The sequence below is a fragment of the Exiguobacterium sp. s146 genome, assembly GCF_018618415.1.
Classification (GTDB): Bacteria; Bacillota; Bacilli; order Exiguobacteriales; family Exiguobacteriaceae; genus Exiguobacterium.
Window position 1 is genome coordinate 57,216 of record NZ_JACSMA010000003.1, and the last position, 227,985, is coordinate 285,200.

Genomic DNA, 227,985 nt, shown 5'->3' on the forward strand with positions numbered 1-227,985 from the left:
TTAGCCGGCAAGATAATCACACATCTCGCGTCATTACCGAATCAAATCGGGACGATTTACGCGCTCCACCTCCCGACCGAACGTTCCGGGGCACTCGCCTTGAAACAGGAGTTATTGGACACGACATCGTTACGAGACGATCAGCTCGTCCTCGTCGAGGCCGATATCACGTTGCCCGAAGTCGTGATTGACCCGATCATGCGCTCTGTCATCGAGCGTGAAGTGAATTACGTGTTTCACTTGGCGGCCGCTTACGACTTGAGCATCCCGTATGACATCGGGTATCGCATCAACCTGCTCGGGACGAAGCATATCACCTCGCTGGCGAAACGGGCGCCACAGTTGAAACGGTATGTCTACTTCAGCACCGCCTACGTGTCCGGACGCCGCCAAGGGACCGTCTATGAGAACGAGTTATGGCACCGCGTCCGTTTTAAAAACCATTACGAGGCGACGAAGTATGAGGCCGAGGCCATCGTCTCGCGCGAGCTTGGCTCGATGCCGGTGACCATCATCCGTCCGGGCATCGTCATCGGCCACAGTGAGACCGGCGAGACGAAAAAGTTTGACGGGGTCTACTTCGTCTTGAAACTGATGGATCAACTTCGTCAAGCCGCCCCACTCCCGTACATCGGGCGACAAAATATCGAGGTGAACCTCGTTCCCTACGATTACGTCGTCGAGGCGACCGCATATCTCGCCCATGCACCGGTCGGGTTGAAGCGGACATTTCATTTGACCGACCCGTTCCCGCACGGGGCCCGTGAAGTGTATCGCATGATTCATGAAGAGATGTTCGGTCGCCCTCCACGCGGGACGATTCCGCATGCGGTCGCGGAGACCGGATTCTCGGCGTTGCATCTGTCGGAACGTTACGGGGTTCCGCGCGAGCTGCTCGCCTACTTTAAGCATCAAGTCCATTTCGATACGACCCAAACGCTGCGCGCACTGAGCGGCACCGATATCGTCTGTCCGGATTTAAAAGATTATCTGCCGAAAGTCGTCGCCTATTACGAGAAACACAAAAAGCCCTGACCAGGGCTTTTTGTGTTTCATCCGATTAACAATTTCTCTTTTGGATAGCGAATCTTCCGATCCATCTGGCGCGCGACCGTGAACAGAATCGTCAACGAGCCGACACGACCGAGCAACATCATGAACATGATGAGACTTTTGCCCGCATCGTTCAATTCTGTTGTGACTCCGAGCGACAATCCGACCGTCCCGAAGGCCGAGACCGTCTCAAACAAGAGCGCCGTCGCCGGAATATGACCGTTCGTCAAGATGGTCAGTGCGGTAATCAATAAGATAAAGAAGAAACTGGTGATGGCCACGACGTACGCCTTTTTAATTTGAAACGCATCAATCGTCCGCTCCAAGATGACCGTCTCTTTCTTCCCGACGATGAACGCCCACATATCGGCCAAGATGACAGCCACCGTTGTCACTTTAATCCCCGACCCTGTCGAGGCGGCGCCGGCCCCGATATACATAAGAATGATCATGACGCCAATCGAAATCGGCGCCATCGTCGTCAGGTCGATTGTGTTAAAGCCTGCCGTTCGCGTCGTCACCGCTTGGAAGAAAGTGACGTGCATCGCTTCACCGAACGGGCGGCCATACAGCCCACCTTCATTCGACACCCACTCGAACAACATGAGCGAGAACCAGGCGATTCCGTTGACGATGACGAGTGAAGCAATCATGATTTTCGAATGGAGGGCGAGACGTTTCCAACGTTTCACCTCGGTCGCGTCGGCGATGGTCGTAAAACCGAGCCCCCCAATCATGAGCAACACGGCGATGGTGATGACGATGGCCGTGTTCTGCTCGAACTGCATCAAATTATCCGGCCATAGGGCGAATCCGGCATTGTTGAACGCTGACACCGCATGGAAGAACCCGTAGTAAAGCGCCTCACCGAAACGGTACTCACCCGTGCTATACAATTCGACCGTCAAAAACAACATGCCGAGAAACTGGACGATGAGCGTCGTGAAGACGATGTTGCGGACGAGACGCACCGTACCACCGGGTCCCGACAAGTTGAGTGATTCTTGGAGCAAGATGCGCTGCTTTAAACCGATTTTCTTTCCGAGCACACTGAGCAGCATGAGCGCGACCGTCATGAAGCCGAGACCGCCGACTTGAATCAACGCGACGATAACGAGCTCGCCGAACGTATTAAACGAGGTGCCAATATCGATCGTCGATAATCCGGTCACCGTTCCGGCCGACGTCGCGATGAACAGACAGTCAATCCATGACACGGGCTGTGTCTGCGCGAACGGCATATAGAGTAACGTCGCCCCTAAAAAAATGGCGAGCAAAAAGCCTGTCGCGATAAAACGGGCCGGCTTTTCAAACACGAGCCGGTAAAGCGCCTCGATTCGTTTTATGCGCAATTCCCGTACGGTCAATCGATGTCGCATCTCGCTATCTCCTTCAAATCAAGTTTTCTAAGGCTCATATTACTCCTCACGTATAAAATTGCCAACTAGAAAAATGTATCGCTAACTGTTTGCCAGATTTTTTGGTAATATGAGAGATAGACTTTATGAATGTTGAGGAGGTTGAATGAAACCGTGGACCCTAGTACGGTAGATCATTCGCTAACGGATGTCTCGCGAAGGTTGGAGCGTCAGTCACAATGCATGCCCGCCCATCTTTATTTCCAGCTCGAAGAACTGCTACATTGGTCACTTGATCAAGAAGTTGTGAATCAATTGTACGCATTATTAAAAAAATACGACGTGTTAACCGATATAGAGCGTGAAGAACGAAATATCAGCATCCAAATGCTGATTGACGAAAACGGCGCTTAACCATCGGGAACGCATTTGCGGGAGACGAGTTAAGTCTCTCGCTTTTTTTGTCTCCTGATTTTTTTAGAAAGGTGGAAAACATAGACATGGATGTCGTCACGTTAGTAGGACTCATACTTGGGTTCCTCACCCTCGTCGGAGGAATGGTATTGAAAGGAGCCGGGATTGCCCCGCTCATCAACCCGGCAGCACTCGTCATCATTTTTGTCGGGACAGCAGCCGCGGTCAGTATCGCCGTCTCGAAAGAACAACTGCAAAACGTACCAAAGTTATTCGGAATTCTCTTCAAAAAGCAAGAGCTGCCAAGTAAGTCTGGACTGTTGACGCAGTTCGTCGACTTGTCGACACAAGCGCGTAAAGAAGGACTCTTGTCGCTTGAGACCGCGCTCGAACAAGTCGAAGAACCGTTCTTGAAACAAGGCATGATGATGGTCATCGACGGCCAACCGTCCGAGTATATCGCCGAGGTCATGTCGCGCGATATCGAGAACATGGAGCAACGCCACAAAGCGAACTCGGACATCTTCACCCAGGCCGGCACATATGCGCCGACACTCGGAGTTCTCGGAGCCGTCATCGGATTGATTGCGGCCCTAAAGGATTTGTCCGATATCGAAAAACTCGGGCACGCGATTTCAGCCGCGTTCGTCGCGACATTGTTCGGGATTTTCACAGGATACGTGCTCTGGTTCCCGTTCGCCAATAAATTGAAGCAATATTCGAAGAGCGAGGTCATCATCAAAGAGATGATGATTGAAGGGATTCTCTCGATTCAAAGTGGGGAGTCGCCGAAGACGTTAGAAGATAAACTGTCTGTGTATTTGTCTCCAAAGGAGCGAGTCGACTATGAAGCGCAAAAAGAAGCATGACCATGAGGAACATATCCCGGAAGGTTGGTTAATCCCTTACGCCGATTTATTGACGCTCTTGCTCGCCCTCTTCATCGTCTTGTTCGCCTCGAGTAACATCGACCAGACGAAACTCGAGAAAATGTCTCAATCCTTTAATCAAGTGTTCTCCGGCGGGACGAGCGTGTTCCATGCGTCGACCGCCTCGAACAGTGACATCAGCCGCACGAACAAGACGGACACGACGGCGAACCCTCGGACCTATGAGCTCGCCAAACTCGATGAGTTAAAAGAAGAGGTCAACCAATATATCGAAAAAAATGGTCTCGAGAATGAAATCGAGGCCACCATCAACTCGAGCGGTCTCGTTCTGACGATTCAAGATCGCGCCTTATTCAGTATGGGTGAAGCGACGCTCGACCCGGACGCACAAGCAGTCGCCCGTTCAATCAGCGGCATCCTTGAACAGGCCGGCAACCGTGAGATCGTCGTATCAGGTCACACCGATAACATCCCGATCAATACGGCCCGCTTCCCGTCGAACTGGGAACTCAGCTCGGCCCGGGCCACGGCTTTCATGCGCGGACTGTTGACGAACGACGCTTTGAATCCTGGACAATTCACGCTCGCCAGTTACGGAGAGTATCAACCGATTGCGACGAACGACACCGAAGCCGGGCGCTCGAAAAACCGGCGCGTCGAAGTGTTGATTAAACCACTCGTCGATTTATCAGAAGGTTCACCGAAGATGCTTGAGACGATTGTCTTGCCATAAAAAAATCCCACTCTGTCGAGAGTGGGATTTTTCGTTATCGGGTCCATTCGAAGTATTTGCGTGACAAATCCGTGAGCGGGCTATTGAACAAGCGCTTCCGCCAGTAAAGGTCGGCCACTTTTTTCACGGCCTCGCTGCGTGACGGATATGGATACACCATCCGCGACAGTTTGCCGATTTTATCGCCGCGTTGCATCGCATAAACGACAATTTGCATCCAATCCCCGGCGGTCATCCCGACGGCGTGTCCGCCGATGATTTTGCCGTTCTTGCGCGTAATGATTTTGACGAAACCGGTCTCTTGCCGGTCAGCGACGAAGCGGTCGACCTCGGACAGTTTCGCTTCAAACACCTCGACATCGTCACCGTGGCGCTCCCGTGCCTCGGCCTCGGTCATGCCGACATGGAACACTTCCGGGTCCGTGAACGTAATCCACGGCATCTTCGTGTAGTCGACCTTGTTCCATAGTCCGAACAAGGCGTTGGCCACGACCGCCTTGCCTTCCTCGCCGGCCGCATGCGTGAACGGTAATGTCTTGATTGTATCGCCAATCGCAAAGATATGAGGTTGTGACGTGCGGTACGTCGACGTGACGTCGACAAATCCATCTTTGACGTGGACGTGAGCCCGGTCGAGTCGAAGCGCATCGATTCTCGGTTTCCGTCCTGTCGCCACGAGCAGCTTGTCCGCCTCATACGTGACGGTCTCACCAGCGATGTCGCCGGTGACGTGAATGCGTCCCGCGACTTCCGAGACTTGGCTGATGTTGATGCCGATTTTGAGGCGCATCGCCATCTCGAGCTGGGAACGGAGCAGCTTGCTGACCGATTCGTCTTCTCGCGGCAAGAACGTGTCCTGAGCCTCGAGCACGGTCACTTGGGTACCGAGACGGGCGAACGACTGCGCGAGCTCGAGACCGATCGTTCCGGCCCCGATGACGATGATGCTCTCCGGCAGCGTCTCTTCTTCAAACACTTGCTCGTTCGTTAAGTATGGTACGGTGTCCAGGCCGTCAATCGGGGGAACGGTCGGTTGCGATCCGGTCGCGATGACGAACTTCTTCCCAATCAACAAGTCGTCGCCGACTTTCAGTTCATATGGACTTTGGAACGAGGCCTCGCCGATATATACGTCGACCCCTAGTTTTTCAAAGCGCTCTGTGCCGTCGTGATCTTGAATGATGGCACGGGCACGATCGACCCGCGCCTTCGTCGTCTGATAATGAGCTGGCCCGTCAAACTCGGCTCCGAGCACGCGGGCCGCTTGCATCATGCTGTTCGCTTCCTTCGAAGCTGCAATCAACGCCTTCGACGGGATACACCCGACGTGAAGACAGTCACCGCCAAGGTGTTTTTTCTTTTCAATCAAGGCGACTTTCGCGCCTAGATTTGCGGCACCGGCCGCGACCGTCATCCCGGCCGCACCTCCACCGATGACAATCAACTGATAATCCTTCATCTCATCAACCTCCGATATCGTTCACTTACGTCTTGCATCCGTTTCCGGTTCACGCCAAAGTCAGAATGACCGAGTCGTGACGCCGAACGGAAATGAACGTGTCTCGTCTCATCGTCAAATCGAAATTCGACGTCATCTTTGAATCGCATCAGTTTCGTCGTGACGACGTAATGGAGCGTGTCTTCCGTCTCTTCGACGAGCTCGGTCCGAGGCAGTTGTCCCATGACCATTTTGATGGTCTCGATGCTGTGGGCACGATCCCGTCCATACGGAAGCGGGTTCATGCGCAACGCCTCAATGGATGTTTCGGTCGAAACGGCGTTCGGACTGCCTGATAACGGCTTCAATGATTTCGTTGCCATAAAAAAACCTCCCTCATTCTACATACAATTACATGTATCCTGAATTCGGGAGGTTTAACCCTTTTAATGTAGTTCACTCGGGTCGAGTGGCAAGAGAACGGTCACCGTTGTCCCGTGACCGACCTCGCTCTCGATGACGAGTTTGCCTTCATGCGCCTCAATCAACTCTTTGGCGATGGCCAGACCGAGACCGCTGCTGCCTTTCGTCACTTGTGCCTGATAAAACATTTCCGTGATGCGTTGCAAGTGGTCACGCGAGATACCCGGCCCTTCATCGATGATGGAAATGAACGCGACACGCTCCGATTGCACGAACCGTACCGTCAATGTTCCACCTTCGGGCGAGAAACGGATGGCGTTCTCGAGCAAGTTTAAAAACACTTGCTTCAGCCGGTTCTCATCGAACAGTCCGATCGACTTTTGTGGGTATCGTTCGATGAGCGTGATCTGTTTGTCTTCAAGTGACTGTTTCAATTGAATCGTCACTTTCCTTAGCAGCGACACGAGATCGAGTTCTTGGCGGTACAAGACGAGCCGGCTCTCTTCGATTTTCGTGTAATCGAGCAACTGCTCGACGAGGCCGATCATCCGCTCCGTCTCCGAATGGATGATGCTCAACCCAAGTTCGGTCTCGTCCGACACTTTCTCGTCGCCGCCCCGAATCGTCTCGGTCCACCCTTTGATGGACGTGAGCGGTGTCCGCAGTTCGTGCGACACGTTGGATAAAAACTCGTTTCGCGTCGACTGGTGCTGTTGCACTTTCGCGCCTAAATACGTCAGCGTCCGGGCCAGTGCCCCGAGCTCGTGTTTTTCGTTTGAATACACTTCGACGTCGAAATCGCCTTGTGCCATCTCATCGGCCGTCTCGATGATGTCACGGATCGGTCGCACGAAGCGGTCCGCGATTCGAATGACGGCATAGAGGGCGATCAACCAAATCAAGACGCCAATCATGACGACGGCCATCCAAATCTCACGAATCAACGTATCCAGGTCGGCGAGCGGTCGCGTGAAGCTGATGGCGAACTCACTCGTCTCTTCTGTGATAATTGGACTCGTCACCGATAAGTAATGATTGCCGTCGGCATCGTAGTCTTGGACGACGGATTCGCCGCGGGCGAGATCTTGCAACTGTTCGGGCGAGAAGGCCGCCTGTTGGGCCCGCTGTCCCGTCGTCTTGATGATTTGACCGGTCCGGTCGACAATCGTCAAATCGGTACCGGGATAGCCGAACGTTCGAACGAGCACCGAGAACGCGCTCGGTGTCTCAAAGCCGACTTGGGCCTGTGGATAGAGATAGGCGCTCGTCGTCGCATGGCTAAGTAAGGCCTCTGATTCATATTCATAGTAATAGCGGTACGTCCCGTAAGATAAGACGCTCACGAGTAAGACGAGCACGAGCGTCATGACGAGCATAATCCGAATGACGAGCTGTTGCTTCATCCGTCATGTCTCCGCCACTTGTATCCGTGCCCCCACAGCGTCTCGATATAGGCCGGGTGGCTCGGGTCGTCTTCAATCTTTTGACGGAGACGACGAATGTTGACGTCGACCGTCTTTCGGTCGCCAAAGTAATTGATGCCCCAGACGGCGTCCAACAGCGCGTCACGTGACAGCACGACTTCCTCGTTTTGGACGAGGTGACAAATCAAATCGTACTCGGTCGGGGTCAAATCGATGGACTGCCCATACTTCGTCACTTGCTTCGCGGCCAAATCGATGGCGAACGGTCCTGACTTCAACCGTTTCTTCTCTTTCCGTTTCACTTTCTCGACGCGGCGCAGGAGTGCTTGAATTCGCGCGACGAGCTCACCTGGGCTGAACGGTTTGGCGATGTAATCATCTGCCCCTCTGCCGAGTCCTTCAATCTTATCTTCTTCGAGCGTACGCGCCGTCAGCATGATGATGCCGACGTTCTCATCTAAGTCACGGATGGCGGCGCATGCCTCGAATCCATCCATCTCAGGCATCATCACGTCGAGCAACACGACATCGAACGGTTCACGGTCGAACGCTGTGACCGCCTCACGTCCGTTCGTCGCCTCAAAGACATCAAATCCGGCCCGCTTTAAATTAACGATGATAAAGCTGCGAATCGCATGCTCATCTTCGGCTACTAATATTCGATTCATATATCCACCTCTTCTGATGTTCACTACTCTACATTATAGTTACGTTTTTGCGACAAGGTTGTCAATTGACCTCAAATCGTATTAGGATGGAGTCATTAGATTCTGAAGGAGGACTCCTTACCATTATGAGTTATAAGATGATTGTTTTAGATATGGACGATACGCTCCTCACGAGCGACCATACGATTTCCGCCAAAACGAAAGCGGCCTTGTTGGATGTACAAGAACGCGGACATAAGGTCGTGCTCGCGAGCGGTCGCCCGACATATGCGATGTGGGATGCCGCACGTGAACTCGAGCTCGCCAAATACGGTAGCTATATTCTCTCATTCAATGGTGCCTCAATCATCAATTGTGAGACGAATGAAGAAATCTTCTCAAGTACGTTGCTTCCGGAAACGGTCGCCCATCTCCATGATATCAGTGTCCGGGAAGAAATCGCGATTCATACGTACATCGGTAACGAAATCGTAACCGATCAACCGAACCCGTATACCGATATCGAAGGGGAATTGACGGGCATGCCGGTCATCCATGTCCCTGACTTCAAAGAAGCGGTCACGACGCCGGTCGTCAAGTGTCTCATGCTCGGGGACGGCGACACGCTCGCTCCAATCGAAACGAAATTGCAAGTCGAACTCGAAGGGAAACTCGCGGTCGCACGGTCGAAGCCGTTTTTCCTCGAGTTCACAGAAGCGGGTGTGACGAAAGGGACGAGCCTTGCCTTCCTCGCCGACCACGTCGGAATCGAACAGGCCCACGTCATCGCTTGTGGTGACGGGAACAATGATTTGACGATGATTGAATGGGCCGGCCTCGGTGTCGCCATGGGCAATGCCAACACGACGGTCAAAGGCAAAGCCGACTTCATCACGAAATCAAACAATGAAGACGGCATCGCCCACGTGATTGAAACATTCATGGGAACGGTTCTCGTCGATAAGTGAACAAACTGGATTGAACCAAGGAGGAATTACGATGAATAAAGGATTGAAACGAGCAGGACTTGGACTGGTCGGTACGGCTGTCGCCGGTGCCGCCTATGTATTTTTGTCCCCGAAACCGACCTCACGTCTCGTTAAGACCTCATTTGCCGGCGGGAACGAAGTCGCCATCAAAGGATTTGAGGAAGTCGTTCAAAAAACGTCGGTCCGGAAAGATATCGATTACCATTCGGCTTATGAGAACGGGACGTTCGACTTGATTCGCTATGAAGGCGACAAACAAATCGTTCCGACCATCTTTTGGGTGCACGGCGGTTCGTTCGTCGGTGGTGACAAAGCCGACGTCTTCAAATATGCGACCTCGATTGCGAGCAACGGCTATAACGTCGTCAGCGTCAACTACGCCCTCGCCCCAGACGTCACGTATCCCGTCCCGCTCCAGCAGCTTGAAGAAGCCTACACGTATATCGCGGAAAACAATGATCGTTTCCGACTCGACCTCGACCGTGTCTTTTTTGCGGGTGATTCGAACGGTGCCCAACTCGTCGCTCAGTTCGTCGGGATTCAATTGAACGACGACTATGCGCCATCGGCCGAAGTGAATCAAGTCGTACCGAAACCGTCCATCCTCGGCACGATTCTCATGTCGGGTCCTTATGACTTGAAACGAAGCATCATCGAGTCATCGAAGGCGGTCAGTCGCTTCTTGTTCAAACGAATCGGTTGGGCTTACTTCGGAACGTACAACTGGGAGGACTTGCCGGTCGTCGCGGAAGCGTCGCCGCTCGTGAACATCCCGGCCACGTTCGTGCCGACGTTCATCACCGATGGCAACACCGGTTCGTTCGAGACGCAAGCGAAAGAGTTCGCGACGATCCTCGCTGGTCGAGCGGACGTCACAAGCGTCTTTTATGACCGAAACGAGCACACACTCGGCCACGACTACCATTTTGAAATGGATAAACCGGCAGCCAGTGCAACGTATCGCCGTCTCATCGCATTCTTGCGTGAAACGACGCGCTAACAAATAATCCCCGCCCATCATAGGGCGGGGATTATTTTTGTCAGTTGAGCAAGCGAAGAGCGCGGCCGATCAACTCATGCCGTGACGGCGACGTCTCACGTAACGCGTGCAACCGTTCCGTCAGCGCCTGTCGAAGCGCATCGGACCCGACGAGTTCCAAGCATTCGATGTGGAGCAGCCAGGCGTCGGGATGATTCGCAAGAATCGTTGGTACGAGACCATCAATCGATTCCCCTTGCTCCCGCATATTGCGGACCTGATTGAACATCGGGTCATCGTTCGTCCATACACGAGCGTCACGTTCGATGTGTACCGGCTTTTCAATCATCACAAGCTCTTCTACCTCGGTACCCGGGAAAATCGACGGGAGGGTGTCTTGTCTCACTTCGAGTGTCTCCAATGTGATTTGTCGGTCTTCAATCGTGACGACGACGTCTTCGAGATGCAACGCCTCTGTCGTCTCCTTGACGAGTTGACCGTCCAATCGAATGCCCGCTGTCGCCAACGCGTCTTGAAGCGGTCCATCGAGCACGAGCAGGCCGTGATTGTGCAAGTTCGTCAATTGACCGTGATTGACGTTCACACAGTCGTCCCATTGGACGAGGGCATGCGCCCCGGAGCGTGTCACGTGACGAATCACACCGACGCGGTCCGTCCCGTCCTCCAGGCGGACGGTCGATTGACTGCCTGACGCGAGCGCCTTGTCGAGCGAGGCGACCCCGCCCTGGTTGACCGCCATCCGTGCCTCGAGTTCGTCGAGCGCGTCCTTTAACGCCTCAAAGTCTGGGATGACGAACAACTCGCGTTGCATATTCGTCACGTCTTGTTTCGTCTCTAGGGCGTGCTCCAAATTGAACGGATGTTTCGTGACAGCGTCTGTCAAACAGTGACGGCTCTCTCCAACCGAGGAAAGCAGCCCCGCCCCGTAGATGAGCGGATTGTCCACGTCACCGATGAGGCCGAACTCGACCGTCCACCAAAAGATGCGGGCGACTTGTTGGGCTTCCGAGAAGCCGGTCACTTTTGCTTTGGCCGCATGGACCGCCGCTTCCGCCGCCGCGATGTCCTCGTCCGTCGAGTTCGCGTTTTCTTTGACGACGGTCAAGCGTTTCAAGGCGGCGAACGAGGCATGCTCTTCCCGATTCATGAACGCCCTCGCCCCGAGTTGGCCGAACCTCTTCACAATCTGTGAAAATTCAGGATCCATCAACATCGGCGCATGACCGGCCGCCTCATGGATGATATCCGGCGCCGGACTGTACAAGATATTCTCGACTTTTCGGATATCGGTCGCGACCGGTAACATCCCGTTCCCTTGGAAGTCAAAAAACGCGACGCCTGGAATGAGCCCATCGACCGCAACCGTCGACCAACCGGCCGACCGCATCTCTTCGGTCATCTGTTCGACGTTCGGGAGACGCTCCGGTCCCATCCCTGTCTTCTTCAACCCTTCGATGTAAAACGGATGGGCCTTCCCTTCGAGCGTATGCAAATTCAGTCGCAGGACGAAGCGCCAGACAGCATGATCGGTCGGCGTGTACTCGTCGTAGAACTGTGGCGAAATATGTGGGGCCAAATGGCGTGGGATGATTTGTGTGAGCATGATGATTTCCTCCTTTAGTTGACTGAACGTAAAAAAAGTCCCTATCGATTGACTCGATAGGGACGACGATGCCGCGGTACCACCCTGATTACTAGACGAACGTCTAGTCACTCTACTCCGATAACGGGGGACCGCTCACATGTGAGAGCTCGCGAACTGTAATTCGATCCATCCTATGGGCGTGTTCGCAGCACCACACGCTCTCTGGGCCAGGGAAGATGTCTCTACTTCGGTTCGGTCATTGCTTTTATACTGTTATACAGTTATGCTTCTATGCACATTCGCTTTTAAGCGCTAAAGCATCTTGTTGCTAGTAACAATAACAGACGATTCAGACGCCGTCAACAAAAAAACAGTCCGCATCTGCGAACTGTCATAAACACCAATCGATTTCAGGCTGTCCCCACTCGCTCAACTTCGCGTTCACTTGCGAGAACGGCTTCGATCCGAAAAACCCGCGATGTGATGAGAGTGGACTCGGATGGACCGACGTCAAGACGGCGTGTTGCGGACCAATCCATTTCTGTTTCTTTTTCGCATCGTTGCCCCATAGGATGAACACGAGCGGCTCTTCCCGTTGCCCGAGTCGCTCGATGATGGAGTCGGTGAATTGTTCCCATCCCTGTCCCCGATGCGAGCCGGCTTTGCCCGCTTCGACCGTGAGCGCCGTGTTGAGGAGCAGCACGCCTTGGCGGGCCCACTTCTCTAAATTGCCGGTCTTCGGCACGTCACACCCGATATCGTCATGCAATTCTTGAAAGATATTGCGTAGTGACGGCGGGAAGCGGACACCGTCTTGGACCGAGAAGCTGAGCCCGTGCGCTTGGTTCGGCCCATGGTATGGATCTTGTCCGAGAATGACGCATTTGACGTCCTTGAACTTCGTATAGACGAACGCATTCCAAATGTCTTCGCGGGCCGGATACACGGTCGAGGTCGCGTACGCCTCATCGACGAACGCTTTCAAGTCGGTAAAATAAGGCTCGGCCATCTCGGCTGCAATGATGTCGCTCCAATCGCCGAGCAGGCGATTGGATAACTGTTCTCCCATAATCCTCTCCCCTTTCCGTCTTATCATACCCGAATCGACGGCACACAAAAAGACGAGCCCGCTTGGACTCGTCTTAAAGATTATACCGTGACCGCGCCTGCGACTTCTTTCGCAAGTGCTTCGGCTTTCGCTTTTGCGTCAGCAACGATTTCTTCGATTTTGTCTGGGTATTGGTTCATCCCTTCAACTGGAAGTGTCGTCACTTCTGTCACGCCTACGAATGCGAGGGCTTGACGAAGGTATGCGTCTGCGAAGTTGAGGTCTGTACCTGTGTAGATGCCACCCGTACCTTGGATGTGAATCGCTTGTTTGTTCTCGAGAAGGCCGACTGGACCTTGTTCTGTGTAACGGAACGTTTTACCAGCAGTCAATACGCTGTCGAGGAACATTTTCATGCGGGCTGGGAAGAAGAAGTTCCACATTGGTGTCGCGAACACGTACATGTCAGCTTCCATGAACTTCTCGAGCATACCGCTCATCGTTGCGACTTTAGCCGCTTCGATCTCAGTGAGTGCCTCACCTGAAGCGAATTTGCCCCATGCGCTGAGGACGTCGCCGTCGATTTCTTGAACATCGACATCGTAAAGTTCGATCGCTTCGACTTCGAGTGCCGGGTTCTCGTTCGTGAGTGTCGTCATGAACGTTTCTGCGACTTGTTTGCTGTATGACAATTCAGTTGGTTTCGGGTTAGCCGATACGTATAATACCTTTTTCATAAATGGTTTCCTCCATAAGCGTAATCTCTATTTTTGTAACAACAGTTAGAACTATACCATCTGTATATCTCACAGTCAATTAGTTTAACTTCAAGATAAATGATAAAAAAACAGGCAGGCGTCATTTGCCTGCCGCGTTATAACCGACCCGTTTCAATAAATCGATCAATTGTTCCGTCTCTTGGTCGCTAAGTGGACCGTAGATGTCTTTAAAAATCTCGATATGCTCTGGATAGACGACGTCCATCAAGCGCTTGCCTTCCTCTGTCAACGAGGCGTATGTGACGCGCCGGTCAGACGGGCAAGCCACACGCTCGATCAAGCCACGTTTCTCAAGCTTATCGATCACGTACGTGACACTGCCGCTCGTAATCAAAATTTGGTCCCCGATTTGCTGGAGCGGGGTATCCCCTCGTTTATACAAGACCGATAAAACACCGAACTCTGTTGAATTCAATTGGTGGCGTCGTAAATCGTCTTTCACACGGTCACTGATTGCGTCCATCGCCCGTGCCAAAACGATCCATGCCTTCAATTCGAGTGATTCAATCATGTCGGTTTCACCTCAATTCGTTCATCATTTACCTTTAGTATAGCAGGACATGAGCAGTATACGGTGGGAAAAACGCTTCGTCAAGAAACTTCTTCATTGTCGCTCTTGTCCGAAACGTATAGAATGGAATTATTGCGATTTTTAGAAAGGATGGACGGTATGCGCGAGTATTATGAAATTTCATTGACGATTAAAGAAGCTTATTTAAGTACGGTCATCGAGTTGTTGAACCGGGAAGGGATTGCCCCTGATTATGCGCTTGAAAAAGAAGGCGCGGTCTTTTTACTATTCAACCACTTGCCATGGCCGAACGTCACACGCGAGCCTCATGCGGTCGAACGGTTCTTATTGACGTTGTCACGCGAGGACTACTTGTTCGTCAAAACGAAACGCAAGTCTCCCGTCCCTGACCACGAACCGGTCGCCTGTATGGGCGCGTTCGACTCCCCGTTCCATGAGCATTTGAAGATTGAACTCGCCGTCGATGAATCGGATGCGAGCCACCTGGATATGTCGGCGTTCCGCCATTACTGAACAACACGTCTGTGTTGTTTTTTTATGACTAGACCGACGCGCAGACGGGAATAGATGACAATATCTGAATGTGAAAAGGGGAATGTATTTTGATGGATACAGTCATGTTAATCGTCAACCCGTCGTCCGGGAAAGAGTTAGGGAAAGAACACGCCGCGGCTGCGGAGGAAGTGTTACGCGAGCGTTACGGCAACGTTGATGTCCGATTCACCGAAAAAGCTGACGATGCCACCCATTTTGCGAAAGAAGCGGCAGCGAAACAATATAAAGCCGTCATCGCGATGGGCGGCGACGGGACGTTGAATGAGGCGGTCACCGGTCTCGCCGAAGCCGATCATCGCCCAGATTTCGGCATCATCCCGCTCGGTACCGTCAACGACCTCGCACGCGCGCTCGGTGTCCCAAGCGACCCTGCCGAGGCGATTGACGCCCTCAAAACAGCACAACCGACGCCGATGGATATCGGGAAATACGAGAACGGCTACTTCATGAACGTCATCGCCATCGGCCTGATCGCCGAAGCTGTCGACGAGGTCAGTGTCGAAGAGAAGACAAAATGGGGTCCGTTCGCCTACTTGATTGAAGGCATCAAAGCGTTCCGTGAACATAGCCCGTACGCCTTGTCGGTCCAAGCTGAGGAGCATACGTTTGACGGCGATGCTTATTTGGTCGTCATCGCCCTTACGAACTCGGTCGGTGGCTTTGAAAACTTTGAACCAGACGCTGAACTGAACGACGGATTACTTCATGTCTATCTGTTTGAAAATCTCGGCTTTAAAGATGCCATCCAACTCGCGCCGGCCCTCTTTACCGGCAAGTTGAAAGAGACGGACAGCGTCACGTCCTTTACGACGAAACGGGTCCATGTCGACTCGCCCGAATCGCTTCCGGTCAACGCCGATGGTGATACGGGTGGGAAACTCCCGCTCACGTTCGAGGTCCTCCCGAGCCACCTTAACGTCTTGAAGCCGACTCAGTAAAAACGAGGATTTTTTCAGTTCGAGGGCGAAACATATGCCTGAAAGGAGGGGACTCGATGTCGATTTCGCTCGTCTCATTGCAGGAACCGTTCGACGCCATCGTCACGACGTTCAATCGCTGGAATAACGATCCTGCCATCGTCCATTTGATTCGTCCGGCCCGATCCGAAGCGGAACTCGTCGCTGAACATCACATGACGGTCGCAGATTTGACGGAACGACTGGACACGCACGATATATTCTTAATTTACGACGATGACCGGCTCGTCGGCGAAGTGAATGTCATGTATGACGCCCCGCACTTATATGATAAAGAACCAGGCAGTGCCTGGCTCGGTCTCGTCATCGGCGAACAGACCGGTCGCGGGAAAGGTGTCGGCACCGCAGCCCTCACCTTGCTGGCCGACCGGCTCCGTGCCCAAGGTGTGCCACGGATTGAGCTCGGTGTGTTCGGATTCAACGAAGCGGCGCATCGCCTGTATCAAAAACTCGGTTATCACGAAATCGCCCGCATCGATGCGTTCACGTATTGGAACGGTCAGTTTTGGCCAGATATCCGGATGGAAAAACGATTGGATTGAATAAGGCCTTCCTCGCTACGAGGAAGGCCTTTCATCAGTTATTTAAATTCTCGATTTCGACGACGCGGAACCCTTTTTGTTCGAGTTTGGCGACAATCTTGTCTTTCGTCTTCTCGTCACAGTCCGGCGGCAACGTGATCAACACGCGACGCAACACCTTACTCTTCGCATCGAGCGTCATCAGACTGGCAATCGATGAATATTTACTGATGACTTTCGTGATTTTTTCAAGCGCCCCCGCCTGCTCACTAAGTGCAATCGTGACGACATAGCTTCCCGTGTCACGGCTCCATGCTTCTTCGAGCATGCCGAGCATCTTCCCGTGCGGCAAAATCCCGTAAAACTCGTTGCTCTCGTCTTTCAAGACCGCGATATACGGAAGTTCTTTAATCGAGAAGAAGACTTTGAAAAAGCCGTCCGACTCGTGGACGTACTTTTGCGTGTTCTTGATGAGTTCCATGACGTTATCGTCAAGGCTCGCCCCACTCATCCCGTGGCGATAAATATGCATCTTATAGATATTACCGCGGAAAAACGTTCCCGTCTCATCGAGCACAGGGACACAACGGTAGCCTGTCTTTTCGAGCGTGTCGAGCGCCTCGCGCAATGTCGCCTTTTCACTGATTGTGACGACATCTTTCTTCGGAATGCATAAGCTATGCACTAACATGCGGTTTTCCTCCTAGCCAAATTGAAAGTGGTCTACACCCTATTCATTACTATTCCCTAAATACGATTGAAATCCTGCCATCATTTTTTGAAACTTATTCGAGCTTGAATGCGACCTCGGGATTTGTCGTAGCGCCAAAAAGTCGTTATAGTGAAACTATCCAAACAGACAAAGGGGATTGAACGACTATGACGATGAAAAAAGCTTTAACAATCGCTGGCTCGGATACGAGTGGCGGTGCAGGTATCCAAGCTGACTTGAAAACGATGGAAGAGCTCGGTGTTTACGGCATGACCGCCCTCACGGTCATCGTGGCTCAAGACCCGCATAACGCGTGGCACCACGAAGTGTTCCCAATCGACACGACATTGATTGAGAAACAGATTGATACGGTCCTCGCTGGAATCGGTGTCGATGCCGTCAAGACAGGGATGCTCCCGACTCCAGAGATTATCGAGCTCGCAGCACGTAAAATCAAAGAGTACGGCATTCAAAACGCGGTCGTCGACCCGGTCATGGCATGTAAAGGCGCCGACGAAATCCTCAATCCGGACGTCGCGGTCGCCATGCGCAAACATCTCGTGCCGGTCGCGAAGATTATCACACCGAACTTGTTCGAGGCACGTATGCTCGCTGGACTCGATAAGACACCTTCGACAATGGATGAGATTAAAGAGGCGGCTCGCTTGATTCATGAGCTCGGCGCTGAAATCGTCATCGTCAAAGTCGGCGGCAAGCTCGGTTTCGACACGGCGTTCGATGTACTTTACGACGGCAACGAATATCGTCTCCTCGAGAGCGAGAAAATCGACCCTGCTTTCACACACGGCGGCGGTTGCACATTCTCGTCAGCCATCGCGGCGTCGCTCGCGAACGGTCACTCGGTCGACGAGGCCATCACGATCGGAAAAGAGTTCATCACAGAAGCGGTCCGTCACTCGTTCCGCCTCAACCAATACGTTGGGCCAACGAACCATACCGGTTACCGCAAAAAACTAGCAACACAATCATAACGGGTGGCCCGGGACGCATGTCTCGGGTCATCGTTTCCATTGGAGGGAACCGCGTGAAATCGATTCAACCTACAACCATCCAGACTTATTTGGACGCGCACGTATCCATGCCGCTCTATGTCCATGTCGAGACGACGAACGGCGCGTATGCCACGCATAACGACCCTGATTTTCATAACGCCGGGATGTTCATCCGCAACGTCGTCATCGAATACAGCATTGGCCAAATTAAAGGCGAGGGGCCATATCGGGTCGGCCTGAAACTCGACCACGGTTGGCTGTACGTCGAAGGCTTGACCGACTATGAGCAGCACGGAGACCAGCTCCTGCTCGCCGGTCATGACCGCCTTGGTCGCCTCGCCTGCGCCTTACATTTAGACATCAAACCACTCCCACAAGGAGCCTCGGAGGTGGAAAGCCAATGAATGGACCGTTACTCGTTATTTTTCCGCATCCCGATGATGAAGCGTTCAGCTCGGCCGGGACGATTATCCAACATCATAAAAACGGCTTCCCGGTCACGTACGTCTGCCTGACGCTCGGTGAGATGGGCCGCAACATGGGCTCGCCAATTTTCACGACGCGTGAAGAGTTGCCGAAGATTCGCAAACATGAGCTCGAGGCAGCGTGTGCTGTCATGGGCATCGATGACCTCCGCATGTGGGGACTCCGCGACAAGACCGTCGAATTTGAAGACGAAGCGGAACTGGCGGCACGGTTCAGTGCCTTGATCGAGGAAGTACAGCCGGCCCGCGTCATCTCCTTCTATCCGGGATACGCCGTCCACCCCGATCACGAGGCAACGGCACGTGCCGTCGTCCGAGCGTTGCAAGACATCGATGCATCGAAGCGTCCTGAATTTTTAGGGGTCGCGTTCGACCATCGCACCGACGCCGAACTCGGAAAACCGCATGTCATCATCGAAGTCGCTCAAGAGAGCGCAGCGAAGCGTGAGGCGTTGCTCGCCCACCGTTCTCAGACGGAAGGCCTGTTACGCGCCATCGACAACGCAGAAAACGCCCACGTCATGGAGTTACTCCAACGTGAGCGCTTCTATCACTATCCGTTCTCATGATTCATAGGCGAGGCGGGTCACGTACAATAATGTACCGACAGCCCCTAAGCCGATTAACGTTCCCAATACGACAACGACATGTTCCATGTTCTCACCTCTACTTGGTTATACGAACTTGATGGATCATTGGTTTCAAAGCGCATGTGCTGACATGCGCTTTTTTGCTTAGAAGTATAAGAAGTAAATGACAGCTGCCAACGCGATGCGGTAAATCGCGAACGGCGTCAACTTCACTTTGTTGATCAACTTCAAGAAGAACTTGATTGACAACAAGGCGAATAAGAACGCGCTGATGAACCCGACGACGAAGAACGGGAGGGTCGCCATCGTGAAGTACTCCCATTTACTATAAAGCGAGAGCGCACTCGCCCCGAACATGATTGGGACGGCCATGATGAACGTGAAGTCCGCCGCGGCCCGGTGACTCATCCCTAAGAGAACGCCCCCCGAGATGGTCGACCCTGAGCGTGAAAACCCTGGCCAGAGCGAGAAACATTGAATCAAGCCGACTCCGAGCGCTTGTTTATACGAAATCTCATCGAGCGTGGCCGTCGTTTGACGCTTCACGCCTGACAAGTCCGCGGCAATCATGAAGAACGCCCCGATGACGAGCCCAATCAAGACGGTCTTGATTGAGAACAAGTTCTCATCGATGTAGTCTTCAAACAACAGTCCAAGCACGCCTGCCGGGAGCAGCCCGATGAAGATATGTAGCAAGTTCAGTTTCTTTGTCGGCCCGCTGCTACGAATCTCGAGCAATTCCTTCGGATTCAACAACTCCTTGAACCGATTTCGAAATACGACGATGACCGCTAAAATCGAACCGAGCTGAATCACGATTTTAAACGTGTTCGCCACCTCTTGGCCGAGAAAGCTACTCGAGTTGAGCCACAGGTCGTCCACAAGGATCATATGTCCCGTTGACGATACCGGAGCAAACTCGGTCAGTCCTTCGACGACGCCTAACAAAAAGCCAATAAATAATTCATACCATTCCATTGTTTATCTCCTACTCCAGTATTGTTTCTTATCATACACAACTTTAACCTCACCCGCCCTAGGTCTTAAGGCGTAAAAAAGAGGAAGCTTCATGAAGCATCCTCTCTCCGCGCTATGACCGTGACAATCGCTTGATGCACACAAACGGTGATCCCAATGAATAAAAAGGCGGCGAACAGCGTCATGCTTGCCCCGACGGCAAACACGAGACCGAACAGGATGATTCCGCCATGCAACACCATCGAGACGGACGATTCCGTCGTCGCCCGAATCGCAGACGGGACACGGTGGTGCAACGCCCCAAGATAGAGCGGTTCAACGATCCCGATGAGACAGGCCATTCCGACCATCATCACGAGACCGATCGGCCCTGGATACAGACCGAGGATGACAAAGCCGATGCCGATGCCCCAGCCAATCCAGTGCAACCAGCGCTCGGCCGTGGCGAAACGTAACAGCACCGGTGCGACCAACTGTCCTGGTATTTGGATGAGCAGTAGAATCGTTGATAGCATTCCGAACCAATAAAGCGGAAGCGCGACGTCGCGCGCATACAACTGCCAAAACTCATCAATAAAGTTGAACGCACTGAGTGTCACGACAAACAACGACGTCACGATGAACACGCGACGATGCTGCCGGATAAAGCGGAAACCGGCCGCGATGTCTGCCCACATTAAGCGTTCGTCCGATTCGACTCGTCTCGGTTCGACAAGACCGAGGCTGCATGCCGTCGCGATGAACAAACTGACAATCGACAGCACGTAATTCAGCTCGAACGTGTATTCAGTCGCCAACAGACTGCCACTGAGGGCCGCGAGCACGGCTGCGACGATTCCGATGACGTTCAATCGACCGACCGTGCGTTCAAACGTCTCTGTCTTACTCGTTTGTTCAAGCGTCTCATACAGCAATGCATTCTCGGCCCCGCTTCGAAACGCCGCTCCAATGCCCGATAGGCCGATGGCGACGGCAAACCCGACAAACGAGAACGACAACAGTAGAACGATAAACGATAGACATTCCAACCCGACCCCGATCTGCATCAGACGCCGCCGCTCGAATCGGTCGGCGAGGACACCCGTCGGCACTTCAAGCAACACGACGAGGACGGCGTAAAGCATCTCGAGATAAACGACCTCTTGAACCGTGATCGTCCGCGACTCCCAAAACAGACGTTCAATCGTGTAGGCTGGGATGAGCGCATCGAACCAACGGATCCAGCCGAGCAACACGACGTTTCGACCGACTTAGCTAGGTGAACGTGCTCGTTTCATCATCCATCTCCTCCTTACTCACCTATTCCCGCTCACACAAAAAAAGCCACGGAAAAATTCCGTGGCCTGCACATTATTTAAGCAGATTGAGCATCTCGCGATTGAATGCCGGGATATCATCCGGTTGTCGGCTCGTGACGAGCTGTTCTTGGCAGACGACGACTTCTTTGTCCGCATACTTCGCACCAGCGTATTCCATGTCGACTTTAATCGACTTGTAGCCGGTCGCGTCGCGGCCTTCAAGCGTCTTCGCCGTAATCAACAGCTGTGGCCCGTGACAGATGGCGAACACCGGCTTCTTCGCGTCCATGAACGCCTTCGCGAACTGGACGAAGCGCTCGTCTTCGCGCAACAAGTCAGGTGAGAATCCGCCCGGCAAGAGCAGTGCGTCAAAGTCTTCCGGCGATACGTCATCGATGGCTTGATCGATGGTGACCTTCGATTCCCCTTGTTTACCTTCGACCGTGTTACCGGCTTTCTTTTCAATCGTGACAACTTCGTGCCCCGCTTCCACCAATGCGTCGCGTGGACCCGTGAACTCTACGTCTTCAAACATGTCTGTGATTAGCGTTGCTACTTTTGCCATCTTGAAACACTCCCTCATTATTTTTGTGCACATAGGGAGTGTTCCACACCTGCACAGGCGATAAACATTCAGCGAAACTTCGAGACGTACGGATTGTCCCGTTCGAAGAAGCGATACGGATAATCGCGTGCTTCGCCCGTATTCGGGATTCCTACGCGCGGACCGGCCTCGAAGTCGACGGACTCTCCTTCGATGATATAAAGCGGCTCATGTTGGAGTGAATGCCCATATAGGTCCATCGTGATACCGAGCGCTTTCGTCAGCTTGCCCGGTCCGTTCGTCTGATCGAACCGTTTGATGCCAGGCCGGTTTGCTTCAATGATCGCCTGTCCTTCAATCGGCTCGATGGCTCGGATGAGGACGGCTTCCGGCGTACCGACCGGACCGCTCACGACGTTTAAGAGCGTATGCGTATGCATTTGATACGTGTACACATGTCCAGGCATCCCGAACATGACCTCGGTCCGGTTCGTCCGTCTGCCCCCGAAGCTGTGGGCCGCCCGGTCGACGGCACCGAGATACGCTTCAGTCTCGACAATCTTACCAACGATCTGACCGTCGAGATGATTGTGGACGAGATACTGGCCAAGCAAAGAGCGGGCCAATTCAATCGTCGGTTGTTCATAAAATGATGGATCGAGTCGTTTCATCATCATCCCTCCTCCACCTATTTTCGCAAACGTTAGCGCACGGACACAAAAAAGATGCCCTTCGTAGTCAAAGGGAATTCAGGATGGAAGCAGAATGATATGACATACGAGAAAGCGAGGCGAAGAAAGATGGGGTATTTGTTAGAGTTAAGAAAGACAGTCGGGAACAGGCCACTCATCAGTGTCGGCGCGACCGTCCTCGTGATGAACCAACACGGGGAGTTATTGTTCCAACACCGTTCTGATACGTTGGATTGGGGATTGCCCGGGGGATCGATGGAGTTGAATGAGACGTTAGAGGACGTCGCTGCTCGTGAATTGAATGAAGAGACAGGGCTCGTATCCGATGAATTTGAACTCGTCGGAGTCTGTTCGGGGCCTAAGTTTTACTTCAAATATCCGAACGGCGATGAGACGCATAGTGTCATTCACCTCTTCCATGCCAAACAAGTGCAAGGGACGTTAGCCATGACGGATGGCGAAAGTTTGGCCTTGCGGTATTTCTCAAGAGCTGACCTGCCGCTGGACATCGAATCAAGGGCCCAGGCGCTGTTTGACCAGTTCGGGGACACGCTATGGGAACTCGAGAGCTCCTTTGCCTGAGACATTCAAAAACCATCCAGGACATCGGATTGTCCTGGATGGTTTTTTGTAAGTGACCCGATTAAGATGCGATGCGCATCGCCTCACGCTGCTTTCCCAACTTCACGTATCCGAGAATAATCGAGAAGATCGGACTGAGCCAGAGGAAGAAGGCGAACGGTGCGTATTCAAGCACGGGCACGCCGAGCGTTGCCGCGAAGAACGCACCTGACACACCCCACGGGATGAGAGGGTTGATGACCGTGCCACCGTCTTCGAGGGCACGTGACAAGTAGCGCGGGTCGATGCCGCGGTCGATGAACCCTTGTTTGAATGCTTGCCCTGGGAGCAAGATTGACAAATACTGCTCGCCAGCGAGCAAGTTGACCCCAATCGAGCTGAGGACGACCGAGAGCACCGAACTGCCTGGTGACTTCAACCGTTCGAGCAACGCGTCGACAATCGCTTGGAACACGCCGAGTTCCCGGAGCAAGCCACCGAACGCGAGCGCGATCAAGACGAGGCTGACCGACCAGAGCATCGACTCGAGGCCGCCGCGATCGAGCACCGCTGCGATCGTCTCGTTCTCGACGCCCGACTTGAACCCAGCCTGCATGACACCGAACCAGTTCGTGACGTTCCAGTTGCCTTGAACGAAACCAGCTGTCAACACCCCAGCGAACATCCCGACGAGCATCGTCGGCAACACCGGCATGCGACGGAACGCAAGCACCGCGACGAGAACCGGCGCGAGGAGCGTCAACCATGACAAGTTGAACCGTCCGGCGAGTGCCGCCTGCGCTTCAGCGATTTGCGTCGTATCTGCCACTTGACCGCTCCGCCCGAGAAGGGCGAACAAGACGAGCGTGATGAGGACGGCCGGTACGGTCGTCCCCATCATGAACCGGATATGGTCGAACAGTTTGACACCAGCCACAGCCGGCGCGAAGTTCGTCGTATCCGAGAGCGGGCTCATCTTGTCACCGAAGAGGGCACCCGAGACGATGGCCCCGGCTGCGAGCGCCGGAGAGATTCCGAGCGCCATCCCAATCCCGAACAAGGCAACCCCGACCGTACCGACGGTCGTGAAGGCACTACCTGTGAACGACGAGACGATCATCGTGATGAGCAGGACGCTCGGCAAGAACCATTGTGCTGAAATTGTATCTAAACCGATGGAGAGGATCGTCGCCACCGTGCCAGACATCTGCCATACACCAATCAACATCCCGATGAGCAGTAAAATCAAGACCGGCATAATCGCTTCGCGAATCCCGCTGATCATCGCCGCTTCGATTCGTTTGAAATCACGCGTCCGATAATACGCGTAACCCCCTATTAATACCATTGTGCCAAAGATCGCCATATGTGGCGTCGCTTTGGCCAAAAACATCAGTGCGAGCAGGGAAATCCCGCTCATCAGCACGACGAATACAGCCTCTTTTCCTTTCATCTGCATCGACGTCCCCTCCTTTCAGTTCCATTATGTTCTACCTAACCGCTTAAACGCTTTTATGCGCGAAAGTGTTTCAGTGATGTTCTTTACTATACCTGCTTCTCTTTTCCCTGTCAAACGTCTTTTTATGGTAAAGTAAACGCTCGAGGGTGACCTCCGGAGTTCGTAACCTCCTCCGACATCAAAACTAGCGAAAAAGGAAGTGTGCACGTTGCAACACGAAAAAGCATTGGTCGTCTTTAGTGGCGGTCAAGATTCAACCACCTGCCTATTTTGGGCAAAACAACAATTCTCTCATGTGGAAGCGGTGACGTTCGCCTACGGGCAACGCCACGACGCGGAAATCGAGGTCGCAAAAGAGATTGCGGCCGAACTCGATGTCCCGCACCACATCCTCGACTTGTCCTTACTCGGACAACTCACCTCTAACGCGTTGACGAGACACGACCTCGACATCGACAATGCGGACGTCCCAAATACGTTCGTCGATGGACGCAATCACTTATTCTTATCCTTTGCGGCCGTCATGGCCAAACAGCTCGGCATGCATCACATCGTCACCGGTGTATGTGAAACCGACTTCTCAGGTTACCCGGATTGCCGGGACCAGTTCGTCAAGTCCTTGAACGTGACGCTCAACTTGGCGATGGACTATCCGTTCGTCATCGACACGCCGCTCATGTGGCTCGATAAAAAGCAGACGTGGGAACTCGCGGATCAGCTCGGTGCGTTCGAGTACGTCAAAGAGCGGACACTCACGTGCTATAACGGTATCCTCGGATCAGGTTGTGGCGAATGTCCGGCTTGCGTGCTACGTCAAAACGGCCTTTCCGCCTATGAGGAGGTACGCGTATGAAACACGCCCCATTCCTCGCCCCGACGAGTGTCGAAGCCAAACAGGACGGCTCGCTCATCTATTGTCCGCACCGCGTCCAAATCGTCAAAGAAGTGACATTCGACGCCGCTCATCACTTGTTCGATTATGATGGCAAGTGCCGCGCGCTTCATGGCCATACGTATAAATTGCAAATGGGCATTAGCGGCTTTCTCGACAACCGTGGCATGACGCTCGACTTTGGCGACCTGAAAGCTATCTTTAAAGAAGAACTCGAACCATACCTCGACCATCGCTATTTGAATGAGTCGTTACCTTATATGAATACGACCGCCGAAAACATGTGCTACTGGATTTTCGAGCAGCTCGCCAAACACTTGCCTGACGAGCGCGACGTCCGCGTCGAGTTCGTCAAACTGTACGAGACCCCGACGTCATACGCCGAATTCCGCCGCGAATGGTTGGTGGACTGATGAAAATCCCTGTCCTCGAAGTGTTCGGCCCGACGTTCCAAGGGGAAGGCCGCGCCATCGGACAAAAGACGATGTTCGTCCGGACCGCCGGTTGCGATTATCGCTGTTCGTGGTGCGACTCCGCCTTCACGTGGGACGGCTCGGAAAAACCCGACATGCTCACTGCCGACGAGATCATCGAACGGCTCGACGCGCTCGGGATGTACGACTACGTCACCATCTCGGGCGGTAACCCGCTCCTCATCGCCGCGATGAAAGACTTGGTGACGAAACTGAAGGCACGCGGTGTCAAACTCGCCGTCGAGACGCAAGGCAGCCGCTATCAGGACTGGCTGTCTGACATCGACGACGTGACGCTTAGCCCGAAACCACCGTCGTCAGGTATGGCGACCGATTGGGAGAAACTCGACGCCATCGTCGAACGGCTGCGCCCCGAACAGATGACGTTCAAAGTCGCCGTCTTCGATGAGCTCGACCTTGCCTATGCGAAATCGGTCCAGACGCGCTATACGCCGGACGTCATGTACTTATCGGCCGGCAATCCTGAGCCCGGTGCGGACGGTGACATCACCGACGCCCAGCTCCGTCGCTTGAAACAACTATGGGAGGACGTCGCCCGTGACCCGTCATGGCAAAGCGTCCGTGTCCTGCCACAACTGCACACATTACTGTACGCCAACGAACGTGGCGTCTAAGGAGAATAACTATGAGACCAGAAGACTTACAAGACTTGTCGCTCCTCGGACAGAAGAGCGTCCCTTATATTTTTGAATACGCACCGGACGTCCTCGAGGCGTTCCCGAACCGTCACCCGGAGAACGATTACTTCGTGAAATTCAACGCACCAGAATTCACGTCGCTCTGCCCGATCACGAACCAACCAGACTTCGCGACGATTTACATCTCATACATCCCGGACGAGAAGCTCGTCGAATCGAAATCGCTCAAGCTGTACTTGTTCAGCTTCCGCAACCACGGGGACTTCCACGAGAACTGCATCAACGTCATCGGGAAAGACCTCGTCAAATTGATGGAGCCGCGCTATCTCGAAGTGTGGGGCAAGTTCACGCCGCGCGGCGGCATCTCAATCGACCCGTACTACAACTACGGCAAGCCGGGAACAAAATACGAGAAGATGGCCGAGCATCGCCTCTTCAACCACGACTTGTATCCTGAAACGGTCGACAACCGCTAATCGACAAAGAAGTAGGCGCCCGCTCGGCGCCTACTTCTTTTTATAACGATTGAGTTGTCGTTTAATCGGTTCACGGAACACGGTCGCGACGAGCGTCAACACGATTAACACCGCGAGGGCGAGCAAGACCATCTTCACATTCCCGCTCGCGAGACTGCTACCGAGAAAGTTGTTGGCGAACGCCCCTGGAATCATACCGACCGTCGTCGCAAACACGTAAGCAGGGAGTCGCACTTTCGCGAGCCCTGAGGCATAACTGACCAAGTCAAAGTTGACGAGCGGAATCAGGCGTAAGATTAAGACGTAAAAGAACCCGTCCTCTTCGATTTTATGTTGGAGCTTTTCATAGCTGCTCGCTTCGAAATGATGTAAAAAGCGGTCGCCAAAGCGAATCGCCACGTAATACGCGACGAGGGCGCTGAGCGTGGCCCCGATGACTGTATAGACGACACCGGCGAACGTCCCGAACGCCAAGCCACCGGCGACGGATAAGACGGACGTCGGAAACAGGATGAGCGGACGAAACGTGAACAGGACGATATAGACGAGCGGAGCGAGCCAACCGAATTGAACGATATAATCCCGAATCTCCGCCGGTCGCAAATCGATCCATTGATAGAAGAACATCGCCGTCCCGAACACGACCAAGACGATGGCAATCATCCATTGCGTTTTCCACTTGTTCATCGGTCGCCCTCCTCTCTTTCTTTCATCATATCGCCTCGTCTCGAAAAAGTAACGCCTTCCTTTTTTTAGGAGTCGCATTATGGTACGGTTAGAAAAAGCAGAAGGAGGAATCCCTATGTACTTGGCAGATGCCATTAAATTGAAGAGCCTGCTCCATAAGCAGATTGATAAACTATTAGAAGAAATCGAACGCGTCGCATTCATCGAGCTCGAGAAAGACGAGCCACTCCCGACGATTCAATCGCGCTCGCTCGAAGACATCGAAGTCGAACTCGAGTCGATTCGTCGGGACATGCGCCGTCTCGATCGTCTCGTTTATGAGGCCAACTTGAAGACAGTAATTGAGACGCACGACGGGCCGCTCCCGCTCGTCGAGGCCATCGAGTTCGCGATTCAACTGCGGGCTCAGGCTCGCATGTATCAGGAACTATCCGAGCGCCCGAAGCGCGAGTTTCAATACGGCTTTGGTGAAGGGACTGCCATCATCAAGCATGCGCTTTACGATCCCGAGCTATATCGCTTGAAAGCGATTGACGTCGAGAAGCGGGCGAACCGCATCTCAAACGCCATCAACGCGGCCAACTATCGGACGGAGATTGACTTTGACCCAAGTCGTTACATGTGACCTTGGCCCGGTGAGACTCCGGGTCAAGGATTGGCGCCACCACTTGTTCCTACGTTTAGGATGAGCATACGGCCATGGACCAACCAATTACCGATGACCGATGACACATTTACCTGTCACTCGTTCCTAACCAGACTCGATTCAAGTGCGCCGAAAACGCGCCGGGGAACATTCCCTGGCGCGTTTTTCACATATGGTGATTATGATGGTCGTTGTGGTGATGGTGATGCGCGCTCGAGCTGCGTCGCGGTGCCGGCTCGTCGGCAAACTTCTCCCCGTCCAAGATGCCGAGCCGCTTGTATTGGCGGTCGACCCGCTCTTTCGTCTCGTCGCTTACGTGCGAGGAGTCCATGACCAACTGATAGCTACCGAGCGCGACACGGAACGGCTCCATTTGCGTGCGATAGACCGGGAACGATGTCACGTCCCGCAAATAGTCGGCAAGCCGATTTGCCGCTTCGTCACTCGGATGGTCGGCTAGGTCTGAGGCGAACTGTTGCATGTCTTTCAAAAGACTGTTCGTCTTTACTTGATTACCAATCCCTCCGATGACAGCGAACACGATAATACCGATTACTAGGAAAAAGAAAATCGGAAAAATGATTGGCACTCCACTAAAGAATGAATCTCCCATCCCCGTCGACTCGATATATATGTCTTCTCCAAATGCAAACGTATAGACCATGACGTTGCCCCCTTTTTTCTTTAATACGGATGCAGTTCAATTTGGTTTCATGTCCACACAAAAAACCGTGGCATGCGCCACGGCTTCAACGGTCAGTTCAATTGTTTCTCCATCATGATGCGAGGCTCGTTATCCTCTGTATACGCCCCCATGATGTCGTAGCCACACAACAGGTTCAAGATGATGACCCCTTTGTTCGTGTTGCGCGCTTTCGTTCGAATCGAATGGAACCCTTGCGCTTTCACCCATTCAAGTTGCGTGTCCATCAGTTTGCGACCGATGCCATGCTTTTGAAACTCAGGGTGGATACCGCCGGCCCAGCTATAGAAGCGATACGGCTCGGCCTCATAGCCGATTTTGAAGCCGACGAGGCGCTCGTCTGAAAACGCGAGCAACACGAGCGGGTTCGCATGGCGATACAGCCGTTCTTTAAAACGTAGTTGATCGATGTCCCCGTATAACGTCCGATACAGGTTGAAGAATTCCTCTTCAAAGTCTTTGAAATTCGTCGTCACATCTTTCACGATAAATGAACTGGTCGTACTCATCTTTCCATCCCCTTTCGAAATATGGACAAGTTGTTCGTACGCCTGTACCTTTCGCCGTTTACTCCGTTTTTCCTGTCTCGCGCGCAAAAGCGGTCAAACCTTTTTGCTTATATACCCCGAGCGACCGCTTCGGAAGGCTCTTCACCATCCAATTCTTTAAGATGCGCTGCTTGTCTTCCGCCTTCAATCCATAACCGTCCGTCACGACGTGGCGCGCCCGTGTCGTCACATCGTATAACGAGATGGCGGCCGCGACCGAGATATTCAAGCTTTGGACGTAGCCCTGCATCGGAATCAAGTAGTTTCCGTCCGCCTTGGCGAGTGCTCGTTCCGACACGCCGTGATGTTCATTCCCGAACAAGAGCACGGTCGGTTTCGATACATCGATATCCTCGAGCGGCACCGCCTCTTCACTGAGTGCCGTCGCTAGCACTTGATACCCGTCCGCCTTCAACCGATCGATTGCGTCCTCGATGGAAGGGTGTTCGACCACGTCTACCCAACGATCGGCGCTCTTGGCGATAATCGAGTTCGGTTTGAACTTGGCCCGACCCTCGACGACGTGCAACGTCTGCACACCGAACGCGTCCGCCGAGCGGAGCACGGCCGACTGATTGTGGGGATCATCGACCCCTTCCGTCAAAATCGTGATGTGGTTCGTCCGTAACGCCAACACTTCCTGCATCCGTTTGACACGGTCTGGCATCAACATGCTATACAGTAATCGATCTTCTTCTAATAACAGGCCCGACTGCAACAACTCCTCAAGCAAGGCCGCCTGCTCTTCTTTTGATAATGCCGATGTCGTCTGTCTCCATCCCATCGTTCTCGCCCCTTTCAACCTCTAGTATTGTAGCGAGATTCGTTCCGACTGACAAGCTAATGGAGGAACGAGTCAAATTGGGTTCGATTATGAAAATCTATGAAAATTAGGAAAACGGTTGCACAAAGTTATGCAATCGATTACAATTATCTATGCAAGCGATTGCATTGACAGTCGCCATAGACAGATAAAAAGTTCCGCATAGGAAGGAAGCGTATCGCATGAAACAACTCATCTCGTTCGACTTTTGGCAGAAACTCGGCAAGGCCTTAATGGTCGTCATCGCCGTCATGCCGGCCGCAGGTCTTATGATCTCGATCGGTAAATTGATTGGCATGTCAGCCGGAGACGTCAGCATCTTGCTCACGACGGCTCGCATCATTGAAGACCTCGGTTGGGGAATCATCGTCAACTTGCATATCTTGTTCGCAGTCGCCATCGGTGGCTCATGGGCAAAAGACAAGGCCGGTGGTGCCTTCGCTGCACTCATCGCCTTCATCTTGATTAACCGCGTCACAGGTGCCATCTTCGCCGTTAACGGAACGATGCTCCAAGACCCGGAAGCGACTGTCCAGTCTCTCTTCGGAGCTGACCTTGTCGTCGCTGACTACTTCACATCAGTCCTCGGCTCACCAGCCCTCAACATGGGTGTGTTCGTCGGGATTATCGCCGGTTTCCTCGGTGGTGCCCTCTATAACAAGTTCTACAACTTCAACAAATTACCGAACGCCCTCTCGTTCTTCAACGGGAAGCGCTTTGTCCCATTCGTCGTCATTCTCGGTTCGGTCGTTGCCGCTATCGCGTTGTCCATCATTTGGCCGACAATTCAAGGCGCGCTCAACAGCTTTGGTGAATGGATTGCGACATCACGCAACACGGCACCAGTCCTCGCGCCGTTCATCTACGGTGCGCTCGAGCGTCTCCTCTTGCCGTTCGGTTTGCATCACATGCTCACCGTACCGATGAACTACACGGAGCTCGGTGGCACGTATACGATTTTGACAGGTGCGACAGCCGGTTCGGTCGTTGCAGGTCAAGATCCGCTCTGGTTGGCTTGGGTAACGGACCTCGTTAACCTGCGTGCCGCTGGTGATACAGCCGCTTACAACGCATTGCTCGCAGACGTCGTACCGGCCCGCTTCAAAGTCGGTCAAGTCATCTTGTCGTTCGCTGCCTTGATCGGTGCTGCTTACGCGATGTACCGCAACGTTGACGAAGACAAGAAAGCACAATACAAGCCGATGTTCTTGTCGGCTGGTCTCGCCGTCTTCTTGACAGGTGTCACAGAACCAATCGAATTCATGTTCATGTTCGTCGCTCCAGTCCTTTACGTCGTCTATGCACTCATGGCCGGTGCCGCCTTCGCTTTGGCGGATGTCATCGACCTTCGTGTCCACGCATTCGGTGCGATTGAATTGCTCACACGGATCCCGATGATTGTCAAAGCAGGATTGCTCCAAGACTTGATTAACTTCTTCCTCGTGTCAGCGGCCTTCTTCTTCTTGAACTTCGGTGTGTTCAACTTCTTCATCAAGAAGATGAACCTTCCGACGCCTGGTCGCAACGGGAACTACATGGAAGAAACAACTGAGAAATCGAACGTGACCGGCAACGAGCAGGTCATGGGGATTATCGCTCTACTCGGTGGGGAAAATAACATTGAAGACGTCGATGCCTGCATGACGCGTCTGCGTGTCACAGTCAAAGACATGTCGCTCGTTTCAGAAGAGAGTGAATGGAAAAAGAACGGCGCCATGGGTCTCATCTTGAAAGACCGCGGTGTCCAAGCAATCTACGGCCCGAAAGCCGACGTATTGAAGTCTGATATTCAAGACGTCATCGGTGCATAATCAACAGGCCAGCTCGTACGAGTTGGCCTGTTTTTTTCTAAAGGAGGACTATCGTGAATATATTAACGCTGAACTGTCACGCCTGGTTAGAGGACCGTCAACAAGAGAAAATCGACTCGATTGTCGAACGGATCGCGAGCGAGGAATATGACATCATCGCACTGCAAGAAGTGAATCAACATAAAGAAGCCCCGCTCATCGATGGCTTGATTCGAGAGAACAACTTCGCCTATGTGCTCGTCGAGCGTTTAAAAGAACAAGGCGTCGATTACTACATGACGTGGGACTTCGCCCATTACGGCTATGACATCTACGAGGAAGGGGTCGCAATCTTGTCGCGCACTCCGTTCGTGTCGACCGAATCGTTCTTCGTCTCGCAGACGACCGATCCGAACGATTACAAGTCTCGAAAAATCGTTAAGGCGGTCTTGGACGGCTTGGATGCGCCGACGGCAATTTACTCATGTCACCTCGGTTGGTGGCATGACGCCGATGAACCGGTGCGCCATCAGCTCGATGAACTGTTGCGTCGCGTCGAGGACGACGATCGTGCCTTGTTGCTCGGTGACTTCAATAACGACGCGTTCATCCGTGGCGAAGGGTACGACTACTTGATTGAGCACGGCCTCCAAGACCTGTTCCATTTGGCGACCGAGCGTGAAGGTGATGCGACCGTCCAAGGTAAGATTGCCGGCTGGGACGAGAACAAGCAGGCGCTTCGCATCGACTTGATGCTGACGAACGCCCCGATTCACGTCTCGCGTCACGCCGTCGTCTTTGACGGCGAGAACGGTCCTGTCGTTTCCGACCACGCCGGTGTCGAAGCGACCGCGTTCTGGCGCTAATCAGACCCTTTTCTTTCACAATGTGAGAGAAAAGGGTTTTGCTTTTGGCGAAAATTCGGTATGGTTGGAAACGACTGATGTCTAACAACAATCTTTTTGAAAGTAGTGATTCTTTTTGACGACTTCTTCAACGCTCAGTCGGACCGACTGGACGCTCATTTTATCGCTCGCCTTGCTCACGTTCGTGCTCGGGACGAGTGAATTTGTCATCGTCGGGATTTTGCCTGATATCGCCGACGGTCTGTCGATTTCGATTGCCACGGCCGGAACGCTCGTCTCAGCATTTGCCATCACGTTCGCCATCGGGACCCCGCTGACGATGTCATTGACGAGTCATTTGCCGAAACGAAAACTGATGCTCACGCTCACCGCGCTATTCATCGTCTTCAACTTGTTCAGCAGTCTCGCCCCGACGTATGGGACGTTACTCGCGCTCCGGATGATGACCGCCGTCGTGACGGGTGTGCTCATCTCACTCTCCATGCTCGTCGCCAGTGAATCGGTGCCGACCGGGAAGCGCGGGATTGCCGTCTCGTTCATCTTCGGTGGCTTCACGATGGCAAACGTGTTCGGAGTCCCGCTCGGCACGTTCATCGGGCAACGGACCGGATGGGAAACGACATTCTTGTTGACGACCGCGTTAGGCGTCGTCGCCTTCTTTGCCGTCTATCGTGTCGTCCCGAACCAGTTGACGAGCGTCAAGACGTCGATTGCCGATCAGTTGCGTCTGTTGACAAACCCGCGCATCTTGATCGCCTTCTTCATCCCCGCGTTCGGCTTCGGTGCGACGTACGTCGTCTATACGTATCTCGTCCCGATCTTAAAAGGGGTGCTCGGCGTCCCTGTTGCTTGGATCAGTCCGATTCTGTTCGCTTACGGATTCATCTCGATCTTCAGCAACATGGCGGCCGGGAAGATTGCCAGCCATAATCCGATTGGACGGCTTCGGTTCGTCTTCCTCATTCAGGCGCTCGTCTTGGCGGCATTGTATGTGACGACGTCGAACGTGACGCTCGGCCTCCTCAATATCGCGCTCATGTCATTCATAGCGATTCTGCTGACGACATCAACGCAAATCTATTTGATTGATTTGGCCGAGAAGTTCAATCCAGATGCCAAAGGCCTGGCCTCGTCCCTCATGCCGGTCGCGAGCAACGTCGGCATCGGCATGGGCTCAGCGCTCGGCGGGCTCGTCTATGCGAACGCACCTGTGATGACGCTTGCCCTCGTCGGTGGCGCCGTCGCGCTCGTGACAGCCTTGTTGACAGCGGTCAGTCATCAGCTCGACCAACGTTGAAACAGCGTGCCCCATGATGCGGGCACGCTGTTTTTTAGAGCCAATCGATGATTTGGTCAATCGTCTCGTCGAGTTGTTCTTTCGCACTGAGCGGGCTATCGTTATCCCCAGATTGTGGGCCGTACATGCCGAAGTTGGCGTGATTGCCATCCTTGATTGGGTGGAACACGGCGTCATCCGGGACGGTGTCACGGCTCGCCTCGATATCGCTCTCGTTCGCGAGACCGTCGATTTCCCCGGAAACCGATAAGACGCGCAAATCGCTGTCCGCCATCGTACTGATCGGATACGAGGCGAGGAAGATGACCCCCTCGACTTGCTCCTCGTGTTCGAGCGCGTAACCGGACGCGGCCGAACCACCGAGTGAATGCCCGCCGACGACCCAACGTTCGATGTCTGGATGGGCGGCGATAATCGTCTCCGCGGCATCGATATCCAAGATGCCGAGATTTAAGCGCAACGACGGAATGGCGACGAAGACACCTTCTTCTGCCAGTCTGGTTCCATAGTAAGCGTACGCCTCTTTCTCGACTTTCGCGCCCGGATACAGGATCACACCAATCTCGCTCGACGGGTCACCGAACTCGAGACGATTGTCCACTTCCTTCGCCTCAGCCGCGTAATTAAGCGCTTCTTCCGTCGGTCCGTACGTCAGTTGCGTCCACACGAGGAAGCCGATGATGGCGACCAAGATGACTCCTACTAGGCCAAGGCCAATCCACTTCAGTTTTTTCTTCATTATATACCTCCATTTGCATCCACTTCCCCGTCACGGTACACTAATAATAAAAAAGGGAAATACCAGGGGGACATCATGACCAAAAGTTCTGTAACCACGACGATTCAGTGGTTTATTTTTATTTTAGCTACAAACATTGTACCACCGCTCTCCATCGCTGCCTTATTCGAACTGTCGCCGGCCGACACGATGACGTTCATCTCACGCTCACTGTTCGTCTTCGCGCTGTTCAGCATCATCCAAACACTGCTCGGACACCGTCTGCCGATTCTCGAAGGACCGGCCGGGATTTGGTGGGGCGTCTTCACGCTCTATGCCTCCATCGGCCCAGCACTCTATGGAAGCGGACAAGAGACGCTACAGGCGCTCGGGTTCATGTTGTTCTTGAGCGGTGTGCTCGGTGTGGTCATGACCGTCACCGGCCTGTTGCGACGGATGCTGTCGTTGTTCACCCCGCAAGTGCTCGGGGTCTATATGATTCTACTCGTCCTGCAACTGTCGGGTGCCGTCATAAAAGGCGGTTTCGGTGTGACCGAGGACGGCATTAACGTCGTTCAAGCTGTGGCGACGGCCGGTCTCGTCTTGTTCGCGCTCACGCTCGAGCGGAGCCGATTCAAACAGTATGGACTCGTCATGACGCTCATCGTCGGGTTTTGGCTGTTCAACTTGCTCGGACTCGGTAACCCGATCGTCCGTTCCGAGTCATTCTTCCTCGTCCCGGAACTGTTCCCGTTCGGAACGTGGGTATGGGATTGGAACTTGCTCCCGACCGCGTTCGTCATCACGTTGCTGCTCATGACGAACGTGCTCGCCAACATCAAGTTGATTGAGCGCATCGTCAGTTCACGCGAGAAGCGTCAGATTGAAGGCAACGTCCCGGCGTCGGGTGTCGTCAGCGGCATCAGTCAAATGGTGGCGGGCATGTTCGGGACACCGGGACCGGTCGCCATCTCTGGAACGGCCGGCTTCTTATCCTCGACGGAAAGCGTTCATCGCTCCCCCCATCTGGTGGCCCACGCCGTGATGATGGTGCTCGCCCTCATCGGTCCGTTCGTCTCGCTCATCGCGAGCATCCCGGCCGCCGTCGGTTACGCCATCGTCACCCCGCTCATCGCGACGATGATTATCATCGGGATTAACGAGGCGGCGTTCGAATTGAACCAGAAGACCGCCTCGCTCACGGTCGGTCTCCCGCTCGTCATCGGGGCCGGTGCGATGTTGCTCCCACCTGGGGCGATGAATGACTTGCCGCCACTCCTCGCGACCGTGTTCTCGAACGGGCTCGTCCTCGGCACGATCGTCGCCTTGACGACGGCCATTCTCAGCCGCATCCACGACTAAAAAAGAACTGACCTCGCGCGAGGTCAGTTCTTTTCGGTTACATGCATATGGAACGCTGCATCATGCGGCAAGACGGCGCCGTCTTCGGCCTCGAAATGCGTGCGGTCCTTGACGTAGGTGACAATCGAACGAGTGTCACGGTGAAGTGCGCGTTTGAACGCCTGCTCGGCCGTGACCGGTGTCCCGTCGTCGTTCTTCAACTCGAGTCCTATCAGTTTATAGCCGAGCGTCTGTCCGCCGCGGCGCATCTGACACGCTTCGAGCGCATAGGCGACGAGTGTCGGCGTGATGACAGCATGGACGAACTCGCTCTTCACTTTCTTCCGGACGAGCTGTTCGACCCCGTAACTGACCAATCCCGCGACGACACTATCAATCAATACGGCTTGCATCCGTTTTTTCGTCAGTCGCTTCATTGGCTCATCCTCTGCATCATACCAGACGTCAATACTTCGATGCCTTGCCCTTCTTCTGCGGCCATAATCAACGCACGCGCCACGTGGAGCGCTTGAATCGGTGCGGCATCCGGGAGTTTATCGAGCAAGAACGGTTGGAGCGGACGGCTGACGACCTCGGCCGCTTTCTCGCCGAGACGGAACTCCTCGCGATCGCCGAGCAAGAGCGACGGACGGGCGATAATCAAGTGCTCGAAACCGAACACTTTGAGCCCGTTCTCGAGCTCCCCTTTCACGCGGTTATAGAAGAACGGTGACCGAAGTGACGCGCCTTGTGCCGAGACGACGGCGTAACGTGTCGCCCCGTGTCGTTTCGCGACACGTGCCACTTCAAGCGGCAAGTCGAGATCGACATGTTTGAACGCCTGACGTGAACCGGCGACGGCAATCGTCGTCCCGAGTGCGCAGTAGACATCATCAATGTGCGGCAAAGCCTCGTCCATCCCTTCGAATCCGACGACCTCGTGCAGTTTCGGATGACTCCATCGTTTCGAGCGGCGGACGATAATCCAGACTTGATCATACCGTTCTTGTTCGAGCAACTGTTCGACGAGTTCGCGTCCGATCAATCCGGTGGCGCCAACGACAAGTGCAGTTTTCCCCATGCTTGTTCCCCCTAATTACGTAGTTCCTTTCAGTCTAGCTGACTTGCCGGTTATCGGCAACGACCTCGGCCGGACGGAACCGGTCGACGAGTCGGAAGAACCCGTTCAATAACAAGGCAGTGAACGATCCAGCGACGATGGCGCTGTCCGTAAACAATTGGACCGCCTCTGGCATATTTGCGACGATGGCCGGGTTTGCCGTGATGCCGAGCCCGACACCGATCGACAAGGCGATTGTAATCAAGTTCTCATTTTTCGCAAAATCGACTTGGCTCAAAATCCGAATCCCTGACGCGGCGACCGTGCCGAACATGACGAGCATCGCCCCACCGAGCACCGGTTTCGGAATCAATGTCGTGAACGTTGCGACTTTCGGCAAGAAGCCGAGCAAAATCAACAGACCGCTCGTCCAGAAGATGACGCGACGCGATTTGACACCTGACAACTGGACGAGTCCGACGTTTTGACTGAACGTCGTGTATGGGAAGCTGTTGAAGATCCCGCCGAGAATCGTGGCGACCCCTTCGGCCCGATACCCTTTCGTCAACTCGTTCGAGCCGATCGGTTTTTTAGTGATGTCGCTCAGTGCCAAGAAGACACCAGTCGATTCAATCATCGAGATGATGGCCACGAGCGTCATGACGAGGATGGCCGAGACGTCAAACGTCGGCATCCCGAAGTAGAACGGTTGTACCATTTGGAACCAACCGGCCTCGCGGACCGGGCTGAAATCGACGAGGCCGAGGAACGCGGCGACGCCTGTACCGATTAAGACCGCAAACAAGACGGCGGCCGCGCGTGTGAACACGGTACCGATTCGGTTCAAGATGAGGATCAGACCGATTGTCAAACCACCGAGCGCCAAGTTTTGCATCGAGGCGAAGCCGGGCTCACCTGGCATGCCGCCACCGATATCATTGATGGCGACCGGGATGAGCGACAGACCGATAATCGTCACGACCGAGCCGAGTACGACCGGCGGGAAGAAGCGGGCCAGTTTCCCGACGAAGCCTGAAATCAGAATGACAATGATTCCGCTCGCGATGAGCGCCCCATAGATGGCGGTGATTCCGCTCGAGCTGCCGATGGCAATCATCGGTCCGACCGCGGTGAACGTACAACCGAGTACGACCGGGAGACCGACGCCGGTGAAACGAGTCGTCCAGACTTGTAACAGCGTCGCGACGCCGCACATGAACAGATCGATCGCGACGAGATAGGCGAGTTCCGTCGGACCGAGTCCGATGGCACCACCGACGATGAGCGGGACGATGGCCGCGCCCGTGTACATGGCGAGTAAATGTTGGAAGCCAAGGCTGGCTGTCTTGAACGTGTTCATCGGACCACCTCCATGAAGGAAATCTCACCCGCTTCAAGCTTCGCGATCCGAGCGAGTGACTCGATGTGATAACCTCGTTCGATCAACTTGTCCCGTCCCGGTTGGAACGACTTCTCGATGACGATGCCGACACCGGCAACGACCGCCCCGGCGGATTCGACGAGTTGCGTCAAACCGAGCGCGGCTTCCCCGTTGGCAAGGAAGTCATCGATGACGAGCACGCGCTCCCCGGGTTGGACGAAGCGACGGCTCAAACTGATGCGATTCGTCTCTTGCTTCGTGAACGAGTAGACGTCCGCTTCGACGAGGTCGTCTTGGAGCGTGAGTGATTTGCGTTTCCGGGCGAAGACGAACGGGATGTTCATCTCGAGCGCCGTCATCATCGCCGGCGCGATTCCGCTCGATTCCAATGTGACGATGCGGTCGATGCCCGCATCACGGAACCGGTCTGCGAACTCGCGTCCGATGGCTTGCATCAAGACGGGATCGACTTGATGGTTCAAGAAGGCATCGACTTTCAATACGTGTTCGGACAGCGCTTGTCCTTCATCTCTGATTTTGTCTTCTAACTGCTTCATTGTTTTCCCTCCAATAAAAAAATGCGATTCGTCACCCCAACCCGGGGACGACGAACCGCATGGAAACAAAACGAATGCACGCGACAAGCGTCACCCGTAGTCGAACCATTTACGGTGGTTCGGTAGAGACTTGTGAGCCATATTCTCACGGATATACGAGTGCGAATCTTTTATTTATATAAGATAGGACTTATTCTAGACGATATTTTATAAATTGCAACCCGTTTTGGAAAAGACGGCTAAAAGTTCGATTTTTCTGAAACTGCTGTATACTAAAGATACTGGAAAAACGAGAGGAGCCACATCCATTATGAAGCTATTCGTTTTAGGTGCCACCGGTCGGACCGGTCATCAGTTTGTCGATCAAGCCATCGAGCATGGTCATCATGTCACCGCTTTCGTACGGGAACAGAAAAAATTGATTCCGACCCCGCAACTTGAGATCATCGAAGGCGACGTCACAGACAGCGCCGCACTGACGGACGCCCTCGCTGGTCATGATGCCGTCATCAGCTGTCTCGGGACCGACTTGAGTGATTCGGACTTCTTGGCCCGCGTCACCGATGCACTCGTCCCAGCACTGAAAGCAAACGCCATCAACCGGGTCGTCTATCTCGCGTCGGCTGGAATCGACAAAGAGATTCCAGGCATCGCCGGCACGGTCGTCACGTTCATGCTTCGGAAACCGCTCCGTGATCACCGGGCCGCGGTCGACCTGTGGCGCAACTCGTCGTTCGATTACACGATCGTGCGGCCGATGCAATTGACGGACGGTCCTCGGACGTCGGTGTATCGCACGTCCGTCGACAGCGTTCCAGACAACGGGAAACAGATTTCACGGGCCGATGTCGCCCAGTTCATGTTGAACACCGTTGAAGACCAGCTCTTCATCCGTCAATCGGTTGGACTGGCGTACTAATTTTTTTCAATCCATGCTACAATATCGGATAGTCAACTTTGAAAGGAACGAATAAGAATTATGAGTATATTAACAGTACAAAACTTGAGCCACGGTTTCGGTGACCGCGCCATTTTGAATGACGTGTCTTTCCGTCTATTGAAAGGCGAACACATCGGCCTCATCGGAGCGAACGGTGAAGGAAAATCAACGTTCATGAACATCATCACACGTAAGCTCCAGCCGGACGAAGGCAAAATCGAATGGGCGAAAAACGTCCGTGTCGGTTACCTCGACCAGCACGCTGTCCTTGAGCGTGGGATGACGATTCGGGACGTGTTAAAGAGCGCCTTCCAATACTTGATTGACACTGAGACACGAATCGGTGAGCTCTATATGGAAATGGGCGATGCGACGCCTGAACAGATGGACGACATGCTCGCCGAAGTCGGCGAATTGCAGGAAATGCTCGATTCGAACTACTTTTATATCATCGATGCGAAAGTCGAAGAAGTCGCTCGCGGTCTCGGTATTTTAGATGTCGGACTCGATCGTGACGTCACGGACCTCTCAGGTGGTCAGCGGACGAAAGTATTGCTTGCGAAATTGCTTCTTGAGAAGCCGGACATCCTGCTCCTCGATGAGCCGACCAACTATTTGGACGAGGCCCATATCGAGTGGTTGAAGCGTTACCTTCAGAACTACGATAACGCCTTCATCTTGATTTCGCACGATATCCCGTTCTTAAACAGCGTCATCAACTTAGTCTACCATATGGAGAACCAAGACTTGTCACGCTATGTCGGCGACTATGACAAGTTCATGGAAGTGTACGAGATGAAACGCTCGCAGCTCGAATCGGCGTATAAACGCCAACAGGCTGAAATCGCCGATTTGAAAGACTTCGTTGCCCGCAACAAGGCCCGTGTCTCGACACGGAACATGGCGATGTCACGTCAGAAGAAACTCGACAAGATGGACGTCATCGAATTGAGCGCGGAACGTCCGAAGCCAGAGTTCCGGTTCTTGCAGGCCCGCACGTCAGGTCGTCTCATCTTTGACGCCAAAGGTCTCGTCATCGGTTACGATGAGCCGCTCTCACGTCCGCTCGACCTCCAGATGGAGCGCGGTCAGAAAATCGCCCTCGTCGGTGCGAACGGAATCGGGAAAACAACGCTGTTGAAGAGTCTGCTCGGCATGATCAACCCGCTTGAAGGAACCGTCGAACGCGGTGAGTTCTTGGAAATCGGGTACTTCGAACAAGAAGCCCCTGTCAGCAACAACACGTGTATCGAAGAGATTTGGAGCGAGTTCCCATCACTCAACCAACAACAAGTCCGGGCCATGCTCGCGAAATGCGGTCTCATGACGAAGCATATCGAGAGTAAAATCGCGGTCCTCAGTGGTGGAGAGAAGGCGAAGGTCCGTCTCTGTAAACTACAAAACAACGAATCGAACTTGCTCCTCCTCGATGAGCCGACGAACCACTTGGACGTCGACGCGAAGGAAGAGTTGAAGCGCGCGTTGAAAGAATATAAAGGCAGTATCCTACTCATCAGTCACGAACCGGAGTTCTATCAAGACATTGTCACCGACGTCTGGAACTGTGAATCGTGGACGACAAAAGTATTCTAATCCGTGTAGAGGAAGTGGCGTATGGCTGGCCCGATTCAAGTAAACGAACGCATCGTTCTGTATGACATCATTCGAGGTTTTGCCCTGTGTGGCATCTTCCTCGTCAATATCCCCACGATGCTCGGGAGCGACTGGATTTTCGGTCGCACCGATTATGCGGGGAGCGATTTACTCGTCCGGACGCTATTCGATTTGTTCGTCCAGACGAAGTTTTATACGATCTTCTCGCTCTTGTTCGGAATCGGCTTCTCGATTTTCCTCGAGCGTTCGTATGCGCGCGGGGACTCGGTCAGCCGTTATATCCGCCGGATCGCCATCTTGTTCCTATTCGGACTCGCTCACCTGGCCATTTGGTCGGGTGACATCTTACATACGTATGCGATGTGGGGCTTGTTGCTCCCACTGTTTTATGGATTGAGCAATCGGGCGATTTTGACATGGGCATGGAGTTTATTGATTGGGAGCTTTTTACTGTTCTATGTTTCGTCCATCTATCTAGAATGGGCTTTAGGATTTATGTCTATTGGCGGACCGTTCCCGGCCGTCTTTAATTCCGGATTCGGTCCGTGGTTCGATTACCGCTTGGACAATGAGATTTTTGACATGTTCCAAAACTCATTTTTCGTCGGGATTGAAATTCTAAGCCTGTTCTTGTTCGGCCTGTATATCGGACGGGAACGGAAACTCCTCACGTGGAGCATCCGCGGATTGACCCGGACGGCCATCATCTGTGCGGTAGCGGCCCTCCCGTTCTTCGCAGTTATTGTCTGGCATCACTACGGTGGCGGTGCCGAGTATTCGGCGACGAATTCTGCGGCCGTCCTCGTCTCCGGCAAACTGCTTGCGACGATGTACGTCTGTCTGTTCACGATCGCCGTCCGCAACGGACGCGCGTTCCGGCCGCTCCAGGCGCTCGGCCGCATGGCGCTGACGAACTATTTGACGCACACACTCGTCGTCGTCCTGCCGGTCATCGCCCTCGGCTACTACGGTCGCTTGTCGTTGACGGAAGGATTGTTCTTGAGCATCGCGATTTTGATTGCCCAGGCGTTCTTCTCGATGTGGTGGCTCAACTCGCGTCGATACGGCCCGTTCGAGAAGTTATGGCGCATCGGCACATACGGCATGAAAACTAAATAATCGTCAGACCGGACTTCCTTGTCCGGTCTTTTTTTGTGCAGGTAGGAAATGGAAAGATGACATGCTATTCTAGGTGGAGGAAAACGCTTGCACGAATAAGGAGGAACGTATGTCACAGTTAGCCATCGAGGTGAAAGGCCTCGTCAAACAGTACAAAATCATGGAGCGGGACGCTGGGCTTAAAGGTGCCATCAAAGCGCTATTTACCCGGAAATATCGCATCAAGGAAGCCGTCAAAGGCATCGATCTCTCCATCATGCCCGGGGAGCGCGTCGGCTATATCGGCTTCAACGGGGCTGGTAAATCGACGACGATTAAAATGCTGGCCGGCGTGTTGCGTCCCGATGCCGGCTCGGTCCACGTCTACGGGGTCGACCCACACGAGGAACGGGTCAAAAATGCTCGGCAAATCGGGGCCGTGTTCGGTCAACGGACGCAGCTGTTCTGGGACATCCCGGTCCGTGAGTCGTTCGATTTGCTCCGCGAGATTTATGAAGTGCCGCGCGACGAGTTTCAAGAGACGGTGACCTGGTTCATCGAACGGCTGCAGCTCGACCCGCTGCTCGACGTCCCGGTCCGCCAGCTGTCGCTCGGACAGAAGATGCGCTGCGAGCTCGCCGCCGCCTTCTTGCATCGTCCGCGCGTCGTCTATTTGGATGAACCGACAATCGGTCTCGACATCGACATCAAAGAGACGATTCGGGCGTTCATTCGTGAGATTAGCGACGCTTGGGGCACGACCGTCATTTTGACAACGCACGACATGCAAGACATCGAAGAAGTGTGTGACCGGGTCATCGTGCTCGATGAAGGACGCATCATTTATGACGATCGCATCGAGACGCTCAAGCAGACGTTCAACAATGAGCGCACACTCGAAATCACACTCGACGAAGGGAGCACGTTCACGTTGCCACCAGCAGTGACCGGACTCGTCATGCGACTCGAGACCGAAGAAGAGACGATTCAGCTCGCCTTCAACCATCACGAGATTTCGAGTGGTCAGCTCATCCGTGAAATCGTCAACTGCAATCAAGTGAAAGACCTATCTGTCGTCGTGCCGAAAATGGAGGCGCTCATCCGGAATCTATATAAGACCGGGGTGAGCGCATGAAGCTTCGAAAATATATCGCGCTCGCCGTGTCGCAGATTAAAGTCGATATGGCGTATGCGGCCTGGTATTGGGCGAGCATGTTTTCGGTGACGATGCGCTTGTTCATCCTCTACTTCTTTTGGCAGGCCGTCTATGAGAATAAGACGGAGGTATCCGGGATTGCGCTCTCGACGATGTTGACGTATGCCGTCCTCGCGACGATGCTCGACCAGTTTCGCGGCAGTGCCGGCCGTGAACTCGCCCATCTGATTAAACATGGAGGTGTCGCGATTGAGCTGCTGCGGCCCTATCACTTGCTCGATAAACTGCTCGCCCAAGACCTCGGGGCGAAGACATCGACGTTCTTTAGGGCGACACTGCCGCTCCTCGTCATTGCGATGCTCTTCATTGGTGTCGATCCCCCAACTTCGATCGAGGCCGCGTCCGCTTTCGCTGTCAGTGTCGTGCTCGCGGTCCTGCTCGCGACGTTAATCGACTTGCTCGTCGGCGTGTTATCGTTTTATACGGTCAACGTCTGGGGGCTGTCCGTCCTGCAGGAGGCCGTTATCACGATCATGTCGGGCGCACTCGTACCGTTGACGCTGTTCCCGGACTGGTTCCAGACAATCAGCCTCTACTTGCCGTTCGCCTCACTCGTCTATGTCCCGGTCGCCATCTATACGGGTGAAATCACAGCATCCGGCATTTGGCCATCCATCCTGATTCAACTTGGATGGGTCGCGGCATTCTTCATCTTTGTGCGTCTGTTATTCGCCTATGCGGTTCGGAAAGTGACGGTGTTCGGCGGATGAAACGATACGCAAAACTATATTGGTTGTATGCAAAAAATCACTTCAAAGTGATGATGGAATACCGGATGGACTTCTTGATTGGGGTTTTGTCCGTCTTCGGTCAACAGTTCGCCGCCCTCTTCTTTTTATCGATTGTGTTTCGTCATATCGAGTCGTTGAACGGCTGGGGCTTTTATGAGATTTTATTCATTTACGGCATCGCTTTTTTAGGCCGCGCCATCCACCACATCTTTTTCGACAACCTATGGACGATCGGTTGGCAGTACATCCGGACTGGAAACTTGGACCGGATTCTCATGCGCCCGGTCAATCCGCTCTTTCAAATCGTCGCCGAGCGGGTGCAACAGGACGGCTTCGGTCAACTGTTGATTGGCGGGAGCGTCCTTTGGCTCGCCTCGAACGAGCTCGGCATGGTGTGGAGTGTCATGGATATTTTCGTCCTGCTTGTCATGGTGCTCGCGAGCGGCATGATTTATATCGCGGTCAACCTGTTCTTCGCGACGTTCTCGTTTTGGATGATCGATAGTCTGCCGGTCGTCTTCGCTGTCTTCAGCTTGAGCGACTTCGCCCGCTATCCGATGACGATTTATTCGAAAGTCATCATGTTCGTGTTGACGTACATCATCCCGTTCGGCTTCACCGCGTTCTATCCCGCCATGTACTTTTTCGAGGGACGCGGCTTTACGCTGTTCGCACTGGCGACACCGTTCGTCGCGGCGTTGAGCCTCGTCCTCGCCTATCGATTTTGGCTGTTCGGACTACGGGCGTTCGCCAGTACAGGGTCATAACTCCATCGAGAAAGGAATGATGCCATGAACATCACGAAACAGTGGAATTCGGAAGATAGTGAATGGATTCGGCAACGATTAATCGAATACAATTCGGCTCAATTACTAGAAGAAGTGAAAACACCCGTCCAACAAGTCAGCTTCATCTTAAGAAATGATGAGGAAGACATCGTTGGTGGTGTGACGGGAACAATTTTTTGGCAGACGCTGCACGTTAACTTTTTATGGGTCGATGCGAGCGTTCGTGGTTTAGGATACGGCAAGCAATTGATGCGTGACATCGAGCAATTGGCCGTCGATCAAGCATGCAGACTGATTCAACTCGATACGTTCAGTTTTCAGGCGCCCGAGTTTTATATCGGCCTCGGCTATGAGGTCGTCGGTGTGATTCACGGCCATCCGACACCGGAGCACCAGCAGTATTACTTGAAAAAGTCGCTAGCTGTTTAATCGACCATCAAAAAAGGCTCGAAGCAGATGAATCTGCCTCGAGCCTTTATCGTTTCTTAGTTCGTCGCCGCTGCTGTGAGCACCGGTACGATTTGTTTCTTTCGTGACACGACGCCAGGAAGTGTCGCGAGTCCGTCTAACAATTCAACATTGAACGCTTGTTCGAACAAATCATGCTTCGAACCGACGACGAGCGCCTCCGAATCGTTCGTCAAGATGTTCGTGATGGCGAAGACGAACAAGTCGAGTTCTTTTTTGGCAACTGTTTCTGCCATCGCCGCCTCGACTTCAGCTTTACGGCTCAACACATCGTTCGCGTCGACCGTGTTCACTTGCGCGATTTCAATGCGGTAATCGCCCATCGCAAACTCTTTCGCATCGAGCGAGATGAGTTCTGGGATTGTCTTTTGGCTGAGGTCCGCTCCCGCTTTCAACATCTCGAGACCGTATGTCTCGAGGTCTGTACCTGAAATGGCTGCGAGTTCTTTTGCCGCCTTGATGTCCTCGTCTGTGCATGTCGGTGACTTGAACAAGAGCGAGTCCGAGATAATCGCCGATAGCATCAATCCTGCCATGTCAGGCGCGATTTCGACACCGTGCTCTTTATAGAGTTTGAGCAAGATTGTCGCTGTACAACCGACCGGCTCGGCCCGATAGTAGAGGGCGTCCGCTGTTTCGAAGTTGGCAATCCGGTGGTGGTCGACGACTTCGAGGATGCGCACGTCCGCGATATCCTCCGCACTTTGTTGGAACTCGTTATGGTCGACCAAGATGACCGAGTTCACTTCGTCGGACACACGTTCTACGAGGCGTGGCGCCTTGACGCGGAAGTGGTCGAGCGCATATTGCGTCTCCCCGTTCACGTCACCGAGGCGGACTGCCTCAGCGTCCATTCCTAACTTTTTCTTGAGCTCCGCGTAAGCGAGCGCCGAACAAATCGTGTCTGTATCTGGATTCTTATGTCCGAAGACTAATACTGTACTCATCATGCATTCTCCTCACTATGATAGTTTTCCCTTATCCATTATACCGTCTATCCTTATTCTTTCAATTGCCAAACAAAAAGAGCCTCGAGGGCTCTTATGCTTGTTCATCTTCATCCGTCTCTTCGAGGTCCGAATGGTCACCCTTCGAATCTTCTTCGTGCGAGATATCTGGTTGGTCTCGTTTCAACTTCTCACGCTCTTCTTGGTCACGCTTGTCTTTTTCCGACATGTGTCTCACCCTTTCGGTTTTGTCATGTCGTAGACTGTTCCCCGAGCTGGAATGCTCTAAACGAATGTATTGTTTCTGTTAACAAACTGTGATGTCACGCTTGAACGAAGACGACCTCGTCGCCTCGGATCTCGACGTTGACGTCTTGTCCTTGGAATAACCACTCGTCCTGTTCAGCCACGACGAAGCGAATCCCGTCCGCTTCCGTCTCGACGGCTGCATTGTCGATGTCTTCTGTGATGACGCCTACCGAGAAACCGTGCGTCAAATCGGTCGAACCCCCATATTTGGCGAATAGGCGCACCGTCTGGCCTGCCTCGACTTCCATCTCATCTTTAAAGAATTGGAGTGCTTCTTCTGTCACGTTAATCTTCATCTGTCATCCTCCTCTCGACTTCTGTCTCCATTCTAATCGTTTCAGAAAAACCGAGCGAGGAAGTTGCCTAGAGGGTCGTCCCAGGCAAATACGTGACCGTTAAACTGTTTGTCACCGAAGCCCCGCCGTTCATCTCCGCAAACGTCACATCGAACAACGTCCGACCGATGTCTTCGTTTGGCGAGTGCATCGTCGACAGACCGAACGCCTGACCGATTGGATGCCCATCGAAGCCAAGGATGGCGACTTCGTCCGGGATGCTGACACCGCGACGGCGCAACTCCCCTAAAAAACCGAGCGCCACATAATCCGACGAGAAAAAGAGCGCTCGAGGACGCTCTTGTTGACGTAGAAACGCATCGGCCAATTCGATTCCATCCTCGCTCGTCAAGTAGCCGGTCCAGATCCATCGCTCACGCGCAAGTTCGACTTCATCGAAGTACGCTTGCTGACGCGCGATGGAGCTTGGACTGTCTTGTCGTGACAACACGATGCCAATCTCGGCATATCCGGCTTGAGCCAAAACACGCAGACCGGCGACGAACGCGGTGTAATGATCGACGTGGACCGAAGAAATCGTCGGCGGTGCCCCCACGGTCGCGACCGCGATCGGGCCGAACTGTCGATACGCTTCCATCTCGTCGAATGACATCGTATGGGATAACAGAATCGCCCCATCGACTTCACGGTGCTTCAATAAATCAAGCGCTTGCCGCTCTTGGTCGAGCTGATACTCTGTCTGCCACATGACGAGTCGGTAATCTCTTTGGAGGGCCGCTTTCGCGAGCCCGTTGACGAACAGTCCGTAATACGGATGATTCAAATACGGCAACACGACGACGAAACGCTGCGTGCGACCGGTCGATAACGTCAGCGCCTGCTGATTCCGTAAATAGCCGAGCTCGGCCATCGCCCGTCGCACCCGTTCACGCTTCTCTTTCGACACGTACGGGTGCTCATTGAGCACCCGTGACACCGTCGTCACGGATACGTCCGCATATTTTGCGATATCTCGAATGTTCGCCATCCTGTTTCACCTCAATTTGTCAGTCTTTGCATATAGTGTACCCACTCTGCCTCCTGACTGTCACCTTTCGCAATCACTTGTTTCCGGATGGCTTGGACGAGGCGAAACCGTTCTTCGACGGGTAAATGAAGAAACTCGTCTTGGAAACGGGTGCACAACATTCTTCCGAGCGGTGTATACAACTGATTGATGACGAGTTCGTAGACGATTCCACTACACCATGTCTTCCACGTTGTCGGATTCATGAGTCTTCCCTCCTTTGACTTAACCGTACAGTCTGAAACGCGTTTCAGAGCAAGCACTATTTTTATTTCGTCTATTTCCGAACATTCAGCGCTTACATGAGAATTTTTAAGGTTTTTTCGCTCGAAATCATTGACGGCAGCCGACTCATTTTGTATAGTCATCAAGTTGATAACGTTTATTCGACGATTGACGAACGATATCGTTCGGAAATTACTAATGATAGGGAGTTTTACTCATGAACTTTTTTCAATTGAAACAACATGGAACGAACGTTAAACAAGAAGTGATGGCCGGCATCACAACGTTCGTGACGATGGCGTACATCTCCGTCGTCAACCCGGCGATTCTGTCAGACGCCGGCATCCCGTTCGCTCAGGCGTTCACGGCGACCATCATCGCCATCTTGATCGGTACCGGACTCATGGCGTTTTACGCCAACCTTCCAATTGCTGTCGCACCAGGGATGGGACTGAACGCATTCTTCGCATATACGCTTGTCGCTCAGCAACAGATCGCACCGTCGGCCGCACTCGGCGTCGTCTTCGTCTCGTCGGTCTTCTTCTTGATTTTGTCGCTGTCACCGATTCGGACGAAACTGATTCAAGCAATCCCAGCGTCGCTCAAGCATGCCATCACGACCGGGATCGGGTTGTTCATCGCCTCGCTCGGATTGAAGTTGTCAGGTCTTATCGTCGCGGATGAGGCGAACCTCGTCCGTCTCGGAGACTTGTCATCACCGAGTGTCCTACTCGTCCTCGGTGGCTTGATCGTCTCGGCGCTCTTGTTCTCGCGGAACGTCCCCGGCTCGCTCCTCATCGGGATGGTGCTCACCGGAATCGCCGCCTATTTCATGGGTCTATTGAAAATTGAAGGCGTGACGGCAATGCCGACCTTGCCGGAAGGGCTTATGGTTAATCCGCTCACGGCGTTCTCAGACGTCATCCAATACGGCTTGTTCGGTGCCGTCCTGTCATTCTTCCTCGTCACGTTATTCGACACGACGGGTACGCTCGTCGGAGTCGGAAAACAGGCCAACCTGTTGAAAGAAGATGGGACGATCGAGAACGGGCACCGCGCCTTGTTCGCGGACTCGCTCGCGACGATGGGTGGCTCACTCGTCGGGACGAGCCCGTCGACGGCCTATATCGAATCCGCTGCCGGTGTCGCTCAAGGTGGACGGACCGGTCTTACGACAGCGGTCGTAGCTAGCTTGTTCGGCCTCACGCTTTTCTTCAGCCCGCTCATCGGCGCCATCTCTGGTGTCGCTGCCATCACAGCACCAGCCCTCATCATCGTCGGCGCACTCATGTTGACGAACGTCCGCTATATCGACTGGACAGACTTCAGTGAATACTTCCCAGCGTTCATGACGATTCTCATCATGCCGCTCTCAGGTAGTATCGAACGCGGGATCGCCTTCGGGTTCATCCTGTATCCGATCTTTAAAGCAATGAACAAAGAGACGGTCCACCCGCTCATCTACTTGTTCGGTGCGCTTTTCATCTTGGAAATGTTCTTCCTCTGATATGTAAGTTGACCCTCGTCGAAAGACGAGGGTTTTTCTGTTATCGAGCACGGGAACACTGTCTTATATCAGGTTAGGCCTGAATCTTACTTCATTATCATTTAGTTCTCAATTAGACAGGATTTTACATTTTTTTTTAGAGAATCGCCCCATTTTTCTGTTTTGCTTCGGTTTGTTATGGAATAATAACCGTGAAACCGTTTACGAATCACACTATGAACAGGAAAGAAGGAATGGACATGCCTAAAGTGGCACTGTTCGTCACTTGTCTCTCGGATACGTTGTTCCCATCGGTAGGACAAGCGACGGTCGAACTGTTAGAACATCTAGGTTGTGACGTCAGTTTCCCGTTTGAACAGACGTGTTGCGGCCAGCCCGCCTATAACAGCGGCTACCATGAAGAGACGAAGAAGATTGCGAAGCATATGATTGAGACGTTCGAGAAGGCCGATGCCGACTATATCGTCGGTCCATCTGGTTCATGTGTCATGATGATGCGCGACTATCCGCACTTGTTCAAAGACGATCCGGCCTGGAAGATGCGGGCCGAGGCCCATGCGGCGAAGACGTTCGAGTTGACGCAGTTCATCGTCGACGTGCTGGAAGTGACAGACGTCGGAGCCAAGTTCCCGGCCAAGGCAACGTATCACGCGTCTTGTCATATGACGCGCCTCCTCGGAATCGAGGCGGCACCGGGGCAATTGCTTAAACAAGTCGACGGCTTGACGATGCTCCCGCTCGAGAACGTCCATAACTGTTGTGGCTTCGGGGGGACGTTCTCTGTCAAAATGCCGGATGTCTCGGTGCAGATGGTCGACGAGAAAGTCGAATCGATTTTGAACTCGGGGGCCGAGGTGCTCATCGGGGCGGACGCCTCGTGTCTGATGAACATCGGGGGACGCCTGCACAAACAAGGGCATCCAATCAAAGTGATGCATATCGCGGAAGTGTTGAACGAAGGGGTGAAACAAGCATGAGCATGGGGATTCGGTTAGATGAGAAGTTTCAGGATCGACGGAAAGACGGGATCGACAATCCGTTCATGCGCCAGGCCGTCAGCTCGGCGCAAAACCGTCTGCGTGACGGTCGCTTAAATGCGGCAGGGGAACTCGGAGATTGGGAAGCGTTCCGGGACCATTCGGAAGAGATTCGCCAGCACGTGCTCGAACATCTCGACTACTACTTATATCAATTGAGCGAGAATATCTCGAAACGGGGCGGGAACGTCTTCTTCGCCGAGACGCCGGAAGAAGCAAACCGCTATATCCGGGAAGTCGTGCGCGCTAAGAATGCCAAGCACGTCGTCAAATCAAAGTCGATGGTGACAGAAGAGATCGGCTTGAACGAGGCGCTCCATGAGGAAGGATGCACGGTTGTCGAGTCCGACCTCGGGGAATGGATCCTTCAACTCGATAACGACCCGCCGTCGCATATCGTCGCCCCGGCCCTTCATAAAGACCGGAACGCCGTCCACGAGACGTTCACGGCCCACGGCTACGAAGGAACGAACGATCCGACCGAGCTCGGACGCTATGCTCGTCGCGAGCTGCGAAAAGACTTTTTGAAAGCGGAAGTCGGGATCACCGGCTGTAACTTCGCCATCGCTGAGAGCGGTGCCGTCGGTCTTGTCACGAACGAAGGAAACGGGCGCATGGTGACGTCGCTTCCGGACACCGTCATTTCGGTCATGGGGATGGAACGGATCGTCCCGTCGTACGAAGAATTCGAGGTACTCGTCAACATGTTGTGCCGGAGTGCCGTCGGTCAACGACTCACATCGTATATCACGACATTCGCCGGTACGAGAGGGTTTGGTGAGGTCGATGGGCCAGAAGAGTTCCATCTCGTCATCGTCGACAACAAACGCTCCGGTATCCTCGGCACACAATTCCAGTCGGTGCTTCAATGCATCCGTTGCGCGGCCTGCATCAATGTCTGTCCAGTCTATCGTCACATCGGCGGTCATGCCTATGGCTCGATTTACCCGGGTCCGATTGGTGCCGTGCTCGCCCCGCTCCTCGACGGTTACGAGAACTATAAAGAGTTGCCGTACGCCTCGAGCCTATGCGGGGCCTGTACGGAAGCCTGCCCGGTCAAAATCCCGCTCCACGAGCTGTTGATTGAGCATCGCCGTGTCATCGTCGAAGAGAAAAAACAGTCACCGTTCGTCGAACGCATCGCTATGAAAGGCTTCGCAGTCACGTCGTCGAGCCCGTTCTTGTTCGAAGCGGCCGAACACATCGCGCCGTTCGCATCGTCCCCGTTCACGAAAGCGGGACAAATCGATAAAGGCTTGCCAGCCTGGACAGATTCGAAAGACTTGCCGCAACCGGCCAAGCAGACGGTGCGGGATTGGTTCAAGAAACGGGGGAATGCAGAATGAATCCAGGAACGATCACCAACCGCGAGGACTTTCTAAAACGAATCGCGGGACAGCTCGGACGTGATGTCGACTTGACGCCGCCGAAACGAGTGTACAAGCATCGTCCGCAAGACGAGGTGTTGAAAGACGCGTCCGACGAGGAACTGCTCGAGACGTTCCGGATGGTCGCGACACGCATCCACACCGACGTCGTCGAATGCGAGTCGGCTAATCTCGATGATACGCTCCGCCTGTTGATTGAACGATATGACGGGAAGGCCATCATCGCCGAACATGACGACCGGATTCAGACGTGGGCACCCCAGACGAGTGAATCGTTCAACTGGTGGGATGCTGAGCGTCCGGAAGACAGTCGTGCCCTCGCCATAAAAGCCGATATCGGTATCACGATTGCCGACCAGGCGCTCGCCGAGAGTGCGACAATCGTCCAGTACGCCGCGCCAAGCAAGTCACGCACAATCAGCTTATTGCCACGCGACCATATTGCCATCATCCCGAAATCCGTTCTCGTGCCGCGGATGACACAGGCAGCCAAAAAATTAGCTGAACTTGACCGCACCGGTGACCTCGCTTCGCCGAACGGTGTCAATTTCATCTCCGGTCCATCGAACTCAGCCGATATCGAGATGAATTTGATTGTCGGGGTCCACGGACCGGTCCGTGTCGCCTACGTGCTCGTTCACGATTTATAAACAAAAAGACTCGCGCGTGAATGGCTCACGCGCGAGTCTTTTTATGTTTATTCGACCGTGATGCTCCCGTTCGAGCTCGTCAGCTTGAGTTCGACCGTCCCGTCTCCGAACGTCCGCTCATTCGCCCGGTCCCCGAACAGCTCGACTTTGCCGTTTCTCGTCTTGGCCCGGATGACGGCGTCATGCGGCTCTCGCTTCAGACGCACGTCGATGCGTCCATTGTTCGTCTTCAGACGGACCGGATGCTCGAGCGCATCAATGATACAGTCGATACGTCCGTTCGACGTCTTCGCCTCGACCGCACCTGTCACATCATGGATATCGAGACGGCCGTTCGACGACTGAATCTCGAGACGATTCACCGTCGAGCCGAGTACTTCCACGTGTCCGTTCGATGATTGTGCGTCGAGGTCCTGTCCTGTCATCGACGTGAGACTGACCTTCCCGTTCGACGAACGGAATGAACCTCGCTTGGCGCTCACCGTGTGCGCCGTGATGCCCCCGTTCTCACTCTCGACTTCGACCGATGCGGCTTCAAGATTGCGGACGTCACAAGAACCGAGCCGGTTTTTCAGGACGACTTGCTCGTACGCATGGCGCGGCAGCTCGACATGTAGCACCGGGGCCTTCGTCACCGCCCAGGCGAACAAATTCGATAGCCCGAACCGGCGCTCCGACTCGATTCGAATCTCAAGTGTGTCCCCGACAATCTCCATCGTCACCCCATGATCCCGTTCCGTCTCGAGCGTCGCGTAAGCAAAGCCGTCATGAGACGGCACGACTTGGACGTGCGCCTGCAGCACGTTAATCGAGACGTTGCGGAACGCCACGTTCTGACTTTTGACAACGGCCGGTTCTTTACGCACCTCAGACGACGGCTCGGCCGAGTCGAGCAACTCGCTTGCGAGCGCGCTCGGGGTCCCGAGCTCTTCAATCATCGCCGCATCCGTCTTCCCATCGATCCGTCCGCTCGCAAAGTATTCTGACACATCCCGTAAAATATCGACCCGCTCGATGACGCTCATCCCCATGAGTAACCGTTCGAGTTCCAATAAATACTGTTCTTCTGTCATTTGTCCGTTCCCCCTTCAATCAATTCGTTGACACCGGTCGTGAACGTTTCCCATTCCGCACGCAACTCCGCCAAATGCGCTTTCCCCTGCTCCGTGATCGTGTAATACTTTCGCGGCGGCCCTTCTGCCGATTCCTTTAAGTACGTCGTGAAATACCCGTCCGACGTGAGTCGCCGCAGGAGCGGATAGACGGCCCCTTCCGAGATGGCGACTTTCGCCGAGATGGCTTGCACGAGCTCGTACCCATAACGGTCGTGCGTCTCGACGAGCGCGAGCACACATAAATTGAGCACGCCTTTCTTGAACTGAGGATTCATTCCCTCGCCTCCTCTACTATATATTAAACAATAGCTCATCATTTACTATTATTCAATAGACAATAGTTGATTTTCCGGTTATTTCTTGATTGGTGGCAACATCTGGTTTAAATCTGTACAATGAAGGAACGACACTCGCAGGGTATTTGTCACAGTAGGAATGTACGCAGTTCCAGGAAGGAACGGTCTTTATGAAAGCATGGATTGACCAGCGGATCGGAAGACAGTTTTTATTCGTCTTCTATTTATTCATCGGACTGATCCTCCTTACCTCACTTGCCGTATACATGTATACGGAAAACCGAATCGAACAGACGACATCATCGCTCGAGAACATTAGTGAACGTCGCACGAACGCGACCGAACTATTCGAGACGTGGCAGTCGATGCAATATGAAATGCGTGGGTATGTCATCCTCGGCGACGAGGCGATGCTCGCCCGCGTGAAAGACAAACAAGAATTGATTGAGATTCAAACCGCTTGGTTCGAGACGAATGCGGTCACGGACAAAGAGAAGACGTATGCCAGCGATGCGCGGACACTCTTCTCGGCCTACCAGCAGCGTGTCATGCCGAGCCTAGAACGCTATGTCATCGCCAAACGCGAAGGCACGGTCACCGAACCGTTCTTGAAAATGCCGACGCTCGGCAAAGTGACGCCGCAAGCGGAGCCGCCTGCCGACCGTAAATTCAAAATCAACTCGAAAAGTGCGGCGGATATGAGCGCGAGCATCGTCGATATGGAGACGGTGTTCACCGAATATCGCAACTCGTTGAACGAAGAAGAGAATCAGTTGCGGGAACAACTCGCCACCCACACCAAATGGGCGCAAGTGCTCTGGCTCCTGTCCCTCCTCGCCGTGTTGCTCGTCCTCTTTATCGCAGCCCGTCCTTACGTGAAGCGTTTGACCGGCCAACTGCAGAACTTGATTATCAACAGTGAGCGGCTGGCAGATGAACGAATCATTCCGATTCCAGCGGCCGTCTCTTCGCGAAACGAGGTCGGACAATTGACGAACTCGTTCCGTCAAATGGCCTCTTCGCTCGCGACGCAACGCAACCAAGTCGAGGAGGAACGCGAGAAAACAGCACGCCTCCTACATTCGATTCGTGATGCGGTCATCTATGTCGAGCATACGACACATGAGAGGTTCGCCAACCAAGCCCTCTTCGTCATGTTCAATCAAGCCGCCACGAAACGAAACGAGATGGACTTGTATCGCTTGGATGCCGATTTAGAAGAACTCGGTCTTCAAGTCGATCAAAAAGACTCATTCTTCTCGTTCATGCGCCGTGCGTTTGACGGCGAGAGCATGGAAGAAAGTGTGACCTTCTCGATGAATCAGGAAGAACGGTTCATCCAGATGTATGCGGAGAAAATCCACTTGCGTGGCACCCGTCACGGCACGATGCTCGTTTTCCGCGACGTGACACAAGAGACCGAGGTCGACCGTCTGAAAACGGAACTCGTGTCGACCGTGTCGCATGAATTACGCACACCGCTCACGAGCATTATCGGATTCACCGAGCTGCTTCGCTATCGGACGATGCCTGCGGAGCGCATTGAGCAATATTTAGGGATGATTCACAAAGAGACGCTCCGTCTCGAGGACTTGATCTCCAACTTGCTCGACGTGCAACGGATGGAGTCCGGCAAACAGACGTATCACAGTCAACCTGAAAGCCTACATGCCATCTTGAAAGAGACGATCGCCATCCATCAAGGCGCGAGTGAGCATCATCAGCTCTCCCTCGAATGTGATACGAATCTATACGTATATGGTGATCGGGATCGCCTGAGTCAACTGTTCACGAACATGCTCCACAATGCGATCAAATATTCACCAGATGGCGGAAAAGTCGCTGTCTGTGTCACGAACGACAAGTCCGACGTCATCGAGATTTCGATTCAAGACGCCGGCATCGGCATTCCAGCCTCGGCGTTGCCGAAACTGTTCGACAAGTTTTATCGTGTCGACAATTCGGCCAGTCGGAAAATCGGCGGCACGGGCCTCGGCCTCGCCATCTGTAAAGAGATTGCCGAAGGACATGGCGGAACGATTCACGTCGATTCGAGCGTCGGCCACGGCTCGACGTTCACCATCATCTTGCCGAAATACGCGGCGGAAGATCAACTCAGCAGTTAATACACAAAGGGAGGCTTCGCTTGACGCGGAGCCTCCCTGTTGTCATTGCACTTTATTTTCAGGACCGAATGATGGATAGAGCGACAGACCGCCGTCCGCGAAAATCGTCGCGCCGGTGACGTACGATGACTCGTCTGAGGCGAGCCATGCCGCAACGGCTGCAATCTGTTCCGGACGCCCGATTTCATGGGTCGGGATGAGCGCCTCGAGCCCTTTCTTCTCTTCCGGGTCTTGCATCGTCTCTTCATTGATTGGTGTGTCGATGGCACCTGGTGCGATGCCGTTGACGCGGATCTTGTTCGGCGCGTATTCGAGCGCGACCGATTTCGTGAACATCTTGACGCCACCTTTACTCGCTGCATAATGCGTGTAACCTGGACGCGGAATCACTTCATGCACCGATGACATGTTGATGATGTTCCCTTGAATCTCGTGATCGACAAAGTATTTGAGGGCGGCACGCACACCGAGGAACGTACCCGTCAAGTTCGTGTCGATGATTTTCTTCCAGTTATCGAGTTCCATCTCGTGCGTCTTCGCTTCGACCTGTACGCCGGCGTTGTTGACGAAGATGTCCATCTTCCCGAACTCAGCGACGGCCGTTTCAATCATCTTCTCGGCGAGTCCTTCTTCGGCGACGTCCCCTTTGACGGCGACCGCTTTCCCACCGGCGGCCTCGATGCCTTGAATGACCTTGTTCATCTCGTCCTCGCTGCTACGATAGTTCAGGACGACGTGAACCCCTTCCTTCGCATATCGTTCCGCGATGGCGCGCCCGAGTCCCTTCGAACTTCCGGTGATGACCGCGACTTTTCCTTTTAGTTCTGGATAGTTAGCCATATCAATTCCTCCTTCGTCTCTTCTCGATTTGTAGTTCCCTCATTCCCCTCTTCATCAAACCTTTCCGACTGTTTTTTGAATATTTTTGGTAAATCTACTATACTGAAACAAACTATTCGTTTTCAGGGATTTCCCTGAACGACATACGACTTAACGTTAATGGAGGTGACTCCCCGATTTTTGGGGGAATTTTTGGACAGTCCCATGTTACTCAGCTTATTGATCGTCGCCTTGCTCATTTTTATGACCGCCTTTTTCGTGGCGGCCGAATTCTCCATCGTCAAAGTGCGTGGTGCCCGACTCGACCAACTCGTGCTCGAAGGGAACAGCCGGGCCGCTGTCGCCAAGAAAGTGATCGAGAATCTCGATGACTCGCTATCGGCCTCACAGTTCGGCATCACCCTCGCCGCCCTCGGGCTCGGTTGGATCGGCGCGGACCAAATCGAAGGGATGATTCAACCGCTCGTCGACCGCTTGAACGTCTCAGCGTCGCTCGCGACCTTCCTCTCGTTCTTGATCGCCTTTTTACTGATCGCCTTCTTACACGTCGTCATCGGGGAGCTCGTCCCGAAGACGCTTGCCGTGCATGAAGCCGAGCGTTTGACGTTACTCGTCGCCCGACCGCTCTATTTCTTCACGAAATTACTGTATCCGTTTATCCATGTGTTGAACGGGACGGCCCGGTTGACGTTGCGCTTGTTCGGCGTGCAGACGACCGCGCAAGAGACGGCGCACTCGGAAGAAGAATTGAAAATCATCATGACCGAGAGCTTCCGCAGTGGAGAAATCAACGAGAATGAGCTCGCCTACGTTCAAAACATCTTCTCCTTCGATGAACGTGTCGCCAAGGACGCGATGGTCCCACGGATGAATATGGTGACCATCGACGAAGAAGACTCGATTGAGACGATTATCGCTACCGTCCAAGAACATCAATACACCCGTTATCCGGTCACGCGTGATGGCGACCGCGATGACGTGCTTGGTTTCATCAACGCCAAACAGTTATTCACCGCCCAACTCGTCAAAAGTGACGCCCCGTTCGAGACGTTCATTCATCAGCTGCCGCTCGTGACGGAATTCACACCGCTCCAAGAAGCGATGGTGAAGATGCAGAACGCGCGGACGATGATGTGTCTCGTCATCGATGAGTACGGCGGTACGGCTGGCCTTCTCACGATTGAGGACATCCTCGAGGAAATCGTCGGAGAGATTCGCGACGAGTTCGACCGTGACGAACAAGCAGAAATCACCGAGATCACACCCGGCCATTACCGATTGTCCGGTCTCGTCTTGACGCAAGAGATTGAAGAACGGTTCGGCATCGAAATCGAGGATGACGTCGATACGATCGGTGGTTTCGTCTTATCACGGAAAGCGAATGCCCGCACCGGTGAACGGTTCGTCTTGCCGGGCGACCATGAGCTGATCGTCCGTGAAATCGATAATCACCGCGTCGTTTTCGTCGACTTGATTCTGGCCCATAAAGACGAGATTCAACCTGAGCTCGACTGACTCCATGAACCGCCCTCCCCGTTTTTTCGGGGAGGGCTTTTCGGAGAGCGGCCGAACTGTCGCTATATTTTCATGTCCTGTCGTGATATACTGCACATATGTTGCTAATTTGAGTGCGTGCCACTCATTGACACAACATCACCGAACAGTTCATCAATGTTCGGTCCAACAACTACAGAAAGAAGGTTACGCATGGAACGTAAACTATTTTTAATTGACGGAAACTCCATGCTGGCCAGTGCCTACTATGGTGCCGCCGCGAGCCGAACGAAAAAAGGACGCGAGGTATCTAAAAACGATCGGAGTGCCGTCATCGGTATGACCGGCCTCATCCGGACGATTCTACGCAGACATCGTCCGACTCATTTTGTCGTCGTGTGGGACGTCTCACGTGAAACATTATGGCGCCGCGAGCTTTATCCAGGCTATAAACGCCGTCGCCGCCAGACACCACCCGAGTTGAAAGCACAAATGGAACTCATGCGCCAATTGCTTGAAGAGAGCGGGATTCCGCAATATCAAGTCGAAGGCTATGAAGGTGAAGATTTGATTGCCCATATCGCTCGGAAATTCAGCTGTAGCGCCCCTGTCGTCATCATGACGAAAGACAAGGACTTGCTTCAGCTCGTGAGCCCACGCATCACCGTCTGGCTTCAAACGCAAGAGCTGCAACAAATGCAGGCTCGTTGCGACATCAAAGACAATCGCCCGCTCCCGCTCAAGCGACATCTCGAGATTCGCCCTGAAGAGATTGCGGCATTGTACGAGGGATTGAAGCCAAAACAGCTCTCAGCAGTCAAAGCATTGACAGGAGACCGTTCAGACGGGATTCCACCTGTGGCCGGATTAGATGAAAGTCAATCGGTCCAGTTAATCAAACGCTTCGGTTCGCTCGACAAGCTTTACACGGCGCTCAGCGTCAAAGGCGACAAACGACAACTAATCAATGAAACGATCGCGGCACTGACGTCAGAAGAAGTGCCCCGTAACTTGAGACGCACACGTAAAAAGGCCGAGCGCAACATGGAGCTCGTCCGTCTCGATGTCACGGTGCCAGAACTTGAGCACTTGAAACTCGCTCATCTTGAGCTCAGTATCAATTCAAAACGTGTCGAACAAGCGTATCAAAAACGCGGCATTCGTCTCTCGTTTGATTCAAGTCAAAAGAAAATCTCAGCACGCTAAAAAAGCGCGGACAATTAGTCCACGCTTTTTATATTGACCGTGATGCCGTCTTCATCGGTGAGCGACCACTCCGATGTCGTCCCACCGAGTGCTCGATTCGTGGCCGCATCGACCACGAGCGTCCACGCCTCAAGACCTGCCTCTTGTCCCATCGGCTGGCTCGGCCGGGCCCAGACGTTCGTCCCGATGTGGTGGTGATACCCATCGGCCGCTAAAAACAAGGCACCCGGATACGAATCGGTCGTCACCGTGAAACCGAGACGATTTTGATAGAATAATTTTGCCGCTTCTAGGGAACGTACTTTGAAGTGGACATGCCCCATCGTCGTCCCGTTCGGCAGACCTGTGAACGGACGGTCGGCTGCCGCCTCGAGCATCGATTCATACTCGACCGGGTCCGTCGACATCTTCACATGACCGTTCGCTTCGTATTCCCACTGCTCCCGGGGACGGTCGGCGTAAAGCTCGATGCCGTTGCCTTCCGGGTCGCTCAAATAGAACGCCTCGCTGACCAAATGATCTCCTTGGCCGACTTCAATCCGTTGTTCAATCAAATGACGAAGAATCCGTCCGAGTTCGATACGGTCCGGCAAGAGGATGGCCATATGGAACAAGCCGGCCGCTCGTGGATTCGGACGCACCCCGCTCACTTCATGCAAGACGACAAGCGCCATCTCACTCGTTCCGAGTGTGACGCGATTCTCCTCCGTCTCGAGGACGTCCATGCCGATGACACGTTCATAATACGTTTTCATCGTTTCTAAATCGTTGACGCGCAATGTGACGGCGCCGAGTTTAATGTTTGTCAATTTCATTGTTGATCACCTCTAACCTCAGTATACCCGCTAAGTAGAATCGACAGAAGACGGCACAAAAAGGTGGTATAGTTACCTCAAGGATACTGTAGAGAGGAGTGAGACTGATGCCACTGATTTCAAGTTGTGAAGTCGATACCGCGCTCGAGTTGATCACGGGGAAATGGAAACCGTCGATTTTACTCGCGCTCATCAATGGAGACACGTTACGGTTCAGCGAATTGAAACGCTCGCTCCCAAATATCAGTCAAAAGATTTTGACGGCACAGCTTCGCGATTTAGAGGAGCAAGACATCATTATCCGCACCGTCTATCCGGAAGTACCGCCTCGTGTCGACTATCGCTTGAGCGAGTATGGGAAGACGCTGATTCCTGTCCTCGAGACGATGAACGCTTGGGGCATCCAACACGCAGCACGAATGCGTCAAAAATGATTGTCCACATGTGGATAACTCGTTTCCGTATTTCCATCCATCACTTATCCACAGGAGGCTCACATGATTCGTTATCCACAATTGACCAGACATCACTTCGGTGTGACGGCCCCTTCGTCTGGCGTTCCCGCTGAATTGCACGGCTTGCTCCACGAGGCCGAGGCGACGTTCAGCCGCCACGGGTTCACGCTCCAATTCGAGCCATCGGTTTGGACGCAAGACAAAGCAAAATCGGCACCCGCAAAAGTCAGGGCCGATGAATTGACGCGGTTGTTCCATGATGATGCCATCGATTTGATTATCCCGCCATGGGGCGGCGTCCTGTTGATTGAGTTGCTAGACGCGATTGACTGGGACGCGCTCCCACCGAAATGGATGCTCGGCTATTCGGACGTCAGCCTATTCCTATTCGTGTACACGCTCAAAACGGGGATTGCCTCGGCTCACGGGACGAACCTTGTCGACCTGCGCGGCGAGGAATGGGATGCGACGAGCTCGCGTTGGCTCGATGTCGTATCCGCGAAAGAAGGCGAGACGGTCATCCAACTCGCATCGGAACAGTTCCAAAAAGAGTGGCAACACGAGAACCCGAGCCCGCACGTGTATCATTTGACCGAACCGACGGAGTGGAAATCAATTGGCGGGACAGAGGCGACCGGACGACTGCTCGGCGGCTGTATCGATGTGCTATTGCATACGATCGGCACACCGTACGGCGACGTCGCCACGTTCCAACAGAAACATTTAGACGGAGAGCCGATTCTCTGGTATTTCGAGAACGCCGAGCTCGATGTTCCCGCACTCAAACGGACCCTGCTTCAAATGAAGTGGGCCGGTTGGTTCGATCATACGTCTGGCATTCTGTTCGGGCGCAGCTCAGCCCAACAACCCGTTCAAGGCTACACGGCAGAAGACGTGTATGCGGAACTGCAGGACTTACTCGACGTTCCTGTTATTTACGATATCGACTGCGGGCACGTCCCGCCGCAAATGACACTCATCAACGGTGCCCACGCCTCCATTCAAGTCGAGGACGGCAAAGGGACACTCATTCAAACGTTCAAGGGCTGACGCGTCAGCCCTTGATTTTTTTGATGAGCGACATCAGATGGCTGCGGAAACGACCTTCCGGGAACAGACCCACTTCTCGTTCAATCAACGGGACCCACTCATCCCCACACCCATGACTCGTTCCAATTAATAACCCTTCAAAATAAATCGCTTGATCGACAAACCCATGCTTTGCCCATTGATCATGATGCTCTAACAGTTTCAAAAACGATTGCCGGGCTGCCTCTGTTTCACCAGTCAAGGCGAAATAGACACCTTTACTCATCTCGAACGCCGCGATGAATTCTGTATTTCCATCTAGCAGTTGGTTCATGACCACAATCTGTTGATGGAGCAGCTCCGTCTTCCGATATTCAATCGCATAGAGCGCTTCCGTCATCGCCAAGCGTATTTTCATCGTCACATCGTCCGTGAAATTCGTGTATTGTTTCGCTTTTTGTAGCGCATCGACAATCGCCGCTTCATCTTTTAAATAGAGGGCACAAATCGCAATCGTTCGATATACATCGTCGACCCGATAATACATTTTCGTTCGTTTCATATAATCGAGCGTGTCCTCGAGACGACGAATCGCGCCTGGTAAATCATCGTCATACAACATGTTCCGGAACACCATCAACATGCTGAATTCGACGCGAGTCTTCGTCTTCATACTTCTCGAATCAATCAATTCAATCGTATCAATCCGTTCTATCGCCTCATCAAACCGATTCCACATGAGCAGATAAAACGCTTGGCTGATGCGAGCCATAATCAGTTCTTCTTTCTCCTCGAGCCGCTCAAACACCTCGATTGCCCGATCATACCACTCCAACAGTTGTTGTTGATTCCCGCTATAAAATACACTGTCCGCGAGTAACGTGTACGCCTTCCCTTGCCATACGGAGTTCATCTCCACGTCCAAATAAGGGAGGAGCGCCTTCTGAACGGCATCGTCTTCCCATGAGTGGAGACCTCCTTGCGTATATTCAATCTCTTCGACAATCTTCTGTAAGTCCGCCTCACGAGGGTCGACGAGCAATGACTGTACCGTCACATCCAAGCGTTTCGCGATTTCACGAAGGCTGCGCATCGACGCCTCCGCTTTGTCGTTCTCAATCATACTGAGCATCGATTTCGTGATAATGCCTTCCGCGAGCTGACTTTGCGTCAGTTTTTTTTCTTTGCGTAACGCTTTAATCCGTTGTCCAATCATAGAGCACCTCTTAAAAGTTAAATTTAATTGAACTTTTTATATACAAATCGGTCGTCAGCACTTATTATAAAGTTAAATCAGGTTGAACTTAATTATAAAGGAGAATCGATATGATGACCACCTCATCAAACTTGTATGTATTATTGCTCGGAAAATTCATGTCGTTGTTTGCCTCCAGTCTCTTCACGTTCGTCGCCGGCTTGACCGTGCTGACGACGTCCGGTTCGGGACTCCAGTTCGCACTCGTCTTGCTCGCCGGCACAGTGCCACGCGTTTTATTATCTCCGTTCGCTGGGGCATTTGCCGACAAACTGGATCGCAAACGTGTCATCATCACGATGGAGTCGGTGAACGCCTTATTGTTTTTGGCTGCCGGCATCGCGAGTCTCGTCTGGACGTTCGGCATTACTGCTTTCTTGATTATCACATGTCTGCTCTCTGTCGTCTCGACTTTCTTATCGGTCACATTATCGAGTTCGATTCCATTCTTGTTCGACGAAGACGGGCTCCAACGCGCCAACTCCCTCATTCAAAGCACCATCTCCATCTCAAGCATCGGCACGCCGCTGCTCGCCGGGGCACTGTTCACGTTGCTTCCGGTATCCGCATTTCTCTTCAGCTCGTCTCTCTTATTTATAATCGCCGCCCTTGTCGCCTCTCGTCTCCATTTTAAAACGTACGACCATGTTCCCAGCGAGCAATCGACTTGGTCCGAGGTCCGGTCTGGTTTTCGCTACTTGAAACGCCAACATGTACTTTGGACGTTGACCCTCTTGGCGGCACTGCTCAATTTCTTCTTCGTGGCCACCGAAGTGCTGTTCCCGATTGCCGCCCTACAAGAAATCGGCGTCAGCCCGCTCCAGTTCGGATTTTTAGAAAGCATGTTCGCGGTCGGCTTTTTGATCGCCTCGCTCGCCCACGCCTTGCCGGTCTTTGCAATCAAGTATCGCCTGGCGACGGTCCGCACGTCTCTCATTGTCATGAGTTGCCTCTTTATCGCACCGGCCGTGCCACTCTATTTCGATTTCTCGGTCACACCGGCCATCGTCTCCTTCACGGCTTTCGCCTTGTCGAGCGGATTCTTCGTCATTCGCGCCAACATTCCAATCCAGCTCTACTTGCAGACGAACACGGAGCCAAGTTATCTTGGGCGCGTCATCGGCGTCCTCGAATCGCTCGCCATGGGCATCACACCGTTCGGATTCATCGTGTTTGGTGCATTGAGCGAGTGGATGTCAGTCGCTTCACTCTATACGATTTGCATGCTTTGCCTGCTCACCATCACATTGGTCGCGATGTACCGGATTCGGCATGACATCGCTGCCGAAAAAGCCGCTGTGTCAGCGGAAGCAGAAAGTGCGTGAATGCAAAAAGACATCGAACCTCAATTCGATGTCTTTTCTGTAGATGGAAGGATTCGTTTCTCTAACAAGAACGGTCCGAATGGGATGACAGATGCCATGACAGCAAGGACCAACACTTTGAAGCCCCAGTTGAAACGCCATGCCATATAGACGGCTGCCGCCACATAAGCGACGAACAAGAAACCGTGGGCCGCGCCGACGATGCTGACGGCAAGCGGCATACCTGCCAAGTACTTGAGCGGCATCGCGATGAGCAACAAGAGCAAGAATGACATCCCCTCTGTGTATCCGAGCCATTTAAAACGTGTTGCGTTCATATTCGTTCTCCTTTTCAATCGTTGCTACGTCCATCGTAGCCGAAAGAGGTGATGTTTGTCACAGGAGAACGTCATAAAGTCGTTATGCTATTTGACGATTTGGTGAACGATGTAGCACTTTCGTTTCGACGAACTTGCGTAAAAACAATCCGTCGACGCCAAGTTTCCCAGCATTGTAGCCGGCGACGAGAATGAGGACCGAGACGATCAACATCGTCGGGTTCGTGCTGACTGTACCTGAGAGCAAGAACGCCATGTTCATGACGAGACCGAAGAAAGCGGCGCTACGTGTGAGGGCACCGACCAAGAGGCCGAGACCGACTAAAAATTCACCGTATGGAATCAACACATCGAACAAGGCTGCGTTCGGGATGGCGAAGTTTTCAAGGAATGCTGCCCACCAGCTAGCCACGGCCGGGTGATCGCCTGTCGCCAATGTCAGGGCGTTATTGAGAAAACCTTCCGAACCGAATCCGCCTGTGATTTTGCCCCAACCTGCTGTGAGCCAGTGATAGCCGAGCCAGAGACGAAGGACTGTCAATATACCGGTGGCGATGTTGTGATTCTGCCAAAATTTTGTGAACATGATAATTCCTCCTTTGAATGAGTGAATGATAACTTATATGTGATTACATTCACAATATACCATCCATGTTCATCTTTTCACATAGGTTAGGACAAGAGTTCACGTTTCGTTCATATGTGTGTCACAGGTCAGTCACTTTTTGGAAATTGGTCAATTACAAAAGACGCCCACTTGGGGCGTCTTCATTTGATTTACAGGTTCACTTCTTGAGGCGGCTGCCCTTTTTTATTCATCACGCGCATCGATTGCGGCGCGATTTTTAAGATGACGAGTTTTGGATCGTCTGGACCGTCGAACCATCCTTCGAGTTTCTCGTTCCAGACTTTCTCTTTCATCGATTCGTCATCGGATACCGTCGTCTCCCCCAAAATTTCGAGATACGTATCCCCGACGCCATCGCCGTCATAGCCGATCAAAATATGCGTATACGGATTGTTCTTCAGTTCATCGACTTTATCCGTGTCTTTCGATGTTGCCGTGTAGAGTGTCAGCTCATCATGGAAAAAAGTCATATAACGGCTGTGCGGCTTGCCTTTATAGACCGTCGCCATCGTGCCCACGTTACTATGATCTAAAATCTGTCTTGCCGTTTGCATTGCATCCATTCTGAAAAACCTCCTTGTGATAGTCACTCGTATATTGATTCCCCTGGGACAAGTGATTAAACACGCGGACAACATAAAACCTGCTCGCCGAAGCGAGCAGGTTATAAAATTCCTTAGAAAGGAAGATTAGATTTTTTCAACGTTAGAAGCTTGTGGTCCACGAGCTCCGTCAGTGATTTCGAAAGTTACTGCTTGGCCTTCTTCAAGTGTCTTGAAGCCGTCGCCTTGGATTGCTGAGAAGTGTACGAATACGTCGTCTCCGCCTTCCATTTCGATGAAGCCGTAACCTTTTTCTGAGTTAAACCATTTTACTTTACCTGTGTTCATAATGAACCCTCCTGAAATAAACGCTGTGCGTTCTAGTAGTGCCTTACTAGAAAAAACTGACCAAAAAAAAGCACAAACCTCTAGGATTATCTTAAACGAAAAATAATCCAAAGCGTTTTGTGAATTATGTTTCCAGCTATTCTTAATTAAGCACATATAGAATATACCATGGATAAATGCTTCTGTCTACTAAATACTTCGGTTTGCTAAAAATACTTCTAAAACGGGTACATCCAATTGTAGTGAACGCTAGGAGGATGAACCATATGACCACATTTATTGATCGTTCGAATATCGCTGCCACCATCGCCCACCACTCGAATTGGGCGCTCGGTGATCTGGTGACGGAAACACTTGATTGGCATGAGGCGACACGACTGGCCCGCTATCCTGATCAAGCGAAAACCTATCTCTCCCACTTGCCGATGACCGAACGTATCGTCCCGGTGACCAGCTCTTTACCATTAGAACAGGTCGATGGAATCGTGCGCCCGGTATGGATGCGCCGGCTCGACGCCGAGCACTTGAATTTGAGACAAGCGACACGCCAACATGTCGACGTCACCGATTACGGGGCCGTCGGGGATGGTTCGACCGATTGCACGCTCGCGTTCCGGCTCGCCCTCCGGTCGAACCGCCACGTCCATGTCCCAGCTGGCGTGTATATCGTCCGGGGCATCCGGATGCCGTCGAACTGTGTGCTCGAAGGAGCCGGCCAACAGGAAACGATTATCAAGCTTTCGGACCGTGCCCCGAAACATCGCCGGCTGCTTCGAAACGCGACCCCGTTCGCCGGCAATCATCATATCGAAGTCGCACATTTGACGCTCGACTGGAACGTGGAACGTCTCGGAGACGTCGATCGGACCGCGAGTGGCGATACAGCTTCGAGCGCATTGACGTTCGCGCACGTCAAATTCGGCTGGATTCACCACGTGACCGCGAAAAATGCTGGACTGCATGCATTCGATATCACGTCTCCCCACTATCACTACTTGGGGGACGGGCTTCGCGCCAAAAAAGGGAGTCGGTACGTATGGCTCGACCATTGCGAAGCGACGAATTACGGCGACGATGGCATCACGACCCATCATAGCGATGCCCTTTATATCACGAACTGTTACTGCCACCATCCGCACGGACGCACGCACGCCCATGGTTTCTCGAACTCGAATGGAATCGAGATCGATGACGGGTCGCGCCACGTCACGCTCGTCAATAATATGAGTGAAGGTTGTTTCGGAGGCGTCGAAGTGAAAGCGCACGGGACGTCTTCGGCCGCCCATGACGTCCATATCTTCGGACATTTTTCGTATCACGACAATCGGTCATTCAATTTCCGTCATATCAGCCATCACTTGGCCGACGATCCGCAGTCGAAGACGGCCCGTTTCCTGTCGGGCACGAACCTCGTGTCGATGGAGCCGGTCCGCTCGAAGCTATATACGAAATCTTCGGCACGCAGCCTCGTCGTGTCGGCGTATCAGGACGTGTTCATTCATGGATTCACGGCCATCGGCAATCCGGATTATGACTATCGCGCCAATCCAGCCCTTGCCATTCAATATAAATCGCGCAACGTCCGCCTGAAACGGATTGCGACGAGCGGATTCGCCTCAGGTCGGGCCGATATCGAGCTGTTCGGCGGTGACAACCGGACCGACCACGTCACGATTGAAGACGTCATCTGTCGCCACTCGGCTCCGGTCGCCTTGAAAATCGGTGGCCAGTTGACGAACGTTATACTCCAGCGCATCGAAGGCGAACAAAAAAGTGGAGATGTGCTCATCTCCACGAGTAGTCCAATCGAGGCTCACGATTTGTTCGCTTACGGATTCTCAGACCGTGTGCGCAACGACGTTTGAGCCACTTCGACGAGTTCGTCGAGCATCGCCTCGTCCAAATTGAGCGAACTCACCGTCTGTTTCGCCATCATGCGGACGATGGCCTTATCGAGAAAGCCCATCCGCTCGAAGTCATAGCCGTTGCCGACGACCTCGACGAAATAAGCGTGCTCGCGCAACACTTCTCGATACGCGTCCTCAAGCTCCCGTTGCCGTTCGGCCGCGGTCGGCGTCCCGGCACATAGATAGAGACCGAGCGGACGATTCAACAATTTCGCTTCATGAATATGAAGCCATGCCGTCATCTCATCTTGGATTTTCCCCATCCGGATCGAGCTGCCGACGATCACATGGTCAATCGTCGCCCAATCGACGTCCGGCTGTTCGACCACGTTTTGAATGTGGACCTTCCCTGGTAGCCGCTCGGCTAACAGATGGGCGACTTTCTCACTCGTCCCGTAACGGCTCGCGTATGCAATTAACGTATTCATCGCGTTTCCCCCTTTCGGTCAGACTCTACTATCCCTATTCCCGAAACGGTTCACCTTTACTAACGACAGAACAAAAACTCGCCATGGAGGCGAGTTTTTTTCGTCACACTTTATACACTTGTGCTTCGTACGGACGAAGCGTGAACGGCTCCACGGGCTCCATGTTGCCGATGACGCGTTCTGTCACGTCGAACGGAAGCTCACGTGTCACCGTCTCGTCCGAGAAGTTACAGAGTACGAGCCACGTCTCGCCTTCGAACGTACGTGTGAAGGCGTATACCGCTTCATCGTCCGACAGTAACAGCTCATACTTCCCGTAAACGACAATCGGATGTTGTTTCCGGAGCTGAATCAATTGGCGATAGTAATGGAAGAGCGAGTCCGGGTCGCGTCTTGCCGCTTCCGCGTTCACGGTCACATAGTTCGGATTGACCCCGATCCATGGTGTGCCGGACGAGAAGCCGCCTTGCGCCTCGTCCGACCATTGGACCGGTGTCCGTGAGTTGTCGCGCCCACGTGCGTGGATGCCACGGAAAATCTCATCATGCGTCAACAAGCCGTTCGTCGTGTAATCCCGATACGCGTTGAGCGTCTCGATGTCACGATACTCATCGATCGAATCGAACGCCACGTTCGTCATCCCGAACTCTTCACCTTGATAGATGTACGGCGTTCCTTTCAACATGTGGAGGAGCGTCGCCAACATCTTGCCAGAGACGACACGGTACTCGTCCGAGTCGTTCCCGAACCGTGAGATGGCTCGTGGTTGGTCATGGTTGCTCCAATAGAGGCTGTTCCAGCCATCTTCTTCGAGACCTTCCTGCCAGCGTGAGAAGATCGTCTTCAAATCCGTCAACTTCCAGTCCGTCGGGTTCCATTTGCCGAAACTGCCGTTGCCGACGTCGACGTGCTCGAAATGGAACACCATGTTCAACTCGTCACGGTCTGTCCCTGTATAGAGTTTCGCCTCGTCGACGCTGACGCCCGGCATCTCACCGACCGTGATCGTATCGTATTTTGACAAGACTTCGCGATTCATCTCCTGCATGAACTCATGGATGCGCGGTCCGTTGAAGAAAAACGGTGTGCCGTCCCCATAACCCGTCCCCCGCGTCGCGCCATCTGGATAGCTCGGATCTTTCGAGATCATGTTGATGACGTCCATCCGGAAACCGTCGACCCCTTTATCGAGCCAGTACGTCATCAAATCATACACTTCGCGGCGCAACGTCTCCGACTCCCAGTTCAAATCCGGTTGCTTCTTGCTGAACAGATGCAAGTAGTATTCGTCCGTCGCCTCGTCGTATTGCCACGCACTGCCACCAAAGAACGCGCCCCAGTTCGTCGGTGGCTGACCGTTCTCGCCTTTTTTCCAAATGTAGTAGTCCCGATACGGACTGTCTTTCGAGGAACGTGATTCCATGAACCACTGGTGTTCGTCTGATGAATGGTTGACGACGAGATCCATCATGATTTTGATGCCGTGACGATGCGCCTCTTCGAGCATCGCATCGAAATCATCCATCGTCCCGAACTCATCCATGATGGCCCGGTAATCGCGGATATCGTATCCGTTGTCGTCGTTCGGTGAATCGTACACCGGTGACAACCAGATGACATCGATTCCGAGTTCCGCCAAATACGACATTTTTTCAGTGATTCCCGGGATATCCCCAATCCCGTCACCGTTCGAGTCATTAAAGCTGCGCGGGTAAATTTGATAGACGACCGCTTCTTTCCACCATTGTTTCATATTTCATCCTCCTCATACGTTCTGTCGATTTCATCGTACCGTCTTCACGAATCGATTTCTATCCATGATATAATTAGCTTATGCACGATTTTGCTATTAAGAGAGGATGATTGGATGGAAGTCGGCTTTTGTGGCTATTCGTATCATACGACGACTTATACTTTTCCGTTCCCTAGCCGCTTAGAGACGTACTTGATTCGCTTGCAAACAGAAGGCACAGCGCGCATCGTCGTCAATGGGAAGACGTATACGGTGCGGCCCGGTGATTTATTGCTCGTCAAACCCGATGAGGCGTACGAACTGCATGTCGACACTCCGGCGAGCGGGGACTATCATCTCTTCTGTAACGGTCCGACACTCGATGCCTGGTGGGCGGCGGCCGACCATTCCCGCATCACATCCATCTCAATCGACCCTCGCCTGTTGTCGCTTTGGCAACATATCACCGAAGAGGCGCGACGCCCGACGGCTGAACAAAGTCCGGTGCTGATCGAAACCCTGATTGAAGCTTTGCTCCTCATGCTCGACCGTTCCGTCCGAGAAGTCCAAACAAACAGGCGACCTCCAGTCGTGTCACGCATGATGCGTTATATAGAAGGAAACGTCACGAACGACTTCAAAGTGGCAGACGTCGCCAACGCGGTCGGACTGAGTGTATCGCGGACCGTCCATCTATTCAAAGAAGTGACCGGGTTGACGGTTGTCGCCTACGCCCAGTCGATTCGGCTCCAGCTCGCCGAAGAACAGATGCAGTATACACAACACTCGCTCGAACGGATCGCTGAGCTGTCCGGATTTCGCTCTTATCCATATTTTCATCGGATTTTTAAACGAAAATATGGCGTCGCACCAGGGGTTTATCGCACACTTCAACAAAAAAACGAAAAAAAATAAAAAAAGAGTGATCCATTTTTTGAACCGCTCCGTTAGATGGGTGTAAACAACGACAACCACTCAAAAAAGGAGCGATTACCCATGAAGAAGAAAACAATGAACAAGATTGTAGCACCGGCACTCGCACTCGGCTTACTCGTACCCTTGAATGCACAGGCAGCGGATCACGCGCCAACAGCAAGCACACCAGCAGGTGACTTACGCGCCACGCTCGACCAATTGCTGTCTGAGCATTACGTCTTAGCTGTCACATCGATGATGAAAGCTTACGACGGAGCACCTGATGCCGAAGTTGCAATGAAGGCTCTCAATCAAAACGCACTCGACATGACACCGGCGATCGCTTCGATTTATGGAGATGAAGGCGCAGCCCAGTTCGAAGAAATCTTCGCTGGTCACAACGATTACTCAGCTGACTTCGTCGAAGCAGCTAAATCAGAAGATGAAGCACTTCGCGCAGACGCGGAAGCTGAAGTTGAGGAATTCGTCGATGAGTTCTCAACATTCCTTGATACAGCAACAGAAGGCAACTTACCAAAAGACGCTGCAGCTGACGTACTTGAGCTTCACGAAGACCAAGTCCTCTCAGTATTCGATGACTATGTCGAAGGTGACTATGAGTCGGCATACATGACGTACCGTGAAGGATACAAGCTCATGTTCGATATCAGTAAAGCTCTCTCAGGCGCAATCGTCACACAGATGCCTGATAAGTTTGAAACTGCTGCTGACACACCAGCCGTCGAGCTTCGTTCAACATTGAACAGCCTTGCTGGTGAGCACTTCGCCCTCGCAGCGATCGGCATGCAAAAAGGTTACGATCAAGCTGAAGATTACGACTACGTGAGCTGGGCTGAAGATCAGAACACACTCGACTTCAAAGCAGCAATCGGCTCAGTATACGGTGACGAAGGTGCGGCCCAATTCGAAAAAGTATGGAACGGGAACCACATCACAGCACAAGGTGACATCGTTGCCGCTACACTCGAAGGCGACGAAGCTAAAATTGAAGAAGCACGCATGAAGCTCGACCAGTTCGCTGTCGATTTCAGCACATTCCTCGATGCAGCGACAGAAGGTAACTTGCCGCAAGAAGCTGGCCAAGAAGCCATCAAACAACATGAGGCCCTCGTGCTTCAAACGTTCGATCAGTATGTAGCTGGTGACGCGGATGCAGCTTGGATGTCATTCCGTGAAGGATACGCGTTCATGTTCGGTGTTGGTGAGACACTCGGTAACGCGATCGTGACACAAATGCCTGACAAGTTCGCTGAAACAACAATGCCTGAAGAGATGCCTGAAACAGGTCTCGGCGGTGCACAAGAACAATCAATGAACACGCTCTACGCTGGCCTTGCTGTACTTGGCGGAATCTTACTCGCCTTCGTAACGCTTCGCAACCGTAAAGTGTCTGAACAATAATTCAATCAGGAGGGAGCCCCATGAACAAGCGCCATTTGTTTCTGGCGCTCTCTCTCTTTTGTTTTGGCTTCTGGACGTGGACGAGCGCCCAAGAATCGTCGTCACCACCTGTAGAAGAAAAACAAATAGAGGAGAGCCCAGATTTATCGGCTGAATTCTCACTTCTACAGGAAGAGGTGAAGAAGCTTCGATTAGCCGAGGAAGAGGAAAGTGCCAAGGCTGCGACACCCGTCCAACTTCAAATCCCAACCATTGATGTCGACACCGCGATCGAACAGGTCGGTGTCCTCGACAATGGACAGATGGGCGTCCCAAAAGACGAGAACCAAGTCGGCTGGTTCGAGCCGGGCGTCAAGCCAGGCAGTAAAGGGAATGCCGTCATCGCCGGACACGTCGACAGCAAGACCGGCCCTGCCGTCTTCTATGAGCTCGATCAGCTGAAGACAGGCGATGACGTGACAATTATTGATGAGAATGGCAACACGTTGACGTTTCGTGTCACAAAAACAGAGAGTTACGATACGAAAAACGCACCGATCGAGGATATTTTCGGGGCCACGTCGAGTCGACATTTGAACTTGATCACGTGTTCCGGTACGTTCAGTGACGGCGGTTACGACGAGCGTTTCGTCGTCTATACCGAACTTGTCGCTACCGAGATCAATACCGAAGTCGAACTCGACGCACCGACGAGCGTCGAACTCCGCGGGAACTTATTGACGTGGCACGCCGTCCGTGACGACGCCGTCATCGGCTATCGCGTCTATGAGGTCGTCGACGGTGAAGCGACGCATATCGAAAGTATCCCGTCGCACGCCCGGAAGAGCATCGAAGTCACGAACGAACAGGCCACTTATTACGTGACAGCCATCGATCAACTCGGGAACGAGTCGAGTCCTTCCGCACAGACGAAGTGATGACCAAAGCACCCACAGACCGCCATCTGTGGGTGCTTTGTATCTGATTTCGCCTTCAAAAAAAGCATCCCTCGATGAGGCATGCTTTTTCGTTTAGACGAAACATGGAATCTGCGGGTTGAACGTCTTGTTGTTCTCCGTCATGATTTGTTTCTTGATTTTGCCTTCGCCGAGATAGACGATACGGTCGGCGAGCGCCTCCGCGTCCTCTTCATCGTGGGTAACGAAGATCGTCGTCGTACCCGTCTGTTTGAGGAGGCGGCGCAAATCGTCCCGAATGCGATGTTGGAGCGACGTGTCCAAGTTGCTGAACGGCTCATCTAAAATGAGGAGCGATGGTTTCGGAGCAAGCGCACGCGCGAGCGCGACACGCTGTTGCTGACCACCACTGAGCTCATACGGATAGCGGTGACGGAACTCGGACAGGTTCACGAGCGTCAGCATCTCTTCGACACGCTCGTTCCGCTCTTTCCGGCTCAATTTATGCAGACCGAAGCGGATGTTCTTCTCAACGGTCATATGCGGGAAGAGCGCATAGTCTTGGAACACCATCCCGACACCACGCTGTTCAGGCGGCATGAACTGGCAATCGTCGCAACAGACACAGTCGTTGACGACGACGACGCCTTGATTCGGCATCTCGAGTCCCGCAATGAGGCGTAAAATCGTACTCTTCCCAGAACCGCTGTCACCGAGAAGCGAGACGATTTCACCTTTCGTGATTGAGATCGAGAATCCTTTAATCGTCTCGGCTTGCGCACCTTTATAGCTGAAGTGTAAATCGTTGATTTGAACAAACATTAGTCGGCCTCCTTATCAAGCACCTTATGGAACACAAAGATCAACAGTCCGCTCATGAGCACGATGACGATCGAGGCGAGCGCGGCCTCATGTATCTTCTCGTCACTGACATATTTGAACGCCTGTGTGGCGAGCGTCGAAAAATTGAACGGCTGTAAAAACAGCGTCAGCGGCAATTCTTTCATAATATCGATAAAGACGAGGATGAACGCGCTCATGATCGCCCCTTTAATCATCGGGATATCGACCCGGAAGAACGTCTGTACCGTCCCCCACCCGAGCATGCGCGACGCTTCCGTGAACGACTTCCCGACTTTCTCAAATCCGCTCTCGATCGAGTTATAGCCGATAGCGAGGAAGCGGATGACGTAGGCGAAGATGAGCATGATGAGCGTCGTCCTGAACACGAACGTTTGGCCTAAATCCAAGGCGAGCGCTACGTTCAGCACCCACTCGTCAAGGAGCAAGAACAATGTGATGACGGCGATGGCGATCGCCGCTCCCGGAATCGAATAGCCGAGCGTCGTCACTTTCGAGATGACGCGTGTCATGTTCGACGGGAACAGGCGCGTGTAGTTGGCGATGATGAGCGCGAACACGAGAATGATCACGGTCGCGATGAACGCCACGCTCACCGTGTTCCAGACGAGGCGGAAAAACTCGGCCGTGAACACTTGCTCGAACGTCAACACCGTCCACGCGACGAGTTGCACGAACGGGATGAGAAACGCGACAGCGAAGATGGTCGCCACGTAGCCGAACACGGCGTAGCGGTGCCACCCGGTCAATTGTCTCGGTTTGAGCGGCTTCACTTTCGTCGTCGCATAGCTGAACTGCTTCCGACCCCGGACGAGCCGTTCCATCGTCAGGATGGCGATGACGAGAATCATGAGCGTCCCGGCGAGTTTGAGCGCCGAGGACGTATCTTTCATCCCGAACCACGTGCTGAAGATGGCCGTGCTGAACGTCTGAATCCCGAAGTATTTGACGACCCCATAGTCGTTCAATACTTCCATCAACACGAGGCTGACCCCGCCGATGATGGCGACACGCGAAATCGGGATGACGACGGTGAAGAAGATGTCCCATGAGCCGCGGCCGAGGATCCGGGCGTTCTCAATCATCGAGGACGATTGATTGTGCAGGAAGGCCCGCGTGATTGTATAAATGTATGGATACAAGAACAGGGTGAAGATGAACACCGTCCCTTGAATCGTCATGATGTTGAAGTACGTCTGGTCGACGGTCACGCCGAACTCGTTGCGTAGCGTCGTCTGGATGACGCCCGTATAGTTCAAGATGCCGTGATACGTGTATCCCCCGATATAAGGCGGGATGGCGAGCGGTAAGATGAGCGCCCATTTGAAGAACTTGCGGAACGGGAAGTCGTATACCGTGACGAACCAAGCGAGGCTCGTCCCGATGATTGTCGTCAGCAAGCCGGTCGCGAGCATGATAAACAGGGTATTGCGCACGTAAGTCGGCAACAAGTACTCGCGAATGTGTTGCCAGTTCTCGTTGACCGGTGCGAATAGTTCGACCAAGACGACGACGCCTGGCAGGACGATGAACAAGAGCGCGATAAAGCTGAGGATGGCCCATCCATTCAGTTGTCGTTTCAGCGCGTACCAGTTCATGTCGTACAACTCCCGTTCCTCTTTCGTTCAGTCACTTCCTGTCCCATCATATCAGGTTAGGCGCCCTCGTTGTACCGCTAGCGTGTCGAGAAACGCAAAAATCTTCGGCCTGAACGTCTGTTCAAGCCGAAGTCTTCTTATTTCCAGCCCGCTTCGTTGAAGACGCGGATGGCTTCTTGTTGATTTTCACCGAGGACAGACAAGTTGATGTCCTGCTCTTTGAACTCACCCCATGATTGAAGGAGTTCGTTCGGTTCAACCGATTCATTTACTGGATACTCGTAGTTGACGCTCGCGAACTGTTCTTGTGCTGACGGGTCAGACATGAACTCCATGAGTTTCTTCGCGTTATCGGTGTTCTTCGATGCTTTCGTCATCGCGATTCCCGAGATGTTCACGTGTGTCCCCGTCGTATCTTGGTTCGGGAAGAAGACACCGAGTTGCTCAGCGACTTTCTTCTCTTCCGCATCTTCCGAGTTCAACATGAGACCCATATAGTACGTGTTCATGATGGCAACGTCCCCTTCACCAGCGACGACCGCTTTCGCTTGGTCACGGTCGTTCCCTTGTGGGTCGCGTGCAAAGTTGTTGACCATGCCTTTCGCCCACTCTTTTGCCTGGTCGACACCGTTCACTTCGATGAACGAGGCGAGGAGCGAGATGTTGTACATGTTCTCAGACGGACGGACGAGTACTTTGCCGTTCCACTGCTCTTCCGTGAGTGCTTCATACGTTGACAAGTCTTCTGGTTTCACGCGGTCTTTCGCGTAGACGATGACACGCGCCCGTTTCGTGAGACCGAACCATTCGTTGTCCGTGTCACGGTATTTCTCAGGGACGTTCGATTCAAGCACGTCGCTATCGACCGCTTGCAGGTGTCCCGCTTCTTTCGCTTGATACAAGTTCCCTGCATCCGCTGTGATGAAGAGATCGGCTTCCGTGTTGTCGCCTTCTGTGTTCAAACGTTCAAGCAACTCATCGCTCTTCCCTTCGACGACGTTGACTTTCACGCCTGTCTCTTCTTCAAACTGCTTGTAAAGCTCTTTATCTACATCATAGTGACGGCTCGAGTAAACGTTGACGACTTTCGACGCTTCTGCTGTCTCGTTGTCGCTTGACGTCGTCGTTTCTTCTGTGCTGGCGCAAGCCGCAAGAAGCGATGTTGTGAGCGCAGCCGAAAGGCCGAGTGCCATGTACTTTTTGTTCATTTCATAATCCCCCACTTATTCATCTCTATTATTGGTAATGATAATTACTCTCAGTTACCATCATCACTGATAATCATTCTCACGTCAACCTTTTTTTGAAATCGTTTACCTTATTTATGTGCTTATAACTTAACAGTTTTGACCTTATCATTTCTTGACTTCAAAACGACTAGCCCTCTATAGTGAAAGAGAACAAACCGTCTGGTCGGTACAGAGAGGAGGCATGACATGTCAAACCGATCCATGATTACGAAACAAAAATTGTTGGATGCCGCGACGGATATCATCATGGAACATGGCGTGCACCATCTTACATTAGACGAAGTCGCTAAGACCGCCGGCGTCTCGAAAGGCGGTCTCCTGTATCATTATCCATCCAAAGAAGCACTGTTGACCGCCATCGTCGAACGGCTCCAAACCGAGCAAAACGAGTTGTACGAGTCGCTTCAAGCGGACGGCAACGGTCCTGTCGAGGCGTTCGTCCGCCTGTTTGACGAGACGAAGCTCCACCCCGAGCGCTCGTCGATTCAAATCGACGCCGAGAAGATGATTGCCTTCTTGACGTTGTTCGCGGTCGACCAAGAGTACGCCGAACGGTGGAAGCACGACCTCGACACGTTCTTCACAGCATTTCAACAGACGAGCGATCCCGTCGAGACGATGATTATCCGTTATGCACTCGAAGGCATGATGATGTCCGAGCACTTCAACGTCGGCGTCGCCCCGCCCGCCTTAAAACACGACATTATCGCTCGCTTGATCGAGCGAGCCCGTAACATCGATTCGGGTAAAACAGACTAAGCCATTAGAGGAGAAATGAACCCCATGCAGAAAATCACGTCCTTCTCCGTCAACAACAAGTTCGCCGTATGGTTGATGACAATCATCTTGACGGCGACCGGAATTTTCGCCGGCTTGACGATGAAACTAGAAACATTGCCTGATATCACGACACCGACCGTCTCGGTGACGACGATTTATCCAGGTGCCTCACCTGAACAAGTGCTCGATGAAGTGAGCACCGTGCTCGAAGAACGCTTGAAGAGCTTGAACGGTGTCGAACAAGTTCGTTCGTCTTCGTTCCAGAACGCTTCAAACATTCAAATCGATTACGACTTCAGCACCGACATGGAAGAGGCTGAACAACTCGTCAAAGAGGCGCTCAGCAACGTCGAGTTGCCTGAAGCCGTTCAAGACCCGCAAGTGTCGCGTCTCAGCTTTGACGCGTTCCCGGTCATCGGGGCAGCCGTCTCGGATGAGAGTCTCGATTTGGCTGAATTGACGAAATTGGTTGAAGATGAGTTACAACCAGCGCTTGAAGGTGTCGAAGGCGCTCAGACCGTGCAAATCGCCGGACAAGAGATTCGTCGCGTCGAGCTTCAGTTCGACGAGGAGGCACTCGCCGAATACAACTTGACGGAAGACACGGTCAAACAGTTGATTCAAGCGAACGATGCCCGCATCGCGCTCGGCTTGTATGAACTCGGTGATACGGAGCAAGCCGTCGTCATCGACGGGAAGTCAGAGACGCTTGAAGCGTTCCGTGACCTCCAAATCCCTTACTCACCCGCCCAAACGGAACAGCCGGTGCCAGGTGCGCCAACAGAACTTCCGACTGGTGAGACACCACAAGTCCCGACTGAAGTGCCAGGTGCCGTCCCACCAGCCAACGTCCCGACGACCGTCCCGACCGTCGCCTTGAGCGAACTAGCGACGATTGAAGACCGCGGCATCGAGGAATCGATTTCACGGTCGAACGGGGAACGTTCCATCGGGATTCAAGTGACGAAAACACAAGATGCGAACACCGTCGACGTCGTCAACGCCGTCAAAGACGTGCTCGCCGACTTCGAAGCCGACTATGACACGGCCAAAGTATCGGTCACGCTCGACCAAGGTCAACCGATTGAAGAATCGGTCGAGACGATGGTCTCGAAAGCGTTGCTCGGTGGCTTGTTCGCCATCTTGATCATTCTCGTGTTCTTGCGTAACTTCCGCTCGACGATTATTGCGGTCATCTCGATTCCGCTTTCGCTCCTCATGGCGTTAATCGTCTTGAAACAGCTCGACATCACGCTCAACATCATGACGCTCGGCGCGATGACCGTCGCCATCGGACGCGTCGTCGACGACTCCATCGTCGTCATCGAGAACATTTACCGCCGCCTCACCCGTCCGAACGAGACGTTGCGCGGTAAAGAACTGATTATCGCTTCGACGAAAGAAGTGTTCATTCCGATTGCGTCGTCGACAATCGTCACGATTGCCGTCTTCTTGCCGCTCGGGTTCGTCACTGGATTTGTTGGTGAGCTGTTCTTACCGTTCGCCTTGACCGTCGTCTTCGCCTTGCTCGCGTCGTTGCTCGTCGCGATCACGGTCGTACCGATGATGGCCGACTCGTTCTTCAAAAACCGGGATAAATTGAAGCCGGAAGAAGGTCCAGGCAAACTTGCCGAATGGTATCGTGGCGTCCTCAACTGGTCGCTCAACCATAAACTCGTCGTCTTCGGACTCGCGACAGCACTGTTAATCGGAAGTTTCGCCCTCGTCCCAGCCATCGGGGTCAACTTCTTGAACCAAGAGTCGGAGAAGACGCTTTACGTCACGTTCGACCCAGAACCGGGCCAAACGCTCGACGACTCGATCGCGGCAGCTGAAATTGCCGAGACGTATTTCATGGAAGAGCAAGCAGACGCGACCGACGTCCAATTCACGGTCGGTGGCGAGAACCCGCTCAACCCCGGGAACAACAAACAAGGGATTTTCATCGTCCAGTATGACCCGGACACGGAAGATTTCGCTGACGTCAAAATCGCTGACGTCGAACGCTTGAACGAACTCGCCACAGGCGGTGAGTGGAAAGAGCAAGACTTCGCCGGCGGTGCCGGCACGAGCGGCGTGACGTACAACGTCTATGCCAACTCGCTCGAAGACCTAGAAGCCATCGTCCCGACGTTCATCGAGACGATTGAAGAAGAGACGGATTACGTCCGTCAAGCAACATCTGACCTTCGCGAATCGTACGTCCAGTACACGTTCAACGTCGACCAGCAGGCTGCTGCTGAGGCAGGCGTCTCGGCCGCCCAGCTCGCCCAGACGATTGGACAGTTCCAAGCGCAAGAAAGCCCGCTTTCGACCGTGACGATTGATGACAAGCAGCTCGACGTCATCATCCCGACGGAACAAGTCACGTACGACAGCATCGAAGAGTTGCAGGAACAAGAAGTGACGACGCCGTTCGGCCCTCGTCCAATTTCGGACTTCATCGAAGTCGAGGAAGGCACGACACCGGATACGCTCGTCCAGCGTGACGGGAAGCTTCTCGCTCGCGTCAACGTCGAGCTCAGCACGGACAAAGCGACGGAAGCTTCGGCTGCTATCGAAGAACGTGTGTCTGACATCGAGCTCCCGACTGGCGTCTCGTATGACGTCGGTGGGGTCACTGAACAGATTCAAGAATCGTTCACCCAGCTCGGTCTCGCCATGCTCGCGGCCGTCGCCATCGTCTACTTGGTGCTCGTCATCACGTTCGGCGGTGCCGTCACGCCGTTCGTCGTCCTGTTCTCGCTTCCTTACGCGATTATCGGGGGACTTGTCGCCCTTCTCATCACCGGCGAAACGATTTCGGTATCAGCCTTGATCGGTGCGCTTATGTTGATCGGGATTGTCGTCACGAACGCCATCGTCTTGATTGACCGCGTCATTCATAAAGAAGCGGCCGGTCTCTCGACACGCGATGCGTTGCTCGAGGCAGCCGGTACACGTCTCCGTCCGATTCTCATGACGGCGCTCGCGACGATTGGTGCACTCGCACCGCTCGCGCTCGGCCTTGAAGGCGGCGCCTTGATCTCGAAAGGTCTCGGTGTGACCGTCATCGGCGGATTGACAAGTTCGACGCTATTGACGCTCCTCATCGTCCCAATCGTGTATGAGTTCTTCGCACGGTTCCGTAAGAAAAAACAAGCGTAACGCAAACGAGAGTTGACCCAAATAGGGTCGACTCTCGTTTTGTGTTTAATAGCATTGCATGATGATTTCTGCCTCTTCAAAGCGCTTGTCTTTGAGGGCGTCGGTCGGGATGAGGAAATACAGGATGCCGGCGTCACCGAACATGATGTCAAGTTCTTCACTCGAATCCATTTGGAATAAGAGAAACGGTTCACGGAAACGTTCCCCATACGTCTCTTCAATTTCTTCAAACACATCGTTTTGCACCTCGTCCGGATGCCCGCCCACCGCATGCAACTCGCCCTCATCGAACAGCTCCTCAAAAGCGGTATATTCTTCTTCGCTCATCAGATCAAACAGTGCATCATCGTTTTGCGCATAACCTTCATCGAATGTGGCAGCCCGCTCCTTGAGGGCCTCGCCGACCCGGATCCGTTCAAGCGTCGTCGTTTCTGTATAGAGGACGCGCCAAAGGTGACGTTCGTCCGCGTCACCCCACGGCTGTTCGTCCAAATCATAGAAGAACGATAACATGCCTTCTTTCGGAAGCGCTTCGACTGATTCAAATCCTGCGAAGTCACTCAGTCTGAACTGTGCCAAAAAAGTCAAATTCTCTCCGGGATGGTCCGATGCACTCGGTAAATCTGGATAGCCGCCAAATTTCGAATGACCAATCGCAACTTCTTCTCGTGTCGTTCGGGGTTCAAGCTTCACGTTAACGCGCTTCGTGAACGCCGCCAAGATGTCATCACACTGTTCGAGCCCGTGCTGGTCAATAAACTGTTTGATTGATTGAAGTTCCATTCGAACACCTCATTCGGATATGATACAAGTAGTCTATCATACCGAACGTGTGTACCCTTTATCATTTTTTATATAGCCTTTCTCTTGACCGAATGAATGAAACTTGAGAAGATGCATACGTTTTGAACTTATTCGCGAAAGGATGTCATATATGCAACGTCTCATCAAATGGGTGATCGGCCTTTCGCTCTTGTTTGGCTTGAGCGCACTCGGCAATTGGATTGTCGCGACGCTTGATTTAAAAGTTCCCGGAAGCGTCATCGGCATGGTGCTCTTGTTGCTCCTATTGATGACCAAACTGATCCGGGTCGAGTGGATTGAAGACAGCGCCGGCTTTTTGACGAAACATCTGGCCTTCTTCTTCATCCCGATCGCGGTCGGACTCATGTCGTACAGTGATTTATTAAAAGCGGAAGGTGTGCCGCTCTTTGCTGCCTTGATCGTCAGTCTAATTGTCGGCCTCATCGTCACCGCTCTCATCTCAGGAAGACGAGGTGAGGCCTCATGACGTTATTTTGGGTGCTCGTCACTATCGGCGTCTACATGTTGAGCCGAAAGTTGTCCTTCAAATGGGCGTCCCCGTTCACGAACGTCGTCTTCTTGAGCACGGCGACATTGATTGTCGTGTTGCTGTTGTCCGGACAGACGTATGATGCGTACGCTCCGGCTCGAGACGCCATCACGACGCTACTCGGACCAGCCACGGTCGCACTCGGATTGCCACTCTATCGCAACTTGCCGATTTTACTCGCACGCGCGAAACGGGCGCTCGGGGCCATCATGCTCGGGACGCTGTCGACGATTTTCGTCGCTGTCGGCTTAGGGACCGCGCTCAAATTGACGGATCACGTCTTGCTCGCCTTGTCCGTCAAATCGGTGACGTCACCAATCGCCTTGGAATTGGCACGGCAATTACAAGGTGACGCCGCGCTCGCCGCGTCGGTCGCCGTCGCTTGCGGGATTCTCGGGGCCATGCTCGGTCCGACGATTCTCACGCGCTCCAACGTGACCGACCCGTTCACGCGCGGATTGGCGCTCGGGACGCTCAGTCACGGCATCGGGACAGCCCAAGCTGCGACGGAACATCCATTGTCTGGGGCAACAGGTGGGGCCGCGATGGGTCTGTCTGCCATCTTCACGTCATTCGTGTTGCCGTTTCTTCTTCCACTTCTGTTTTGATTCACGGATAGAGACCTTTGCGCCTCTCTTTTTATTTTCAAACAATTTCGATACTTCTTAAAACGGCTCTCATGCTACACTAAATATGAACAGATTCATCAGAGGAGGCAGACCATGCAATCGAAATTGATTGAACGTTTAATCACATATGCAAAAATTGACACACAGTCCGACTTCACGAGTGAGACGACTCCGTCGACGGCGAAACAATGGGATTTGATTCGCCATCTCGAGACCGAGTTGAAAGCGATTGGACTCGAAGACGTCGAGACGGATGAATACGGCTACTTGTTCGCCACGCTTCCGAGCAACGTCGACCATGACGTACCAACGATCGGGCTCCTCGCCCACGTTGATACGGCGACCGACTTCACCGGGACGAACGTCAATCCGCAACTCGTCGAGCATTACGAGGGCGGCGATATCGTCTTGAACGAGGCGCTTCAAGTCATTTTGTCGCCTCGTGACTTCCCGGAGCTCGACGGCTACGTCGGCCATACGCTCATCACGACAGACGGGACGACGCTGCTCGGGGCCGATGACAAAGCTGGCATGGCTGAAATCGTCACCGCGGTCGAATACTTATTGGCCCATCCGGAGATTCCGCACGGACCGGTCCGCATCGCCTTCACACCGGACGAAGAGATCGGCCGCGGCCCGCACAAGTTCGATGTCGCCCGCTTCAACGCCGACTTCGCCTACACGATGGATGGCGGCCCGCTCGGCGAACTCCAATACGAGAGCTTCAATGCCGCCGGTGCCACGGTCACGTTCCACGGGACGAACGTCCATCCGGGCAGTGCCAAAAACAAGATGGTCAACTCGATGAAATTGGCGATGGCGTTCCATAACCGCCTTCCGGCCGATGAGGCGCCAGAACATACGAGCGACTATGAAGGCTTCTTCCATTTAAACGGCTTCTCTGGCGACGTGGAGACGACGACGCTCCAATACATCATCCGCGACCACGACCGCACGAAGTTCGAGGCGCGCAAAGCGTTGCTTGAAAAACTCGTCGTCGAATGGAAACAAAAATACGGCGAAGCGCGCATCGACTTGAAGATGGACGACCAATACTACAACATGGCCGAGAAAATCGAGCCGGTGAAACACATCGTCGACACCGTCGCCGACGTCATGCGCGAACTTGGCATCGAACCGAAAATCGAACCGATTCGCGGTGGGACAGACGGCTCGCAACTATCGTATATGGGACTCCCGACCCCGAACATCTTCACGGGCGGCGAGAACTATCACGGCAAGTTCGAGTACGTCTCCGTCAACAACATGGAAAAAGCGACCCACGTCATCATCCAGACGCTCCGCACGTTCGCTGAACGTGCGCGAGCATAACACATGCGCCTCCAATCGTTCTCTTCTAGAATAGAGACATTGGAGGCGATTTTTATGAAGCATACGTTTCAAATGAACCTCGACTGGACCGGCGGACGCAATGACGTCGGTACGCTCGAGGCCGAACGGTTGAAGACACAAATCTCGATTCCCCCGGAAATGGATGGGCCCGGCATCGGGACGAACCCTGATGAGATGCTGCTCGGTGCCGCGGCGACGTGCTATATCATCACGCTCGCGGCCATGCTCGGGCGCAGTGACCTGCCGCACCGTGGCATCACCATCGACGCCGAAGGCATCGTCGACGTAACGAACGGCGTCTTCACGTATGAGACGATTCGCTACACGACCCGCATCAACGTGCCGGCAACAGCCACAGACCGTGACCTCACGCTCGTCGAACGGATCGCCAAAAAAGCGAAAGACGGTTGCATGATTTCACGCGCCTTGGCCGGCAACGTCACGTTCGAGCTCGACACGACGGTCATCCGCGTCGACTGACGATGTATCGCTTCGCAAAACCCCTGCAAGCAGGAATCATCTTGAAACGGCGCAATCGATTCGTGATGGACGTGTTGCTCGGTGATACCGTCGTCGCCTGTCACTGTCCGGTCACTGGCCGCATCGGCGACCTCGTCTTTGACGGAGTGCCCTGTCTCGTCTCGACGACGAACGACCCGCGACGGCACACCGCCTACACGGTAGAAGCCATCTCAATCGATGCGGATGGACAATGGATCGGGATTCATCAAGGTCGCGCCAACGATTTCGTCGCCCATTGTTTGGACACGGATGCATTACCGGTCTTCCCTTCCCCAAAACAGGTGGGGCGTGAGCACGTCGTCGGGTCATCACGACTCGATTTCAACGTCGATGGTGTCTATATGGAAGTGAAGGCACCACTCGCCGAGCTGTTCGTGACGCCTCTCGCGCGCTTTGAACGACGTGCGGTGACGAGACCGGTCGAGACCGAACGGTTGATGCGGCATCTCGAGACGTTGATTGCGACGTTGCCGGAAACCAAACGGGCCGTCCTGCTTTATGTCTTCCTATACGATGCGCCCGTCTTCACCGGTCATCCGAACCGGAACCATGATGCACGGATTCGCCAGATGCTTCGCGATGCGATCGCGGACGGACTCGAAATTTGGCAAGTGAACGGCGAGCTGACCACAGAAGGGATTCGTATGATCCGTTGCGTTGAGACAACGCCTCACTTCAAGTAAAAAAGCCATCGTGGATGGCTTTTTTACTGTAGTAATAGTGGGGTCACGTAAGCCTCGATGACGGCCGAGATGGCGAGGAGCGGCACCGCGATGAACAGAAACATCTTCACACCTGCCACGAACAGCGCCTTGAACGTGACGTCCGTCTCTTTCCCGCGCAGTTTCTTCCAGATGTAACGGTTCAGCGACAACCCCATCGCCGCTCCGAGCAAGATGGCCGAGATCTCGGTGATGCCGTGCGGCAAGATGCCGAGCACGATGACCCGGACGACCGATTCGCCGGCGAACCCGACGAGCATGGCGACCAGGCCGATGACGGCCGCGTTGATGACGACGAACACATACGGGATGAAGAGCGGAATCATCCCGAGCAAGAACGCGAACAGCGTGACGCGTGTATTGTTCACGAACAAAGCGATCATCGTCTCGCGCGCGCTCGTATCGAACGTCAAGCCCCTCGATTCAAACGTATCTCCGAGCTGGGCTAAAATCTCGTCTACTTGATCGGGTGCGATAAACGATCGAAACAAGAAGTACGACCCGATGCCGGTGATGATGAAAAGGATCCACAGTCGCAGAAAGTCGTTCCGATAATAGTTCGACCACGCCTCGCGAATGGATAATGATGTTTTCATTTGAATTCCCCCTTTATCAAGCTATACGAATCTCGTCAACGTTCGTTTCATTTTTCCCCACGACTGCGCGTTTTCCAAAAACGTGATACAATACACGTCGTAAACAAATCAGAAAAACGAGGGATCCTATACATGATTACAGTAAATAACGTAAGTCTCCAATTCGGTGGACGCAAGTTGTTCGAAGACGTGAACATCAAGTTCACACCAGGCAACTGCTACGGCTTGATCGGCGCAAACGGCGCCGGGAAGTCGACATTCTTAAAGATTCTTGCCGGTGAGCAAGACACGACAACAGGTGACGTCAGCTTCTCGCCTGGCGAACGCCTCGCCGTCCTCAAACAGGACCATTACGCGTACGAAGACCAAGCGGTACTCGAGACGGTCATCATGGGCCACGAGCGCTTGTATCAAGTCATGAAAGAGAAAGACGCCATCTATATGAAAGAAGATTTCTCTGACGAAGATGGTATGCGCGCTGCTGAACTCGAAGGCGAATTCGCCGAGATGAACGGTTGGGAAGCCGAATCAGAAGCTGCCATGGTCCTTCAAGGACTCGGCATCACGGACGCATCACACCACAAGCTCATGAGTGAGCTCACAGGTGGCGAGAAAGTCAAAGTCCTCCTTGCGCAAGCATTGTTTGGCAAACCTGACATTCTTCTCCTCGATGAGCCGACGAACGGTCTTGACCTCAAAGCGATTCAATGGCTCGAAGAGTTCTTGATCAACTTCGAGAACACCGTCATCGTCGTATCCCATGACCGTCACTTCTTGAATAAAGTATGTACGCACATGGCTGACCTCGACTTCGGTAAGATTCAATTATACGTCGGGAACTACGACTTCTGGTACGAGTCGAGCCAACTTGCTTCACGCATGGCCAACGACCAGAACAAGAAAAAAGAAGAGAAGATTAAAGAGCTTCAAAACTTCATCGCCCGTTTCAGCTCGAACGCCTCGAAGGCGCGTCAAGCGACGTCACGTAAGAAGTTGCTCGATAAAATCACGCTCGACGATATCCGTCCATCGTCACGCCGCTACCCGTTCGTCGGTTTCTCGATGGAACGCGAAATCGGGAACGACGTGCTCTACGTCGACAACGTCTCGAAGACAATCGATGGCGTCAAAGTGCTCGACAACGTCACATTCTCACTCAACAAGACAGACAAAGTCGCATTCGTCGGGCGTTCGGACGTTGCCATCACGACGCTCTTCAAAATCATCATGGGCGAGATGGAGCCTGACACGGGTACAGTTAAATGGGGCGTGACGACGACACAGTCGTACTTCCCGAAAGACAATTCGGAATACTTCGAAGGCTCGGATAAGAGCATCTTAGATTGGTTACGCCAGTTCTCACCAGCGGACGAATCAGATACGTTCCTTCGCGGCTTCCTCGGACGCATGCTCTTCTCAGGCGAAGAAGTCATGAAGAAGGCTTCTGTCCTCTCAGGGGGAGAGAAAGTCCGTTGCATGCTCTCGAAAATGATGCTCTCGAACTCGAACGTCCTCGTCCTCGACGATCCGACGAACCACTTGGACCTCGAGTCGATCACGGCGCTCAACAACGGGCTCGAGACGTTCAAAGGCGTGCTTCTCTTCAGTTCGCATGACCATCAGCTCATCTCGACGATCGCGACGCGCATCATCGAAGTGACGCCGAACGGCATCGTCGACAAAGAAGCGACGTACGACGAGTTCCTCGAGAACGAATCGCTCCAACAACAAGTTGAATCACTTTATCAGAACGCATAAGAAAAACGATCGGCCGCGGCCGATCGTTTTTCTTATTTGACCTCGACGATCTCCATGATGTGCTCATGGATGTCGTGGCCTTTTGTCACATGGACTTGAACGTTATACGTACCGGCTTCAGGGAACGTATGCTCACCCGCATAGTTTCCGCCTTCCGTCTCTTCGAGTTTCACCCACTCGTGTTTGTCTGCACCATCTTTGAACACTTCGAGTTGAACGTCCGCACCTGTCAACGTCTCATGCTCAATCTCGACGTTGACGGTGAACGGTTGGGCTTCCTTGGCGACCGCTTGTGTTGGGTCGAGGACGATGTCTGCTCCGGCGTGATGGTGATGATCTTCCTCAGCCTCGGCTTCAGCCGCGGTCTCCGGATGACCGACCGTCACGTTCGTCGTCGGCATCGTGTGCATCGACCGAGCCGTCACGTGCACTTGAACCGTGTAGATCGCTTCGTCAGCAAACATCGTCTCCGCCTCATACACGCCGTCTTCTGTGAGCGTAGCTTTTGTCATCTTGCTCTCTTCTTTGGCACCGTTCTTCCAGACTTCGAACTTAATCTCGTCGGCGTCATCGACCGCTTTTCCGTCTTGCGTGACGCGAACCGCCAATGTGACCGCCTCGTCTGTATCGGCTGTCGCCGGCACATTCAATTCTGCCTCTACCGGTTCCATCGATGGCGTGGTCTCGGCGCTTTTTGTCGCCTCATCTGTCCCACATGCCCCAAGAACGAATAGACCGACAAGTCCAAACGTTACGCCAACCCGTTTCATCATATTGTTCATGTTGAATCCCCCTATTCAATCGCTTACATTCTTCACACATTGTTCATGATAGCACCCTTTTTCAGGAAATGTGTGAGTATTGTGTGAGATTTGCCGCGTTTACCACTCATAAATTGAACACAAATTTTGAAAAATATTATCCAAAAAATCCTTTACCCGTTTTTAGGAATGGACGATGTTTGTTATCAAAAGGGGGTATATAAAATATATACACAGCTCAATATTTGGAAAGCCTTAACATCAAGATACATACACCTAAGAATGGAGGCGAAACCAAAATGAAGAGCAAGTTCGTACGTGTGTTAATGGCCTTGTTGATCATGTTGGCACCGTTAGTCGCTTATCCAAAATCGGCCGATGCCGCCGCGTCTAAATTCATCACGAGTGTGAACACGACGAGTAAAGTCGTCGCATTGACGTTCGATGACGGAGCGGATGGGGCGAATACGAATAAGATTTTGGACATACTTGCCAAGAACAACGTCAAAGCCACTTTCTTTTTGACTGGATCGGGCGCCGCTAACCATCCCCAATACATCAAAAACATCGCCGCTAAAGGTCACCAGCTCGGTAACCACTCCTACACCCATCCAGACTTCACGAAGTTGACCGCCACACAAATGAAATCGGAACTCGATCGGACGGAAGCAAAAGTCAAATCAATCACCGGTAAGACAACAAAACCAATTTTCCGACCTCCATTCGGCGCCGTCAATAGCGCCGTGTTGAGCGGGGTCGGTGCAGCCGGCTACGGCTACACGATTCAATGGAACATCGATACCGTCGACTGGAAAGGTGTCACGGCCAGTCAAATCAATACGAAAGTACAAGCGAATATCAAACCTGGCTCCATCGTCCTCATGCACACCGGTGCCGGCGCTCCGGGCACACCGCTCGCCTTGCCAACGATGATTTCGCAATTGAAAGCGAAAGGCTACAAATTCGTCACCGTCTCGCAATTGCTCGCGTACCAAAAAACATCGACGAGCAAAACGTATACCGTCAAATCAGGTGATACGCTCTATAGCATCGCCCGTGCTTACAACGTCACCGTCGCTGCGCTCGCTGCCGCCAACAAAATCACGAACTACAACTTGATTTCTGTCGGACAAGTGCTCGTCATTCCGGGCACGACCGTTACACCACCAACGACGACTGTGAAATACACGGTCAAATCCGGTGACACGCTCTATAAGATTGCGAAGACGTATAACACAACAGTCGCGAAAATCGCAGCCGCCAACAACATCACGAACGTCAGCTTAATCAGCGTCGGGCAAGTGCTCACGATTCCGCGTTGAACGTAAAAGAGATGATGCCGCGGCATCATCTCTTTGTTTGTGTTCACTTCACTTCAAACTGCTCTGCCTCGGTAGATCCGGCCAATGCCGTCGTCGACGACTGGCCGCCGGAAATGACGAGTGACACTTCATCAAAATACCCCGTCCCGACTTCGCGCTGGTGACGTGTCGCCGTGTAACCATGCTGTTCGGCACTGAACTCGGCTTGTTGCAACTCGGAGTAGGCCGCCATCCCGCGGTCTTTGTAGCCACGGGCGAGTTCGAACATCCCGAAGTTGAGCGAGTGGAACCCGGCGAGCGTGACGAACTGGAACTTGTACCCCATCGCCCCAATCTCTTGTTGGAACGTCGCAATCTCCTCGTCCGACAGCTTCTTCTTCCAGTTGAATGAAGGCGAGCAGTTGTAAGCGAGCAGTTTACCCGGGTATTTCGCATGAATTGCATCCGCAAATTGACGCGCTTCATCCAAGTCTGGTTCGGACGTCTCGCACCAGACGAGGTCGGCGTACGGTGCATAGGCAAGACCACGCGCGATGGCCTGCTCGATGCCTGCCTCGGTGCGGTAAAACCCTTCCGGTGTCCGGTCACCGATAATGAATGGATGATCGGTCGGGTCGATGTCGCTCGTAATCAAATTCGCGGCGTGGGCATCTGTCCGGGCGACGATCACCGTCGACACTCCAATGACGTCTGCCGCGAGCCGTGCGGCAATCAAGTTTTTCACGGCCGTCTGTGTCGGAAGCAACACTTTCCCGCCGAGGTGTCCGCACTTCTTCTCCGACGACAACTGATCTTCAAGGTGGACACCGGCCGCCCCCGCCTCAATCATCGCTTTCGTTAGTTCGAACACGTTGAGCACACCGCCGAAACCAGCCTCCATGTCGGCGACAATCGGAGCGAACCAATGCGTGTCGCCTTTCCCTTCCGCCGTTTGGATTTGATCGGCCCGCTGCAGCGCTTGATTGATTCGTTTGACGACGCTCGGCACCGAGTTGGCCGGATATAGGCTTTGGTCCGGATACATGTGGCCCGACAAGTTCGCATCGGCGGCGACTTGCCATCCGCTCAAATAGATGGCCTCGAGGCCCGCCTTCACTTGCTGGATGGCCTGATTGCCGGTCAATGCTCCGAGCGCGTGGACGTAGTCCCGCTCGTGAAGTAACGCCCATAACCGTTCCGCTCCTTTTGTCGCGAGCGTATGTTCAATCAACACTGACCCCCGAAGTCGCATCACGTCTTCGACTCCGTATGGACGTTCGACCCCTTCAAATCGTTCCGACTGTAACATTTCCTCAAGTTGTGCGTGTTGTTCGTTCATATCCATTCCTCCTGTATTATATTAATTTTATTTTTAATCATTTGTTATATAACAGATGGTGCAAAAATTAATCTAAATAGGCACAGCATTCGAGCGCCGCTTTGAATGACGAGTGCTCCATGCCGCAGCAACGACAGACGTTTTCTTCATCCGGTTCTTCCGGTTTGCGGAACACGACGACTTCTTCGACCGGCTCTTTCATGATTTGGAGCGATCCATCGGCCCGATCGAGGACGAGGCGCATCAAGTCGTTCCCGTAAACGAACGCCGTATTGGCGAGCGTCGCTGTCGATTCTCCTGAGATGATGCGGCGGACGACCCAACGTTCAATCAAGTGTTCGCTTTCGATTTTTTTCGTTGTCATCATGATGCTCCTCCTTTTAAGTTCGGTTCTCGTGTCACTTGTTGTAAAAACTGTCGCCGGCGCCGGTGCAAAATCGGTTCCGTATATCCGTTCGGCGATTCGTCGCCTTCGAACACTAAATCTCGTGCCGCTTGATAGGCGAGCGAACGCTCCACGTCAGGCGCCATCGGACGATAGTTCGGGTCCGACGCGTTCTGCGCGTCGACGACACCGGCCATCCGGACGAGCGTCGCTTCCACTTGCTCTCGGCTACAGACACCATGGTATAGCCAGTTGGCCACGTGCTGACTCGAGATGCGGAGCGTCGCTCGGTCTTCCATCAAACCGATATGATGAATATCAGGCACTTTCGAGCAACCGACACCTTGCTCGACCCAACGGACGACATACCCGAGCAAGCCTTGCAAGTTGTTCTCGAGCTCCTCGTTCACGTCTTCGTCCGTGTAGACCCGCGTGGCGAGCGGGATTTCAAGCAACCGGCTTCGTTCCGTCTCGTGGTCGAACGAGCGGGCGGCCACTTCACGTTGGACGCCAAAGGCGCCGACTTGATGATAATGGAGCGCATGCAGCGTCGCCGCCGTCGGTGACGGGACCCAGGCTGTCGTCGCCCCGGACCGGACATGGTTGATTTTTTCACGCATCATGTCGCCCATTTGGTCCGGCATGGCCCACATCCCTTTCCCGATTTGTCCATGGCGGTGGAATCCGGCGTCGAGTCCGACCCGGACGTTCGACCGCTCATACGCGTCGAGCCAAGCCGAGACTTTCATCTCCCCTTTTCGGCGCATCGGTCCGAGTGTGAGTGAGGAATGAATCTCATCCCCGGTTCGGTCGAGGAAGCCTGTATTGATGAAGACGATGCGCTCTTTCACTCGTTCGATACAGTTTTTTAGGTTGAGCGACGTCCGCCGCTCCTCATCCATCACGCCAACTTTAATCGTGTGACGCGGCAACTCGAGCACATCTTCAATCGCGTCGAACAGATCGTTCGTGAAGGCGACTTCTTTCGAGCCATGCATCTTCGGCTTGACGATATAGATAGAGCGTTCGCGAGAGTTTCGTCTAGCATCGAGATGGCGGCTCGAGATGAGCGCTGTGAAAATCCCGTCTAAGATTCCTTCCGGTACTTCACGTCTTGCCTCATCAAGCATCAAGTCCGTCGTCATCAAGTGTCCGACGTTGCGAATGAATAAGAGCGACCGGCCCGGTAGCGTGACGTCACGTCCGTCCGGTCCGATATAGTGTCGGTCCGGGTTCAACTTCCGCGTGAGCTGTCGCTCGCCTTTCATGAACGTCGCCTCGAGTGTCCCGTCCATGAGACCGAGCCAGTTCGAGTAGAGCTGGACCTTCTCTTCGGCACACACGGCCGCGACCGAGTCCTCGCAGTCGATGATGGCCGATAGTGCGGATTCGAGCTCGATGTCGACGAGTCCCGCTCGGTCGGTACGCCCGACCGGATGGTTGCGGTCAAACGTCAACTCGACATGAATCCCGTGATGGACGAACAGGAGCTTGTCCGGCTTGTCTGCGGAACCAGTGTGGCCGACGAGACAATCGTCTTGAAACGGGACGTGATTTCCTTCGATGACGGCGTGCGGCCTGCCCGCTGACACGACATAACCGTCCGATTCCTCGTGCGATCCCTCTCGGAGCGGGAACGTGTCGTCGAGAAAACGTTTGGCATAGGCGATGACCGCCGCCCCTCGTTCCGGATTATATCCAGTCGTCGGTTCCTCGTCCGTGTCGATGACGTCCGTTCCGTACAAGGCATCGTATAGGCTGCCCCAGCGAGCATTTGCCGCGTTCAACGCATAGCGTGCATTATCGAGCGGGACGACGAGCTGTGGACCGGCCTGGATGATTTCTGCGTCGACGTTCGTGACGTCGATCGTAAAGTCGGGAACGACCGGCTCGATGTAATGGATGTCTTGCAAAAACTGTTCGTATCGATGTTGCTCGAAGTTTGGCCCATGTTCCTTGTACCAGTCCTGTAACAGTCGTTCGTATGCTGCTCGTTCTTCCAGCAATGCCTCGTTCCGCTCCGTGAAGTCGTCTAAAATTTGACCGACCCCGGCCCAAAACTGTTGGCGTGAATCCTCTTTGGGCAGCACCTGCTCCGCAATCAAGTCGACGAGCGCCCGATGGACACGATATGTGCCGATGCTTACGTATTGTTCCAAGCCGTCACATCCTCCTGTTTAATTGTTATATATCAGTTGAATATAATATAGACTATTATATAACAGTTTGACAACAGTTTTTTTTCGAATCTTTTTAGTTGCCTTCTGTCCCAAGACCGATTAGGATACATATGTGACCTATCAATGATTGATTCATCAATTAGTTTAAGGAGGATGTCTCATGCGCGACGCCTGTTCGCTCAGCGACGAAATCCTTTACCACGTCATTACCGTACAAAAAGAACTCGCTCAACTGTTCGATACGGAAATGGACGGACTCAGTTCGACCCGCTTCGATATTTTGAGCAACTTGCATCACGTCGGCCCGTTACGTCAACGTGAACTGCAACAACGGGTCGGGGTCGACCATGCCGCCATCACGCGTCACTTGAAACAGCTCGAGACGCAAGGGTTAATCACGCGCGAACGATGTCTCCAAGACAATCGCGTCATCTTTGTCGATTTGACGGATGACGGCCGCGAGCGGATTGCACATTGGACCGAGCAAAAGAAGTGCTTATCGAACCGACTTTTTGTAAACATGAAGGTAGAGGATCAACAACAGCTACTTGAATTACTAAATACATTACAAACCAACATTCAACACGAAAGGAAGACCCTTATATGAACACGACTACACAAAAAGACTTTATGGAGATCGTCAAAGGACGCCGCTCGATTCGAGTCTATGATGAGAACGTCAAAATCTCGAAAGAAGAGATGACACAAATCTTGGAGGAAGCGACGACCGCTCCGTCTTCACTTAACCTCCAACCGTGGCGCTTCGTCGTCATCGATAGCGCGGAAGGAAAAGACACGCTCCTCCCACTCGCAAGCTTCAACAAACGTCAAGTCGAGACGTCATCTGCTGTCATCGCCATCTTCGCCGATTATCAAATGGCCGATTACACAGAAGAGATTTTCGATACGGCCGTCGAGCGTGGCCTCATGCCGCCTGACGTCCGCGACCGTCAAGTCGATATGATTACAGGCATCTTCAAAGACGCGCCGAAAGAGTCGATTAAAGACAGCATCTTGCTCGACTCAGGTCTCGTCGCGATGCAGCTCATGCTCGTCGCCCGCGCCCACGGCTATGACACGAACCCGATCGGTGGCTATGACAAAGCGAACATCGCGGAAGCGTTCGGCCTCGAGAAAGAGCGTTACCTTCCGGTCATGCTCCTTTCCATTGGAAAAGCCGCGGAAGACGGTTACCAATCAGTCCGCTTCCCAATCGACCGCATCACGGAATGGAAATAAGCAAAAGCTCAATCGCATCGCTGCGATTGAGCTTTTTTTCATCCGATGTATTTGACGACCTCGTTGAAGTCGCGGCGAGTCTTCGGCGCAAAGTCACGAGCCCGATGTCCGAACGCGACCATGACCGAGAGCGACCAGGCGCCTCGTTCCATGACGCCTTCTGAAATCAACAATTCGTCGATGTCCGCCTGATTGAACCCTTCAATCGGGCATGAGTCGACACCGATTTGGGCAGCAGCCGTCATCATGTTGCCGAGCGGGATGTACGTCTGACGTTTGATCCACTCTTGGAACACGCGCTCGTCGTCCAACAATCGATAATCTTGTTCTTGGAACTCACGGACACGCTTCACCCGGAGTGCGTATTCGTCTTCCGTCCGCCCTTGGACGTCCATGACGACGTGACGGATATAGTCCGAATCATAACGCATCGCTTCAGGCGTCCGCGCCAAAATCAACACGAAATGACTTGCCGTCAACGCCTGTCCCTGTGCACCCCAAGCATGGTCTTTAATCTTTTGGAGCAAATCTTCGCGACGAACGACGACGAACTGCCACGGTTCAAAACCGAATGAACTCGGTGACAGACGACCCGTCTCCAAGATGAATTCAAAGTCTTCCTCATCGATTTTCCGGTCCGCGTCGAACTCTTTCGTCGCTTGACGCCAACGATACGCGTCTAAAATTTCTTCTTTTTTCACGATTCTCCACTCCCCATTTACCAAGATGACTCCATCATATCAAAACGATAAATGAGAAAGCGCTCATGAAGATTCTTCAAGGGCAATCGGACATCCTGCACGTAGCGGAACGGCGTCTCGTCGTTCAAAAAATGTAAGTACTCATCTGCCGGATAATAGAGGATGAGGTCGACCGGGCGCGGTGTGCGCTCGACCGATTCGATGATGTTTGCGACGACCTGCCGGAACACGTTCACCGAGAACGGGTTGAAGAAGTAGAATCGGTTCGCCTCTACGGGTACCTCAAACTGTTCGGCATAGCCACGGACGAGCTGGACACTGCCACGCGTCCGGTGTTTCTTCGCGTAATTCATCCAATTCGCAAGCGCCGCCTCATGGAAACCGCCGTCCATCTCGACACCGATGGCCCGGACCCGGAACGTATAGGCAAGATAAAACGGCAGCCGTCCTTTGCCCGAACCGAAATCGACGACCGTGTCCGTTGCGGCGAGCGGGTACGCGTCGCGCAACAAGTCGAGTGCCTCATACGGGGTCGGTTCATAGCGATGGTATTCAGCAGAGGCCGGGAACCCTTGTTGCGGTTTCGCCGTCTCGATTTGAAGCAATCGTTCATAGTCTTGTTCAGTCATAAATCTGTCCTTTCTTGGATGGCGCGGAAAAATGGATGACGCTCCATCTCTTGTTTGAACGCCTGTCGTTCTTGCCACATCACATAGCCGACATAGAGCGGGATGAGCACCTTGAACCAACTGGGCACGAGGAGCATCCCGGTGACAGCAAGCGGGATGAGACGCAACCATAAGTTCCGATGCCGCGGCGTCCGTATATAGAGTAGAATGGCCGACGTGCGTCGGACAGACCCGAACCGATTCGGTCGCGGTCGATAGAGCGGACGTTTGCGCCGACTTGGTTTCTCGATCGCGCCCGACGTGGATAATAAGGCCCGGTCGAAGGCGGTACGCAGCGCCTCACTTCGTTCAAGTTCTTGGCTAAGGTACGGATGACGCGTCAGCCACCCCTCTCCCACATACATCGCAACCGCCATGAGACCGCTACCGAGGATGACTGCCCATAACGGCGAGTCGATGAGGAGCGCGTACAGACAAAGCAGCGTCACACACGTGACCGTGGCTCGCAACATCCAATGGCTGCATCGAATCGTCAACTGATAGCGAGTCCACGTATGAAGCGCCGTCACAAACAGCAGAGCCATACCGAATGCAAGGATTGAGGAAACGGACCAACCATCAAGCCAAAGCACGGGCATGAACGCCCATAGGACGAAGAGGGACATTGCACCGAGTTTGAGGGCATGATAGAGCAAAGAATGGCGCTTCAATCTGTGAATTAAAGAGCGTTTGGCCAGCAGCGTCACGTCCGCTCGTTCGACCCAGACGAAAAACTGATTTCTGAGCAGGACGATTCCTATTCCAAGCGCCCACACGAACATCGGGACTTGGCGCACCCATCCCAGTTCACCTTGCCACAACAATCGGTATTGATACCCGAGAAAGATGACGAACGGAATGACGCCGTACAACACTACCGTCCAATCCAAGATGAGACGCCACGTCTTCCACTGTTTGGTCATATGGATGCGGACCCGTCTAGCAAACAGCTGATGTTCATTCATCGCATGACCACATCTTCCATCATGTCAAACAACGACTCGCCCTCGGTTCGAAGACAGTCCCGTAACTCTTCTTTCGTCCCACTCGCGAGCATGTGCCCATCATCGATCCAGACGAAGCGATCACATAACCGCTCTGCCGTGTCGAGGACATGGGTGACCAAGAGCACCCCGGTGCCTTGACGGCGTTCCGCCTCAAGTAAACGAAGCAGCTGAATCGTCGTCGTCGCGTCGAGTCCGACGAACGGCTCATCGACGAGAAGAAACTTCGCCTCTTGAATGAGCGCCAACAGAATCATCGCCTTTTGCTTCATCCCTTTCGAGAACGAGGCGATATAGTCGTGCCGGACCGTATCGAGCCGAAACAGCCGCAGTAGTTCGTCTGTCCGCTCGCGGTCGTGGACACTCGTCAATTCCAAGACGAGGGCGATATGTTCGTCGAGCGTCAAATAGTCATAGTACACCGGTTGCTCGGGGATGTAGGCGTAGCGGTCGATTTGCACCGTCCCACGCATCCATGGAATCGTTCCGGTGAGGCAAGCGAGCGTCGTGCTCTTTCCGGCGCCGTTCGATCCAATCATCCCGACGATTTCGCCAGGGCGGACCTCAAACTGGATGGCCTCGATAACTGTCTGATTTTTTTCATACCCGGCTTGTTCAATATGAACGTCCATACGAACCTCCTTCGCAAAAAGTCGCCTTTGCAGGCGACGTCATCGAACGATATTGACCGAAGAGAACACGAACTTGTCATACCGGTGCCGGGCGAATGAGTATTCAAACGGCTTCCCGTTACTCAAGTAAACGACCTGTTCGACTTCAATGATCGGGTCAGTAAGGTCATTCTTCAAGTAGCGTTGGTCGTACTCGTCAGGTTTGTCGGCTCGAATCATCTTATGCGAACTCGTGATCGTGTAGCCAAGTTCTTCTTGGATGTAGCTATAGACCGACTTCTCTAAAATCTTACGAGACAGTCCTGTAATCAGATTGGCGACCATGTACGTCAATTCGATGACGTATGGCTCTTCGTCCACGTAGCGGACACGACGAATCTCATACACCGGTTCCGTCAACTCGATCATCAAGTGATCAGCGACTTCCTGGGTCGGGAACTTGACTTCAAAGTCGAGCACCTCGCTGCGCAAACTGCGGTCGCCGATGACTTGCGTCAATCCTCTCGTCTCTTTACTGATGATGTTGATTCGTTCTTTTTGAAAACTGGCCGGCAAGATGAACGTCCCTTTGCCACGCTTCCGATAAATCAGACCTTCCATCACAAGAATCTCGAGGGCACGTTTCATCGTCATCCGGCTGACGCCAAACTCTTCTGCCAATTGAATCTCATCTGGGAGCGGAGTTTCGAGTTCATAAGCTTGTTCATGGATGCGATGGCGAATCTCATCGGCAATCGATTCATATTTTGGTTTTTTCTTTGTAGACATACTCCACCTCATGTATAGACATATATGAATAATATATCAAAAAAAGCTGACAAAGAGTAGGTCCTTGTCAGCTTTTCCTATTATTCTGTAAATCCATGATCGGCAATCACTTGTTTGAACCAGTAACCCGATTTTTTGATGGTCCGTTCTTGTGTCGCCAAATCGACACCGACGAATCCGTAACGATTCTTATAGGCGTTGCTCCATGACCAGTTGTCCATGAACGTCCATAAGTGATACCCTTTCACGTTCGCGCCTTCTTCGAGCGCCCGATGCGTCCATTTCAAATGCTCCCGGATGAAATCGATTCGGTAGTCGTCCTGGACGCTACCGTCGGCGTCACGGTAACGCTCCTCTCCTTCGACGCCCATCCCGTTCTCAGAAATAAAGCAAGGGATGTTGCCGTAGTTGTCTTTCAAATTGATCAAGATGTCGTAAACACCTTTCTCATAAATCTCCCAACCCCGGTATGGATTCATCTTGCGACCTGGCATCTCATAGAAATCGAACAGGTTCTCCGGTAAAAACGGTGCCTCAGGGTTCGGTAGTGACGCTTTGGCCTTGACCCGACGTGGTTGATAGTAATTGATCCCGAGAAGGTCAATCGTATTCGCCCGAATGAATTCCAAGTCGCCCGGCTGCATCTTCGGCATCGCGTCTTGTTCACGCAACACGTCGATGAGTTCTTCGGGGAACGTCCCGAGCACGGACGGATCCAAGAACGAGCGGTTGAAGATGGCGTCAGCCAAGCGTGACGCCTGTACATCAGCCGGATGTTGGCTACGCGGATACGACGGCGTCAAATTCAAGATGATGCCGATTTGACCGGTCTGTCCTTGCGCCCGGTACGCTTGAATCGCGAGCGCGCTCGATAAGATTGAATGATACGCGACTTGAACGGCACGCTTGAAATCGACGACGTTCGGATAGTGGAAGTCGTATAGGTAGCCCCCTTCGACCGGCACGATTGGTTCATTATGAGTGAACCACGTTGTCACACGGTCACCGAAAAGCTCGAAACACGTCTTGGCGAACCGGACGTAGGCGTCGACGACGTCACGGGACTCCCAGCCTCCGCGATTTTGAAGCGCCATCGGCATGTCGAAGTGATATAAGTTGATGAACGGCTCGATGCCGTGGTCGATGAGACAATTGATCACGTTGTTATAGAACGTGATCGCCTCTTCATTCACCTCACCGACACCTTCCGGATACAAGCGCGACCACGAAATCGAGAAACGGAACGTGTTATGGCCGAGCTCCTTCATGAGTGCGATGTCTTGCTCGTACAAATGATAGAAGTTAGACGCCTCGGTCGCGCTGACGCCATTGAAGAATCGGTTCGGTTGTTGCATATACCAATAATCCCAAATATTTAAGCCTTTCCCACCCTCAAACGCCGCACCTTCCATTTGCGTCGCCGAGGAGGCTGTCCCCCACCAAAAATCGGTCGGGAATTGATACGTCTCTGCTGCTGATGTTTTCGTTTCTGTTGAGTTCGTCATAAACGCTCTCTCCCTTATTCTCTATTTCTCATTCACACCGCTTCGTCTTTTGGGTTAGCGGCTTCTTCCTGTTCTTTCTTCACGTTCAAACGGTCAATAAATTTAAGGAACGGGAACCACACCGCCAAGATGATTAAGAAGTTGACGAGTTGGAGCAATCCGCCGGCGAGCGAGTTCGTCGCCATCATTCCGCTGATGAACATCGGGACGGTCCAAGGTACTGCGACCCCTGTCGGTGGCGGAACGAGCCCTGTCGACATCGCAAAGTAAGTGACTGTCACCGTGATGAGCGGTGCGACAATCCACGGAATCATGATGAGCGGGTTCATGACGATCGGCAGACCGAAAATGACCGGTTCGTTGACGTTAAAGATCCCTGGTCCGAGTGACAGTTTCCCGATTTGTTTCAACTGCTTCGATTTCAAGAACAATAAGATCGCTACGATGACGGCAAGCGTCGAGCCCGAGCCACCAAGACCGACCGTATAGATTTCGACGAACTGTTTACTGATGATGTTCGGTACTTCTCCGGTCGCCGTGTACGCGTTCAAGTTTTCAAGTGACAACGTATTCCAAATCGGATCCATGACCGAGTTGACGATGACTTGTCCATGCAGCCCGAAGAACCAGAACAATTGGACGAAGAAGATGGCAATCAACGTTGGCACGAGACCGTTACCCAATTTAACGAGCGGCTGTTGCACGACGTTGAAGATAACATCATGTAGGTTCGTATTGAACAAGCTCGTCACACCGATGTTGAGGAGCAAGAAGACCGTGAGTGTCAACAAGGCAGGCACAAGCGCCGAGAACGACTTCGCCACCGCTGGCGGTACGCCGTCTGGCATTTTGATCGTCCAGTTCTTTTGAACGACGAATCGATAAATCTCACCTGAGAGGAAACCGGTGATCATGGCGAGGAACATCCCTTTGGCGCCGAGACGATCGAGCGGGAGGACGTTACCGACCGCTTCGGTCATTCCTTCGACTTCGATGAGGAACGGTGTCAACAAGAGGAACGATACGAGAGAAATCGCCCCACCGAAGACGGCTTCGACGTTGTAACTTTTCGAAAGATAATAGCCAATACCGAAAACGACGAAGATTGACATGATTCCCATCGTGGCCGACGGGGCGTTACCGAGTGACGATTTGAACGCGTTCAACGTCCCTTCCGACATGAACTTGTCTAAGAACGGCAAGTTGGCAATGACGACGACGATTGAACCGAACATCGTGATCGGGAACGCGAGCATGAACGCATCCCGTAAGACTTGCAAATACCGACTGTTGTTCAAGTAAGTCGCCATCGGCATGAGCAACTTGCTGATCAATAAGAACATTTTGTTGTCCTGTGACATAGGATTCACCCTTCTTGATTAGGATTTACAATCTTTTGCTCCATCATCTCGATCAGGCCAGCCGTCAAATCTAACATCGTCTGGGTCGACATGAGATGGTCTTCGGCGTGGAGGAGCAATAGTGACATGTCCGTCTTCTCCCCGTTCGCCTCTTTTTGAATTTGACCGAAGTGCGTCTGATGCGCTTCTTTCAACTGTTCACGTGCGGTCGCCAGTTTCGCTTCGAACGCTTCATATGAACCGGTCTTATACGTTTGAATCGCTTCTTGAACCGTGCTCCGTGCGTTTCCGCTATGCAGAATCATCATGAACGCCATCTGTTCCAACGTTAACTCTTCTGTTCCTTCCATGACTTCACCCCATCAATTTGATTGCTTGCTCATACGCCGCTTTTCCATTCGCCGTTCCGTAGGCCATCATATCGATGACTTCGACCGGCTTCGATGTTTGCGCTTTCAATTTATCGAGCAAAAAGCGCATTTGCGGTCCGATGAGGATGACATCCGCTTCTTCCATCTCTTTTACGACCTGGTCTTGACCGACTGCCCAAATTTTCGCTTCGTCCCCGATTGACGCCGCGTGCTGTTGCATTTTCGTAACGAGCAGACTCGTCGACATACCTGAACTACAAGCAAGTAATACCTTCTTCATGTTCAAACACTCCTTTTTTGAAATCGTTTACAACTTTTATTATACACATGATTAATTTCATGTCTATACTTGATTTAAAGTTTGTTTAGTTTTTAAATTTGAAAGTGTATATGATAATAAATGAGAGTGAGGGAATTGACGATGAAGATTATCCCGTTACAGCCGCATTATCAATATCGCCTGTGGGGAGGCGACCGCTTGAAGCGTTTTGGTTTTAGGTTTAATGATGTGTCGATTGGTGAGGCATGGACCGCTTCGGCGTTGCCACAAGGCAGTTCCGTCGTGTCTGCCGGACCTTATGCAGGGACGCCATTAGGTGAACTGTACGACACGCATCGTGAACTATTCGGTATCGATGCCTCGGTGTTTCCTTTGTTAATCAAGTGGATTGATCCAAACGATGATTTATCGATTCAAGTCCATCCTGATGACGAGTTGGCACATTCGCTCGAGCAGCAACCCTATGGAAAGAATGAATGTTGGTACATCCTCGAGGCACCGGAAGATGGGGAAATTATCTACGGGCATACATTCGAATCGAAGGAAGCGTTACAACAAACGCTTGAATCCGGTGATGTGATGACTGGCTTGATTCGAAGACCTGTCAGTCGAGGTGATTTTTTATACGTGCCGGCTGGGACGGTCCACGCTTTGACGAAAGACGTATCCGTTCTTGAAATCCAACAAAGTTCGGATACGACGTACCGGCTTTATGACTATGGCCGTACCGAACCCTCAACCGGTGAGATGCGTGACCTTCACGTCAACCAAGGGACAAGCGCCGCATTCGCACCTCATCTCGATTATTCGGAACCGGTCCTGCAACTGGACCATTTCCGGACACGGTTGACACGTAACCCATACTTCTTCGTTGAAAAATGGAAAATCGAACGCGAAGAATCTGTCTCGACGGACACGTTCCGTCTACTCTCGGTCATCGAAGGGATACTTGAGATTGACGGGTCGTCCTTCGGTATGGGTGCCACGTTATTGCTACCGGCAAACCAGTCATTTCATTTGAGCGGAACGGCCGTTTGTCTCGTCACCGGCGTCTCCTCTCCAACAAAACAAAAAGCCCGTATTGGCATCGATTTGGGCGGCACGAACACGCGCATCGCGGTCGTATCGACAGACGGACGGGTTGAAAAGCAATATAAATTGAAGACGCAACCTGATCTAGAGCTCGCTACCTTGTTGAACCAAATCGCCCTGGCCGTCGAACGGTTCGGACTCGAATATGACCTCACACATGTCGGCATCGTGGCCCCTGGCCCACTCGACCTAAAACGAGGCGCGTTCCTGACGCCACCGAATCTCCCGAACTGGCATCATCAAGCCATCGTGGAGCCGTTGCGCACACTCCTCCGTCTACCGGTCACGTTAGAGAATGACGCCAATGCAGCAGCACTCGCCGAAGCAAAATTCGGAGCCGGTCGCCACGTCGATTCCGTCTTTTACGTCACAGTCAGCACAGGCATCGGGGGCGGGTTTGTGCATAAGCAAAACTTGATTAGCGGGGCTCACGGCAGCGCCGGAGAAGTCGGCAATATGATTATTCGAAAGGACGGACCGACTCACCCGACACTGAATGTCGGGGCACTCGAGACACATGCGAGTGGGACGGCACTGCAGAAGCGGGCCCAGCATAAAGGAATGACCGACTCGATGACACTCTTAAGCGATGAGACAGAACGCAATACGTTCGTCGACGACTTGGCAACGGGGCTCGCCAATATCATTCATACGGTCGATCCGGACGTCATCGTTCTTGGGGGAGGCGTGACGGCTTCGGCTCCGTTATACTGGAATCAGTTACAAGACGCGGTCGCGATGCGCGTATACCCTCATTTGAGAGGCGCGACCCCCCTCGTCCTGCAACAACTGTATGGCGACGCTGGCGTCATCGGGGCCGCGTTCTTGGCATAAGGAGCGGAAAGAAAACATGCAACATTATTTAGCCATCGATATTGGTGGAACCAGTATCAAATACGGAGTCGTCCAAGCCGACGGCAACCTCTTGTCGAACAAACACGTCCCAACCCCAACGACGTGGGACGACTTGCTTGATCAAGTCGATGCAATTTTTAACGAAGCTACCGCCGAGGCCCCACTCGACGGTATCGCCTTCAGCGCACCTGGCTCCGTCGACTCGACGACCGGTGTGATTCACGGCATCAGCGCATTGCCGTATATCCATAATCGTCCGTTTTTACAAGCGTTCGAAGACCGTTATGACTTACCGGTCACCGTCTTGAACGATGCCAATGCGGCAGCACTCGCAGAAGGATGGAACGGTGCGGCCGCATCCGTGAAACGCTACGCGACCGTAGTCATCGGAACCGGCATCGGCGGTGCGTTCATCGACTCGAACGTCCTCATGGTCGGGTCGCATTTCCACGGCGGTGAGTACGGGTACTGGATTTTGGACCCGAACTTGCCACATCCCGATGGAACATGGAGCGCCATCGGTTCGACGGCCATTCTCGTCAAACGGTGCAGCGAACAGCTCGGTCGTCCGCTCACTGGAAAAGATGTGTTCGCACTTCAAACCGATCCGGTCATCCAAACAGAATTAGAACGCTTCTATCGCTGGAACGCGATCGGCATATATAATCTCCAATTCGGACTCGACCCGGAGCTGATTTTAATCGGTGGCGGTATCAGTCGCCGTCCTGAAGTCCGAGACAGTATCAAGCGACACTTGGATGCGCTCTGTGACGCGTTCGGAACGTTCCACATCGATCTCGAAACGTGTGCCCACTTCAACGAGGCCAACTTGATTGGCGCCGCACGGTTTCACATGTTAGCGCAGTAAAAAAAGGGTTTCCACCACGTGTCTGTGGTGGAAACCCTTTTAATTTGCGAGGCGGTCTTCATGGAGGTGATGATACACCTCGTCCCGAATCGCTGCGAGCGTACGGTCATGGACAATCATATGCTCCCGAATCGTCCGGTTGACGCGCACATTAATCTTGCCGGCCTCCAAATGTCGATCCAACACAGGAAGGCTGAAGTCGTCAATCGGCAAATAGGCAATCGGAATCACGATCGATCCCGATTTCACGGAGACTTGCACCCCGTTCACTTCAGGAAAGAAATAAGATTCATAATACGGTTCGACGATCAGTTCGTCTTGCACCGCATCCCGAACTTCCGGAATCGTCGTCGGCAACGCGATGAAATACACCATTTGATCGAACGAGAACGAGACATCTTTCAATGAGACACCGAGCGTCGCGGCGTGGCGTTTTGCCAGGTTGCCTGTCACGAATCGATAACACGGCTGACTCGTCAATAAAATGGACCCGATAAAGGCGACGGTCATCATCATGACACTGAATTCAGTCATAGCGACACCCCTTCCCAACGACAGACTTGGTTTTTCCCTTTCGATTTGGCTATGTAGAGCGCTTGATCGGCGCATTCAATCAACTGTTCAAGCGACTGTTCATGCAGGGTATGCTTTGAAGCGACGCCGAAGCTAAGCGTCAACTGCCCACCCGGCTGCCGATCTCCGTTCAAAAAGTTCGTCTTAAGCACGGCGGTCCGGATCGTCTCCGCCACCTGTGCCGCCTCGACCTCGTCATACTGCGGCAATAGCACGACAAACTCTTCGCCCCCGAATCGATACGCCATCTGTTCATCGGGAACGCTTCGTCGGATGACGCTCGCGAGACGCGTCAACAGCTCGTTTCCGGCCAAGTGCCCGTTCGTGTCGTTGAAATGTTTGAAATGGTCGATATCCATGACAATCAGTGACAGCTCGTCCGTCTCGCACTCCCGGAACAAGACATCCAAGTCTTGCTCGAACGAGCGGTGGTTTTTAAGACGGGTCAAACCGTCACGAAGCGCCAACGTCTCGATGCGTTGATACAGCATCGTTTGATGGAGCGCGAGCGAGGCTTGCTCCGCAATCGGGCGGACACTGTCAATCTTTTGAGGGGTGATCGGCTTTTTATTGACGACGTTATCGATGACAAGGAGTCCGTAAGGGATTCCTTGATGGTGAAGCGGGAAAATCGTGCACTCATCCATTTGTAAATCAGTATGTAGCATCTGCAACACCGGGTCGTCGGTGATGCTCGCATAAACGTGGAGCGGTCGTCCCGAATCGAGCGTCTGTTTGAACAGATGGTTGCCATGAAACGGAATCGTCATCTTCCGAATCCGTTCGTTCAACTGTTCATCGTGTGTCGAGTCCGTCTCCTTCTCATCAATCAGCCCTTGCAGGTCATAATGCTGTCGCGTGATTTCTTCCCAAATTTGAAACCCATCTTCCGGATTCATCGGTCCCGTTCCCATGACGCCGTAAATGCTATCTTTTTCCAAATCCGCAAAAAAGATAATCGACCGGTTAAAGCCGAGCCCATGCCCCGCCGTCACCGACGTCAAAATCGTTTGCAACAACCGATCCGGATCGAGCGTGTCCTGCATCGTAAAGCTGACTTCCCGAAACACGTTCAATTGACGAGAGCTCGCTGTCAGCATCCGGAGCCGTGCCGACCGTTCACGCTTCAACTGTTTGACGTAGCCGAAGAGCAACGCCGCGCCTAGCCCGAAAAAGATATAACTGAGTAATAGCGGGAACGATAACGTCCCCGACTGACTGTATACCAAGAGCCAACCGACCAAAATGGCCGTAATCATGCCTTTCCAATGAAAGCAGACGAGTCCCGTCATAATCAATAACAGGACGGACCAATGGAGATCATAAAAGTCGAACAACACCCCGTGCCACATCACGACGAGACTGCTCGTCCCGGCCAGTAGCCAGCGATTCAGGGCGGGGGTCGTCATCAACCGGAGGATGTTGAGGATGATGGTGATTAGGACGATGCCGCCAATCAATAAGCCATAAACCATGGTTACCCCTCGTTTCATCAAGTCATCTATACAGTTGATTATAAATCGAATCCTCGAAGGCGAGACCGAATTCGCCCAATCACTGACCAAACTTTTAAGTTCCTTGAAGTATTTTCCATAAGATGTCGAACGTCTTTACTCTACCTCGCGTATGAGTGATTTCACATAATCCTTTCGTTTACTTTAGTAGAGTAACGTGGAATGATGGAAGTAACTAACCCATTTAAGCGAGGTGGAAGCGTGACCCGTACCGAACATCAAGAAGCTACACGGATTTTACAACATTTATTTAACGCGTCTTCCTTCGTCGGCATCGATTTCGGTTCCGGCCCAAACCATCACCTACTCTACTTTAAACGAGACGGCAACGAGTCATGGCTTTCGATTGAAGGACCCTGGTACGTCCATGCATCGGGTCCGTCGTTCAACGAAGATGAACAACTCCATCACCTTGTCGGACTGCGACGTGAACGCGTCCGCTCCATCCGTTTAACGGAAGACAACCCCAACCTTGAATTAACATTTGAATCCGGATCGGTCCTGTTCGTGAACGGCTATCATGAGCAATATGAGAGTTGGCAGGCCGGGGACGCCCGCCCGCTCGGAGGCGAGCACTTTTTACTCGTCGCCATGCCTCAAGGAGACTTGGCCGTCTTCGCGGAAGAGGACGTCTGATGGCAGCCTGGGCGGAGATTCTCACGTATATGTTGATTGCCGGTGGCGTCAGCCTCGCCATTATCGCTTTGCGCAAAGTAACGAAGTCATAGAAAAAGAGCGGCCGCGGCCGCTCTTTTTCTTATTTTACCGTCTCGTCTTCGAACAAGCTGGCACCGTTCGTCTGGATGACGTCTTGATACCAGAAGAACGAATCTTTGCGTGAACGCTCGAGCGTCCCTGACCCATCATCGTGCTTATCGACGTAAATGAAGCCGTAGCGCTTGCTGTACTCCCCAGTCGATGCGCTGACGAGGTCGATACAGCCCCAGCTCGTATAGCCGATGACGTCGACACCGTCCTCAATCGCCTCTACCATCGCTTTCAAATGGTCGCGCAAGTACTCGACGCGATAATCGTCGTGGACCGAACCGTCTGCTTCGACCTGGTCATAAGCCCCGAGACCGTTCTCGACGATGAAGAGCGGTAGTTCATAGCGCTCGTACAGTTTGTTCAAAATGACGCGAAGTCCCATCGGATCGATTTCCCAACCCCAGTCGCTCGCTTTCAAATAAGGGTTTTTCACCCCGCTCATGATGTTCCCGGCTGCCTCGTCCTCTGTCTTCTCTGCTTTCTCGGTCCGCGACATGTAGTAGCTGAGCGAGAAGAAGTCGACCGTGTGCGCTTTCAGCGTCTCGAGATCTCCGTCTTCTATCACGAGTTCGATGCCGTTCTCACGGAAGAATCGTTTCGCGAACGACGGATATTCACCGCGGACGTGAACGTCGCCACAGAAGAAGTTCATCATGCGCTCGGCGTCATGCGCGTACCAGATGTCTTCCGGATTCGAGCTGTACGGGTAGACCGGTGCCGCGATGAGCATGCAGCCGATTTGCATCGACGGATCGATTTCGCGCGCCGCTTTGGTCGCGAGAGCGCTGGCCACGAGTTGATGGTGCAACCCTTGGTACGTCAACTGCAACTGGTCGTCCCCTTCACGGATGGCCATGCCGAGACTGAGCATCGGCATAAACTGGGCACCGTTGATTTCGTTGAACGTGAGCCAATATTTGACCTTGCCTTGGTAACGTTCGAACAGGACACGACTGTATCGTTCAAAGAATGTCACGAGACGGCGGTCACGCCAGCCACCGTACTCGGTCGCCAAGTGAAGCGGCAACTCATAGTGCGAGATGGTAACGAGCGGCTCGATCCCTTGGGCGACGAGCTCATCGATGACGCGGTCGTAGAACTTTAGGCCTTCCTCGTTCGGCTCGAGCTCATCCCCGTTCGGGAAGATGCGCGACCAAGCGATCGACATGCGGAACGTCTTGAAGCCCATCTCTTTGAACAGGGCGATATCTTCCTTGTAGTGATGATAGAAGTCGATGCCTTCATGGTTCGGGTACGTATATTCGTCATGCAACTCAAAATCAAACGTCGGATCATGGATGATTTTCATTCGGTCCTTACCGCCCGGCATCACGTCCGCGATCGACAGTCCCTTGCCGCCTTCTTGATAGCCGCCTTCAAATTGGTTCGCCGCTGTGGCACCGCCCCATAAAAAGTTCTTCGCTACTTGTTTCATACTCATTTCCTCCTCTTAGGCTAAGACGCGCAAGACGTCATGATTTGGTTCGACAACACCGACATGGGTCGGCAAGACATCTAAATAATTTCCTGTATTCGTGACAATGACCGGGGTGATCGTGTCGTAACCGGCCTTGGCGATGGCTTCTAAATCAAACTTCACTAACACGTCACCTTCGTTCACTTGTTGTCCGTCCGTGACGAACGATTCGAAATGTTTGCCCCCGAGCTGAACTGTGTCGAGCCCGACGTGAATCAACACCTCGACGCCGCTATGCGACCGAAGGCCGATGGCATGCTTCGATTGATAAATCGTGACGACTTCTCCGTCGAACGGTGCATAGACGACACCTTCCGTCGGCATGATGGCAATCCCTTTCCCCATCGCGCCACTCGAGAACACTTCATCGCGAACCGTCTCAAGTGCGACGACTTCCCCTTTGACCGGTGAGGAGACCGGTGTACCGATATGATCGGTCAATACTGGAGCTGGTTCGACACGCGGCGATGTTTCTGTCGGCACCGCTTCTTTGTGGAACGCGAACGTGAGTCCGAACGAGACGAGCGCTGCAACTGCCATCCCAATCAACGCACCATAGAACGTCATATCGAGACCTGTCGCCGGAATCATGACCGGGATGCTGAACACACCGAGACCACCCATCGCATACGCAGCCGTACCGAGCATGCCACCGACGACACCACCTGCTGCACCACCGACCATCCCGAAGACGAACGGTTTTTTACGCGGGAGCGTCAATCCGTAAATCGCAGGTTCCGTGATGCCGAACACCCCGGCAATCGTCGACGAAGTACCAAGCCCCTTCGTTTTCGGATCACGTGCCTTCAGTGTGATCGCGAGCGTCGCTCCGACTTGACCGAATGTCGCCATGAGTACCCCGACGACAATCGTGTCCATGCCGACGACCGCCAAGTTGTTGATGATGATCGGCACGAGCCCCCAATGGAGACCGAACATGACGAGCACTTGCCAGAACGCCCCGATGAAAGCGATGGCGGCAATCGGACTGAGTTCATATAAGAACGAGTAACCGCCGGCGAGACCTTGACTCGCGTACGTCGCGACCGGACCGATGGCGAGGAACGTGAGCGGCACGACGATGAGGAGCGCCATCATTGGCGTCGTGAAGTTACGGACCGCTTCATGTGTATGTTTGTTGAAGAACGTCTCGACTTTCGATGACACGTACGCCGCCAATATGATCGGGATGACCGATGACGCGTAGCTCATCAAGACGACCGGAACTGTAAGGAATGAGAGTGACTCGCCCGCCCCTTGCATCGCGACGATGGCCGGATAGACGAGGGCTCCCCCGATAATCATCCCGATATATGGGTTACCGCCGAACTTTTTAGCTGCCGAATGGCCGAGGATGACCGGCAAGAAGTAGAAGAGCGCGTCAGCCGCTGCGTTCAAGACAATGTACGTGCCCATGTCTTGGGTGAGCAGATCGAGGGCGACGAGAATCGCAAGCAACCCTTTCAAGAGACCGCTTCCGGCCATCGGGCCAAGAATCGGGGTGAAGATGCCGGCAATCACGTCAATCAAGCGATTGAAGACGCCTGTTTTTTCTGTATCGTCGTTCGATGACGTCTGGAACCCGCCCGCCTCGACCACGTCCTTGTAGACGTACGGGACATTGTTGCCGATGACGACTTGGAACTGGCCGCCGCTTTGGACGACGGTGATGACGCCGTCATGATTTTTTAACGCTTCCGGGTTGGCTTTCTGTTCATCTTTCAATTTAAAACGCAGCCGTGTCGCACAATGGAACACGCTTTTGACGTTGTCTTTCCCGCCGACGTGACGAATGATGTCCGCGGCAAGTACTTTCGTTTGGCTCATGTTGTTCACTCCTCATGGGTTTAGTAAAAAAGAAAAACCTAAATGAACGCACACAAATGTGTCGTCATTTAGGTTTGGCCTGCTTGATCAGTAACCATCCTTAGGATCGTCGTTCCTTCATTAAGTTTTCGATATGAATCATCATATACAGCCGTTCATCGGTCGAGACCTCGTAATTGTATTTCGTCGCGATCAGACCGGCGATTTTCTCGACACAGTCATAGGCTTCCGGATAGCGCAACTTCACCATCTCGAACAGCGTCTCATCGCCACCCGGCTTGATTTTCTCGCCTGAGGCGAGGCGTTGGACGAAATACTTCAAATGGGTTAAAAACCGGGCGTAGGCGTAAGATTCTTCATCCAAGTCGACTTGAAAATGGTACGTGATGATGGTGAGGATCGCTTGTGTGGCCCGTGTCATCTCGGTGACGAGATGTAAGTTCTCGCCCTTCGCGCCCGACATCGTCGCATTGACGAGATGGAGCGCGATAGCGACCGCCTCATCCTCATCCAACTTGACGTCATGCCGTTCGTTGATGAGGGCGACCGCTTCTTTCCCGATGGTAAACTCGGGTCCGTAAAACCGTTTGACTTCCCAAACGAGCGGGTTGCGGATCATGATTCCCTCGCGATACCGACTGAGCGCGAAATGGATGTGGTCGGCGAGCGTCACGTAAAGCGAGTCATGGACCGCTTTATCGAGCCGTGTCTCGGCGAGTTTGACGATTTCTTTGACCGTATCCATCTCGGCGGCCGGCATCTCATTCAAAAAATGGACGAATCGTTCGTGGCTCTCTTTACTCTCGAGCGTAAAGACCTTTTCAATCCGCGCTTGATCAATCGCATCGCCCGGACGCTTTTGAAACGCGATTCCCCGTCCCATCACGACTTGCTCTTGACCGTTCGCTTGAATGGCCACGACGTTGTTGTTGAACACTTTTGAAATGTGCATGGAATCAATTCACCTCCGCTCAAGTTCGAGTGAAAAGAAAAAAACCTAAATTCACACCGGTCCCCAACATTGGATGATCGGCATCAATTTAGGTTTTGCCTGCATGACCAGTAACAATCCCAAAGTGGATTTTCTTCTTCTCGCTACTAGCATACTCCCTTGAAATCTTGACGTCAATACAAAAATAAAACGCTTACACCGTGACCGTTTTACTCGAACAGAATGCGTTGCATCCGCTCCGGCGCCGCGAGAAAGTCTCGCATGACGCGAACATGCTCGAGTTCGTCGAACGTCGTCGGTTGGAGTGCTGTCTCGACTTGCAGGATGGCAGCATCAGGATATGACATGAGGATCGGCGAATGGGTCGCGATAATAAACTGACTGCCTGATTGGACGAGTTCATGCATCCGTGCGAGCATCGTCAACTGACGCATCGGGGATAAGGCGGCCTCGGGCTCATCTAACACGTACAGCCCATCGTCACGGAAGCGATGGAGCATGAGCGACAAAAACGCCTCGCCGTGCGACTGTTCATGGAGCGACCGTCCGCCGTATGACGCATAAAATCGTTCCGGGTCGGGAGACGTCCGTGCAATCTCATCGACATAACTGGATAGCTGATAGGCCGTTTCGGCTCGGAGAAAAAAACCGTCTTTCGGCCGATAAGGGCCTCGGATTGGACGGAGCGCCTCGAACAACGGGCTATGTGTCGACTCGGTCTCAAAACGGAACGACATGGCTCCCCCTTCCGGATTAAATCCGGCGGCGATCGCCAGTCCTTCAATCAACGTCGACTTGCCACTCCCGTTCTCACCGACGAGAAACGTGACCGGCTTCGTCAACGTCAGCTCGTCAAACCCATCGAAAATCGGCAAAGCGAATGGATAGCCCGGTGTCTCGATGCGACCTCGCTCAAGACGTACGCCTCGTAAAAACAGATTCATATCGATTCGATTCAATCCGTCATCCCTCCTCATTTTTATCCGTCAGATGGTCTCTTGTACACCCATCTAAGATGAGTGTATCAAACTTTTCGTCCTCTCTCCTTCTTGATTGGCAAACAGGCAACCGGGAACGGTTGCCTGTTTAAATGGCCAGTAACAGTAACGCATAACCGATGAGCCCGACCGCAAACGCCCGAAAACTGCTGTCCCGTTCTTCCGGCAATTCTTCTTTCATGACGTTCAAAATGATGCCCCCGGCCAAGAACGCGACGATCATCGACAGCGTCACTTCATGGAGCGCTGAAAATGCGCCGACGCCCCACCCGGCAAGCACGGCCAACGATAGCCACAATCGCCCGCGCTTGTCGTACAACTCCCGGTGGTGATGTCTCAAGCCTTGGTCGACCGTGATGAAATGAATCCCTAACGCGAGAAAATAGAGCGTCATCGCCCATGCCGTATCAAACTCGCTCTCCGCGAGCACGTAGCCGATGCTGAAGTTATAGACGACAAATAGCGCCATATGAATCCAAAACACGTTGCTGTTGCCACGTTGTTTCATTTGCGTGGCCAACCGTTCCAAGCCATAAAACACGGCCAGACCGAGCATGCTGATGACGAGGATATGATTCTCAATCGAGGCGAACAGACCGCTCTCGAGATGTCCTTCGAGTTCTTGTTGGTATTCGTTCAGTTCAGGCAAGAGATGCAAAAACACATAGGCGACGGCGACACCGCCCGCGAGTGACAAAAATCGGCTCCGCGGCGTCTCGCGCACGTGAATCAACTGGCCTGAAAAGTAATGAATCAAGGCAAATCCGATGGCGAACAACAAGCTTAACCAAAACATCCAGTCACCTCCAACATGTTACCCGAAAGTCGACCTGTACGTGACGACTCTCGGTCCCTGTTCCTTACCCGAGTGGCCTGCTACATACTCTCATTCGCCTCGTTCGGCTCGTTGTCGCGCCCGAATCTCTTTCTCGACGCGACGGAGCGCCTTCTTCGAACCGCGAGCAAAGTCGTGGGCTTCTTTCCGGTCCCGGTAATCGACGAACAAGGTCTCCAGGTCATAACCCGCCGGATACAAATCGAGTGCTTTCGCCTCGCGTCGGACCCGGCGGAGCGGATGGTCGCTGAACGTGCCGTCGACGTACACGGTGACTTGACGCAACGATTCGTCCATCGCGTAGACGAGACCGACTTGATTCGTCTCGAGCAGGCGGACCCTGTCGCCTTTATATAGAACTTGATCTGGTTCGACGACTGGTCGGACGACGTCTTGCGTCAGCCGTGATAAATCGAGGAGCGACTGGTCGTACGTCTTGTCATGCATATAACGCGATGCCTGCTTTAAGATTTTCTCGGGCAACTTCATTTTCCGGGCAATGAATAACGCGTTGCTGTCGCCGGACTGTCCAATCAATAACCGATATTTCGGTTCGAGAGTGTCCGGGTCGAACTGCATGGCCGCGTTCATGAAGTCTGGATGCGACTCCGAATACGCCTTGATTTCGCCGTAATGCGTCGAAGCGACGACAAGACAGCCGCGTTGGTACGCCTCTTCTAAAATCGCGATAGCGAGGGCTGCCCCTTCGTTCGGCTCGGTCCCGCTTCCAATCTCATCGAATAGGAGCAACGACCGTTTTCCGGCCTTCTGCATGATGTTCGCGACGTTATGCATATGAGCCGAGAACGTGCTGAGCGCCGACCCCATATCCTGATTGTCCCCGATGTCGACGAACACGTCGTCAAACGTCGAGATGTCCGTATCGGGGTGCGCCGGGATGTGGAGCCCGCTCATCGTCATCAAACTGAGCAGACCGATCGTCTTCAAGACGACCGTCTTCCCGCCGGCGTTCGGTCCGGTGATGATGAGTCCACGGTACGTCTCTCCGAGCGAGAAGTCGAGGGGGACCGCCCGTTCAAGGAGCGGATGGCGGACTTGTTTCAAACGAATTTTTCCGACCCCGTTCACGCGCGGGGCGATGCCGTCAATCGTTTGACTATATTTCCCTTTCGCGAACACCATGTCGTATTGGGCGATGACGTCGAGCGTCGCTTCAATCGTCGGTAACGCTTCCGCCACCATACCGGTGAGCGTGGCGAGCACTTGATAGATTTCGACCGCTTCCTCCGTCCGTTTGACGACAAGTTCCGCGTTCAGTTTCGCCACCGCCTCCGGTTCGATGAACACGGTCGTGCCGCGGCTCGACGTGTCGACGATCGCTCCGGCGACTTTGTGTTTATACGACGCTTTGATTGGAATCGTGAACCGGTCTTGTTTCTTCGTCACAAAGCCGTCTTGAATCGCTTCCCGGTTCGCGGCGCTCTTCAAGAACTTATTCAATCGCTCCTCAATCCGTCCCTCGAGAATGTCGATTTGTTTGCGTACCCGCTTCAATTCTTTGGACGCATCGTCGACGACACGTCCTCCTCGAATCGATTGGATAATCTCTTCCTCGATGCTGCGCCACTCGCTCATCTCGCCCGCATACTGAGAGAGAAGTGGTGCAAAGAACGCCTGCTCGGCCATGAAGCGCTTCAGCTTCCGGGCTCCCCGGAAAAATTCGGCGACGGCTTCGAGTTCACTTGCCTCGAGCTGGATGCCGCGGCTGATTTTACCGATGAGCGGTTCCATATCGGATACGCCGATAAAGGGGACATGTGACGTCGCGTCGAGAATCGCGCGTGCTTCTGACGTCTCTTGGAGCCGTTTGTTCACCGTTTGCAGATGGCTCGTCGGACGCTGGCTTCGTAACAAGTTTCGCCCGAATCCGCTGATGCAGTAACGTTCAACGTGTTGAATCAAGTCGTTATATTGTAGTTTGTCTAATGTTTGTTCATTCATGATGGAAGTCTCCTTAAAAATGGGATGGAGATACCGCGCAAACAAAAAGCGTCGGCCGATGACGACCAACGCAAAAAGACAGACCGGTGTCTGGCAGTTTATGAAGGGCGGTATCTGTAACAGAACATGAAGGCATGACAAAAACGCGTGTCATCCAACATTTTTCAGTTCGTTAGGCAGATACGACCTCACTCATTAACATGCAACACCTTTCTCATTCAGTTTCGCCCTTACTATACACCAGATTTTCGAAGAAGTAAAATTTCTAGAGAACGCTTACAAATTAGGTCTTGATATCTATACATCGGCGTGCTATCTTGAGGGTGACGAAACGAATAATGATCACATGTGACTGATTCGATCAGGCATGGGGTAAGACGAAAGGCTCACGCCACCCGTCTATACTCCATGCCTGTTTTGTTTTTTCACAATCATTTTTCAAGCGAAAGGATGATTCGATTATGTTATTGAATAAGTGGATGAAGAGACATACACTGACACTTTATGCACCCATGGAAGGAGACATCATTCCACTTGAGGAAGTGACCGACCCTGTCTTCAGCGAGAAGATGATGGGCGATGGGATTGCCATCAGGCCGACGAACGGAACCGTCGTCGCACCGGCCGATGGGACCATCGTCCAAGTCGCCCCGACAAAGCATGCCATCGGCCTCCGTTCGGGAGACGGAGCTGAAATTTTGATTCATGTCGGACTGGATACGGTCGAGCTTGCGGGAAGCCCGTTCGATGTCCACGTCAAAGTCGGTGACACGGTCACGACCGGACAGCCACTCTTGACGGCCGACTTGGAACAGATTCGGCAAGCCGGAAAAGATCCGGTCACCCCGATGGTCATCACGAACGGAGGCGCGCTGGAACAGACTTATTCGTTCCATCTAGGCGGCCCCTCGCTTCCTGGGAAGACCGTCGTCGCTCAAGCGGAACAATGACTCCTCGATAGGAGGACACATGTTAAAAATCAAAAAGATTCTAAACAACAACGCCGTCATCGTCTCGGACGAGGGTGAAGAAAAAATCGCCATCGGACCGGGCGTCGCATTCAAGAAGGCACGCAACGATATCGTCAATCCGCATAAAGTTGAAAAGTTGTTTGTCATGTCCGAGAACGATAAATTTCAACAGCTATTGACGCGGATTCCGATCGAGCACTTCACGATTTCAGAAGAAATCATCTCGCATGCCGAAAAACGGCTCGAGACGACGTTCAACGAACACATCCATATCGTCCTCACCGATCATATCTCGTTCGCCATCGAACGCGAGCAAGAAGGCATCTCGCTCCGGAACAAACTGTTGAACGAGATTAAGATTTTATATCGCAACGAGTACGAGATTGGACTATGGGCGCTGCACCTCATCGAGGACAAACTCGGCGTCAAGATGCCAAAAGATGAGGCGGCCTTCATCGCGCTCCACATCCATACACTCAAAGTGAAGGGAGGTGATTTACGCAAGACGGTCAAACAGACGACAATCGTACGTGACATGATTCAATCGATTTCGAGACGACTCGATCTATCTATAGAAGAAGATGACTTATCCTATCAACGCTTATTAACCCATTTACGATTCGTCATGGATCGGGTCAACCATTACGATCACCATACGATCGACGAAGATATGCTTCTCATGATTCAGACGAAGTTCTCGTCGGCCTATGCATGTGCGTCTGACGTCGCCAACGAAATGGAAGACTTATACGGCATCGTCTTGCCCGAATCAGAGCTCGGCTATATCACGCTTCACATTCAACGTCTGCAAGATCAACACCATCAAAAAGGAGGACATTCACAATGATGAACTTTTTACAACGTCTCGGACGTTCCCTCATGTTGCCGGTTGCGGTACTTCCTGCAGCTGCCATTCTCATGGGGATTGGTTACTGGATTGATCCCGTCGGTTGGGGTTCTGAGAACATCGCCGCCGCGTTCCTCATCAAAGCCGGTTCAGCCATTATCGATAACATTCCAATTCTCTTCGCCGTCGGGGTCGCCCTCGGTATGGCGAAAAACCGTGACGGCTCAGCCGCGCTAAGCGGACTTGTCGCCTTCCTCACGGTCACGACGCTCTTGTCTTCGGCTACGGTCGCCTTGTTCCAAGGTGTCGACGTCGAAGCCGTCAACCCTGCGTTCGGTAAGATTGCCAACGCATTCGTCGGGATTCTGTCAGGGATTGTCGCCGCTCAAATGTATAATCGCTTCAGCCATGTGAAATTGCCAGACGCGCTCGCATTCTTCAGCGGTAAGCGTCTCGTGCCGATCATGACAGCGTTCTCAATGATTCTCGTCTCGGTCGCCCTCTACTTCGTCTGGCCGGTCGTTTACACCGGACTCGTCGGATTTGGGGAAACGATCTCGAAAATGGGCGCATTCGGTGCCGGCCTTTATGGCTTCTTCAACCGCTTGTTGATCCCGACAGGTCTCCACCACGCCTTGAACTCCGTGTTCTGGTTCGATGTGGCCGGTATCAATGACATCGGTAACTTCTGGTCAGGTGAAGGTGTGAAAGGGATCACGGGACGCTATCAAGCCGGGTTCTTCCCAATCATGATGTTCGGTCTCCCAGCAGCAGCCCTCGCGATGTACCACACTGCGAAAACGAAACGGAAGAAACAAGCGGCATCGCTTCTTCTCGCCGCGGCGTTCGCTTCATTCTTCACAGGTGTCACGGAACCCCTCGAATTCTCGTTCATGTTCCTCGCACCAGTTCTTTACCTCGTGCACGCGGTCTTGACAGGGATTTCCCTCTTCATCGCGGCGACGTTCCAATGGACAGCCGGGTTCGGCTTCAGTGCCGGTCTCGTCGACTTCGTCCTCAGTTCGCGCTTACCACTTGCGAACCAGCCTTACATGTTGCTCGTCCAAGGTCTCGTCTTCGGTGCCATCTACTACGTCATCTTCCGCTTCATGATCGTCAAACTCAACTTGGCGACACCAGGTCGTGAGTCAGACGAAGCAGTGGACGCGGTCGCAACGGAAACAGCGCCTGAAGGTGAAACACGCACGGCTCCAGTCGCAGCCGGTGGACAGTACTCTGCCATGGCAGCGATGATTTACGATGGTCTCGGTGGCGATCAAAACGTCACGGGCATCGAATCGTGCGTCACGCGCCTCCGTGTCGATGTGAAAGACATGGATACAGTCGACCAAGCTCAAATCAAGAAAGCAGGCATCCCTGGCATCAAGGTTGTCAGCCCGAACCACATTCAAGTCATCGTCGGCACGAACGTCCAATTCGTCCTCGAAGAGATTGAAAAACTCCGGAGCCACCGCGCCGGATAACGGACGAAAGCCACCTCGCGCGCGAGGTGGCTTTTTCCTGTCTTGGCTCGTTTATCCATCGAGTTGTCGTTCATTCAGCTCTTCTTTTTGACCGATACCAACATCAGCGAAACCGTGACTGCGTAAATCAATAAAAAGATGACGATGCCTAACTCGAGTGCCGACTCAAACATGAGACCCCTCCATTCTCTATTCTTCCTATTATCCCCATTCACAATCGATTCAAACTGGATTTGGGTCAGGAGCTAGTTCTACTCACACAAAAAAGCCCTCTTTTTAGAAAGAGGACCTTTGTGATGCTACATACTGCGAAGTCTTGCAATCCGTTCAGCCGGGTTCGGGTGCGTCGAGAACAGGCCACTCAGCTTTTTCTTGAGCGGGTCTGAAAAGTAGAGTGACGCCGAAGCACGTGAGGCTTCCTTCACCGGCGTCTGGATGTTCGCGATTTTCTCGAGAGCCGACGCGAGCGCATCCGGATTACGCGTCAATTCGGCTCCGCTCGCATCCGCCAAAAACTCACGGTTCCGAGAGATGGCCAAGTTGACGAGTGTGGCGATGAGCGGTGCGAGAATCAACAATACCAGCCCGACAATCATAAAGATCGGATTTTGGTTGTTGTCGCGGCGACCGCCGACGCTCCGGAAGAACAGCATCCGCGACCCGATATCGCTCATGATGGCAATCACCGAGACGAGGGCGAGCGTCACTGTCGCCAATCGCACATCGTAATTTTTAATATGGGCGACTTCATGGGCGATGACGCCTTCGATTTCTTCTCGCGTCAACTGGTCGAGCAACCCGGTCGTCACGGCGACGGCCGCCTTTTCCGGTTTCAGGCCGGTCGCGAACGCGTTCGGCGACGCATCGTTAATGATGAAGATGCGCGGCATCGGGACGCGCGCGACCATCGCCATATTCTCAACGGTGTGCCAGAGAAACCGATGCTGGTCGACCGACGTGATCTCTTGGGCATGGTTCATCTTCATGACGATGTTCGTGCTCGACATGATGACGATTCCGATATAAAACAGCGAGAACACAGGCGTGAAGATGAGGCCTGGGAGCGGGTCACCATAATTCAAATACGAGATGACCACTCCGACCCCCAATACGAGAAGGACGAATCCGGCCACGATGAACACGGTTTTGATTTTATTTTTACGAATCTGTTCATACAAAATCATCGTCGCCACTCCAATCCATTAGAATGAGACACGCACGTTTTCACGTTCTGCTTCACGCGCTTCGAGCATGTCGCGTTTTTCAAAGTTGTGAACGGAGGCGATGATGTTCGTCGGGACCGATTCGACTTTCGTGTTATATTTCATGACCGTATTGTTATACAACTGTCGGGAGTAAGCGACTTTATTTTCGGTCTGCGTCAATTCTTCTTGGAGCATCTTGAAGTTCTCGTTCGCTTTCAAGTCCGGATACGCCTCACGAAGCGCGAACAAGTTTTTCAGTGCGCCGCTTAATTGATCGTTCACTTCCATCTGCTCTTGACGGCTCGTCTTCGATCCGAGCTGATTCCGGAGCTCAACGACTTTGGCGAGCGTCTCTTGCTCGTGCTTGGCATAGCCCTTCACCGTCTCGACCAAGTTCGGAATCAAATCGTAACGCCGTTTCAACTGTACATCAATCTGCGCCCACGCCTCGTCGACCCAGTTTCGATATTTGACGAGTCCGTTATACATCGAGAAATAGATGAACGCCAAGACAACGATAATCCCAATTGCGATAATCCAACCCATTTCGACACCTCATTTCATGATTTTCTCCTGTATTAATTCCCTCTCGTCGTATACCATAAGCATAACTTAGGAAAATATAGTAAATGATTCATATCTACTGTGAGTTGTCTCACGATTTCATACAAAGGAGTGTCACGATGTCGATTCCATCCATCGTCGTCGCCGTGAAAGCAGTGATTGTGCAAGACGACCAGATGCTCATCATCCAACGTGCGACCGATGATGCGGTCCATCCTGGAACGTGGGAGCTGGTCGGCGGCAAGCTCGATTTTGGCGAGACGCTCGAACAGGCCCTAGAACGGGAAGTATTCGAAGAAACCGGCCTACGTGTCACGGTTCAACAATTATTGTACGCCACGACGTTTTTAACGGACCCACATCGTCAAGTCGTCCTGATGACGTATTTGGCTCACCCCATCGCAACGACCGTCACCCTATCCGAAGAGCATAGCGATGCCAGATGGGCGACGGCTGATGAAGCACGACAGCTGTTGCTTCAACCGATTCTCGATGATTTGGATTCACATGACGTATGGACCTTGCTTCAACCAAAACCAATCCACTGACAGGAGTGCTGGCTATGCTTGTGACTGACCTCGATTCAAGATTGACGGAACTATACGAAGAAATGGTGACGCTCAGACGCCACTTCCACCAACATCCCGAGCTCTCCTTCGAAGAGCGGGAGACCCCACGGACGATTGCGACCTATTTACGTGAGCTCGGGCTCGATGTGCGTGAACACGTCGGCGGCAACGGTGTCGTCGGACGGATTCACGGCGGTGACGGTCCGACCATCGCGTTTCGGGCCGACTTCGATGCGTTGCCGATTCAAGATTTAAAGGACGTCCCGTACCGTTCGAAAGTGAACGGTTCGATGCACGCTTGCGGTCACGATGCCCATACGGCGACGCTGCTCGTCCTAGCGAAAGCACTTACGGAAATCGAACTTCCAGGAGACGTCGTCCTCATCCATCAATTCGCGGAAGAACTCGCGCCGGGCGGGGCCAAACCGATGATTGAAGACGGCTGCCTCGACGGGGTCGATTACATTTATGGTTCTCATATTTGGACGCCGCTTCCATTCGGCACGATCGGTGTGAAAACGGGACCGATCATGGCGGCGGCGGACCGGTTCGAACTGACTGTCAAAGGCAAAGGCGGGCATGGGGCCATTCCGCAACATACGGTCGATGCCGTCATAGTCGGAACGAACATCGTCAGCCAGTTGCAACAAGTCGTCAGTCGTCGCATCGACCCGCTCGAACCGGCCGTCTTGACCGTCGGCACGTTCGTCGCCGGTCAAGCGTTCAACGTCATCGCCGACGAGGCAAAGCTGTCTGGCACGGTGCGAACGTTCACCCCGGAGACGCAAACACGCATCATCGCCGAGATGGAACGCACCATCGCCCACATCTGCTCGGCCAGTGAGGCACATTATGAGCTCGAGTATATTCGTGGCTATCCCGCCGTCATCAACCATGCGACCGAGACCGACCATGTGCGGCGCAGTGCCGCACGTGTCGTCGGAACGGATGGCGTCATCGAGATGGCACCGCTCATGGTCGGTGAGGACTTCGCCTACTATATGCAACACGTTCCTGGTAGCTTCTTTTTCACAGGGGCTGGCAACCCGGAAGTCGGTGCCGTCTTCCCACACCATCACCCTCGGTTCGATGTCGATGAACGGGCGATGCTGCATACTGCCCGCATCCTCATGCAGGCGGCGTTCGAGACGTGGAACACGCACAAAAAAGAAGACTGACGCCGCGGCGTCAGTCTTCTTCTATTTCGGTGGCTGGCAATTCAGATACGAGTACTTGGTCGACACGTTTTCCGTCCATATCGACGACTTCGAACCGGAGGCCGTACGCCTCGACGACGTCACCTCGCTTCGGGAAGTCCCCGAGCGCGTGAATGACGAGACCGGCAAGCGTATGATACGAGCTTCGTCCTTCATCGAAACGATTATCTCGAATCCCGAACGTCCGTTTTAAATCTTCAATTCCGAGGAGGCCGTCTGCCAAGTACGATCCGTCTTCACGGCGCACGACTTCCGGCGTCTCTTCTTCGATCATCACTTCGCCGACGATTTCTTCAAGGATATCGAACAACGTGACCATTCCGAGGAATCCACCATACTCATCGAGCACGAAGGCGATCTCGACGCCGTTCTTTTGCATCATCTGCAACACTTGACTCGCTTCGCGCTGTTTTGGCACAACGAGCGGTTGTTTGATTCGTTTCAAGATTTGAGACGGTTCCCGTAGCGTCGGCAACGTCAAAATATCACGGACATCGATATAGCCGACAAACTCATCGAGCGTATCACGTCCGACCGGAAGTTTATTGTGCTTGCTCTCATAAATCGACTTTTTAATGTCATCCATATCGTCCTCGAGGTCGACCCATTCGAGCGTCGTCCGCGGCTGCATCAACTCATAAATCAACTGATCATGGAACGCGAAGACGCGCTCGACCTGTTGGACTTCTTCATGGGCGAACGCCCCTTGTTGGGCCCCTTCGAACAAGAGCTGTTTAATCTCGAGCTCCGTCTCGCCACTCGATTGCTCCGCTTTCAAACCGAGTAACTTAAAGAGGAACAACGTCGATTTCGATAAAATCCAAATGAACGGTCGCATCACTTTGCTGAACACGTCCAACGCTGGGATGATGGCCATCGTCACCTTTTCTGGTGACACGAGGGCAATCCGTTTCGGCACGAGCTCACCGATGATGAGCGACAAGTACGTGATGATCGTGACGACAACAACGTATCCGACGGTCGGCGCATATTGGGCGCTCATTCCGAGCTGTGCGAACACGTCAGCGAGCGGTGCCGAGAAACGCGCACCCCCGTAGGCCCCGTTGATAATCCCGATTAACGTGATACCGACTTGGACCGTCGATAATAGGTCGGTCGGATCTTTTGAATACTTGAGCGCGATTTCGGCACTGCGCTTCCCGCGACTCGCCTCGACTTCAAGTTTGGCCGGTTTGGACGAGATGAGCGCGATTTCCGTCATCGCAAAAATCCCGTTCAACACGATCAAGAATAAAACAATTAGTAAATCAATCACTATGGAAGAATCCACCGTTTTCATCACCTCTACGTATATTTCGTACTGCTTCCCTCTCATCATATCAGAGATTCGTTATCCCCCTGTACCCGTTTTGCTCAAGAAAAAAGCCACTTCAACGTGAAGTCGCTTCGTTTGCGGCTTCTTGTTGAAGAGCCGTGGCTTGAGATTGCTTGAAGACGATGACACCGAGCAGCAGCACCATCAGTCCGATGACCTGACCCGGCGATAGGGATAACTGGGGCATCCCGAACGCACCTGTTAAATCGACACCGAGTGCCCAAATCAATTGCGAGACGAGAATGATCGACACCGATAGCGTCGGTCCGAGCAATTGAATGCTCCGCATCACACAGAAGACGACACCGACACCGAGTAGCCCACCGAGCGCATAAATCGGTGAGATGTCAAACAGCCCTTGCAGATTACCGCCAAATAGAACAAGCGGGACGAGCGAACCGAGCAACCCGACGATAAAGACGAGCACCGTCGTCGCCCAGGCTCCTAAATAGACGTTCATTTTGGCATTTACCGCTGCTTGGACACTAATGAACGCACCGGCGACTGCCGAACAGATGATTCCTACTATCATGAACTTCCTCCTTATTCGTACAACATGCCATTGGCACGTTCTTTTAATCGGGTCGCATCTAAAATCGTCACTTGTGTCCGCGTTTTCTCGACGAGTCCCTCGTCCGCGAACGCCTGTAACGTGCGGTTCAAATGACGATAGCTCGTCCCGAGCCATTCCGCGACTTCTTTTCGCTTCAACTGGCTCATCTCGTCCTGAAACAACTCATTCCCGGATTCGCTGAGCGAGACGAGATAGCCGGCCAACCGTTCGTCGAGCGTCGACATGAGATGGTTCGATGAGGCGTTCGCCTCGATGAACAGCTTCTCAGAGACGCCACGGAGAAGGTGTTCCGTAAATTCGATTGTCCGGTTATGCGTACGTAACACGTCAAACGGGACACGTAGACACGTCACTGAACCGACCGTCTCGACCGTATGGAGCACGTTACGTCCGCTCGCATATTCGATATCCCCAATCAACGTCGGGGCCATCTTCAAGCGCAGCAAGCGCAACTTACCTTCCTCACTCAACGTATAGATTTTGACACGTCCCGACAACACGACGAAGAGTGACTCGATCGCGCTATCGTTCGTGCAGAGCATCGACCCGGACGGATAGCTTACAATCGTCGACGCCTCTAACGTTTGTCCCGAAAACAGATGGGCCCATCCTAAACGATGTAATGCTGCTTCTACTTTCATCCGTCTCCTCCTTACGTGAACGTGTAAATCCCAATCCCGATGACCATCAACGCGAGTCCCATGAGCTGGCCTTGATTGACCGGTTTCTGTTTCACACCGAACCATCCGTTCACATCAATCAAAAATGCGCCAATCAATTGGGCGACGAGCAGCACGCAGATGGCCCATGTCACACCGAGCTGTTGGATGGCCGTCAATTCTCCGAAGACGACAAAGACGCCGAACAACCCGCCGAGGCTGTAATACCAAGGCACGCGCCGAAACGCCGTCAAATCCGCATCCCGCTTGAACGCGTAAATGAGAAGCGCGAGCACGAGACCGACGAGATGGACGACCGTGACCGATAACCAGGCGCCGACCGCATACCCGAGCTTGGCGTTAAAAATACCTTGCAACGCGATGAACGTGCCCGAGAGCACCGCAAATAAGATTCCCAAACAAGTTCCCCTCCTATCTCCTCGTCTGACTGTACGTGAGATGAAGCGCTTTGAAAAGGACATATGTCCGAAAAAAAACAGCTTAGGAATGATTCCTAAGCTGTCTTGACGATTATCCGAGAAGTTTGACGATTTCTTCGCCCACTTTTTCAGACGACTGCGGGTTCTGACCCGTGACAAGGCGCTCGTCCACGGCTACGTTGACGGCCCAGTTGTCGGCGTTATCGAACTTCCCGCCGCGCTCGCGCATCGCCGTTTCTAGTAGGAACGGCACCACTGAGTCGAGTTGCATCTCGCGCTCTTCTGCGTCCGTGAATCCTGTCACGCGCTTGTCTTTGACGAGCGGCTCCCCGTTGCTTAACTTGACGTTGACGAGACCAACCGGGCCATGACAGACGGCCGCGACGACGTTTCCACCTTCATACGTGTCACGAATGACACGCTGTAGTGTCTCACTGTTCGGGAAGTCGACGACTGTCCCGTGCCCACCCGGAAGGAAGACAGCGTCATACGTGTCGTCCGCCACTTGATCAAGTCGGGCCGTATCTTTCAATAGATGTTGCGTATCCAACACCTCTTGTGGCAATTCGCCCTCTAAGCTGTTCGCATCGATGGGCACGTCTCCGCCTTCGATGCTCGCCACTGTGACTTTATAGCCTTGCTTCTCGAATTGAAGGTACGGTGCCGCAAATTCCTCGAGCCAAAGCCCTGTCGCGTGACCGTTCTCTAATTGATTGGCAGACGTCGTGACAATCAGTACATGTTTAGACATTGAAAATTCCTCCTTCTAAATTAAGCATACGAAAGAGTTGTTCCCGCTCTCGTTGCGTTCAAACCTCCTGACCTGCGACGTCATCCTTTTTTGGACCTGGTCTGATTTTGGAAACGGCGTCCGGTTGCCGACCGTCTATACTCATTACATGCCGACTGAAAGGAACGATTGTGATGAGATACGTACTCGATTGGGGATTTCTGGCCGTTGCCATCTTGATTGTATTCCTCGTGCTGAGTAATGGACTGTGAAAGAAGTTCAGATTGGATTCACGGAGCTGTCACAAGGATGGCTGTTTGAAGCTAGGGTTGAAGCGGGAACAAATCTACTGTTGTCCTATCGTCATCGCTACTTCAGAAAGGATGTTGAATATGTCAGAACGCGTATTTATCAGTCCAGCTAAGTACGTGCAAGGCAAGAATACAATTGATCGCATCGGGGACCATGTCGGTCACTTCGGGTCACAGGCGCTGCTCATCGCTGATGACATCGTCTGGCGCTTAATCGGCGAACGCGTCGAAACCTCGCTCGCGGCGAGCGGCGTGAAAGCTGAGAAGGCCGATTTCGTCGGGGAGGCTTCCCGTCACGAGATTGAACGAATCGCCAAAGCGGCAGCAGAGAGCCATACCGCCGTCGTCATCGGGATGGGTGGCGGGAAAACGCTCGATACGGCCAAAGCCGTCGCTGACGAACTGGACGCCCGCATCGTGATCGTGCCGACCATCGCTTCGACGGATGCGCCGACGAGTGCCCTCTCCGTCATCTATACGGATGAAGGAAACTTTGAGACGTATCGATTCTATAAAAAGAATCCAGATTTAGTTCTCGTCGATACGAAGCTGATTGCTGAAGCCCCCGCTCGTTTCCTCGCCTCAGGGATTGCCGACGCGCTCGCGACATGGGTCGAAGTGCGTAGTGTCCTCGCTTTCGGCGGAAAAACGATGGCGGGTGGCGTCCCGACCATAGCCGCAGAAGCAATCGCCAAACGCTGTGAAGAAGTGCTGTTCGATTACGGCATTCCCGCGTATGAATCCGTAAAAGCCAAAGTCGTCACACCGGCACTCGAGTCAGTCGTCGAAGCGAACACTCTCTTGAGCGGTCTCGGGTTCGAGAGCGGTGGATTAGCCGCCGCGCACGCCATCCATAACGGATTCACGGCCTTGCATGGCGACATTCATCATTTGACGCACGGCGAGAAAGTCGCTTTCGGCACACTCGTCCAACTCGCCCTCGAAGGGCGGACGCAGGCAGAATTTGACCGCTACGTCGCCCTTTATATGGCGCTCGATTTGCCGGTGACGCTCGAAGACGTGAAATTGAAAGATGCCTCCCGCGAGGACATCTTAAAAGTCGGCCAAGCCGCGACCGCAGAAGGCGAGACGATTCATAGCGGGTTCGATGTGACCCCGGAACAAGTCGCTGATGCCATCATCGCAGCCGACCGCTACGCCCGCCTCTATCAACGTAAACTTCATTGAACACAAAACGAGGAACGGCTTAGTTGAGCCGTTCCTCGTTCGTTTGTTTGCGGAGGACAAAGGAGAGCGCCACACCGAGCGCCATACAACTGACCGTCAAGACGAAAAACGTCAATTGGTTCGCATAAATGATGTTCGTGAACTGATTCCATCCTGACGCATAGTCCGCGTTCTCCGAAGCACGAATGCCAGCACGGAGCGAAGCAGCCTGCCCGGCGTTAATATAGAGCCCGATTCCCGCCATGACGACACCACCTGCGACGAGACCGATCCTCCCCAACCGATTTACCGACGCGACGGTGCGCTGCGCGAGCCGAATCGTGATCCAAATGAACAACAGGATGAACGGCCAACCGACCAGCAAGACGAGCACGTATGGATTCCCTTCACTCGCCGGTTCCGTATAGGCGGCCGTCATCGTCTCACCGAGCTTAAAGAGTACAAACGTAATGAGCGTGATGATGAACCACGCTTTAATCAATTTATCCATGACAACACCTCATTCTCAGTATAGCAAAAAAACACCATGCGCTTTCGCACACGGTGTCCGGTCAGGCTTTCGGACGAACGGCATAATAAATCAAGATGACGAGCCACGTCCAGACGCCAGTAAAAATCCCGATAATCCCGATGATGAAGAATCCGAGCGGAATCATCGACTTCGTCCGATTATAGTCTTTCCACATGTTCGACAACCCTTTGATGTTGAAGTATAAAAAGGCGAAGAACAAGATGAGCAACAATAACGGTAAACCAAAAATGAGTTCCATACGCTCACTCCTTTCTAGTCTCAACCATTCTCTTATCTCTAGTGTACCCTTTCCCGTTGTACGACACATCGGGCTCGCGCCGTACCGGAGGCAGGTCATGAGGCGGAGACGGTCTCTCTCTTATTCCCTGATCCTTCATCTTTTCATCATTTGAAAAAAAGGGAAAAGAAAACCACCTAGTCAAAAGGAGGCCATTCTCATGAAACTCATCCGTGTGCTCCTCGCCCTGTTGCTCATCTTTCCCGTCATGTCTACTTCGGCCGCAACCCCTTCTCCGCAACCAGGCTACACGATCAAAACGACGAAACTATACTGGCGGGCCATGCAATCGTCCCCGGTCGCCAAGACGCTTCTGACGAATGTGCCGGTCCAATACACCACGTACAATCGCAGCTGGTCGAACGTTTACCTCAATGGCACGCGCTACTACACCCCATCGAGCAACTTGAGAGCCGGTATTCCGAAGATTGCGCCGGCCGAACGGATTCGACTCGTCAACAAACAACACGGACTCTCGAGCACGTATCGTTCCCGGCAACTCGTCCCATTGACCATTCCGACCGTCTATGCGAAAGGAAGCGAACGGACACTGATGGCCGCTGAAGCCGCTCACGCTTTGGCCCGTCTCTACTACGCAGGCCGGAAAGAAGGGCACACGCTGTATGCCCTCAGCGCCTATCGCTCTTACGCTAGCCAAAAATCACTTTATACGTATTGGGTCAACGCGCGCTGCACGGCGTACGCCTCGAAATATGTCGCCCGTCCTGGATATAGCGAACATCAGACCGGACTCGCCGTCGATATGACGAGTGCACGGATGCAGATGGGACTCTACGCCTCGTTCGACCAAACCCCGGAGGGCAAATGGATGCTGCAACAGGCATACCGTTACGGGTTCATCGTCCGCTATCCGAAAGGCAAAGAAAAAATCACCGGCTACAACTACGAACCATGGCATCTCCGGTACGTTGGCGTGAAAGAAGCGACGGCAATCAAACAACGAAATTGGGCGTTCGAGGAGTGGTGGGCCACACGTTGATGCGAGCATCTCGAGCGAGGCGGCGATGACGTTCCATGTATAATGAACGCGTACGATATCGCAGAGGAGGACATGTGTATGTGGATTGTCATGAACAAATTAGACGTTGAAAAAGGGAAAGTCGACGCGGTCACCGCTCGTTTCCAAACGACGAAAGGCATCGAGTCGATGGACGGATTCGTCCGGATGCAGGTGTTGACGGATACATCGGATGAGACGAAAGATCAAGTCGTCATCATGACGACATGGCGCGATGCGGCGAGCTTTGAGAATTGGCGCGATAGCGGTGCGTATAAGCATGCCCACAAAAAACGGGACGACGGTACTTCTGAAGTGAAGCCCATCGTCCTCGGAAACACGGTCACCCAATATGAGGTCGCCATCGAGCACGGCGCCTCAACCGATGGCGTATAAAATATCCTGCGGTCTGATAATCCCGAGCAACGGCTCATCTTCTTGTCCCGTCTCGGTAATCAGCAGGGCATCGAGACGAACGCCGTCTTTCATGCTGATGAAATGATGGTGCGCCTCGATGACCGACGTCGCTTGCGCGACAAACCGATACCGTCGCAGGTGCGGGTCGTGATGAAGCACGTCCTTGACACGAACACCTTCGAGTGACACATGCGGCCCGTCGACCGTTTCGGCGAGCCAACTGGTCACTCCTTTTTTCGTCAACAACCCACGCCACGACCCGTCTTGGTTATAGACAGGGAATTGTGAGTAGTTCTTGTCCCGAATCTCGCCGAGCACGGTGACCAGCGAGTCGTCGGCACTGAACGTCGTCACGATTTTACGGAACAGCGGGATGACTTGACGCGGATGGAGCAGTTCCTTCTCCACCTCGAGAATCAACTTGACAATCGATTCATGCGGTTCGGCGATGATAAAGTCCGGTTCCCGCCGCTCGTGGACGATCGCGTTCCGCAACTGACTCATTTGATGTAAATCTTCCTTGTACCGGTCGATGATCGGATTGTGTTTGGCGAGACGGTTGACCATGTTGCTGAAACTGAAATGTTGGCCGTCTCCCATCTCTCGGCTCAAATAATCTTCAATCCGGTGATACGATGCGATAAATTCTTCAGCTCGACTCATACATTCACGCTCCTTATCGCCTATATATACCCTATTTTTTCTGCGTCCGAGCAGGAAAGTGTGATTCAATCTCGAATCCACAATGAATCATCTATGAAATGGAGGAGGTCTCATGGCAACCCCGGTCTCACAAATGACACCAATCCCGAATAAAGACGCCTTCCGTTCCGGCATGCGTGCCGGTATCCCCGTCGCCGTCGGCTATATCCCGATCGCCATCGCCTTCGGTCTGCTTGCGAAATCATTCGATATGCCGAACATCATCACGCTCGCCATGTCCTTATTCATCTTTGCCGGCGCCAGTCAGTTCATCGGTGTCCAGTTGATTATGGCCGGGTCGATGTATTGGGAAATCGTCTTGACGACGTTCATCCTGAACTTGCGGCACTTCCTGATGTCGGCGTCGTTGTCCCAGCGTCTCGAGACGACCTCGAATCGGTTTCTGGCTGCCATCGCATTCGGTGTGACCGACGAGACGTTCAGTGTCGCCTCGACACGCGATGAGTCGACGCGCGGCCACTTTGTGCTCGGGCTAAACTTGATCGCCTTCTTGGCTTGGAACGTCGGGACATGGATTGGCGTCTTTCTCGCCTTCGGACTGCCTACTTCGGTCCAAACGAGTATGGGCATTGCCTTGTACGCCATGTTCATCGGCCTGCTCGTCCCGTCACTCACCCGCAAACCGGTCATCGTCGTGGCTGCGATTGCCGTCCTGACACAAGCCGTGCTCTACTTCGGTGTCTCCCCATTCATGCCACTGTCGTCCGGCTTGAGCATCATCTTGGCCACGATTGTCGCAGCTGGGATCGGCGCATTGGTATACAAGGAGGATCAGGCATGATCAGTCTGTTTTTGCTCGTCCTTGCCATGGCGATCGTCACATACATTCCGCGACTCGTTCCGCTGCTTTGGCTCCGAGACGTCAAGTTACCGCCGCTCTTGAAGCGCTTCTTGCTGTTCACGCCTTATGCGGTGCTTGCCAGCCTGATTTTCCCGGGCATATTAAGTGCGACGAATAGTCTCACGTCCGCTTTAGCAGGTGGCGCGGTCGCCGCAGCGCTCGCATTACTCAGGGCCAACTTGATGCTCGTCGTCATCGGCGGCATCGCCGGGGTGTATCTCGTTGAGACGTTTCTCTAACAAACAAGTCCGCCCGAATCGGGCGGACTTGTTTGTTTAGGCAGGGATGGCCTGACGTTTTAATTGAACGAACACGTCGACGAATGCGGCATCCCACTGGGTACCCCGTCCGCTCTCGAGAATCGACAGCGCCTTTTCGACCGGCATCCCTTGCCGATACGGACGGTCCGACGTCATGGCGTCATAGGCGTCCGCAATCGCCATGATGCGACCGAAGAGCGGAATCCCTCCCCCGACCAATCCATCCGGATAACCGCGCCCATCAATCCTTTCGTGATGAGACCGAACCCCAGCCATAATCGGTTGCAGGGAGTCGGGCAAAGCAATTTGATTCAAAATATGAATTCCGATGGTCGGATGCTCTTGAATTTGGGCGAACTCGTGGTCCGTCAACTTCCCTTCCTTCAACAGCACATCATCCCGAATCCCGATTTTTCCGATATCATGCAGCAACGCCGATTTGCGGAGCAACTCAATCTGTTCGTTCGGCAACTGGAGTGCCTGTGCCAATTCGACGGAATAGGCGGCCACCCGCTCAGAATGTCCGGCCGTATACGAATCGCGGGCATCGAGTGTCGCGGCGAACAACACAAACAAACTATTCAGTAGCTGCTCGTTTTCCTTGTCCCGATACGTGACATTCATCACCATCTGGTTGAAACCAGTGACAAGCTGGGCGAACTCATCGGAGTAAGGATTGTCGATGGCGTCAAACCGTCCGGCGTCTAGTGCAGCGACCCCCTCGGTCAATGCCCCGATTGGACGTTTGATATTGTCATACAGCAGAAAGCTACTGAACGTCGCCACGCCGATGATGACGACCAAAATCAAAGCCGCCCACTGCCAATACGCGTCGGCCTGTTCTACCGTCGACAGTTGAACCCCAGACGCCAGAATGAATAACGCGACCGGGAACACCCCGATGACGAGCATGCTAATCAACAACTTCGTTCGCACGCTGATGGACCGATACGTCGCTTGCAACGGACGTCGATGCAGACGTTGGCTCATCTCTTGCAACTGGAGCAAGAGCGGTTCCACCGATCGGTACGTCAAAAAGAATTCGATGAGCGCGTGCAAGATGGCAATCAAGATGGCGCCAAACGCCGCCAGACCAATCAATCGATACGGAAGATTGATCCAATCTTGTTGAATGGCGAACGCCGTCAAACTCATCGCCGGCACAGATAACCCGAATAAATGCGGACCAAGAATCCGTTTGACCGTCAACGTCGGAAAATGACTCGTCTGATTGAACGCCTGTTGTAACGCCTCATAGGTCGGCGCGTCCGTGTGGAACACGTGATAGATGGGGCGAATATGACGCCGATAGAGAAGCAGCTCAAGTCCGATCATCGTCATACCCGACACCCCCATGATGACGGCCAAGATGAGCATCTCGGCCGGGGACAGACTGAGCGTCTGAAAAATGAACAGTCCCCCGACCCCGAACACAGCGATGCCCGACCCCCATATGTAGTTCATGATGAGCGTATGTTGAAACTGTTTGAACATGTATATGTCACTCCTGCCTTCTTGCCAATCTATTTCTTATTATATCGACAAAAGTGACACTATTTTACAGCAAAACAAAACGGGCCCCTGATTGAGGGACCCGTCATTCATCGTTATGGGCGAAGTGGACCTTCGTTGTCATCCAATGAACGGTTATCTTGATCTGGTGTGATGTTGTCGTGGAACGGGTTCGGTTCTGGACCGTCTACGTTCGTCACATCAGATTGTGGGGCTTGGGGACGATTCGTTTCGCGTTTCAAGTCTTGTTTCGTTTGATTCGCTTCACGTTTCGACTGCTCCACACCTTGTTTCGCTTGTTGTTTGGCTTGTTCAGCCTCTTGACTCATTTGGGCTTTTTCTTGCTCGAGCCCTTCTTTCGATACTTCTGTCTCATCGATTCGCTTCTCCGCTTTCTTCAAGTAGCGAGCCGCTGTCTCACGTCCACCGAGACCGAAGGCAAGGCCGAAGGCGAGCGCAAGCGCACCGAGGATGAGCAAGAATGCCGTATTGACGATCATCGGCGCGATGCCGAGTTGGCTGATTGCCATGAAGAAGGCGATTCCGAGAATCGCGTACTTCGCGACGTGGCGCAAGACGCTCGGTTGACCGGCTCCATCTACGAGCACACTGCCAACGAGACGCTCTGCCATGTTCGCGAGCCAGAAACCGACCGCCAAGATGACGATGGCTGCGATGACCATTGGCAAGTATGCGAAGATTGCTGTAGCGAGCGAAGCCATAAAGTCGAGGTTCGCGACTTGAAGCGCTTCAGATACGAACAACAAGATGATGATGATTTGAACGATGGTTCCGATGACTTGTGCAATCGATGTCGATGACGCTGTGCGGCCACCGAGACCCATTTTGCCAGCGAGTGAGTTGACGCCCAAGTTCTCAAGAAGAGAAACGACGACACCTTTCAACCACTTGGCAATGAACACACCAGCGAGTATCAAGACGATGGCCACGATGATGTTCGGAATCATCGCCAAGACGTCATTGAGCATCGAGATGGCCGGATCCGAAATGCCGCGAATATCGAGTGCTTCAAGCGCTGAAATCGTGACCGGGATCATAATCAAGATGAAGACGATTGTGCCAACCGCTTTCGCAAGACTTGAACCTTTCACGTAATCAGCCAAGTGAAGTTTCTCGGCGAAGCGGTTCAAACCTGCTGCTTCCAAGAACTTCGTCAAGATGTCGCGGACGATTTTCGCAACGATATAACCAATCGCGAAGATGAGCGCCGCAGCGACGAGTTTCGGAATGAAGGCAAGGAAACTGTTCAACAAGTCTTCAAACGGCCCGCTGATGCCTTGTAATCCAAGTGCATCCAGTACAGCCGGAAGAGCTAACAATAGAACAAGGTAGAAGACGATATTGGCGACCGTGTCGACCCATTTCGTCTGATTGACGCTTGTCGACTCTTGACCTGCTTTCTCCATCAACTTGTTCAAGTTGAGGCGATGACCCGCCATTTGAATCCCTTTTTTCAAGAGCGTGGCGATAATCCATGCGACGAGCAGGATGAGACCCGCTTTGATGACGCCTGTGATCAAGCCAGAGAAGCCGGCGTAGATTTGGCTGAACGGTTGAGCGACAGCCGGTACATTCAAGAATTCAAAGATAATTAAGAATGCGAGAAGCAGTACGCCGAAGAAGACGACTTTTGCGATGATACGTTCAGGTGTCCACCGCTTTTCCTCTCTTCCAGGTTTGCCAGGTTCACCTTCTTGTTTCACACCAACACGATCATCAAGACGTGCTTTACGAAGCGCTTTGCGCGTCACGTTTTCCAGGACTTTCGCCAAAATGAATCCGACGATAAGAATGACCAATGCAAGTAAAAGCTCAGGCAGCCATGACATGAACGTGTTGAAGTTGTAAGTAGTATCGTTCATTTAACATCTTCCTCCAATCTCTTTTTGAAATGATTTCATTTTTTTGACTCTTAGTATAAATACCAACATTTGCATCTGCCTAAACCTTGCCACTTCCTATTGCTGTATAAATGATTCTCGTCAAAATGTTTTTTAGAAAGTGCTCCTATAAGAAAGAAGTCGTGTTTTTCTCAGGCAAATGTGATACGAATTAAAAGAAGAAGTCTTTTGAGGAGGAATCAAGATGAACATCGCTCTGATTGCCCACGATAAGAAAAAAGATGATTTGATTGTACTTGTGAAAGCGTACGCCCAAGTCTTGAAACAGCATCAGTTGTTCGCGACCGGTACGACTGGAAAGCGTGTCGCCAAGGCGACCGGCCTCCCGGTCCATTGTTTTCAGTCCGGTCCGCTAGGCGGGGATCAAGAGATCGGTGCCGCTGTCGCCCGAGGCGAGATGGACATGATTATTTTCTTCCGCGACCCGTTGACGGCCCAGCCGCACGAACCTGATGTGAGCGCCTTGATGCGTCTATGTGATGTGTATTCGATTCCGCTAGCGACGAATATGGGCGGCAGTGAGATTCTCATCCGTAGCATCGAACAAGGTGATTTTGAATCTTTGACGCTATCGCATAACGACCCGCCTCCGGAATAATCCAACTATGAGAAGAGAGGAATTTTTCTGAAACCACACGTCTCGAACGACCCGGTCGTTCAACAGTTTTACGATCAAGTCCGGACGCACTTGTATGACCTGCTCCATGACGAGGCAAAAGCCAATCAATTGCTCGACAGTTTAGCAGGCTATATTCGGCAAGCAGAAAAGAACGGACAGTCGCTCGACGGACTGACCAAACAAGACCCGAAAAACTATGCCGTGTTCTTAATCGAACAACCGACGACGAATGAAGAGTATCGCCGCCGCTACCATACGATGATCGAGGCGACGGACGAGTTGAAGCCGCATGAAAAAGTACAGGCCAATCGCGAGTTCGATTGGGCCATCGATCGGCTCAACGACGTCCAGGTCAAGCTTCAAGATGTCGAGATGCGAGACGTCTCCTTTTTGGCCTATACAAAAATCGAGGCAATCAAATCATCCCGTCGCGTCTGGAATCAATTCGGTTGGCTGCTCGGTATGATTTTAGCGTTCGCCTATGCGAATCTGTTGCTCGTCATGGATGACGTGTTCAGTTTGCGCTTGTTCACAGCTCCGGCCATATCTTATCCGCTTGACTATTTCGGGTTCGTGCTCCCCGTGTTGCTGACGGGAGCCGTGTTCGGACTTTTGACGCGTTTTCGTCATCACTTTCAGACGTTAGGACGGCGGATTCTATTTGCTTTGCTCATCATTGCCGTATACGTCGGGTTCGTTTTATTGACCCAACCTATCCTGTTCTCGCTCGGATGGTCGTTCTTGATTCAATTGACGCCTGTGTATGCACTCATTCTGCTAGCAATCAGTGGATTCATGGCCATGTGGACGCTCGTCGAGTTCGTTTGGAAGAACACGCGATGCCATCTTGGAAACGAAACATTGATGATTTATTATTGATGACGCCATTCTCATATTGAGAGGGCGTTTTTTGTTTGAACCCTTGCTAGAACGGAAATTACTAATAGCGTGACGTCGATTTATAAAATAAACGATTATGAAGGAGGCACAACATGTCGGATCGCAAAATTATTGGATTATTCCATAACGAGCAAGAAGTCATGGAGAAGGTGAATGAACTCAAGCAAGCTGGGGAAGCTGAGAAAAACATGCACGTCGTAGCCAAGCGGGACGGGGAAATTTCTGCCTTGCGCTATCACACCGATGTGAACGCCGAATCGGGGATTCGTGATGTCAACTGGTTGGATCGTGTGAAAGCGTTCCTTCATGGAAGCGATCGCATTCGCGACGAGTTGCGAAACATGGGGCTTAGCGACGCAGAGGCGGAAGAATATTATTCGTCCATCGACGCCGGAAAACTGTTGCTTTACATCGATAAGCATTCGTACGAACGCTACCCGAACATGTATAAAAAGGATAGTGAGCTCGACCATGAAAAAGGGGAAGAAGCGGACGGCATAGCCTTCGATGCGAAACCGTTCAATGATCACGACGAAGAACCTCGCGGCACGAAAGAAGATCCAATCGTCCGCGGCCATTCTGGCTTAGAAGACCATCGTCGATTATAAGGAGGAAAACGAGATGAGTGAGAAACGATTCATCAGCATGTATGACACGCAAGACGCCGCCCTCGGCAAAGTCGAAGAGTTGCGGGCGAAAGGCTACAAAGACTCGGACATCTATGTCGTGGCCAAACACGAAGACAACATCTCGATTTTACGTCGTCAAACGGACGTTCATACTGAAGCGTCGCACCATACAGGATTTTTCGATAAAGTCCGGGCGTTCTTAAGTGGACATGAGGATGTTCACGCCGGACTCCGAAACATGGGCTTGAGCGAAGACGAGGTCAACCGTCACTATAGCGACGTCGAGGCCGGAAAAATCTTGATTTATGTGGACGAAGATTTCGAACGTCGCCACAATGAAGGACTGACGGTCGATTCGAAGCCGTATAACGACACAAGACACGATACGAGCCATCAAGGTCACCATACGGCTGACGGCTTAGAAATCGATTCCAAACCGTACAATGAATCGGTCGGCGATAACCCGAACCGGGCCGTCGACCCTGAACAGGATCGCTTGGATAAAGAATCTCATATAAACGACCGCGAGAACAAATTGCGCGGACTCGATGATCGGGCACTCCGTAACGACTACGAAGACCCAGACAATATCCGTCGTTTCTAATACGTAAAAAAACCTGACCGCGGTCAGGTTTTTTTGTTACGTCAATCGATTTTTCGGTTCGTCCCCTTTGAGCACGTGCATGATGGCTTCCCGATTGAGCGCCATCATGGCGAGCCGCGTCTTGATCGAGGCGCTGCCGATGTGCGGAAGCGTCGTCACGTTCGGGAGCGTCAAGAGGGGATGGTCCATCGCCACCGGTTCTTTGGCGAACACATCGAGACCGGCCGCCCAAATCCGCTGTTCGTTTAACGCCTCGTATAACGCCGCCTCATCGACGATTTCGCCGCGGGCGACGTTGATGAAGATGGCCGTCGATTTCATTTTAGCGAACTGTTCTGCCCCCAGCATCCCACGCGTTTCCTCCGTGAGGGGCGCGAGGACGACGACGAAATCGGATTGTTCGAGCAGTTCATCGAGTTCCGCATAGACGAACCCATACATCGATTCCGATTCATGACGTCGCGTTCGATTATGATACAACACGTCCATATCGAAGCCGCGGGCGCGTCGTGCGACCGCCTCGCCGATACGACCCATTCCGATAATCCCGAGCTTGGCCCGATACAAGTCCATGCCGACATAGCCCATCGGCGTCCACGACTTCCACTCCCCGGCCCGCAAATCACGTTCGGCTTCCCCAAGCCGGCGTGCCGTCATCATCATCAGTCCGAAAGCGAGGTCGGCCGTCGTCTCGGTCAACACGTCCGGCGTGTTCGTCACGATGACCCCTCGGTCTTTGGCCGCCTCGATATCGATATTGTTATAGCCGACCGCCAAGTTCGAGATGACCTCAAGATTTGGAGCCTGTTCCATCAACTCACGGTCAATCGAATCACTGAGCATCGTCCAAAGCGCATGCGCCGATGCCGCTTCTTCCATCAATACGTCGCGCGGGACACTCTGCGCTTCTTCCTCCCACATCCGGACCTCGTATTTGTCTCGTAGCGGCGCCACCGCCTCGTCCGGTAATCGTCTCGTAATGTAGATGCGTTTCTTCATATCCGTTCCCCCTTTTGTCTTGTCTCGACCAGTGTATCAAACCGGATCAATCAAGACTTGTTTTTCGTCACTGGATTTTGTTCCATGAACTTTTCGAACAACGATCCAAAGTCGCTGTCGAGCAGTTGCTCAATCGTCTTCGATGAATCCATCGCGTTCCGGTAAGCGACTTCGTTGATGGCGAGCCCGATTGCCCATGTGATGCCTGATGCGACGGTCGCATTGATGACACTCGCCGCCGCGTTCGCTCCCGGGAAGAACTTCATGACGTTCAGTAAAATCGTTTTCGAGAGCGCCCGGCCGATTTGCGGGATGATGGTGCTGCCGATTAGCGTCTTCAGCATATCGTCGTTCGCTTTCACGCCCCAGTAGCGGAACAAGTGAACGCTCATCGTCACTTGAATCGGTGTGAGCGCAATCGCATCGGCAAACGGCAGCGGTACGGCGGCTGCCGTTCCCGCACTGGCGACATACCCTGAGATGATTCGATTCGCCTTCTTGCGCTTCAATTTGAGCATCGCCTCGCTCTCGGCATGAATCTCCATGAGCAGCCCTTCTTGGAGCGAGTGGTCGAGCTGTTCGACCGACCACGTGACGAGACGCTCCCAATCGAGATGGGCCCGCAGTTCCGGGTCATGCAACAGCTCATCGGCGACGCTGACCTGGAATACGGCCTCTTTCGGGACCACATCCACGAGTTCCTGTCGCAGGGCCGCGAGCTCATCTACGTCGACTTGGTCGATTTGCGTCAACAGGACGGCGACCGATGTCGCTTCGTTTAGTTGTTTGATGAGCGCCCGGTCGAGCGGAGTGACCCGTTTCATCGAGGCGTTGATGACGTACCAGACGAGATGAATCTGTTCGGCCGCCCCTTTCGTCTGGGCCCGCTCGACGAACCCGATGACTTCATCGGCATACGCTTGTTGCCGGGCGCTCCCGATTTCATACCCTTCACTGTCATAAAGCACAATCGCAATCTCATCACTCATGAACTGATGAATCCCCCGCGTCACCGGCTCACCGGCGGCCACTTTCGTCAAGTCGCGACCGAACACGTGGTTGACGACGGAACTCTTGCCCGACCCAGTCGCTCCGGCGATTAAAATATTCGGCTTTTTGACTTTACCACGCAAGCGGTCGAGCTCTTCTTTTAAATCGTACGTATCAAAGTTGAATGGGGTCTGTTTATCCATATCCGTTCCTCCTCATTGATTGAGCGTCCGGCCAAGCCGCCGCATCTCTTCCTCGAATCCGCGGTGCACGTCCAACTCGATGGTCTGTTTGACCAGCTCATATTGCTGATTGATGGCTTTTTTGATGCCGCGCTCCGCCGTTCGCCGTTTGAACGCCCAGTAAATGAAATGGACGCCCGGAATCATGCCAAGCACCATCTTGCGGACGGTCCGGTTGAACGAATAATCAAACCCGAGCTCGACCCGGCGCGTTTTAAAGACGAGATCGGACGGGGCGCCGACGAGCGGATAACGTTCCATCAATTGAATATAATGACGCACACCTTGGGCCATCGCCGCCTCTGTCGTCTCCGCGGCCGCTTCGAGCGTTCGTTCCAAGTCTTTTTCGATTTGGCGGGCTTTCCAGCTGATCATCACTTGCGGGGTGATCATGCGAATCGTTTCTGCCGAACGATAGCTCCGGGTACGCCACGCCTCCAACTCGGTCAATAAATGACGCGTCAAATTGTGCGGCAATTTTCGTTCGACGTCTTTCCAAAGGTTGGTCCGATTGCGTTGCCACACCGCCTCATAGCCGATATGCGGCACGACTTGTCCGCCGAGCATTTTCTTTTCGACACTGTTGACGCGAATCATCGCATCCCGTGAAATCCCGAGTTCGCGCATGAGCACGTCCTCCATCGCTTCCGCCTTCTCGACGTTCATCGCACTGTCCGGATTATAGTTCGTCAAAATGATGGTGACGTTGCTTCGCTTCGCGTAGAGCGGCTTCAAAATCGATTCGAGCTCGTATGCCTCGACGCGCCCCGAGTTGATGGAGAGGAGATAATAGATGGTATGGAACCAGTCGGCGATATCGAGCGCGCCTTCTCGCTTGTTGACGATGGAGAGGACCGCTTCGTGCCATTCATCGGCCCGATCCGCTTCGAGTCCCCACGTATCGAAGAAGCGGAACAGAATCCCGCGTTCGAGGTCGTAATACTCGTATTCGTGCAACCCTTCGGCCGTCACCGGGCTACCGGCACGTGACTCGGCGACGTCACGGCCATAAATGTAATTTAAAAAAGCGCTCTTCCCGACCCCGGTCTTCCCCGCGATCAAGATGTTCGAGACAAGCCCCGTGTTGTCCATATGGTTCCCCCTGCATTCGTTATATAATAACCATTATACTAAACGGACACATTTGAAACGTCCGACGGAAGGATGAGACCGATGCTACACCATGTCGAACTGTACGTTTCCGATTTAACGAAGAGCCTGAATGCGTGGGACTGGCTTCTCACCGAGCTCGGTTATACCGTCTACCACCAATGGGAAGCCGGGCGCAGTTACCGCTTTGCCGACACGTATCTCGTCTTCGTTCAAACCGAGACCGACTATCTCGAACCTCCCTATCACCGTAAACGGACCGGATTGAACCATCTCGCCTTTCATGCCGATTCGCTCGACCAACTCGAACGGCTGCGTCCAGAACTTACACGCCACGGCTTCAAGGAGCTCTATGCCGACCGCTTCCCTTACGCGGGTGGTCCAAATTATATCGCTTTGTATTTCGAAGACCCAGACCGGATGAAAGTCGAACTCGTGGCAACGATGTGAACGATTACATCGCCACCCCTTAAAAGTTTGTGAAAACAATTGCAAACTTTTGTTAGACCTCCTAGACTTAAGTTGTCTAAAGGAGGTCGTGCTCAAATGGAAAAACAAGCTGTCGACTATATGGAAGAAGCCGCCTATAAAAAAGCGACGCTGTTGCGTCATGCGTTCGGTCACTACGCACTCCGCTCCATCGTCGCCGGGTTTTTAATCGGGATTGGCGTCGTCTTCGCCTTCTCGGTCGGGAATATGTTCATCGATGTACCGGGGACGATGCTGTTTGCCGGAATGAGTTTCTCGGTCGCGCTCGTCTTCATCGTCTGGATGGGTGGCGAGCTGTTCACGAGCAACACGATGTATTTGTATACGGGCGCGAAACGTGGACGTGTCGACTGGCGTGATTTAGCAGCCGTCTGGGGCATCAGCTGGCTCGGTAACCTCGTCGGTGCGCTCATCCTCGTTGCACTCGTCATCGGGGCCCACAGCATGGGTGAGGTCGATGCGGACCATCTTTTGTCGATCGTCGCTGCGAAAAAGATGGGCGGCGAGGCGTTCGCGATTTTCTTAAAAGGAATTTTGTGTAATATTCTCGTCTGTATCGCCATCTTCATGCCGCTGAAAACGAAGAACGATGTCGCCAAAATCATGCTGACGATGCTCCCGGTCGTCGTTTTTTTTGCCGCCGGTTTCGAGCACTCGATTGCCAATATGGGCATCTTCGGGTTCGCTCTCTATTATGTCCCGTCCGAGACGATCAACGTTGGGCTTGCGCTGCATAACCTCTTGTATGCCACACTCGGCAATATCGTGGGCGGCGCCTTATTCGTCGCCGGGACGTACGTCCATTTGAACGCCAAGCCAGCCGAAACGAAAGTCGAATCAATCCGTCAGAACGCATGAAAAAGACAGGGGCCCCGATGCGCAGGGCCCCTGTTGTTGCGTATTGAATGAGATTAACCTTTTGTCGTATCGGCAGCGGCCGCTTGAACTGAAGCTTGTGCAACTTCTTCTTCTTCGACGTCCCAGCACTCTGTGTTCTCGATCCCGAGTTTACGTGCCGAGAAGCGTGGGTTGAGACCTTGGGCGCGCTGTTCTTCGTAGTCACGAAGGACTTTGAAGGCGACACCGCCGAGAAGTGCGATGGCTGAGATGTTGATTAACGTCATACCGGCCATGAATAAGTCAGCCAAGCTCCATACGAAGCCGAGACTCGCGACTGCCCCAATGAAGACGAACGCCATTGTCGCAAGGCGGAAACCAAGAACTGCGTTTTTGCTCTTCTTGATGAACTCGATGTTTGTTTCACCGTAGTAGTAGCTACCTGCGATTGAACTGAAGGCGAACAAGAAGACACTGACAGCGACGAACGCTGGCGCCCATGATCCAATCTGTTCGCTCAATGCGTTTTGAAGCATGACGATTCCTTCTCCGTTACCGGCAGCATAGCTGTCTGAGAGGAGGATGATGGCTGCTGTTGCCGTACAGACGATCAACGTGTCCAAGAAGACGCCGAGCGCTTGAAGGAAACCTTGTTTCGCCGGATGTGAAACTTCAGCGGCTGCTGCCGCGTTTGGTGCCGAACCCATACCTGCTTCGTTCGAGAAGAGACCGCGACGTACACCCATCGAGATGGCTGCTCCGACCGACCCACCGAACGCTTGCTCAAGGCCGAATGCGCTCTGGAAGATCATCGCGAGCACGCCTGGGATTTCTGTGATGTTGACGACGACGACATAAGCGGCGATGGCCAAGTACAATCCAGCCATAATCGGTACAACGATTGCCGAGAAGTTCGCGACACGGTGTACACCACCGAAGATGACCAATCCAGTCAAGACGACGAGGATGGCTCCACCGACGACGGCATCGATGCCGAACGCGTTATCAAACGCGGCCGCGATCGTGTTCGATTGCACCGAGTTGAAGATGAGACCGAACGTCACCGCGATCAAGACGGCGAAGACGATACCAAGGGCCCGGTTGTTGAGTCCTTTTTCAATGTAGTATGCTGGACCGCCACGGTACGCGACGTCATCTTTTACTTTATAGACTTGTGCGAGCGTGCTCTCAATCATCGCTGTCGCTCCACCGAGAAGCGCGACAATCCACATCCAGAAGACCGCTCCTGGTCCACCGACCGTCACGGCGACGGTGACACCTGCCAAGTTACCCGTCCCGATTCGTGTGGCTGCTCCGATGAAGAACGATTTCATTGAACTGATGCTCTTGCTGTCTGTGACCTCCGGTTTTTCAGCGACGACCCGGAACATCTCTTTTAAGTAACGGAACTGCATAAAGCGTGTCCTCACTGTAAAGTAAATCCCGGCTCCGACGAGCGCGACGATGAGAACATACGTCCATAAGATGTTGTTCATGTAATCGACGCTTCCTTGTAACATGCTTTGCACGGCTTCCATAAATAAGTTCCTCCCTGTTGTGTGAATCTAAAGTTGTTTAAAAATTTTATGATGTCTTAGTTCTGAATTATACAAAGATTCTGATAATTGGCAATAATTTTTTTATAGGTCAGTTCACGCAAATTTCATATGTTATATAACAAAAAATGAGTGATAGCTTTATTTAAAGCGCTTACAAAGTTATTCAAAAGAAATAATAAATCTTTATTTCCCTGCTATTTTTTGATGTCCTCATTCAAATTGTTTCAAACTATTCGCTTTGTGAATAGGTTTTAATGTGAATATTGTCTGTATCTCTCATCTTAATTGAATTATTTCCCTGATTTTCGACTGAACGCTAGTCGACCGGGTAATAAATACATATAGGTGCGCGCCTTCTATAACACCACGTACAGTCATCACGAGGAAAGAAGGGAATGAGATGAAGAAGCATCGAAAATGGTGGTCACTGCTGTTCGTGCTCATGTTCGTGCTGTCGTTGTTGCCAATGAAAGGAGTCGTAGCGGAAGAAAGTAGTCAACAATGGTGTGTGTCGACGACGTCGAGTACAACGATTTATGCGGGACAAAATATTCCAATCGGTACGGTCGATTTTGAGTTTGTCGCCGATGGGTTGAAAATTGTGATTGATTTGAATGATGGGGTCGTGCTGAAAGATGCAGCTGAAAACATTAAAATCGACTTCCGACAACTTCCACCAGCAGGTTCGTTAATACGTGATAATCCAGGCGGATATGATTACAAAACGTATTCGAACGTTGATCCGACACAGTTGCTCATTTCGTATGCAGACCTCGCGTTCTACCTTGGGGTGCCTGTGTCGACCCTTCTATCAGATGGTTTCCAATTCAACGTCTTCCTTCACTTGGATACTATCGTCAATGGTGAAGAAGAGACGGCTTATCCAGGCGACGATCCAGGGCTTAACCCTTGGGTCCGCTATGTCACCTTGACCGTCGAGGAATGTACGCCACCGCCACCACCAATGGACGACTATGATGTGTATACGATCGGCTTTTGGAAAAACACCTTCAACTTCGACAAAGTGACGTTCTCCTATGGCACAACCGTTACCATCAACGGACAAACCTATAGCGTGATTGACGACCGTGAAGCACTCGCCCTGCTCATGGATCCTGCGAAAAAAGGAATGACCGAAGAGAAACGGTTGATCATGCAACTGACGGCCGCAAAAATCAACGTCCTCTTGAATGACGCTGATTTTCTTGACTTCGAACTCGTCTACGCCGTGGACAACAGCGAAGTCGGGTTGACCGTCGGTGAATTGCTCGCCGGCGCGGATGCGGCACTCGCCAGCAAGAACGTTGAACAAATGAAGTATTACCAACAGCTGCTCGACCACTTCAACAATGGCTATTTCATCGGTACGTCACATGACTGAATAAACGTGGAAAAACAAAAAAGGCAGTCGCTCATGTGTGAGCGGCTGCTTTTTAAACGCCTGTCCGTTTCTTCTGGTTGTTCGGCTTCTTCGTCAACTGGTTCGTCAACGGTTTCTGCTTCGTCCCACGAAGTCCTGTCGGCACTTTCGTCTCGTTCTGTTTCTTTTCAGCGAGCTTTTGTTTCATCGCCTCTTGAAAACTTAATTTCTTTTCAGTCATATTATTCACCTCCAGCTTCGATCACTTTCACCCGACCGACCTGTCCATCGCTTAAGCGTACTTTAATGCCGTGCGGGTGACGCGGCGAGTTCGTCAAAATGTCTTTGACGACGCCTGACGTCAACTTCCCACTCCGCTGATCTTGTTTTAGGACAATCTGGACGTGGAGCCCTGGGCGAATGTCCGCGCGTTTCGTGCCATCCATACCCGACACCCCTTTCCGTATAGTCAACCTCTATCATATGCTCTTTTCCCGCGTTTGTCACAATCTATTCCACGATTCCGATTTGTCCGACTGTCTTCGTCAAATAACTTTGGTCGGTCCCGAATCGGTTCGTCACCTGCGCCCAAGCCGTCTCGACATCGACGCGGCCGCGTTCGAACGCAATTGACAAAATCACTCGTCCTGCCTCATTTTGTAATCGAGCCACTCCTTGCAACGCATGAAAGGCACGGGTCAAATCTTGTGCGAATTGGACGTACGCTCCCGTCTGGACCGTCTCACTGACTGGACCATGGGCTAACCGTAAGGTGTCGCGCGACGCTTCCACGATGACGAACACGAACGTCCCCTTATCGTTTCCAATCTCGATGTGATGCATGTTCCTACCTCCTAAAAAGACACCCTCGTCATGAAGGTGTCTTCTCATTATAAACGGTACAATCTTGCTTCGAACGGTCGTAACATAAACGTGTCCGTCTCAATCGTCTCAGGGTCCATCTCGTTCGTCAATACGAGCGTCGCCTTGTCGAGACCAGGCAGCGTCGTCTCGGCAGGGTTCGCCGTCAAGTTGACGATGACATAAAACGTCTGTTGTTCGAACGTGCGCTCATAGGCGAAAACTTGCAGATGATCCGGCAACAAATCGCGGTAACTGCCGTACGTGAACGTGTCTTCCGTCCGTCGGAGACGAATCATTGCCTTATAGAACGACAGAATCGAATGGGCGTCTTTCGATTGAGCATCGACGTTGAGCGTCTCGTACTCCTCATGAATCGGCATCCAAGGCGTCGCCGTCGAGAAACCAGCGTTCGGGGACGCATCCCACTGAATCGGGGTGCGGACGTTGTCACGTGACGTGCCCCACACTTGCTGCATCGAATCGATTTCACTCATTCCGTTGGCGATCCGTTCGAAGTATTCATTTTTCGTCGCTACGTCGTCATAGTCATGGATGGAAGGAAGCGGCACGTTCTTCATGCCGATTTCCTGCCCTTGATAGATGAACGGTGTCCCGTGCATGAAGAAATACATCATGCCGAGGGCGGTCGCGCTCTCACGCCAATAGTGGTTCTCGTCCCCGACGAGCGAGACGGCACGGACCATGTCATGGTTCTCGATATAGAGGGCGTTCCATCCTGTCTCGAGCAGGCCTTGTTGCCACTTGTCAAAGATACGCTTCAACTTGACGACGTCGAGCGGCGCCAGACGGGATTGACGCATGATGTCGACGTGGTCGAAATGGAACGCCATGTTCATCGCCCCGCTTTCCGGTCCCATCCACAAATCGGCCGCTTGTGGCTCAATTCCGTTCGTCTCACCCACCGTCATGATGTCGTACTTGGCGAATGTCGCTTGTTTCATCTCTTGCAGATAGTCGTGGATACCCTCGATGTTCGAATACATCGAGAACGCCGTGACGTACGGTTTCCCGTCTGGAGACGGCAACATCGTCTCAGTTGGCATCTTCTTGATGTGACTGATCGCGTCGACTCGGAAACCATCGATCCCTTTGTCGAGCCACCAGTTGATCATATCGTAGACGGCATCACGTACGTCTTTGTTTTCCCAGTTCAAATCTGGCTGTTTTTTAGAGAAGACGTGCAAATAATATTGCTCGGTCGTCTCATCGTATTCCCACGCCGAGCCCCCAAAGATACTCGCCCAGTTGTTCGGAGGTGCCTCATCCGTTCCGTTACGCCAGATGTACCAGTCCCGCTTCGGGTCGTGTCTCGAACTTTTTGATTCGACGAACCATGGATGCTCGTCAGAGGTATGGTTGACGACGAGGTCCAAGAGCAGCTTCATCCCGCGGGCATGAACGGCCTTGAGCAAGGCGTCAAAGTCTTCCATCGTTCCGAACTCTTCCATAATGTCTTCATAGTCCGAGATATCATAGCCGTTGTCATCGTTCGGCGACTTGTACATCGGACATAGCCAAATCACATCGATGCCAAGGTCCTCTAAGTAATCGAGCTTTTCGATGACGCCGCGGAGATCCCCAATTCCGTCTCCGTTCGAATCTTTGAAGCTACGCGGATAAATCTGATACGCGATCGCTTCTTTCCACCACGTGCGGGTGACCGTTTTCTTCTCCACTTGCTGTCTGCTGACCATCGACTCCATACGACACTTGCCTCCTACGTCTCATCATTTAGATTTATATACTTGAACAGCAATACCTGTTTTGGGTTGAATCTAATCCTACAATAGCACTTGTGCAAGCGTTTGCAAATAATGAGACATAAAAAAATGCAGTCCGGAGACTACATTTTCGGGGCCGTCGCCACTTGTTCACAAAATGCGCCGATGAGGTCGGCCAACCGTTCCCGGTCATGGTCCATCGTCGCCACATGATACGACTGTTCGAGTACTTCCCGTTGTTTCGGGGCTTGAACCATGTCGTACAACCACATCGAATCTTCGGGCGGCACGACGTTGTCGATGGCCGAGTGGATGACGCACGTCGGCACGGTCACTTCGGCCGCCATCGGTCGCACTTCCTCGATGAGCGCGAGCAGTTCACGAATGGCTGACGTCGGCACTTTGTCGTAGACGATCTCAAACACACCCGGTGCACAGATGTCCGGTTCGTCTTCATCGATGAAATGACAGACATCGTCCGTGGCGTGACAGGCATAGCCTGGAACCGACAGCGCCGCATTGATGGTGACGATCGCATCGGCCTGCCCCGCCAAGGCGGCCTTCATCGCCAACGTTCCACCCATCGACTGCCCGACGACGATGACGTGTCGACATCGCTCGCGCAAGAGACGGATGCCGGCTTCCATCGACTCATACCAACAGTGACGCGTCGAACGCCGGAACTCTTCCGGGTCCGTCCCATGTCCTTTGAGCCGAGGCGCGAATACGGTAAACCCTTTCTCCATCAAGGCAATCCCGACATCACGCACACTTTGAGGCGTCCCGTTGAAGCCGTGGCATAACAAGATGCCGATATCATTTCCTTCATAATAAAATGCGCCCGCTCCCGGGATGACCGGATAAGTAATTGTCGTCATTCGTTTCCTCCCTATTCAATCCACAGTTAACCGATACACTTAATTGTATTAATGAATTGTAAGAGTTGAAGGACGTCCCGTCAACCCGATTGCCCTTATGCTCAGTTTTCTTCAAGCCTGTAATCAAACTGTAATATGAACTTCGCAATAAGTGGATTGAGTTCTGACGTCTGCTTGGTTATGTTTAACATGTAGTTGAAAAGTTGGTAAATGATAGTGAAATCCGTCAAACGATGGAGGGAGCACGAATGCGTCTTCCTTACGTCAAGTTGAGTAATGTAAGCGCTATCATTTTGTTTTGACTAAAAGGGGGGGCATCCGCTCAAGCAAGTGACCACACGAACTGGGACATCGTATCGGCCATCTACATAATCAAAGGGAGACTAACACATGGGGAAACCACAAGCACGTTCATTCAAACAAATGACCGGCCTCGCCTTATCAGCCGGACTCATCGTCAGCAGCATGACGCCGATCGCGGCAAACGTACACGCAGAGACGTTGAACGCTTCAGACCTATTCATCTCGGAATACGTGGAAGGATCAAGTAACAACAAAGCGATTGAATTGTTCAATGGAACGAACGCGGCCATCGACCTCTCGGCTTATAAGCTTGAACTGTATGCGAACGGCGGGACGGCTCCAGGCACGACGCTTAACTTGACGGGGACGCTCGAGCCAGGTGGCACGTACGTCATCGTCAACGGCAGCGCGAACGATGCGTTGAAAGCGAAAGCCAACACGACGAGCGGTGTGACGAACTTTAACGGCGACGATACGCTCGTCTTGAAAAAAGGCGACACGGTACTCGACGTCTTCGGTCAAGTCGGATTCGATCCGGGGACAAAATGGGGAACGACGGTCGCTACGGTGGACCAATCGTTAGTTCGGAAAGATACGGTCACGACTGGCGATGCGAACGGCGCGGATGCGTTCGACCCGGCCACTGAATGGAACTCACAACCAATCGATACGTTCACGAACCTCGGCTCGCACACGTTCCAAGGCGTCGTCTACGGCGATGGCGGCACGGTCGAACCACCGGCCCCAGTCACACCGATTTCAATCAGTGACGCCCGTACGAAAACTGAAGGCGAAACGGTCACGATTAAAGGTGTCGTCACGGCGAAACTGGCCAACACAATCTCGATTCAAGATGCGACAGGCGGCCTCTCGGTCCGTCCGACGTCCCTTGCCGTCAACGTCGGTGATGAAGTCGTCGTCACAGGCGCAATCGGTTCATACCGTGAACTCCTTCAATTGAACAACGCCGTCGTCGTCTCGAAACAAGCGGCGAGCGTCCCGGCTGCACAAGTCCTTACCGGCGAACAAATCAATGAGGACGTCGAGTCGGAACTCGTCACCGTGAAGAACGTCAAACTCTCGGGCAGCGGGCAAAACTTGACGGCCACAGATGGTACGAAAGAGTTCGTCGTCCGCGACGAACGCGGCATTCTCGATTTACAGACAGACGTCAACTACTCGTCCATCACAGGGATCGTGCAACAGTTCGATAACACGTATCAAATCATCCCGCGCGACGTCTCGGACACGGTCATCGACGCGTCAGTACTCCGTCCGGCAACAGCGAAGCCGGGTGCGGGCACGTTCGTTGGCCCACAAGACGTGACACTCTCGACGACGACAGCCGGCGCTCAGATTTACTACACGCTCGACGGGTCGGACCCGAAAGTGAACGGGACGCTCTATACGTCACCCGTCCGCATCGAGGATACGAAGACGCTCAAAGTCGCCGTCAAATCAGGGGATGCGTTCAGCGCCGTGACGACGTTCGAATATAAGATCACGGACAAAATCCGCATCCATGATATCCAAGGCGCGAGCCACACATCACCGATGAACGGACAGACCGTCGAAGGCGTCGAAGGCGTCGTCACGTACTCGTTCGTCTCGATGGGTACGACGTATTACTACATCCAAACGCCTGACATGGAAGCCGACCAAGATGCACGCACGTCAGAAGGAATCATCTTGTATGGCGGCCGTTCGATCGCGGGCATCCAGGTTGGTGACCTCGTCAACGTGAATGGTCTCGTCAGCGAGTACGCCATCGAAGGCTACAGCGACCGTCAACAGACGGATATGAAGATGACGCAAATCGATACGCGTAACGGCAGTGTCAGTGTCGTCAAGAGCGGTGTCGCCCTCCCGACGCCGGTGAAGATTGACGCGTCGAACTTGCCGACCGAGTTCATCGACAGCGATGCCCTTGCTGTCTTCAACCCGGACAAAGACGCCATCGACTTCTGGGAGAGCCTTGAAGGGATGCGCGTCGAGACGGGCAACCTCAAATCGGTCTCACCGCAACAGAACGGCGACCTCGTGACCGTACTCGAATCGTCACCGACCGAGACGTTCAACGGCGGCATTCTGTTGAAAAAAGATGATGCCAACCCAGAACGGATTCAATTCCGTCTCGAGCCGAACGCTGCCGCCCGTGATTTCGATGTCGCGACCGGTGACCGCTTCAACGGCCCAATCGTCGGTGTCGTCGGATACTCGTACGGAAACTATAAGATTCAAGCAGGTCTTAATGAGATGAAGGCTGCCTTCGTCAAAGGCGATGCCAAGCGTGAGACGACGTTCATCGAGGCAGAAGAAGATAAATTGACGATCGCCTCTTACAACCTCGAGAACTTCTCGAACAACGTCAAAGAGACGTCGGACGAGAAAGCCCTCAAGCTCGCGAAAGCGTTCGTCGAGGAATTGAATAGCCCGGACATCATCGGCGTGACCGAAGTCCAAGATAACAACGGAGAAGGCACAGGCGATTCTGCGGCCGATCAAAGCTACCAACGCTTGATTGACAACATCGTTTCGATCGGCGGCAAATCATACAAGTACGTCAACATCGACCCTGAGTACAACAAAGACGGCGGCGCACCGAACGCTAACATCCGTGTCGGCTTCTTGTATGACCCGGAACGTGTCTCACTCACAGAAGGCATCCCTGCTGGTGACGCGACGACAGCTGTCGGTTATGAAAATGGCAAGTTGACGCACAACCCGGGCCGGATCGACCCGCTCAACCCGGCGTTCAACAGCTCACGCAAGCCGCTCGCGGCCCAGTTCGACTTCCAAGGTGAGAACGTCGTCGTTATCGCCAACCACTGGAATTCGAAAGGTGGCGACACTGGTTTCTTCGGCTCGAAACAGCCGGTCGTGCTCGGCAGTGAAGTCCAACGGAAACAAATCGCTCAAATCGTCCATGACTTCGTCGCGGACGTGAAGACGGACAATCCGGACGCGAACGTCGTCGCCCTCGGTGACTTCAATGACTTCGAATTCTCGGATGCGATGCAAATCTTCAAAGGCGACTTGATGACGAACATGGTCGAGAAAGTCCCGGCTGTCGACCGTTACTCGTACGTCTATCAAGGAAACTCGCAAGTGCTCGACCACATCCTCGTGTCGAACCGTCTAGCGGCGACGACCGAGATTGATATGATTCACGTCAACGCTGACTTCACGGAAATGTCGGGCCGCGCCAGTGACCACGATCCGGTCCTTGCGCAAATCGACCTCACACCGGAGCCAGAAGTGGAATTGACGCGTTACACGGTCGAGAACAACCCGGCGGCACGTCTCGTGCTCCAAGATGACTTCATTGGCGTGACGATCGGCAAAGGCACGAACTTCAAGAACGGCATCTTCGTACGCGGCGCCTACACGGAATTGACAGGCGATGCGCTTAAAAACATCGTCGTTCAAGTGAAACCGAAAGAAGCCGGTGCCATCATCGACTTCGACGGCGCAACGGTCAAAGAAGTGATCGTCGACGGAACGAACCTTGCGGAAATTCGCGGAGCCGAGAATGTGAAACGAATCAGCTACACGAAAGGCGCATCGGCGAAGACCGTTGTCGTCAAGAAGTAACGTACACCAATCAGGCATGGGCCGCAGACACAACGTCTGCGGCTTTTTGCGTTTTCATTCGTGAAATTCGGGGATTAAGTAGAAGATGCTGATTATCGGAGGATGACGTCATGGAGATGCATAATGGGAATTTATATTGGCCGACCACAGAATCGGAACAGATTGTCTTACAAAAACCGATCAAGAAAGAACGCTACGACGTCCTCGTCATCGGCGCGGGCATGTCCGGGACACTGACAGCCTATACGCTTCACAAGGACGGTGTCGATTTCGCCGTCATCGACCAAGGAAAGGTCGGGGCCGGTAGTACGGCCGCGAATACGGGACTCATCCAATACTCGAACGACATCATGTTGCACGAACTGGCCGACCAAATCGGCGAAGCGGATGCCGTCCGCTTCTATAAACTGTGTGCCGAGGCGGTCGATGCGCTCGATGAGGTCGCCGAGAAGGTCGACGCCAAAGACGTCTATATCCGGCGCGACAGTCTTTGCTTCGCCAGCAGCGAAGCAGATGTCTCCAAATTGAAACGGGAGTATGAGATGCTGACAAAACATGGACTTGCGGCCGAATGGCTCGACCGAGAGGCGTTACAGGAACGCTATCCGTTCGATAAACCGGCCGGCTTGATCACGAACGGCGATGCCGAGGTCAATCCGCTCACGCTCAGCCGTCAGGTCGTCCGCTACTTATCGACCCAAAACGTCCCAATCTTTGAAGAGACGGACGTCACCGAAGTCGTCGCCGACAGAGACGACTGGCTCGTCTTGACGCCGGTGGGAACGTTCAAAGCGGGTCACGTCATCTTCGCGACCGGTTATCGTCCGGCCCCGCTCCTCGACACCCATCGGATCGAGCTCAACCGTTCTTATGCGATTGCGACGAATCCGATTCCTGACTTCGATGAGTGGGCAGGTCAGTCGCTCATTTGGGAGACGAAACGGCCGTACCTTTATTTACGGACGACCGTGGACGGTCGCATCATCGCCGGCGGACTCGATGAAGAAAAAGCTGAGACCCCGCATAGCGAGGCGCTCATTCAAAAACGGGCCGAGCGGTTGCGCCAAGAAGTCGAGGCGTTGTTCCCGATGTATGATTTGACAGTTGAATACGCCTGGGTGGCCCTGTTCGGTGAATCCATCGACCAGCTGCCCTTTATCGGGGAACATCCGGACCGTCCGCACCTCTACTATTTACTCGGATATGGCGGAAACGGCACGGTCTACAGCATGTTAGGTTCTAAAATCTTGAGCGAGTTGGTCCGCGGCATCGAAAATTCAGATGCTCGGATCGTACGATTAAATCGGACACGTTAATCCCCTGACCTCAGGGGATTTTTTCATACATACGCATTGGAGTGAGTAAAATGACAACAAAACAAAAACCAAAATGGGTGTACCGTCTGAGGCGCGGTCTTCTCTTCATCCCTGCCATCGCCTTGACCGCCTACGTCTGGCCGCATGAACCGGCTAAAGAAACGACAGATGACACCGTCACGCAAGCAGAGGCGACCGAAGACGAGCAACGCTATACGATTGAAGCGAGACAGGCCGTGCAAGAAGACGAGGCCGTCCGCTATACGTATGACGTCGTTGTCCACGGACAACCGGATGTCGAGACGCTCCAGTCAATCAGTCAGGATGTGATGGATGAGGTGACGACGCGCGATACGTTCCAAGCCGCCCTGCTCCGCTTCTATGACCACGAAGCCTATATCGGTACCGAATCGCCGCTCGGCGAAGCCGTATTTGCGCCCGAGGGCGATTGGAGCCTGGCAGATACGGTCCAGCCTGGTGCTTATGACGAGATGTCGTTCGGCTGGCAGTTGAAAGAGAAGGAATGGGACGCGCAACTGTCAGACGAGGAAGCACGCATCTGGCAAGTCTGGAATCGCGTCTATGAGGCCGAGCAGTCGGACGATCCTGACTTGAAAGCGAAAGTGACGCGTACCGTCTCAACGAAATATGACCTCAATCCTGAAACAGTCCAACGTATCGTCTTGAAACAAAGTGTCTGGGCCGCATTATAACCTGATTCATCCAGAAAAATAGTGCGAATTTTCCTTTCTTTGGCTAAATATATAATTGTATACTAATTGTATACATGTAACCGTTGAACGGTCGAAGAAAGGAAGACGTTATGAAACGATGGATGCTTTTATGTCTACTGCTGGTGATGATCAGCGCCACTTTGACGCCGCGACAGGCCGACGCCGCATCAAGTTCACCTTATGAGGTGAGTGCGCCTACTGGCACGACGCTCTATCAATTTGTCGGAAAGACGCTCAAGCCGAAAGCAACGTTGCGCGCTGCGAAGCGGTTCAAGGCGCTCAGCACGTCCGGTCATTACTATAAGGTTCAAGACGGCCGAACCATCTATTACGTAAAAAAGCAAGCCGTCACACTAGTGGCGACGAACTTGTCACTGACGACGTTTTCCGGTTCAACCTACTCACGGCTGACGCACGAGTATATGCGCTCGCTCACCCGGGGACAGACGCCTTACTATTACGATGAGTTGACCGCCAAAACGGCCATCGCCCGGGCCGACGCCGCCATGAAAGGGAACTGGTACATCCCGTCCCCGCCCTATCAGTTGCGTGTCCCAAACATCGATACATACCGGTTTGATGTCAGCGTCCCTGCGGTCGATTCGACGTCGTTCAAGTTTCAAATCCATTACTTCACGACGTTGAACCAGTTGACGCAAGCGTACGCCGCCACCGGACGAGACGATTATCTCCGCTACGGCAAACGGATCGTGACGAGTTGGACCAAGCAATACCCGGCCGCGAACTATACGCGCTATCGCTGGCCGTATCACGACCATGGTACCGCCATCCGGACGTTCCACCTGCTCAACTTTTGGAATGAATTCCGCTCGTCCGCAGTGAACACCGACCCAGCGTTCTCGCAGCTGTTCGCCAAAACATTGTATGAACATGCGACACTGCTGGCGACACCGAGCTTTTATAAGCCGAACAACAATCACGGCATGTTCCAAGATATGGCCTTGACCGCCGTCGCGGAGACGCATCGGAGCTTCTATCGTTCCTCAGCCTGGCGCTCTCTCGCGACGAACCGCCTCACGCAACAGTTGAACCATAGCTTGAGCACGGACGGGGTCCATCTCGAGCACTCGCCGTTCTATCAAATCTATCTGTACGACACGCTCGCCCGGTTCAACGACTGGGCGGCTGCCAACCGCTTCGCCCTATCGAGCCGGATGCGTGACGTCAAAGATATGCCGAGCGTGCTGACGTATATGTTGAAACCGAACGGGACGTTGCCGATGTTCGGTGACACCCCGTCCATCACGCACCGCACTGACGCGATTCCGTATATCGAGCGCTATCCGCATTTGACTTACGCGATGACACAAGGGCAATCGGGAAGCCAACCGTCGACACGAGTCGGCAAGCTATCGAACCAGTACGCTTTCTTCCGCCAACATTGGGGCGGCACGGCCGGTCCATTCCGAGATGCCGTCCACGTGATGATGACGGCCGGCTATCACAGCAACATCCATAAGCACGCCGATGATTTGTCAATCGACCTGTACGGCTACGGGCGCGACTTTATCGTCGAGAGCGGACGTTACGCCTATACAAACCGTCCCGAACGCAGCGCCGTCATGAAGGCCGCGGCGCATAACACCGTCCATGTGGCGGGCAAGAGTTTCAACTTGACGCCGAGCAACTTGCGACGAAGCCAAATCACATCGGTCGGGGCCGCGTCGACGCAATGGACGGCCGCAGGCACGAGCGGACTACTCGGAACCGGGATGACCCACACGCGTCGTCTCGCCTACGACCGCGACGGGACGGTACTCGTCTATGATGACATCACCAGCCCGACCACGACCTCGTTCGTCCAGCGGTTCCACCTCGGCACCGGCTTGAATCGCGTCTCGAGCGGCAGCCGGCACGCCATGTATAAAGACAACGAGAACCGATCGATCCATCTGTTGCAACTTAGCGTCGGATCGACGCCGAAAGTCGCCGTCGGTGCGAGTTACGTGTCGTACCGAGACTACGACTGGCAACGCCGCAATCAAGTCGTGACAACGAAGCGTGGCAAACAAGTCGAGTATTTGACACTGATCCATATCGGTGAAAAGACGACGAAAATCACGTCCGCCACGGTTCAGAAGACGTCGCGCCACTATATCGTGCGCTACAAACTGTCGGACGGCAAGACGAAAACCTTATCGATGCTACGTTAACCTCCATTTGAAAAATGGGGGTTTTTTCTCGGTCGGTTAGGGAAAACTCGTACAGTAGGCCAAATTGTGGCTTACAGCGTGTGCACATACTTAAAGGGGAGGCACTAACATGGGGAACAAGAAAGAAGAGCAGTTAAAACAACATACAATTGACAATGAGCAGCAAGCCGGGCTCACAACGAATCAAGGGCTGAAGATGGCAGAGGACGAGTTCTCGCTCAAAGCCGGACGTCGGGGACCGACATTGATCGAGGATTTCCATTTCCGCGAGAAGATGACGCACTTCGACCACGAGCGGATTCCTGAGCGCATCGTGCACGCTCGTGGCGTCGGAGCTCACGGGGAGTTTCAAGTGTATGAGTCGCTCGCCGACTATACAAAAGCCGACTTCTTGAACGACCCGTCGAAAGTGACGCCGGTGTTCGTTCGCTTCTCGACGGTGCAAGGTTCGCGTGGGTCTGGGGATACCGTGCGCGACGTCCGCGGGTTCGCGACCAAGTTCTATACCGACGAAGGCAACTATGACCTTGTCGGGAACAACATGCCGGTCTTCTTCATTCAAGACGCCATCAAGTTCCCCGACCTCGTCCACGCCGTGAAACCGGAACCGCACACGGAAGTACCTCAAGGCGGCAGCGCCCACGACACGTTCTGGGACTTCGTCGGACAGAACCATGAGACGGCCCATATGATCATGTGGGCGATGAGCGACCGGGGTATCCCGCGCAGCCTTCGCATGATGGAAGGGTTCGGTGTACACACGTTCCGCCTCGTCAACAAGGAAGGTAAGGCGCATTTCGTCAAGTTCCATTGGAAACCAAAACTCGGCGTCCATTCGCAAGTTTGGGACGAGGCGCAGAAAGCGCTCGGTAAGAACGCTGACTTCCACCGCGTCGACTTGTACGAGGCGATTGATAAAGGCGATTATCCAGAATGGGAGCTCGGGCTTCAAATCATCGCGGAAGAAGACGAGTTCAAGTTTGACTTCGACATTCTCGATCCGACGAAACTTTGGCCGGAAGAAGACGTGCCCGTCAAACTTGTCGGGAAGATGATGCTCAATCGCAACGTCGACAACTTCTTCGCCGAGACCGAGCAAGTCGCGTTCCACCCGGGCCACCTCGTGCCGGGCATCGACTTCTCGAACGACCCCCTCCTTCAAGGGCGCCTATTCTCGTACACGGATACACAACTGTCACGTCTCGGGGGACCGAACTTCCATCAACTCCCGATCAACAAGCCGGTCTGTCCGTTCCATAACAACCAACGCGACGGCATGCACCAGATGGCCGTCCACAAAGGGCAGACGAGCTACCATAAAAACGCGCTCAACAACAATCAACCCGAGCCGGTCCCGGCCGATCAAGGCGGGTTCGAGCACTATCAAGAAAAAGTCGACGGCCATAAGATTCGGGGGCGGAGCGACAGCTTCCTCGACTTCTACTCGCAAGCGAAGATGTTTTATAACAGCATGACCGACGTTGAAAAAGAGCACATCCAAGACGCCTGCAGCTTCGAGCTCGGTAAATGTGAATCGGACATGGTCAAAGCGAACGCCGTCGACTTGTTGAATCGCATCGACCGTCACCTCGCCACGGTCGTCGCCGACAACCTAGGTGTCGACCTCCCGGCCGAGAACAATGAAGTCGTCTCGGACAAAGCCTCACCGGCGCTCAGCATGGCCAACACGATTGCGAAACCGGACACGAAGAGTGTCGCTGTCCTCTTGGCCGGAGACGTCGATGCCGCGCAAGTGAAGGCGTGGGTCCAAGTGCTCGCCGATCATAAAGTCAACTACAGCCTCGTCGGGAAAAAATCGTATACGCTCGGCGATTTGAAAGTGAAGGAAACGTACGACACGGTCGACTCGAGCCTGTTCGATGCGGCTTTCCTCGTCAGCGCCGCGTCCGCGGTCGAAGACGACGTGCTCGAGTTCATCGAGAACACGTACAAACACTTCAAGCCGCTCGCGTTGCATCTGCATCACGATGAGGTGCTCGACCGTTGCCGCGTGAAGACGAACCAACCTGGCGTCTACACGTTCAAACAACATAGTCTCGACGGTTTCGATACGTTTATCGACGGGATTGCCAAAGGACGGTTCTGGGACCGTAAATAACTGCTCGATGTAACCGATTCGCTGATGCGAGTCGGTTTTTTTGATGGAAATGCGTCTGTTCGGACAAACCCGACTCCTTTTGTTATACTGCTTTAGTTATGTTTATTAACTATTTAGAATCAAACGGATAAGGAGGCGGGCTGCAGATGCAACTGACCGCACAAAAATTATGGACGAAAGACTTCCTCATCATCTCTCTCGTCAACTTCTTCTTAACACTCATCTTCTTTTTACTCATGGTGACCATCGGCGTCCACGCCGTCTCGGCATATGGGGCTTCGACGAGCGAGGCTGGCCTAGTCACCGGCATCTTCATTATCGGGACCCTCGTCGGGCGACTCTTTATCGGGCGCTTAATTGACTCGATTGGACGTCGCAAGACGCTTCTCATTGGCCTGACGTTCTTCACGGCCACGATTTCGCTCTATTTCCTCGACTTTGGCATCGGCTTCTTGTTGTTCACACGCTTCGTCCATGGACTCGGGATGGGACTGTCGAGCACGGCGACCGGAACGATCGTCGCCCAAGTCATTCCCGGTTCTCGAAAAGGGGAAGGCATCGGCTACTACAGCATGAGTTCGACGCTCGCCACCGCCATCGGACCGTTCGTCGGCTTGATCATGAGCCAGTACACAAGCTTCTCCGTCATCTTTCTTGCCTGTTTCGTCATCGGTCTCATCAGTCTCGGGAGCGCCTTATTTGTGAAAGTACCTGAAGCTGACAATCCGCAAGTCGTCCGAGGGTTTTCGCTCGGGGCATTCGTCGAGCCGAAGGCGTTACCGATCGCGCTCATCATCGGCGTCGCCGCCCTCAGCTACTCGAGCGTTTTGTCTTACATCAACTTTTATGCGAGCGAGCTCGATCTTGTCGAAGCGGCGAGCATCTTCTTCCTCGTCTACTCCATCGCCGTCCTCATTTCTCGACCGATTACAGGTCGCCTGATGGACGCACGCGGCGCCAACATCGTCATGTACCCGGCCATCGTCCTCTTCGCCGTCGGGATGCTCGTGTTGAGCCAGGCGAACAACGCCGTCATGCTGTTACTTGCCGGGGCGTTGATTGGACTTGGCTTCGGGAATATCCAGTCCGGGACACAGGCGATTGCCGTCAAAGCGGCGGATCCCCATCGGATGGGTATGGCCACGTCGACGTTCTTTATCGCCCTCGACGCAGGACTCGGATTCGGCCCTTACTTTATCGGCATGCTCATTCCGTTGACCGGTTTCTCGACGCTGTATCTGTTGCTGGCCGGTGTCGTCTTCTTCACCGTGTTCCTCTATTACTTGATGAACGGCCGCCGCGAGCGGGCCGCCATCAAACAAGCTGCCTGACAGGACGTCTCATCGTCCTGTCTTTTTTGGAATGTTCACACATTTTGTCACGACTTACGGTAATATGAGAATGACGCGCCGAAAAGTTTTTGATTGAAATGAGGGACATGATGCACGCCGACCAGACCATCCAACACTATTCCTCCGTCCTGCTCCGTACGTTCGACAAAATCTCTGATTTTGTCTTCTTCATGGAAGTGGACGGTTCAACTTATCGCTACGTATTTGTAAACGAACCGGGAAGACAGGCGATTGGCTGGACCGAGGCCGATATTGGGAAACGTGTCGAGGACATGGTGCCCCCCGAGACGGCCGCTCTCGTCACGCGTCATTATGACGAGGCGGTGCGAGAACGAAAGAGCCTCATCTTCGAGGACTATCGCCTAGTCGAACCGTCTTATACGACAGCCCCCGTCTCGCATGAGATCCGTTTGCCCGTTCATTACTATGAGTCCGAGGTGACGCCGGTCTTCGATGATGCGGGTGCTTGCACTCACGTCATCTCGGTCGTCCGGGAAGTAACGGAACGGAAACGTCGTGAACTCGAGCTGTCCATCTTGAAAGATCAACACGAATCGCTCCAACGGTATTCACCGCACGGCATCTTCGTCCTCGACGAAGCGTTTCGCGTCCAATCGGTCAATCCTGCCGTCACGCAGATTACCGGTTATGAGGAAGCCGATTTGTTGGGACAGTCCTTTTTGTCATGGTTGCCGGAGTCAGAACGGCCCCTTGTCGATAAAGGTCTCCGCTTTGCCTTGTCCGGCACGCCGCACAAATACGGGATCACCGCTCCCCAAAAGACTGGAAGCTGGCTCGATTTGGCCATCTTGAACATCCCGATTGAAGTCGATGGGCACATTACGGGACTGTTCGCCATCATTATCGATCACACTCCGGAGAAGAACGCCGAACGGGCGACCCAGGAGAGCGAGCGCCGTTATCGTCAACTGATCGAGACGATTCCTGAAGGCATCATCGTGCATAAAGACGGGATGATTCTGTATGCCAACGCCCTGGCGCTAGAAACGATTGGCGAGACATATATCGAGAGCGAATCGATTTTCGCTTTCGTCGCCGCGGAATATCATGAGACGACCAAGGCGCGCCTTCACGCGTTGCGCCAGGGCAATCCGGTCCAAGATACCGAAATCGTGCTCGTCACCCCGGCCGGACGAAAACTGCATATGGATATCGGCAGCCTGTTAATCGATTACGAAGGAACGACCGCCGTCATGACCTTGTTGCGTGACGTGACCGAGAAGCGCGAGATGGAGCGGGCGCTTCACCAGAGCGAGACGCAATATCGTCTCATCACGGAGAATATGAGCGACCTCGTCTGTATCCTCGAGCGTGACGGTCAAGTCCGCTACGCTTCGCCGTCCCATCAAACCGTGCTCGGATACACCCCGTCGTTTTACGAGGGCAAAAATATCCTCGATTTCATCCATCCGAATGATGCCGAACCGGCGAGACAACAACTTCGGACGATGACAGCGACGAGCGAGCCGCTCACCCTCGAATTCCGTCATCTGCACCACGATGGGCGTTGGATTTGGCTCGAGACGAAGATTCAAGCGATTTATGACGATACCGGGCAACTGCTTCACTATTTGACCGTCACGCGTGAAATCATGAAGCGGAAAGTGCTTGAAAAGCAGCTCAAGCATCTGGCCTATCATGATACGTTGACCGACCTCCCGAATCGGCGCTATTTCCTTGCCTACTTGGAAGAGACGGTGGCCCGATTCGCCGAAGAAGACGAGTCACTCGCCGTCCTGTCGCTCGATATCGATTGTTTCAAACAAATCAACGATACGCTCGGTCATGACGTCGGCGACGAACTGTTGCGCCAATTCTCTACGCGTTTGACCGATGTGTTGCGAAACCAAGACGTGATCGCCCGCTTCGGCGGGGATGAATTCTCGGTGCTCATCCGCTACACGGAAGCTGAGGCGCCGAAACGAGTGGCTGAGAAACTCGTGACCGCCCTTCAACGCCCGTGGCAGATAGAAGAGCATTCATTCGTCACAACATCGAGCGTCGGCGTGGCCCCTTACCGACCGGGCATGTCGACGAAACTGTTGCTCAAACAGGCCGACTTGGCCTTATATCAGGCGAAAGCCAACGGCCGCAATCAATACGTCGTGTTTGAAGACCGCTCCTAAGCGGTCTTTTTTTCACGTGAAACAACTCGAGTCCAGCCCTAAATCCGAACATTAATCTGTTTAAAATGTTAAATATCAATTATTTTCGTATTTTTTCATCATATTCCTTTGACATCTATCGTGATTTACGTTACATTACCGAATGGGCGAAGTATTTACCATTCAACAAATCAAATTGTTCGTAAATAGGGGTGTGACAACATGGATAAAGTATTTGATTATGAAGATATTCAATTGATTCCCGCAAAATGTGTCGTGGACAGCAGATCCGAATGTGATGCGAGCGTGACGCTCGGTGGCTTCACGTTCCGATTGCCGGTCGTTCCAGCCAATATGCAGACCATCATCGATGAGAACGTCGCTCGGTCGCTTGCCGAGAAGGGCTATTTCTATATCATGCATCGCTTCAACCCAGAGACGCGACTTCGGTTCATCGAGGACATGCACGGGCGTGGCTTGTATGCATCGATCAGTGTCGGTGTGAAAAAGGACGAATATCGCTTTGTCGAGATGCTTGCGGAAGCCGGACATACGCCGGAATTCATCACAATCGACATCGCGCACGGTCACTCGAACGCGGTCATCCGGATGATTCAACATATCAAACACCATCTTCCAGGTTCGTTCGTGATTGCCGGAAATGTCGGGACGCCGGAAGCCGTCCGCGAACTCGAACACGCCGGGGCGGATGCGACAAAGGTCGGCATCGGTCCAGGTAAAGTCTGTATCACGAAAATCAAGACGGGCTTCGGCACGGGCGGATGGCAACTTGCCGCGCTTCGTTGGTGTGCCAAGGCAGCGACGAAACCGATTATCGCGGATGGGGGCATCCGGACACACGGCGACATCGCCAAATCGATTCGATTCGGGGCATCGATGGTCATGATCGGTTCGCTGTTCGCGGGCCACGACGAGTCTCCGGGTGAGACGTTCGAACAGGATGGGAAGTTGCTCAAAGAATACTTTGGGTCGGCGTCTGAATTCCAAAAAGGGGAACGGAAAAACGTCGAAGGCAAGAAAATGTTCGTCGAGCATAAAGGGGCGCTCCAAGACACGTTGACCGAGATGGAGCAAGACCTCCAATCGGCCATCTCTTACTCGGGTGGGGACAATCTCGATGCGTTACGCACCGTTGATTACGTCATGGTGAAAAACTCGATCTTTAACGGGGATAAAGTATATTAAAAGAAGGCGACTCGCGTGAGTCGCCTTTTTTTAGTCAGCCGTCAGCTGCTTCGTCATCATATAATAGTCCGATTCCGGCGGATAATCATGGAGCACGCCGGTGACCTCGTAGCCAAACCGCTCATAAAACGTCTTCGCTTGAAACGAGAACGTCGTCAACTTGACGCGTGTCGCCCCGAGTTCACGGGCCAACCGCTCCCCTTCCTCAAGTAGACGGCTCCCTAGGCCGGTTCCCGCATGCTCTGACGCGACCCATAGCCGGTCCAAGTCGAACCAGCCCCAATAGACGCTCCCGAATAACCCGGCAATCACTTCCCCGTCCTGCTCCACTTTCAGCTGCACGACCGGGACGTCCGCGTTACGGATCTCGCGATGATACACCGAGTGAGCGTCATTGAACGTCCGCAATCGACTCGTCAAAAATTGTTGGAACGCTTCGTCCTCTTCGTGAATTCGTGTGATATCCATCATGTTTCCTCACCCGAACCGTTCACGAAAAACGAAATCAATTCTTGGACTTCCTCGTCGGCGTCCCGACCTGTCAAACGTTCGTATTGAGCGGTGATCGCCTCTTTATTTCCTGGGAAATCGAGAGTGAATCGCGCCAAGTCACGCAAAATATCTCGGTCTTTCTCGTAATCAAGACGCGTGACGACACTTCCATGCGACCAGACGTACGCCTCGGCCTCGAACTGATCGAGCACGTCCAATAATCGGAGTGTCTCCCCTACGGTCATCCGCCAAGACGGCGCATACAAGTTCGCATAGAGCGCATCTCCTAAAAACAGGATCTTCTCTTCCGGGACATACATGACGACCGCGTCGGCAGCATGGTCGCCCCCGACATGTGTCAAGACGACATGCACGCCACCGAGGTCGAGCGTGAGCGTCTCGTCGAACGTGATGGTCGGCAAGACGACCCGAATCGATTGATCGGTCCCGTACTCGATCTGAATCGCATCTGCGCAAAACGCGATCTCGCGTCCGTCTTCAACACGTTCGGCTAAGGAAGCATCATCCCACGCGTAGGGCAACAATCGTTCTATCCCGGCCTTTGTCGCCGTGCTCGCGATGGAGACGGTGTCGGTCAGCGCCGACAATCCAAAGATATGATCCCAATGCCAATGCGTCAACGCGACGAGTGACGGTCGCTTGATGCCCCGTTCAGCCAAGACGTCTAGAAATAAAGTCGCGTGTGCTTCAGAATTCCCTGCATCAATCATGAGCGTATGGGTATCGCCGACGACAGCCCCTAAAATGGGACGGTCGGTCTCCGCGACCGGGTCCATATACCAAAATCGGTCCGAATGTTGTTTAAGTGTCTGCATGACGCTCCTCCTCTCTCTTCGGTAATGCAGCGAACGCTTCGAACGCCCCTCATCATTGACGAGTCGAATCGTCCGGAGCGGCAAACGTGCTAACAAGTTCAATTCACGCCGTTGCCGCTCTGTTAACAGTCGAATCGTACCATCGATCCCGCTCAAGCCGTTCGCCTGAGCATAGGCGCGAGCCGTATAGTACTTGACGAACCCCCGTTGCCAGTCGATAGGCCGTTCCCCATAAACTTCGCGAAACACGGTCGGCACGTCGGCCGTCTCCAAATAGACGACGGTCGGTTCGAGCGGGGCCAGTAAGCCCGCCACCGTCTCGACATAAGCCTCGATTTGTTCGTTCGGGACATCTTGGGCCACCATGCCGATCGTGAATGGGTTTTGTAGGAGCGCACATTCGAATACGTATACGTGATCCGCCTCCTTGACCCGTTCCACGAAACGATGCCAGCGCCCGACCATCAAGTCGACATGTATGTCGAACGGCAATTCATAGACGTCCATCCCAGCACAATGTTCGTTTGGACCATATCGCACGAATCGACCGGCTCCGTCTTGATCGATGATGTCGCCTTCCGTCTCGACGCCTGCCTCGACCCAATACACGTCGTGGACATCGACCGGATGTGCCGCATCGATTTCCGAATAGAACGTATAGCCCGTTGTCGCAACGAGTGATTCCGCGAACGTCGTCTTCCCACTCCCCGGTAATCCTTCAATCAGCCATAGTTTGCTCATAGGGTGCCTCCGAATCAAGTCTCTTGATGCGAGTCGTACACATAATACCCATTCCCGCCACAATTTTTAGCGACGTACATCGCCGCATCCGAATGATGAATCATCGCATCGAGCGAAGCGTGGTCTTCTGAGCACGCGACCCCGATACTGGCCGACAACCTCAAGGACAAGCCATCCCCGACATTCATTTCCTGGGAAATAAGACGATTTAACTCGTCAAACCGCTCTGTCCCGAGCACGTCCTGCCCGGCCTCGATGACGATTAAAAATTCGTCGCCTGCGAAGCGATACGCCTTCCCGTCATACGTGTGACTGAACGAGCGAATGCGTCGTGCCGTCTCGATGAGCACTTCGTCCCCAATCAGGTGACCATAGGAATCGTTCACTTGTTTGAAGTCATCCAAATCGATGAACAACAGCACGACCGATTGCTTCCGATTCATCTTTTGTCGCATGTCGGTCATGAACGAGTGACGGTTCGCCAGTTTCGTCAGACTGTCTTGCGTGATGAGTTCGATGACTTCCTGATGCTTCCGTTCACGCCGAATCTCATTCTCCATCCACCGGGTCACGAGCAAAATCGTATCTGTCATCTCGTTGATGGTCGAGGCGTCGACGACGTCATTCAAGTTACCTTGTTCGGCCAAGAAAACGACCCAAGCGAACGTCTTGCCATCATTGGCCAAAGGCAGGCTGATCATCGAGGCAAACTCGAGTCCATCGATCACGAGTTCGTCTCGACCCAGTTTTTGATGTCCGATCGTCATCAACGTATGAAGGTGTTGCAGCGCATCGCTCGTCCAGTCGAGTTTACCTTCCCCGTCCTCGGACAAGACACGATATGTCGATTCCGTCGAGAAGATGACGGCATGCGAATAACCGATCCAGCTACGGAGCACGGTCTGAATCCGCTTCAGTTTATCACCGAACGGTTCATGGAGCGCCGTCACTTCATATAGTGACTCAAGCGTCTGTTGCCGCTGTGCCTGCGCCCGTGCTTGTTCCGTCAACTCGATTTCCGCCATGACCCACCGCGCGAAATCTTCAAGCGACTGCAACGCTGCCTCGTCAAAAGAACGGGCCTGTTCGTCCGTCACGCAAAGCGTGCCGATGACATGTCCGCTTCGTGTCGTGAGCGGTACACCGGCGTAGAAGCCGAGGTTTTCCAGCAACGGATTGTTCGTCCCGGCCTCAGACGTTCGCACGTCCTCGATGACGACCGACGATTGACCCGTCACGACCCGATCGCATAGTGTCCATTCCCGGTCCACGTGTGGGCTCTCAAGCGTCGGACCCGCACACGACTTGAACCACTGTTGGTCCGTCGTCAAAATCGAGATCAGTGCGACCGGCATGTTCAGCGTACGAGCGACAAGTCGCGTAATTCGATCATAGCGTTCTTCCCTCGGGGTGTTCAAAATCTCAAGGCGCAGAATCGTCTTCAATCGCTCGGCTTCTTGGTCATCGAGCACCATCGACGGCGAAGTCGTGGCCAACTCGAGCTGACGTAACGCCGCATGTTGATAGACGAGCGCATCGAGCGCCTGTTGGAGATCCGTCAACGGAAGCGGACGACTGAAGAAGTACCCTTGAATCACATCACAACCGAGCTGTTCCATCACCCGGTACTGTGCCTCCGTCTCGACTCCCTCGGCCGTGACCTCTAGGTTCAATTTTTTAGCGAGCGAGACAATCAGTTTGACGATCTCATACTCTTTCAAGCCGTTGTCTTTATCCAATTGACTGATGAACGAGCGGTCGATTTTAATGCCGTCAATCTCAAACATCTTCAAGTAATTGAGCGACGAGTAGCTGACCCCGAAATCGTCAATCAGCACACGAAATCCTTTCGTCTTCAAATAGTCGACCGTCTGAATGCCGAGGAGCGGTTCTTGCATGAGCGTATGTTCCGTGATTTCAAATTCGAACTGTTCGGGTCTTAAGCCGTATGTCGCGAGCACCTGCAATAACTGCTGGATGTAGTCTTGCCGGAACAATACCGGTGACACGTTGACCGCGACCCGTCGTCCTTCGAACAAGTCCGGCTGTTCCATCATGTCACGACAGACATGATCGAAGACGAAGCCAGTGATGTCTTCAATCAACAGCGACGTTTCGGCGATCTTAATGAACGTCTCCGGTGAAACGTTACCGAGCGCCGCACTATGCCAGCGAACGAGCGCCTCGAAATGAACCATCCCGTCCTGACACCCGATTTTCGGTTGATACACGACGCTCAGTTCGCCTGTTTTCAAGCCTTTGATGAGCTCCATCTCAATCGTCATCTCATCGATGTAATGTTGGACGTAATCATCCTTCTCGTACACTTTAATCATCTGCTTGCCCGCTTGCCTCGCTTCAAGGAGCGCCGTCGATGCGTTCATGATGACCCGGTCGGCGTCCTCGCTCCCTGCGCTGATTCCGAGACAACCGGATAAGGCGAACTCCGTCTCGGCCACTTGATACGTGTACGCCGCGATGGCCGCAAGCAATCGTTCCCCATGCATCGTCGCCGTCTCAATTGAAGTGTACGGCAGCACGGCGATGAAGTCTTCCCCGTCCACGCGCCCGATAATCGAGCCTTTCGGCAACAGGTCCGACAAGTGCCGCGTCATCTCTTTAATCAGGCGATGGGACTGCTCCACCCCTTGCAGCGACAAGATGATTTTAAAGCGGTTGATGTGCAGCCGCATGACGCTCGTCGCTTCCGCGCCTCCCCGTTGCGAGAACAGTTTCTCAAGCTCGAGCTTCACTTTCATCAAGTTCGGCATCCCGGTCAAATAATCGATGTTCTCGATGCTACTTAATAGTTTCATTTCTGCTTCTTCTGATAAATCAGTCGTCAGTCCCAACACATAGCGCACGTTACCGGCCTCATCTTCGAGCGGCATGAGCACAGAAGAGGCAAATCGGGCCGTATTGGCCTCGATGTTCATCTGCGACATGAAATAGACCGGCGCGTGCGTCGAGACGACTTCGTCATAATGCCCAATCAACTCGTTGGCGACATCGACCGCATACATATCGTGTAAATACAGACCACTCACATCGTCCGGGAGTGAGGACGCCAGTTTCCCCTGTTCACTGACGCGTGCATATCGATATCCCTCAGGCGTCACTTCCATCAAAAACACCATCCGGTATAACTGAACGAATACATCAAACAAATAGTGCGGATCGATTTTCATCTGTTGCATACTGTACCTCCAGGCAATCTCCGTTTCTTCTAGTTTAGTGGTTTTAGCCGGTCATGTTCACGAAACCGTTTAAAAAAAGGGGAAGACGTTTTTACTGAGCGGTCAATAATCGGGTATAGATAAGTAACAGTCGCAAAAAGCGAGGTGAACCATCATGCTCAGTCGAAACGTCTATCCACAGACACGACCTGGAAAATGGTCGGTCCTCTTGTTTCTTGCGGTGTTCTTGCTCTTACTCGTGTCTGCCCTCATCGTCCAATCCGCTCAACCGTTAAACGTCGACACGATCTTCGACAACACGTGGGCGGCTATCGTCTCGATGTTGGCCATCGCCGCCGCACTCGGTGCGTTCGTCGTCGGGATATATACCATCCTGCGCAATCACGAACGCTCGGTCGCCGTCTTCGTTACCGTCTCGCTCGGTGGACTTGTCGCGTTGTTCGTGCTCATGCAACTGTTCCTGTAACCGACAAACGCACCTTTCCGTTAGGAATAGGTGCGTTTTCGTCATAGAAGTTCTTTCGCGAGCAACCGATAGACGTTCAAGCGGTTCTCTTGTGTATGCTGGATGCTGCAGATCATCGCCTCATCAAATCCATAATGGGCCGATTCTTCCTGCAGTTGCGTCGCAATCTGCTTCGGTGTCCCGACGAGATGGATTTTTCGGTTGTTGGCGATTTGAATCTTGTCGATCTCGGTGAGCGGATAGTCGTGTGCCGCCTCCGGGCTCATTAATTGGCGGAGCTGGCCTTTCATCAAAAACAGGCGCGATAAATCTGACGGACGAGCCAAATACTCGGCCTCTTCTTCCGTCTCAGCCGTCGTCACGAGATACGTGACGCTGATGTCCGGCTTCTCCATGAAAGCGGATGGGGTGAAGTGCTGACGATACGCGTCGAGCGCCGCGACACTCAATTCCCCATTGAAGAATTGGGCGAATGAGTAGCCGAGCCCCATCCGTCCTGCTTGGATGGCGCTATTCCCGCTCGACCCGAGGAGCCATGCCTCAGGGAGCGTGACGCCGGTCGGAGCGGCCGGTGTATTCTTGTACCACCGTTCCTCCGGCGTCTCATCGTTGATGAGTTGAAGCGTCGTCCCGAGCTTTTCATACAATCCGTCCATCATCGGCTTTTGTCCTTGCGACATCGCGTAGATGGCATTGGCATCCCCACCCGGTGCCCGTCCGACCCCGAAATCGATACGTCCCGGTGCGAGCGCACTGAGCGTCTTGAACACTTCGGCCATTTTAAGCGGGGAATAGTGCATCATCATGATGCCGCCCGAGCCGAGACGAATCCGTTCTGTTTTCGCCGCAATATAAGCCGCAACGACTTCCGGAGCCGAGCTGGCAAACGACATGCCACCGTGGTGTTCAGCCATCCACATCCGGTAATAGCCGAGTTCTTCTGCCAATTGGGCCAGTTCGACCGCGCTTTGTAACGCATGTTCTGATGTATGTCCGGATGTTACCGGCGCTTGATCCAATACACTTAATCTCATCTGTATCGCTCCGTTCCTAAAGTATATATGGTGAATATCTCGATTTTGTAAGACTCGCCGTCATCATACTAAAGTGAGCCGGAGAATACGAATAGTTCGCTCTTGAGAACGCTTTCTTTTTTCAGAAAATTACAACGAGTTGTTGCCTGCTCAATGTTCTCTTCTCTATAATGAACGAGAAGAAGCTATTCCTTCATAGCAATTCACGCAAAGCACGATGGGGACGTGCCAGTGAAGCGCACACTATATTTTCGGGGAAAAGGGGTAAATTGAATGAATCACACACCAAACCGGTCCGGTCATGACGGGCCCAGATTCACATCAGCAGATTACATGAAATTCATCATTCCATCGTTAATCGGGATTCTATTCTTCATCGTTCCAATCCCGTCTGGTGACGGGTTCACCATTCCGGTCGCCTTTTTATCGAACTGGTTGATTGACTTGATCGGCGACATCGTGCCGACACTCGCCGTCATCATGATGGGGATTTCGGTCGTCGGTTCACTCATCACGTACGCGGTCAAACCGGCGTTCATTTTAGAGCGTCCACACATGAGCACGCTGTTCAACGTCACACCGTTCTGGTTCGTGATGCGCGTCATCGGGTTCATCGCCGGTGTCATGACGCTACTCGTCATCGGTCCCGAAGCGATCACATCCGAGTTCACGGGTGGCTTGTTGTTATATGACTTAATCCCGATTTTGTTCGCGACGTTCTTGTTCGCCGGGATTTTATTGCCGCTCCTGTTGAACTTCGGATTGCTCGAATTCGTCGGCACGATGCTCATCAAAGTGATGCGCCCGCTGTTCCGTCTCCCGGGTCGGGCCTCGCTCGATGCGCTCGCATCTTGGGTCGGGGACGCCACGATCGGAATTTTGTTGACAACAAGACAATATGAAGAAGGCTACTATACGAAACGAGAAGCCTCGATCATCGCCACGACGTTCTCGGTCGTCTCGATCACGTTCACGATCGTCATCCTGTCGTACATGGAGCTCGATGCCTACTTCCCGCACTATTACGGGACCATTATCCTGTCTGGGATCGTCGCCGCGCTCATCATGCCGCGCATCTATCCGTTGTCACGTAAGCCTGACACGGCGTATGAAAAGACCGAATTGAAACCGGAAGAACCGGTGCCGGCGAACGTCCCGATGCGCGTCTGGGCACTTCGTCAAGCGTTGCTCAAATCAAAATCGAGTAAAGGTGCCGGCGCCACGTTCAAGGACGGGTTCCAAAACGTGATCGATATGTGGCTCGGCATTTTACCGGTCGTCATGGCCGTCGGAACGATTGCGCTCGTCATCGCTGAACATACATCGCTGTTCACGATTCTCGGCAAGCCGTTCGAACCGATTCTCATGTTGTTGCAAGTACCGGAAGCAGATGCTGCGGCCCAGACGATGGTCGTCGGGTTCGCCGACATGTTCTTGCCGGCCGTACTCGGCAGCGGCATCGAGAGCGAATTGACACGGTTCGTCATCGCCTGTGTGTCCGTCACCCAGCTCATCTTCATGTCGGAAGTCGGCGGATTGTTGCTCGGCTCAAAATTACCGATCTCGTTCTTCGATCTCGTCCTTATCTTCTTGTTGCGGACAATCATCACGTTACCGATTATCGTCGGAATCGCCCATCTCATCTTTTAACGACGCCACGCCCGTTCTCTCATTCCAGAGGACGGGCGTTGTTTGTATAATAAAGAAAAAGGGAGGTGTGTCATGAACGAACATTATGCCGGACAGCTCGAAGTGGCAAAGAAAGGCTACGCTGGAATCATCGATCCGGAGGCATACGTGAACGACCGCTATCACGGCCATTGGACGGTCAAGAACGAGAAGCGCATCAGCGGGGTTCCGGTGCTGCTTCAAAAAGCATTCAATGGCGGCAAGAACAACTGCACGCTCACCTCGATGACGGCCATTTTCCGCTATTATCGGGACCACGGCTATGAGCGCATCCCTGAGGACGTGATCGAGATTCAACGTGACGCGCGCGAGATTGCGCTCGCCCATCAATTCAAGGACGAGAAAGGCACGCCACCGACGCGGATTGCCGCAATCGTCACGAAGCTGTGGGCCCATTACGGTTACGACGGCCACGGCAGTTCGCGTTATCTATGGAAATGGTCGACGTTCGAGCGTGAGCTCGCGGCCGACCGTCCGTTCATCTTGAATATGGCGAACGGCTTTTATAAAAACCACTCCGTCACCGGAATCGGGTATATTATCTTCCAGAAACCCGGCTTTCCCGACGTCATCTTGCTCGAGGTGCTCGACAACCGGTCCCGCGATATTCGCTACATCGATTTCAACGAGTTCAACTTTTGGGGCAGCATCACGCGCGTCCATCCACCTAAGCTAGACGTTCAGACAAAATAACGACGAGCGCTCGTCTCGATGGCTTCCCCGATTCGGATTAGATGCTCGCGTTTCGCGTACGAACCATGATGGAGCCCGAACACGTCTTGACCGTTCCCGAGACCGACGAACACTTCGGACGGTTTGAAATGTAAGCCGATCATCGGGATACCGAGCGTCATGTGATGGCCGAGCTCGAACCGGGCGCTCGGATACGCCTCGATGATCTCACGATGCGTAAAACCGTCAAACGCTTCGCAGTTGTCCCGTCCGATGATGATCAGACGGGACGGTGCCACATGACGAATCGTCCGTTCCAACAAGTCGAGCGAGGTCGGATGCTCCATCCACTGGCGTCCTGTCCGCAATTGGCCCATCTGACGCCACGTCGCATATTTGAAGAAATCGACATGGAGCGCGGACCCGTCGTAGAACGAGCGTCCCATCCCTTCTAGCAGGGCCTCGAGCTTCGCCCCTCCCGGTTTGCCGAACCAGCTCGTCGTCGCCCGTCCGGCCTCGAAGTAAGCCCCAGCATAGGCAAGCGTCGCGTCGAGCGCCCGTTCGTCTTCGACATAGGCATCGAGCGTTTGGTCACGCCAATAGAATTTTTGCGTTGCTCCGCTTCGAACGGCACCGTCTCGTTCGTAAAACTCGCCGCGCGACGGGTTCGTCCCGACGGTGAGCCATTGTTGCTGCGTCGGTCGCCCATACCATAGGACCGGGGACGCCCCGTCGATCAGTTCCGCCTGAAACGACGACGCCATGAGCGCTTGTTGAAATCGAATCGCGTCTTGCAATAGCACACGTGCCTGATCCATCGTGCCACATCCTCTCTACTCGGTCGTTTCCCGCTTTCAGGCACATGTAAAATACGTTATAGTGAGAGGACGAAGCCAAAAAAAGGACGTGGATCTATGCGTATCAACAAATTCATCAGTGAATCCGGTAAGGCGTCACGCCGCCAAGCCGACCGTCTCGTCGAAGAAGGACGGGTCACCATCAACGGCAAGAAAGCGAAAATCGGCGACCAAGTGAATCCCGGAGACGAAGTACTCGTCAACGGTTCGGCCGCCCGCGTCGCACGAAACAACGTTTATATCGCCGTCCATAAACCGGTCGGCATCACGAGCACGACCGAGAAGAAGGTCAAAGGCAACTTGGTCGACCTCGTCAATCACCCGCTCCGCATCTTCAATATCGGTCGCCTCGATAAAGATTCGGAAGGGCTCATCTTGATGACGAACGACGGCGATATCGTCAACGAGATTCTTCGCGCCGAGGGCGAGCACGAGAAAGAATACATCGTCTCGGTCGATAAGCCAATCACCCCGGAGTTCGTCGAACAGATGGAAGCCGGCGTCAAAATCCTCGGTCAGAAGACGTTGCCGTGTAAAGTCCACCAACTGTCGAAGTTCGATTTCAACATCACGCTGACGCAAGGGCTCAACCGCCAAATCCGTCGGATGTGTGAAGCGCTCGGTTATGAGGTGTACCGCCTTCAGCGCGTACGTGTCATGAACATCACGCTCGGCAAGCTCCCGCCCGGACAATGGCGCGACCTGTCGAAAAAAGAGCGCGAGCAATTGTTCCGCGAATTGAATTACGAACCGAAAGAATGGTATTAAAACAAGCCCAGACGCTTTTGTCTGGGCTTGTTATCGTTCATAGAGCGATGCGACATGATCGGTCTCGCGTCGGATAAAGCGTTTGAGTTGGGCGCATAAGTCATCGAGTTGCCCCATCGTCGTCTCGAACGAGAACGTCGCCTTCATATCTCCGCCATCGCCTCTCATTTGTTCAGATTCGACATCGACCCGAACGGTCCCTCTCGCATTCGCCAGTGCGAACTTCAACGAGACGTGAACGAGCGGAACATCGAGCGCCCACGTCTCGGGTGACCTCCCGTTTCGTGCATTGAACGCCCGTAACGTGGAGACGAGGGATTCGATGTCGGTGTCTGTGACATATTCGTCCACCGTGACCTCGCACCACTTCGCTTTCAGCGTCAATACGACTTCCATTTCTAAACCGTCTTCCCAAATCCGTCTCAGTTTGAACTGTTCGACCATTGCTATCCCCACTCTCTCATTTCGACTATATCATGTCGTTTCCACGAAACTCGTCAACTTTTCATTAAAACGGGAATAGACCTATACAGATGATTTCGTAACGAAAAGAGGTGAATCGTCATGAATGGCGCCTTGTTCCCTCGCACCTCGGTCGGTAAGTGGTCCATCCTCCTCATCGGCTTGTTCCTGGCCATGTACGTGCCGTTCCTCCTGCTCGATAACTTCGATACGACCTTCCACTCGACGCTTTGGAGCGACAACGCCGCGAACATGCTTCGGCTCAGCTATATGACCACGTTCTCCGTCCTCGGGCTCGGAGCGTTCGTGACCGGCTGGTGGGCCATCTTGAAACAAAAAGAATACGCTGTGCTCGTCTTCTTCGCGGCCGTCCTCGGCTCCGGACTGTTCGTCCTCTTGGTCATGGAGCTCCTCGGCATCCTCGAGTAGAAGACAAAACAAGGAGTTCGCCGCGGCGAACTCCTTGTTGCTTGCGCACTTATTTGACGATGACTTGCTTCATCTGGCTGGCGCGGCCTTTCGCGTCTTCGATATGGACCGAGAGACGCTCTCCTTTTTTGAGCGTGCGTGTCTTCGTGACGAACGATCCTGTAAGTCCCGTCGTCCCTTTTCCGATGACGCGGCGCTTCGCATCGCGCACGATGACCGTCATCCCAGCGTCGGCGCGACCTGTCACTTGCTTCGCGTTCGCACGCGGCGTCGTGACGACCGGCTGTTTCGGACGGGCTCCTGTTGTGACAAGGAGACGTTCGCTCGAAACGAGCTTGCCGTTGCTGTAGACGACACGAAGCGTCGTGCCTGCTTTTTGTGCTCCGATGTTCAAGGCGACACGAGCCTGTTTCGATGTTCCTGTCGCAAGACGTTTCTCACCGTTATACACCGTCACGTTCGTCCCGCTCTGCACGCTAGCGGCAAATACGGTCGAATTGTCACGGACGATTCCTGGCTTGGCATAGAGACGTAGCATCGAAGCCGCATAATGCACGTTCACTTTGCCGTAGCCACTGATGTAATCATAGTTGAACGGAAGCTCTTCCTCAGACTCATCCATGAAGTAGCTGAGTCCATCTTCATAGCTCATTCCGCCAATCGAATCGCCACCTGAGAAGGCGACTGGTTGCGCTGTACGATGGAGCAACTGACGTACTTCTTCCACTTTGAGTGTCGGACGTGTCGATAACAACAAGCCAACGACGGCCGAGACGTGCGGTGTCGCCATGCTCGTTCCGTCCATATAGACGACGTTACCGTTTGGCACGAGACTCGCGACTTTCGTTCCCGGTGCCACGACGTCGACGCCGTATCCGTAGTTCGAGTAATCCGAGACGATGCCGAACGTGTTCGTCGCACCGACCGAGATCGTGTACTTCGATGAAGCTGGGTATGACAGGCTTGAATCGCCGTCGTTCCCAGTTGCCGCCACGACGACGACACCACGGTCATACGCGTACTTCAACATGTAACCGATTGTCCGACTTTCGCTACCGCCGAGGCTCATGTTGATGACTTTGGCACCCGCATCGACCGCATACTTGATGCCGAGCGCGATTTGTTCCGTGTCTCCCGAACCGCTCGCGTCGAGCACTTTGACCGGGAGAATTGATACGGCCGGCATCATGCCGCGCATCGATGTCCCGTTGTTTTGAATCGCACCGATGACACCGGCGACATGTGTTCCGTGACCGTGGTCATCGATAGCACTGCCTTCCCCGTTCGGATCGACAAAGTTCTTCTCGTTCGCGATATCGACGCGTCCTTTGAAGTCAAGGAGGCGATAATCGACACCCGTATCGAGCACGGCTACTTTGATCGACCGAGCCGGCAAGTTGAGTGCCTCGTAAGCGTCAATGCCGATTCCAGCATCTTGGAATGGCGCCAATACTGATTTCGAGTTGAGTGACCATTGATAATCGTAGCTCGTGTCGGCCATGAACGCTTGATACGTCTGGACCGGCTCAATGAACTCGACGTTCGCATCACGCTCGAGCGTCGACTTGGCTGTCGCTTGTGTTTTCGTGCTCGCCGCTTCAACGTCGACGACCGCGAAGTGGTCACCTGGGCGACCGAGATCGACTTTCTCCGCTGAGACGTTCGACAATGCGTTCATCTTGCCGAGCGATTTGCTCGGTGACGACTTGTATTTGACGATATAACGCGGCGCATCATCAACTTCGATCGATACGCCGAATTTACCCATCACATCTTGGAGCGGGGTTCCCGCAAGCGTACCCGTTCCAAGCTTAGCTGCTACCTTGTCGACTTCTGCTTGCAACGCTGTCGGCACGCTCGACGTCACGAGCGTCTGCAACCGTTCGATTGCGGCTTCATCTGCTTGCGTGAGCGTGTATGACTTGCGATCAACGAGCGCGTTCATGAGCGGTTGTAACGCCTTCAAATCTTTGTACGCTTGTTGGCGTTTCGCACCGTCTTTCACCATCGCTTTGATCAAGTATGGCGACGTCCGGTAGTACAAGGCGGCCAAATCATTGCCTGACTCCGATTGCGCCAACACTTCCGTCTGAATGCGACGGATGAGTTTCAACATCGAGTCGCGCTCCGGTACCGGATTCAAAATTGATTCGACGGCACACATGCCCGCCTCCGTCTCGATGTTTTCATACTTGACCGGCAATTTGACCGGGTTGTAGACGAGCTTGATGTCTGAAGGTGACACCGTCTCTTCTTCCATCATCGGGAGATACTCCACTTTGATGTAGTACGGGCCTTCCCATGCATACGGGAAACGAATCGTCGCCGTTTGCTGTCCCTCTTCTTGTGTCGCGCTCGAACGATACTGCTCGAACGTTTCATCTTTCGCGGCCAAATCGGCACTTGGATAGACCGAGATGTTCGCGAGCTTCGTCGAATCGAACTGAACTTCCATATGCGTCATCGCCGATGGAGTCCCCCGTTCCATTTTGAACCAGTATGTATTCGTGGCGTCTGTCCCGGTTTCAAACGTGACCTCTACCCCTGGGCTGAGCGTCTTCGCCTCTTGCATCCCCGCTCCAGCGTCCGCACTTGCTTGTGGCGGAATCAATGCCAGTACGAGCATGAGCACCGTGACGAATGATAAAATTTGTTTCCATGTTGCTTTCATCTGTTCTCCTCATTTCTATATGTCCAAAGCTTCAACCGACGGATCCGTCAATTCATATATACGTGACAACGGCTTGAAGGTTCCAACAATTAACTACAAAAAATCACTTAATTTCATTATTTTAGGAAACTCTCGATTTGTCTATCTCTAATATGGTTTTTTCGAAAAATAATTTAAAAAACAGGTTAGAGGAAAATTCCTCCGACCTGCATGTATTGTATTGATTATTTTGCTGTGACGCCCCCATCGACCGGAAGCTCGATTCCCGTGATGTGGTTTGCCTCATCCGACGCGAGGAAGAGGACGGCCGTCGCCACTTCTTCAGCCCGACCGAGATTCGGCAACGCGATTTGATTCAAGAAATGTTGTTTATAGTCCGGATGCTCCATATGCGGCGCACTCATCGGTGTCACGATATAACCCGGATGGACCGAGTTGACCCGGATGTTGTGCTTGCCGTAATCGACGGCCGCCGCTTTCGTGAGCGACCGGACAGCTCCTTTCGAGGCTGTATAAGCACCAGCACCAGCCATGCCTGTGAGCGCCGAGATGGATGAGATGTTGACAATCGAACCGCCGCCGTTTTGCTCCATGAGCGGGATCGCATATTGCGTCCCGAGCATGACGCCATCGATATTGATGCGGTATGTTCGCGCCCAGTCTTCCTCCGTCTGGTCTAAGAATGGCTTCGCGAGCGCGATGCCCGCATTGTTGACGAGCACGTCGAGCTTGCCGCATACGGACTGGACTTCATTATAAATGTTTTCCCAATCGTTGCGTGACGTGACGTCGTGTTGAAGCGCGATCGCTTCTCCTCCGTTTGACCGGATCGTTTCTACGACGCGTGTCACCGCTTCAAGATTGATGTCTGTCGCGACGACGGTCGCCCCTTCTCGAGCGAACAGCTTGGCCGTCTCTTCACCCATGCCACTGCCTGCCCCCGTAATGACCGCTACTTTCCCCGTTAACCGCATAATCCCAGCTCCATTTCTTTAAATATGATAGTCTAACTATCATTATAGTAGTCGATGCACATTCGATTCTCAACGAAACTGCCTCGACACGGTATAATAACGAGATACAAAGAGGTGATTTCATGAGTAAACGACAACAAAATAGAGAAGAACGTTTGAATCGCATCATCGAGCAAGCCGAGGTCCTCTTCTTGCAAGACGGATTTGAACGGGTGCAGATGCAGGATATCGCGGACGCGTCCGAGCTCGGGGTCGCGACGCTATTCCGTTACTTTCCGAAAAAAGACCAATTGATCGTCGCTGCGGCCGTTCGCAATTTGGCACCGACGCTCGATGCGTTCAAAGAACTGACGAACCGACCGGGAGATGCCTACTCGCGACTCGAGGCGATTCTCGACTATCTGCTCGACCAACAAGTGAAACGGACGAGCCACTCTCGTTTCCGCGAAGCGTTCGAAAGCTACGCCTCGTTCGTCGCAAGCCCCCTCCCTGGGATTGACGACTATATCGAGTTGCAGCGCGAGATCATGAAGACGCTCGAACCGCTCATCGAGGACGGGAAGACGGACGGCTCGCTGCGGAGCGACCTTGACGTGAAAGCGACCGTCGTCACCATCATCAACGCGTTCGGGACGTTTGGTAACAATATCATTTTGAAGTCTCACATTAGTTATTTAGAGGACGACATCGAGCCCCTCATCCAACAGCGGGTGTTGCGTGAGATGCTCTTGTCGTATGTACGCCCATAATAAAAGCCCCTTCGCGTGAAGGGGCTTTATTCGTGCAGCTCGAGCGGCAGACCGTCCGGGTCGAAGAAGAACGTCATCTTCTCACCCGTGAACGTATCATACCGGATCGGTTCCGATTTTATACCGTGCGTATTCAGTTCGGCGACGACCGCTTCGATGTCGTCGACTTTGAAGGCGAGATGGCGGAGCCCGCACGCTTCCGGGAAGCTCAGCCGTTTCGGACTGTCCGGTTTGATGAACAGCTCGAGCTCGTACGCACCGAGCCGCAGGTCGATCTTGTGGTCGCCTTTGTCCGGACGATGATGCTCGCGGATGACATCGAACCCGAGAATGTCGATGTAGAACCGCTTCGCCTCGTCATAGTTCGAGGCGATAATCGCCACGTGATGGATGGTATGTAATTGCATCATAATCCCCCATATACAAAAAAATGAGCACCTCTCACTAGAGGTGCTCTCGAAAAGTCTACCGCGTCGAACCACGCTCCACAACGTGCTCCCGAAGGAATGTCCGCCGTCTTACATAGACCAGCTCATCGCATGTACTCAACTATAGGCGAATCTTGGCCGTGCGTCAATCTTTTGTTTGAATCGGGTTGACATCTTCCTAAAAATTAGGATAATCAATAGTGTTAGCACTCTTGATATTAGAGTGCCAAAATAGAACAAATTAAAGGAGAACGATCATGACAAAGAAACAGTTTCAAGCCGAATCGAAACGAATTTTAGAGTTGATGGTCCACTCAATCTATACGCATAAGGACATCTTCCTCCGCGAGCTCATCTCGAATGCGAGTGACGCCATCGACAAGATGTATTACCGGGCCCTGTCGGATGAAGCAATCGACTTCAACAAGGACGACTACTTCATTAAAGTCGAGCTCGACAAAGACGCCCGCACGATCACCATCCGCGACACCGGAATCGGGATGACGGCCGACGAGCTCGAATCGAACCTCGGGATTATCGCCAAGAGCGGCTCGCTCGCGATGAAGCAGGCGACGAAGATGGAAGAAGACCATAGCCTTATCGGCCAGTTCGGTGTCGGGTTCTACTCGGCGTTCATGGTCGCTGACCGCGTGACGGTGCGCACCCGCTCAGTCGACAGTGAGCAAGGTTACTTGTGGGAATCGGAAGGTACGGATGGCTATACGATTGAGCCGACAGACAAGGCCGATATCGGGACCGAGATCACGTTACATCTAAAAGATGACACAGACGACGAGACGTACTCGACGTTCCTTGAAGAGTACGAGATTCGTTCGCTCATCAAGAAGCATTCGGACTTCATCCGTTACCCGATCAAACTCGACGTGACGAAGCACCGCCAAAAAGAGGATTCAGACGAGTATGAGGACTATGTCGAAGAAGAGACCGTCAACAGCATGGTACCGATTTGGCGCAAGCGGAAGAGCGAGCTCTCGGACGAGGACTATAAGGCGTTCTATCATGAGAAGCGCTACGGCTATGACGAACCGCTCAAGCACCTTCACTTGAACGTCGACGGTTCGATCCGGTATCAGTCGATTCTCTACATCCCATCGACGGTCCCGTTCGACTATTACACGAAAGAGTTCGAGAAAGGGCTTGAGCTGTACTCGAACGGCGTTTTGATTATGGAAAAATCACCTGACCTGCTCCCGGACTACTTCGGTTTCGTCAAAGGGATGGTCGACTCGGAAGACCTGTCGCTCAACATTTCCCGGGAGATGTTGCAGCAGGACCGTCAGTTGCGTGTCATCGCCAAGAACGTGAAATCAAAAATCAAAGGCATGCTCGAGAAGATGCTCCAAAACGAGCGCCAAGACTACGAGACATTTTATGAAGCGTTCGGCCGCCAACTCAAGTTCGGCGTCTACGACCAGTTCGGCGCCGCCAAGGACGAGTTGAAAGACTTGCTCCTGTTCCACTCGTCGAACGAGAAGAAGCTCGTCACGCTCAAAGAGTATGTCGCGCGCATGAAAGACGACCAGAAGTACATCTATTATGCGACGGGTGAATCGATTCATCGCATCGACCTCTTGCCACAGGCGGAACGCTTGAAAGAAGAAGGGTTCGAGATCCTCTACTTCACGGAAGAAATCGACGAGTTCGCCATCAAGATGCTCCAGTCATATGACGACAAGGAGTTCAAGTCGATCGCGAGCGGTGACCTCGGTCTCGATGATGAGGCGGCCAACTCGCTCAACGAGGACAACAAGGACTTGTTCGCCTTCATGAAACAAGAACTCGGGGATCGCGTCAAAGAAGTGCGCGCGTCGACACGCCTCAAGTCACATCCGGTCTGCTTGACGGTCGCAGGTGACGTCTCGATCGAGATGGAGAAGATTATGAACGCGATGCCGAACGGCGGCGGCATGAAAGCCGAGAAAGTGCTCGAAGTGAACGCCGACCATGCCATCTTCCAGACGCTCCAGCGTGTTTACAAGGAAGACGAGGCGAAAGCAAAACAATATACCGATTTGCTCTATCAGCAAGCGCTCCTCATCGAAGGGTTACCGATTGAAGATCCGGTCGCCTATTCGAACGCGGTGTGTGCGTTGATGGCAGAATGAGTGAAAGGCAGAGGGCGACCTCTGTCTTTCACTCATTAAAGTTGATATGAAAAAATCTCTAGTCACGATTTTTCCCGTCGCGACTAGAGATTTTTTATTTGAAGTTATTATACGTACCTAACAGCTGCATCTGAATCGCTTCCTGCAAAATACCTTTATCATCCTCTTGCTCATGAACCTCTGCGATTCGATGGCTCATCCGCTCAATCAATCCGACGACGAGGGCATTCCCCATCGTGAAGTAACGTTTGCGGTCCGTCATCGTACCCGTCCATCCGTAAGGGAATCCGTTTAGTCCCTCGCACTCTTCGGGACGAAGATAACGGAGTCGTTTCGTCTGTGGATCTTCGATGACATGGCTCGAGCGGTTGCACGTGCCTTCGCTCGTCAACATCGTACGGCCTGGAAGGTCAAGCGAGTCCGGATACGACATACCACCCTCTGCGTACACATACACGTGACCACTTGCCGAGGTCCGCTCGATTTTCTTCGGCCCTTTCAAGTAAGCCAACTCTTCCTGCTCGTTTCGACCTGACTTTTTAATCGTCTCGGTGTCCAAATAATACTGCTCTGGTGCAGGGCCGAACTGCTCATAGACTTCTTGGACCACTTCACCGAGCGTCTTCGGCACTTCTCGTTTCGGTAATGTTTCAATCGTTGTCACCTTGTCGCCCGACATGATTCCCGCATTGCGGTATGTGGCTGAGAACGTATCGGAAATCTCAACGATGTCTTTCGGCAGTTCGAACTGTGAGCCTGGATGTTTCTCGCTCGTTAGTTCATGGACAGGGAATGCCGGTGCGAAGAATCCTGACTCGAGCAACCACTCCTCAGGGTTTGCCTGTTGAGCACGTGCCGAATGATTCAGGTCGGTGCGGGTCGCGAAGATGAAGATGCGACGACGGCGTTGCGCGAACCCATAGTCAGCCGCATTGATGACACGCCATTCGACCGTATAGCCTTGGTCGGCGAACGCACGTAACATGACACTGAAGTCACGTCCCCGTTGTTTGGCAGGCGATTTCATGAGTCGATCAACGTTCTCAAGCAACACGTAAGGCGGTTTCTCCTGCTCGATGATGTTCATGATTTCCCAGAACAAGACGCCCTTCTTCCCTTGGATCCCTTGCTCGTTTTTGAGGCTGCGTGAGACGCTATAGTCCTGGCAAGGGAAACCACCGACCAACAAGTGGTGCGGGCCCGCCTCCATCCACGAGAGGGCGATGTCTTCATTCGAATGTATCCCGCGGTCTTTGAACCGTTCGGCGTAGCAATCGAAGGCCGGTTGACTCTTCGTCGCCGGTTCCCATTGATTGCCCCAAACTACATCGAATTTGTCCGATGTAGGCTCGGCATTCACGTCTTTAATTCCTTCAAGTGCGATGCGGAAACCTCCTACACCAGCAAATAACTCAACTACTTTAATCAATGGGAACACCCTTTCGCATTTTCTATCTTAAATTTAATTCATTTACAGTATTTTCTCAATGAAAACAGTTTACCACCTATATAAAAAAGGATCAAGCCCTGGTTAATTAATTCTCGAAAATCACTTTTGATCTATAGTAAACTGTTAATCATAACCATTAAATGGAGGGATATTGTTGTTAAAATTTAATTCAATCGACGAACTTTTAAATAAGACAAGTGAAATTGTAGGTAAGACCTTCAAAGAACTCGATTCAAATAATTATTTTGATAAATCTTCCAATGATAAGGGGATTCTCGGCAAAATTGTAGAGACCGGATTCTATGGATATCCAAACAACAATAGGGCAGAAGCAGATTTCGATGAATTAGGGGTCGAATTAAAAGTTTCTGGGTTTACTGTGACTAAAAAGGGACTTTGGTCAGCCAAAGAACGGATTTCACTTTCCCAAATCAATTTCAACAAAATCGTAGACCAAGAATTTCAATATAGCTCTTTGATTTCAAAGAACCGAAAAATTTTGTTCATCTGGTATGAGTTTGTGAAGGGCGGAGACCCTAAAGATTTCGTAATCCGTGATTACCAATTATACGATATGACGGCAATTGAACCTGTAATTGAAAAGGACTACCTCATCATCCAAGATTTCGTACGGAAAGGACTCGCCCATAATCTATCCGAGGGAAATAGTGTTATTTTGGGGGCGGCGACTAAAGGGGCTTCTGGACAAACACAAATTCAGCCTTATTCGCCCATCAAGGCCAAAACGAGAGCCTTTTCCATTAAAAACTCATTTATAAAAGGTGTGTTGAAAGAACATCGCGCCAACTATGAGTTGATTCTTCCAAAAGAACTTACACCAGAAGAGTGGCTATGGAATCGACTCAAAAAGTTTAAAGGGATGACTCAAATCAATATCCTTAAAACTGTTGATGCTCATTCCGTAAAAGATACTATCCCAAAAGGTATAGGTGGAATGATACAAAAACGTACAATTGGTGATGAAGAGGATCTCGAAAAAGTAGAACTCTTTAACAAATTGACATATAGAATCAAAAGCATTCCAATCAATCCAAATTACTACCCCCTGGAAAAGGCAACTTTTAAAACACTTCATAAAGAGGAGTTTCAAGATGAGTGGGATTCTTCTGACTGGAAATTATTTTTTGAAGAGAGTACCTTTTTTTACGTTGGTTATCTAGGAGAAGATAAATCAATAAAAAACGGACACAGAAAATTAGAATGCCTATTCAAAGTCACATTTACTCCTGAGGAGATTGAAAGTTTCGAAAAAACATATAAACAAATTCAATTTGCAATTGCCACAAATGATATCTCGTCCTTACCTACCGCAACCAGATGTCCTAACTCTCCCCTTGTTATTTCTACAAAGGGTGGAAAAGGCGATTCTTGTTATGAAACATTTATGAGCGGTGGTAGAAAAACCTGCTTTATGTTCAATAAAGATTTCTTATTCAAAAAGTTTCAGCAATCGATGATGAACTAGTCTCGAACACGTTAAATTGATGATTTATTAAAGTTATCGGGAATACTCTCTTTAATGGATTAAGGAGGAGAGGGTATGGCCAAAAATGTACCGAAAGCATCGAGTCCAGCCGTCTTCAAGACGATGAGCGGCAATCGCGGCAAGGACACGAGGATGGAAGTAAAGGTCCGAAAAGCACTTTGGGCTGCCGGATATCGATATCGGAAGAACAATCGGAAGCTGTATGGAACACCGGACATCTCGTTTCCGAGACTCCGTGTCGTCGTTTTCTTGGACTCTTGCTATTGGCATGGCTGCCCCCTTCACTTCAAACTTCCGAAGACGAATGCCGAGTTCTGGCGTCAGAAAATCGGTCGCAACATCGAGCGGGACGCCGACGTCACACGACACTATGTCGAAGAAGGATGGGTCATCCTCCGGTTCTGGGAGCATCAGGTCAATGAAGATTTCGATCACGTGATTTATACCATCACCCATTTCGTAGACATGGCCAAAAACAACCGTCACGTCCGGAGCGGTTGATCAGCTGTCACCTTTCAATCCAAGTCTTCATCAAACAATGGCTCATCATAAGTTTCTGTTGCATCATCGACAATCTGGTTCGTGTAGAATCCTTCTACACGGCCTCTTTTTTTGCCCTTTTCATTAAAATGCTCGACAATCCTGAACGTGTCGGGTGCTTCAAGCCCGATGATGACGATTGGTACGGTCAACTGAGTGTTCAACGGCTTCAAATGGTGGACATATTTCTCATATGTACCGATGGCGTTATCGAAATTTCCGGCCCGCTGAAGTCTTTGGGTCGCACAAATAATCACACCAATCCGTGTTTGGATGGCCTTCTCGACATGATTCAATTCGCTCGCAATGACCGGTTTCAACAGATTCCACGCAATCGTTCCCGAATGGTTGAAACCTACTTCCAGCGAGATATTCTCTTTTGCAAAATCGAGACGCCACACATTCTCTGAATAGTCACGGTCTTGGAAGATTGGACTTTCGCTGGCCCATCCTCTCTTTGAAAACTCTGATTTGAATAAATCATTCAAGGTCGAGGACAGACTTTTATTCTTGTCCGCATACTTCTCTTCGAATTTTTGAATGATGTCATCATCACTTATAGAATGTATGATGTCATGAATTTCTCTCCAAATCTCTGTGAACTCCTCATCATTTTTAAGTATTGTCTCCCCGAAGCGATGTGAATGGATTCGATAGTTCAACTGTCTCACCCTTTCATATGTAATTGATAATGATGTACTTCGTGACGAGAATAATCGACTTTCCTTCACTCGATTCAAACTCTCGCCACTCCTAATCACTTTATCAGGATACAGGATTGAAAACAAAAACACATTTATTTTGTAATCGCTTTCTTTCCTTTCATCAAGCGTTTTATCCATTTAACGTTGATATATCAACATTTTACCAGACATGCAAACGCCTTGACATTTTTAGCAGGTTATATGAAGTTAGTATTACATTATAATTATTCTAGTAGAGACAAAAGTCCACTAGAGTAAAAAACCAAGGAGGACATATCCCATGTCATTAATCGGCAAAGAAATCTTACCTTTCAAAGCACAAGCATTCCAAACAGGTGAATTCCTCGAAGTATCGGACAACGACTTCAAAGGTCAATGGAGCGTCGTTTGCTTCTACCCAGCTGACTTCACATTCGTTTGCCCAACTGAACTTGAAGATCTTCAAAACGAATACGCAACACTCAAAAACCTCGGTGTCGAAGTGTACTCAGTATCGACTGACACACACTTCACGCACAAAGCATGGCACGAAACATCAGAGAAAATCGGCAAAATCGAGTACATCATGATTGGTGACCCATCACACACAATCTCACGTAACTTCGACGTCTTGAACGAAGAAGATGGCCTTGCTGACCGCGGTACGTTCATCATCGACCCAGACGGCGTCATCCAAACTGTTGAAATCAACGCAGGCGGCATCGGCCGTGACGCGAGCACGCTCGTCAACAAAGTCAAAGCGGCACAATACGTCCGCAACAACCCAGGCGAAGTTTGCCCGGCGAAATGGGAAGAAGGTTCTGCAACACTTCGCCCGAGCCTCGACCTCGTCGGCAAGTTGTGAGGAGCGGATTACATGTTAGAAGCAGATATTAAACAACAGTTGGACCAATATCTCCAGCTCATGGAGGGCGACGTCGTCCTCCGTGTCAGCGCTGGAGACGACGCGATCTCTAAAGAGATGCTCGACCTCGTGAACGAACTCGCGAGCATGTCGTCACGCATCTCGGTCGAGAACGTCACGCTCGAACGCACACCGAGCTTCAGCGTTAACCGTCCGTCTGAAGAGACAGGAATCGTCTTCGCAGGAATCCCGCTCGGTCACGAGTTCACGTCACTCGTCCTCGCGTTGCTCCAAGTGAGCGGCCGGGCGCCGAAAGTGGACGCGGATGCGATTAAACAGATTCAAAACATTCAAGGTACGTACCACTTTGAATCGTATATCAGCCTCAGTTGCCACAACTGCCCGGACGTCGTCCAAGCACTTAACGTCATGAGCGTGCTCAACCCGAACATCTCACATACGATGATTGATGGTGGTGCGTTCAAGGCAGAAGTGGAAGCGAAAGAGATTATGGCTGTCCCGACTGTCTTCTTGAACGGTGAGGCGTTCGGCAACGGACGCATGTCACTTGAAGAGATTTTGGCGAAACTCGGCACTGGCCCTGACGCTTCGGCATTTGACAACAAAGACCCGTATGACGTCCTCGTCATCGGTGGCGGCCCAGCTGGTGCGAGCGCAGCGGTTTACGCAGCTCGTAAAGGCATCCGGACCGGCATCGTCGCAGAACGCTTCGGTGGTCAAGTGATGGACACGATGGGGATCGAAAACTTCATCGGCACGTCTTACACAGAAGGCCCGAAACTCGTCGCGAGCTTGGAAGAGCATGTGAAAGAGTACGGCATCGACGTCATGAACCTCCAGCGCGCGAAGCGTCTTGAGAAAACTGACCTCGTCGAAGTCGAACTTGAGAACGGTGCTGTCTTGAAGAGTAAGAGTGTCATCCTGTCGACTGGTGCACGCTGGCGCAACGTCAACGTCCCAGGTGAAGCCGAGTTCAAAAACAAAGGTGTCGCCTACTGCCCGCACTGTGATGGCCCTCTCTTCGAAGGCAAGCGCGTCGCGGTCATCGGTGGCGGTAACTCCGGGATTGAAGCAGCGATCGACCTCGCTGGAATCGTCAAACACGTGACGGTGCTCGAGTTCGCTGCCGAACTCAAGGCCGACCAAGTGCTTCAAGACCGTCTACACAGCCTCCCGAACGTGACCGTCGTCACGAACGCGCAGACGACAGAAATCACGGGTACGGACAAAGTGAACGGCATCTCGTACTTGTCACGTGAGACGAACGAGACGCATCACGTCGAACTCGAAGGCGTCTTCGTCCAAATCGGCCTCGTCCCGAACACGGACTGGCTCGACTCGGTCGAACGCAACAACTTCGGTGAGATCGTCGTCGACCGTCACGGCGCGACGAACGTTCCAGGTGTGTTCGCAGCAGGCGACTGCACGAACAGCGCCTACAAACAAATCATCATCTCGATGGGTTCTGGTGCGACTGCCGCACTCGGTGCTTTCGATTATATGATTCGCAACTAAACAGGAAACGCGTCCTCACATTGGAGGACGCGTTTTTATGATTTCTCCGGAATCTGGTAGAAACAAGACGCGGTCCCCAGAATCGATTTCAAATAAATAGACACGGTTCGGCTGGAACGGATTCCAGCCCTCGTTCACTACCCCGACAGCTTCCACATAGTTCACGTTCTCATGTACTTGTTGTAGGCGATGCTCCGCTTCATCGACCGAATAATTCGGCAACCCCAAATAGATGGCTCCCGCAATCAACAGTGAGATAAAGCCCCCTCGTCGAATCCGATGATGTTGCTCCACCTGTTTCATGCCAATCAATGTCACGACAATCATGCTGATCGCCATTCCGAACGCCGCCGAATTCCCATACCAAGCTTCATTGACGAACATCATTCCTCCAATCGTCAAGATCCCGAGCATCCACCACCACTTCATCCCCATCACCTCTCTCCAATTATCCCAAAAACAGGAAACGATTCAACATCTTTATCATATGATTAACTACATTGATGTATGATAACTTATAGTGTATTATATACAGTATAAAAATGAACGAATGAAGGAGGCGAAAAAATGTCTGATGTAAAAGCCTCGTTGGTGACGGAGTTGCGGCGCGGTACATTGACAATTGCGGTGCTCAGTCAGTTAAAAACGCCACAGTATGGTTACTCTCTCGTCCAGGCGTTGCTTAATGCCGATATCAACATTGATCAAAGTACGCTCTACCCGCTCTTGCGCCGACTTGAGAAACAAGGACTCGTCACAAGCTCCTGGGACACAACGGAAAGCCGACCTCGCAAGTACTATGTGCTCAGTTCGGATGGAATGGATCTTTTAAATGAGTTGTACGTGGAATGGATGAATATGTCAAAGACATTAACCCGTTTAATCGAAGGAGGAAATAATCATGAATCTTCGTGATGTGTATATCGATGAAGTCACTTCTCGAATCCCTGAGTCAATGCGGCAAGATGTCGCACTGGAATTGGAGTCGACCATCGATGACATGACTGGGAGTGACCCGTCTGAAACTACTTTGTTTGAAGCGTTGCGCCAACTCGGAGATCCCCATGTTCTCGCCGCTCGTTATGCGAATCGACCACTCTATCTCATCGGACCAGCTCTCTTCACACAGTACGTAAACATCATCAAAACCGTCTTACCGATTGCCGTCACAGTCGCCACGATTCTCTCAATCATCGGTTATTTGACCACCCCGATTGACGACACGTCTTGGAGTCAATTCTTGATTCAAGCATTCCTTCAAACCGGGGCTGCCATCTTCAACGTCGTCGTCCAAACGCTATTCTGGATCACCCTCACATTTTTCGTCATCGAACGTGCTGTACCTGAAGGCGAAATTCCCTTCTCTAATTGGAAGCCTGAACAACTAAAAAAAGTGAAGCCTCGTTCGACCACGATTTCTCTTGGTTCTATCTTATTTGACGTTGTCGTCACGGTGCTAATGGTCGTATTGTACGTGAACGCCGAACAATTGATTCGCGTCGTCACGGATGGCGAATCCTATCCGCTGTTAAACTCGTCTGTCTTGAATCAATTTTTCCCATTTGTCATTGCTTTGGCCGTTTTCGGAATCGCAATCGCCATTTATAAATGGACGGTTCGACATTGGACGAAGCCGCTAGCCTTATGGAACGCCCTCTTCAATTTAGTTTGGATTGTCGTCACGGCAATCATTTTACTGCAACCTAATTTGATGTCATCTGATGCCCTCTCATTGATTGCTGAGCAAATCAATATCGACATCGAAATGATTAGTCGTTGGGGCGTATGGAGTATTCTGTTCACGGTAATCATCGTGTGTATCCTCGATTTAGCAGAGGGGTTGATCAAAGCGTTTCGTCGCTGACCTCACATTCAAACGTTTGATTCCCCGGGAAAGTGGAATATCGGACAAGAGAACAGATTTTGAACGAGGAGGAATTTTATGAACATCCCAACCATCAAACTACATGACGGCTACGAGATTCCGGCCATCGGACTAGGTACCGTTTATTTACGAGGCGAACCTGGTGTCGACGCCATCACATGCGCCATCCGCAACGGGTATCGCTTAATCGACTCAGCGATTCGTTATGACAATGAAGGTGCCGTCGGCGAAGCCGTCCGCCAATCTGGCATCCCGCGGGATCAGCTGTTCTTGACGTCGAAGCTGCGGGCTCAATATTTTAATTATGACGATGCACTCGAGATGATCCGCGAGTCGCTCTACCGGGCGAACCTCGACTATTGGGATTTGTTCCTGTTGCACTGGCCGAACCCGAAACAAGACAAATACGTCGAGGCGTGGCGCGCGCTCATCCAAGCGAAAGAGAACGGATGGATCCGCTCAATCGGCGTCTCGAACTTCATGCCCGAGCACCTCGACCGTTTGATCCAGGAGACGGGTGAGACACCGGTCATTAACCAAATCGAGATGCACCCGTACTTCTCGCAAGTCGAGCAACGTCAGGCCGACAAAGAACGAGGAATCATCACCGAGGCGTGGAGCCCGTTGAGCCGAGCCCGTACCGTCACGCATGACGAGACGATCGCCGAGCTGGCAAGGCAGAAAGGCAAGACCGTATCCCAAGTCATTCTGCGTTGGCACGTCCAACTCGGTGTCATCCCGCTCCCGCGTTCGTCGAGCGAGTTGCACCAAAAAGAGAATCTCGACGTCTTCAACTTCGAATTGACCGAGGACGAGATGGCGACGCTTAACGGCCTGACGAAACCGGACGGCCGCATCGATAATCAAGACCCGAGAGAGTACGAGGAGTACTAAAAAAGATTGAGCCGCCTGGGCTCAATCTTTTTCGTTAAAACGCCGGAATCGCTGTTTCGTCGTAGTTCTCTTCCAAAAACGCACGGACTTCGTCGCTCGTGAGCGCTTCGCCGAGTTTCTGAATCGCTTCTTCATCTTTGTTGTCTTCACGGGCCACGAGCGTGATGGCGAAGTCGTTCTCGACACCTTCCGTCAAGAGGGCATCGCTCTTCGGCGTCAAGCCGAGTGGCGCCGCGTAAGCTGGCGTCATGAGGACCGCATCGACGTCATCATACGCACGCGCGAGCATGAGCAAATCGACTTCCTCGAACTTGAGGTTCTTCGGGTTCTCGGTGATATCGGCTTGCGTGTAATACGAACCGTTCTTCTCACCGAGCTTGATCACATCGTGTTGCGCGAGCAATGAGAGCGAGCGGTCGATGTTCGAGACGTCATTGGCGATGGCGATTGTCGCGCCTTCCGGGATGTCGTCCATGTTGTCATACTCTTTCGAGTAGACTCCGTAGTTGGCGAAGTAAATCGGTTCAATCGGGACGAGGTTCGCGTCATTGCTGCGGTTGAACTCTTCCATGTACGGGACGTGTTGGAAGAAGTTCGCATCGACTTCTTTCGCCGCGAGCGCCGTGTTCGGTTGGACGTTGTCACCGAGGACGACGATTTCGAGCTCGATGTTGTCTTCGGCGAGTTGTTCTTTCGCGATTTCAAGCATATCCGTCATCGGTGGGATGAGCGATGCGACTTTGAGCGTCTGCGGCTCGTTTGACGGGGCTTCCGTCGTGTTCGTTTCGGTATCGTTCCCGCACGCCGCGAGGACGAGTGTGAGTGAGGCGAAAAGCGCCATTAATTTTTTCATAAGTTCTCCTTCTTTCTGTAGATGATTAGCGTTTGTCAATGAGCCGGGCCACCGTCGTACCGGTGAACTGAATCATCTGGACGAAGACGAGCATGATCAAAATCATGTACATCATCAGCTCTGTCTTGAACTGTTGATAACCATAGCGGATGGCAAAGTCGCCGATGCCACCGCCCCCGACCACCCCCATGATGGTCGAGTACGAGATGAAGCTGATAATCGACGTCGTCAGTCCGAGGACGAGACCAGAACGGGCCTCGACGTATAGGAACTTGAAGATGACGTCTTTGATGGACGCCCCCATCGACACGGCCGCTTCGACGACGCCACGTGGTACGTCAAGGAGTGACTGCTCGACGAGTCGCGAGTAATGGGCGATGGCGATGATGGCGAGCGGCACGGTTGCCGCTGCCGTCCCGATGGCCGTTCCGATGATGAGCCGCGTAAATGGAATCAAAAACACGACGAGTAACAGGAACGGGAACGAGCGGACGATATTGACGACCAGGTTGAGCACGGAGAAGACGGCCCGATTCTCGAGCAACTGCCCTTTCCGTGACAAATAGAGCCACGTCCCGAGCGGCAGACCGAGCAGGACGGCCGCGAGAATCGAGACGCCGACCATGATGAACGTCTCGCCGATCGATTGCCAAATCTCGGTCTGATATTGCAGGAGAACCTCAGGCATGTGGTCCACCTGCCTTTTTCAGTTGGTCGACGAACCAGGACGGATTGTCGTCGATGTCTGCGACCCCGCTCGGCATGACGTCAATCGTCTCATACACCGAACCGTCCGTCATGACGGTCACGCGGTCGCACACTTGTTTGATGACGTCCATCTCGTGCGTCACGATGACGATGGTGACGCCGAGCCGCTCGTTAATCGACTTCAACACGCCGAGCACTTCGGCCGTCGTGTTCGGGTCGAGCGACGACGTAGGCTCATCACACAATAAGACGTGCGGTTCGTTCGCGAGCGCCCGCGCGATGGCGACGCGCTGTTTCTGCCCGCCGCTTAACTGCGCCGGATACTTGTCTTTAAACGACTCGAGCCCGACGAAACGAAGGCACTCGAGCACCCGGGCCTCATGCGTCGCGCGCGGCCGGCCGGCCAGTTTCAGCGACGCGGCCACGTTGTCATAGACGGTCTTGTTCGCGACGAGATTGAACTGTTGGAAAATCATGCCGATGACGTGACGCTTTTCGCGTAGCTGTCGACTCGATAGGCTCGTCAACTCGTCGCCATCGACCGTGACTTGCCCGGTATCCGGTGTCTCGAGCAGGTTCATCAGCCGGAGCAGCGTCGATTTGCCGGCCCCGCTCGCGCCGATGATGCCGTAGACCTCACCCCGTTCGATATGAAGCGAGACGTCACGGACGGCTGCGTCGCGGCCGAACTGTTTGCTGACATTCGTTAACGTAATCATAGACGGTTCCTTTCTCTCATGGGAAAACTAGGTCAACCTCGTACCTTATTTTAGCGAACTAAAGCAAACTTGTCAGGTGAGGTGCTTCACAAAAAAGAACCGCACAGTGGCGGTTCACGTCAGCGGATGCTGTTTGAAATGGTCGGCGATATGACGTCGCATCGATTCACGGTTCTCGGCGAAGATGCGATGCCGATGCCCGTTCCCTCCCGATGGATGAGGAAATCCACTCACGACGCGTTCCGGCGCGATGATACCTTTGTCGACGAGCGTCTCGACGGCCCGACGCACGTTAATCCCCATCGGCAAGATAAGCGCGTCTTCAAGGACACCCATCTCATCGGCGAAACCACCCTCGACGTAAGATTGGAACAAAGCCGTCCTCAAGATATCCGGACTCGACCCGTTATAGTTCTTCCCTTTATAGAAGACCGGATACGGCAATACCGCCGTGTTCTGCACGAGATGGTTCGCCTCGCCGAACAAGTCGAGCGTCGTCGGGATGCCCAGGTGGTGATGCAAGTCCAAGTCGTCGAGCATCGTCACGAGATTCTTTCGGATTGGTCCCGAGAAGCTGCCCCGCTGTTTGACGGCTCGGAGCGCTTCTTCATCGGGCGCGTCCGCCAAATCACGAATCGCCTCGAACGATTGCCGCATTTGATACAGTCCCGGCGTGATTCCGGCGATGACGACTTTAGCATTCGGATTGATGTATTCGAACGGCGCGTAATAAATCGTGAGTTGTTTGTTCGGGTCCTCCTCGAGTAAGAACGGTTCACTCTTCAGTGTCGTCTCCTCCAAATCGGGTAGCTCAAGAATATGTTGTTTATAACTTTGAAATAAATCGGTACGTGTCGGCATGCAAGTCCCTCCTCTGTTTTGCTGTTCCCTAAATCGCTAAATCTTATTGGATGATGCTGAACTCGTCTCGCGCATTGACGCGACACATCCGCTTTTGTATAGTTAGGAACGACAAAAACGAATAGGAGTGACCAATTTGACTCCAACAGAACCGACGACACGACTCCTCGATCTCCTCAGTGAGCGACATGACCAAATTCGCCGCATCAGCGAGCGGGCTTGGAACGAGCAACACGATATCTATATCTCCAACTCCGAATGGTACGTGCTCGCCCGGATTTATCAAACGAAACCGACCATCGCCGAAGTGACGCGCAACGTCCACATCTCCCGTCAAGCAATCCATAAGCTCATCAAGAACTTGAAAGCGAAAGAACTCGTCACGGTGACCGATCACCCGACGAGTCGAAAAGATAAATGTATCGAGCTGACCGAGCTCGGGGTCCGTTGCTACGAACAGAACGAGGCACTGAAGGCCGAACTCGAACAAAAGATAGCCGATTCACTCGGGGACGACGCGTTCCAACAACTGAAAACGTTGTTGAAAGCCGACTGGAATCTGTAATCTCTCCTAACGATTGGGAGGGATTTTTTTATGTCATATCTCACCTCAAATGTCAACCGAGTTGACATTTCGTGTCATGAACTACTATACTTGATGAAAGGAAGAGGTGATCGATTTGTTCAAAACTGGTGATTTAATCATCTATTCGACCCACGGAGTTTGCCGCATTGACGACATTTCCGACATGACGGTCGCGGGTGAGACGAAGTCGTACTACACGCTCCATCCCATCAATAACGCACAGAAGTTGCAAATCAGTATCCCCGTCGATAGTGATAAAGTGATGATGTTGACGCTCCTTGAAGCGAAAGAAGCAAAAGAGATCCTCGAATCGTTCCGCTCGCCGGGTGTCGAATGGAACCCCCATCCGAACAACCGCAATCGCGAATTCTTGAACGTCGTGCACTCGGGTAACCGTCACGAAATTGCTCAAGTCATCAACACGCTTGCTCGCCGCCAAAGCGAAGCGCTCTTGTTGAACAAAAAGTTATATGAACAGGACCGTAAGATTCTAGAGAACGCTAAAACGATCCTCGTGAAAGAACTTTCGCTCGCGCTTGAATTATCGGAAGAAATCATCGATCAACAAATTGCTGCTTATTTGAGCGAAGAACCTGTCGCCACTACTTGATTGGCCCCTTCCGTGCGAAGAGGTCTTTTTTTATGCAAAAATCGAAAAGAAAAAGCGAGAATATGAACATATTCTCGCCTGTACATCGTTCAAATGTGGACGACGCCTTTCTCTTTCAAGCCGAGCGCCATCGCTGTCGATTCGTGAATCGTTTTGAACAGTTCCGGATGATCCGAGAGCGAGAGGCCGTAAGATGGCACCATCTCTTTGATTTTGTCTTCCCATTCCGGCATCCGGTTCGGGAAGCACTGCTCGAGCACTTTCAACATGACGTGGACCGCTGTCGATGCTCCCGGTGACGCACCGAGCAACGCTGCGACCGATCCGTCTTCGGCGCTGACGACTTCCGTCCCGAACTGAAGCGTGCCTTTGCCGTCCGGTGTGTCTTTGATGACTTGGACACGTTGGCCGGCGACGACAATTTCCCAATCCTCGTTCTTCGCGGTCGGAATGAACTCGCGGAGCTCGTCCATCCGTTTGTTATGCGACAAGAGCACCTGTTCAATCAAATATTTCGTGAGCGGCATCTCTTTCGCCCCGGCCGCAAGCATCGTCACGACGTTGTACGGTTTGACCGATTGGATGAGGTCGAGGTTCGAGCCCGTCTTCAAGAACTTCGGCGTAAAGCCAGCGAACGGTCCGAACAACAACTCTTTGCGTCCTTCGATGAAGCGCGTGTCGAGGTGCGGCACCGACATCGGCGGCGCGCCGACTTTCGCTTTCCCGTATACTTTCGCATTGTGCTGTTCGATGACGTCACGGTTCTTGCAGACGAGGAACAGGCCGCTCACCGGGAAGCCGCCGATATGCTTCGACTCCGGGATGCCCGTCTTTTGAAGGAGCGGCAGACTGCCTCCACCGCCGCCGATAAACAGGAACGGCGCCGTGTGCGTCTCAATCGTGTTCGCCTCGATGTCTTTCACTTTCACTTCCCACAATCCGTTCGCCAGCCGTTTCACGTCCTCGACGCTATGCTTGTAATTGACCTCGACGCCTTGACCGGTCAAATGGTCAAACAGCATCCGTGTGAGCGCACCGAAGTTGACGTCGGTACCTGAATCGATTTTCGTCGCCGCGATCGGCTCATCGACGGAACGTCCTTCCATGACAATCGGCATCCAGTCACGGAGCTGTTCCGGGTCATCCGATAACACCATGCCTTCGAACAACGGATTTTTTGTGAGCGCTTCCAAACGTTTTTTCAAGAATTCGATATCTTTCTCACCTTGAACCATGCTCATATGTGGAATCGAACGGATGAACGCTTCCGGGTTTCGAATCAAGCCTTTATTGACGAGATGCGCCCAAAACTGACGCGAGATTTGGAACTGCTCGTTGACGTTGATCGCTTTCGAGATATCGAGCGTGCCATCCGGCTTCTCGGTCGTATAGTTCAACTCGCAGAGGGCGGCATGTCCCGTCCCGGCGTTGTTCCATTCGTTCGAACTCTCTTCCCCTGCACTTTCGAGCTTCTCAAACACTTTGACTTCCCACTCTGGTACGAGCTCTTTAAAGAGCGACCCGAGCGTCGCACTCATGATGCCTGCACCAATCAAAATGACGTCTGTTCTCTTTTGAACACTGCTCATGAAAACCCCATCCTTCTCCCCTGGATTTGTATATGAGACAATTCGGTAAATCCCCATTCGCCGACTCGCCCCGTTTATAATTGTTATATTGATTATAACGCTTTTGTGATGTTTGATAAGGGTTAAGTACGGATTTCATCTATGAAACTTTTGAAGGGAGGAATGTAATCCGTGAAGCGCGGCATCCGTTTTAACATCCCGAATACATATGGACGCTTTCTGACCGACATGTTAAGTCCCATCGATATCGCAGCTTACAGCTGGTTCGTCGGGGGTGAGGAATCGTATCGTGTTAAGAATGGCAATCTCGATCAACCGTTGTTTCCTGAAGCGACCGAGATGGATGGCGAAACATTTTCTGATTTGATTCATCAGGATGAGCACTATCTCATCTTCGTGAATGTAAAAGCCTTTTCGAAAGAACCGGTGAAAGACATTGAGACGTACGAGGCGTTTCGTGATAGCAATTGTGAGCTAACCCTGCTCATCGTCGACTCCACGTTCGTCGATATCTACTGCAAGGATGAGACTTTGCTTGAATCGTTTTATCAGCATGCTCTCGCGTGCGGATATGAGGACGTCGCCTATTTGACCGATGCCAACGATACGAGAACGAGTTTGACTGTCTGGTAAGCATTTAACCTTATAATGAAGGAGAATCTATTATGCCTACGTTCTATCTCATCCGCCATTGCTCCGCCGCCGGCCAAGAGCCGGAGGCGCCGCTCACCGAAGCCGGCGAACAGCAGGCACTCGCACTCGCTGACTTCTTTCAAGATGTTCCCGTCGACCGCATCATCTCGAGCGACTATACGCGAGCCATCGCCTCGATTGCACCGCTCGCCGCATCCAAGCAGCTGACCATCGAGACAGAGCCGAAGTTGCGCGAGCGTATCCTCTCGCTCGAACCGCGCGACGATTGGTTCGAGCTGCTCCGTCATTCGTTCACCGATGCCTCGTTTCGTCTGCCCGGTGCCGAGTCGGGGCAAGATGCGACGGACCGAATCCTAAGCGTCATCAATCATCTCAACGACGTAACCGGTGCGACCATCCTCGTGACGCATGGCAATCTGCTCGCGCTGCTGCTCCAACATGTGGATAACTGCTTCGATTTCGACACGTGGCGCACACTCAGCAATCCCGACGTTTATCGCCTCGACATTGTGGATAACTCTTGGTCTGTGAAACGCGTCTGGACTGTCCCTGCCTGTGGATAACGTTATCCACAGAAAAAGCCGTCTCGCAAATGAGACGGCTTTCGTTTTATTTTTCTACGAAGAACATGGAGATGGCTCCGAGCCCGACGTGCGTCCCGACCGAGACACCCATCTGCATGAGATAAATCTCACCTTTGAAGTCGGATTCAGCTTGAATCTTCAACTTCAAGTTCTCGGCAATCTTTTGATCCGATGTATAGCCGATGATGACGAAGTTCGTAATATCCTTGTCGCAGCGTTTGATGAACTCGTCCGTATAGTGCTTGAGCACTTTACGCGTCCCCCGTTCTTTGGCGACGATGGCACCTTTTCCGTTCTTCATGCTCATAATCGGCTTGACCATCAACAGCTTCCCGATGATGGCACTCGCGTTCGAGATTCGTCCGCTCTTAATCAAGTGGTCCAAATCATCAACCGACAAGAAGTGTTTCACTTTCATCTTATACGTCTCGTTGAACTCGACGAGCTCTTCGAACGTCGCCTCGGCTTCGCGCATCTGGGCACTCTTCATCAAGAGCCAACCGCTCCCGTGGCTCATTGAGCGTGAGTCGACGATATGAATCTTCACCGTCGAATCCGGATGCGCCTCTTCGAAGTATTCTTTTCCGAGCACGGCCGATTGATACGATCCGCTCGTCCCGCTCGACATACAGATACATAAAATCTCATCATGTCCGCTCTCGACGGACTCTTCCATCAGTTTCATAAATGTTGCTGGGCTCGGCATCCCCGTCGTCGGGAATTCCGGTAGCGCTTCCAACATTCCGTAAAACTCATCGGGCTGGATGTCGACGCGGTCCTCATACGATTTGTTGTCAATCGTGATGATCAGCGGCGCGACGCCGATGTCATATTTCGCTAAAATCTCATCAGATAAATCACAAGTTGAATCTGCCAATAATCTAATCATAGTACCCTCCAAAAATCGCTCCTGAGTGACGAGAATCGCCCTAGACCACTACGTCGATTCAGACGTCACGATAGGACTTCTCCATTGTATCAGATATGGAGGGGTAGATGTTTTTTTGCCAGGCTTGGATATGCGACTTTCTGTTCGTGTCGCAACAACCATTCCTTACGCCACAGTCCGCCCGCATAGCCCGTCAACGTCCCGTTCGATCCGATGACGCGATGACACGGAATGACAATGCTCAATCGGTTGCGTCCGTTGGCGCTACCGACGGCCCGCACGGCGCGATCCCGTCCGAGTTTCATGGCCAATTCGCGATAGGACGTCGTCTTGGCGTATGGAATGGTCGCCAGCTGCCGCCACACATCTTGCTGAAAAGGCGTGCCCTCGACTTCATACGGGAACGTGAACGATTGGCGGTGTCCGTTGAAGTACTCCTCGATTTCTCGGTGGCACGTTTTCAACACGTCCGGCGTCGTCTCATCTGGTTCAAAGCGAACATCATCGCGTTCGACGAACAAGATGGAGCGGATGGCCGTCTCAGTCCCGACGATCTCTAAAATTCCAATCGGACTCATATAGTCTAATCTATACGTCTTCATACAATGACCTCCATAGATAGAATGTGGCGTACGCTTGCCATCCGGCAAAGCGCTCCCCATACTGTCGCACTTCGTCTGCCGTCAATTTTTCACTTCGCCCGAGGTGATACTTCAACGCCTGATGCAGACCGGCGTCCGCGGCCGGGAACGCCGTCGGGTCTTGGAAACACTTCATTCGGACATATGCGGCCGTCCATTCCCCGACGCCGCGTAAGCTTAGCAACCGTTGATGGATCACGTCGGAAGACTCGCGGCACAACTGACGTTTCGACAATCGTCCGTCCGTCATTTCCCGGGCGATGCCGATGATATATTCCGCTTTCCGGATGCTGAACTGAAGCTGTCTCAGATCGCTCGGCTCAAGCAGCGCGATCGTCTCAGGGGTTGGGAAGGCCCAGTACGTTACACCGTCCACCTCCCGGGATGGTCCATACTGCTCGACGAACCGTCGTTTCAGCGTGTAAGCGAACGACAGCGTGATTTGTTGACCGATGACGGCCCACGTGAGCGCCTCGAACAAATCGGGGAAGCCGATCAGCCGAAGCCCCGCATACTCTCGGACGAGCGGTCGCAGGAGTTCATCCGCCTCAGCCTTTCGCACGAACGCCGCGACGTCTTGGTCGAGGTCGAACCAGTCGCGGACGAATCGCTCCACGTGTTCCTGTTCCGCGCTCGTGATGGTATCCTCGGGGAACACGATGCCGAGGCCTTGAGACGTCTCCGAGATGTCTCCTAGCAGCAAGCGGCCGTCCACATCGAACAGCTTGGAGACGGACGTTTCCCGAGCGACATGCATCACTTCATCGTCGGAGCGTCTTAAAAATTGCAGACATTGCTGAAAATCAAACGGAGCGGTGACGTGAATCTCGAACGATGAGCGGCTCATCGGCTCCCCCCTTTCGATACATGCTCGGTGAACAGCCCTTCAAGCGCCGGAAGACACGATAAAAGTTGGATGGGGTTTGAAAGCCGACCTCATAACAGATGGCGAGATTGCTCATGTCCGTCGTCCGCAACAGATGGGCCGCCTTGTCGATGCGAACCTTTTCGAGCAGACGGCGCGGCGTCTCACCCGTCGCTTGGGTGAACGTCCGCTCGACATAGAACGGGCTCAAATTGACGTGCTCGGCAATGTTCTCGAGCTTGAGCGGTCGTTTGTAATTCGTGAGAACGAACGCCGTCACGTCATGGACGAGCGCGCTCGCCGGGCTACGGTCGACCTCAGGCTGACATCGTTTGCACGGTCGAAAGCCGGACGACTCCGCTTCCGCTTTCGTCTCATAAAAATCGACATTCTCCCGCTTCGGCTTCCGCGAACGGCACGAGGGCCGACAGTAAATCCCGGTCGTCTTGACCGCGGTATAGAACTGTCCGTCATATGTCGCGTCACATGCGAGTACTTTCTCCCACTTCTCTTCAAACGTCAGCATCTCGGTCACCCCCTTTGTTCCACTGTAGCAGATTGATTTTTGTTCACTCGTCCTGTTTCTTGCGCTTACAATCTTCAATCCCGCGATTCACGAATCTCATTTATTTTGAATCCGTCTTCCCCTCTGACTCGTACTATGATTACACGACTCAATTGAGTACACTTTAGCTAATCAAGATTTCGATAGTTTGTCAGAAGGAGCACATACGATGCACAAGCGATTTTCCTGGAAACAACTGAAATGGTTGCTTCCATTCCTATTGATTGGATTGATTCTTTATCAGAGCGGCCAAGAGCTCCAAAACCTGTCGCTCGCCGCGGCGTTTCAAACGTTAGAGGCGTTGACGGGCTTCGAACAGATTGCCTTGATCGGACTCGGGCTCGTCGCCGTGTTGACGATGACCGGCTACGATTACTTTTTACTGCGCTCGCTCGACGTCCAGCTCCCGCTCGCGAAGCTGCTTCGCGCCGCATGGATCACCAACGCGATGAACGGCATGATCGGGTTCGGCGGCGTCATCGGCATCGCGCTCCGAACGTCGCTGTATCGACCGTATACGGACACGAAACGATTGCTCCGGGCCATCGGCTGGATGACCCCGACACTCATCAGCGGCTTGTCGCTACTTGCCGCAGGGGTGCTGCTCGGGCTCTTCCCGGCCGGTGCGCTCACCGCAACGAAACAATGGATTTGGCCAGTGCTCCTCGCGACACTCGCCGTCCTGCCGCTCTACATATACGTGACGCGGAAGCGGTCGAACTTGGATTGGCCGACCTTGGTCGGCTATATCGCGACGTCACTCGCCGAATGGGTAACGGCCGGACTCGTCGCCTTGTATGCCCTGCATCTACTCGGAGGCGAAGCGCCACTCCCGGCCATGATGGGTGTCTTCATCGTCGCAACCATCGTCGGGGTCGTCTCGCTCGTCCCGGGCGGTGTCGGTTCGTTTGATTTATTATACCTCGTCGGGATGACCCAGCTCGGCATCGACCAAGAGATTGTCTTATCTTCCTTGATTGTCTATCGCTTCGTCTATTTCATCGTCCCATTCATGATCAGCCTGTTTTTGGCGGCCCTCGTCTTCGGAGACCAGGTCGTCAAACAGATCGAGTATAAACCGATCATCGGGTCGTCCTATGAGATCGGGACCGTCGTCTGGCGCATCGTGTCGCGCACACTCGTCAAGACCGGACGGCTCGCCGGAAGCCTGATCGCATTGATGACGAGCCTCGTCCTTTGGTTCCAGACGCTGTTACCGAGTGTGTCACCGCTCTATTCGACCGCCCTCTGGGTACAGTGGGTCGGTACGCTCGCGCTGTTCACGGCCGGTCTGTTGACGTTACTGACCACGTTCGGGATGTACATCCGGACGAAACGTGTGCTCTGGCTCGTCGGGGTCGCCTGTGTCGTCGCCAGCATCGGTGTCATCGCGCGCGGCTTCAATCTGTTCGAGGCGTTCGTCGTCGGCGGGTTCGCCCTATTCGTCTGGTTGACCCGGACCCAGCATCAACGCTATCGCTCCATCGTGACCGTCAGCCGCTTTGTCCGCAACGTCTTCTATGTCAGCCTCTATGTCGGCACGCACGCGTTCCTGCTGCAATCGTTCAGTCAGTCCGACACGATTTTCTTTGACCCGGAAGCTGCCGCCGGGTTGAGCATCGCCGCCGTCGTCTTGTCCGGACTGCTGTTAATTGGGATGTTTATTCTGTTCAACCGATTGAAACGTCCAAAGCTCGGCACGTCGTTCGAGCCGTCCCGTTTCGCGGCGTTTCAAGCCACGCATGCGACAACGAGCACGTTCGATTTGGCCTATATGAACGACAAGCTCGTCTATTATGGGCCGGACGACGAGGCGTGTCTCTTGTTCGCCGTATCCGGCAATCACGCCATCGTTCTCGGGGATGTGCAAGGCGCGCGCGACGCCGCGTCACACCTGTTGCTCGCCTTTATCGAAGAGACGGATCGCCTCGGCTATATCCCACTCTTTTATCAAGTCACCCCGGATTGGATGCCGCGCCTGCACGACGCCGGGTTCACGTTCTTCAAGCTCGGTGAAGAGGCGACGGTCGACGTCGCCACGTTCTCGCTCACCGGCAAAAAGCGCGCCAACATGCGCTCGCTCCATAACCAATTCACGAAGCGGGGCTACACGGCCGATATCGTCATCGACCCGTCGCCCGAGCTGATTGCGTCACTGCGCGGCATCTCGGATGACTGGCTCGGCAATCGAAGCGAGAAAGGATTCTCGCTCGGCTTTTTCAATGAGCAGGCCTTGCCCCACTATCCGGTCGTCCTCCTGCGTGACGAGACGGGACAAGTCGTCGCCTTCATCACCTTGCTCCGTGGCCATGACACCGTCTCCATCGATTTGATGCGCTCTCACGGTGAGGCCCTGCCCGGGTCGATTGAAGTGCTGATTCTGCACGTGATCGAGTGGGCACGGGACAATGATTATGCCTATGTCGGCCTCGGCATGGCCCCGCTCGCCTCAGTCGGGGAGCAACCGTTCGCGTACTGGCCGGAACGGATTGCGGCCGACATCTTCGAGAACATCAGTTACATCTATCCGTTCAGCGGGCTGCGTCAATTCAAACGCAAGTTCACACCGACGTGGGACGCGAGATATTTGGCCATCCGGAAGCGTCGAAAGCTGCTTCCGTCCTTACTGCGGACGGCACGATTGATTAGCCGAAAAAAAGTTCAATGACAGGAAAAGGAGCGTCTCGACATCATTGAGGCGCTCCTTTTGTTCTGTTATTTCGTTGTCACGCTGACGTTATCGATTGTCACATCGTGCGCACCGATCGGCGAGCCGTCCGTGCGGCCGAGCAAGAATTTCAATGCTGTCATGTCCGTCTGGCCCATCGTGAGCTCGAACTCGTACGACTTCGCCTCAGGAGTGACTTGGACAATCTCGCTCAAGTAACGTGTGTACGCCGCGTTCTCGATTGTCACTTCCATGTTGCGGGCCACTGTCGACGAAGCATCGAAACGCACGACATACGTTTGACCGGCATGCAACTCGAGGCCGCCCTGCTCCATGAGCACGCTCCACGGCTCTTGTCCTTCTTGCGTGATTGACAGTTGAGCCGCCTTGTTCACCGCTTCGACCGCCGCTTGGGCGTCAAAGTGGACGTATGAGCCCCATTGCGTCAATCCTTCTGTGAACGAACCGTTCTTGAGCGGTGACAGGTCAACCTCGACCGGTGTCACATCCAACAACTGCACATCGTCGAGCGTGATTTCACCTTTCGCTGAACCGAGGACGAATTGGAGTTGGCTAAACAAGTCCGTCTCTTGGCCCATCGTGAACGGGATTTCAATTGATTGGAAGTCGCGCGTCAACCCCACGTCTTGGAGCGGGAGATACGCGTCCCCATCCAGGCTGTTCAAGCCGACTTGAAGCGATTTGATGCGTTCCGATTTCGCTTTGAAACGAAGCACGTACTCACGGCCTTCCGACAATTGAATGCCGTTATAGACGTGGTTCCCGTCTCCGAGCGTTGGTTTCGTCGCATTCGGGTCGAGCGCTTCACGCGGCGTCTGTTCGACGCGGACGTTCCCGATTTGAACACCTGCCGTGCTGAGGCCGACGTTGAACTCGAGGCGTGCCGCGAGGTCCGTATCTTCCGTCATGTCGAACGTCATCGAATACGTCTGCACGTCGGTCGTCAAATCGAACGAACCTTCATCCGAATATTTGGCGTAGCCGCGGTCTGGTCCGCCGCCGACTTTGACAGCGATCGAGCGGGCCTAGTCGGCACTCGCGTCGAACGTCACTTTGTAGTGACCGCCTTTACCGAGCGACACGTTTTTAATCAATTGGTGCGAGTAAGGCTGGCTGCCCCATGCTTCCATGATGTCGATTTCACCAGACGCGGCCCAGGCGCCGTAGCGGTCCTGTTCCGGCAACATCCAGAACGCTGGCCATAGCCCCTTGCCGGTCGGGAGTTTAGCGCGCATCTCATAACGGCCATACGTTTGACTGAACATGCCTTTGGTCGTCAACTTCGCTGACGTGAAGTCGTATGACCCGAGCTCGTCTGTCACTTGTTCTTTTTTCGCACGGCTGACGAGGTTCCCGTCTTCTACAAAAGCGTTTTCGTTTTTGTTCGTGTAAAATTGCTTCTCATTGTTTCCCTACCCTGGTGTGACCGGTGTGCCTTCGGCGTCTTTCAACCGGTTCCCCGTATCAAAGTTCCATTTGGTCTGGTCGATCTCTGATTTGCTGAACTCGTCCGACCAGACGAGTTTCCATTTCGTCTTGTCTTTCTTCTCCGGATTTTCGGCAGATGCGCCTTGTGCGGCAGATAAGACAAGCCCAGTCCCGAGTGCAAGTGCGACCCATTTCTTCATTACATTTCCTCCCTTGGTGTGAATGAAGGCAGGGACGACGCGATCGACCTTGCCTATTCTAGTAACGTACAGATCGAAATCGCTTTCCAAAAGCACTTTCGGTAACGTCGTTATAAATTTTTTCCATGCCTTGATTCAACCATTTTCTTGAAGTGAAATAAAAATGACACATAAAAAAGCATCGACGATGAATCAAGTCGATGCTTCCGTAACAGTCCAATTTGAAATCGTGACTTTAAATCCAGGCGCCTCCGTATCCGGACTACAGGCGTACGGTCCGACGCGTAACGTCGACACGTCATGGAGATGGGCAATCCGCAACTGCTCACGCCTGCCGTCCCCATATTCGAAAAACACCTCGACATCACCGCCCGTGTAGACGAGCTCGAACGTCAACGGTCCGCTCACTTCTTCGTTCGAAAAGTCCCGCGTCGACCAATCCGAGTAGCCAAAGGATGTGACGACGGCCCCGAGGTGTGATGGTCCGTCCGGAATATATTCGACAGACGTCTTGAGCCAATGGTCGTCGTTGATGTACAACAGGATACCGGCCTGGTCGTATGTATGGCTCGGCTCCATCTCAATCGTCGCCCGGCATGTGAACCGCTCGGCCGACACGTCCGTCACGAAGGCGTGCGCCGTCATCCGGTTGAAGCCGTAATGGGTGTTCCGCCAAAAGTCGGTGTCTGGTGCCGTCTGGAACGTCAGGCGTTCATTTGCATTTACTTCGTCTGGTTCATTGATCCACGTGTACGGCTGCCACATGATTGATTCCTCCCCACTGTCCTCGCATCGCGAACAATAATGGAATCATCCCCTCGTGATACGGGATGAATGCGCCTGAACGGATCATGTCGAGGATGGTCGCCTCATCCGCCCACTGCACGGCCTGCACTTCCGATTCCTGAAGCGTCAGGCTATCCAAATCGACTTCTGTCTCGACAAGGTAGATGTCGTCGAAGCCTTCGTCAAAATTGACCGTTAAATGCGGTCGCGTCTCTGATAAATCTAGTCTTAGCCCAATCTCTTCTTCGAGCTCGCGCATCGCCGCCTGTTGGCTCGTATCACCGACCGTCGCGCTGCCCCCGACGGTGATGTCCCACATGTTCGCCCAACCGTCCTTGAACGGCTGGCGTTGCTGAATCAACATTTGTCCGTCCTTGTTGAAAATACAGACGTGGATGACGAGGTGATAATCACCTGTCTCGAGGCGCGTTCCCCGTTGCCACGTCCGCCCCGTCTTCTTACGGTCCACATCATACACATCCCAAAACTCCATCGTTCCATCCCCTTTATGTTGCTGCACTCGCTGCTGCTTGATCTGATTTGACGCAATCGATGGCGACGACGATTGAGATGAGCAGGTGCTCCATCATCTCGTCCATCACTTGAATCTCGTAACTGTCACCCCAAGACAGCCATTTCTTTTGGACGCTGCCGATGACTTGGCCGTTTTGCATCACTTGGAAGTCCATGTCCCACCAGTTACCTTGCACATCGATGCCGGCCGCATCAATCGTATAACGAGGTTTAAAGAACGTGAACTCTTTCGAAATCGTGACCGTCTCCTGCCCTTCGACGTCGACATAGAACTTCGGCAAGAAACTGAACGTCTTTTTCGTGATTGTCGTAATCTCGTGACCATCTTTGTCTGAGATTGTGAACGATTTCGGCAGCTTCATGAAGCTCCCTTCGACGAAGTACCGATCGTTCTCGTCCGCATCTTTGATAGTGAAGCGTCCGCGCAAGCTAAATACCTTCTGTTTCATGTAGAGCGTGTTCATCGTCATTCCTCCGATTGTGTGTTGTATCCTACTATACGGAACAATACCCAAATCGATTCATTCCCCTTCACAGGAGGACACGTCGTGTGGCAACAATCTCCGGAATATCTACCAGTTGATTGACGACATAATCCGCCTGCTGTAATTCCTCTTCTTGGGAAAAATCTAACCGACACCCGATGGATACGAGGCCGTTCGCTTTCGCCGCTGCAATATCAGAAAGTCGATCACCGACGACGAATCCGTCTTGAATGTTATGGGTTGTCAAGATGTGAGCGACCAAATCACTTTTATTCAACGTTTCGATTTGCTCGATGCTGTATGTTGCTGTAATCCAGTGGTGCAAGCCATAGTGCGACACAATCGCCTCTAAATAGGGGATTAAGCCGTTGCTCGCAATATACAGGGTACAATTCATGGATATTAGTTTTTCAAACAAAGCAACCACCCCTGGATAGAGTTCCCCGTTGCCACTTCGAATATTTTCGATTAAGCGGTTCAAGAAATAATCGTCTGTTATGGCTCGAACAGACATCGAATAATTAGGGAGCAACGTTTCCCACACGACAGGCAAAGGAACTCCCATAATCTCACGATATTGTTCAATCGGTGCATCACCTTCCCATCCCTCATTTTTGCATAAAAAATGAAACGTTTCGTCAAGTGCCTTCTCTAAGACGGTCTCTGTCCGAAACAAGGTACCGTCCATATCAAAAATAATGGAAGTGTTCATACATGTTCCCCCTACAATGAAATGACATTTAATGGTTTATTTATCATACAACTTTTTGTTCAACATGCACTACAATCAGTCACCATTCATCTGACATCATTCATTAAGGAGGAGCGTACTTGCTAAATCACATTTCAATCGAACTTGATGTACATTCGTTAACATACTCGAATCAAATCGTTGGTAACATCGCCTTTGTCATCGATTTTCATGATTATTTCCCGGGACAAGACTGGTCGGATTTCGTCGCCATCGTCTTGAACTGGTGGGTCGACAATTACCGTGCCCTCTTATTCGCCCCGTTGCGGGAGACATACTCGTTTCAATTTATGGACGGTCCAATCCAGATAGCGGCTAAAAAAGTGACCGCCACAGATGTCGAACTCACATTCGTAGAAGATAGTCATCCTAAGACGCCTATGGGAATTGTATCGCTTGAGGAATTGAAAGATGCACTCATCAAAACCAGTCATCAGTTACTCAATGCTGTGGACCGAAATGGCTGGGAAAACGAGGAAATCGAACAACTCCGTTATGGGATCAAAACGCTTTAAACATACTAAAGCGCCATCTCGTTTCACATCCGAAGTGAATATAAATCAAATCAGCATCGCTGTATATCTTTGATGTTTTAAAGCCAAAAAAGAATCGACGCACGGTCGATTCTCTGTTCACTCTTTTAACGCCGTTTCGACGAACGTCATCAAGGCGTCCAAATTGGTCATGTTCTCGTTGCATGAGGCACTGTCTGTACAAATATACGTCCCAATCGCTTTATAATAGTCAGGATTTTTCGCTTGTTTCGCTTTTGTGATGGTGACACAGTACGAGACTTCTGCAAACTGGTTACAGAAGGCGCAAATATTTTTCTTCGCGTTCGAGCTTGCCTTGAGCTCGATTCCCATAAGCTGATGATCCTTCTCGCAAACGATATATTTCCGATTGGAACGTAAGTCGTTCCAGCTCATGTAGGACATCCGATTCACATTAAAACTCGTTGCGTCCGGAAGCCTTAGCTTTTTCTGTTTGGGAAACATTTTTTTCACTTGTGGTTCCGTAACTTGAGGGAATGACCGGACATGAGGTCTTAACCCTTCTATGAAAACGTCATACGATTCATCTGTTTTTAAAGTCGATACGTCCATCATCGCAAGCTGAGATGGCGTCGCATCTGGAAACAGATATGCGATTTTAGCATTAGCCAAATCGATGACGGCTTGTAATACGGAAGCCGGTAAGCTTTTCTTTCGACTATCTCGAATGATCTCGACTTGTTCTCGAATGAAGTTGAATTGGTGGTTTTCCATAAAACGCTCTGACATGTTCCGTCATCCTTTCTCCATCCTGACTTCTTTTAGTGTAAAGGATTTTGCACTGCCTGATTGCACCGACTTCAAGTTAGAACTGTTTTATATAAAAAACGGCACAATCGCAACTATGCGTTGTGCCGTTGATTAATTTGAAGAGTAAACGATTTTTCGAATGGTTGTGACGGCCAAATGATATTCAGCCGCCAACTGGTCAACCCGAGACCCCTTCGCATAGGATGTTCGAATCGCTTCATTCCGTTGTTCAAGCAGCTGTTTGCCACCACTGACTGTTCCCCAGCGCTTCTTTTCTTGACCGGTCCGGGGGACGTAAAGCGTTTCCCCTTGGACGTATCGTTGAACTTCCTGAAGCAACTTCTCTGGAAGAACCTGTTGCGCATTTACGTACTTCATATCTGCTCGCTCCTTATAGAAAATCCGACAATAAGGAAGCAAAGCCGTTGTTGTAAAAGATTACCTAGCGATCAAATGAACCGTTCTGCCCCATGCAAACGATCGCCCTTGTGACAACTGGCTTTGCATGAGTGATTGAAGACTTAGAAAATCTCAAACGATTTTCCACGTATATGCGCCCCCCTTTCAAATCACAAGATGTTGACCTCATTATACAAAATTTCTCGTCATTTTTGAAAAGAATGCAGACGCACGCGTTTGAACGTTTATCCGTTTTTCATGCTGAACAAGTCGACGAGCGTGAACGTGATGTCTTTCACGTCGAGACCGCCGAGCGCGAAGTAGAGTTGCAAGTAGTTGTGCTGGTTCAAGAAGAACACTTGCTTCGTCTGCGTCACCCATTCCCCGTCCGTGCCGTTGAACGTGAACGTCGGGCCTGGGATGTTGTTGGCGAACAACGTGACCGGCATCTGGGCAAGTTCGCCCGCGTCCGACTTCGCCGTGATCATCACGTCGTATGTGCCCGTCTCATCGACCGAGACAGCGAAGACGTGTGTGCTCCCCGTCGATGTGTCGGCGTCACTCAGACTGAACAGCTTCACCGCTCTCAAGGTGGCGATACGTCACATCGAAATCGATGGCTTGTCCGGCCTCTTCGTCGAGCCCGACCACCTCGACCGTGCCGTCATGAATGCCGAGCTCGCGCTCCATCGCCGGAGACTGCAAAACGAAACGACAGATGTTCGCCGCACTCCGGAGCAGTTCACCGCGCGTCAATGTCCCAGCAGCGAGCGCCGCGCCCGTATTGTCATCGAACGAGTTCGTGTCCGGACGGTCGACGACCATATACAAGTCGTTTTGCGACTGGACCATCGCCGCCGTGAAAGAACACGATGGCCGGTAGCATCTCTTCCGTGCGTGGCCGATAGAGACGCGCCGGGATGTCGCCGTCCGGGCTCGGAATCGTGACGTGGTCTGTCGTGATGTCCGTCGTCGTCACATCCCGGTTCGGCCAACCCATGCTGGCACGCGCCGATGCCAAATCGAATGTCGGCTCCGACTCGGCTGCGGCATAGTCTTTGATGACGGCCAACACGCGCGAATCCAAATCCCCGCTGACATCCGAATCGGGAATCGGTTTGGTGATTGTCTCGACGCCGTCCTCATGATTTCGATTTTGCGACTGGCTTAAGTAATCTACGAGTTGTGCATAAGTTTGTTCCATCACTTCATCCTCCTGACATGTTTAAAGGGTTCGTCCTCGATTGGTAGAATAAGGATGTATCATCTACGAAAACGAGGTCTTGTTATGTACAGTACAGTCGAAAGAGATACACACTTCCAACACGTGCTTCACCATCTACAAACCGACACAGGTGTTCAAGGTGTCGTTCAGCTCGGCTCCGGTGCCGCAGGCTATCAGGACCAATACTCTGATATCGATTTAATGGTCGCTGCCCGTACTGGCGTTGACCCCCAATCCATCAAGCAGCATCTAGCCGGCTACTTTCTCCAGTTATCCCCGGTTTTCATCAAAGAGAAGCGGTTCGGACCGGATATCTTTTTATTGATCGTCCTACTTGAGAATCAATTGGAATTTAACATCTCCATCGCCCCGTTTGAAATCCTACCGGTCCGTTCCCCGCTTTGGAAGGTCGTCGCCGATCGAGACGGGCAACTCCTTCAACGAATGGAGGCTGAACATGAGCGGTTCATCGCGAGTCCTACCCAGTATGAGACCGGTGACGTTCCTTTCGAGTTCATTTATGCCTCGCTGGCTCTTGAGAAAGAGTTGAAGCGAGACAATCCCATCTATGCTTTGAAAATGCTCGAGACGTTGCGAGAGTTGACATTGACGGCTCAGGCGCTAAAAGAAGGACTGAAGGTCCATCAATTCAAGGCGTATCATACGTTGAACCGCTCGTTCATCGAAGGCTATTTACAGACGTACCCGGCCTCCATCGACGCAGTGTCAATCCGACGTGCCAAACAATCACTTCACGCCTTGTTTGCGAGCAGTTTGAAAGACCATCCACAATTCAAACTTGAACCGTATATGGAGCGCTTGCTTCAAGAACGATAAAACTTTCAAAAATTGACAATCTTCCTCTAGTTCCATACCATTCTACTAATACATAAACAGAAAGGTAGGAGGATTCTATGTCACAGCCAGTACGATACGACGTCGCCGTCATCGGGGCCGGCACGATGGGCATGTCAGCCGCCTCGTTTTTGACGGAACGCGGTGCCCATACGCTCGTTATCGATGCGTTCGACCCGCCTCACAACAAAGGTAGCCATCACGGAGACACCCGGATGATTCGCCACGCTTACGGGGAAGGTCGAGCCTATGTCTCACTCGTCAAACGGGCCCAAACGCTATGGGAAGAGCTCGACCGTGAAGCCCCGTATCCGATTTTTCAAAAGACGGGCGTGCTCGGTCTCGGGCCACGCGACTCGGCGTTTTTAGGTGAGACAATCGCCTCGGCCGAAAAGTATGAGTTGCCGCTCCAATTGTTATCGAAACAAGATGTCGAGGCGCGTTGGCCTGGGATTTCAATCCCCGACGACTATATCGGTTGCTATGAGACCGAGTCGGGACTGCTCTATAGTGAGAACGCGATTCGAGCATATCGTGAGCGGGCCGCCGCAAATGGCGCCGAGCTCGTCATGAACACACCGGTCGAGTTACTCGAGTTCCATGAGGACGGCGTCACCATCGTCACGTCTGAAGCAACGTTTTACGCGAAGAACGTAATCGTCACCGTCGGCGCATGGGCGAAGCAGCTCCTTCCCGACATATCGCTCCCGCTTCAACCGACTCGTAAAGTCGTCGGCTGGTTCGATGCGGACGAGATACTGTATTCAGACGCGACGCTCCCCTCATTCTTCGTCGAGGACGGTGACCGGATGTTCTACGGTTTCCCAAGTCTTGACGGGGCCGGACTCAAAGTCGGACAGACCGACGGCGGTCAGGCCATCGACCCGAACCTACATACGCAAGACTTCGGTCGCTATGAAACCGACGAGGGAGATTTGCGCCACTTCCTCGCGACGTATATGCCAAAGGCGAACGGAGACTTGAAGCAAGGGAAGACGTGCCTGTACACGATGTCGGACGATCATGATTTCATCGTCGATGTTCATCCCGAACATCCCAATGTTCTCATCGCCTGTGGCTTCTCCGGTCACGGCTTCAAGTTCGGCAGTGTCATGGGTGAAGTGTTGAGCCAGCTCACGCTAGACGGACAGACACCGTTCGATTTAAGCGGCTTTCGTCTTGACCGTTTTCGTGCATGAACGACGAACCGCTTCGTTTCGTGTATAATGAAGCGTAATCCAAATTGCTAATGAAAATTTCTCGAATAGAAGTTTCTTACACGAAAAAGAGGTAACCCTATGAATCAACCACGCTTTTCAGACTATCGCCTGAGCGAAGACATCCAGCGCGCGCTCGGCATCATGAAATACGAATCACCGACCGAAGTCCAACAGAAAGTCATCCCGCTCGCCCTCGAGCGTCAAGACTTGGTCGTCAAAGCCCAAACCGGAAGCGGGAAGACTGCCGCATTCGGCATCCCGGTCACCGAACTCATCGAATGGGAAGAGAATAAGCCGCAAGTGCTGATTCTCACACCGACGCGCGAACTCGCCGTCCAAGTCCGTGAGGATATGACGAACATCGGTCGTTTCAAACGCATCAAGGCGACCGCCGTTTACGGAAAAGAACCGTTCTCGAAACAACGTGAAGAATTGAAGCAGAAGACGCACGTCGTCGTCGGGACACCAGGACGCGTCATGGACCACATCGAACGGGAGACGCTCGTCCTCGATCAAATCGATTACTTGATTATCGATGAGGCCGACGAGATGTTGAACCGTGGCTTCCTCGCTGACGTCGAGGCGATTCTTCAAGAATTGCCGCGCGACCGTGTGACGATGGTATTCTCGGCGACGTTCCCGAACGACATCGAGCGCCTGTGCCAGAAGCACATGAACGAACCAATTCGTGTCGCCATCGAATCGAGCGGGGTCACTGCTTCGACGATTGAACACGGCTTGATTGAAGTGCGCCGCGAAGACAAGCTCGCCGTGCTAAAAGATGTGACGGTCGTCGAGAATCCGGACAGCTGCCTCATCTTCTGTCGGACGAAAGAACACGTCGACACGGTGTACACCGAGCTCGACCAAGCCGGTTACTCGTGCGAACGCCTCCACGGCGGCCTCGAGCAAGAGGACCGCTTCGCCGTCATGGAAGGGTTCAAGATGGGCAACTTCCGTTATCTCGTCGCTACCGACGTCGCGGCACGCGGCATCGATGTTGATAACGTCAACCTCGTCATCAACTATGACGTGCCGATGGAAAAAGAGAGCTACGTGCACCGGACCGGTCGTACAGGTCGTGCCGGTAACGCCGGGAAAGCGATCACGCTCGCGACGCCGTATGAAGGCAAGTTCGTACGCGCCATCGAAGCGTTCATCAAGTTCGACATCCCGGAGATGGATGCACCGACTGAACGAGAAGTCGCACGCAACCAAGCCGCGTTCGAAGAAAAGTTGAGCGGTCGACGTGTCGTTCGTAACAACAAGACGGCCCGCATCAACCAAGACATCATGAAGCTTCACTTCAGCGGCGGGAAGAAGAAAAAACTCCGCGCCATCGACTTCGTCGGGACAATCGCCAAAATTCCTGGCGTGTCGGCTGACGATATCGGCATCATCACAATCAACGACCAGATGACGTACGTCGACATTTTGAACGGAAAAGGTTCACTCGTCCTTCAGGCGATGGAATCGACACCAGTCAAAGGCAAGAAGTTGAAAGTGAGCAAGGCGAAAAAATAATCATTACTCTAGCCTCGACACCTCTCCACGCGGAACAGGGTTGAGGTTTTTTTGATTTATCCGCTATCATCGAAAGCGCTTTCGATAAATGTTAAAAAAATAAGCACTACCGAGAGAACGCTTTCAAGAGCATCATACCGATAACCGTTCCGAAATTCAACCATCCTTACGCGATTGTCAAAAAAAGGCTCAGACACATGTCTGAACCTCAGTCTTTTTGATGAAGAAAATCAAGCTTGTCCTCTCGAGGCAAACGAGGACTCGACTGGATAGCAAGGGCGGTCCTCCGCTTAGCATCAGTCCAACAGTTCTTCCGAGATCAGCTTGAATCCTTCGATTTCCGTGTCTTCTTCTAGTTCGATTAACAAACAGCGTTTCCCTTTCACGTTCACTTGTCTCACGTACTTCAAGTCTTGAGGACTGATTGAGATGTTGGCGACTTTCGTATTGATTTTAATCGATTTCGACGTATATTTCGGGACGACGCTACTCGCCTTCATCTCATATTGTCGGTCGTCGACGACTTGTTGGAACGCCGCCTCGACTTTCTCCGTCGTCACGTCCTCGACTCCGCTCGCCTTCAAGACGATTTCGACTGTGCGGGCATCAATCATCGGCACGGTCTCTTCCTCGTCCTCGCGTTCCGCTTCGGCGAGAATCATCTGGTTGATTTCATCGTAAACGGTAGCGAGCGTCCCCACGTTCACCTCTTCGCCGATGACAGTTTTGACGACTTCCTCGAACATCGCCTTCTCTTCGACCGCCGTCACAATCTCGGTACCGTTCAAGACGTTCTCGATGAAGCCGAAATCTGGTTGGTGCGCTTTCTGAGCTGCATATAAGATGTGGTTGACGTCGGCCGCGTTGTCCGTGAAGCACGGGAACATAAAGCCGCCGATTGGTGCATCGAGCTTGATGACGGGATTGATGAAGATGTTCGACTTGAACTCCCGCTCAATATAATCGAACACGAGCGACTGTTTCGGGAGCTCGGTCTGATTGATGCTGCATAGGATGAATCGTGACGTCCACACCTCATCACGCATGTCGATCTCCGTCTCCTCGGAATGACGACGCGTCGGCTTATTGTATTTGAAGCGGATGAACGTGACGACCATATCTTTCTCGAACGGAGCCTCCTGGACCATCTTGAGCGCAATCCGCTGCATCATACCGGCCCACTCCTCAATCTCGTCGGTCCGGAGCGCCTCATAGAGCAGTGTCTGCGTGTGGTCGGTCTGCCCGGCTTCCGGGTGCTGGAACTTCACTTCGAACAGCTTCTCGTCGATTTTACCACCGAGTACTTTCTTGAAGTTGGCGAGGAACAACTCTTGGTGCTCCTGCTCGACGAACGGGAACGAGCGTAACTCCTCGTAAAAAATCTCGTTGCTGTCCTGGCGAATATAAATATTATAAATGTCAGCGATTTTGACCGCTTCCGCATTCAATTTGAAATGCTTGCGAATCGCCGCGATGTCTTTTTGATTCATTCATTCCCACTCCTTCGTCCTTTGCTACAAACCGACTTCATTATACCAATAGTTAGGGTCGGCGCGTATGTCAGTAGTGCTAAAGCCGGGACGTCTGATGTCATGTATCATGCCCCTGACCTCAACTTTTATAATCGTTGGATTCATTTTTTGTAAATTTGCGTATTTCTCACTTCCTTGCCATGTATAGTCGATGTGCATCGTGCGTTTACGATGCGCGTCGTTCAGTCGTCATACATAATAGGAGGCACAAACATGTTCAAAAAATGCATCAGTTCGTTATTCGCCATCATCTTAGTCGCCACAACGCTCCACTTCACGACCTCACCCGCTTCGGCACTTCCCCCAAATATTCCGTCTAAAGCGGATGCACTCACCAAATTAAATGCGTTGACGGTGAAAACTGAAGGGGCGATGACCGGCTATAGCCGTGACTTGTTCCCGCACTGGAGTAGCCAAGGAAATGGTTGTAACACACGTCACGTCGTCTTGAAGCGCGACGCCGACTCTGTCGTCAATGAGTGCCCGGTCACAACCGGCACGTGGTACAGTTACTATGACGGCATCACGTTCACGTCTCCGTCAGATATCGATATCGATCATGTCGTTCCGCTGGCTGAAGCTTGGCGTTCAGGCGCAAGCAGTTGGACGACAACGAAACGTCAAAGCTTCGCCAACGATTTGAACGGCCCACAGTTGATTGCCGTCTCGGCCAGCTCGAACCGTTCAAAAGGAGACCAAGACCCGTCGACGTGGCAACCTCCGCGCACCGGTGCGCGTTGTGCCTATGCGAAGATGTGGGTCGAGACGAAGAGCCGTTGGGGACTCAGCCTTCAGTCAACAGAAAAGACGGCCCTCCAGACGGCGATCAACGCGTGCAGCTATTGATAGTGAAAGGAGTCTGTCATGAGTCAGCAATCTTCCATCTTTAAAGCATCCCACGGTGTCATGACCGAAGAAGTTGGTGTCATCAGCGGGGAACTCGAACTGAAGACGACGTGCCGCGAGGACGGCACGCTCGAACTCGCCATCACGTACGTCGGGGCGGCCGAGTGGTACACATTGCCCGGGAAAGATTACAAACTTCACGACGTGCGCGACCACGAAGTCGTACATCAACTACTGGTGAACGTCCTCGAACGGGCGTGATGTAGAAAGGAGTCTCGACACCTAGTTCCGGTGACGAGACTCCTTTTTTGGCGTGCTTACTTCACCATTTTGACGATGGCACGAATGACAAGGAAACTAACCACGATCACGATTCCAGCCAATAACAAACTGGCGCCACCGATGATGCCGAGTGTGAACATAATGGTCCTCCGTGATGACATGATTATGGTTTACCTTGACCACTATATCATCTGCCGCACCATCACATAAGCTAGGTTTATTTTTTCGTTACTGCCCGATTCAACATCTCTATTTATGCGCGGCCCGCTTATATTTCTCGAGCAACGCTTGCGGGATGTGGCAGTAATCGTCCGGGCATCGCGCGAGCCGGTCTTGATGCTCGTCCGCGCTCCGGACGTAGTTCGTGAGCGGACACACCTCGACCGCGATTCGGTCCGCGTCGCTGCGACTATCGATAAACGTGCGCGCGGCTTCCAAATGGCGCGGGTCTGTACTGTAGACGCCGGTCCGATACTTTTCACCGACATCCTCGCCTTGCCGATTGACGCTGTACGGGTCGATGATTTCGAACAAATAACGCATCAAGTCATGGACCGTGACCACATTCGGATTGAACGTCGTTTTGACGCACTCGGCGTACCCATCATAGTCCCCGTCAAGTGTATCCGTCGTCCCGTTCGCCCGTCCGGCCTCTGTTTCGATGACACCGGGCAATGTTTTGATGAACGCTTGGACGCCCCATAGGCATCCGCCTGCTAGATAAATGATTTGCATTGGATGGTCCTCCTTCAAATTTTAGTCAATACCTCCCACGATTCGGATTAAATGCGATACGATAAAATCAAAACTTCAATCACTGCAAAGATGCGGAGGTCTCCTTTTGAAAAAACTCATGCTGACCACATTTTGTACGATCACGCTCGTCTCAGGCGTCTATCACACGGCGACAGGAGAATCGTTCGTCACGATGAGCCAATCCGTCTCCGTTGACCATAGCGAAATCGAGCGCTATTTAACGTCCGAGGTGATGAATCCGAATTTCGGTGGCGAGGTGTGGACGACGTATCAAATCCTCGACACGAACAGCACGAAGAATGAGGTGTACGTCTGGGCGCTCATTCAAGAGTACGTACAAGAAGGAGATCGCTTTGAGCAGGGTTCGGGCATGTCCGCTCCCCTTGTATTATACCTTGACGACGATGACGAATCCTTTACGATTCAAGGTCATCGGTTGCCGCGGGACGGTTCATATTATCCGACCGATTTATGGGCGATGTTCCCGGTCCATGTCCAACTCGCGATTTCTCCGCATCCAGACGGGATCGTCACCAAACTACACGCACAAATGGAAGAAAAAATTTTGCTGCACCAGCAAGCGAAACATGGAAAGGAAGATTGACTTGAAGATCACGAAACGAGCGATGCTCCTCTCAACCGCGCTTCACCTGTTGTATTTCGTCGCCACGTTCGGGGTCGGATTCATCCGCACACTCAATTATGAACCTGATATCATCGCCGAGGCGGGCAACGTCACCACGCTTCACAACGAGGTGGCCATCGGGACGACCGGGTCCCCGTTCATCTACGTCTTCACATGGATCGGTCTCGGCATCGTCCTGGCGCTAGGAATGTTGACGGTCCAACGGATTCGCCAAACGCGTTAAACAAGGAATACATGCACCACACACGTAACAGACGCTATGTTTAGGAGGGATATCGGTTGAATCTTATTCAGCAAATCAGACAAATCTATGTGCCGGTGCACGATTTGGATCGCGCGGTCCGTTTCTACCGGGACACGCTTCAACTTCCACTCTTATTCCAAGCTGGCCAGCTCGCCTTTTTAGAATGCAGCAGTGTACGGCTCATGTTGTCGCGTCCTGAGAATGAAGACTTTGCGAAAGCGAGCTCCGTGCTGTATCTCCAAGTGAACAATCTCACTGAGGCGTATGAACAGCTTTTGGCGAAAGGCGTTCAGTTTATCGACGAGCCGCATCTCGTCGCGAAAATGGAGACCCTCGAGACGTGGATGGCTTTCTTCAAGGACTCGGAGGGCAATACGCATGCGTTGATGAGCGAGCTTCGCACGTGATGCGCGACCATACAAAAAGGAAATCTACGCGATTGTAGATTTCCTTTTCTTATAGATAGCCGAGCCGTTTCAAATCCTCATAGACGAGAGACGATAGGAGCGTTCTCCCTTTCCCGTTCAAATGGTCCGGATTATGGAAGTAGTCGCGCTGATTCACGAACCGTTCATCCGTCATATAGTTCAAGAACGGGACCAGTTTTTTCTGCTCCATGTCTCAATCTCCTTGTATCACTTCAGCCATTCTTATGACTTGAAGCTCTGTTTTCACTTCATTGATAGATGAAATCGTCTTTTTCGAACGTTCGGCCATTTCATCAGGCAAATCCTTTAGACGTTCCCTTGAATCTGCAAGCTCTTTTTCAATTTGCTCATATTTTTCCTGATCGATTTTGTTTTTGTCCTTTTCTTCTTTCCAAAATTGTAATGTCTCCAGGGCTTTTCCACCCGTATTTTTGGCCTTTTGGTAAATAGAGATGGTGTTGTTCGTCGCCGTTACGACGCCAGCAGATGATTCGAGTACTTCCCTCGCTTCAATCGTGGAGGTGCGAACGTCTTCAATTTGATAGACAAGTTCCGTATCCAATTCGTGCTCCATTTCCAATAGTAATGCCGGATTATTCTCAGTTTGGTATTTCTTATACAACTCACTGATTTGTTTACGCGTCGCACCCATCTCTTGTTTGACACTCGATAAGTGCTCCAACCGAAATAGAAAGGCGTCTACTTCATTTAACGTACTGTTGGCAGAGCTTAAAGAAGAGCTCATTTTACCTAAAATCGGATTACTGACCACACTGTTGACCCCCGAAATAACAAGCGTCGCTCCATTGATATAGTCCAATCCGTCACGGACAGGAATCATATTTCGCTTCAACCAATCGACTTGTTTGACGAGCTGGGCTAAGTCTTGGTCGTACTCCTCTAAATCGTCGATAATTTGTGGTATCTCTTTTTCAATGGCGGCCACAGACTCTTCTTGCATGTCGTCGACACGAGATTGCATCTCCGCTTGCGCAATCGATTCTTTCGTGTTGAAGTGGCTGACAAAGTATCCGACCGTACCAGATACAATGACAGACGAAGCGATTGTGATTGGGATCAAATATCTTTGAAAAAATGATGTCCGTCGGCTCGTTCGTTCTCGTTTCGATTCCATTATGAAAAGCTCCTCTACTATTTTTATAAAAATTACCATTTTATGATTATTTTTATCTATATTGTAAATCTGAAACTAAGTATCAACAATCTTTTTTAACATTAGACTCAATAAAAAACAGCGAGTTGAACGATGTTCAACTCGCTGTCTGCGGGAGACGTAATAAACTACCTCCGCTTATTTTGTGAGTGCCACTTTAAAATGACCACCTGTGATTTTCTGGTAAACAGTCATCACACCGCAGTTCTCCTTCGAAAGTTGCTCCATTAGACAACTGTAATAACACATTATTCTTTTCTCTATCTGTTGTCCAGCGCCCACAAGTTGAGCATCGTCCACAATTCATTGCACCTGGGTCCAAGACAACCGTGGAGCAACTTTCCCATTCCACATTCACTTCATTCATACCGATTTGGATTGTCTGACCCTGACACAACTCGTTTGTGACTTGATCAATTATTCCAAAATCCTTATATATTTCTGTTTCTTCGATGTCGACCAAAAAAGATGCATTAATTAAAATGGTTTTTTTCAAAGTGAAGCCTCCTTTCAACTATTCAATCTCTGCGAATTTTAATTAAAACAGGTGCTTGATGTTCAACGCCATAAAATCTTTTCAATAGGACTAGCATTCGGTGACCAAAGATTTTCACCTGCAAAAAAAAACGTCAAAGACAGTGAGCTGCCTCTGACGCTAAAAGAATGTATGCGCGGTTACTTATGGTACGGCTCATTCCGGTTGATTCGATACGCCCGATAAATCTGTTCGCACAAGATGAGCTTCATCAATTGATGCGGGAACGTCATCTTCGAGAAGGAGATCGTATCATCCGAGCGTTTCATGACATCATCCGATAAACCGAGCGAGCCACCGATGACGAACGCGATTTTGCTCTTGCCGTACGTCGCGAGTTGATCGAGCTCGCGGGCAAACTCTTCGCTCGTCCGCTGCTTTGCGTTGATGGCCAACGCGATGACATGCGTATCCGGACTGATTTTCGCTAAAATTCGCTCGCCTTCTTTTTGTTTTACTAGAAACATGTCCGCTTCGCTCAAATGCTCGGGTGCTTTCTCGTCCGGGACCTCGATTTCCTGCACTTTTGCGTAGGCCGAGAGCCGTTTCGTGTACTCGGCAATCCCTAGTTTCAAATACTTCTCTTTTAGTTTGCCGACCGTGATAATTGAAATATTCATCCAATTCTTCCTTTTTCCACAGTTTTTTTGGAGTTATCCATAGGGTTATCCACAGAGTTATCCACAAATCCACATGTTGATAATCATTTTTTGCTTGACACAACATATGTTGCGTCGGCATCGCAGAACTCACATGTCACTTGTCCACTTGTGGATAGTTCCTCGAGCAACGGGTATTCCCCCGTCTCGTCCACAATGATATCTAAAGCGATTTCAACATGTTCCTTGCATACTTTTTTTTCCACAATGTTTCCTCCTTAAAAAAGAAGCGTCGCAGCTCCTTTAGGTTGCTTCAGTTAATGTGGCCTCGGTCTTGCCGATCTTGCCGCGTCGCGTATATTCGATCGTGACGTTATCCCCGACCGTGGCGTCCCGGTACAGCGCGTCCCTCAAATCGACGTAGCGTTTGATGTCGCGGTCGCCGATTTTGATGATGACGTCACCGACGCGAAGGCCTGCCTCTTCGGCTGGACTGCCGGGCGTGATTGCCTCGACAAACACCCCGTCCTCGTTGTCAAAACTAATCCCGTACTCTTCCCGGACGTTACCGGGTACGGCGATGACTTCTTGAATCGTGACGCCAAGCTGGGCCCGCGTCACTTTCCCGTCCCGCTCGAGCATATCGATGACCGGCAGCGCGACGTTGACGGGAATCGAGAAGCCAACCCCTTCGACGCTCGCCTCGGCGATTTTCATCGAGTTGATGCCGACGAGCTCGCCGCGGATGTTGATCAGTGCCCCGCCGGAGTTCCCCGGGTTGATGGCGGCATCGGTCTGGATGACCTCGGCGTTATAATCCATGAGACCGTCACTGTTCGTATCGACCGGTACGGTGCGTTCGACACCACTGACGATACCACGGGTGACCGAGTTTGAAAAGACACCGAGCGGATTCCCGATCGCCATGACGGTCTCGCCCGCCTGAAGCACGGTCGAGTCGCCGAGCGCGATCGGCGCAACATCGATATTGGCCGGCAGCTCGACCGATGCGACGGCCAAATCGTTGAGCGGGTCTTCGCCGAGAATCGTCGCCGTCGCGACTTGTCCGTCCGCGAACGCCACGTTAATCTCGTCCGCTTCCTCGATGACGTGGAAGTTCGTCACGATATACGCCGTGTCGCCGTCGAGCTTATAAATGACACCAGAGCCCGCTCCGGCCTCCCACTGCGAGTCGGAGGTGAAGGCGCGCTGGATGTTCGTGATGCTGACGACGGACGTCTTCGCGCCCGTCACAGCGCTCGTGATGTCAGATTCCGTGACGGTGACCGCTTGTTCCGTCCGAATGAGTTCATTCGTCACAAAACGAGAGGTTGGGGAATCCCAGAGCATCATCGCCAAAAAGAACAAAGCCGCTCCTAAGAATCCGCCAACCCCTCCGAGTAACAACGGTTTTAAATTCAATCGCGGCTTATGGCGCACATGTTCTTCTTGTTTCGGGCGCCATTCGCTGCGAGATGGGTACGTCGGTTTTACATCGTTCATTGTATCTGCTTCGCGCGTTAAAGGTTCGACGTCTTGAGGTTCATACTCATGGTGTCTCTCTTCATTCACGACGCGTCCCCCCTTCAAGACAGTGTGTTACCTGTCTTTTCCCAAGTTCGCTTATAAAGAAACGAGCGAAGTGGGGGTCGATGGGTCAGTATCGCACAATTTGATGCGACCGAGGTCGACATCGCGCATCCCGAGTGTTTGCGAGACGCTCATTTGAGCGAGTTCTTTCATGTTGTTGTCTTTACTCAGGTGAGCCAAATAAATCCGTTTCGTCTGGTCCCCGATGACCTCGCTCATCGCGATGGCCGCGTCTTCGTTCGAGACGTGCCCGTAGTCCCCGAGGATGCGTCGCTTGACGCTCCACGGATAACGGCCCATCTGCAGCATCGAGACGTCGTGGTTCGACTCGAAAATAAAATCGTCGGCGCCGCGGATGACACCTTTCATCCGGTCGGACACATAGCCCGTGTCCGTGATGTGGGCGAGGCGCCTGCCGTCATGGGCGAACTGATAGAACATCGGGTCGGCCGCGTCATGGCTGACGTTGAACGACTCGATCTCGATATCCCCGAACTGTTTAATCTCGCCTACCTCAAAGTGAAATTTCAAGGCCGGGTCGACCTTCCCGATCAAGGATTCCATCGCGTCCCACGTCTTCGCGTTCGCGTAAATCGGTAAATTGTATTTTCGAGCGAGAATCCCGACACCTTTAATATGGTCGGAGTGCTCATGCGTGACGAGCAGTGCATCGATACCATCAAACGATCGGCCGATTTCGGTGATGCGTTGTTGCATCGCCTTCCCGGTCAATCCGGCGTCGACGAGCAATTTCGCCCGTTCCGTCTCAATGTAGAGGGCGTTCCCGGTCGAACCGCTCGCAAGCACACTATAGCGTAAAGTCACTCGATCACTCCTTTCATTCTTCTGAATCAAATTCGACCCGTTCGACGGTCCCATCGATCGCATTGACGAAATAGACAGACTCGTCAATCGTAATCGACCAGAGCGGCGGCATAATAATCAAACTGCCGGTACTGTCGAGCGGCAGGCTATAGAAGCCTGTGTTGATGGCCCGCATCTCTTGATTCGGCTGGAAGTACTTCCGGGCCGCGAGTTGCGAGATAGCCTCGCTCGCCGTCAAGACGAGGTCGTCTTGCGACTTCGAGGTCAAATTCGTCAAATGACGTTGTTTATAGTCGGTCACTTCGAACGCTTCGTTCAATTGAAGCAACAGCAGCGACGGACCGATGTACTTCTCGGTTTCCCCGTCGATTTCGGGATTCGAGAAAATCTTATTGTTCTCATACGTCTGTACGAAAGCGACTTGACGCGTCTCGGCGTCATAGCGCCAGTACGCATACTCGGAACCGAACGGGACGTACTCCGAGACGAACGTCGACGCGGTCGTCCGCAAATCGTTTTGATCGAGCGGGACGGGTTGTTTCAGCTCGACTTCGAGCTGCATGTTGTCGAGCGTCGTCGCCAGCTGGACTTCTCGATTCTGCGTGATCATCGAGGCCGACATCTGTTCTGACGATCCCGTCAAATAACCGATGTCTCGGCCCATCCGTGGCAACTTCGACGCATCGACGTTGCGCTGGTCCAAGATCTGCGCGATGGACGTATTGTCGTTCGTCACGACCTCCGTCGCCCACGTTTCCGTCAAGAGCTGGAACAATAGATAGATGTTCAGCGCGAGGAAGGCGAAGAGGAGAATCGTTTTCGCTTTACTCCAGTCCACGATACATCATCCTTTCTGTCCAGTCCTCTGGTTGATCGAACGGGATCCATCTCCCGGCTTCCCGAACGAACCAGTTCGGGGAGAACGTGACGTAACGGCT

At 52.7% G+C, this 227,985-nt stretch carries 240 protein-coding genes, 1 pseudogene, 1 riboswitch and 1 other annotated feature (2 of these 243 running past the window's edge); of the genes and pseudogenes, 110 read left to right on the forward strand and 131 right to left on the reverse strand.

All coding sequences use genetic code 11. The annotated features are described in order from the left end of the window. On the forward strand, positions 1-1,035 hold the 3' portion of the coding sequence (locus KNP83_RS10790) for an SDR family oxidoreductase (RefSeq protein ID WP_214762464.1). 36 nt of this gene lie to the left of the window's left edge; only the last 1,035 of its 1,071 coding nucleotides appear in the window; the start codon falls outside the window, past its left edge; the stop codon is at positions 1,033-1,035. A 17-nt stretch (positions 1,036-1,052) separates the two neighbouring features. Here the strand turns inward: KNP83_RS10790 and KNP83_RS10795 are convergent, their stop codons facing one another. After that, positions 1,053-2,432 (reverse strand): TrkH family potassium uptake protein, encoded by a 1,380-nt coding sequence (locus KNP83_RS10795; RefSeq protein WP_214762465.1) that lies wholly within the window; start codon positions 2,430-2,432, stop codon positions 1,053-1,055. Positions 2,433-2,573: 141 nt separating this feature from the next. Between KNP83_RS10795 and KNP83_RS10800 the strand changes: the two genes are divergently transcribed. The 3 genes from KNP83_RS10800 (at position 2,574) to KNP83_RS10810 (ending at position 4,448) form a co-directional block, all read left to right on the forward strand. Next, positions 2,574-2,825 (forward strand): hypothetical protein, encoded by a 252-nt coding sequence (locus KNP83_RS10800; protein ID WP_233005246.1) that lies wholly within the window; start codon positions 2,574-2,576, stop codon positions 2,823-2,825. An 86-nt stretch (positions 2,826-2,911) separates the two neighbouring features. Next, complete coding sequence (motA, locus tag KNP83_RS10805; protein ID WP_214762466.1) at positions 2,912-3,694, forward strand: flagellar motor stator protein MotA; 783 nt, start codon at positions 2,912-2,914, stop codon at positions 3,692-3,694. Further along, a complete protein-coding gene (locus KNP83_RS10810; RefSeq protein ID WP_214762467.1) occupies positions 3,672-4,448 on the forward strand; it encodes a flagellar motor protein MotB in 777 nt (258 codons plus the stop codon). The genes motA and KNP83_RS10810 overlap by 23 nt, the downstream gene beginning before the upstream one ends. Positions 4,449-4,482: 34 nt before the next feature. Here the strand turns inward: KNP83_RS10810 and KNP83_RS10815 are convergent, their stop codons facing one another. The 4 genes from KNP83_RS10815 to KNP83_RS10830 all read right to left on the reverse strand — a co-directional run bounded on the left by KNP83_RS10815 (position 4,483) and on the right by KNP83_RS10830 (position 8,401). Beyond that, positions 4,483-5,907, reverse strand: a complete 1,425-nt coding sequence (locus KNP83_RS10815; RefSeq protein WP_214762468.1) for a dihydrolipoyl dehydrogenase family protein — start codon at positions 5,905-5,907, stop codon at positions 4,483-4,485. Beyond that, a complete protein-coding gene (locus tag KNP83_RS10820; RefSeq protein WP_214762469.1) occupies positions 5,904-6,269 on the reverse strand; it encodes a DUF1499 domain-containing protein in 366 nt (121 codons plus the stop codon). Before KNP83_RS10820 ends, KNP83_RS10815 begins: the two co-directional genes overlap by 4 nt. A 63-nt stretch (positions 6,270-6,332) precedes the next feature. Next, a complete protein-coding gene (locus KNP83_RS10825; RefSeq protein ID WP_214762470.1) occupies positions 6,333-7,712 on the reverse strand; it encodes a sensor histidine kinase in 1,380 nt (459 codons plus the stop codon). After that, positions 7,709-8,401, reverse strand: a complete 693-nt coding sequence (locus KNP83_RS10830) for a response regulator transcription factor (RefSeq protein ID WP_034780802.1) — start codon at positions 8,399-8,401, stop codon at positions 7,709-7,711. The genes KNP83_RS10825 and KNP83_RS10830 overlap by 4 nt, the downstream gene beginning before the upstream one ends. Before the next feature lie 125 nt (positions 8,402-8,526). Between KNP83_RS10830 and KNP83_RS10835 the strand changes: the two genes are divergently transcribed. Then, a complete protein-coding gene (locus KNP83_RS10835) occupies positions 8,527-9,348 on the forward strand; it encodes a Cof-type HAD-IIB family hydrolase (RefSeq protein ID WP_214762471.1) in 822 nt (273 codons plus the stop codon). Positions 9,349-9,379: 31 nt separating this feature from the next. Further along, positions 9,380-10,369 carry an alpha/beta hydrolase gene (locus KNP83_RS10840; RefSeq protein WP_214762472.1) on the forward strand — a complete coding sequence of 330 codons (990 nt, stop codon included), beginning with the start codon at positions 9,380-9,382 and terminating at the stop codon, positions 10,367-10,369. A 40-nt stretch (positions 10,370-10,409) separates the two neighbouring features. On the opposite strand, the gene KNP83_RS10845 is transcribed toward KNP83_RS10840, so the two are convergent. The 4 genes from KNP83_RS10845 to KNP83_RS10860 form a co-directional block, all read right to left on the reverse strand. Then, positions 10,410-11,972, reverse strand: a complete 1,563-nt coding sequence (locus KNP83_RS10845) for an aromatic amino acid hydroxylase (protein ID WP_214762473.1) — start codon at positions 11,970-11,972, stop codon at positions 10,410-10,412. 55 nt (positions 11,973-12,027) lie between these two features. Next, positions 12,028-12,223, reverse strand: a binding site (T-box leader). A gap of 122 nt (positions 12,224-12,345) precedes the next feature. Next, positions 12,346-13,023 (reverse strand): uracil-DNA glycosylase, encoded by a 678-nt coding sequence (locus KNP83_RS10850; protein WP_214762474.1) that lies wholly within the window; start codon positions 13,021-13,023, stop codon positions 12,346-12,348. A gap of 80 nt (positions 13,024-13,103) precedes the next feature. Beyond that, on the reverse strand, positions 13,104-13,739 hold the full coding sequence (locus KNP83_RS10855) for an FMN-dependent NADH-azoreductase (protein WP_214762475.1): 636 nt from the start codon (positions 13,737-13,739) through the stop codon (positions 13,104-13,106). 121 nt (positions 13,740-13,860) lie between these two features. Beyond that, the gene (locus tag KNP83_RS10860; RefSeq protein ID WP_021068116.1) at positions 13,861-14,292 is read right to left on the reverse strand and encodes a MarR family winged helix-turn-helix transcriptional regulator; all 432 of its coding nucleotides are present in this window, start codon (positions 14,290-14,292) and stop codon (positions 13,861-13,863) included. A 159-nt stretch (positions 14,293-14,451) separates the two neighbouring features. Between KNP83_RS10860 and KNP83_RS10865 the strand changes: the two genes are divergently transcribed. From KNP83_RS10865 to KNP83_RS10875, 3 genes are all read left to right on the forward strand, one after another. Further along, positions 14,452-14,826 carry a hypothetical protein gene (locus KNP83_RS10865; protein WP_214762476.1) on the forward strand — a complete coding sequence of 125 codons (375 nt, stop codon included), beginning with the start codon at positions 14,452-14,454 and terminating at the stop codon, positions 14,824-14,826. 92 nt (positions 14,827-14,918) lie between these two features. Beyond that, the gene (locus KNP83_RS10870; RefSeq protein ID WP_214762477.1) at positions 14,919-15,806 is read left to right on the forward strand and encodes a diacylglycerol/lipid kinase family protein; all 888 of its coding nucleotides are present in this window, start codon (positions 14,919-14,921) and stop codon (positions 15,804-15,806) included. Between the two features lie 56 nt (positions 15,807-15,862). Beyond that, entirely contained in the window at positions 15,863-16,387 is a 525-nt protein-coding gene (locus tag KNP83_RS10875; protein ID WP_214762478.1) for a GNAT family N-acetyltransferase, read from the forward strand. Positions 16,388-16,421: 34 nt separating this feature from the next. On the opposite strand, the gene cbpA is transcribed toward KNP83_RS10875, so the two are convergent. Then, positions 16,422-17,057 (reverse strand): cyclic di-AMP binding protein CbpA, encoded by a 636-nt coding sequence (gene cbpA, locus KNP83_RS10880; RefSeq protein ID WP_214762479.1) that lies wholly within the window; start codon positions 17,055-17,057, stop codon positions 16,422-16,424. Between the two features lie 188 nt (positions 17,058-17,245). Here cbpA and pdxK point away from each other — a divergent pair, with 188 nt between their 5' ends. Genes pdxK through bshB2 form a run of 3 tightly spaced genes read left to right on the forward strand, consistent with a single transcriptional unit; the run spans position 17,246 to position 19,145 of the window. Then, complete coding sequence (gene pdxK / locus KNP83_RS10885) at positions 17,246-18,070, forward strand: pyridoxine/pyridoxal/pyridoxamine kinase (protein ID WP_214762480.1); 825 nt, start codon at positions 17,246-17,248, stop codon at positions 18,068-18,070. A gap of 53 nt (positions 18,071-18,123) precedes the next feature. Next, positions 18,124-18,495 (forward strand): YojF family protein, encoded by a 372-nt coding sequence (locus tag KNP83_RS10890; protein WP_214762481.1) that lies wholly within the window; start codon positions 18,124-18,126, stop codon positions 18,493-18,495. Further along, positions 18,492-19,145, forward strand: coding sequence for a bacillithiol biosynthesis deacetylase BshB2 (bshB2, locus tag KNP83_RS10895; protein WP_214762482.1), 654 nt, complete (start codon positions 18,492-18,494; stop codon positions 19,143-19,145). The genes KNP83_RS10890 and bshB2 overlap by 4 nt, the downstream gene beginning before the upstream one ends. A 165-nt stretch (positions 19,146-19,310) precedes the next feature. Here the strand turns inward: bshB2 and KNP83_RS10900 are convergent, their stop codons facing one another. From KNP83_RS10900 to KNP83_RS10915, 4 genes are all read right to left on the reverse strand, one after another. Then, a complete protein-coding gene (locus KNP83_RS10900; RefSeq protein ID WP_214762483.1) occupies positions 19,311-20,144 on the reverse strand; it encodes an undecaprenyl-diphosphate phosphatase in 834 nt (277 codons plus the stop codon). 89 nt (positions 20,145-20,233) lie between these two features. Further along, positions 20,234-21,379, reverse strand: coding sequence for an MFS transporter (locus tag KNP83_RS10905; RefSeq protein ID WP_353048550.1), 1,146 nt, complete (start codon positions 21,377-21,379; stop codon positions 20,234-20,236). A 115-nt stretch (positions 21,380-21,494) separates the two neighbouring features. Continuing rightward, positions 21,495-22,007 carry a type 1 glutamine amidotransferase domain-containing protein gene (locus KNP83_RS10910; protein WP_214762484.1) on the reverse strand — a complete coding sequence of 171 codons (513 nt, stop codon included), beginning with the start codon at positions 22,005-22,007 and terminating at the stop codon, positions 21,495-21,497. Between the two features lie 68 nt (positions 22,008-22,075). Beyond that, positions 22,076-22,660 (reverse strand): DNA-3-methyladenine glycosylase, encoded by a 585-nt coding sequence (locus KNP83_RS10915; protein ID WP_483297899.1) that lies wholly within the window; start codon positions 22,658-22,660, stop codon positions 22,076-22,078. A 126-nt stretch (positions 22,661-22,786) separates the two neighbouring features. Between KNP83_RS10915 and KNP83_RS10920 the strand changes: the two genes are divergently transcribed. Next, positions 22,787-23,260 (forward strand): NUDIX hydrolase, encoded by a 474-nt coding sequence (locus KNP83_RS10920; RefSeq protein WP_214762486.1) that lies wholly within the window; start codon positions 22,787-22,789, stop codon positions 23,258-23,260. A 61-nt stretch (positions 23,261-23,321) separates the two neighbouring features. On the opposite strand, the gene nhaC is transcribed toward KNP83_RS10920, so the two are convergent. Then, entirely contained in the window at positions 23,322-24,698 is a 1,377-nt protein-coding gene (gene nhaC, locus KNP83_RS10925; RefSeq protein ID WP_214762487.1) for a Na+/H+ antiporter NhaC, read from the reverse strand. Positions 24,699-24,906: 208 nt separating this feature from the next. Between nhaC and queC the strand changes: the two genes are divergently transcribed. The 4 genes from queC to queF are packed head-to-tail and all read left to right on the forward strand — an operon-like array spanning position 24,907 to position 27,198. Beyond that, positions 24,907-25,551 carry a 7-cyano-7-deazaguanine synthase QueC gene (gene queC / locus KNP83_RS10930; protein WP_214762488.1) on the forward strand — a complete coding sequence of 215 codons (645 nt, stop codon included), beginning with the start codon at positions 24,907-24,909 and terminating at the stop codon, positions 25,549-25,551. Continuing rightward, positions 25,548-26,003, forward strand: a complete 456-nt coding sequence (gene queD / locus KNP83_RS10935; RefSeq protein ID WP_128123127.1) for a 6-carboxytetrahydropterin synthase QueD — start codon at positions 25,548-25,550, stop codon at positions 26,001-26,003. The genes queC and queD overlap by 4 nt, the downstream gene beginning before the upstream one ends. Next, entirely contained in the window at positions 26,003-26,698 is a 696-nt protein-coding gene (gene queE, locus KNP83_RS10940; RefSeq protein WP_251139342.1) for a 7-carboxy-7-deazaguanine synthase QueE, read from the forward strand. Before queD ends, queE begins: the two co-directional genes overlap by 1 nt. A gap of 11 nt (positions 26,699-26,709) precedes the next feature. Continuing rightward, positions 26,710-27,198, forward strand: a complete 489-nt coding sequence (queF, locus tag KNP83_RS10945; protein ID WP_029333812.1) for a preQ(1) synthase — start codon at positions 26,710-26,712, stop codon at positions 27,196-27,198. A 30-nt stretch (positions 27,199-27,228) separates the two neighbouring features. On the opposite strand, the gene KNP83_RS10950 is transcribed toward queF, so the two are convergent. Next, positions 27,229-27,885, reverse strand: coding sequence for a TVP38/TMEM64 family protein (locus tag KNP83_RS10950; protein WP_214762490.1), 657 nt, complete (start codon positions 27,883-27,885; stop codon positions 27,229-27,231). Positions 27,886-28,000: 115 nt separating this feature from the next. Between KNP83_RS10950 and KNP83_RS10955 the strand changes: the two genes are divergently transcribed. After that, on the forward strand, positions 28,001-28,510 hold the full coding sequence (locus tag KNP83_RS10955) for a hypothetical protein (RefSeq protein WP_214762491.1): 510 nt from the start codon (positions 28,001-28,003) through the stop codon (positions 28,508-28,510). A 187-nt stretch (positions 28,511-28,697) separates the two neighbouring features. Here the strand turns inward: KNP83_RS10955 and KNP83_RS10960 are convergent, their stop codons facing one another. From KNP83_RS10960 to KNP83_RS10970, 3 genes are all read right to left on the reverse strand, one after another. Further along, the gene (locus KNP83_RS10960) at positions 28,698-29,195 is read right to left on the reverse strand and encodes a hypothetical protein (RefSeq protein ID WP_214762492.1); all 498 of its coding nucleotides are present in this window, start codon (positions 29,193-29,195) and stop codon (positions 28,698-28,700) included. 92 nt (positions 29,196-29,287) lie between these two features. Beyond that, complete coding sequence (locus KNP83_RS10965) at positions 29,288-29,743, reverse strand: GNAT family N-acetyltransferase (protein WP_251139343.1); 456 nt, start codon at positions 29,741-29,743, stop codon at positions 29,288-29,290. A 58-nt stretch (positions 29,744-29,801) separates the two neighbouring features. Next, the gene (locus KNP83_RS10970) at positions 29,802-30,566 is read right to left on the reverse strand and encodes a TrmH family RNA methyltransferase (RefSeq protein ID WP_214762494.1); all 765 of its coding nucleotides are present in this window, start codon (positions 30,564-30,566) and stop codon (positions 29,802-29,804) included. 221 nt (positions 30,567-30,787) lie between these two features. On the opposite strand from KNP83_RS10970, the gene KNP83_RS10975 reads away from it, so the two are divergent. The 3 genes from KNP83_RS10975 (at position 30,788) to KNP83_RS10985 (ending at position 34,558) form a co-directional block, all read left to right on the forward strand. After that, a complete protein-coding gene (locus KNP83_RS10975; RefSeq protein ID WP_214762495.1) occupies positions 30,788-32,416 on the forward strand; it encodes a PTS transporter subunit IIBC in 1,629 nt (542 codons plus the stop codon). Between the two features lie 53 nt (positions 32,417-32,469). Beyond that, positions 32,470-33,261: an endonuclease/exonuclease/phosphatase family protein gene (locus KNP83_RS10980; protein ID WP_214762496.1), complete on the forward strand. Its 792-nt coding sequence runs from the start codon at positions 32,470-32,472 to the stop codon at positions 33,259-33,261. Positions 33,262-33,376: 115 nt separating this feature from the next. Continuing rightward, entirely contained in the window at positions 33,377-34,558 is a 1,182-nt protein-coding gene (locus KNP83_RS10985) for an MFS transporter (protein WP_214762497.1), read from the forward strand. Positions 34,559-34,592: 34 nt separating this feature from the next. Here the strand turns inward: KNP83_RS10985 and KNP83_RS10990 are convergent, their stop codons facing one another. Further along, positions 34,593-35,297 (reverse strand): alpha/beta hydrolase, encoded by a 705-nt coding sequence (locus KNP83_RS10990; protein ID WP_214762498.1) that lies wholly within the window; start codon positions 35,295-35,297, stop codon positions 34,593-34,595. Positions 35,298-35,372: 75 nt separating this feature from the next. Here KNP83_RS10990 and KNP83_RS10995 point away from each other — a divergent pair, with 75 nt between their 5' ends. Continuing rightward, positions 35,373-36,638, forward strand: a complete 1,266-nt coding sequence (locus KNP83_RS10995) for a purine/pyrimidine permease (RefSeq protein WP_214762499.1) — start codon at positions 35,373-35,375, stop codon at positions 36,636-36,638. A 23-nt stretch (positions 36,639-36,661) separates the two neighbouring features. Here KNP83_RS10995 and KNP83_RS11000 read toward each other — a convergent pair whose 3' ends face one another. Genes KNP83_RS11000 through KNP83_RS11015 form a run of 4 tightly spaced genes read right to left on the reverse strand, consistent with a single transcriptional unit; the run spans position 36,662 to position 39,615 of the window. Beyond that, positions 36,662-37,054, reverse strand: coding sequence for an RDD family protein (locus KNP83_RS11000; protein WP_214762500.1), 393 nt, complete (start codon positions 37,052-37,054; stop codon positions 36,662-36,664). After that, positions 37,051-37,698, reverse strand: a complete 648-nt coding sequence (locus tag KNP83_RS11005) for an NAD(P)H-binding protein (protein WP_214762501.1) — start codon at positions 37,696-37,698, stop codon at positions 37,051-37,053. Before KNP83_RS11005 ends, KNP83_RS11000 begins: the two co-directional genes overlap by 4 nt. A 34-nt stretch (positions 37,699-37,732) precedes the next feature. Beyond that, positions 37,733-39,037, reverse strand: a complete 1,305-nt coding sequence (locus KNP83_RS11010; RefSeq protein WP_214762502.1) for a nucleobase:cation symporter-2 family protein — start codon at positions 39,035-39,037, stop codon at positions 37,733-37,735. Continuing rightward, complete coding sequence (locus KNP83_RS11015) at positions 39,034-39,615, reverse strand: xanthine phosphoribosyltransferase (RefSeq protein WP_214762503.1); 582 nt, start codon at positions 39,613-39,615, stop codon at positions 39,034-39,036. The genes KNP83_RS11010 and KNP83_RS11015 overlap by 4 nt, the downstream gene beginning before the upstream one ends. A gap of 77 nt (positions 39,616-39,692) precedes the next feature. After that, a riboswitch (purine riboswitch) is annotated at positions 39,693-39,794 on the reverse strand. A 131-nt stretch (positions 39,795-39,925) separates the two neighbouring features. On the opposite strand from KNP83_RS11015, the gene KNP83_RS11020 reads away from it, so the two are divergent. From KNP83_RS11020 to KNP83_RS11050, 7 genes are all read left to right on the forward strand, one after another. Next, on the forward strand, positions 39,926-40,534 hold the full coding sequence (locus KNP83_RS11020) for an NAD(P)-dependent oxidoreductase (protein WP_214762504.1): 609 nt from the start codon (positions 39,926-39,928) through the stop codon (positions 40,532-40,534). A 60-nt stretch (positions 40,535-40,594) separates the two neighbouring features. Continuing rightward, entirely contained in the window at positions 40,595-42,148 is a 1,554-nt protein-coding gene (locus tag KNP83_RS11025; RefSeq protein ID WP_214762505.1) for an ABC-F family ATP-binding cassette domain-containing protein, read from the forward strand. Positions 42,149-42,169: 21 nt separating this feature from the next. After that, on the forward strand, positions 42,170-43,288 hold the full coding sequence (locus KNP83_RS11030; RefSeq protein WP_214762506.1) for a DUF418 domain-containing protein: 1,119 nt from the start codon (positions 42,170-42,172) through the stop codon (positions 43,286-43,288). Positions 43,289-43,397: 109 nt separating this feature from the next. Then, positions 43,398-44,402: an ABC transporter ATP-binding protein gene (locus KNP83_RS11035; RefSeq protein ID WP_214762507.1), complete on the forward strand. Its 1,005-nt coding sequence runs from the start codon at positions 43,398-43,400 to the stop codon at positions 44,400-44,402. Continuing rightward, positions 44,399-45,193, forward strand: a complete 795-nt coding sequence (locus KNP83_RS11040; protein WP_214762508.1) for an ABC transporter permease — start codon at positions 44,399-44,401, stop codon at positions 45,191-45,193. The genes KNP83_RS11035 and KNP83_RS11040 overlap by 4 nt, the downstream gene beginning before the upstream one ends. Then, positions 45,190-45,981: an ABC transporter permease gene (locus tag KNP83_RS11045; RefSeq protein WP_214762509.1), complete on the forward strand. Its 792-nt coding sequence runs from the start codon at positions 45,190-45,192 to the stop codon at positions 45,979-45,981. The genes KNP83_RS11040 and KNP83_RS11045 overlap by 4 nt, the downstream gene beginning before the upstream one ends. Before the next feature lie 24 nt (positions 45,982-46,005). Next, positions 46,006-46,431, forward strand: coding sequence for a GNAT family N-acetyltransferase (locus KNP83_RS11050; RefSeq protein WP_214762510.1), 426 nt, complete (start codon positions 46,006-46,008; stop codon positions 46,429-46,431). A 56-nt stretch (positions 46,432-46,487) separates the two neighbouring features. On the opposite strand, the gene KNP83_RS11055 is transcribed toward KNP83_RS11050, so the two are convergent. The 5 genes from KNP83_RS11055 to KNP83_RS11070 all read right to left on the reverse strand — a co-directional run bounded on the left by KNP83_RS11055 (position 46,488) and on the right by KNP83_RS11070 (position 49,294). Beyond that, positions 46,488-47,417 carry a manganese-dependent inorganic pyrophosphatase gene (locus tag KNP83_RS11055; protein ID WP_214762511.1) on the reverse strand — a complete coding sequence of 310 codons (930 nt, stop codon included), beginning with the start codon at positions 47,415-47,417 and terminating at the stop codon, positions 46,488-46,490. A 94-nt stretch (positions 47,418-47,511) separates the two neighbouring features. Further along, a complete protein-coding gene (locus tag KNP83_RS15180; RefSeq protein ID WP_285801567.1) occupies positions 47,512-47,646 on the reverse strand; it encodes a hypothetical protein in 135 nt (44 codons plus the stop codon). A 94-nt stretch (positions 47,647-47,740) separates the two neighbouring features. Next, the gene (locus KNP83_RS11060) at positions 47,741-48,022 is read right to left on the reverse strand and encodes a HesB/YadR/YfhF family protein (RefSeq protein ID WP_021068075.1); all 282 of its coding nucleotides are present in this window, start codon (positions 48,020-48,022) and stop codon (positions 47,741-47,743) included. A 67-nt stretch (positions 48,023-48,089) separates the two neighbouring features. Beyond that, on the reverse strand, positions 48,090-49,049 hold the full coding sequence (locus KNP83_RS11065) for a LacI family DNA-binding transcriptional regulator (protein ID WP_214762512.1): 960 nt from the start codon (positions 49,047-49,049) through the stop codon (positions 48,090-48,092). An 11-nt stretch (positions 49,050-49,060) separates the two neighbouring features. Continuing rightward, positions 49,061-49,294, reverse strand: coding sequence for a hypothetical protein (locus KNP83_RS11070; protein ID WP_214762513.1), 234 nt, complete (start codon positions 49,292-49,294; stop codon positions 49,061-49,063). 236 nt (positions 49,295-49,530) lie between these two features. On the opposite strand from KNP83_RS11070, the gene KNP83_RS11075 reads away from it, so the two are divergent. The 4 genes from KNP83_RS11075 to KNP83_RS11090 all read left to right on the forward strand — a co-directional run bounded on the left by KNP83_RS11075 (position 49,531) and on the right by KNP83_RS11090 (position 53,895). Continuing rightward, on the forward strand, positions 49,531-50,820 hold the full coding sequence (locus tag KNP83_RS11075) for an NCS2 family permease (protein ID WP_214762514.1): 1,290 nt from the start codon (positions 49,531-49,533) through the stop codon (positions 50,818-50,820). 239 nt (positions 50,821-51,059) lie between these two features. Further along, positions 51,060-51,797: a (Fe-S)-binding protein gene (locus KNP83_RS11080; RefSeq protein WP_214762515.1), complete on the forward strand. Its 738-nt coding sequence runs from the start codon at positions 51,060-51,062 to the stop codon at positions 51,795-51,797. A 2-nt stretch (positions 51,798-51,799) separates the two neighbouring features. Further along, entirely contained in the window at positions 51,800-53,203 is a 1,404-nt protein-coding gene (locus tag KNP83_RS11085) for a LutB/LldF family L-lactate oxidation iron-sulfur protein (RefSeq protein ID WP_483297900.1), read from the forward strand. After that, a complete protein-coding gene (locus tag KNP83_RS11090; protein WP_214762517.1) occupies positions 53,200-53,895 on the forward strand; it encodes a LutC/YkgG family protein in 696 nt (231 codons plus the stop codon). The genes KNP83_RS11085 and KNP83_RS11090 overlap by 4 nt, the downstream gene beginning before the upstream one ends. Positions 53,896-53,942: 47 nt before the next feature. Here KNP83_RS11090 and KNP83_RS11095 read toward each other — a convergent pair whose 3' ends face one another. After that, entirely contained in the window at positions 53,943-54,968 is a 1,026-nt protein-coding gene (locus tag KNP83_RS11095) for a DUF4097 family beta strand repeat-containing protein (protein ID WP_214762518.1), read from the reverse strand. Next, the gene (locus KNP83_RS11100) at positions 54,965-55,285 is read right to left on the reverse strand and encodes a PadR family transcriptional regulator (RefSeq protein ID WP_214762519.1); all 321 of its coding nucleotides are present in this window, start codon (positions 55,283-55,285) and stop codon (positions 54,965-54,967) included. Before KNP83_RS11100 ends, KNP83_RS11095 begins: the two co-directional genes overlap by 4 nt. A 191-nt stretch (positions 55,286-55,476) precedes the next feature. Here KNP83_RS11100 and KNP83_RS11105 point away from each other — a divergent pair, with 191 nt between their 5' ends. Beyond that, positions 55,477-57,432 carry an ATP-binding protein gene (locus tag KNP83_RS11105; RefSeq protein WP_214762520.1) on the forward strand — a complete coding sequence of 652 codons (1,956 nt, stop codon included), beginning with the start codon at positions 55,477-55,479 and terminating at the stop codon, positions 57,430-57,432. A 42-nt stretch (positions 57,433-57,474) separates the two neighbouring features. Here KNP83_RS11105 and KNP83_RS11110 read toward each other — a convergent pair whose 3' ends face one another. Beyond that, positions 57,475-58,272, reverse strand: a complete 798-nt coding sequence (locus tag KNP83_RS11110; RefSeq protein WP_214762521.1) for a glucose 1-dehydrogenase — start codon at positions 58,270-58,272, stop codon at positions 57,475-57,477. A gap of 192 nt (positions 58,273-58,464) precedes the next feature. Between KNP83_RS11110 and KNP83_RS11115 the strand changes: the two genes are divergently transcribed. Next, positions 58,465-59,787 carry a hemolysin family protein gene (locus tag KNP83_RS11115; protein ID WP_251139344.1) on the forward strand — a complete coding sequence of 441 codons (1,323 nt, stop codon included), beginning with the start codon at positions 58,465-58,467 and terminating at the stop codon, positions 59,785-59,787. 192 nt (positions 59,788-59,979) lie between these two features. Beyond that, positions 59,980-60,972, forward strand: coding sequence for a 5'-3' exonuclease (locus KNP83_RS11120; protein ID WP_021068063.1), 993 nt, complete (start codon positions 59,980-59,982; stop codon positions 60,970-60,972). Positions 60,973-60,986: 14 nt separating this feature from the next. Here KNP83_RS11120 and KNP83_RS11125 read toward each other — a convergent pair whose 3' ends face one another. Beyond that, positions 60,987-61,787 (reverse strand): VOC family protein, encoded by an 801-nt coding sequence (locus tag KNP83_RS11125; RefSeq protein WP_214762522.1) that lies wholly within the window; start codon positions 61,785-61,787, stop codon positions 60,987-60,989. 107 nt (positions 61,788-61,894) lie between these two features. Here KNP83_RS11125 and KNP83_RS11130 point away from each other — a divergent pair, with 107 nt between their 5' ends. Together KNP83_RS11130 and KNP83_RS11135 are read left to right on the forward strand one after the other, a co-directional pair. Next, entirely contained in the window at positions 61,895-62,221 is a 327-nt protein-coding gene (locus KNP83_RS11130) for a winged helix-turn-helix transcriptional regulator (protein WP_214762523.1), read from the forward strand. Between the two features lie 63 nt (positions 62,222-62,284). Then, a complete protein-coding gene (locus tag KNP83_RS11135) occupies positions 62,285-63,292 on the forward strand; it encodes a S66 family peptidase (protein WP_214762524.1) in 1,008 nt (335 codons plus the stop codon). Positions 63,293-63,296: 4 nt separating this feature from the next. On the opposite strand, the gene KNP83_RS11140 is transcribed toward KNP83_RS11135, so the two are convergent. Beyond that, positions 63,297-64,487 (reverse strand): helix-turn-helix domain-containing protein, encoded by a 1,191-nt coding sequence (locus KNP83_RS11140; RefSeq protein WP_214762525.1) that lies wholly within the window; start codon positions 64,485-64,487, stop codon positions 63,297-63,299. A 113-nt stretch (positions 64,488-64,600) separates the two neighbouring features. Between KNP83_RS11140 and KNP83_RS11145 the strand changes: the two genes are divergently transcribed. Beyond that, complete coding sequence (locus KNP83_RS11145) at positions 64,601-65,851, forward strand: MFS transporter (protein ID WP_251139345.1); 1,251 nt, start codon at positions 64,601-64,603, stop codon at positions 65,849-65,851. A 20-nt stretch (positions 65,852-65,871) separates the two neighbouring features. On the opposite strand, the gene KNP83_RS11150 is transcribed toward KNP83_RS11145, so the two are convergent. The 4 genes from KNP83_RS11150 to KNP83_RS11165 all read right to left on the reverse strand — a co-directional run bounded on the left by KNP83_RS11150 (position 65,872) and on the right by KNP83_RS11165 (position 67,686). Further along, positions 65,872-66,168, reverse strand: coding sequence for a DUF3817 domain-containing protein (locus KNP83_RS11150; protein WP_214762527.1), 297 nt, complete (start codon positions 66,166-66,168; stop codon positions 65,872-65,874). 82 nt (positions 66,169-66,250) lie between these two features. Next, complete coding sequence (locus KNP83_RS11155) at positions 66,251-66,754, reverse strand: DoxX family protein (RefSeq protein WP_214762528.1); 504 nt, start codon at positions 66,752-66,754, stop codon at positions 66,251-66,253. Positions 66,755-66,945: 191 nt separating this feature from the next. Then, entirely contained in the window at positions 66,946-67,359 is a 414-nt protein-coding gene (locus tag KNP83_RS11160; RefSeq protein ID WP_214762529.1) for a pyridoxamine 5'-phosphate oxidase family protein, read from the reverse strand. A 126-nt stretch (positions 67,360-67,485) separates the two neighbouring features. Then, positions 67,486-67,686: a cold-shock protein gene (locus KNP83_RS11165; protein WP_016507985.1), complete on the reverse strand. Its 201-nt coding sequence runs from the start codon at positions 67,684-67,686 to the stop codon at positions 67,486-67,488. Positions 67,687-67,952: 266 nt separating this feature from the next. On the opposite strand from KNP83_RS11165, the gene KNP83_RS11170 reads away from it, so the two are divergent. Continuing rightward, positions 67,953-69,551 (forward strand): glycoside hydrolase family 55 protein, encoded by a 1,599-nt coding sequence (locus tag KNP83_RS11170; RefSeq protein ID WP_214762530.1) that lies wholly within the window; start codon positions 67,953-67,955, stop codon positions 69,549-69,551. Here the strand turns inward: KNP83_RS11170 and KNP83_RS11175 are convergent. Further along, positions 69,515-70,021 carry a flavodoxin domain-containing protein gene (locus KNP83_RS11175; RefSeq protein ID WP_214762531.1) on the reverse strand — a complete coding sequence of 169 codons (507 nt, stop codon included), beginning with the start codon at positions 70,019-70,021 and terminating at the stop codon, positions 69,515-69,517. The genes KNP83_RS11170 and KNP83_RS11175 overlap by 37 nt on opposite strands. Positions 70,022-70,124: 103 nt before the next feature. Then, positions 70,125-71,774 carry a glycoside hydrolase family 13 protein gene (locus KNP83_RS11180; RefSeq protein WP_214762532.1) on the reverse strand — a complete coding sequence of 550 codons (1,650 nt, stop codon included), beginning with the start codon at positions 71,772-71,774 and terminating at the stop codon, positions 70,125-70,127. A 114-nt stretch (positions 71,775-71,888) separates the two neighbouring features. Between KNP83_RS11180 and KNP83_RS11185 the strand changes: the two genes are divergently transcribed. The 3 genes from KNP83_RS11185 (at position 71,889) to KNP83_RS11195 (ending at position 75,007) form a co-directional block, all read left to right on the forward strand. Next, positions 71,889-72,668, forward strand: coding sequence for a helix-turn-helix domain-containing protein (locus KNP83_RS11185; RefSeq protein WP_214762533.1), 780 nt, complete (start codon positions 71,889-71,891; stop codon positions 72,666-72,668). Positions 72,669-72,749: 81 nt separating this feature from the next. Next, positions 72,750-74,090, forward strand: coding sequence for a globin family protein (locus KNP83_RS11190; RefSeq protein ID WP_214762534.1), 1,341 nt, complete (start codon positions 72,750-72,752; stop codon positions 74,088-74,090). 20 nt (positions 74,091-74,110) lie between these two features. Next, positions 74,111-75,007: a class F sortase gene (locus tag KNP83_RS11195; RefSeq protein WP_214762535.1), complete on the forward strand. Its 897-nt coding sequence runs from the start codon at positions 74,111-74,113 to the stop codon at positions 75,005-75,007. Positions 75,008-75,100: 93 nt separating this feature from the next. Here the strand turns inward: KNP83_RS11195 and KNP83_RS11200 are convergent, their stop codons facing one another. The 3 genes from KNP83_RS11200 to KNP83_RS11210 all read right to left on the reverse strand — a co-directional run bounded on the left by KNP83_RS11200 (position 75,101) and on the right by KNP83_RS11210 (position 78,653). Further along, positions 75,101-75,808: an ABC transporter ATP-binding protein gene (locus KNP83_RS11200; RefSeq protein WP_021068048.1), complete on the reverse strand. Its 708-nt coding sequence runs from the start codon at positions 75,806-75,808 to the stop codon at positions 75,101-75,103. Next, a complete protein-coding gene (locus KNP83_RS11205) occupies positions 75,808-77,445 on the reverse strand; it encodes an ABC transporter permease (protein WP_214762536.1) in 1,638 nt (545 codons plus the stop codon). The genes KNP83_RS11200 and KNP83_RS11205 overlap by 1 nt, the downstream gene beginning before the upstream one ends. A gap of 137 nt (positions 77,446-77,582) precedes the next feature. After that, the gene (locus KNP83_RS11210) at positions 77,583-78,653 is read right to left on the reverse strand and encodes a Fe(3+) ABC transporter substrate-binding protein (RefSeq protein WP_214762537.1); all 1,071 of its coding nucleotides are present in this window, start codon (positions 78,651-78,653) and stop codon (positions 77,583-77,585) included. Between the two features lie 228 nt (positions 78,654-78,881). Here KNP83_RS11210 and KNP83_RS11215 point away from each other — a divergent pair, with 228 nt between their 5' ends. Continuing rightward, positions 78,882-79,454: a TetR/AcrR family transcriptional regulator gene (locus KNP83_RS11215; RefSeq protein ID WP_214762538.1), complete on the forward strand. Its 573-nt coding sequence runs from the start codon at positions 78,882-78,884 to the stop codon at positions 79,452-79,454. A gap of 24 nt (positions 79,455-79,478) precedes the next feature. After that, positions 79,479-82,622 (forward strand): efflux RND transporter permease subunit, encoded by a 3,144-nt coding sequence (locus tag KNP83_RS11220; RefSeq protein WP_214762539.1) that lies wholly within the window; start codon positions 79,479-79,481, stop codon positions 82,620-82,622. 45 nt (positions 82,623-82,667) lie between these two features. On the opposite strand, the gene KNP83_RS11225 is transcribed toward KNP83_RS11220, so the two are convergent. Then, entirely contained in the window at positions 82,668-83,405 is a 738-nt protein-coding gene (locus tag KNP83_RS11225; protein ID WP_214762540.1) for a YwqG family protein, read from the reverse strand. 151 nt (positions 83,406-83,556) lie between these two features. Between KNP83_RS11225 and KNP83_RS11230 the strand changes: the two genes are divergently transcribed. The 5 genes from KNP83_RS11230 to KNP83_RS11250 all read left to right on the forward strand — a co-directional run bounded on the left by KNP83_RS11230 (position 83,557) and on the right by KNP83_RS11250 (position 87,163). Continuing rightward, complete coding sequence (locus tag KNP83_RS11230; protein WP_214762541.1) at positions 83,557-83,913, forward strand: CidA/LrgA family protein; 357 nt, start codon at positions 83,557-83,559, stop codon at positions 83,911-83,913. Further along, the gene (locus KNP83_RS11235; RefSeq protein ID WP_214762542.1) at positions 83,910-84,584 is read left to right on the forward strand and encodes an LrgB family protein; all 675 of its coding nucleotides are present in this window, start codon (positions 83,910-83,912) and stop codon (positions 84,582-84,584) included. The genes KNP83_RS11230 and KNP83_RS11235 overlap by 4 nt, the downstream gene beginning before the upstream one ends. A 114-nt stretch (positions 84,585-84,698) precedes the next feature. Continuing rightward, positions 84,699-85,937, forward strand: a complete 1,239-nt coding sequence (gene pepT / locus KNP83_RS11240; protein WP_214762543.1) for a peptidase T — start codon at positions 84,699-84,701, stop codon at positions 85,935-85,937. A 54-nt stretch (positions 85,938-85,991) separates the two neighbouring features. Next, the gene (locus tag KNP83_RS11245; RefSeq protein ID WP_214762544.1) at positions 85,992-86,438 is read left to right on the forward strand and encodes an SACOL1771 family peroxiredoxin; all 447 of its coding nucleotides are present in this window, start codon (positions 85,992-85,994) and stop codon (positions 86,436-86,438) included. A gap of 41 nt (positions 86,439-86,479) precedes the next feature. Further along, positions 86,480-87,163, forward strand: a complete 684-nt coding sequence (locus tag KNP83_RS11250; protein ID WP_214762545.1) for a DNA/RNA nuclease SfsA — start codon at positions 86,480-86,482, stop codon at positions 87,161-87,163. Positions 87,164-87,186: 23 nt separating this feature from the next. Here the strand turns inward: KNP83_RS11250 and KNP83_RS11255 are convergent, their stop codons facing one another. Further along, entirely contained in the window at positions 87,187-87,798 is a 612-nt protein-coding gene (locus tag KNP83_RS11255; RefSeq protein ID WP_214762546.1) for a stage II sporulation protein M, read from the reverse strand. Positions 87,799-87,930: 132 nt separating this feature from the next. Between KNP83_RS11255 and KNP83_RS11260 the strand changes: the two genes are divergently transcribed. Beyond that, the gene (locus tag KNP83_RS11260; protein ID WP_024370935.1) at positions 87,931-89,556 is read left to right on the forward strand and encodes an ABC-F family ATP-binding cassette domain-containing protein; all 1,626 of its coding nucleotides are present in this window, start codon (positions 87,931-87,933) and stop codon (positions 89,554-89,556) included. 32 nt (positions 89,557-89,588) lie between these two features. On the opposite strand, the gene KNP83_RS11265 is transcribed toward KNP83_RS11260, so the two are convergent. Beyond that, positions 89,589-90,338, reverse strand: a complete 750-nt coding sequence (locus tag KNP83_RS11265) for a FixH family protein (RefSeq protein ID WP_214762547.1) — start codon at positions 90,336-90,338, stop codon at positions 89,589-89,591. A gap of 278 nt (positions 90,339-90,616) precedes the next feature. Here KNP83_RS11265 and KNP83_RS11270 point away from each other — a divergent pair, with 278 nt between their 5' ends. Further along, on the forward strand, positions 90,617-91,639 hold the full coding sequence (locus KNP83_RS11270) for a polysaccharide deacetylase family protein (RefSeq protein ID WP_214762548.1): 1,023 nt from the start codon (positions 90,617-90,619) through the stop codon (positions 91,637-91,639). A gap of 43 nt (positions 91,640-91,682) precedes the next feature. On the opposite strand, the gene aceA is transcribed toward KNP83_RS11270, so the two are convergent. The 3 genes from aceA to KNP83_RS11285 form a co-directional block, all read right to left on the reverse strand. Continuing rightward, on the reverse strand, positions 91,683-92,957 hold the full coding sequence (aceA, locus tag KNP83_RS11275; protein ID WP_214762549.1) for an isocitrate lyase: 1,275 nt from the start codon (positions 92,955-92,957) through the stop codon (positions 91,683-91,685). Positions 92,958-93,024: 67 nt separating this feature from the next. Next, positions 93,025-93,324, reverse strand: a complete 300-nt coding sequence (locus KNP83_RS11280; RefSeq protein ID WP_251139346.1) for a hypothetical protein — start codon at positions 93,322-93,324, stop codon at positions 93,025-93,027. Further along, entirely contained in the window at positions 93,321-95,501 is a 2,181-nt protein-coding gene (locus KNP83_RS11285) for a malate synthase G (protein ID WP_214762550.1), read from the reverse strand. The genes KNP83_RS11280 and KNP83_RS11285 overlap by 4 nt, the downstream gene beginning before the upstream one ends. A 181-nt stretch (positions 95,502-95,682) precedes the next feature. Between KNP83_RS11285 and KNP83_RS11290 the strand changes: the two genes are divergently transcribed. Both KNP83_RS11290 and KNP83_RS11295 read left to right on the forward strand, forming a co-directional pair. Beyond that, positions 95,683-96,129 carry a MarR family winged helix-turn-helix transcriptional regulator gene (locus KNP83_RS11290; protein WP_214762551.1) on the forward strand — a complete coding sequence of 149 codons (447 nt, stop codon included), beginning with the start codon at positions 95,683-95,685 and terminating at the stop codon, positions 96,127-96,129. Then, a complete protein-coding gene (locus tag KNP83_RS11295; protein ID WP_214762552.1) occupies positions 96,126-96,761 on the forward strand; it encodes a nitroreductase family protein in 636 nt (211 codons plus the stop codon). Before KNP83_RS11290 ends, KNP83_RS11295 begins: the two co-directional genes overlap by 4 nt. Before the next feature lie 38 nt (positions 96,762-96,799). On the opposite strand, the gene KNP83_RS11300 is transcribed toward KNP83_RS11295, so the two are convergent. The 9 genes from KNP83_RS11300 to KNP83_RS11340 all read right to left on the reverse strand — a co-directional run bounded on the left by KNP83_RS11300 (position 96,800) and on the right by KNP83_RS11340 (position 104,051). After that, a complete protein-coding gene (locus KNP83_RS11300; RefSeq protein ID WP_214762553.1) occupies positions 96,800-97,462 on the reverse strand; it encodes an NAD(P)H-dependent oxidoreductase in 663 nt (220 codons plus the stop codon). 17 nt (positions 97,463-97,479) lie between these two features. Then, complete coding sequence (locus tag KNP83_RS11305; RefSeq protein WP_214762554.1) at positions 97,480-98,091, reverse strand: class I SAM-dependent methyltransferase; 612 nt, start codon at positions 98,089-98,091, stop codon at positions 97,480-97,482. Next, positions 98,088-99,095, reverse strand: a complete 1,008-nt coding sequence (locus KNP83_RS11310; RefSeq protein ID WP_214762555.1) for an ABC transporter permease — start codon at positions 99,093-99,095, stop codon at positions 98,088-98,090. The genes KNP83_RS11305 and KNP83_RS11310 overlap by 4 nt, the downstream gene beginning before the upstream one ends. After that, positions 99,092-99,766, reverse strand: coding sequence for an ABC transporter ATP-binding protein (locus tag KNP83_RS11315; protein WP_214762556.1), 675 nt, complete (start codon positions 99,764-99,766; stop codon positions 99,092-99,094). The genes KNP83_RS11310 and KNP83_RS11315 overlap by 4 nt, the downstream gene beginning before the upstream one ends. Before the next feature lie 39 nt (positions 99,767-99,805). Continuing rightward, positions 99,806-100,534, reverse strand: a complete 729-nt coding sequence (locus KNP83_RS11320; RefSeq protein ID WP_214762557.1) for a GntR family transcriptional regulator — start codon at positions 100,532-100,534, stop codon at positions 99,806-99,808. Positions 100,535-100,614: 80 nt separating this feature from the next. Beyond that, positions 100,615-102,039, reverse strand: coding sequence for a glycoside hydrolase family 1 protein (locus KNP83_RS11325; protein WP_214762558.1), 1,425 nt, complete (start codon positions 102,037-102,039; stop codon positions 100,615-100,617). A gap of 32 nt (positions 102,040-102,071) precedes the next feature. Further along, positions 102,072-103,382, reverse strand: a complete 1,311-nt coding sequence (gene celB, locus KNP83_RS11330; RefSeq protein WP_214762695.1) for a PTS cellobiose transporter subunit IIC — start codon at positions 103,380-103,382, stop codon at positions 102,072-102,074. 23 nt (positions 103,383-103,405) lie between these two features. Further along, a complete protein-coding gene (locus KNP83_RS11335) occupies positions 103,406-103,750 on the reverse strand; it encodes a PTS sugar transporter subunit IIA (RefSeq protein WP_214762559.1) in 345 nt (114 codons plus the stop codon). A gap of 4 nt (positions 103,751-103,754) precedes the next feature. Beyond that, positions 103,755-104,051 (reverse strand): PTS sugar transporter subunit IIB, encoded by a 297-nt coding sequence (locus KNP83_RS11340; RefSeq protein WP_214762560.1) that lies wholly within the window; start codon positions 104,049-104,051, stop codon positions 103,755-103,757. Between the two features lie 141 nt (positions 104,052-104,192). On the opposite strand from KNP83_RS11340, the gene KNP83_RS11345 reads away from it, so the two are divergent. Then, positions 104,193-105,977 (forward strand): type I phosphomannose isomerase catalytic subunit, encoded by a 1,785-nt coding sequence (locus tag KNP83_RS11345; protein WP_214762561.1) that lies wholly within the window; start codon positions 104,193-104,195, stop codon positions 105,975-105,977. 16 nt (positions 105,978-105,993) lie between these two features. Then, complete coding sequence (locus KNP83_RS11350; protein ID WP_214762562.1) at positions 105,994-106,866, forward strand: ROK family protein; 873 nt, start codon at positions 105,994-105,996, stop codon at positions 106,864-106,866. Between the two features lie 39 nt (positions 106,867-106,905). Here the strand turns inward: KNP83_RS11350 and KNP83_RS11355 are convergent, their stop codons facing one another. Further along, positions 106,906-107,400: a hypothetical protein gene (locus KNP83_RS11355; RefSeq protein ID WP_214762563.1), complete on the reverse strand. Its 495-nt coding sequence runs from the start codon at positions 107,398-107,400 to the stop codon at positions 106,906-106,908. Then, complete coding sequence (locus KNP83_RS11360; protein ID WP_214762564.1) at positions 107,397-108,914, reverse strand: sensor domain-containing diguanylate cyclase; 1,518 nt, start codon at positions 108,912-108,914, stop codon at positions 107,397-107,399. Before KNP83_RS11360 ends, KNP83_RS11355 begins: the two co-directional genes overlap by 4 nt. A gap of 240 nt (positions 108,915-109,154) precedes the next feature. Here KNP83_RS11360 and KNP83_RS11365 point away from each other — a divergent pair, with 240 nt between their 5' ends. Next, positions 109,155-109,589 (forward strand): DUF6188 family protein, encoded by a 435-nt coding sequence (locus KNP83_RS11365; protein ID WP_214762565.1) that lies wholly within the window; start codon positions 109,155-109,157, stop codon positions 109,587-109,589. Positions 109,590-109,710: 121 nt separating this feature from the next. Here KNP83_RS11365 and KNP83_RS11370 read toward each other — a convergent pair whose 3' ends face one another. The 6 genes from KNP83_RS11370 to KNP83_RS11395 all read right to left on the reverse strand — a co-directional run bounded on the left by KNP83_RS11370 (position 109,711) and on the right by KNP83_RS11395 (position 117,772). Continuing rightward, entirely contained in the window at positions 109,711-111,162 is a 1,452-nt protein-coding gene (locus tag KNP83_RS11370) for a glycoside hydrolase family 1 protein (protein WP_396129050.1), read from the reverse strand. A gap of 9 nt (positions 111,163-111,171) precedes the next feature. After that, entirely contained in the window at positions 111,172-113,025 is a 1,854-nt protein-coding gene (locus KNP83_RS11375; protein ID WP_214762567.1) for a beta-glucoside-specific PTS transporter subunit IIABC, read from the reverse strand. 100 nt (positions 113,026-113,125) lie between these two features. Continuing rightward, positions 113,126-113,977 carry a BglG family transcription antiterminator LicT gene (gene licT / locus KNP83_RS11380; protein WP_214762568.1) on the reverse strand — a complete coding sequence of 284 codons (852 nt, stop codon included), beginning with the start codon at positions 113,975-113,977 and terminating at the stop codon, positions 113,126-113,128. Between the two features lie 209 nt (positions 113,978-114,186). After that, a complete protein-coding gene (locus tag KNP83_RS11385; RefSeq protein ID WP_483297901.1) occupies positions 114,187-114,927 on the reverse strand; it encodes an AAA family ATPase in 741 nt (246 codons plus the stop codon). 136 nt (positions 114,928-115,063) lie between these two features. Continuing rightward, positions 115,064-115,771, reverse strand: coding sequence for a hypothetical protein (locus KNP83_RS11390; protein WP_214762569.1), 708 nt, complete (start codon positions 115,769-115,771; stop codon positions 115,064-115,066). A gap of 90 nt (positions 115,772-115,861) precedes the next feature. Next, a complete protein-coding gene (locus KNP83_RS11395) occupies positions 115,862-117,772 on the reverse strand; it encodes an endonuclease MutS2 (protein ID WP_214762570.1) in 1,911 nt (636 codons plus the stop codon). A 461-nt stretch (positions 117,773-118,233) separates the two neighbouring features. On the opposite strand from KNP83_RS11395, the gene KNP83_RS11400 reads away from it, so the two are divergent. From KNP83_RS11400 to nagE, 3 genes are read left to right on the forward strand one after another with little or no spacing between them, the layout of a single operon-like run. Further along, the gene (locus tag KNP83_RS11400) at positions 118,234-118,722 is read left to right on the forward strand and encodes a PTS sugar transporter subunit IIA (protein WP_251139348.1); all 489 of its coding nucleotides are present in this window, start codon (positions 118,234-118,236) and stop codon (positions 118,720-118,722) included. A gap of 19 nt (positions 118,723-118,741) precedes the next feature. Then, positions 118,742-119,590 (forward strand): PRD domain-containing protein, encoded by an 849-nt coding sequence (locus tag KNP83_RS11405; RefSeq protein WP_034780531.1) that lies wholly within the window; start codon positions 118,742-118,744, stop codon positions 119,588-119,590. Next, the gene (gene nagE, locus KNP83_RS11410; protein WP_214762571.1) at positions 119,587-121,074 is read left to right on the forward strand and encodes an N-acetylglucosamine-specific PTS transporter subunit IIBC; all 1,488 of its coding nucleotides are present in this window, start codon (positions 119,587-119,589) and stop codon (positions 121,072-121,074) included. Before KNP83_RS11405 ends, nagE begins: the two co-directional genes overlap by 4 nt. Before the next feature lie 299 nt (positions 121,075-121,373). Here nagE and htpX read toward each other — a convergent pair whose 3' ends face one another. After that, a complete protein-coding gene (htpX, locus tag KNP83_RS11415; RefSeq protein ID WP_031200423.1) occupies positions 121,374-122,255 on the reverse strand; it encodes a zinc metalloprotease HtpX in 882 nt (293 codons plus the stop codon). Between the two features lie 21 nt (positions 122,256-122,276). Then, a complete protein-coding gene (locus KNP83_RS11420) occupies positions 122,277-122,825 on the reverse strand; it encodes a LemA family protein (RefSeq protein WP_214762572.1) in 549 nt (182 codons plus the stop codon). Between the two features lie 137 nt (positions 122,826-122,962). Here KNP83_RS11420 and KNP83_RS11425 point away from each other — a divergent pair, with 137 nt between their 5' ends. Both KNP83_RS11425 and KNP83_RS11430 read left to right on the forward strand, forming a co-directional pair. Then, a complete protein-coding gene (locus KNP83_RS11425) occupies positions 122,963-123,391 on the forward strand; it encodes an NUDIX hydrolase (protein ID WP_214762573.1) in 429 nt (142 codons plus the stop codon). Between the two features lie 14 nt (positions 123,392-123,405). Next, entirely contained in the window at positions 123,406-124,590 is a 1,185-nt protein-coding gene (locus KNP83_RS11430) for a M20 metallopeptidase family protein (RefSeq protein WP_251139349.1), read from the forward strand. A gap of 10 nt (positions 124,591-124,600) precedes the next feature. Here KNP83_RS11430 and KNP83_RS11435 read toward each other — a convergent pair whose 3' ends face one another. From KNP83_RS11435 to KNP83_RS11455, 5 genes are all read right to left on the reverse strand, one after another. Further along, complete coding sequence (locus tag KNP83_RS11435) at positions 124,601-125,905, reverse strand: hemolysin family protein (protein WP_353048554.1); 1,305 nt, start codon at positions 125,903-125,905, stop codon at positions 124,601-124,603. Between the two features lie 115 nt (positions 125,906-126,020). Continuing rightward, positions 126,021-126,497 carry a DMT family transporter gene (locus tag KNP83_RS11440; RefSeq protein WP_214762576.1) on the reverse strand — a complete coding sequence of 159 codons (477 nt, stop codon included), beginning with the start codon at positions 126,495-126,497 and terminating at the stop codon, positions 126,021-126,023. 11 nt (positions 126,498-126,508) lie between these two features. After that, the gene (locus KNP83_RS11445) at positions 126,509-127,180 is read right to left on the reverse strand and encodes a Crp/Fnr family transcriptional regulator (protein ID WP_214762577.1); all 672 of its coding nucleotides are present in this window, start codon (positions 127,178-127,180) and stop codon (positions 126,509-126,511) included. 11 nt (positions 127,181-127,191) lie between these two features. Beyond that, positions 127,192-127,617, reverse strand: a complete 426-nt coding sequence (locus KNP83_RS11450) for a DMT family transporter (protein WP_214762578.1) — start codon at positions 127,615-127,617, stop codon at positions 127,192-127,194. Positions 127,618-127,729: 112 nt separating this feature from the next. Next, positions 127,730-128,389 carry a type 1 glutamine amidotransferase domain-containing protein gene (locus KNP83_RS11455; protein WP_214762579.1) on the reverse strand — a complete coding sequence of 220 codons (660 nt, stop codon included), beginning with the start codon at positions 128,387-128,389 and terminating at the stop codon, positions 127,730-127,732. Between the two features lie 371 nt (positions 128,390-128,760). Between KNP83_RS11455 and KNP83_RS11460 the strand changes: the two genes are divergently transcribed. Further along, positions 128,761-129,867 carry a glycerol dehydrogenase gene (locus tag KNP83_RS11460; RefSeq protein WP_214762580.1) on the forward strand — a complete coding sequence of 369 codons (1,107 nt, stop codon included), beginning with the start codon at positions 128,761-128,763 and terminating at the stop codon, positions 129,865-129,867. A gap of 19 nt (positions 129,868-129,886) precedes the next feature. Here the strand turns inward: KNP83_RS11460 and KNP83_RS11465 are convergent, their stop codons facing one another. Both KNP83_RS11465 and KNP83_RS11470 read right to left on the reverse strand, forming a co-directional pair. Beyond that, positions 129,887-130,357 carry a hypothetical protein gene (locus tag KNP83_RS11465; protein ID WP_214762581.1) on the reverse strand — a complete coding sequence of 157 codons (471 nt, stop codon included), beginning with the start codon at positions 130,355-130,357 and terminating at the stop codon, positions 129,887-129,889. A gap of 61 nt (positions 130,358-130,418) precedes the next feature. Further along, complete coding sequence (locus KNP83_RS11470; RefSeq protein WP_214762582.1) at positions 130,419-130,637, reverse strand: hypothetical protein; 219 nt, start codon at positions 130,635-130,637, stop codon at positions 130,419-130,421. Between the two features lie 199 nt (positions 130,638-130,836). On the opposite strand from KNP83_RS11470, the gene KNP83_RS11475 reads away from it, so the two are divergent. Together KNP83_RS11475 and KNP83_RS11480 are read left to right on the forward strand one after the other, a co-directional pair. Next, positions 130,837-131,676, forward strand: a complete 840-nt coding sequence (locus tag KNP83_RS11475; RefSeq protein ID WP_214762583.1) for a M15 family metallopeptidase — start codon at positions 130,837-130,839, stop codon at positions 131,674-131,676. A 78-nt stretch (positions 131,677-131,754) separates the two neighbouring features. Beyond that, positions 131,755-132,090, forward strand: a complete 336-nt coding sequence (locus tag KNP83_RS11480; RefSeq protein WP_214762584.1) for an antibiotic biosynthesis monooxygenase — start codon at positions 131,755-131,757, stop codon at positions 132,088-132,090. On the opposite strand, the gene KNP83_RS11485 is transcribed toward KNP83_RS11480, so the two are convergent. Further along, positions 132,073-132,774 carry a CBS domain-containing protein gene (locus KNP83_RS11485; RefSeq protein WP_214762585.1) on the reverse strand — a complete coding sequence of 234 codons (702 nt, stop codon included), beginning with the start codon at positions 132,772-132,774 and terminating at the stop codon, positions 132,073-132,075. The two genes, KNP83_RS11480 and KNP83_RS11485, sit on opposite strands and share 18 nt — an antisense overlap. Positions 132,775-132,886: 112 nt before the next feature. Here KNP83_RS11485 and KNP83_RS11490 point away from each other — a divergent pair, with 112 nt between their 5' ends. Then, positions 132,887-133,615 (forward strand): AzlC family ABC transporter permease, encoded by a 729-nt coding sequence (locus KNP83_RS11490; protein WP_214762586.1) that lies wholly within the window; start codon positions 132,887-132,889, stop codon positions 133,613-133,615. Next, the gene (locus KNP83_RS11495; RefSeq protein WP_214762587.1) at positions 133,612-133,914 is read left to right on the forward strand and encodes an AzlD domain-containing protein; all 303 of its coding nucleotides are present in this window, start codon (positions 133,612-133,614) and stop codon (positions 133,912-133,914) included. Before KNP83_RS11490 ends, KNP83_RS11495 begins: the two co-directional genes overlap by 4 nt. A gap of 36 nt (positions 133,915-133,950) precedes the next feature. On the opposite strand, the gene KNP83_RS11500 is transcribed toward KNP83_RS11495, so the two are convergent. Next, positions 133,951-135,429: an HD domain-containing phosphohydrolase gene (locus KNP83_RS11500; RefSeq protein WP_214762588.1), complete on the reverse strand. Its 1,479-nt coding sequence runs from the start codon at positions 135,427-135,429 to the stop codon at positions 133,951-133,953. Between the two features lie 113 nt (positions 135,430-135,542). Next, positions 135,543-137,330: a mechanosensitive ion channel gene (locus KNP83_RS11505; RefSeq protein WP_214762589.1), complete on the reverse strand. Its 1,788-nt coding sequence runs from the start codon at positions 137,328-137,330 to the stop codon at positions 135,543-135,545. Positions 137,331-137,553: 223 nt separating this feature from the next. Between KNP83_RS11505 and mgsA the strand changes: the two genes are divergently transcribed. From mgsA to KNP83_RS11525, 4 genes are all read left to right on the forward strand, one after another. Further along, positions 137,554-137,967: a methylglyoxal synthase gene (gene mgsA, locus KNP83_RS11510; RefSeq protein ID WP_214762590.1), complete on the forward strand. Its 414-nt coding sequence runs from the start codon at positions 137,554-137,556 to the stop codon at positions 137,965-137,967. Between the two features lie 90 nt (positions 137,968-138,057). After that, positions 138,058-138,867: a hypothetical protein gene (locus KNP83_RS11515; RefSeq protein ID WP_251139350.1), complete on the forward strand. Its 810-nt coding sequence runs from the start codon at positions 138,058-138,060 to the stop codon at positions 138,865-138,867. Between the two features lie 113 nt (positions 138,868-138,980). Beyond that, positions 138,981-139,496, forward strand: coding sequence for a YflT domain-containing protein (locus KNP83_RS11520; RefSeq protein ID WP_214762591.1), 516 nt, complete (start codon positions 138,981-138,983; stop codon positions 139,494-139,496). A gap of 13 nt (positions 139,497-139,509) precedes the next feature. Continuing rightward, positions 139,510-140,121: a YflT domain-containing protein gene (locus tag KNP83_RS11525; protein WP_214762592.1), complete on the forward strand. Its 612-nt coding sequence runs from the start codon at positions 139,510-139,512 to the stop codon at positions 140,119-140,121. A 36-nt stretch (positions 140,122-140,157) separates the two neighbouring features. Here the strand turns inward: KNP83_RS11525 and KNP83_RS11530 are convergent, their stop codons facing one another. From KNP83_RS11530 to KNP83_RS11540, 3 genes are read right to left on the reverse strand one after another with little or no spacing between them, the layout of a single operon-like run. Continuing rightward, on the reverse strand, positions 140,158-141,120 hold the full coding sequence (locus KNP83_RS11530) for a 2-hydroxyacid dehydrogenase (protein ID WP_214762593.1): 963 nt from the start codon (positions 141,118-141,120) through the stop codon (positions 140,158-140,160). 50 nt (positions 141,121-141,170) lie between these two features. After that, a complete protein-coding gene (locus KNP83_RS11535; protein ID WP_214762594.1) occupies positions 141,171-142,313 on the reverse strand; it encodes a YcjF family protein in 1,143 nt (380 codons plus the stop codon). A 12-nt stretch (positions 142,314-142,325) separates the two neighbouring features. Then, on the reverse strand, positions 142,326-143,444 hold the full coding sequence (locus KNP83_RS11540) for a GTPase (protein ID WP_214762595.1): 1,119 nt from the start codon (positions 143,442-143,444) through the stop codon (positions 142,326-142,328). An 81-nt stretch (positions 143,445-143,525) separates the two neighbouring features. Between KNP83_RS11540 and KNP83_RS11545 the strand changes: the two genes are divergently transcribed. Then, entirely contained in the window at positions 143,526-143,912 is a 387-nt protein-coding gene (locus KNP83_RS11545; protein WP_214762596.1) for a VOC family protein, read from the forward strand. A 96-nt stretch (positions 143,913-144,008) separates the two neighbouring features. Next, positions 144,009-144,809 (forward strand): formate/nitrite transporter family protein, encoded by an 801-nt coding sequence (locus tag KNP83_RS11550; RefSeq protein ID WP_214762597.1) that lies wholly within the window; start codon positions 144,009-144,011, stop codon positions 144,807-144,809. A gap of 53 nt (positions 144,810-144,862) precedes the next feature. Here the strand turns inward: KNP83_RS11550 and KNP83_RS11555 are convergent, their stop codons facing one another. After that, positions 144,863-146,326 carry an alanine/glycine:cation symporter family protein gene (locus tag KNP83_RS11555; RefSeq protein WP_214762598.1) on the reverse strand — a complete coding sequence of 488 codons (1,464 nt, stop codon included), beginning with the start codon at positions 146,324-146,326 and terminating at the stop codon, positions 144,863-144,865. A 421-nt stretch (positions 146,327-146,747) separates the two neighbouring features. Between KNP83_RS11555 and KNP83_RS11560 the strand changes: the two genes are divergently transcribed. Further along, positions 146,748-147,728 carry a hypothetical protein gene (locus tag KNP83_RS11560; protein WP_214762599.1) on the forward strand — a complete coding sequence of 327 codons (981 nt, stop codon included), beginning with the start codon at positions 146,748-146,750 and terminating at the stop codon, positions 147,726-147,728. 52 nt (positions 147,729-147,780) lie between these two features. Here KNP83_RS11560 and KNP83_RS11565 read toward each other — a convergent pair whose 3' ends face one another. The 5 genes from KNP83_RS11565 to KNP83_RS11585 all read right to left on the reverse strand — a co-directional run bounded on the left by KNP83_RS11565 (position 147,781) and on the right by KNP83_RS11585 (position 151,191). Then, entirely contained in the window at positions 147,781-147,948 is a 168-nt protein-coding gene (locus KNP83_RS11565; RefSeq protein WP_021067950.1) for a hypothetical protein, read from the reverse strand. A gap of 1 nt (position 147,949) precedes the next feature. Next, a complete protein-coding gene (locus KNP83_RS11570; RefSeq protein ID WP_021067949.1) occupies positions 147,950-148,153 on the reverse strand; it encodes a YwbE family protein in 204 nt (67 codons plus the stop codon). A 64-nt stretch (positions 148,154-148,217) separates the two neighbouring features. Further along, entirely contained in the window at positions 148,218-148,550 is a 333-nt protein-coding gene (locus KNP83_RS11575) for a hypothetical protein (protein WP_214762600.1), read from the reverse strand. 47 nt (positions 148,551-148,597) lie between these two features. After that, positions 148,598-150,295: a glycoside hydrolase family 13 protein gene (locus KNP83_RS11580; RefSeq protein WP_483297898.1), complete on the reverse strand. Its 1,698-nt coding sequence runs from the start codon at positions 150,293-150,295 to the stop codon at positions 148,598-148,600. A 140-nt stretch (positions 150,296-150,435) separates the two neighbouring features. Continuing rightward, the gene (locus KNP83_RS11585; protein ID WP_214762601.1) at positions 150,436-151,191 is read right to left on the reverse strand and encodes an alpha/beta hydrolase; all 756 of its coding nucleotides are present in this window, start codon (positions 151,189-151,191) and stop codon (positions 150,436-150,438) included. 390 nt (positions 151,192-151,581) lie between these two features. Between KNP83_RS11585 and KNP83_RS11590 the strand changes: the two genes are divergently transcribed. The 8 genes from KNP83_RS11590 to guaC all read left to right on the forward strand — a co-directional run bounded on the left by KNP83_RS11590 (position 151,582) and on the right by guaC (position 166,115). Then, on the forward strand, positions 151,582-155,088 hold the full coding sequence (locus KNP83_RS11590) for a chitobiase/beta-hexosaminidase C-terminal domain-containing protein (protein WP_214762602.1): 3,507 nt from the start codon (positions 151,582-151,584) through the stop codon (positions 155,086-155,088). 110 nt (positions 155,089-155,198) lie between these two features. Further along, on the forward strand, positions 155,199-156,404 hold the full coding sequence (locus tag KNP83_RS11595; protein WP_214762603.1) for an NAD(P)/FAD-dependent oxidoreductase: 1,206 nt from the start codon (positions 155,199-155,201) through the stop codon (positions 156,402-156,404). Between the two features lie 50 nt (positions 156,405-156,454). Continuing rightward, positions 156,455-157,117 (forward strand): hypothetical protein, encoded by a 663-nt coding sequence (locus KNP83_RS11600; protein WP_214762604.1) that lies wholly within the window; start codon positions 156,455-156,457, stop codon positions 157,115-157,117. 110 nt (positions 157,118-157,227) lie between these two features. Beyond that, entirely contained in the window at positions 157,228-159,312 is a 2,085-nt protein-coding gene (locus tag KNP83_RS11605; RefSeq protein ID WP_214762605.1) for an alginate lyase family protein, read from the forward strand. 109 nt (positions 159,313-159,421) lie between these two features. Then, a complete protein-coding gene (locus KNP83_RS11610) occupies positions 159,422-161,431 on the forward strand; it encodes a catalase (RefSeq protein WP_214762606.1) in 2,010 nt (669 codons plus the stop codon). 146 nt (positions 161,432-161,577) lie between these two features. Further along, on the forward strand, positions 161,578-162,762 hold the full coding sequence (locus tag KNP83_RS11615; RefSeq protein WP_214762607.1) for an MFS transporter: 1,185 nt from the start codon (positions 161,578-161,580) through the stop codon (positions 162,760-162,762). 110 nt (positions 162,763-162,872) lie between these two features. Further along, the gene (locus tag KNP83_RS11620) at positions 162,873-164,930 is read left to right on the forward strand and encodes a PAS domain S-box protein (RefSeq protein ID WP_214762608.1); all 2,058 of its coding nucleotides are present in this window, start codon (positions 162,873-162,875) and stop codon (positions 164,928-164,930) included. Between the two features lie 201 nt (positions 164,931-165,131). Then, entirely contained in the window at positions 165,132-166,115 is a 984-nt protein-coding gene (guaC, locus tag KNP83_RS11625; RefSeq protein WP_214762609.1) for a GMP reductase, read from the forward strand. 30 nt (positions 166,116-166,145) lie between these two features. Here guaC and KNP83_RS11630 read toward each other — a convergent pair whose 3' ends face one another. The 3 genes from KNP83_RS11630 to KNP83_RS11640 are packed head-to-tail and all read right to left on the reverse strand — an operon-like array spanning position 166,146 to position 171,381. Continuing rightward, positions 166,146-166,583: a GNAT family N-acetyltransferase gene (locus KNP83_RS11630; RefSeq protein WP_251139351.1), complete on the reverse strand. Its 438-nt coding sequence runs from the start codon at positions 166,581-166,583 to the stop codon at positions 166,146-166,148. Next, on the reverse strand, positions 166,583-168,184 hold the full coding sequence (locus KNP83_RS15080) for an MBL fold metallo-hydrolase (RefSeq protein ID WP_251139352.1): 1,602 nt from the start codon (positions 168,182-168,184) through the stop codon (positions 166,583-166,585). Before KNP83_RS15080 ends, KNP83_RS11630 begins: the two co-directional genes overlap by 1 nt. Positions 168,185-168,198: 14 nt before the next feature. Then, on the reverse strand, positions 168,199-171,381 hold the full coding sequence (locus KNP83_RS11640) for a bifunctional diguanylate cyclase/phosphodiesterase (RefSeq protein WP_214762611.1): 3,183 nt from the start codon (positions 171,379-171,381) through the stop codon (positions 168,199-168,201). 154 nt (positions 171,382-171,535) lie between these two features. On the opposite strand from KNP83_RS11640, the gene KNP83_RS11645 reads away from it, so the two are divergent. Continuing rightward, positions 171,536-171,847, forward strand: a complete 312-nt coding sequence (locus tag KNP83_RS11645; protein WP_214762612.1) for a hypothetical protein — start codon at positions 171,536-171,538, stop codon at positions 171,845-171,847. A gap of 41 nt (positions 171,848-171,888) precedes the next feature. Here KNP83_RS11645 and KNP83_RS11650 read toward each other — a convergent pair whose 3' ends face one another. Next, positions 171,889-172,881, reverse strand: coding sequence for an LLM class flavin-dependent oxidoreductase (locus KNP83_RS11650; protein WP_214762613.1), 993 nt, complete (start codon positions 172,879-172,881; stop codon positions 171,889-171,891). 273 nt (positions 172,882-173,154) lie between these two features. Here KNP83_RS11650 and KNP83_RS11655 point away from each other — a divergent pair, with 273 nt between their 5' ends. Together KNP83_RS11655 and KNP83_RS11660 are read left to right on the forward strand one after the other, a co-directional pair. Continuing rightward, on the forward strand, positions 173,155-174,531 hold the full coding sequence (locus tag KNP83_RS11655; RefSeq protein WP_214762614.1) for a YjiH family protein: 1,377 nt from the start codon (positions 173,155-173,157) through the stop codon (positions 174,529-174,531). Positions 174,532-174,603: 72 nt separating this feature from the next. Then, entirely contained in the window at positions 174,604-175,263 is a 660-nt protein-coding gene (locus KNP83_RS11660) for a C39 family peptidase (protein ID WP_214762615.1), read from the forward strand. On the opposite strand, the gene KNP83_RS11665 is transcribed toward KNP83_RS11660, so the two are convergent. Then, the gene (locus KNP83_RS11665) at positions 175,251-176,060 is read right to left on the reverse strand and encodes a hypothetical protein (protein ID WP_214762616.1); all 810 of its coding nucleotides are present in this window, start codon (positions 176,058-176,060) and stop codon (positions 175,251-175,253) included. The genes KNP83_RS11660 and KNP83_RS11665 overlap by 13 nt on opposite strands. 96 nt (positions 176,061-176,156) lie before the next feature. On the opposite strand from KNP83_RS11665, the gene rluF reads away from it, so the two are divergent. Then, entirely contained in the window at positions 176,157-176,867 is a 711-nt protein-coding gene (rluF, locus tag KNP83_RS11670; RefSeq protein ID WP_021067926.1) for a 23S rRNA pseudouridine(2604) synthase RluF, read from the forward strand. A 30-nt stretch (positions 176,868-176,897) separates the two neighbouring features. On the opposite strand, the gene KNP83_RS11675 is transcribed toward rluF, so the two are convergent. After that, positions 176,898-177,311 (reverse strand): hypothetical protein, encoded by a 414-nt coding sequence (locus tag KNP83_RS11675; RefSeq protein WP_214762617.1) that lies wholly within the window; start codon positions 177,309-177,311, stop codon positions 176,898-176,900. Positions 177,312-177,431: 120 nt separating this feature from the next. Here KNP83_RS11675 and KNP83_RS11680 point away from each other — a divergent pair, with 120 nt between their 5' ends. Further along, a complete protein-coding gene (locus KNP83_RS11680; RefSeq protein WP_214762618.1) occupies positions 177,432-177,758 on the forward strand; it encodes a hypothetical protein in 327 nt (108 codons plus the stop codon). A gap of 49 nt (positions 177,759-177,807) precedes the next feature. Here the strand turns inward: KNP83_RS11680 and KNP83_RS11685 are convergent, their stop codons facing one another. Together KNP83_RS11685 and KNP83_RS11690 are read right to left on the reverse strand one after the other, a co-directional pair. Then, entirely contained in the window at positions 177,808-180,429 is a 2,622-nt protein-coding gene (locus tag KNP83_RS11685) for a S8 family peptidase (protein WP_214762619.1), read from the reverse strand. Positions 180,430-180,653: 224 nt separating this feature from the next. Further along, positions 180,654-181,403, reverse strand: coding sequence for an SDR family NAD(P)-dependent oxidoreductase (locus tag KNP83_RS11690; RefSeq protein WP_131472002.1), 750 nt, complete (start codon positions 181,401-181,403; stop codon positions 180,654-180,656). A gap of 122 nt (positions 181,404-181,525) precedes the next feature. Between KNP83_RS11690 and KNP83_RS11695 the strand changes: the two genes are divergently transcribed. Further along, positions 181,526-182,152 carry a TetR/AcrR family transcriptional regulator gene (locus tag KNP83_RS11695; RefSeq protein WP_214762620.1) on the forward strand — a complete coding sequence of 209 codons (627 nt, stop codon included), beginning with the start codon at positions 181,526-181,528 and terminating at the stop codon, positions 182,150-182,152. 26 nt (positions 182,153-182,178) lie between these two features. Here the strand turns inward: KNP83_RS11695 and gloA2 are convergent, their stop codons facing one another. Next, on the reverse strand, positions 182,179-182,559 hold the full coding sequence (gene gloA2 / locus KNP83_RS11700; RefSeq protein WP_214762621.1) for an SMU1112c/YaeR family gloxylase I-like metalloprotein: 381 nt from the start codon (positions 182,557-182,559) through the stop codon (positions 182,179-182,181). Positions 182,560-182,837: 278 nt separating this feature from the next. On the opposite strand from gloA2, the gene htpG reads away from it, so the two are divergent. Next, entirely contained in the window at positions 182,838-184,706 is a 1,869-nt protein-coding gene (gene htpG / locus KNP83_RS11705) for a molecular chaperone HtpG (protein WP_214762622.1), read from the forward strand. Between the two features lie 94 nt (positions 184,707-184,800). Here the strand turns inward: htpG and dcm are convergent, their stop codons facing one another. After that, a complete protein-coding gene (gene dcm, locus KNP83_RS11710) occupies positions 184,801-186,135 on the reverse strand; it encodes a DNA (cytosine-5-)-methyltransferase (protein ID WP_214762623.1) in 1,335 nt (444 codons plus the stop codon). A gap of 175 nt (positions 186,136-186,310) precedes the next feature. On the opposite strand from dcm, the gene KNP83_RS11715 reads away from it, so the two are divergent. Further along, on the forward strand, positions 186,311-187,642 hold the full coding sequence (locus KNP83_RS11715) for a MutH/Sau3AI family endonuclease (protein WP_251139353.1): 1,332 nt from the start codon (positions 186,311-186,313) through the stop codon (positions 187,640-187,642). Positions 187,643-187,717: 75 nt separating this feature from the next. Beyond that, positions 187,718-188,164: a very short patch repair endonuclease gene (locus KNP83_RS11720; protein ID WP_214762624.1), complete on the forward strand. Its 447-nt coding sequence runs from the start codon at positions 187,718-187,720 to the stop codon at positions 188,162-188,164. 14 nt (positions 188,165-188,178) lie between these two features. Here KNP83_RS11720 and KNP83_RS11725 read toward each other — a convergent pair whose 3' ends face one another. After that, the gene (locus KNP83_RS11725) at positions 188,179-188,865 is read right to left on the reverse strand and encodes a BglII/BstYI family type II restriction endonuclease (RefSeq protein ID WP_214762625.1); all 687 of its coding nucleotides are present in this window, start codon (positions 188,863-188,865) and stop codon (positions 188,179-188,181) included. 322 nt (positions 188,866-189,187) lie between these two features. On the opposite strand from KNP83_RS11725, the gene ahpC reads away from it, so the two are divergent. Further along, positions 189,188-189,751: an alkyl hydroperoxide reductase subunit C gene (ahpC, locus tag KNP83_RS11730; RefSeq protein WP_021067918.1), complete on the forward strand. Its 564-nt coding sequence runs from the start codon at positions 189,188-189,190 to the stop codon at positions 189,749-189,751. Positions 189,752-189,763: 12 nt separating this feature from the next. Next, on the forward strand, positions 189,764-191,287 hold the full coding sequence (gene ahpF, locus KNP83_RS11735; RefSeq protein WP_214762626.1) for an alkyl hydroperoxide reductase subunit F: 1,524 nt from the start codon (positions 189,764-189,766) through the stop codon (positions 191,285-191,287). A 15-nt stretch (positions 191,288-191,302) separates the two neighbouring features. On the opposite strand, the gene KNP83_RS11740 is transcribed toward ahpF, so the two are convergent. Next, a complete protein-coding gene (locus KNP83_RS11740) occupies positions 191,303-191,716 on the reverse strand; it encodes a hypothetical protein (protein ID WP_214762627.1) in 414 nt (137 codons plus the stop codon). Between the two features lie 138 nt (positions 191,717-191,854). Between KNP83_RS11740 and KNP83_RS11745 the strand changes: the two genes are divergently transcribed. The 3 genes from KNP83_RS11745 to KNP83_RS11755 all read left to right on the forward strand — a co-directional run bounded on the left by KNP83_RS11745 (position 191,855) and on the right by KNP83_RS11755 (position 194,066). Beyond that, on the forward strand, positions 191,855-192,202 hold the full coding sequence (locus tag KNP83_RS11745; protein WP_214762628.1) for a PadR family transcriptional regulator: 348 nt from the start codon (positions 191,855-191,857) through the stop codon (positions 192,200-192,202). Beyond that, positions 192,189-193,151, forward strand: a complete 963-nt coding sequence (locus KNP83_RS11750; RefSeq protein WP_214762629.1) for an HAAS signaling domain-containing protein — start codon at positions 192,189-192,191, stop codon at positions 193,149-193,151. Before KNP83_RS11745 ends, KNP83_RS11750 begins: the two co-directional genes overlap by 14 nt. A 78-nt stretch (positions 193,152-193,229) precedes the next feature. Continuing rightward, the gene (locus KNP83_RS11755) at positions 193,230-194,066 is read left to right on the forward strand and encodes an aldo/keto reductase (RefSeq protein WP_214762630.1); all 837 of its coding nucleotides are present in this window, start codon (positions 193,230-193,232) and stop codon (positions 194,064-194,066) included. Between the two features lie 34 nt (positions 194,067-194,100). Here KNP83_RS11755 and KNP83_RS11760 read toward each other — a convergent pair whose 3' ends face one another. The 4 genes from KNP83_RS11760 to KNP83_RS11775 form a co-directional block, all read right to left on the reverse strand. Beyond that, entirely contained in the window at positions 194,101-194,919 is an 819-nt protein-coding gene (locus KNP83_RS11760; protein ID WP_214762631.1) for a MetQ/NlpA family ABC transporter substrate-binding protein, read from the reverse strand. A 25-nt stretch (positions 194,920-194,944) separates the two neighbouring features. Then, positions 194,945-195,607: a methionine ABC transporter permease gene (locus tag KNP83_RS11765; RefSeq protein WP_131434434.1), complete on the reverse strand. Its 663-nt coding sequence runs from the start codon at positions 195,605-195,607 to the stop codon at positions 194,945-194,947. Then, entirely contained in the window at positions 195,600-196,346 is a 747-nt protein-coding gene (locus tag KNP83_RS11770; protein ID WP_214762632.1) for a methionine ABC transporter ATP-binding protein, read from the reverse strand. Before KNP83_RS11770 ends, KNP83_RS11765 begins: the two co-directional genes overlap by 8 nt. 114 nt (positions 196,347-196,460) lie before the next feature. Further along, the gene (locus tag KNP83_RS11775) at positions 196,461-197,207 is read right to left on the reverse strand and encodes a hypothetical protein (RefSeq protein WP_214762633.1); all 747 of its coding nucleotides are present in this window, start codon (positions 197,205-197,207) and stop codon (positions 196,461-196,463) included. A gap of 136 nt (positions 197,208-197,343) precedes the next feature. Here KNP83_RS11775 and KNP83_RS11780 point away from each other — a divergent pair, with 136 nt between their 5' ends. Together KNP83_RS11780 and KNP83_RS11785 are read left to right on the forward strand one after the other, a co-directional pair. After that, complete coding sequence (locus KNP83_RS11780) at positions 197,344-197,772, forward strand: MarR family winged helix-turn-helix transcriptional regulator (RefSeq protein WP_214762634.1); 429 nt, start codon at positions 197,344-197,346, stop codon at positions 197,770-197,772. Positions 197,773-197,878: 106 nt separating this feature from the next. Beyond that, the gene (locus KNP83_RS11785; protein ID WP_029596405.1) at positions 197,879-198,403 is read left to right on the forward strand and encodes a CarD family transcriptional regulator; all 525 of its coding nucleotides are present in this window, start codon (positions 197,879-197,881) and stop codon (positions 198,401-198,403) included. Between the two features lie 89 nt (positions 198,404-198,492). On the opposite strand, the gene mqo is transcribed toward KNP83_RS11785, so the two are convergent. Next, entirely contained in the window at positions 198,493-199,992 is a 1,500-nt protein-coding gene (gene mqo, locus KNP83_RS11790; protein WP_214762635.1) for a malate dehydrogenase (quinone), read from the reverse strand. A 171-nt stretch (positions 199,993-200,163) separates the two neighbouring features. Here mqo and KNP83_RS11795 point away from each other — a divergent pair, with 171 nt between their 5' ends. Both KNP83_RS11795 and KNP83_RS11800 read left to right on the forward strand, forming a co-directional pair. Continuing rightward, positions 200,164-200,625 carry a DUF2691 family protein gene (locus KNP83_RS11795; protein ID WP_214762636.1) on the forward strand — a complete coding sequence of 154 codons (462 nt, stop codon included), beginning with the start codon at positions 200,164-200,166 and terminating at the stop codon, positions 200,623-200,625. 32 nt (positions 200,626-200,657) lie between these two features. After that, positions 200,658-201,209, forward strand: coding sequence for a histidine phosphatase family protein (locus tag KNP83_RS11800; protein ID WP_214762637.1), 552 nt, complete (start codon positions 200,658-200,660; stop codon positions 201,207-201,209). Positions 201,210-201,255: 46 nt separating this feature from the next. Here KNP83_RS11800 and KNP83_RS11805 read toward each other — a convergent pair whose 3' ends face one another. From KNP83_RS11805 to KNP83_RS11820, 4 genes are all read right to left on the reverse strand, one after another. Beyond that, positions 201,256-202,119 (reverse strand): DegV family protein, encoded by an 864-nt coding sequence (locus tag KNP83_RS11805; RefSeq protein WP_214762638.1) that lies wholly within the window; start codon positions 202,117-202,119, stop codon positions 201,256-201,258. An 89-nt stretch (positions 202,120-202,208) separates the two neighbouring features. Continuing rightward, positions 202,209-202,721, reverse strand: coding sequence for a methylated-DNA--[protein]-cysteine S-methyltransferase (locus KNP83_RS11810; protein WP_214762639.1), 513 nt, complete (start codon positions 202,719-202,721; stop codon positions 202,209-202,211). Beyond that, complete coding sequence (locus tag KNP83_RS11815; RefSeq protein WP_214762640.1) at positions 202,708-203,607, reverse strand: DNA-3-methyladenine glycosylase family protein; 900 nt, start codon at positions 203,605-203,607, stop codon at positions 202,708-202,710. The genes KNP83_RS11810 and KNP83_RS11815 overlap by 14 nt, the downstream gene beginning before the upstream one ends. Then, positions 203,564-204,151 (reverse strand): bifunctional transcriptional activator/DNA repair enzyme AdaA, encoded by a 588-nt coding sequence (locus KNP83_RS11820; protein ID WP_214762641.1) that lies wholly within the window; start codon positions 204,149-204,151, stop codon positions 203,564-203,566. Before KNP83_RS11820 ends, KNP83_RS11815 begins: the two co-directional genes overlap by 44 nt. A 208-nt stretch (positions 204,152-204,359) precedes the next feature. On the opposite strand from KNP83_RS11820, the gene mprF reads away from it, so the two are divergent. Then, the gene (mprF, locus tag KNP83_RS11825) at positions 204,360-206,858 is read left to right on the forward strand and encodes a bifunctional lysylphosphatidylglycerol flippase/synthetase MprF (RefSeq protein WP_214762642.1); all 2,499 of its coding nucleotides are present in this window, start codon (positions 204,360-204,362) and stop codon (positions 206,856-206,858) included. A gap of 47 nt (positions 206,859-206,905) precedes the next feature. On the opposite strand, the gene KNP83_RS15085 is transcribed toward mprF, so the two are convergent. The 7 genes and pseudogenes from KNP83_RS15085 to KNP83_RS11850 all read right to left on the reverse strand — a co-directional run bounded on the left by KNP83_RS15085 (position 206,906) and on the right by KNP83_RS11850 (position 211,024). After that, positions 206,906-207,826: a carbohydrate binding domain-containing protein gene (locus tag KNP83_RS15085; protein ID WP_251139354.1), complete on the reverse strand. Its 921-nt coding sequence runs from the start codon at positions 207,824-207,826 to the stop codon at positions 206,906-206,908. 78 nt (positions 207,827-207,904) lie between these two features. Continuing rightward, positions 207,905-208,252, reverse strand: a pseudogene (locus tag KNP83_RS15090) (glycoside hydrolase family 16 protein); the annotation flags it as partial. 39 nt (positions 208,253-208,291) lie between these two features. Next, positions 208,292-208,507 (reverse strand): LamG domain-containing protein, encoded by a 216-nt coding sequence (locus tag KNP83_RS15095; protein ID WP_251139355.1) that lies wholly within the window; start codon positions 208,505-208,507, stop codon positions 208,292-208,294. 192 nt (positions 208,508-208,699) lie between these two features. Next, positions 208,700-209,272: a DUF1349 domain-containing protein gene (locus KNP83_RS11835; RefSeq protein WP_214762643.1), complete on the reverse strand. Its 573-nt coding sequence runs from the start codon at positions 209,270-209,272 to the stop codon at positions 208,700-208,702. After that, positions 209,244-209,786 (reverse strand): NUDIX hydrolase, encoded by a 543-nt coding sequence (locus tag KNP83_RS11840; RefSeq protein ID WP_214762644.1) that lies wholly within the window; start codon positions 209,784-209,786, stop codon positions 209,244-209,246. The genes KNP83_RS11835 and KNP83_RS11840 overlap by 29 nt, the downstream gene beginning before the upstream one ends. A gap of 13 nt (positions 209,787-209,799) precedes the next feature. Further along, a complete protein-coding gene (locus tag KNP83_RS11845) occupies positions 209,800-210,291 on the reverse strand; it encodes an LURP-one-related/scramblase family protein (protein WP_214762645.1) in 492 nt (163 codons plus the stop codon). A 67-nt stretch (positions 210,292-210,358) separates the two neighbouring features. Continuing rightward, entirely contained in the window at positions 210,359-211,024 is a 666-nt protein-coding gene (locus KNP83_RS11850; RefSeq protein ID WP_214762646.1) for an HAD hydrolase-like protein, read from the reverse strand. Between the two features lie 119 nt (positions 211,025-211,143). Between KNP83_RS11850 and KNP83_RS11855 the strand changes: the two genes are divergently transcribed. Further along, complete coding sequence (locus tag KNP83_RS11855; RefSeq protein ID WP_214762647.1) at positions 211,144-211,578, forward strand: hypothetical protein; 435 nt, start codon at positions 211,144-211,146, stop codon at positions 211,576-211,578. A gap of 117 nt (positions 211,579-211,695) precedes the next feature. Here the strand turns inward: KNP83_RS11855 and KNP83_RS11860 are convergent, their stop codons facing one another. The 5 genes from KNP83_RS11860 to KNP83_RS11875 form a co-directional block, all read right to left on the reverse strand. Further along, positions 211,696-212,346 (reverse strand): FusB/FusC family EF-G-binding protein, encoded by a 651-nt coding sequence (locus KNP83_RS11860; RefSeq protein WP_214762648.1) that lies wholly within the window; start codon positions 212,344-212,346, stop codon positions 211,696-211,698. Between the two features lie 132 nt (positions 212,347-212,478). Further along, the gene (locus KNP83_RS11865; protein WP_214762649.1) at positions 212,479-212,745 is read right to left on the reverse strand and encodes a CD3324 family protein; all 267 of its coding nucleotides are present in this window, start codon (positions 212,743-212,745) and stop codon (positions 212,479-212,481) included. 266 nt (positions 212,746-213,011) lie between these two features. Further along, complete coding sequence (locus tag KNP83_RS15235) at positions 213,012-213,347, reverse strand: carbohydrate-binding protein (RefSeq protein WP_353048556.1); 336 nt, start codon at positions 213,345-213,347, stop codon at positions 213,012-213,014. Then, the gene (locus KNP83_RS15240; RefSeq protein ID WP_353048558.1) at positions 213,325-213,591 is read right to left on the reverse strand and encodes a hypothetical protein; all 267 of its coding nucleotides are present in this window, start codon (positions 213,589-213,591) and stop codon (positions 213,325-213,327) included. Before KNP83_RS15240 ends, KNP83_RS15235 begins: the two co-directional genes overlap by 23 nt. After that, positions 213,554-213,970 (reverse strand): alpha/beta hydrolase family protein, encoded by a 417-nt coding sequence (locus KNP83_RS11875; protein ID WP_214762650.1) that lies wholly within the window; start codon positions 213,968-213,970, stop codon positions 213,554-213,556. Before KNP83_RS11875 ends, KNP83_RS15240 begins: the two co-directional genes overlap by 38 nt. 84 nt (positions 213,971-214,054) lie before the next feature. On the opposite strand from KNP83_RS11875, the gene KNP83_RS11880 reads away from it, so the two are divergent. From KNP83_RS11880 to KNP83_RS11890, 3 genes are all read left to right on the forward strand, one after another. Further along, positions 214,055-214,828: an aminoglycoside 6-adenylyltransferase gene (locus KNP83_RS11880; protein WP_214762651.1), complete on the forward strand. Its 774-nt coding sequence runs from the start codon at positions 214,055-214,057 to the stop codon at positions 214,826-214,828. Positions 214,829-214,905: 77 nt separating this feature from the next. After that, positions 214,906-216,045 (forward strand): N-methyl-L-tryptophan oxidase, encoded by a 1,140-nt coding sequence (gene solA / locus KNP83_RS11885; RefSeq protein ID WP_214762652.1) that lies wholly within the window; start codon positions 214,906-214,908, stop codon positions 216,043-216,045. Positions 216,046-216,144: 99 nt separating this feature from the next. Next, positions 216,145-217,590: a DEAD/DEAH box helicase gene (locus tag KNP83_RS11890; RefSeq protein ID WP_214762653.1), complete on the forward strand. Its 1,446-nt coding sequence runs from the start codon at positions 216,145-216,147 to the stop codon at positions 217,588-217,590. 296 nt (positions 217,591-217,886) lie between these two features. On the opposite strand, the gene KNP83_RS11895 is transcribed toward KNP83_RS11890, so the two are convergent. Further along, positions 217,887-219,080: a DUF4317 domain-containing protein gene (locus KNP83_RS11895; protein ID WP_214762654.1), complete on the reverse strand. Its 1,194-nt coding sequence runs from the start codon at positions 219,078-219,080 to the stop codon at positions 217,887-217,889. Between the two features lie 255 nt (positions 219,081-219,335). Here KNP83_RS11895 and KNP83_RS11900 point away from each other — a divergent pair, with 255 nt between their 5' ends. Together KNP83_RS11900 and KNP83_RS11905 are read left to right on the forward strand one after the other, a co-directional pair. Then, positions 219,336-219,968, forward strand: a complete 633-nt coding sequence (locus KNP83_RS11900) for an HNH endonuclease family protein (RefSeq protein WP_214762655.1) — start codon at positions 219,336-219,338, stop codon at positions 219,966-219,968. 18 nt (positions 219,969-219,986) lie between these two features. Beyond that, positions 219,987-220,229 carry a hypothetical protein gene (locus KNP83_RS11905; protein ID WP_214762656.1) on the forward strand — a complete coding sequence of 81 codons (243 nt, stop codon included), beginning with the start codon at positions 219,987-219,989 and terminating at the stop codon, positions 220,227-220,229. Positions 220,230-220,499: 270 nt separating this feature from the next. On the opposite strand, the gene KNP83_RS11910 is transcribed toward KNP83_RS11905, so the two are convergent. Beyond that, a complete protein-coding gene (locus tag KNP83_RS11910; RefSeq protein WP_214762657.1) occupies positions 220,500-220,985 on the reverse strand; it encodes a peptide-methionine (S)-S-oxide reductase in 486 nt (161 codons plus the stop codon). Positions 220,986-221,091: 106 nt separating this feature from the next. Between KNP83_RS11910 and KNP83_RS11915 the strand changes: the two genes are divergently transcribed. The 3 genes from KNP83_RS11915 to KNP83_RS11925 are packed head-to-tail and all read left to right on the forward strand — an operon-like array spanning position 221,092 to position 222,303. Continuing rightward, complete coding sequence (locus KNP83_RS11915) at positions 221,092-221,610, forward strand: hypothetical protein (RefSeq protein WP_251139356.1); 519 nt, start codon at positions 221,092-221,094, stop codon at positions 221,608-221,610. Between the two features lies 1 nt (position 221,611). Beyond that, positions 221,612-221,875, forward strand: coding sequence for a hypothetical protein (locus KNP83_RS11920; RefSeq protein WP_214762658.1), 264 nt, complete (start codon positions 221,612-221,614; stop codon positions 221,873-221,875). Positions 221,876-221,931: 56 nt separating this feature from the next. After that, on the forward strand, positions 221,932-222,303 hold the full coding sequence (locus tag KNP83_RS11925; RefSeq protein WP_214762659.1) for a VOC family protein: 372 nt from the start codon (positions 221,932-221,934) through the stop codon (positions 222,301-222,303). A gap of 49 nt (positions 222,304-222,352) precedes the next feature. Here KNP83_RS11925 and KNP83_RS11930 read toward each other — a convergent pair whose 3' ends face one another. The 9 genes from KNP83_RS11930 to yycH all read right to left on the reverse strand — a co-directional run. Then, entirely contained in the window at positions 222,353-222,514 is a 162-nt protein-coding gene (locus KNP83_RS11930) for a hypothetical protein (RefSeq protein ID WP_214762660.1), read from the reverse strand. A 3-nt stretch (positions 222,515-222,517) separates the two neighbouring features. Then, positions 222,518-223,459, reverse strand: a complete 942-nt coding sequence (locus KNP83_RS11935; protein WP_214762661.1) for a hypothetical protein — start codon at positions 223,457-223,459, stop codon at positions 222,518-222,520. A 196-nt stretch (positions 223,460-223,655) separates the two neighbouring features. Next, entirely contained in the window at positions 223,656-223,994 is a 339-nt protein-coding gene (locus KNP83_RS11940; RefSeq protein WP_214762662.1) for a hypothetical protein, read from the reverse strand. A gap of 179 nt (positions 223,995-224,173) precedes the next feature. After that, positions 224,174-224,653: a 23S rRNA (pseudouridine(1915)-N(3))-methyltransferase RlmH gene (rlmH, locus tag KNP83_RS11945; protein WP_214762663.1), complete on the reverse strand. Its 480-nt coding sequence runs from the start codon at positions 224,651-224,653 to the stop codon at positions 224,174-224,176. 83 nt (positions 224,654-224,736) lie between these two features. Continuing rightward, positions 224,737-224,898 carry a CxxH/CxxC protein gene (locus KNP83_RS11950; RefSeq protein WP_021067873.1) on the reverse strand — a complete coding sequence of 54 codons (162 nt, stop codon included), beginning with the start codon at positions 224,896-224,898 and terminating at the stop codon, positions 224,737-224,739. Positions 224,899-224,935: 37 nt separating this feature from the next. Beyond that, positions 224,936-226,204, reverse strand: a complete 1,269-nt coding sequence (locus tag KNP83_RS11955) for a S1C family serine protease (protein WP_214762664.1) — start codon at positions 226,202-226,204, stop codon at positions 224,936-224,938. Positions 226,205-226,255: 51 nt separating this feature from the next. Continuing rightward, a complete protein-coding gene (locus KNP83_RS11960; RefSeq protein WP_034780331.1) occupies positions 226,256-227,047 on the reverse strand; it encodes an MBL fold metallo-hydrolase in 792 nt (263 codons plus the stop codon). A gap of 13 nt (positions 227,048-227,060) precedes the next feature. Beyond that, on the reverse strand, positions 227,061-227,885 hold the full coding sequence (locus KNP83_RS11965; RefSeq protein ID WP_214762665.1) for a two-component system regulatory protein YycI: 825 nt from the start codon (positions 227,883-227,885) through the stop codon (positions 227,061-227,063). Next, positions 227,872-227,985, reverse strand: the 3' portion of a protein-coding gene (gene yycH, locus KNP83_RS11970) for a two-component system activity regulator YycH (RefSeq protein WP_214762666.1). Its footprint extends 1,272 nt past the window's final position; the window shows 114 of its 1,386 coding nt (coding positions 1,273-1,386); its start codon lies off the right edge, out of view — the gene reads right to left on this strand; its stop codon occupies positions 227,872-227,874. Before yycH ends, KNP83_RS11965 begins: the two co-directional genes overlap by 14 nt.

Bases quoted from the DNA above. Each gene is read 5' to 3' on its own strand.
- KNP83_RS10795 (WP_214762465.1), bottom strand. From the start codon at position 2,432: ATGCGACATCGATTGACCGTACGGGAATTGCGCATAAAACGAATCGAG.
- motA (WP_214762466.1), top strand. From the start codon at position 2,912: ATGGATGTCGTCACGTTAGTAGGACTCATACTTGGGTTCCTCACCCTC.
- KNP83_RS10810 (WP_214762467.1), top strand. From the start codon at position 3,672: ATGAAGCGCAAAAAGAAGCATGACCATGAGGAACATATCCCGGAAGGT.
- KNP83_RS10815 (WP_214762468.1), bottom strand. From the start codon at position 5,907: ATGAAGGATTATCAGTTGATTGTCATCGGTGGAGGTGCGGCCGGGATG.
- KNP83_RS10820 (WP_214762469.1), bottom strand. From the start codon at position 6,269: ATGGCAACGAAATCATTGAAGCCGTTATCAGGCAGTCCGAACGCCGTT.
- KNP83_RS10825 (WP_214762470.1), bottom strand. From the start codon at position 7,712: ATGAAGCAACAGCTCGTCATTCGGATTATGCTCGTCATGACGCTCGTG.
- KNP83_RS10830 (WP_034780802.1), bottom strand. From the start codon at position 8,401: ATGAATCGAATATTAGTAGCCGAAGATGAGCATGCGATTCGCAGCTTT.
- KNP83_RS10835 (WP_214762471.1), top strand. From the start codon at position 8,527: ATGAGTTATAAGATGATTGTTTTAGATATGGACGATACGCTCCTCACG.
- KNP83_RS10840 (WP_214762472.1), top strand. From the start codon at position 9,380: ATGAATAAAGGATTGAAACGAGCAGGACTTGGACTGGTCGGTACGGCT.
- KNP83_RS10845 (WP_214762473.1), bottom strand. From the start codon at position 11,972: ATGCTCACACAAATCATCCCACGCCATTTGGCCCCACATATTTCGCCA.
- KNP83_RS10850 (WP_214762474.1), bottom strand. From the start codon at position 13,023: ATGGGAGAACAGTTATCCAATCGCCTGCTCGGCGATTGGAGCGACATC.
- KNP83_RS10855 (WP_214762475.1), bottom strand. From the start codon at position 13,739: ATGAAAAAGGTATTATACGTATCGGCTAACCCGAAACCAACTGAATTG.
- KNP83_RS10860 (WP_021068116.1), bottom strand. From the start codon at position 14,292: ATGATTGAATCACTCGAATTGAAGGCATGGATCGTTTTGGCACGGGCG.
- KNP83_RS10865 (WP_214762476.1), top strand. From the start codon at position 14,452: ATGCGCGAGTATTATGAAATTTCATTGACGATTAAAGAAGCTTATTTA.
- KNP83_RS10870 (WP_214762477.1), top strand. From the start codon at position 14,919: ATGGATACAGTCATGTTAATCGTCAACCCGTCGTCCGGGAAAGAGTTA.
- KNP83_RS10875 (WP_214762478.1), top strand. From the start codon at position 15,863: ATGTCGATTTCGCTCGTCTCATTGCAGGAACCGTTCGACGCCATCGTC.
- cbpA (WP_214762479.1), bottom strand. From the start codon at position 17,057: ATGTTAGTGCATAGCTTATGCATTCCGAAGAAAGATGTCGTCACAATC.
- pdxK (WP_214762480.1), top strand. From the start codon at position 17,246: ATGACGATGAAAAAAGCTTTAACAATCGCTGGCTCGGATACGAGTGGC.
- bshB2 (WP_214762482.1), top strand. From the start codon at position 18,492: ATGAATGGACCGTTACTCGTTATTTTTCCGCATCCCGATGATGAAGCG.
- KNP83_RS10900 (WP_214762483.1), bottom strand. From the start codon at position 20,144: ATGGAATGGTATGAATTATTTATTGGCTTTTTGTTAGGCGTCGTCGAA.
- KNP83_RS10910 (WP_214762484.1), bottom strand. From the start codon at position 22,007: ATGGCAAAAGTAGCAACGCTAATCACAGACATGTTTGAAGACGTAGAG.
- KNP83_RS10915 (WP_483297899.1), bottom strand. From the start codon at position 22,660: ATGATGAAACGACTCGATCCATCATTTTATGAACAACCGACGATTGAA.
- KNP83_RS10920 (WP_214762486.1), top strand. From the start codon at position 22,787: ATGGGGTATTTGTTAGAGTTAAGAAAGACAGTCGGGAACAGGCCACTC.
- nhaC (WP_214762487.1), bottom strand. From the start codon at position 24,698: ATGCAGATGAAAGGAAAAGAGGCTGTATTCGTCGTGCTGATGAGCGGG.
- queD (WP_128123127.1), top strand. From the start codon at position 25,548: ATGAAACACGCCCCATTCCTCGCCCCGACGAGTGTCGAAGCCAAACAG.
- queE (WP_251139342.1), top strand. From the start codon at position 26,003: ATGAAAATCCCTGTCCTCGAAGTGTTCGGCCCGACGTTCCAAGGGGAA.
- queF (WP_029333812.1), top strand. From the start codon at position 26,710: ATGAGACCAGAAGACTTACAAGACTTGTCGCTCCTCGGACAGAAGAGC.
- KNP83_RS10950 (WP_214762490.1), bottom strand. From the start codon at position 27,885: ATGAACAAGTGGAAAACGCAATGGATGATTGCCATCGTCTTGGTCGTG.
- KNP83_RS10955 (WP_214762491.1), top strand. From the start codon at position 28,001: ATGTACTTGGCAGATGCCATTAAATTGAAGAGCCTGCTCCATAAGCAG.
- KNP83_RS10960 (WP_214762492.1), bottom strand. From the start codon at position 29,195: ATGGTCTATACGTTTGCATTTGGAGAAGACATATATATCGAGTCGACG.
- KNP83_RS10965 (WP_251139343.1), bottom strand. From the start codon at position 29,743: ATGAGTACGACCAGTTCATTTATCGTGAAAGATGTGACGACGAATTTC.
- KNP83_RS10970 (WP_214762494.1), bottom strand. From the start codon at position 30,566: ATGGGATGGAGACAGACGACATCGGCATTATCAAAAGAAGAGCAGGCG.
- KNP83_RS10975 (WP_214762495.1), top strand. From the start codon at position 30,788: ATGAAACAACTCATCTCGTTCGACTTTTGGCAGAAACTCGGCAAGGCC.
- KNP83_RS10990 (WP_214762498.1), bottom strand. From the start codon at position 35,297: ATGAAGAAAAAACTGAAGTGGATTGGCCTTGGCCTAGTAGGAGTCATC.
- KNP83_RS10995 (WP_214762499.1), top strand. From the start codon at position 35,373: ATGACCAAAAGTTCTGTAACCACGACGATTCAGTGGTTTATTTTTATT.
- KNP83_RS11000 (WP_214762500.1), bottom strand. From the start codon at position 37,054: ATGAAGCGACTGACGAAAAAACGGATGCAAGCCGTATTGATTGATAGT.
- KNP83_RS11005 (WP_214762501.1), bottom strand. From the start codon at position 37,698: ATGGGGAAAACTGCACTTGTCGTTGGCGCCACCGGATTGATCGGACGC.
- KNP83_RS11010 (WP_214762502.1), bottom strand. From the start codon at position 39,037: ATGAACACGTTCAAGACAGCCAGCCTTGGCTTCCAACATTTACTCGCC.
- KNP83_RS11015 (WP_214762503.1), bottom strand. From the start codon at position 39,615: ATGAAGCAGTTAGAAGACAAAATCAGAGATGAAGGACAAGCGCTGTCC.
- KNP83_RS11020 (WP_214762504.1), top strand. From the start codon at position 39,926: ATGAAGCTATTCGTTTTAGGTGCCACCGGTCGGACCGGTCATCAGTTT.
- KNP83_RS11025 (WP_214762505.1), top strand. From the start codon at position 40,595: ATGAGTATATTAACAGTACAAAACTTGAGCCACGGTTTCGGTGACCGC.
- KNP83_RS11030 (WP_214762506.1), top strand. From the start codon at position 42,170: ATGGCTGGCCCGATTCAAGTAAACGAACGCATCGTTCTGTATGACATC.
- KNP83_RS11035 (WP_214762507.1), top strand. From the start codon at position 43,398: ATGTCACAGTTAGCCATCGAGGTGAAAGGCCTCGTCAAACAGTACAAA.
- KNP83_RS11040 (WP_214762508.1), top strand. From the start codon at position 44,399: ATGAAGCTTCGAAAATATATCGCGCTCGCCGTGTCGCAGATTAAAGTC.
- KNP83_RS11045 (WP_214762509.1), top strand. From the start codon at position 45,190: ATGAAACGATACGCAAAACTATATTGGTTGTATGCAAAAAATCACTTC.
- KNP83_RS11050 (WP_214762510.1), top strand. From the start codon at position 46,006: ATGAACATCACGAAACAGTGGAATTCGGAAGATAGTGAATGGATTCGG.
- KNP83_RS11055 (WP_214762511.1), bottom strand. From the start codon at position 47,417: ATGAGTACAGTATTAGTCTTCGGACATAAGAATCCAGATACAGACACG.
- KNP83_RS15180 (WP_285801567.1), bottom strand. From the start codon at position 47,646: ATGTCGGAAAAAGACAAGCGTGACCAAGAAGAGCGTGAGAAGTTGAAA.
- KNP83_RS11060 (WP_021068075.1), bottom strand. From the start codon at position 48,022: ATGAAGATTAACGTGACAGAAGAAGCACTCCAATTCTTTAAAGATGAG.
- KNP83_RS11065 (WP_214762512.1), bottom strand. From the start codon at position 49,049: ATGGCGAACATTCGAGATATCGCAAAATATGCGGACGTATCCGTGACG.
- KNP83_RS11070 (WP_214762513.1), bottom strand. From the start codon at position 49,294: ATGAATCCGACAACGTGGAAGACATGGTGTAGTGGAATCGTCTACGAA.
- KNP83_RS11075 (WP_214762514.1), top strand. From the start codon at position 49,531: ATGAACTTTTTTCAATTGAAACAACATGGAACGAACGTTAAACAAGAA.
- KNP83_RS11080 (WP_214762515.1), top strand. From the start codon at position 51,060: ATGCCTAAAGTGGCACTGTTCGTCACTTGTCTCTCGGATACGTTGTTC.
- KNP83_RS11085 (WP_483297900.1), top strand. From the start codon at position 51,800: ATGGGGATTCGGTTAGATGAGAAGTTTCAGGATCGACGGAAAGACGGG.
- KNP83_RS11090 (WP_214762517.1), top strand. From the start codon at position 53,200: ATGAATCCAGGAACGATCACCAACCGCGAGGACTTTCTAAAACGAATC.
- KNP83_RS11095 (WP_214762518.1), bottom strand. From the start codon at position 54,968: ATGACAGAAGAACAGTATTTATTGGAACTCGAACGGTTACTCATGGGG.
- KNP83_RS11100 (WP_214762519.1), bottom strand. From the start codon at position 55,285: ATGAATCCTCAGTTCAAGAAAGGCGTGCTCAATTTATGTGTGCTCGCG.
- KNP83_RS11105 (WP_214762520.1), top strand. From the start codon at position 55,477: ATGAAAGCATGGATTGACCAGCGGATCGGAAGACAGTTTTTATTCGTC.
- KNP83_RS11110 (WP_214762521.1), bottom strand. From the start codon at position 58,272: ATGGCTAACTATCCAGAACTAAAAGGAAAAGTCGCGGTCATCACCGGA.
- KNP83_RS11120 (WP_021068063.1), top strand. From the start codon at position 59,980: ATGGAACGTAAACTATTTTTAATTGACGGAAACTCCATGCTGGCCAGT.
- KNP83_RS11125 (WP_214762522.1), bottom strand. From the start codon at position 61,787: ATGAAATTGACAAACATTAAACTCGGCGCCGTCACATTGCGCGTCAAC.
- KNP83_RS11130 (WP_214762523.1), top strand. From the start codon at position 61,895: ATGCCACTGATTTCAAGTTGTGAAGTCGATACCGCGCTCGAGTTGATC.
- KNP83_RS11135 (WP_214762524.1), top strand. From the start codon at position 62,285: ATGATTCGTTATCCACAATTGACCAGACATCACTTCGGTGTGACGGCC.
- KNP83_RS11140 (WP_214762525.1), bottom strand. From the start codon at position 64,487: ATGATTGGACAACGGATTAAAGCGTTACGCAAAGAAAAAAAACTGACG.
- KNP83_RS11145 (WP_251139345.1), top strand. From the start codon at position 64,601: ATGACCACCTCATCAAACTTGTATGTATTATTGCTCGGAAAATTCATG.
- KNP83_RS11150 (WP_214762527.1), bottom strand. From the start codon at position 66,168: ATGAACGCAACACGTTTTAAATGGCTCGGATACACAGAGGGGATGTCA.
- KNP83_RS11155 (WP_214762528.1), bottom strand. From the start codon at position 66,754: ATGTTCACAAAATTTTGGCAGAATCACAACATCGCCACCGGTATATTG.
- KNP83_RS11160 (WP_214762529.1), bottom strand. From the start codon at position 67,359: ATGGATGCAATGCAAACGGCAAGACAGATTTTAGATCATAGTAACGTG.
- KNP83_RS11165 (WP_016507985.1), bottom strand. From the start codon at position 67,686: ATGAACACAGGTAAAGTAAAATGGTTTAACTCAGAAAAAGGTTACGGC.
- KNP83_RS11170 (WP_214762530.1), top strand. From the start codon at position 67,953: ATGACCACATTTATTGATCGTTCGAATATCGCTGCCACCATCGCCCAC.
- KNP83_RS11175 (WP_214762531.1), bottom strand. From the start codon at position 70,021: ATGAATACGTTAATTGCATACGCGAGCCGTTACGGGACGAGTGAGAAA.
- KNP83_RS11180 (WP_214762532.1), bottom strand. From the start codon at position 71,774: ATGAAACAATGGTGGAAAGAAGCGGTCGTCTATCAAATTTACCCGCGC.
- KNP83_RS11185 (WP_214762533.1), top strand. From the start codon at position 71,889: ATGGAAGTCGGCTTTTGTGGCTATTCGTATCATACGACGACTTATACT.
- KNP83_RS11190 (WP_214762534.1), top strand. From the start codon at position 72,750: ATGAAGAAGAAAACAATGAACAAGATTGTAGCACCGGCACTCGCACTC.
- KNP83_RS11195 (WP_214762535.1), top strand. From the start codon at position 74,111: ATGAACAAGCGCCATTTGTTTCTGGCGCTCTCTCTCTTTTGTTTTGGC.
- KNP83_RS11200 (WP_021068048.1), bottom strand. From the start codon at position 75,808: ATGTTTGTTCAAATCAACGATTTACACTTCAGCTATAAAGGTGCGCAA.
- KNP83_RS11205 (WP_214762536.1), bottom strand. From the start codon at position 77,445: ATGAACTGGTACGCGCTGAAACGACAACTGAATGGATGGGCCATCCTC.
- KNP83_RS11210 (WP_214762537.1), bottom strand. From the start codon at position 78,653: ATGAACAAAAAGTACATGGCACTCGGCCTTTCGGCTGCGCTCACAACA.
- KNP83_RS11215 (WP_214762538.1), top strand. From the start codon at position 78,882: ATGTCAAACCGATCCATGATTACGAAACAAAAATTGTTGGATGCCGCG.
- KNP83_RS11220 (WP_214762539.1), top strand. From the start codon at position 79,479: ATGCAGAAAATCACGTCCTTCTCCGTCAACAACAAGTTCGCCGTATGG.
- KNP83_RS11225 (WP_214762540.1), bottom strand. From the start codon at position 83,405: ATGGAACTTCAATCAATCAAACAGTTTATTGACCAGCACGGGCTCGAA.
- KNP83_RS11230 (WP_214762541.1), top strand. From the start codon at position 83,557: ATGCAACGTCTCATCAAATGGGTGATCGGCCTTTCGCTCTTGTTTGGC.
- KNP83_RS11235 (WP_214762542.1), top strand. From the start codon at position 83,910: ATGACGTTATTTTGGGTGCTCGTCACTATCGGCGTCTACATGTTGAGC.
- pepT (WP_214762543.1), top strand. From the start codon at position 84,699: ATGCAATCGAAATTGATTGAACGTTTAATCACATATGCAAAAATTGAC.
- KNP83_RS11245 (WP_214762544.1), top strand. From the start codon at position 85,992: ATGAAGCATACGTTTCAAATGAACCTCGACTGGACCGGCGGACGCAAT.
- KNP83_RS11255 (WP_214762546.1), bottom strand. From the start codon at position 87,798: ATGAAAACATCATTATCCATTCGCGAGGCGTGGTCGAACTATTATCGG.
- KNP83_RS11260 (WP_024370935.1), top strand. From the start codon at position 87,931: ATGATTACAGTAAATAACGTAAGTCTCCAATTCGGTGGACGCAAGTTG.
- KNP83_RS11265 (WP_214762547.1), bottom strand. From the start codon at position 90,338: ATGAACAATATGATGAAACGGGTTGGCGTAACGTTTGGACTTGTCGGT.
- KNP83_RS11270 (WP_214762548.1), top strand. From the start codon at position 90,617: ATGAAGAGCAAGTTCGTACGTGTGTTAATGGCCTTGTTGATCATGTTG.
- aceA (WP_214762549.1), bottom strand. From the start codon at position 92,957: ATGAACGAACAACACGCACAACTTGAGGAAATGTTACAGTCGGAACGA.
- KNP83_RS11280 (WP_251139346.1), bottom strand. From the start codon at position 93,324: ATGATGACAACGAAAAAAATCGAAAGCGAACACTTGATTGAACGTTGG.
- KNP83_RS11290 (WP_214762551.1), top strand. From the start codon at position 95,683: ATGCGCGACGCCTGTTCGCTCAGCGACGAAATCCTTTACCACGTCATT.
- KNP83_RS11295 (WP_214762552.1), top strand. From the start codon at position 96,126: ATGAACACGACTACACAAAAAGACTTTATGGAGATCGTCAAAGGACGC.
- KNP83_RS11305 (WP_214762554.1), bottom strand. From the start codon at position 98,091: ATGACTGAACAAGACTATGAACGATTGCTTCAAATCGAGACGGCGAAA.
- KNP83_RS11310 (WP_214762555.1), bottom strand. From the start codon at position 99,095: ATGAATGAACATCAGCTGTTTGCTAGACGGGTCCGCATCCATATGACC.
- KNP83_RS11315 (WP_214762556.1), bottom strand. From the start codon at position 99,766: ATGGACGTTCATATTGAACAAGCCGGGTATGAAAAAAATCAGACAGTT.
- KNP83_RS11320 (WP_214762557.1), bottom strand. From the start codon at position 100,534: ATGTCTACAAAGAAAAAACCAAAATATGAATCGATTGCCGATGAGATT.
- KNP83_RS11325 (WP_214762558.1), bottom strand. From the start codon at position 102,039: ATGACGAACTCAACAGAAACGAAAACATCAGCAGCAGAGACGTATCAA.
- celB (WP_214762695.1), bottom strand. From the start codon at position 103,382: ATGTTCTTATTGATCAGCAAGTTGCTCATGCCGATGGCGACTTACTTG.
- KNP83_RS11335 (WP_214762559.1), bottom strand. From the start codon at position 103,750: ATGGAAGGAACAGAAGAGTTAACGTTGGAACAGATGGCGTTCATGATG.
- KNP83_RS11340 (WP_214762560.1), bottom strand. From the start codon at position 104,051: ATGAAGAAGGTATTACTTGCTTGTAGTTCAGGTATGTCGACGAGTCTG.
- KNP83_RS11345 (WP_214762561.1), top strand. From the start codon at position 104,193: ATGAAGATTATCCCGTTACAGCCGCATTATCAATATCGCCTGTGGGGA.
- KNP83_RS11350 (WP_214762562.1), top strand. From the start codon at position 105,994: ATGCAACATTATTTAGCCATCGATATTGGTGGAACCAGTATCAAATAC.
- KNP83_RS11355 (WP_214762563.1), bottom strand. From the start codon at position 107,400: ATGACTGAATTCAGTGTCATGATGATGACCGTCGCCTTTATCGGGTCC.
- KNP83_RS11360 (WP_214762564.1), bottom strand. From the start codon at position 108,914: ATGGTTTATGGCTTATTGATTGGCGGCATCGTCCTAATCACCATCATC.
- KNP83_RS11370 (WP_396129050.1), bottom strand. From the start codon at position 111,162: ATGAGTATGAAACAAGTAGCGAAGAACTTTTTATGGGGCGGTGCCACA.
- KNP83_RS11375 (WP_214762567.1), bottom strand. From the start codon at position 113,025: ATGAGCCAAACGAAAGTACTTGCCGCGGACATCATTCGTCACGTCGGC.
- licT (WP_214762568.1), bottom strand. From the start codon at position 113,977: ATGCACATTTCAAAAGTGTTCAACAACAACGTCGTGGCCATTCAAGCG.
- KNP83_RS11390 (WP_214762569.1), bottom strand. From the start codon at position 115,771: ATGTTTTGGTTAAGCTTGTTGTTCGCCATCGGATTTGCCTTGATTCAT.
- KNP83_RS11395 (WP_214762570.1), bottom strand. From the start codon at position 117,772: ATGAATGAACAAACATTAGACAAACTACAATATAACGACTTGATTCAA.
- KNP83_RS11400 (WP_251139348.1), top strand. From the start codon at position 118,234: ATGTTATTGAATAAGTGGATGAAGAGACATACACTGACACTTTATGCA.
- KNP83_RS11405 (WP_034780531.1), top strand. From the start codon at position 118,742: ATGTTAAAAATCAAAAAGATTCTAAACAACAACGCCGTCATCGTCTCG.
- nagE (WP_214762571.1), top strand. From the start codon at position 119,587: ATGATGAACTTTTTACAACGTCTCGGACGTTCCCTCATGTTGCCGGTT.
- KNP83_RS11420 (WP_214762572.1), bottom strand. From the start codon at position 122,825: ATGGGTTGGATTATCGCAATTGGGATTATCGTTGTCTTGGCGTTCATC.
- KNP83_RS11425 (WP_214762573.1), top strand. From the start codon at position 122,963: ATGTCGATTCCATCCATCGTCGTCGCCGTGAAAGCAGTGATTGTGCAA.
- KNP83_RS11430 (WP_251139349.1), top strand. From the start codon at position 123,406: ATGCTTGTGACTGACCTCGATTCAAGATTGACGGAACTATACGAAGAA.
- KNP83_RS11440 (WP_214762576.1), bottom strand. From the start codon at position 126,497: ATGATAGTAGGAATCATCTGTTCGGCAGTCGCCGGTGCGTTCATTAGT.
- KNP83_RS11445 (WP_214762577.1), bottom strand. From the start codon at position 127,180: ATGAAAGTAGAAGCAGCATTACATCGTTTAGGATGGGCCCATCTGTTT.
- KNP83_RS11455 (WP_214762579.1), bottom strand. From the start codon at position 128,389: ATGTCTAAACATGTACTGATTGTCACGACGTCTGCCAATCAATTAGAG.
- KNP83_RS11460 (WP_214762580.1), top strand. From the start codon at position 128,761: ATGTCAGAACGCGTATTTATCAGTCCAGCTAAGTACGTGCAAGGCAAG.
- KNP83_RS11465 (WP_214762581.1), bottom strand. From the start codon at position 130,357: ATGGATAAATTGATTAAAGCGTGGTTCATCATCACGCTCATTACGTTT.
- KNP83_RS11470 (WP_214762582.1), bottom strand. From the start codon at position 130,637: ATGGAACTCATTTTTGGTTTACCGTTATTGTTGCTCATCTTGTTCTTC.
- KNP83_RS11475 (WP_214762583.1), top strand. From the start codon at position 130,837: ATGAAACTCATCCGTGTGCTCCTCGCCCTGTTGCTCATCTTTCCCGTC.
- KNP83_RS11480 (WP_214762584.1), top strand. From the start codon at position 131,755: ATGTGGATTGTCATGAACAAATTAGACGTTGAAAAAGGGAAAGTCGAC.
- KNP83_RS11485 (WP_214762585.1), bottom strand. From the start codon at position 132,774: ATGAGTCGAGCTGAAGAATTTATCGCATCGTATCACCGGATTGAAGAT.
- KNP83_RS11490 (WP_214762586.1), top strand. From the start codon at position 132,887: ATGGCAACCCCGGTCTCACAAATGACACCAATCCCGAATAAAGACGCC.
- KNP83_RS11495 (WP_214762587.1), top strand. From the start codon at position 133,612: ATGATCAGTCTGTTTTTGCTCGTCCTTGCCATGGCGATCGTCACATAC.
- KNP83_RS11500 (WP_214762588.1), bottom strand. From the start codon at position 135,429: ATGTTCAAACAGTTTCAACATACGCTCATCATGAACTACATATGGGGG.
- KNP83_RS11505 (WP_214762589.1), bottom strand. From the start codon at position 137,330: ATGAACGATACTACTTACAACTTCAACACGTTCATGTCATGGCTGCCT.
- mgsA (WP_214762590.1), top strand. From the start codon at position 137,554: ATGAACATCGCTCTGATTGCCCACGATAAGAAAAAAGATGATTTGATT.
- KNP83_RS11520 (WP_214762591.1), top strand. From the start codon at position 138,981: ATGTCGGATCGCAAAATTATTGGATTATTCCATAACGAGCAAGAAGTC.
- KNP83_RS11525 (WP_214762592.1), top strand. From the start codon at position 139,510: ATGAGTGAGAAACGATTCATCAGCATGTATGACACGCAAGACGCCGCC.
- KNP83_RS11530 (WP_214762593.1), bottom strand. From the start codon at position 141,120: ATGAAGAAACGCATCTACATTACGAGACGATTACCGGACGAGGCGGTG.
- KNP83_RS11535 (WP_214762594.1), bottom strand. From the start codon at position 142,313: ATGGATAAACAGACCCCATTCAACTTTGATACGTACGATTTAAAAGAA.
- KNP83_RS11540 (WP_214762595.1), bottom strand. From the start codon at position 143,444: ATGGACAACACGGGGCTTGTCTCGAACATCTTGATCGCGGGGAAGACC.
- KNP83_RS11545 (WP_214762596.1), top strand. From the start codon at position 143,526: ATGCTACACCATGTCGAACTGTACGTTTCCGATTTAACGAAGAGCCTG.
- KNP83_RS11550 (WP_214762597.1), top strand. From the start codon at position 144,009: ATGGAAAAACAAGCTGTCGACTATATGGAAGAAGCCGCCTATAAAAAA.
- KNP83_RS11555 (WP_214762598.1), bottom strand. From the start codon at position 146,326: ATGGAAGCCGTGCAAAGCATGTTACAAGGAAGCGTCGATTACATGAAC.
- KNP83_RS11560 (WP_214762599.1), top strand. From the start codon at position 146,748: ATGAAGAAGCATCGAAAATGGTGGTCACTGCTGTTCGTGCTCATGTTC.
- KNP83_RS11565 (WP_021067950.1), bottom strand. From the start codon at position 147,948: ATGACTGAAAAGAAATTAAGTTTTCAAGAGGCGATGAAACAAAAGCTC.
- KNP83_RS11570 (WP_021067949.1), bottom strand. From the start codon at position 148,153: ATGGATGGCACGAAACGCGCGGACATTCGCCCAGGGCTCCACGTCCAG.
- KNP83_RS11575 (WP_214762600.1), bottom strand. From the start codon at position 148,550: ATGCATCACATCGAGATTGGAAACGATAAGGGGACGTTCGTGTTCGTC.
- KNP83_RS11580 (WP_483297898.1), bottom strand. From the start codon at position 150,295: ATGGAGTCGATGGTCAGCAGACAGCAAGTGGAGAAGAAAACGGTCACC.
- KNP83_RS11585 (WP_214762601.1), bottom strand. From the start codon at position 151,191: ATGACGACAATTACTTATCCGGTCATCCCGGGAGCGGGCGCATTTTAT.
- KNP83_RS11590 (WP_214762602.1), top strand. From the start codon at position 151,582: ATGGGGAAACCACAAGCACGTTCATTCAAACAAATGACCGGCCTCGCC.
- KNP83_RS11595 (WP_214762603.1), top strand. From the start codon at position 155,199: ATGGAGATGCATAATGGGAATTTATATTGGCCGACCACAGAATCGGAA.
- KNP83_RS11600 (WP_214762604.1), top strand. From the start codon at position 156,455: ATGACAACAAAACAAAAACCAAAATGGGTGTACCGTCTGAGGCGCGGT.
- KNP83_RS11605 (WP_214762605.1), top strand. From the start codon at position 157,228: ATGAAACGATGGATGCTTTTATGTCTACTGCTGGTGATGATCAGCGCC.
- KNP83_RS11610 (WP_214762606.1), top strand. From the start codon at position 159,422: ATGGGGAACAAGAAAGAAGAGCAGTTAAAACAACATACAATTGACAAT.
- KNP83_RS11615 (WP_214762607.1), top strand. From the start codon at position 161,578: ATGCAACTGACCGCACAAAAATTATGGACGAAAGACTTCCTCATCATC.
- KNP83_RS11620 (WP_214762608.1), top strand. From the start codon at position 162,873: ATGCACGCCGACCAGACCATCCAACACTATTCCTCCGTCCTGCTCCGT.
- guaC (WP_214762609.1), top strand. From the start codon at position 165,132: ATGGATAAAGTATTTGATTATGAAGATATTCAATTGATTCCCGCAAAA.
- KNP83_RS11630 (WP_251139351.1), bottom strand. From the start codon at position 166,583: ATGGATATCACACGAATTCACGAAGAGGACGAAGCGTTCCAACAATTT.
- KNP83_RS15080 (WP_251139352.1), bottom strand. From the start codon at position 168,184: ATGAGCAAACTATGGCTGATTGAAGGATTACCGGGGAGTGGGAAGACG.
- KNP83_RS11640 (WP_214762611.1), bottom strand. From the start codon at position 171,381: ATGCAACAGATGAAAATCGATCCGCACTATTTGTTTGATGTATTCGTT.
- KNP83_RS11645 (WP_214762612.1), top strand. From the start codon at position 171,536: ATGCTCAGTCGAAACGTCTATCCACAGACACGACCTGGAAAATGGTCG.
- KNP83_RS11650 (WP_214762613.1), bottom strand. From the start codon at position 172,881: ATGAGATTAAGTGTATTGGATCAAGCGCCGGTAACATCCGGACATACA.
- KNP83_RS11655 (WP_214762614.1), top strand. From the start codon at position 173,155: ATGAATCACACACCAAACCGGTCCGGTCATGACGGGCCCAGATTCACA.
- KNP83_RS11660 (WP_214762615.1), top strand. From the start codon at position 174,604: ATGAACGAACATTATGCCGGACAGCTCGAAGTGGCAAAGAAAGGCTAC.
- KNP83_RS11665 (WP_214762616.1), bottom strand. From the start codon at position 176,060: ATGGATCAGGCACGTGTGCTATTGCAAGACGCGATTCGATTTCAACAA.
- rluF (WP_021067926.1), top strand. From the start codon at position 176,157: ATGCGTATCAACAAATTCATCAGTGAATCCGGTAAGGCGTCACGCCGC.
- KNP83_RS11675 (WP_214762617.1), bottom strand. From the start codon at position 177,311: ATGGTCGAACAGTTCAAACTGAGACGGATTTGGGAAGACGGTTTAGAA.
- KNP83_RS11680 (WP_214762618.1), top strand. From the start codon at position 177,432: ATGAATGGCGCCTTGTTCCCTCGCACCTCGGTCGGTAAGTGGTCCATC.
- KNP83_RS11685 (WP_214762619.1), bottom strand. From the start codon at position 180,429: ATGAAAGCAACATGGAAACAAATTTTATCATTCGTCACGGTGCTCATG.
- KNP83_RS11690 (WP_131472002.1), bottom strand. From the start codon at position 181,403: ATGCGGTTAACGGGGAAAGTAGCGGTCATTACGGGGGCAGGCAGTGGC.
- KNP83_RS11695 (WP_214762620.1), top strand. From the start codon at position 181,526: ATGAGTAAACGACAACAAAATAGAGAAGAACGTTTGAATCGCATCATC.
- gloA2 (WP_214762621.1), bottom strand. From the start codon at position 182,559: ATGCAATTACATACCATCCATCACGTGGCGATTATCGCCTCGAACTAT.
- htpG (WP_214762622.1), top strand. From the start codon at position 182,838: ATGACAAAGAAACAGTTTCAAGCCGAATCGAAACGAATTTTAGAGTTG.
- KNP83_RS11720 (WP_214762624.1), top strand. From the start codon at position 187,718: ATGGCCAAAAATGTACCGAAAGCATCGAGTCCAGCCGTCTTCAAGACG.
- ahpC (WP_021067918.1), top strand. From the start codon at position 189,188: ATGTCATTAATCGGCAAAGAAATCTTACCTTTCAAAGCACAAGCATTC.
- ahpF (WP_214762626.1), top strand. From the start codon at position 189,764: ATGTTAGAAGCAGATATTAAACAACAGTTGGACCAATATCTCCAGCTC.
- KNP83_RS11740 (WP_214762627.1), bottom strand. From the start codon at position 191,716: ATGAAGTGGTGGTGGATGCTCGGGATCTTGACGATTGGAGGAATGATG.
- KNP83_RS11745 (WP_214762628.1), top strand. From the start codon at position 191,855: ATGTCTGATGTAAAAGCCTCGTTGGTGACGGAGTTGCGGCGCGGTACA.
- KNP83_RS11750 (WP_214762629.1), top strand. From the start codon at position 192,189: ATGAATCTTCGTGATGTGTATATCGATGAAGTCACTTCTCGAATCCCT.
- KNP83_RS11755 (WP_214762630.1), top strand. From the start codon at position 193,230: ATGAACATCCCAACCATCAAACTACATGACGGCTACGAGATTCCGGCC.
- KNP83_RS11760 (WP_214762631.1), bottom strand. From the start codon at position 194,919: ATGAAAAAATTAATGGCGCTTTTCGCCTCACTCACACTCGTCCTCGCG.
- KNP83_RS11765 (WP_131434434.1), bottom strand. From the start codon at position 195,607: ATGCCTGAGGTTCTCCTGCAATATCAGACCGAGATTTGGCAATCGATC.
- KNP83_RS11770 (WP_214762632.1), bottom strand. From the start codon at position 196,346: ATGATTACGTTAACGAATGTCAGCAAACAGTTCGGCCGCGACGCAGCC.
- KNP83_RS11775 (WP_214762633.1), bottom strand. From the start codon at position 197,207: ATGCCGACACGTACCGATTTATTTCAAAGTTATAAACAACATATTCTT.
- mqo (WP_214762635.1), bottom strand. From the start codon at position 199,992: ATGAGCAGTGTTCAAAAGAGAACAGACGTCATTTTGATTGGTGCAGGC.
- KNP83_RS11800 (WP_214762637.1), top strand. From the start codon at position 200,658: ATGCCTACGTTCTATCTCATCCGCCATTGCTCCGCCGCCGGCCAAGAG.
- KNP83_RS11805 (WP_214762638.1), bottom strand. From the start codon at position 202,119: ATGATTAGATTATTGGCAGATTCAACTTGTGATTTATCTGATGAGATT.
- KNP83_RS11810 (WP_214762639.1), bottom strand. From the start codon at position 202,721: ATGAAGACGTATAGATTAGACTATATGAGTCCGATTGGAATTTTAGAG.
- KNP83_RS11815 (WP_214762640.1), bottom strand. From the start codon at position 203,607: ATGAGCCGCTCATCGTTCGAGATTCACGTCACCGCTCCGTTTGATTTT.
- KNP83_RS11820 (WP_214762641.1), bottom strand. From the start codon at position 204,151: ATGCTGACGTTTGAAGAGAAGTGGGAGAAAGTACTCGCATGTGACGCG.
- mprF (WP_214762642.1), top strand. From the start codon at position 204,360: ATGCACAAGCGATTTTCCTGGAAACAACTGAAATGGTTGCTTCCATTC.
- KNP83_RS15095 (WP_251139355.1), bottom strand. From the start codon at position 208,507: ATGAAGAAATGGGTCGCACTTGCACTCGGGACTGGGCTTGTCTTATCT.
- KNP83_RS11835 (WP_214762643.1), bottom strand. From the start codon at position 209,272: ATGTGGCAGCCGTACACGTGGATCAATGAACCAGACGAAGTAAATGCA.
- KNP83_RS11840 (WP_214762644.1), bottom strand. From the start codon at position 209,786: ATGGAGTTTTGGGATGTGTATGATGTGGACCGTAAGAAGACGGGGCGG.
- KNP83_RS11845 (WP_214762645.1), bottom strand. From the start codon at position 210,291: ATGAACACGCTCTACATGAAACAGAAGGTATTTAGCTTGCGCGGACGC.
- KNP83_RS11850 (WP_214762646.1), bottom strand. From the start codon at position 211,024: ATGAACACTTCCATTATTTTTGATATGGACGGTACCTTGTTTCGGACA.
- KNP83_RS11860 (WP_214762648.1), bottom strand. From the start codon at position 212,346: ATGTCAGAGCGTTTTATGGAAAACCACCAATTCAACTTCATTCGAGAA.
- KNP83_RS11865 (WP_214762649.1), bottom strand. From the start codon at position 212,745: ATGAAGTACGTAAATGCGCAACAGGTTCTTCCAGAGAAGTTGCTTCAG.
- KNP83_RS15240 (WP_353048558.1), bottom strand. From the start codon at position 213,591: ATGGTCGTCGACCGTCCGGACACGAACTCGTTCGATGACAATACGGGC.
- KNP83_RS11875 (WP_214762650.1), bottom strand. From the start codon at position 213,970: ATGGAACAAACTTATGCACAACTCGTAGATTACTTAAGCCAGTCGCAA.
- KNP83_RS11880 (WP_214762651.1), top strand. From the start codon at position 214,055: ATGTACAGTACAGTCGAAAGAGATACACACTTCCAACACGTGCTTCAC.
- solA (WP_214762652.1), top strand. From the start codon at position 214,906: ATGTCACAGCCAGTACGATACGACGTCGCCGTCATCGGGGCCGGCACG.
- KNP83_RS11890 (WP_214762653.1), top strand. From the start codon at position 216,145: ATGAATCAACCACGCTTTTCAGACTATCGCCTGAGCGAAGACATCCAG.
- KNP83_RS11895 (WP_214762654.1), bottom strand. From the start codon at position 219,080: ATGAATCAAAAAGACATCGCGGCGATTCGCAAGCATTTCAAATTGAAT.
- KNP83_RS11900 (WP_214762655.1), top strand. From the start codon at position 219,336: ATGTTCAAAAAATGCATCAGTTCGTTATTCGCCATCATCTTAGTCGCC.
- KNP83_RS11905 (WP_214762656.1), top strand. From the start codon at position 219,987: ATGAGTCAGCAATCTTCCATCTTTAAAGCATCCCACGGTGTCATGACC.
- KNP83_RS11910 (WP_214762657.1), bottom strand. From the start codon at position 220,985: ATGCAAATCATTTATCTAGCAGGCGGATGCCTATGGGGCGTCCAAGCG.
- KNP83_RS11930 (WP_214762660.1), bottom strand. From the start codon at position 222,514: ATGGAGCAGAAAAAACTGGTCCCGTTCTTGAACTATATGACGGATGAA.
- KNP83_RS11935 (WP_214762661.1), bottom strand. From the start codon at position 223,459: ATGGAATCGAAACGAGAACGAACGAGCCGACGGACATCATTTTTTCAA.
- rlmH (WP_214762663.1), bottom strand. From the start codon at position 224,653: ATGAATATTTCAATTATCACGGTCGGCAAACTAAAAGAGAAGTATTTG.